Origin of the sequence: Mycobacterium alsense (assembly GCF_002086635.1) — a bacterium.
In the GTDB taxonomy this organism is placed as follows: domain Bacteria; phylum Actinomycetota; class Actinomycetes; order Mycobacteriales; family Mycobacteriaceae; genus Mycobacterium; species Mycobacterium alsense.
In genome coordinates this window covers 1-228,771 of the sequence record NZ_MVHD01000003.1, presented here as the reverse complement: position 1 = coordinate 228,771, position 228,771 = coordinate 1, and the positions used below count along the sequence as shown (strand labels likewise).

233 protein-coding genes, 6 tRNA genes and 5 pseudogenes (1 of these 244 only partly in view) are annotated in these 228,771 nt (G+C 67.4%); 123 read left to right on the top strand and 121 right to left on the bottom strand.

Translation table 11 applies throughout. The features are described 5' to 3' along the window. Positions 1-513: the 3' end of an alpha-keto acid decarboxylase family protein gene (locus tag BST11_RS03900; protein ID WP_083136703.1), read on the top strand. It extends 1,161 nt beyond the left edge of the window; only the last 513 of its 1,674 coding nucleotides appear in the window; the start codon falls outside the window, past its left edge; its stop codon occupies positions 511-513. Between the two features lie 5 nt (positions 514-518). Here the strand turns inward: BST11_RS03900 and BST11_RS03895 are convergent, their stop codons facing one another. The 6 genes from BST11_RS03895 to BST11_RS03870 form a co-directional block, all read right to left on the bottom strand. Next, positions 519-1,142: a fatty-acid--CoA ligase gene (locus BST11_RS03895; protein WP_083136663.1), complete on the bottom strand. Its 624-nt coding sequence runs from the start codon at positions 1,140-1,142 to the stop codon at positions 519-521. 10 nt (positions 1,143-1,152) lie between these two features. After that, on the bottom strand, positions 1,153-1,758 hold the full coding sequence (locus tag BST11_RS03890) for a twin-arginine translocation pathway signal (protein WP_372509605.1): 606 nt from the start codon (positions 1,756-1,758) through the stop codon (positions 1,153-1,155). A gap of 38 nt (positions 1,759-1,796) precedes the next feature. Then, positions 1,797-2,687, bottom strand: coding sequence for a hypothetical protein (locus BST11_RS03885; protein ID WP_244897490.1), 891 nt, complete (start codon positions 2,685-2,687; stop codon positions 1,797-1,799). Between the two features lie 384 nt (positions 2,688-3,071). Beyond that, on the bottom strand, positions 3,072-4,535 hold the full coding sequence (locus BST11_RS03880) for a FadD3 family acyl-CoA ligase (protein WP_083136661.1): 1,464 nt from the start codon (positions 4,533-4,535) through the stop codon (positions 3,072-3,074). 52 nt (positions 4,536-4,587) lie between these two features. Further along, positions 4,588-5,778 carry an amidohydrolase family protein gene (locus tag BST11_RS03875; RefSeq protein ID WP_083136660.1) on the bottom strand — a complete coding sequence of 397 codons (1,191 nt, stop codon included), beginning with the start codon at positions 5,776-5,778 and terminating at the stop codon, positions 4,588-4,590. A gap of 90 nt (positions 5,779-5,868) precedes the next feature. Next, on the bottom strand, positions 5,869-6,291 hold the full coding sequence (locus tag BST11_RS03870) for a lipoprotein LpqH (RefSeq protein ID WP_083136659.1): 423 nt from the start codon (positions 6,289-6,291) through the stop codon (positions 5,869-5,871). A gap of 112 nt (positions 6,292-6,403) precedes the next feature. On the opposite strand from BST11_RS03870, the gene BST11_RS03865 reads away from it, so the two are divergent. Continuing rightward, on the top strand, positions 6,404-7,150 hold the full coding sequence (locus BST11_RS03865; RefSeq protein ID WP_083136658.1) for an enoyl-CoA hydratase/isomerase family protein: 747 nt from the start codon (positions 6,404-6,406) through the stop codon (positions 7,148-7,150). 68 nt (positions 7,151-7,218) lie between these two features. After that, positions 7,219-7,581 (top strand): hypothetical protein, encoded by a 363-nt coding sequence (locus BST11_RS03860; protein ID WP_083136701.1) that lies wholly within the window; start codon positions 7,219-7,221, stop codon positions 7,579-7,581. On the opposite strand, the gene BST11_RS03855 is transcribed toward BST11_RS03860, so the two are convergent. Further along, complete coding sequence (locus tag BST11_RS03855) at positions 7,497-8,219, bottom strand: TetR/AcrR family transcriptional regulator (RefSeq protein WP_083136657.1); 723 nt, start codon at positions 8,217-8,219, stop codon at positions 7,497-7,499. The genes BST11_RS03860 and BST11_RS03855 overlap by 85 nt on opposite strands. A 194-nt stretch (positions 8,220-8,413) precedes the next feature. Here BST11_RS03855 and BST11_RS03850 point away from each other — a divergent pair, with 194 nt between their 5' ends. After that, on the top strand, positions 8,414-9,709 hold the full coding sequence (locus BST11_RS03850; RefSeq protein WP_083136656.1) for a cytochrome P450: 1,296 nt from the start codon (positions 8,414-8,416) through the stop codon (positions 9,707-9,709). A 15-nt stretch (positions 9,710-9,724) separates the two neighbouring features. Here BST11_RS03850 and BST11_RS03845 read toward each other — a convergent pair whose 3' ends face one another. Genes BST11_RS03845 through BST11_RS03830 form a run of 4 tightly spaced genes read right to left on the bottom strand, consistent with a single transcriptional unit; the run spans position 9,725 to position 12,190 of the window. Next, positions 9,725-10,015 (bottom strand): cytochrome C oxidase subunit IV family protein, encoded by a 291-nt coding sequence (locus BST11_RS03845; protein WP_142276181.1) that lies wholly within the window; start codon positions 10,013-10,015, stop codon positions 9,725-9,727. Continuing rightward, a complete protein-coding gene (locus BST11_RS03840; protein ID WP_083136655.1) occupies positions 10,012-10,635 on the bottom strand; it encodes a cytochrome c oxidase subunit 3 family protein in 624 nt (207 codons plus the stop codon). Before BST11_RS03840 ends, BST11_RS03845 begins: the two co-directional genes overlap by 4 nt. After that, positions 10,632-11,447: a hypothetical protein gene (locus BST11_RS03835; RefSeq protein ID WP_142276180.1), complete on the bottom strand. Its 816-nt coding sequence runs from the start codon at positions 11,445-11,447 to the stop codon at positions 10,632-10,634. Before BST11_RS03835 ends, BST11_RS03840 begins: the two co-directional genes overlap by 4 nt. Then, positions 11,411-12,190, bottom strand: coding sequence for a hypothetical protein (locus BST11_RS03830; RefSeq protein ID WP_083136653.1), 780 nt, complete (start codon positions 12,188-12,190; stop codon positions 11,411-11,413). Before BST11_RS03830 ends, BST11_RS03835 begins: the two co-directional genes overlap by 37 nt. A gap of 107 nt (positions 12,191-12,297) precedes the next feature. Between BST11_RS03830 and BST11_RS03825 the strand changes: the two genes are divergently transcribed. After that, positions 12,298-12,879, top strand: coding sequence for a TetR/AcrR family transcriptional regulator (locus tag BST11_RS03825; RefSeq protein WP_083136652.1), 582 nt, complete (start codon positions 12,298-12,300; stop codon positions 12,877-12,879). A 50-nt stretch (positions 12,880-12,929) separates the two neighbouring features. Next, positions 12,930-13,211: an Mtp family mycobacterial-type pilin gene (locus tag BST11_RS03820; protein WP_083136651.1), complete on the top strand. Its 282-nt coding sequence runs from the start codon at positions 12,930-12,932 to the stop codon at positions 13,209-13,211. A gap of 35 nt (positions 13,212-13,246) precedes the next feature. On the opposite strand, the gene BST11_RS03815 is transcribed toward BST11_RS03820, so the two are convergent. Beyond that, the gene (locus BST11_RS03815; RefSeq protein WP_067322407.1) at positions 13,247-13,663 is read right to left on the bottom strand and encodes a hypothetical protein; all 417 of its coding nucleotides are present in this window, start codon (positions 13,661-13,663) and stop codon (positions 13,247-13,249) included. 152 nt (positions 13,664-13,815) lie between these two features. Here BST11_RS03815 and BST11_RS03810 point away from each other — a divergent pair, with 152 nt between their 5' ends. From BST11_RS03810 to BST11_RS03800, 3 genes are all read left to right on the top strand, one after another. Further along, on the top strand, positions 13,816-14,502 hold the full coding sequence (locus BST11_RS03810) for a hypothetical protein (protein WP_083136650.1): 687 nt from the start codon (positions 13,816-13,818) through the stop codon (positions 14,500-14,502). Beyond that, positions 14,499-15,074, top strand: a complete 576-nt coding sequence (locus BST11_RS03805; RefSeq protein WP_244897487.1) for a twin-arginine translocation pathway signal — start codon at positions 14,499-14,501, stop codon at positions 15,072-15,074. Before BST11_RS03810 ends, BST11_RS03805 begins: the two co-directional genes overlap by 4 nt. Before the next feature lie 109 nt (positions 15,075-15,183). Beyond that, complete coding sequence (locus tag BST11_RS03800) at positions 15,184-15,699, top strand: Rv2253/PknI dimerization domain-containing protein (protein WP_083136698.1); 516 nt, start codon at positions 15,184-15,186, stop codon at positions 15,697-15,699. 65 nt (positions 15,700-15,764) lie between these two features. Here the strand turns inward: BST11_RS03800 and BST11_RS03795 are convergent, their stop codons facing one another. The 9 genes from BST11_RS03795 to BST11_RS03755 form a co-directional block, all read right to left on the bottom strand. Then, positions 15,765-17,432 (bottom strand): MCE family protein, encoded by a 1,668-nt coding sequence (locus BST11_RS03795; RefSeq protein WP_083136649.1) that lies wholly within the window; start codon positions 17,430-17,432, stop codon positions 15,765-15,767. Next, entirely contained in the window at positions 17,433-18,809 is a 1,377-nt protein-coding gene (locus tag BST11_RS03790) for an MCE family protein (RefSeq protein WP_083136648.1), read from the bottom strand. Next, on the bottom strand, positions 18,806-20,275 hold the full coding sequence (locus BST11_RS03785) for an MCE family protein (protein WP_083136647.1): 1,470 nt from the start codon (positions 20,273-20,275) through the stop codon (positions 18,806-18,808). Before BST11_RS03785 ends, BST11_RS03790 begins: the two co-directional genes overlap by 4 nt. Further along, the gene (locus tag BST11_RS03780) at positions 20,272-21,354 is read right to left on the bottom strand and encodes an MCE family protein (RefSeq protein WP_067322423.1); all 1,083 of its coding nucleotides are present in this window, start codon (positions 21,352-21,354) and stop codon (positions 20,272-20,274) included. The genes BST11_RS03785 and BST11_RS03780 overlap by 4 nt, the downstream gene beginning before the upstream one ends. Continuing rightward, entirely contained in the window at positions 21,354-22,394 is a 1,041-nt protein-coding gene (locus BST11_RS03775) for an MCE family protein (protein ID WP_067322427.1), read from the bottom strand. Before BST11_RS03775 ends, BST11_RS03780 begins: the two co-directional genes overlap by 1 nt. Next, positions 22,391-23,668: an MCE family protein gene (locus tag BST11_RS03770; protein WP_082958031.1), complete on the bottom strand. Its 1,278-nt coding sequence runs from the start codon at positions 23,666-23,668 to the stop codon at positions 22,391-22,393. The genes BST11_RS03775 and BST11_RS03770 overlap by 4 nt, the downstream gene beginning before the upstream one ends. A gap of 19 nt (positions 23,669-23,687) precedes the next feature. Further along, positions 23,688-24,533, bottom strand: coding sequence for an MlaE family ABC transporter permease (locus BST11_RS03765; RefSeq protein WP_067322537.1), 846 nt, complete (start codon positions 24,531-24,533; stop codon positions 23,688-23,690). Positions 24,534-24,555: 22 nt separating this feature from the next. Continuing rightward, positions 24,556-25,371 (bottom strand): MlaE family ABC transporter permease, encoded by an 816-nt coding sequence (locus BST11_RS03760; protein ID WP_067322433.1) that lies wholly within the window; start codon positions 25,369-25,371, stop codon positions 24,556-24,558. Between the two features lie 364 nt (positions 25,372-25,735). Further along, on the bottom strand, positions 25,736-26,941 hold the full coding sequence (locus tag BST11_RS03755; protein WP_083136646.1) for a CaiB/BaiF CoA transferase family protein: 1,206 nt from the start codon (positions 26,939-26,941) through the stop codon (positions 25,736-25,738). A gap of 404 nt (positions 26,942-27,345) precedes the next feature. On the opposite strand from BST11_RS03755, the gene BST11_RS03750 reads away from it, so the two are divergent. The 3 genes from BST11_RS03750 to BST11_RS03740 are packed head-to-tail and all read left to right on the top strand — an operon-like array spanning position 27,346 to position 29,636. Then, entirely contained in the window at positions 27,346-28,047 is a 702-nt protein-coding gene (locus tag BST11_RS03750; protein WP_083136645.1) for an SDR family NAD(P)-dependent oxidoreductase, read from the top strand. Positions 28,048-28,056: 9 nt separating this feature from the next. Continuing rightward, the gene (locus tag BST11_RS03745) at positions 28,057-28,257 is read left to right on the top strand and encodes a ferredoxin (protein WP_083136644.1); all 201 of its coding nucleotides are present in this window, start codon (positions 28,057-28,059) and stop codon (positions 28,255-28,257) included. Between the two features lie 14 nt (positions 28,258-28,271). Beyond that, positions 28,272-29,636, top strand: coding sequence for a cytochrome P450 (locus tag BST11_RS03740; protein ID WP_083136643.1), 1,365 nt, complete (start codon positions 28,272-28,274; stop codon positions 29,634-29,636). Between the two features lie 21 nt (positions 29,637-29,657). On the opposite strand, the gene BST11_RS03735 is transcribed toward BST11_RS03740, so the two are convergent. Both BST11_RS03735 and BST11_RS03730 read right to left on the bottom strand, forming a co-directional pair. Beyond that, complete coding sequence (locus tag BST11_RS03735; protein WP_083136642.1) at positions 29,658-30,833, bottom strand: acyl-CoA dehydrogenase family protein; 1,176 nt, start codon at positions 30,831-30,833, stop codon at positions 29,658-29,660. After that, on the bottom strand, positions 30,817-31,827 hold the full coding sequence (locus BST11_RS03730) for an acyl-CoA dehydrogenase family protein (protein ID WP_083136641.1): 1,011 nt from the start codon (positions 31,825-31,827) through the stop codon (positions 30,817-30,819). The genes BST11_RS03735 and BST11_RS03730 overlap by 17 nt, the downstream gene beginning before the upstream one ends. A gap of 171 nt (positions 31,828-31,998) precedes the next feature. Here BST11_RS03730 and BST11_RS03725 point away from each other — a divergent pair, with 171 nt between their 5' ends. The 6 genes from BST11_RS03725 (at position 31,999) to BST11_RS03700 (ending at position 37,045) form a co-directional block, all read left to right on the top strand. After that, the gene (locus BST11_RS03725; protein ID WP_083136640.1) at positions 31,999-32,379 is read left to right on the top strand and encodes a carboxymuconolactone decarboxylase family protein; all 381 of its coding nucleotides are present in this window, start codon (positions 31,999-32,001) and stop codon (positions 32,377-32,379) included. Between the two features lie 8 nt (positions 32,380-32,387). Then, the gene (locus BST11_RS03720; RefSeq protein ID WP_083136639.1) at positions 32,388-33,281 is read left to right on the top strand and encodes an NAD(P)-dependent oxidoreductase; all 894 of its coding nucleotides are present in this window, start codon (positions 32,388-32,390) and stop codon (positions 33,279-33,281) included. A 211-nt stretch (positions 33,282-33,492) separates the two neighbouring features. Next, complete coding sequence (locus tag BST11_RS03715; protein WP_083136697.1) at positions 33,493-34,584, top strand: amidohydrolase family protein; 1,092 nt, start codon at positions 33,493-33,495, stop codon at positions 34,582-34,584. Positions 34,585-34,620: 36 nt separating this feature from the next. Then, positions 34,621-35,766: an amidohydrolase family protein gene (locus tag BST11_RS03710; protein ID WP_083136638.1), complete on the top strand. Its 1,146-nt coding sequence runs from the start codon at positions 34,621-34,623 to the stop codon at positions 35,764-35,766. Position 35,767: 1 nt separating this feature from the next. Then, a complete protein-coding gene (locus BST11_RS03705; RefSeq protein WP_068208060.1) occupies positions 35,768-36,163 on the top strand; it encodes a Rieske (2Fe-2S) protein in 396 nt (131 codons plus the stop codon). Between the two features lie 15 nt (positions 36,164-36,178). Beyond that, positions 36,179-37,045 carry an alpha/beta fold hydrolase gene (locus BST11_RS03700; protein ID WP_083136637.1) on the top strand — a complete coding sequence of 289 codons (867 nt, stop codon included), beginning with the start codon at positions 36,179-36,181 and terminating at the stop codon, positions 37,043-37,045. Between the two features lie 5 nt (positions 37,046-37,050). On the opposite strand, the gene BST11_RS03695 is transcribed toward BST11_RS03700, so the two are convergent. Next, entirely contained in the window at positions 37,051-37,524 is a 474-nt protein-coding gene (locus BST11_RS03695; protein ID WP_083136636.1) for a hypothetical protein, read from the bottom strand. 36 nt (positions 37,525-37,560) lie between these two features. Between BST11_RS03695 and BST11_RS03690 the strand changes: the two genes are divergently transcribed. After that, complete coding sequence (locus BST11_RS03690) at positions 37,561-38,868, top strand: NADH-ubiquinone oxidoreductase-F iron-sulfur binding region domain-containing protein (RefSeq protein WP_083136635.1); 1,308 nt, start codon at positions 37,561-37,563, stop codon at positions 38,866-38,868. Continuing rightward, a complete protein-coding gene (locus BST11_RS03685; RefSeq protein WP_068208050.1) occupies positions 38,865-39,161 on the top strand; it encodes a ferredoxin in 297 nt (98 codons plus the stop codon). Before BST11_RS03690 ends, BST11_RS03685 begins: the two co-directional genes overlap by 4 nt. 26 nt (positions 39,162-39,187) lie before the next feature. Here BST11_RS03685 and BST11_RS03680 read toward each other — a convergent pair whose 3' ends face one another. Genes BST11_RS03680 through BST11_RS03670 form a run of 3 tightly spaced genes read right to left on the bottom strand, consistent with a single transcriptional unit; the run spans position 39,188 to position 41,832 of the window. Beyond that, complete coding sequence (locus tag BST11_RS03680; protein ID WP_083136696.1) at positions 39,188-40,144, bottom strand: LLM class F420-dependent oxidoreductase; 957 nt, start codon at positions 40,142-40,144, stop codon at positions 39,188-39,190. Positions 40,145-40,156: 12 nt separating this feature from the next. Continuing rightward, positions 40,157-40,900: a hypothetical protein gene (locus BST11_RS03675; protein WP_083136634.1), complete on the bottom strand. Its 744-nt coding sequence runs from the start codon at positions 40,898-40,900 to the stop codon at positions 40,157-40,159. Beyond that, complete coding sequence (locus tag BST11_RS03670; protein WP_083136633.1) at positions 40,900-41,832, bottom strand: NAD-dependent epimerase/dehydratase family protein; 933 nt, start codon at positions 41,830-41,832, stop codon at positions 40,900-40,902. Before BST11_RS03670 ends, BST11_RS03675 begins: the two co-directional genes overlap by 1 nt. Before the next feature lie 138 nt (positions 41,833-41,970). On the opposite strand from BST11_RS03670, the gene BST11_RS03665 reads away from it, so the two are divergent. The 6 genes from BST11_RS03665 (at position 41,971) to BST11_RS03640 (ending at position 47,672) form a co-directional block, all read left to right on the top strand. Continuing rightward, positions 41,971-43,626: a thiolase C-terminal domain-containing protein gene (locus tag BST11_RS03665; RefSeq protein WP_083136632.1), complete on the top strand. Its 1,656-nt coding sequence runs from the start codon at positions 41,971-41,973 to the stop codon at positions 43,624-43,626. Next, on the top strand, positions 43,623-44,540 hold the full coding sequence (locus BST11_RS03660) for an alpha/beta hydrolase (RefSeq protein ID WP_083136631.1): 918 nt from the start codon (positions 43,623-43,625) through the stop codon (positions 44,538-44,540). Before BST11_RS03665 ends, BST11_RS03660 begins: the two co-directional genes overlap by 4 nt. Continuing rightward, complete coding sequence (locus tag BST11_RS03655) at positions 44,537-45,352, top strand: NAD(P)-dependent oxidoreductase (RefSeq protein WP_067322501.1); 816 nt, start codon at positions 44,537-44,539, stop codon at positions 45,350-45,352. Before BST11_RS03660 ends, BST11_RS03655 begins: the two co-directional genes overlap by 4 nt. Beyond that, a complete protein-coding gene (locus BST11_RS03650; RefSeq protein WP_083136630.1) occupies positions 45,349-46,161 on the top strand; it encodes an NAD(P)-dependent oxidoreductase in 813 nt (270 codons plus the stop codon). Before BST11_RS03655 ends, BST11_RS03650 begins: the two co-directional genes overlap by 4 nt. 106 nt (positions 46,162-46,267) lie before the next feature. Beyond that, positions 46,268-47,470, top strand: a complete 1,203-nt coding sequence (locus BST11_RS03645; RefSeq protein ID WP_083136629.1) for a cytochrome P450 — start codon at positions 46,268-46,270, stop codon at positions 47,468-47,470. A 10-nt stretch (positions 47,471-47,480) separates the two neighbouring features. Next, a complete protein-coding gene (locus tag BST11_RS03640) occupies positions 47,481-47,672 on the top strand; it encodes a ferredoxin (protein ID WP_067322511.1) in 192 nt (63 codons plus the stop codon). Positions 47,673-47,697: 25 nt separating this feature from the next. Here BST11_RS03640 and BST11_RS03635 read toward each other — a convergent pair whose 3' ends face one another. From BST11_RS03635 to BST11_RS03590, 10 genes are all read right to left on the bottom strand, one after another. Further along, positions 47,698-47,991 (bottom strand): DUF1330 domain-containing protein, encoded by a 294-nt coding sequence (locus tag BST11_RS03635; RefSeq protein WP_067322515.1) that lies wholly within the window; start codon positions 47,989-47,991, stop codon positions 47,698-47,700. A 14-nt stretch (positions 47,992-48,005) separates the two neighbouring features. Further along, positions 48,006-48,200 carry a ferredoxin gene (locus BST11_RS03630; protein ID WP_067322518.1) on the bottom strand — a complete coding sequence of 65 codons (195 nt, stop codon included), beginning with the start codon at positions 48,198-48,200 and terminating at the stop codon, positions 48,006-48,008. Next, positions 48,197-49,477: a cytochrome P450 gene (locus tag BST11_RS03625; RefSeq protein ID WP_083136628.1), complete on the bottom strand. Its 1,281-nt coding sequence runs from the start codon at positions 49,475-49,477 to the stop codon at positions 48,197-48,199. Before BST11_RS03625 ends, BST11_RS03630 begins: the two co-directional genes overlap by 4 nt. A 107-nt stretch (positions 49,478-49,584) precedes the next feature. Next, on the bottom strand, positions 49,585-50,100 hold the full coding sequence (locus tag BST11_RS03620) for a hypothetical protein (protein WP_083136627.1): 516 nt from the start codon (positions 50,098-50,100) through the stop codon (positions 49,585-49,587). Positions 50,101-50,141: 41 nt separating this feature from the next. Next, on the bottom strand, positions 50,142-50,759 hold the full coding sequence (locus tag BST11_RS03615) for a TetR/AcrR family transcriptional regulator (protein WP_083136626.1): 618 nt from the start codon (positions 50,757-50,759) through the stop codon (positions 50,142-50,144). A gap of 116 nt (positions 50,760-50,875) precedes the next feature. Beyond that, positions 50,876-52,021: a thiolase family protein gene (locus BST11_RS03610; protein ID WP_083136625.1), complete on the bottom strand. Its 1,146-nt coding sequence runs from the start codon at positions 52,019-52,021 to the stop codon at positions 50,876-50,878. 2 nt (positions 52,022-52,023) lie between these two features. Further along, positions 52,024-52,854 (bottom strand): enoyl-CoA hydratase/isomerase family protein, encoded by an 831-nt coding sequence (locus tag BST11_RS03605; protein ID WP_083136624.1) that lies wholly within the window; start codon positions 52,852-52,854, stop codon positions 52,024-52,026. Continuing rightward, complete coding sequence (locus BST11_RS03600; RefSeq protein ID WP_083136623.1) at positions 52,851-53,612, bottom strand: SDR family NAD(P)-dependent oxidoreductase; 762 nt, start codon at positions 53,610-53,612, stop codon at positions 52,851-52,853. The genes BST11_RS03605 and BST11_RS03600 overlap by 4 nt, the downstream gene beginning before the upstream one ends. Continuing rightward, the gene (locus BST11_RS03595) at positions 53,612-54,778 is read right to left on the bottom strand and encodes an acyl-CoA dehydrogenase family protein (RefSeq protein WP_083136622.1); all 1,167 of its coding nucleotides are present in this window, start codon (positions 54,776-54,778) and stop codon (positions 53,612-53,614) included. The genes BST11_RS03600 and BST11_RS03595 overlap by 1 nt, the downstream gene beginning before the upstream one ends. Before the next feature lie 97 nt (positions 54,779-54,875). After that, entirely contained in the window at positions 54,876-56,171 is a 1,296-nt protein-coding gene (locus BST11_RS03590) for an amidohydrolase family protein (RefSeq protein ID WP_067327501.1), read from the bottom strand. 93 nt (positions 56,172-56,264) lie between these two features. On the opposite strand from BST11_RS03590, the gene BST11_RS26985 reads away from it, so the two are divergent. The 9 genes from BST11_RS26985 to BST11_RS03550 all read left to right on the top strand — a co-directional run bounded on the left by BST11_RS26985 (position 56,265) and on the right by BST11_RS03550 (position 62,653). Beyond that, on the top strand, positions 56,265-56,519 hold the full coding sequence (locus BST11_RS26985) for a hypothetical protein (RefSeq protein ID WP_131806181.1): 255 nt from the start codon (positions 56,265-56,267) through the stop codon (positions 56,517-56,519). Between the two features lie 57 nt (positions 56,520-56,576). Next, on the top strand, positions 56,577-57,107 hold the full coding sequence (locus tag BST11_RS03585) for a carboxymuconolactone decarboxylase family protein (protein ID WP_083136621.1): 531 nt from the start codon (positions 56,577-56,579) through the stop codon (positions 57,105-57,107). Between the two features lie 4 nt (positions 57,108-57,111). Beyond that, positions 57,112-58,389, top strand: a complete 1,278-nt coding sequence (locus tag BST11_RS03580; protein ID WP_067327495.1) for an aromatic ring-hydroxylating oxygenase subunit alpha — start codon at positions 57,112-57,114, stop codon at positions 58,387-58,389. Continuing rightward, on the top strand, positions 58,373-58,696 hold the full coding sequence (locus BST11_RS03575; RefSeq protein WP_083136620.1) for a hypothetical protein: 324 nt from the start codon (positions 58,373-58,375) through the stop codon (positions 58,694-58,696). The genes BST11_RS03580 and BST11_RS03575 overlap by 17 nt, the downstream gene beginning before the upstream one ends. Positions 58,697-58,698: 2 nt before the next feature. Continuing rightward, on the top strand, positions 58,699-59,973 hold the full coding sequence (locus BST11_RS03570; RefSeq protein WP_244897485.1) for a metal-dependent hydrolase family protein: 1,275 nt from the start codon (positions 58,699-58,701) through the stop codon (positions 59,971-59,973). Further along, on the top strand, positions 59,951-60,397 hold the full coding sequence (locus tag BST11_RS03565; RefSeq protein WP_067327483.1) for a nuclear transport factor 2 family protein: 447 nt from the start codon (positions 59,951-59,953) through the stop codon (positions 60,395-60,397). Before BST11_RS03570 ends, BST11_RS03565 begins: the two co-directional genes overlap by 23 nt. 11 nt (positions 60,398-60,408) lie before the next feature. After that, positions 60,409-61,506 (top strand): acyl-CoA dehydrogenase family protein, encoded by a 1,098-nt coding sequence (locus BST11_RS03560; RefSeq protein ID WP_067327481.1) that lies wholly within the window; start codon positions 60,409-60,411, stop codon positions 61,504-61,506. A 3-nt stretch (positions 61,507-61,509) separates the two neighbouring features. Next, positions 61,510-62,319, top strand: coding sequence for an acyl-CoA dehydrogenase family protein (locus tag BST11_RS03555; RefSeq protein WP_083136618.1), 810 nt, complete (start codon positions 61,510-61,512; stop codon positions 62,317-62,319). Positions 62,320-62,389: 70 nt separating this feature from the next. Next, positions 62,390-62,653: a DUF4190 domain-containing protein gene (locus BST11_RS03550; RefSeq protein ID WP_083136617.1), complete on the top strand. Its 264-nt coding sequence runs from the start codon at positions 62,390-62,392 to the stop codon at positions 62,651-62,653. Here the strand turns inward: BST11_RS03550 and BST11_RS03545 are convergent. Further along, positions 62,650-63,825 (bottom strand): acyl-CoA dehydrogenase family protein, encoded by a 1,176-nt coding sequence (locus BST11_RS03545; RefSeq protein ID WP_083136616.1) that lies wholly within the window; start codon positions 63,823-63,825, stop codon positions 62,650-62,652. The two genes, BST11_RS03550 and BST11_RS03545, sit on opposite strands and share 4 nt — an antisense overlap. A 219-nt stretch (positions 63,826-64,044) precedes the next feature. Here BST11_RS03545 and BST11_RS03540 point away from each other — a divergent pair, with 219 nt between their 5' ends. The 4 genes from BST11_RS03540 (at position 64,045) to BST11_RS03525 (ending at position 67,855) form a co-directional block, all read left to right on the top strand. Next, on the top strand, positions 64,045-64,695 hold the full coding sequence (locus BST11_RS03540; protein WP_067327469.1) for a TetR/AcrR family transcriptional regulator: 651 nt from the start codon (positions 64,045-64,047) through the stop codon (positions 64,693-64,695). Between the two features lie 211 nt (positions 64,696-64,906). Next, the gene (locus BST11_RS03535; protein WP_083136615.1) at positions 64,907-66,109 is read left to right on the top strand and encodes a cytochrome P450; all 1,203 of its coding nucleotides are present in this window, start codon (positions 64,907-64,909) and stop codon (positions 66,107-66,109) included. 41 nt (positions 66,110-66,150) lie between these two features. Then, positions 66,151-66,999 carry a mycofactocin-coupled SDR family oxidoreductase gene (locus tag BST11_RS03530; protein WP_083136614.1) on the top strand — a complete coding sequence of 283 codons (849 nt, stop codon included), beginning with the start codon at positions 66,151-66,153 and terminating at the stop codon, positions 66,997-66,999. A gap of 19 nt (positions 67,000-67,018) precedes the next feature. Then, on the top strand, positions 67,019-67,855 hold the full coding sequence (locus BST11_RS03525) for an SDR family NAD(P)-dependent oxidoreductase (protein ID WP_142276186.1): 837 nt from the start codon (positions 67,019-67,021) through the stop codon (positions 67,853-67,855). A 442-nt stretch (positions 67,856-68,297) separates the two neighbouring features. Here the strand turns inward: BST11_RS03525 and BST11_RS28350 are convergent. The 9 genes and pseudogenes from BST11_RS28350 to BST11_RS03480 all read right to left on the bottom strand — a co-directional run. Then, positions 68,298-68,873 (bottom strand): annotated as a pseudogene (locus BST11_RS28350) (PPE family protein); the annotation flags it as partial. A gap of 349 nt (positions 68,874-69,222) precedes the next feature. Beyond that, entirely contained in the window at positions 69,223-71,667 is a 2,445-nt protein-coding gene (locus tag BST11_RS03515) for a CaiB/BaiF CoA transferase family protein (protein ID WP_083136612.1), read from the bottom strand. Further along, positions 71,664-72,785, bottom strand: coding sequence for a M24 family metallopeptidase (locus tag BST11_RS03510; protein WP_083136611.1), 1,122 nt, complete (start codon positions 72,783-72,785; stop codon positions 71,664-71,666). Before BST11_RS03510 ends, BST11_RS03515 begins: the two co-directional genes overlap by 4 nt. Continuing rightward, positions 72,775-74,037: a M24 family metallopeptidase gene (locus BST11_RS03505; protein WP_083136610.1), complete on the bottom strand. Its 1,263-nt coding sequence runs from the start codon at positions 74,035-74,037 to the stop codon at positions 72,775-72,777. Before BST11_RS03505 ends, BST11_RS03510 begins: the two co-directional genes overlap by 11 nt. Positions 74,038-74,047: 10 nt before the next feature. Continuing rightward, positions 74,048-75,109, bottom strand: a complete 1,062-nt coding sequence (locus BST11_RS03500; RefSeq protein WP_205781717.1) for an amidohydrolase family protein — start codon at positions 75,107-75,109, stop codon at positions 74,048-74,050. A gap of 160 nt (positions 75,110-75,269) precedes the next feature. Beyond that, positions 75,270-76,514, bottom strand: a complete 1,245-nt coding sequence (locus tag BST11_RS03495; protein ID WP_083136609.1) for a cytochrome P450 — start codon at positions 76,512-76,514, stop codon at positions 75,270-75,272. Between the two features lies 1 nt (position 76,515). Then, entirely contained in the window at positions 76,516-76,710 is a 195-nt protein-coding gene (locus tag BST11_RS03490) for a ferredoxin (RefSeq protein ID WP_067327441.1), read from the bottom strand. Between the two features lie 11 nt (positions 76,711-76,721). After that, positions 76,722-77,399, bottom strand: coding sequence for a TetR/AcrR family transcriptional regulator (locus BST11_RS03485; RefSeq protein ID WP_067327437.1), 678 nt, complete (start codon positions 77,397-77,399; stop codon positions 76,722-76,724). Between the two features lie 102 nt (positions 77,400-77,501). Continuing rightward, the gene (locus tag BST11_RS03480; RefSeq protein ID WP_067327433.1) at positions 77,502-78,320 is read right to left on the bottom strand and encodes an SDR family NAD(P)-dependent oxidoreductase; all 819 of its coding nucleotides are present in this window, start codon (positions 78,318-78,320) and stop codon (positions 77,502-77,504) included. A 148-nt stretch (positions 78,321-78,468) separates the two neighbouring features. On the opposite strand from BST11_RS03480, the gene BST11_RS03475 reads away from it, so the two are divergent. The 4 genes from BST11_RS03475 (at position 78,469) to BST11_RS03460 (ending at position 82,621) form a co-directional block, all read left to right on the top strand. Next, positions 78,469-79,236, top strand: a complete 768-nt coding sequence (locus BST11_RS03475) for an SDR family oxidoreductase (protein ID WP_083136608.1) — start codon at positions 78,469-78,471, stop codon at positions 79,234-79,236. 9 nt (positions 79,237-79,245) lie between these two features. Beyond that, entirely contained in the window at positions 79,246-79,989 is a 744-nt protein-coding gene (locus BST11_RS03470; protein ID WP_244897483.1) for an SDR family NAD(P)-dependent oxidoreductase, read from the top strand. A 13-nt stretch (positions 79,990-80,002) separates the two neighbouring features. After that, positions 80,003-80,869, top strand: coding sequence for an ABC transporter substrate-binding protein (locus BST11_RS03465; protein WP_083136606.1), 867 nt, complete (start codon positions 80,003-80,005; stop codon positions 80,867-80,869). 147 nt (positions 80,870-81,016) lie between these two features. After that, entirely contained in the window at positions 81,017-82,621 is a 1,605-nt protein-coding gene (locus BST11_RS03460) for a multicopper oxidase family protein (RefSeq protein WP_083136605.1), read from the top strand. Here BST11_RS03460 and BST11_RS03455 read toward each other — a convergent pair. The 8 genes and pseudogenes from BST11_RS03455 to BST11_RS03420 all read right to left on the bottom strand — a co-directional run bounded on the left by BST11_RS03455 (position 82,609) and on the right by BST11_RS03420 (position 91,840). Continuing rightward, positions 82,609-83,463 (bottom strand): alpha/beta fold hydrolase, encoded by an 855-nt coding sequence (locus BST11_RS03455; protein ID WP_083136604.1) that lies wholly within the window; start codon positions 83,461-83,463, stop codon positions 82,609-82,611. The two genes, BST11_RS03460 and BST11_RS03455, sit on opposite strands and share 13 nt — an antisense overlap. Beyond that, the gene (locus BST11_RS03450) at positions 83,463-84,455 is read right to left on the bottom strand and encodes a cyclase family protein (protein WP_083136603.1); all 993 of its coding nucleotides are present in this window, start codon (positions 84,453-84,455) and stop codon (positions 83,463-83,465) included. Before BST11_RS03450 ends, BST11_RS03455 begins: the two co-directional genes overlap by 1 nt. After that, positions 84,443-85,252: a coniferyl-alcohol dehydrogenase gene (locus BST11_RS03445; protein ID WP_083136602.1), complete on the bottom strand. Its 810-nt coding sequence runs from the start codon at positions 85,250-85,252 to the stop codon at positions 84,443-84,445. Before BST11_RS03445 ends, BST11_RS03450 begins: the two co-directional genes overlap by 13 nt. Before the next feature lie 49 nt (positions 85,253-85,301). Next, positions 85,302-86,618 carry an LLM class flavin-dependent oxidoreductase gene (locus BST11_RS03440; RefSeq protein ID WP_083136601.1) on the bottom strand — a complete coding sequence of 439 codons (1,317 nt, stop codon included), beginning with the start codon at positions 86,616-86,618 and terminating at the stop codon, positions 85,302-85,304. A gap of 2 nt (positions 86,619-86,620) precedes the next feature. Beyond that, positions 86,621-88,331 (bottom strand): annotated as a pseudogene (locus BST11_RS03435) (FAD-binding protein). Between the two features lie 35 nt (positions 88,332-88,366). Next, positions 88,367-89,284 (bottom strand): 3-carboxyethylcatechol 2,3-dioxygenase, encoded by a 918-nt coding sequence (locus tag BST11_RS03430; protein ID WP_244897482.1) that lies wholly within the window; start codon positions 89,282-89,284, stop codon positions 88,367-88,369. Next, positions 89,232-90,977: a bifunctional 3-(3-hydroxy-phenyl)propionate/3-hydroxycinnamic acid hydroxylase gene (locus tag BST11_RS03425; protein ID WP_083136599.1), complete on the bottom strand. Its 1,746-nt coding sequence runs from the start codon at positions 90,975-90,977 to the stop codon at positions 89,232-89,234. The genes BST11_RS03430 and BST11_RS03425 overlap by 53 nt, the downstream gene beginning before the upstream one ends. Continuing rightward, the gene (locus tag BST11_RS03420; protein ID WP_083136693.1) at positions 90,977-91,840 is read right to left on the bottom strand and encodes an alpha/beta fold hydrolase; all 864 of its coding nucleotides are present in this window, start codon (positions 91,838-91,840) and stop codon (positions 90,977-90,979) included. The genes BST11_RS03425 and BST11_RS03420 overlap by 1 nt, the downstream gene beginning before the upstream one ends. 128 nt (positions 91,841-91,968) lie before the next feature. Between BST11_RS03420 and BST11_RS03415 the strand changes: the two genes are divergently transcribed. Together BST11_RS03415 and BST11_RS03410 are read left to right on the top strand one after the other, a co-directional pair. Then, positions 91,969-92,646, top strand: coding sequence for an IclR family transcriptional regulator (locus tag BST11_RS03415; protein WP_083136598.1), 678 nt, complete (start codon positions 91,969-91,971; stop codon positions 92,644-92,646). Between the two features lie 25 nt (positions 92,647-92,671). Further along, positions 92,672-94,288, top strand: coding sequence for an FAD-binding protein (locus BST11_RS03410; RefSeq protein ID WP_083136597.1), 1,617 nt, complete (start codon positions 92,672-92,674; stop codon positions 94,286-94,288). A 149-nt stretch (positions 94,289-94,437) separates the two neighbouring features. Here BST11_RS03410 and BST11_RS03405 read toward each other — a convergent pair whose 3' ends face one another. The 3 genes from BST11_RS03405 to BST11_RS03395 all read right to left on the bottom strand — a co-directional run bounded on the left by BST11_RS03405 (position 94,438) and on the right by BST11_RS03395 (position 96,903). After that, on the bottom strand, positions 94,438-94,809 hold the full coding sequence (locus tag BST11_RS03405; protein WP_083136596.1) for a limonene-1,2-epoxide hydrolase family protein: 372 nt from the start codon (positions 94,807-94,809) through the stop codon (positions 94,438-94,440). Between the two features lie 68 nt (positions 94,810-94,877). Beyond that, positions 94,878-95,756 carry an ArgK/MeaB family GTPase gene (locus tag BST11_RS03400; protein WP_083136595.1) on the bottom strand — a complete coding sequence of 293 codons (879 nt, stop codon included), beginning with the start codon at positions 95,754-95,756 and terminating at the stop codon, positions 94,878-94,880. Positions 95,757-95,763: 7 nt separating this feature from the next. Then, entirely contained in the window at positions 95,764-96,903 is a 1,140-nt protein-coding gene (locus BST11_RS03395; protein WP_067327373.1) for a thiolase family protein, read from the bottom strand. Positions 96,904-97,065: 162 nt separating this feature from the next. On the opposite strand from BST11_RS03395, the gene BST11_RS03390 reads away from it, so the two are divergent. Then, the gene (locus BST11_RS03390) at positions 97,066-97,932 is read left to right on the top strand and encodes a proline iminopeptidase-family hydrolase (RefSeq protein WP_083136594.1); all 867 of its coding nucleotides are present in this window, start codon (positions 97,066-97,068) and stop codon (positions 97,930-97,932) included. A gap of 18 nt (positions 97,933-97,950) precedes the next feature. On the opposite strand, the gene BST11_RS03385 is transcribed toward BST11_RS03390, so the two are convergent. The 4 genes from BST11_RS03385 to BST11_RS03370 are packed head-to-tail and all read right to left on the bottom strand — an operon-like array spanning position 97,951 to position 102,092. After that, positions 97,951-98,718, bottom strand: a complete 768-nt coding sequence (locus BST11_RS03385; protein WP_083136593.1) for an enoyl-CoA hydratase/isomerase family protein — start codon at positions 98,716-98,718, stop codon at positions 97,951-97,953. Then, the gene (locus tag BST11_RS03380; protein WP_083136592.1) at positions 98,719-99,807 is read right to left on the bottom strand and encodes an acyl-CoA dehydrogenase family protein; all 1,089 of its coding nucleotides are present in this window, start codon (positions 99,805-99,807) and stop codon (positions 98,719-98,721) included. It abuts the gene before it with no gap. After that, positions 99,794-100,699 carry an acyl-CoA dehydrogenase family protein gene (locus BST11_RS03375; RefSeq protein ID WP_083136591.1) on the bottom strand — a complete coding sequence of 302 codons (906 nt, stop codon included), beginning with the start codon at positions 100,697-100,699 and terminating at the stop codon, positions 99,794-99,796. Before BST11_RS03375 ends, BST11_RS03380 begins: the two co-directional genes overlap by 14 nt. Continuing rightward, positions 100,677-102,092 (bottom strand): class I adenylate-forming enzyme family protein, encoded by a 1,416-nt coding sequence (locus BST11_RS03370; protein WP_083136590.1) that lies wholly within the window; start codon positions 102,090-102,092, stop codon positions 100,677-100,679. The genes BST11_RS03375 and BST11_RS03370 overlap by 23 nt, the downstream gene beginning before the upstream one ends. A 138-nt stretch (positions 102,093-102,230) precedes the next feature. Here BST11_RS03370 and BST11_RS03365 point away from each other — a divergent pair, with 138 nt between their 5' ends. Genes BST11_RS03365 through BST11_RS03355 form a run of 3 tightly spaced genes read left to right on the top strand, consistent with a single transcriptional unit; the run spans position 102,231 to position 104,181 of the window. Then, positions 102,231-102,584 carry a 2Fe-2S iron-sulfur cluster-binding protein gene (locus BST11_RS03365; protein ID WP_083136692.1) on the top strand — a complete coding sequence of 118 codons (354 nt, stop codon included), beginning with the start codon at positions 102,231-102,233 and terminating at the stop codon, positions 102,582-102,584. A gap of 21 nt (positions 102,585-102,605) precedes the next feature. Next, positions 102,606-102,920 (top strand): DUF4286 family protein, encoded by a 315-nt coding sequence (locus tag BST11_RS03360; protein WP_083136589.1) that lies wholly within the window; start codon positions 102,606-102,608, stop codon positions 102,918-102,920. Positions 102,921-102,924: 4 nt separating this feature from the next. Next, positions 102,925-104,181 (top strand): amidohydrolase family protein, encoded by a 1,257-nt coding sequence (locus BST11_RS03355; protein ID WP_083136588.1) that lies wholly within the window; start codon positions 102,925-102,927, stop codon positions 104,179-104,181. Positions 104,182-104,247: 66 nt separating this feature from the next. On the opposite strand, the gene BST11_RS03350 is transcribed toward BST11_RS03355, so the two are convergent. From BST11_RS03350 to BST11_RS03325, 6 genes are all read right to left on the bottom strand, one after another. Then, on the bottom strand, positions 104,248-105,231 hold the full coding sequence (locus tag BST11_RS03350; RefSeq protein ID WP_244897492.1) for a CaiB/BaiF CoA transferase family protein: 984 nt from the start codon (positions 105,229-105,231) through the stop codon (positions 104,248-104,250). 47 nt (positions 105,232-105,278) lie between these two features. Further along, the gene (locus BST11_RS03345) at positions 105,279-106,235 is read right to left on the bottom strand and encodes an LLM class F420-dependent oxidoreductase (protein ID WP_083136586.1); all 957 of its coding nucleotides are present in this window, start codon (positions 106,233-106,235) and stop codon (positions 105,279-105,281) included. After that, complete coding sequence (locus BST11_RS03340) at positions 106,220-106,657, bottom strand: cobalamin-dependent protein (protein WP_067327347.1); 438 nt, start codon at positions 106,655-106,657, stop codon at positions 106,220-106,222. The genes BST11_RS03345 and BST11_RS03340 overlap by 16 nt, the downstream gene beginning before the upstream one ends. After that, the gene (locus BST11_RS03335; protein ID WP_083136585.1) at positions 106,658-108,235 is read right to left on the bottom strand and encodes a methylmalonyl-CoA mutase family protein; all 1,578 of its coding nucleotides are present in this window, start codon (positions 108,233-108,235) and stop codon (positions 106,658-106,660) included. A gap of 83 nt (positions 108,236-108,318) precedes the next feature. Beyond that, the gene (locus tag BST11_RS03330) at positions 108,319-109,131 is read right to left on the bottom strand and encodes a methyltransferase domain-containing protein (protein ID WP_083136584.1); all 813 of its coding nucleotides are present in this window, start codon (positions 109,129-109,131) and stop codon (positions 108,319-108,321) included. A gap of 64 nt (positions 109,132-109,195) precedes the next feature. Further along, the gene (locus BST11_RS03325; protein WP_083136691.1) at positions 109,196-109,882 is read right to left on the bottom strand and encodes a M15 family metallopeptidase; all 687 of its coding nucleotides are present in this window, start codon (positions 109,880-109,882) and stop codon (positions 109,196-109,198) included. Between the two features lie 165 nt (positions 109,883-110,047). On the opposite strand from BST11_RS03325, the gene BST11_RS03320 reads away from it, so the two are divergent. After that, positions 110,048-111,190 carry an LLM class flavin-dependent oxidoreductase gene (locus BST11_RS03320; RefSeq protein ID WP_083136583.1) on the top strand — a complete coding sequence of 381 codons (1,143 nt, stop codon included), beginning with the start codon at positions 110,048-110,050 and terminating at the stop codon, positions 111,188-111,190. 19 nt (positions 111,191-111,209) lie between these two features. Next, positions 111,210-111,662: a tautomerase family protein gene (locus tag BST11_RS03315; RefSeq protein ID WP_158086765.1), complete on the top strand. Its 453-nt coding sequence runs from the start codon at positions 111,210-111,212 to the stop codon at positions 111,660-111,662. 27 nt (positions 111,663-111,689) lie between these two features. Here the strand turns inward: BST11_RS03315 and BST11_RS03310 are convergent, their stop codons facing one another. Together BST11_RS03310 and BST11_RS03305 are read right to left on the bottom strand one after the other, a co-directional pair. After that, on the bottom strand, positions 111,690-111,893 hold the full coding sequence (locus BST11_RS03310; RefSeq protein WP_067327334.1) for a cold-shock protein: 204 nt from the start codon (positions 111,891-111,893) through the stop codon (positions 111,690-111,692). A 114-nt stretch (positions 111,894-112,007) separates the two neighbouring features. Beyond that, entirely contained in the window at positions 112,008-113,285 is a 1,278-nt protein-coding gene (locus tag BST11_RS03305; protein WP_083136690.1) for a DEAD/DEAH box helicase, read from the bottom strand. Between the two features lie 269 nt (positions 113,286-113,554). On the opposite strand from BST11_RS03305, the gene BST11_RS27895 reads away from it, so the two are divergent. Continuing rightward, positions 113,555-113,698 (top strand): hypothetical protein, encoded by a 144-nt coding sequence (locus BST11_RS27895; RefSeq protein ID WP_169834869.1) that lies wholly within the window; start codon positions 113,555-113,557, stop codon positions 113,696-113,698. Positions 113,699-113,730: 32 nt separating this feature from the next. Here the strand turns inward: BST11_RS27895 and BST11_RS03300 are convergent, their stop codons facing one another. Continuing rightward, the gene (locus BST11_RS03300) at positions 113,731-113,955 is read right to left on the bottom strand and encodes a hypothetical protein (RefSeq protein WP_068214480.1); all 225 of its coding nucleotides are present in this window, start codon (positions 113,953-113,955) and stop codon (positions 113,731-113,733) included. A gap of 268 nt (positions 113,956-114,223) precedes the next feature. Here BST11_RS03300 and BST11_RS03295 point away from each other — a divergent pair, with 268 nt between their 5' ends. Then, entirely contained in the window at positions 114,224-114,673 is a 450-nt protein-coding gene (locus tag BST11_RS03295; RefSeq protein WP_083136689.1) for a DUF5994 family protein, read from the top strand. Between the two features lie 11 nt (positions 114,674-114,684). On the opposite strand, the gene BST11_RS03290 is transcribed toward BST11_RS03295, so the two are convergent. Next, positions 114,685-114,749: transfer RNA gene (locus BST11_RS03290), tRNA-Phe, on the bottom strand. Positions 114,750-114,923: 174 nt separating this feature from the next. On the opposite strand from BST11_RS03290, the gene BST11_RS03285 reads away from it, so the two are divergent. The 8 genes from BST11_RS03285 (at position 114,924) to BST11_RS03250 (ending at position 130,173) form a co-directional block, all read left to right on the top strand. Beyond that, the gene (locus BST11_RS03285) at positions 114,924-116,441 is read left to right on the top strand and encodes a rolling circle replication-associated protein (protein ID WP_083136581.1); all 1,518 of its coding nucleotides are present in this window, start codon (positions 114,924-114,926) and stop codon (positions 116,439-116,441) included. An 18-nt stretch (positions 116,442-116,459) separates the two neighbouring features. After that, on the top strand, positions 116,460-117,164 hold the full coding sequence (locus tag BST11_RS03280) for a DUF3800 domain-containing protein (RefSeq protein WP_083136580.1): 705 nt from the start codon (positions 116,460-116,462) through the stop codon (positions 117,162-117,164). Positions 117,165-117,425: 261 nt separating this feature from the next. Further along, positions 117,426-118,451 carry a S1 family peptidase gene (locus BST11_RS03275; protein WP_083136688.1) on the top strand — a complete coding sequence of 342 codons (1,026 nt, stop codon included), beginning with the start codon at positions 117,426-117,428 and terminating at the stop codon, positions 118,449-118,451. An 82-nt stretch (positions 118,452-118,533) separates the two neighbouring features. After that, entirely contained in the window at positions 118,534-121,965 is a 3,432-nt protein-coding gene (locus BST11_RS03270) for a helicase-related protein (protein WP_083136579.1), read from the top strand. Then, complete coding sequence (locus tag BST11_RS03265; RefSeq protein ID WP_083136578.1) at positions 121,965-124,751, top strand: DUF1156 domain-containing protein; 2,787 nt, start codon at positions 121,965-121,967, stop codon at positions 124,749-124,751. The genes BST11_RS03270 and BST11_RS03265 overlap by 1 nt, the downstream gene beginning before the upstream one ends. A gap of 1 nt (position 124,752) precedes the next feature. Beyond that, a complete protein-coding gene (locus BST11_RS03260) occupies positions 124,753-128,094 on the top strand; it encodes a Swt1 family HEPN domain-containing protein (protein ID WP_211284609.1) in 3,342 nt (1,113 codons plus the stop codon). Positions 128,095-128,138: 44 nt separating this feature from the next. Further along, entirely contained in the window at positions 128,139-129,341 is a 1,203-nt protein-coding gene (locus tag BST11_RS03255; RefSeq protein ID WP_244897480.1) for an AlbA family DNA-binding domain-containing protein, read from the top strand. Between the two features lie 4 nt (positions 129,342-129,345). Further along, positions 129,346-130,173 carry a DUF4145 domain-containing protein gene (locus BST11_RS03250; protein ID WP_083136576.1) on the top strand — a complete coding sequence of 276 codons (828 nt, stop codon included), beginning with the start codon at positions 129,346-129,348 and terminating at the stop codon, positions 130,171-130,173. A gap of 69 nt (positions 130,174-130,242) precedes the next feature. Here the strand turns inward: BST11_RS03250 and BST11_RS03245 are convergent, their stop codons facing one another. Beyond that, entirely contained in the window at positions 130,243-130,671 is a 429-nt protein-coding gene (locus tag BST11_RS03245) for an NUDIX hydrolase (RefSeq protein WP_083136575.1), read from the bottom strand. 90 nt (positions 130,672-130,761) lie between these two features. Here BST11_RS03245 and BST11_RS03240 point away from each other — a divergent pair, with 90 nt between their 5' ends. The 5 genes from BST11_RS03240 (at position 130,762) to BST11_RS03220 (ending at position 134,791) form a co-directional block, all read left to right on the top strand. Beyond that, a complete protein-coding gene (locus BST11_RS03240) occupies positions 130,762-131,541 on the top strand; it encodes a GntR family transcriptional regulator (RefSeq protein ID WP_083136574.1) in 780 nt (259 codons plus the stop codon). A gap of 101 nt (positions 131,542-131,642) precedes the next feature. Then, positions 131,643-132,065 (top strand): plasmid replication, integration and excision activator, encoded by a 423-nt coding sequence (locus BST11_RS03235; RefSeq protein ID WP_083136573.1) that lies wholly within the window; start codon positions 131,643-131,645, stop codon positions 132,063-132,065. Then, complete coding sequence (locus tag BST11_RS03230; protein ID WP_083136572.1) at positions 132,062-133,390, top strand: cell division protein FtsK; 1,329 nt, start codon at positions 132,062-132,064, stop codon at positions 133,388-133,390. The genes BST11_RS03235 and BST11_RS03230 overlap by 4 nt, the downstream gene beginning before the upstream one ends. A 9-nt stretch (positions 133,391-133,399) precedes the next feature. Then, the gene (locus BST11_RS03225) at positions 133,400-133,633 is read left to right on the top strand and encodes a helix-turn-helix transcriptional regulator (protein ID WP_083136571.1); all 234 of its coding nucleotides are present in this window, start codon (positions 133,400-133,402) and stop codon (positions 133,631-133,633) included. After that, the gene (locus BST11_RS03220; protein ID WP_083136570.1) at positions 133,634-134,791 is read left to right on the top strand and encodes a tyrosine-type recombinase/integrase; all 1,158 of its coding nucleotides are present in this window, start codon (positions 133,634-133,636) and stop codon (positions 134,789-134,791) included. 32 nt (positions 134,792-134,823) lie between these two features. On the opposite strand, the gene BST11_RS03215 is transcribed toward BST11_RS03220, so the two are convergent. From BST11_RS03215 to BST11_RS03205, 3 genes are all read right to left on the bottom strand, one after another. Continuing rightward, positions 134,824-134,900, bottom strand: a tRNA-Phe gene (locus BST11_RS03215). Positions 134,901-134,926: 26 nt separating this feature from the next. Continuing rightward, a tRNA-Asp gene (locus BST11_RS03210) sits at positions 134,927-135,003 on the bottom strand. Between the two features lie 32 nt (positions 135,004-135,035). Further along, positions 135,036-135,108: transfer RNA gene (locus BST11_RS03205), tRNA-Glu, on the bottom strand. 166 nt (positions 135,109-135,274) lie between these two features. Between BST11_RS03205 and BST11_RS03200 the strand changes: the two genes are divergently transcribed. Next, positions 135,275-135,347 (top strand) — tRNA-Lys (locus BST11_RS03200). Between the two features lie 139 nt (positions 135,348-135,486). After that, on the top strand, positions 135,487-136,296 hold the full coding sequence (locus BST11_RS03195) for a TIGR04255 family protein (protein ID WP_083136569.1): 810 nt from the start codon (positions 135,487-135,489) through the stop codon (positions 136,294-136,296). On the opposite strand, the gene BST11_RS03190 is transcribed toward BST11_RS03195, so the two are convergent. Next, positions 136,286-137,185, bottom strand: coding sequence for a class I SAM-dependent methyltransferase (locus BST11_RS03190; protein WP_083136568.1), 900 nt, complete (start codon positions 137,183-137,185; stop codon positions 136,286-136,288). The genes BST11_RS03195 and BST11_RS03190 overlap by 11 nt on opposite strands. A 157-nt stretch (positions 137,186-137,342) precedes the next feature. Between BST11_RS03190 and BST11_RS03185 the strand changes: the two genes are divergently transcribed. Further along, positions 137,343-137,708: an ArsR/SmtB family transcription factor gene (locus BST11_RS03185; RefSeq protein ID WP_083136567.1), complete on the top strand. Its 366-nt coding sequence runs from the start codon at positions 137,343-137,345 to the stop codon at positions 137,706-137,708. Between the two features lie 39 nt (positions 137,709-137,747). Beyond that, a complete protein-coding gene (locus tag BST11_RS03180; RefSeq protein ID WP_083136566.1) occupies positions 137,748-137,951 on the top strand; it encodes a zinc transporter Slc39a7 in 204 nt (67 codons plus the stop codon). Between the two features lie 30 nt (positions 137,952-137,981). Here BST11_RS03180 and BST11_RS03175 read toward each other — a convergent pair whose 3' ends face one another. Next, complete coding sequence (locus tag BST11_RS03175; RefSeq protein WP_083136565.1) at positions 137,982-138,995, bottom strand: oxygenase MpaB family protein; 1,014 nt, start codon at positions 138,993-138,995, stop codon at positions 137,982-137,984. Between the two features lie 68 nt (positions 138,996-139,063). Between BST11_RS03175 and BST11_RS03170 the strand changes: the two genes are divergently transcribed. The 5 genes from BST11_RS03170 (at position 139,064) to phoU (ending at position 145,024) form a co-directional block, all read left to right on the top strand. Then, positions 139,064-139,669 carry a TetR/AcrR family transcriptional regulator gene (locus tag BST11_RS03170; protein ID WP_083136564.1) on the top strand — a complete coding sequence of 202 codons (606 nt, stop codon included), beginning with the start codon at positions 139,064-139,066 and terminating at the stop codon, positions 139,667-139,669. A gap of 146 nt (positions 139,670-139,815) precedes the next feature. Then, on the top strand, positions 139,816-140,832 hold the full coding sequence (locus BST11_RS03165) for an acyl-ACP desaturase (protein WP_083136563.1): 1,017 nt from the start codon (positions 139,816-139,818) through the stop codon (positions 140,830-140,832). Positions 140,833-140,849: 17 nt separating this feature from the next. Continuing rightward, positions 140,850-141,983, top strand: a complete 1,134-nt coding sequence (gene dusB / locus BST11_RS03160) for a tRNA dihydrouridine synthase DusB (protein ID WP_083136562.1) — start codon at positions 140,850-140,852, stop codon at positions 141,981-141,983. A 184-nt stretch (positions 141,984-142,167) separates the two neighbouring features. Continuing rightward, positions 142,168-144,267 (top strand): LCP family protein, encoded by a 2,100-nt coding sequence (locus BST11_RS03155; protein ID WP_083136561.1) that lies wholly within the window; start codon positions 142,168-142,170, stop codon positions 144,265-144,267. Between the two features lie 58 nt (positions 144,268-144,325). Beyond that, the gene (phoU, locus tag BST11_RS03150; protein ID WP_067327303.1) at positions 144,326-145,024 is read left to right on the top strand and encodes a phosphate signaling complex protein PhoU; all 699 of its coding nucleotides are present in this window, start codon (positions 144,326-144,328) and stop codon (positions 145,022-145,024) included. 2 nt (positions 145,025-145,026) lie between these two features. Here the strand turns inward: phoU and pstB are convergent, their stop codons facing one another. The 4 genes from pstB to BST11_RS03130 form a co-directional block, all read right to left on the bottom strand. After that, entirely contained in the window at positions 145,027-145,803 is a 777-nt protein-coding gene (gene pstB / locus BST11_RS03145; RefSeq protein WP_068214471.1) for a phosphate ABC transporter ATP-binding protein PstB, read from the bottom strand. A gap of 32 nt (positions 145,804-145,835) precedes the next feature. Beyond that, positions 145,836-146,951, bottom strand: coding sequence for a phosphate ABC transporter substrate-binding protein PstS (gene pstS, locus BST11_RS03140; RefSeq protein ID WP_142276175.1), 1,116 nt, complete (start codon positions 146,949-146,951; stop codon positions 145,836-145,838). Positions 146,952-147,101: 150 nt separating this feature from the next. After that, positions 147,102-148,025 (bottom strand): mycothiol synthase, encoded by a 924-nt coding sequence (gene mshD, locus BST11_RS03135; protein ID WP_083136559.1) that lies wholly within the window; start codon positions 148,023-148,025, stop codon positions 147,102-147,104. Then, positions 148,022-148,804, bottom strand: a complete 783-nt coding sequence (locus tag BST11_RS03130; RefSeq protein ID WP_142276174.1) for a winged helix-turn-helix transcriptional regulator — start codon at positions 148,802-148,804, stop codon at positions 148,022-148,024. Before BST11_RS03130 ends, mshD begins: the two co-directional genes overlap by 4 nt. A 172-nt stretch (positions 148,805-148,976) precedes the next feature. On the opposite strand from BST11_RS03130, the gene lmeA reads away from it, so the two are divergent. The 8 genes from lmeA to BST11_RS03095 all read left to right on the top strand — a co-directional run bounded on the left by lmeA (position 148,977) and on the right by BST11_RS03095 (position 153,590). Then, the gene (gene lmeA / locus BST11_RS03125) at positions 148,977-149,789 is read left to right on the top strand and encodes a mannan chain length control protein LmeA (protein WP_083136558.1); all 813 of its coding nucleotides are present in this window, start codon (positions 148,977-148,979) and stop codon (positions 149,787-149,789) included. After that, complete coding sequence (locus tag BST11_RS03120) at positions 149,786-150,217, top strand: thioredoxin family protein (protein WP_083136557.1); 432 nt, start codon at positions 149,786-149,788, stop codon at positions 150,215-150,217. Before lmeA ends, BST11_RS03120 begins: the two co-directional genes overlap by 4 nt. A gap of 29 nt (positions 150,218-150,246) precedes the next feature. After that, entirely contained in the window at positions 150,247-150,336 is a 90-nt protein-coding gene (locus BST11_RS29195) for an Ms5788A family Cys-rich leader peptide (protein WP_372509604.1), read from the top strand. Positions 150,337-150,440: 104 nt separating this feature from the next. After that, a complete protein-coding gene (locus tag BST11_RS03115) occupies positions 150,441-150,914 on the top strand; it encodes a DUF4395 domain-containing protein (protein WP_083136556.1) in 474 nt (157 codons plus the stop codon). Positions 150,915-150,952: 38 nt separating this feature from the next. Further along, entirely contained in the window at positions 150,953-151,786 is an 834-nt protein-coding gene (locus BST11_RS03110; protein ID WP_083136555.1) for a sulfurtransferase, read from the top strand. A 1-nt stretch (position 151,787) separates the two neighbouring features. Next, complete coding sequence (locus BST11_RS03105; protein ID WP_083136554.1) at positions 151,788-152,090, top strand: DUF1416 domain-containing protein; 303 nt, start codon at positions 151,788-151,790, stop codon at positions 152,088-152,090. 230 nt (positions 152,091-152,320) lie between these two features. Further along, positions 152,321-152,989 carry a nitrobindin family protein gene (locus BST11_RS03100; RefSeq protein WP_083136553.1) on the top strand — a complete coding sequence of 223 codons (669 nt, stop codon included), beginning with the start codon at positions 152,321-152,323 and terminating at the stop codon, positions 152,987-152,989. 190 nt (positions 152,990-153,179) lie between these two features. Beyond that, positions 153,180-153,590, top strand: a complete 411-nt coding sequence (locus tag BST11_RS03095) for a helix-turn-helix domain-containing protein (protein WP_158086764.1) — start codon at positions 153,180-153,182, stop codon at positions 153,588-153,590. Between the two features lie 422 nt (positions 153,591-154,012). Here the strand turns inward: BST11_RS03095 and BST11_RS03090 are convergent, their stop codons facing one another. Next, a complete protein-coding gene (locus BST11_RS03090; RefSeq protein WP_083136685.1) occupies positions 154,013-154,876 on the bottom strand; it encodes an aminodeoxychorismate lyase in 864 nt (287 codons plus the stop codon). Positions 154,877-154,926: 50 nt separating this feature from the next. On the opposite strand from BST11_RS03090, the gene ygfZ reads away from it, so the two are divergent. Further along, on the top strand, positions 154,927-156,024 hold the full coding sequence (gene ygfZ / locus BST11_RS03085) for a CAF17-like 4Fe-4S cluster assembly/insertion protein YgfZ (RefSeq protein ID WP_083136551.1): 1,098 nt from the start codon (positions 154,927-154,929) through the stop codon (positions 156,022-156,024). A gap of 147 nt (positions 156,025-156,171) precedes the next feature. Continuing rightward, entirely contained in the window at positions 156,172-156,366 is a 195-nt protein-coding gene (locus BST11_RS03080) for a DUF3073 domain-containing protein (protein ID WP_083136550.1), read from the top strand. A 53-nt stretch (positions 156,367-156,419) separates the two neighbouring features. Here BST11_RS03080 and purM read toward each other — a convergent pair whose 3' ends face one another. From purM to BST11_RS03045, 7 genes are all read right to left on the bottom strand, one after another. Then, positions 156,420-157,514 carry a phosphoribosylformylglycinamidine cyclo-ligase gene (purM, locus tag BST11_RS03075; RefSeq protein ID WP_083136549.1) on the bottom strand — a complete coding sequence of 365 codons (1,095 nt, stop codon included), beginning with the start codon at positions 157,512-157,514 and terminating at the stop codon, positions 156,420-156,422. Positions 157,515-157,594: 80 nt separating this feature from the next. Then, positions 157,595-159,121, bottom strand: coding sequence for an amidophosphoribosyltransferase (gene purF, locus BST11_RS03070; RefSeq protein ID WP_083136548.1), 1,527 nt, complete (start codon positions 159,119-159,121; stop codon positions 157,595-157,597). A gap of 133 nt (positions 159,122-159,254) precedes the next feature. Then, on the bottom strand, positions 159,255-159,650 hold the full coding sequence (locus BST11_RS03065) for a sterol carrier family protein (protein ID WP_083136547.1): 396 nt from the start codon (positions 159,648-159,650) through the stop codon (positions 159,255-159,257). Between the two features lie 3 nt (positions 159,651-159,653). After that, a complete protein-coding gene (locus BST11_RS03060) occupies positions 159,654-160,268 on the bottom strand; it encodes an Rv0804 family intramembrane glutamic endopeptidase (RefSeq protein ID WP_244897478.1) in 615 nt (204 codons plus the stop codon). 39 nt (positions 160,269-160,307) lie between these two features. Beyond that, positions 160,308-162,575 (bottom strand): phosphoribosylformylglycinamidine synthase subunit PurL, encoded by a 2,268-nt coding sequence (purL, locus tag BST11_RS03055; protein WP_142276184.1) that lies wholly within the window; start codon positions 162,573-162,575, stop codon positions 160,308-160,310. Positions 162,576-162,634: 59 nt separating this feature from the next. Continuing rightward, positions 162,635-162,982, bottom strand: coding sequence for a VOC family protein (locus BST11_RS03050; protein WP_083136545.1), 348 nt, complete (start codon positions 162,980-162,982; stop codon positions 162,635-162,637). Between the two features lie 11 nt (positions 162,983-162,993). Next, positions 162,994-164,262, bottom strand: coding sequence for a M18 family aminopeptidase (locus BST11_RS03045; RefSeq protein ID WP_169834868.1), 1,269 nt, complete (start codon positions 164,260-164,262; stop codon positions 162,994-162,996). Positions 164,263-164,314: 52 nt separating this feature from the next. Between BST11_RS03045 and BST11_RS03040 the strand changes: the two genes are divergently transcribed. Both BST11_RS03040 and BST11_RS03035 read left to right on the top strand, forming a co-directional pair. Then, a complete protein-coding gene (locus tag BST11_RS03040; protein ID WP_083136543.1) occupies positions 164,315-165,334 on the top strand; it encodes a Dyp-type peroxidase in 1,020 nt (339 codons plus the stop codon). Next, positions 165,331-166,128, top strand: a complete 798-nt coding sequence (locus BST11_RS03035; RefSeq protein WP_083136542.1) for a family 1 encapsulin nanocompartment shell protein — start codon at positions 165,331-165,333, stop codon at positions 166,126-166,128. Before BST11_RS03040 ends, BST11_RS03035 begins: the two co-directional genes overlap by 4 nt. Before the next feature lie 17 nt (positions 166,129-166,145). Here BST11_RS03035 and BST11_RS03030 read toward each other — a convergent pair whose 3' ends face one another. Then, a complete protein-coding gene (locus tag BST11_RS03030; protein ID WP_083136541.1) occupies positions 166,146-167,849 on the bottom strand; it encodes an MOSC and FAD-binding oxidoreductase domain-containing protein in 1,704 nt (567 codons plus the stop codon). A 176-nt stretch (positions 167,850-168,025) separates the two neighbouring features. Between BST11_RS03030 and BST11_RS03025 the strand changes: the two genes are divergently transcribed. The 12 genes from BST11_RS03025 (at position 168,026) to BST11_RS02970 (ending at position 177,843) form a co-directional block, all read left to right on the top strand. After that, positions 168,026-168,898 carry an alpha/beta fold hydrolase gene (locus tag BST11_RS03025; RefSeq protein WP_083136540.1) on the top strand — a complete coding sequence of 291 codons (873 nt, stop codon included), beginning with the start codon at positions 168,026-168,028 and terminating at the stop codon, positions 168,896-168,898. A 74-nt stretch (positions 168,899-168,972) separates the two neighbouring features. Then, complete coding sequence (locus BST11_RS03020; RefSeq protein WP_083136539.1) at positions 168,973-169,671, top strand: TetR/AcrR family transcriptional regulator; 699 nt, start codon at positions 168,973-168,975, stop codon at positions 169,669-169,671. Next, entirely contained in the window at positions 169,668-170,339 is a 672-nt protein-coding gene (locus tag BST11_RS03015; RefSeq protein ID WP_083136538.1) for a TetR/AcrR family transcriptional regulator, read from the top strand. The genes BST11_RS03020 and BST11_RS03015 overlap by 4 nt, the downstream gene beginning before the upstream one ends. Before the next feature lie 124 nt (positions 170,340-170,463). After that, entirely contained in the window at positions 170,464-171,522 is a 1,059-nt protein-coding gene (locus BST11_RS03010; protein ID WP_083136537.1) for a zinc-binding alcohol dehydrogenase family protein, read from the top strand. Between the two features lie 43 nt (positions 171,523-171,565). Next, a complete protein-coding gene (locus tag BST11_RS03005; RefSeq protein ID WP_083136536.1) occupies positions 171,566-172,447 on the top strand; it encodes a DUF427 domain-containing protein in 882 nt (293 codons plus the stop codon). Continuing rightward, a complete protein-coding gene (locus tag BST11_RS03000) occupies positions 172,444-172,875 on the top strand; it encodes a VOC family protein (RefSeq protein WP_083136535.1) in 432 nt (143 codons plus the stop codon). The genes BST11_RS03005 and BST11_RS03000 overlap by 4 nt, the downstream gene beginning before the upstream one ends. Before the next feature lie 15 nt (positions 172,876-172,890). Continuing rightward, entirely contained in the window at positions 172,891-173,484 is a 594-nt protein-coding gene (locus tag BST11_RS02995) for a TMEM175 family protein (RefSeq protein WP_244897476.1), read from the top strand. 2 nt (positions 173,485-173,486) lie between these two features. Next, positions 173,487-174,185 (top strand): haloacid dehalogenase type II, encoded by a 699-nt coding sequence (locus BST11_RS02990; RefSeq protein ID WP_083136533.1) that lies wholly within the window; start codon positions 173,487-173,489, stop codon positions 174,183-174,185. A gap of 27 nt (positions 174,186-174,212) precedes the next feature. Then, entirely contained in the window at positions 174,213-175,670 is a 1,458-nt protein-coding gene (locus BST11_RS02985; RefSeq protein ID WP_083136532.1) for a dihydrolipoyl dehydrogenase family protein, read from the top strand. Positions 175,671-175,684: 14 nt separating this feature from the next. After that, on the top strand, positions 175,685-176,161 hold the full coding sequence (locus tag BST11_RS02980; protein WP_083136531.1) for a cupin domain-containing protein: 477 nt from the start codon (positions 175,685-175,687) through the stop codon (positions 176,159-176,161). An 88-nt stretch (positions 176,162-176,249) separates the two neighbouring features. After that, positions 176,250-176,732 (top strand): hypothetical protein, encoded by a 483-nt coding sequence (locus BST11_RS02975; RefSeq protein WP_083136530.1) that lies wholly within the window; start codon positions 176,250-176,252, stop codon positions 176,730-176,732. Between the two features lie 295 nt (positions 176,733-177,027). Continuing rightward, positions 177,028-177,843 (top strand): lysophospholipid acyltransferase family protein, encoded by an 816-nt coding sequence (locus tag BST11_RS02970; RefSeq protein WP_083136529.1) that lies wholly within the window; start codon positions 177,028-177,030, stop codon positions 177,841-177,843. 130 nt (positions 177,844-177,973) lie between these two features. Here the strand turns inward: BST11_RS02970 and purQ are convergent, their stop codons facing one another. From purQ to BST11_RS02955, 3 genes and pseudogenes are all read right to left on the bottom strand, one after another. Further along, positions 177,974-178,648, bottom strand: coding sequence for a phosphoribosylformylglycinamidine synthase subunit PurQ (purQ, locus tag BST11_RS02965; RefSeq protein ID WP_083136528.1), 675 nt, complete (start codon positions 178,646-178,648; stop codon positions 177,974-177,976). After that, positions 178,645-178,884 carry a phosphoribosylformylglycinamidine synthase subunit PurS gene (gene purS / locus BST11_RS02960; RefSeq protein ID WP_083136527.1) on the bottom strand — a complete coding sequence of 80 codons (240 nt, stop codon included), beginning with the start codon at positions 178,882-178,884 and terminating at the stop codon, positions 178,645-178,647. The genes purQ and purS overlap by 4 nt, the downstream gene beginning before the upstream one ends. Positions 178,885-178,937: 53 nt before the next feature. Further along, positions 178,938-179,668, bottom strand: a pseudogene (locus tag BST11_RS02955) (ATPase). On the opposite strand from BST11_RS02955, the gene BST11_RS02950 reads away from it, so the two are divergent. Then, positions 179,645-180,283, top strand: a complete 639-nt coding sequence (locus BST11_RS02950; RefSeq protein ID WP_083136525.1) for an MBL fold metallo-hydrolase — start codon at positions 179,645-179,647, stop codon at positions 180,281-180,283. The pseudogene BST11_RS02955 and the gene BST11_RS02950 overlap by 24 nt on opposite strands. Positions 180,284-180,288: 5 nt before the next feature. On the opposite strand, the gene BST11_RS02945 is transcribed toward BST11_RS02950, so the two are convergent. Continuing rightward, on the bottom strand, positions 180,289-181,965 hold the full coding sequence (locus BST11_RS02945; RefSeq protein ID WP_083136524.1) for an FAD-binding dehydrogenase: 1,677 nt from the start codon (positions 181,963-181,965) through the stop codon (positions 180,289-180,291). A gap of 44 nt (positions 181,966-182,009) precedes the next feature. After that, complete coding sequence (locus BST11_RS02940; RefSeq protein ID WP_083136523.1) at positions 182,010-182,714, bottom strand: DUF2334 domain-containing protein; 705 nt, start codon at positions 182,712-182,714, stop codon at positions 182,010-182,012. Positions 182,715-182,961: 247 nt separating this feature from the next. Here BST11_RS02940 and BST11_RS02935 point away from each other — a divergent pair. The 3 genes and pseudogenes from BST11_RS02935 to BST11_RS02925 all read left to right on the top strand — a co-directional run bounded on the left by BST11_RS02935 (position 182,962) and on the right by BST11_RS02925 (position 186,262). Continuing rightward, positions 182,962-183,318: pseudogene (locus BST11_RS02935) on the top strand (IS200/IS605 family transposase). Between the two features lie 36 nt (positions 183,319-183,354). After that, a complete protein-coding gene (locus BST11_RS02930; protein WP_244897474.1) occupies positions 183,355-184,671 on the top strand; it encodes an RNA-guided endonuclease InsQ/TnpB family protein in 1,317 nt (438 codons plus the stop codon). Further along, a complete protein-coding gene (locus tag BST11_RS02925) occupies positions 184,649-186,262 on the top strand; it encodes a DHA2 family efflux MFS transporter permease subunit (RefSeq protein ID WP_211284615.1) in 1,614 nt (537 codons plus the stop codon). The genes BST11_RS02930 and BST11_RS02925 overlap by 23 nt, the downstream gene beginning before the upstream one ends. Positions 186,263-186,267: 5 nt before the next feature. Here BST11_RS02925 and BST11_RS02920 read toward each other — a convergent pair whose 3' ends face one another. After that, entirely contained in the window at positions 186,268-186,828 is a 561-nt protein-coding gene (locus BST11_RS02920; protein ID WP_083136522.1) for a TetR/AcrR family transcriptional regulator, read from the bottom strand. Between the two features lie 93 nt (positions 186,829-186,921). Between BST11_RS02920 and BST11_RS02915 the strand changes: the two genes are divergently transcribed. Further along, the gene (locus BST11_RS02915; protein ID WP_083136521.1) at positions 186,922-187,368 is read left to right on the top strand and encodes a DoxX family protein; all 447 of its coding nucleotides are present in this window, start codon (positions 186,922-186,924) and stop codon (positions 187,366-187,368) included. Here BST11_RS02915 and BST11_RS02910 read toward each other — a convergent pair. Together BST11_RS02910 and BST11_RS02905 are read right to left on the bottom strand one after the other, a co-directional pair. Continuing rightward, on the bottom strand, positions 187,297-189,468 hold the full coding sequence (locus BST11_RS02910; protein ID WP_083136520.1) for a S9 family peptidase: 2,172 nt from the start codon (positions 189,466-189,468) through the stop codon (positions 187,297-187,299). The two genes, BST11_RS02915 and BST11_RS02910, sit on opposite strands and share 72 nt — an antisense overlap. Next, positions 189,465-190,358 (bottom strand): phosphoribosylaminoimidazolesuccinocarboxamide synthase, encoded by an 894-nt coding sequence (locus tag BST11_RS02905; RefSeq protein WP_083136519.1) that lies wholly within the window; start codon positions 190,356-190,358, stop codon positions 189,465-189,467. Before BST11_RS02905 ends, BST11_RS02910 begins: the two co-directional genes overlap by 4 nt. Positions 190,359-190,421: 63 nt before the next feature. On the opposite strand from BST11_RS02905, the gene BST11_RS02900 reads away from it, so the two are divergent. After that, complete coding sequence (locus BST11_RS02900; protein ID WP_083136518.1) at positions 190,422-191,051, top strand: hypothetical protein; 630 nt, start codon at positions 190,422-190,424, stop codon at positions 191,049-191,051. A gap of 23 nt (positions 191,052-191,074) precedes the next feature. On the opposite strand, the gene BST11_RS02895 is transcribed toward BST11_RS02900, so the two are convergent. Genes BST11_RS02895 through purB form a run of 5 tightly spaced genes read right to left on the bottom strand, consistent with a single transcriptional unit; the run spans position 191,075 to position 195,728 of the window. Next, positions 191,075-191,302, bottom strand: a complete 228-nt coding sequence (locus BST11_RS02895; protein ID WP_083136517.1) for a hypothetical protein — start codon at positions 191,300-191,302, stop codon at positions 191,075-191,077. Positions 191,303-191,343: 41 nt separating this feature from the next. After that, a complete protein-coding gene (locus BST11_RS02890) occupies positions 191,344-192,030 on the bottom strand; it encodes an alpha/beta hydrolase (protein ID WP_158086763.1) in 687 nt (228 codons plus the stop codon). A gap of 49 nt (positions 192,031-192,079) precedes the next feature. After that, the gene (locus BST11_RS02885) at positions 192,080-193,045 is read right to left on the bottom strand and encodes a tellurite resistance/C4-dicarboxylate transporter family protein (RefSeq protein ID WP_083136515.1); all 966 of its coding nucleotides are present in this window, start codon (positions 193,043-193,045) and stop codon (positions 192,080-192,082) included. Further along, the gene (locus BST11_RS02880; protein ID WP_083136514.1) at positions 193,042-194,313 is read right to left on the bottom strand and encodes a cytochrome P450; all 1,272 of its coding nucleotides are present in this window, start codon (positions 194,311-194,313) and stop codon (positions 193,042-193,044) included. The genes BST11_RS02885 and BST11_RS02880 overlap by 4 nt, the downstream gene beginning before the upstream one ends. Beyond that, positions 194,310-195,728, bottom strand: coding sequence for an adenylosuccinate lyase (gene purB, locus BST11_RS02875; protein ID WP_083136513.1), 1,419 nt, complete (start codon positions 195,726-195,728; stop codon positions 194,310-194,312). The genes BST11_RS02880 and purB overlap by 4 nt, the downstream gene beginning before the upstream one ends. Positions 195,729-195,777: 49 nt before the next feature. On the opposite strand from purB, the gene BST11_RS02870 reads away from it, so the two are divergent. Beyond that, entirely contained in the window at positions 195,778-196,506 is a 729-nt protein-coding gene (locus BST11_RS02870) for a DUF429 domain-containing protein (protein ID WP_083136512.1), read from the top strand. 90 nt (positions 196,507-196,596) lie between these two features. Here the strand turns inward: BST11_RS02870 and BST11_RS02865 are convergent, their stop codons facing one another. Continuing rightward, positions 196,597-197,214 (bottom strand): TetR/AcrR family transcriptional regulator, encoded by a 618-nt coding sequence (locus BST11_RS02865; RefSeq protein WP_372509603.1) that lies wholly within the window; start codon positions 197,212-197,214, stop codon positions 196,597-196,599. A 61-nt stretch (positions 197,215-197,275) separates the two neighbouring features. On the opposite strand from BST11_RS02865, the gene BST11_RS02860 reads away from it, so the two are divergent. Both BST11_RS02860 and BST11_RS02855 read left to right on the top strand, forming a co-directional pair. Next, positions 197,276-198,169, top strand: a complete 894-nt coding sequence (locus BST11_RS02860) for an alpha/beta hydrolase-fold protein (RefSeq protein ID WP_083136510.1) — start codon at positions 197,276-197,278, stop codon at positions 198,167-198,169. Between the two features lie 23 nt (positions 198,170-198,192). Continuing rightward, the gene (locus tag BST11_RS02855; protein WP_083136509.1) at positions 198,193-199,776 is read left to right on the top strand and encodes a gamma-glutamyltransferase family protein; all 1,584 of its coding nucleotides are present in this window, start codon (positions 198,193-198,195) and stop codon (positions 199,774-199,776) included. A gap of 6 nt (positions 199,777-199,782) precedes the next feature. On the opposite strand, the gene purD is transcribed toward BST11_RS02855, so the two are convergent. The 5 genes from purD to BST11_RS02830 are packed head-to-tail and all read right to left on the bottom strand — an operon-like array spanning position 199,783 to position 204,603. After that, positions 199,783-201,051 (bottom strand): phosphoribosylamine--glycine ligase, encoded by a 1,269-nt coding sequence (gene purD, locus BST11_RS02850; RefSeq protein WP_083136508.1) that lies wholly within the window; start codon positions 201,049-201,051, stop codon positions 199,783-199,785. 21 nt (positions 201,052-201,072) lie between these two features. After that, the gene (locus BST11_RS02845; protein WP_083136507.1) at positions 201,073-201,510 is read right to left on the bottom strand and encodes a carboxymuconolactone decarboxylase family protein; all 438 of its coding nucleotides are present in this window, start codon (positions 201,508-201,510) and stop codon (positions 201,073-201,075) included. Continuing rightward, entirely contained in the window at positions 201,511-202,371 is an 861-nt protein-coding gene (locus BST11_RS02840; RefSeq protein ID WP_083136506.1) for an NAD(P)-dependent oxidoreductase, read from the bottom strand. Beyond that, entirely contained in the window at positions 202,368-203,117 is a 750-nt protein-coding gene (locus BST11_RS02835; protein ID WP_083136505.1) for an SDR family oxidoreductase, read from the bottom strand. Before BST11_RS02835 ends, BST11_RS02840 begins: the two co-directional genes overlap by 4 nt. Positions 203,118-203,124: 7 nt before the next feature. After that, complete coding sequence (locus BST11_RS02830; protein ID WP_083136504.1) at positions 203,125-204,603, bottom strand: aldehyde dehydrogenase; 1,479 nt, start codon at positions 204,601-204,603, stop codon at positions 203,125-203,127. Positions 204,604-204,811: 208 nt separating this feature from the next. Here BST11_RS02830 and BST11_RS02825 point away from each other — a divergent pair, with 208 nt between their 5' ends. The 9 genes from BST11_RS02825 to BST11_RS02785 all read left to right on the top strand — a co-directional run bounded on the left by BST11_RS02825 (position 204,812) and on the right by BST11_RS02785 (position 213,445). Then, positions 204,812-205,456, top strand: coding sequence for a TetR/AcrR family transcriptional regulator (locus BST11_RS02825; protein ID WP_083136503.1), 645 nt, complete (start codon positions 204,812-204,814; stop codon positions 205,454-205,456). Continuing rightward, positions 205,453-206,679, top strand: a complete 1,227-nt coding sequence (locus tag BST11_RS02820) for a cytochrome P450 (RefSeq protein WP_083136502.1) — start codon at positions 205,453-205,455, stop codon at positions 206,677-206,679. The genes BST11_RS02825 and BST11_RS02820 overlap by 4 nt, the downstream gene beginning before the upstream one ends. Then, positions 206,680-207,507, top strand: coding sequence for an SDR family oxidoreductase (locus tag BST11_RS02815; RefSeq protein WP_083136501.1), 828 nt, complete (start codon positions 206,680-206,682; stop codon positions 207,505-207,507). Positions 207,508-207,561: 54 nt separating this feature from the next. Next, complete coding sequence (locus BST11_RS02810; protein ID WP_083136500.1) at positions 207,562-208,920, top strand: cytochrome P450; 1,359 nt, start codon at positions 207,562-207,564, stop codon at positions 208,918-208,920. Positions 208,921-208,934: 14 nt separating this feature from the next. Continuing rightward, on the top strand, positions 208,935-209,141 hold the full coding sequence (locus BST11_RS02805) for a ferredoxin (protein ID WP_083136499.1): 207 nt from the start codon (positions 208,935-208,937) through the stop codon (positions 209,139-209,141). Positions 209,142-209,146: 5 nt separating this feature from the next. Further along, on the top strand, positions 209,147-209,698 hold the full coding sequence (locus BST11_RS02800) for a nuclear transport factor 2-like protein (protein ID WP_083136498.1): 552 nt from the start codon (positions 209,147-209,149) through the stop codon (positions 209,696-209,698). Between the two features lie 139 nt (positions 209,699-209,837). Next, complete coding sequence (locus BST11_RS02795) at positions 209,838-210,965, top strand: NDMA-dependent alcohol dehydrogenase (protein ID WP_083136497.1); 1,128 nt, start codon at positions 209,838-209,840, stop codon at positions 210,963-210,965. A 19-nt stretch (positions 210,966-210,984) separates the two neighbouring features. After that, the gene (locus BST11_RS02790) at positions 210,985-213,000 is read left to right on the top strand and encodes an oxidoreductase (protein ID WP_244897472.1); all 2,016 of its coding nucleotides are present in this window, start codon (positions 210,985-210,987) and stop codon (positions 212,998-213,000) included. Between the two features lie 16 nt (positions 213,001-213,016). Continuing rightward, positions 213,017-213,445 carry a ketosteroid isomerase family protein gene (locus BST11_RS02785; protein ID WP_083136495.1) on the top strand — a complete coding sequence of 143 codons (429 nt, stop codon included), beginning with the start codon at positions 213,017-213,019 and terminating at the stop codon, positions 213,443-213,445. A 5-nt stretch (positions 213,446-213,450) separates the two neighbouring features. On the opposite strand, the gene BST11_RS02780 is transcribed toward BST11_RS02785, so the two are convergent. Beyond that, positions 213,451-214,890: a hypothetical protein gene (locus tag BST11_RS02780; RefSeq protein ID WP_083136494.1), complete on the bottom strand. Its 1,440-nt coding sequence runs from the start codon at positions 214,888-214,890 to the stop codon at positions 213,451-213,453. Between the two features lie 108 nt (positions 214,891-214,998). On the opposite strand from BST11_RS02780, the gene BST11_RS02775 reads away from it, so the two are divergent. Next, entirely contained in the window at positions 214,999-215,403 is a 405-nt protein-coding gene (locus BST11_RS02775; RefSeq protein WP_083136682.1) for an HIT family protein, read from the top strand. 4 nt (positions 215,404-215,407) lie between these two features. Here the strand turns inward: BST11_RS02775 and BST11_RS02770 are convergent, their stop codons facing one another. Then, on the bottom strand, positions 215,408-216,835 hold the full coding sequence (locus BST11_RS02770) for a sensor histidine kinase (RefSeq protein WP_083136493.1): 1,428 nt from the start codon (positions 216,833-216,835) through the stop codon (positions 215,408-215,410). 23 nt (positions 216,836-216,858) lie between these two features. Next, entirely contained in the window at positions 216,859-217,587 is a 729-nt protein-coding gene (phoP, locus tag BST11_RS02765; RefSeq protein WP_372509602.1) for a two-component system response regulator PhoP, read from the bottom strand. Positions 217,588-217,733: 146 nt separating this feature from the next. On the opposite strand from phoP, the gene BST11_RS02760 reads away from it, so the two are divergent. Continuing rightward, positions 217,734-218,462: a hypothetical protein gene (locus BST11_RS02760; RefSeq protein WP_083136492.1), complete on the top strand. Its 729-nt coding sequence runs from the start codon at positions 217,734-217,736 to the stop codon at positions 218,460-218,462. A 176-nt stretch (positions 218,463-218,638) separates the two neighbouring features. On the opposite strand, the gene BST11_RS02755 is transcribed toward BST11_RS02760, so the two are convergent. Then, positions 218,639-218,714, bottom strand: a tRNA-Thr gene (locus BST11_RS02755). A gap of 319 nt (positions 218,715-219,033) precedes the next feature. Here BST11_RS02755 and BST11_RS02750 point away from each other — a divergent pair. Beyond that, complete coding sequence (locus BST11_RS02750) at positions 219,034-220,167, top strand: Fic family protein (protein WP_083136491.1); 1,134 nt, start codon at positions 219,034-219,036, stop codon at positions 220,165-220,167. Between the two features lie 87 nt (positions 220,168-220,254). Here the strand turns inward: BST11_RS02750 and BST11_RS02745 are convergent, their stop codons facing one another. From BST11_RS02745 to BST11_RS02725, 4 genes are all read right to left on the bottom strand, one after another. Beyond that, a complete protein-coding gene (locus BST11_RS02745) occupies positions 220,255-220,764 on the bottom strand; it encodes a hypothetical protein (protein ID WP_083136490.1) in 510 nt (169 codons plus the stop codon). Positions 220,765-221,172: 408 nt separating this feature from the next. Next, a complete protein-coding gene (locus tag BST11_RS02735) occupies positions 221,173-221,913 on the bottom strand; it encodes a DUF732 domain-containing protein (protein ID WP_083136488.1) in 741 nt (246 codons plus the stop codon). A 30-nt stretch (positions 221,914-221,943) separates the two neighbouring features. After that, positions 221,944-222,732, bottom strand: a complete 789-nt coding sequence (locus tag BST11_RS02730) for a carboxymuconolactone decarboxylase family protein (protein WP_083136487.1) — start codon at positions 222,730-222,732, stop codon at positions 221,944-221,946. Beyond that, entirely contained in the window at positions 222,732-223,505 is a 774-nt protein-coding gene (locus BST11_RS02725; protein ID WP_083136486.1) for an SDR family oxidoreductase, read from the bottom strand. The genes BST11_RS02730 and BST11_RS02725 overlap by 1 nt, the downstream gene beginning before the upstream one ends. A 98-nt stretch (positions 223,506-223,603) precedes the next feature. Here BST11_RS02725 and BST11_RS02720 point away from each other — a divergent pair, with 98 nt between their 5' ends. The 3 genes from BST11_RS02720 to BST11_RS02710 are packed head-to-tail and all read left to right on the top strand — an operon-like array spanning position 223,604 to position 226,537. Then, entirely contained in the window at positions 223,604-225,064 is a 1,461-nt protein-coding gene (locus tag BST11_RS02720) for an aldehyde dehydrogenase family protein (RefSeq protein WP_083136485.1), read from the top strand. A 2-nt stretch (positions 225,065-225,066) separates the two neighbouring features. Beyond that, positions 225,067-225,879, top strand: coding sequence for an SDR family oxidoreductase (locus BST11_RS02715; protein WP_083136484.1), 813 nt, complete (start codon positions 225,067-225,069; stop codon positions 225,877-225,879). 7 nt (positions 225,880-225,886) lie between these two features. Beyond that, complete coding sequence (locus BST11_RS02710; protein ID WP_211284604.1) at positions 225,887-226,537, top strand: TetR/AcrR family transcriptional regulator; 651 nt, start codon at positions 225,887-225,889, stop codon at positions 226,535-226,537. A 154-nt stretch (positions 226,538-226,691) separates the two neighbouring features. On the opposite strand, the gene BST11_RS02705 is transcribed toward BST11_RS02710, so the two are convergent. The 3 genes and pseudogenes from BST11_RS02705 to BST11_RS02700 all read right to left on the bottom strand — a co-directional run bounded on the left by BST11_RS02705 (position 226,692) and on the right by BST11_RS02700 (position 228,445). Next, positions 226,692-227,294 (bottom strand): DUF4352 domain-containing protein, encoded by a 603-nt coding sequence (locus BST11_RS02705; protein ID WP_244897470.1) that lies wholly within the window; start codon positions 227,292-227,294, stop codon positions 226,692-226,694. Positions 227,295-227,345: 51 nt separating this feature from the next. Further along, positions 227,346-227,411: pseudogene (locus BST11_RS29190) on the bottom strand (DUF2510 domain-containing protein); the annotation flags it as partial. 344 nt (positions 227,412-227,755) lie between these two features. Further along, positions 227,756-228,445 carry a PE family protein gene (locus tag BST11_RS02700; protein ID WP_083136482.1) on the bottom strand — a complete coding sequence of 230 codons (690 nt, stop codon included), beginning with the start codon at positions 228,443-228,445 and terminating at the stop codon, positions 227,756-227,758. Positions 228,446-228,771: the final 326 nt, after the last annotated feature.

Here is a 228,771-nt window from a genome sequence, read left to right as displayed (position 1 = left end):
ACCTGCTTCTACGGCATGGCGGATCACCGGCTGCCGCAGGGCGTGACCTTCATCGGCCAACCCCTTTGGGGCTCAATCGGTTACACGCTGCCGGCGGCGGTCGGAGCGGCGGTGGCGCAGCCGGATCGCAGAACGGTGCTGCTGATCGGCGACGGGGCCGCGCAATTGACCGTCCAGGAGCTCGGCATCTTTTCCCGCGAAGGGTTGTCGCCAGTCATCGTGGTGGTCAACAACGACGGCTACACCGTGGAGCGGGCGATCCACGGAGAAACGGCCTCCTACAACGACATCGTGAGCTGGAAGTGGATTGAGGTTCCCAACGCACTTGGGGTGACCGATCACCTGGCGTTCCGGGCGCAGACCTACGGCGAGCTCGATGACGCGTTCACCGCCGCGGCCGAGCACCGGGACCGCATGGTATTCGTCGAGGTGGTGTTGCCGCGGCTGGAGATCCCGCATTTGTTGGGGCAGCTCGTCGGATCGATGTCACCGGGAGCCGACGCCCGACGCTGACGGGCCTATGCCTCGATGCGCATCATGTCGAAGAACCGGCCGACGAACAGCGGCGGGTAGGCGCCGACGCCGCCCCCCGACATCCAGGGCGCCGCGGTGTCGGGATGCTCGATCCACCGCCGTGCGGCGTCCTCGTCGGGAAACTCCTGCAGAATCAGGACCTCGTGCTCATCGTCGAAAGCCTGGAAAACCCAGGTCTTTCGGATGCCGGCCACGGTGAACCTCCCCATCGCCGCACGGACCTCCGCGGTCAGGGTCGACACGTCGTCGACCGACGCGATCGCGGATACCACGACGCCGGGCGCCGCCGGTGGCGAGGGCGGGTGCGGAACGAACCGGTCGATGATCTCGCCGGCGAAGACGGCGGGGATGTCCTCCACGCCCGCGGCGTCGAACCAGTCGAAGAATACCCGCGAGCGCAGCAGCTCCACGATCGGCTCGCGGCTGTGCACCCCGATCATCACGAGCACGCGCCCGTAGTCGTGGGTGGATGTGTACACCAGGACATGGTGTGCGCCGATGTCGGCGAGCGCGGCCTTGTTGCGCTCGAGCAGCGGCCACACCCGGGTCGGGTCGGGGACGCGATAATCCGACGCGATCACCATCGAGTGGATATCGCCGGTGCTCAACGCGGTGACCCTATACCGGATTGAATGACGAAATCAGCCATTTGCCATTAGCTTTCGTCAGCTTGACCGACACGCTGCTGTTGGTGAAGGTCGGCTCGGGCCGGTCTTTGCTCTGGGTGCTCTGGTTGACGAACAACAGGACTTCGGCCGAATCGGGCCGCAGGTCCGCCATGGCCGCGCGCAGCACCACCGCGGTAGTCTTCACGGACTTCTGTTTGGCGGCCGGGGCGACGATCTGCTGGGTGAATTGGTCGTAGTACGACAGGAAGTCGCCGGTCAAGTGCGACTTCGCGGACGAGAAGTCGCGGTCAAGGGTGTCGGGGGAATACGACAGGACCGCTACCGTTCCCTCGCTGGCGGCCGCGATCGCCGCCTTGGCCGCGGCCGCATCGGTCGCCCGGTCCGGTCGGTAGGAGAACCAGTACAGGGCCCCGAACAACGCCAGCGACGCAATCATGAGCAAGGCCAGCACCGAAGCCGCCACTTTTCCGGACGACCGCGTCTTCACCGTGGCGGCGACGCGCTTGAGCCGACCGGGTTTCGCGCCGTCGCCGGCCGCGCCGGCCTCGTCGGCCGCCAACGTCTCCTCGACGCCCGCCGACTCCGTGATTTCGATGTCTTTGGTGGTCTCTTCGACCGATGTCTCGTCTGGGGTCACGGCACGAACTCGACTTTCGAAATCTTGAGCTGTCCACCGTCGCGGGCGACCGTCACAATGAGCCGGTAGTTACGTGGATCCTGCTTGGCGCCAGCCGCATTCGTGACCTCCGACGTGGAGGCGACCAGCACCACCGCCGAGTCGGCCGTCATCGAGTCCAGCTCCACCGCCGCTTGCTGAACGGAACCTTGCGAAACCACCTTCGACTGCTCCACCACTTTGGTGAAATCGTCGGCCATCTTGAGGAAATCGTCCTTGAACGTGCCGGTGGAGTTCTCGACGATGCGCTGCACTCCCTCCTTGGCGTGGTTGAAGTCCAGCGACGTCAACGTCACAACGCCCTGCTTCGCCGCCGCCTCGAACTCGGCCGCACGCCGATGCTGACGGACGGCGTCGCGATGGTCCTTGACCATGTAGCCGCTGCCCGCCAGGGCGGCAATGGTGACGAGGATCGCCAGGTACGCGGCGAGGGTGGACCACTTGGGGCGGCGAAGGCGCCCGGACAGCCGACGCAACCGGGAGCGGCGTGCCGCCGGTTCCGTGGCGTCGGCGGGAGCCTCGGTCTCGGCTTCCGCGGTGGCGTCCTCCGGATACTCCTCGGCCCCGGGGGCGTCGGAAGGCGCCTCGGCCGTGGCGGATTCCGTCGCGTCCGGTTCCTGTTCAATCGCGGGCTCCGCCGCGCGCTCCGCTGGGGCTTCGGGGACTACCGCGCTGGTTTGTTTGGCTTGGTTGGCCTCGGCGAGTTCTGCCTCGCGACGCAATTGGATGGCGCGGGCGCGGGCGCGGGCGGCGGCGGCGAGGGCTTCCGCCTCTTGGGCCTCCGCCTCGGCCTGTTCGGCCAGCGCGCGGATTTCGGCGGCGGTGCCCGGGGTCTCGTCCTCGTTCACCGAAACCGATTTCGTGTCAGCGGCATTCTGGCGGGCGCCGCCACTCACTGCTCACCAGCCCGAAAAATAGGCTGCTCGTGACTCAATGCCAAACTCCTCTACCCGCTTGCCCGTCGTGGCAAGTCCGCTCGTAGCCGCCGACGGTCGGCGGACCGCATCCCGGCATGGGCGTCGCCGCCGCCGTTGGGCAACCCTACTCGGGCCGCGCGCCAGGGCGCGAGCACCTGCGCCGATATTCTTCCGCCCCGCATATCGTGACGACTAAGAGAGCCACGTTATCACCCTCTCCCGCCCGTCCCCTCGCCTTCGGCGAGCGGCGCCCCGGCAAACGCCTGACATGCAGGGGAAATGCGGTTCTCCGATCGAGCATACGGACCACGGGCGCTAGCGCAGCAGATCCTTGACCACCTTGCCGGTTGCGTTGAGCGGGAGCTCCTCGAGGAACTGCACCGACCGCGGCACCTTGAAGCCCGCCATGCGGTCCCGGCACCAGGCGATCAATTCGTCGGCGCTGACGGTGTCGGCCCCCTTACGGACCACGAAAGCCTTGCCCACCTCCCCCAGCCGCTCGTCGGAAACGCCGATGACCGCCGCCTGCGCGACCGCGGGGTGGCTCATCAGGAAGCCCTCGATCTCGGCCGGATACGCGTTGAATCCGCCGACGATGAACATGTCCTTCTTGCGGCCGACCACCCGGAGGCGACCCGAGTCGTCCAGGTTGCCGAGGTCTCCGGTGTGCAGCCAGCCATCGGCGTCGACCGCCTCGGCGGTGGCGACGGGGTCGTCGAGGTAGCCCTGCATGACCCCGTAGCCGCGAACCAGCACCTCGCCGTCGTCGGCGATGCGCACCTCGACGCCATCACACGGCAGGCCCGCGGTGGTGGCGACGTCCTCGAAGGAGTCGCCGGGCCGGGACAGGGTCACGTTGCCGGCCTCGGTGAGCCCGTAGCCGGTCATCAGCGTCTGGAACGGCAATTCGCTGTGTATGCGACGGACCAGTTCGACGGGGATGTCGGCGGCGCCGGTCACCCCCGCGCGCAACGTCGAAAGCTTGGTCTTGTCGCGGACCGTCAGCAACGAGTGGTACAGCGTCGGCGGGCCGGGCAGCATCGTGATGCGTTCCCGGCCAATGAGATCCACCACGGTGTCGACGTCGAAAACCGCGACCGGCAGCATCGTCGCGCCGCGCAGAAAGGACGTGATGAGACCCGCCTTCAGGCCGAAGGTGTGGAAGTAGGGGTTGATCTGCAAGTAGCGGTCGCCCTCCCGTAGGTCGGCGAGCGTCGCCCACTCCTCATACATCCGCAGCGTCTGCAGGTGGTTCATCATCGCGCCCTTGGGGCGGCCGGTCGTGCCCGAGGTGAAGATGACGTCCGAGACGTCCACGCCGCTCACCGGCCGCTCGAACGGCGAACCGCCGGAAAGGAAGTCGGACTTCAGATCGATGATCGGCAGAAGGCCGGTGGGCTTCGAAGAGGGCAGAGTGTAATCCTGACCCAGGAAGCCCTTCTGCACCAGGACGGCCTTCGCCCCGCTGCGCGCGATGATGTCGCCGGCCTCCTCGGTCTTGAAGCGGGTGTTCACCGGCACCAGCACACCCCCGGCGGTGAGCAGCCCGAACGCCGCGATTATCCACTCCGCGGAGTTGGGCGCCCAGATCGCGACCCGATCGCCCTTGTCAATCCCCAGGTCCGCGAAAGCCCCGGCGGCGCAACGTATTCGCCGGGCAGTCTGGGCGAAGGTGAGGCGCAGCGGACCGTCGACTATCGCTTCCGCGTCGCCGAAGCGGTCCGCCGCGCTCAAGACCATCTCGGGGATGGTCCGCCATGCGTGACCGGCCTCGGTCATCTCGCGCTGTTCCTCATCGGGCGCTTCGCGCCCTTGCTCGTCGCAGCGCGGGTCACACCGTGACGAGCCGACCGAGGTTGCCGCCCATGATCTTCGCCTGGTCGTCGACGGACAGGTGCGACAGCGCGTTGACGTAATACGTCGGCTCCGCCAGTCCCTCCGGGTGCGGCCAGTCCGAGCCGTACAGGACCTGGTCCACCCCGACGAGGCTGATCAGGTCGTCGATGCCGTCCTCGAAGAACGGGCTGACGTGGATGCGGTTCTTGACCATCTCGACGGGGTCGCTCGGGAAAGCCTCCGGCGCCTTACGGAAGACCTCCGCCAGGCCGTCGAGCAGCGGGGTCATCCACTTCGACCCGGCCTCGACGATCGCGACCTTCAGCTTCGGGTGGCGGTAGAGCGCGCCGTGGATCACCCACGACCCCACCGCGTCCTGGATCGGCCGCCACTCGTTGAGGATGCCCATCGCATTGGTTTGGAACGGCAGCATCTCCTGTTCGGCGCCGTCCCACTCGGAGGTGTACCGGGAGTAGCCGCTGTCGCTGGAGTGCATGCCGACCAGCACGTCGTGCTCGACGACCCGCTCCCAGAACGGGTCGAACTCGGGCACCGCGAACGACCGCGGGCCGCGGAAGCCGGGAACGGGAGCCGGGCGGATCAGGATGCAGCGGGCACCGCGCTTGACCGCCCACTCCAGCTCCTCAATCGCCTTCTCGACGATCGGCAGGGTGATGACCGGCGTGGTGAAGATACGGTTCTGGTAGTTGAAGCCCCAGACCTCGTCGAGCCACTCGTTCAGCGCGTGGATCAGGACGTGGATCGCGACCGGGTCGTCGCGCAGCCGCTCCTCGAGCAGGCTGGCCAGCGTCGGGAACATCAGGGTGCGGTCCAGGCCCAGCTCGTTCATCTTCTCCAGGCGCGGGCCGGGCTCGAAGAACGCCGGGATCGCGCGCATCGGCTCGCCGAACAGCTCGCGCTTTGTCTTCCCCTCGGGGTTGCCGTACTTGAAGTACTCCTCCCACGCGCCCGGCCGGGCGACGACCTCGAAGGTCGGGTTGGGGATGTAGTTGCTGATGTGACCGCGGATGGCGATCTTGGTGCGACCGTTGATCTGCACGTACTGGACGTAGTCCTTGTACTCCTTGGGCAGAAACTTTGTCAGCGCCTCCGGCGGTTCATACAGGTGATTGTCCGCGTCAAAGATCGGGAACGGGACGTCCTCCCGATGCGACAACTGGCCCATGGAATCCTCCTTCGCAATTTCAGAGAATACTATTCTCTACGAGCAGCCGGGCGCAACGGGCCCGCCTCACCCGGTGCGGGCCAGTGCTCCTCAGCAGGTCGCCACGATCTTGAAGCTGGCCGACGCCGCGTCGCCCGGCTTGTCGGTCTTGTAGCCGTTCGCGGTGCCGGTGATCGTGAACCGGTCGCCGCTCAGGCTCATGTCCGCGTTGCCCCCGTCGTGCGCCGAGTACATCCCGGTGAAGCCGCCCAGATTCTGGATCCGCACCGACTCGGCGGTCAGCGGCTCGGCTCGTTGATCGATGACGACCGTGGCCCCGGCGAAGTCGCCGCCGATGGCGATCGTCCGGTACCACTCCAACTGGCTGCACTTGACGACGTGGATCTTCGCGTCGTGGCCGTCCACGGTCACCGACGCCGTGCTGGAGATCTGCGTCTGGGGCTTGGGACTACAGGCGCCGAGGCCGGCCACGGCGACCGTCGCGACCGCCAGCACCACGATCCGGTTACGCACTGGGCCACCTCGATCCCTGGCTGGACGAAACTTCTGGGCCTGCTGCGATGATGTTATTCTCCCCGAAAGAGAATGCCAATATCGGCGGTTCTCGTTTTAGGAGCAAACACCCATGGTGGACCTGGAGTTCGGGGACGGGTTGGCGGTGCTCACCATCGACCGCCCCCACGCCCGCAACGCCATCGCGCTGGACACCATGGAACAACTGGAGAAGGCCATCGATGCCGCGGCCGGTGCGCAAACGCTGGTCATCAAGGGCGCGGGCGACAAGGCTTTCGTCTCGGGCGGGGACCTCAAGGAATTGAGCGCGCTGCGCACCGAGGAAGGCGCCGCGGCAATGGCCAAGCGGATGCGGTCCATCTGCGACCAGCTGGCGGCGTTCCCGGCTCCGGTCGTCGCGGCGCTCAACGGCCACGCCTTCGGCGGCGGTGCCGAATTCGCCGTCGCCGCCGACATCCGGGTGGCCGCCGACGACATCAAGATCGCCTTCAATCAGGTGGCGCTGGAGATCATGCCGGCCTGGGGCGGCGCCGAACGGCTGGCCGCGATCGTCGGCAAGAGCAAGGCGCTGCTCCTCGCCGGCAGCGGAACGGTCCTCGACGCGGCCGAGGCCGAGCGGATTGGGTTGGTGGACGTGGTGTTTCCCCGCGCCTCTTTCGACGACGGGTGGCGATCGGTCGCCACGTCGCTGGCCCGCCGCCCGGCGGCCGAGATAAAGCGGGTAATCAGCGGCGTTTCCGCTGATGAAGCGATAGCATCCTTTGCACGGCTGTGGGTTGCCGACGCCCACTGGCAGGCCGCAGAGCGGGTGATGAACCGCACCGCCAGTCCGCGCCCGGCAGCCGGAGGAGCGACATGAGCACCACCGCAAGCACCGCGAAGAAACCGCTGGGCGTCGTCTCGGCGCTGGCGTTGGGACTGACGGGCCTGTTGGTCAGCCCCGGACCGGCGCACGCCGACCCGGTGTGGCACCAGGTCGTCTACATCGTTTCGTCCCGCAACCCGGCCTACGTCGACATCTTCTACCAGGATCAGGACCCGACCCTGTTCTCCGACTACAGCCACAACCCGTATCAATTCACCCCGCAGGTCCACGCCGACATCGCCCCCGGCAAGCCATGGGTGCAGCCGGTGAACCTGCTGAATCCCGATCAGTGGGCGATGGTGACGGTGACCACGGGGCGGGAACCCGGGACGCCCGGCATTCAGTGCGACCTGTCGGTCGACGGCAAGGTCGTGGTTTCCAAGGTCGGCCCCAAGGGCGCGCTCTGTTCGCTGCGAACCTGGTGAACCACCCACTCCTCCGGCACGCCCGCAACGGGCTGCGGCTCGCCCTCGAGGCGGCGCAGGTAACTTTCCACCAGCTCCAGCGTTTCGGCGTGACCGCCGGAGATGCCGACCGCCCGCTCGAGCACCAGAAACCGCGAGAGGCTGGTCATCAGGACCGTCCAGACGACCGGTGGCATGTCCGGGTTGGCGCTTGGGTTGTTCAAGCCGTAGCGTTCCAGCGCAGCCGCCACGGCTTGGCGTTGTTCGTCGCGGAAACGTTCGGCGTAGTAAGCGATTTCGGCCCGCATCTCTTTGCGGTGGTTCGCCAGCGCCATGAATTCCATGGAGATTCGGGTGAACCCGGGATCGGTGCCGAATCTCCAGAGCGCCCACAAGGGTTGCGGCGATTGCAGCGCTCGCGCCTGCACTTGCAGGCCCTCTTCGGCGCGGCGGCGGAATACTTCGAGGAACAGCTCGTCCATGGTCCGGAAGTAGTAGTGCACGAGTTGGGGTTTCAGCCCCGCCCGGCTGGCGAGCCGGCGCGACGTCACGGCGGCGTAGCCCTCCTCGAGCATCAGCTGCTCGGCCGCGTCGAGAAGCAGGCCGCGATTCTTCGCGTCCGGCGCCCCGATCCTGCGGGCGACGGAAGGCGGTGTCATGGCTTCACCCCACACTCTCTGCGCACCCGTGCCGACCACACGGATCGTATCGTGACACGGTCCCGCGGCCTTGACCACGACATTACCGCCATGCTAAGCAGGTGCTCAGCAGGTTCCTCGATCTTGCCATCGGGCGGCGATACCGCTTGCCGTCGAACACCACCGGTACACCCAGCCCAGGGAGACGCAATCCGATGAACGACTACGAGTCGATCGACTTTTTCACCGATCAGTCTCTGGTCCCCGACCCGCACCCGTACTTCGACTACCTGCGCAGCCAAAACCCGGTGCTGCGACTGCCGCATTACGGGGTCGTCGCCGTCACCGGCTACGAGGAGGCCACGGAGGTCTACAAGGACTCCGACACGTTCTCGAATATCGTGTGCCTCGGGGGGCCGTTCCCCCCGTTGCCGTTCCAGCCCGAGGGCGACGACATCAGCGCGCAGATCGATGCGCACCGCAGCCAGTTTCCGATGAACGAGCACATGGTCACCATGGACCCACCGGACCACACCCGGGCCCGTTCCGTGCTGAGCAAGCTACTCACCCCGAGCCGGCTGAAGCACAACGAGGAGTTCATGTGGCGCCTCGCCGACCGCCAGCTCGACGAGTTCCTGCACAACGGCGAGTGCGAGTTCATCGCCGAATACTCAAAGCCGTTCGCCACGTTGGTGATCGCCGACCTGCTCGGTGTCCCCGAGGACGACCACAAGGAGTTCCGCGTCGTCCTGGGCGCCGACCGCCCCGACTCGCGGGTGGGCGCCCTGGACCACGAGTCGGTCGGCATCAACCCGCTGGAGTGGCTCGACGACAAGTTCTGCGCCTACATCGAGGACCGGCGCCGCGGACCGCGCAAGGACGTGCTGACCGACCTGGCGAGCGCGAAGTATCCGGACGGGTCGACCCCCCCGGTCATCGAGGTGGTCCGCTCGGCGACGTTCCTCTTTGCCGCCGGGCAGGAGACCACCGCCAAGCTGCTCAGCGCGGCCCTTCAGGTCATCGGCGAGCGGCCCGATATCCAGCAGCAGCTGCGTGACGACCGCAGCCTGATCCCGAACTTCATCGAGGAATCGCTGCGCATGGAGAGCCCGGTGAAAAGCGATTCCCGCCTGGCCCGCAGGGCAACCCGCATCGGCGGCGTCGACATACCGGCCGGCACCGTGGTGATGGTGCTTCCGGGGGCCGCCAATCGCGACCCGCGCCGGTTCGAGAACCCGCACGAGTTCAACCTGCACCGCAAGAATGTCCGCGAGCACATGGCCTTCGCGCGCGGCGTGCACTCGTGCCCGGGCGGGCCGTTGGCCCGGGTGGAGGGCCGTGTCTCGATCGAGCGCCTGCTGGACCGCATGTCGCACATCGAGATCGACGAGGCCCACCACGGGCCGAGCGCCGAGCGCCGCTACACCTATGAGCCGACCTACATCCTGCGCGGTCTGAGCGAACTGCATCTGACGTTCACGACCGCGGACTCGGTTGCGCCCGTGGGCTGAAACCCTCCGGGTCGCTTAGTGAATCTGCGAGCCGATGAAGTAGCAGGCCAGCAGGCTCACCGCGATGAGTATCACCCAGGCGTCGGTCAGCCGGCACAGAAGGGCCGGGGCCTGCCTGACTTCCATGAACTCGCGAAAAATGATGCGCACCTTGATCACTGCGATCACGATGACGCTCGAGGTCACCACGGCACTGGGCCGGAGGGACCCGTCCGCCGCGTGGTCTATCCAGAGATAGGCCAGCGTGAGCGCCGCGAGCACGGCCCACACGATGAGCAACCTCTTGTTGAATTTGATCACGGTCACCTCACCACGTACAGCAGCGCGAAGATGAGCACCCAGAGGTAGTCGACGGTGTGCCAGTACGTCGCACACGTCTCAATGATTTGCTGGTTTTCCTGGTTGTCCCGGCTTTCCTTGCCTTGCTGGAACTTTCGCTCCCGCCCGGCCGGGCCCCGAAGCCGGTACACAATCACACCGAGCGCAACGAAGCCGATCAGCAGGTGTACGAAATGGATTCCGGTGAGAAAGAAGTAGTAGGAGAAGAAGTCGTTGCTGTCGAACCCATTTCCCATCCGGACCAGCCGGGTCCACTCGAATACCTTGAAAAACAAGAAAACCGCGGCGAACGCGGCAGTGATGGCAACGTCGCGGAGCGCCGCGCGAAAGGCGCCCGCGCGGGCCGACTGGACACACCGCGCGACCGACCAGGAGCTCAGCAACAAGACAAGGGTGTTGAAAACCCCGATGCGGAGGTCGAGTTGCGCCTGTGAGTGCAGGAAAAGCTCGGGGTTGCGCGCGCGGTAGAACAGGTAGAAGCCGAAATACGCTGTGAAAATCAGGGTCTCGAACAACACGAAGGCCCACATGTCGGGCTGCCCGGGCACGAATTTGGCGCGACGGCCCTTTTGGGCCACGTCGGTCACTGCGCAACCGCCTTCCCCCGTGCGAGGTCGGGCAGCGGCCCGGTGCCGAAATCCTCGCGACGGATCATGTGAAACAGCATCACGATGAAGGTGACCTGGTAGATGCCGAACACGACCATGTCCAGCCACCAAGCGATCTGCCCGTTCCACGCCAACACGCCACGGCGGAAGATCCAGCACGGCGCCACGACCACTTCCGTCAGCGCGTTGCACAGGTTGAGATAGCCGAACCACTTGGGGAACACGCGATTCTTGTCGAGCAGAATCGCGACCATCCAGATCAGCGAGCCGATCAGGAACACTCCCATCGTTCCATCGAAAGACAGGAAGGCAAAGTCGTACAGCCAACCGATCGCTTCGGGGTCCCGCTCTGGTCGCAGGGTCCCGACGATCAGTGCGATGCAGAGCAGGTACAGGCCGGGAATCGCGCTGAGCGAGTAGATGATCAGATACGAGTAGGCGAACGCGCGGCTGACCGACATCCGTCGCATCGAATACGCGATGAGTGCGTTGTTGATCGCGTTCATGCCGCCGATGGCGAAAACGATGCCGAGGCCGACAGGTATCCCGAGATGGCGCTGCTCAAACCAATGCACCTGGGTCGCCAGGTCCCAGGTGGGCTGCGGCGGCGGCTGGACCCGCGCGACAACGAAGAACATCGGGAAGAACATGTTGTAGAAGACCACAAGCGTCCACCAGGCCAGCCACAGCTCGCGCTTGGGGTTGTTGCGCGCGTGCCAGGCGATCCGCCGATGCAGCGGCCCGCTGGAGCGGTTCATGCAGCCACCCGTTCCTCGGTGCCCAGCCGGCATTCGGCGCGCTCACGAAAGACGGCCCGGCTCAACACAACCCCCATGACGACGATCCATACGCCGATGGCGATGTTCTTCAGCCAGAACGACAACGCCCCATCCCACGCCAACGGCCCGGACAGCGACAGTCCAACGAAGGCCGCGGGCACCAGCGCGGCCGCCACGAGAAGGTTGAAGTGGGCCACCCAGTGGCCGAATATCGGCCGCGGCTGGTCGTCGAGATAGATTGCCAGGGCAACGATCACGCTTTGTCCGATCAAATAGGGGACCAGAATGGTGAAGGTGATCCAGGCGAAATCGTTGAGCAGCTGAGTCAGCTCCGGGCTCCGTTCCGGGCGGAAGGCGGCCAGCAGCCAGCAGACGTCGGCGATGAGGAAAAGCGTGGGGCCGCTGGCGGCGCAGCCCAGCATCGCGTAGGAGAAGATCGGTGTGCGATGCGCCATCCTGCGGATCTGCAGCGCGATCAGCGTCAGGATCGGGACCAGGCACACGCCGAACCAGTTGAAGAGGATCATGCTGTAGCGGATCTGGGGAGCATGGGAAGGATCGCGATAGAACGCGGCGACCTGGTCCGCGGTCATCGCGGGCGACATCGGCGGATTGAAGCCGGGGAACAGGAAATAGCCGGCGACCCAGATGGCCAGCAGCACGGGCAGTGTCCATAGCAGGATCAGTTCACCGTCGGTGCGCCGCAACGCGGTTCGCGGGGGGCCTGAACTGTCGTTCGCGCCGATGTCGGTCATCGCTGACTCCTTCCCCCGCGCCAGACCCTCTGGTTCGCGCTCGGCTAGTCAGCGAAACTAGCCGATCGGCTAGCCGCGGTCAATAGCCGATCGGCTACGCTTCCGGTGTGGTTGACCCCCAGACCAGGAGCCGATTTCGCTTCATCACGCGAAGCGCCGCGCAGACGCGCATCCTCGATGCCGCACTGCAGCTCATCGCCGAACACGGTGTCGGCGGGACCTCGCTGCAGATGATCGCCGACGCCGTCGGGGTCACCAAGGCCGCGGTCTACCACCAGTTCAAAACCAAGGAGCAGATCGTCATCGCGCTCACGGAGCGCGAGCTCGGGGGCCTCGAGGAGGCCCTCGAGGCGGCGGAGGCGGATGACCACCGGAGCAGGGCCCGGGAGGTCCTGCTGGACCGGGTCATCGACGTTGCCGTCGAGCGTCGCGGCGCGGCGAGCACCCTGCAGTTCGATCCCGTCGTCGTGCGACTGTTGGGCGAGCACGCGCCCTTCCAACAATTCATTCAGCGGCTCTACGGCGTGCTGCTCGATGACACCGCCGAGGACGCGCGGGTGTCGGCGGCGGTGCTGTCGGGCGCGATCGCGGTCGGGGTGGTGTCGCCTCTCGTGGCCGACATCGACGACGACGCCCTGCGTTCCCAGTTGGGGCGCATCACCCGCCGGCTGATCGCCGGGCTCGATTGAGCCGCAAATTTTTTGGTCCGGTTCGCCGCTGGCTCAGGTACGGTTTTCCCATGAACACAGCCGCGCGTTTTGCTGCCGCAGCGATCATGGCCGCCACCGGTTTCGGACTGGCGAGTGCCGGCACCGCTCGCGCCGACGATCCGCCATTCCCGTTCGTGGGATACCACTGGTGCCCGGGACTGCCGTTCAATCCGGCGTGGGGACCCCAGTGGGATCCGACGACCTGTCACGACGCGCACCATCGCGATGTGGACGGCACGATTCACGCCAACGACTACTACGGACCCAGCCCGTTCCAGGATCAACCCGAAAGACCGTTCCTGGGGCCGTGAATCCGGCCGGCGATCGGGTGTCGACCAGCGGCCGGCTAGGTGTCGCCGCGCTCCCAGTTCTGCACGCCGTCATGCGCATTGCAGACCAGGAATAGGCCGTCCGGCGCCTGCGCGACGTAGTACTCCGGATAGTCCGAGCACGACGAGCCCTCGTCCTTGACGCCTACCATCGGCGGCGACCGGAACCAGCGGGGCTCGTACCTTCTGGGCGAACCGCAGAACATCAGCCGCCCCGGCTGCGTCGCGAAGGACACGTAGTAGTCGGCAGTGCCGAACACGTAGTAGGTGGTGTTGTCACACGGCGCGCCGAGCACGCGGTGCGGCATGATGCCGGGCGTGCAATCCGGGTAGTCGCAGATGGTTGGCGCGGCGGCGGCTTGCGGCGCGGCCTGCAAACCCAGGCCTTGAAAGAGGCTCAGAAATACGGCGACCGCTGCCACGATGAATCGCACGAGGATACTTTAAATTACCGGGCCCATTGGTGGGAATAGAATTCTCCCTCTTTGAGAAGACGCACCTCCGATGCGCCCATCACCAGCGCCGACGCCCCTGTCTGGCAGTGATAATGTGGCTCTCTTGTAGGCCGCGGACGGGGAGGTGATCCATGCCGCCACGCGAGCTGCCAACCGAGGCGCTCGACGTCTCGGGCGGACTTGCGCAGGCGCAAGCACGCGCCGAGGCCGCGCGTGCCCGCGCGGACCTGCTGCGGCGGCAGGCCGAGGCGGCGTCAACCGACCGGCACGCCCGAGTCGGTGGTGGTCAGACCGAGAAAGAGACCGCGCCAGCGCGCCGGTGGCGAGCGCGCCGCCCGGGCCGCAAGGCCCTGGCCGTGACCGGCGCGGTTGTGGTCATCTGCGCCTCGCTGGCCGGCAGCGGCTATCTGGTTTGGCATCACCGTGGTGTCGAACAGCAAAGGCAGCGCACTGCGGAATTCACCGCGGCGGCGCGCAACGGGATCGTGGCGATGATGTCGATCGATCCGGCCAGGGCGAGGGAAGACTTGCAGCGCTTCGCCGATGACACCACCGGGATATTCAAGGCCAGCTTCCTGATGGGCGCCGAGGATCTCGTCAAGGCGATCGAGCAATCGAAAATCAGCAGCAAGGCGACCGTGCAGGCCGCGGCCGTACAATCCATGACCCAGGATGCGGCGGTGGTGCTCGTCGCGGCTAAGACCGAGGTCACCAAACCCGGTGACGCCAAACCGGATACACGAAACCTGCGGGCCGTCGTCTCCATCCAAAGAGACGGCGGGCAATTAAAGGTTTCCAGGGTCGAGTTCGTCCCGTGACGGTCGACAGCGCCCAGCCCGCCGAGACGGTCGAGGACCCGGCACGGCGGCGCCGCATCGGTGTGATCGGCCGCTGGGCGCGTCGATGCGCGGCACGGTGGCGGTCAATCCTGGTGACGCTGCTACTTATTGGCGCGTGCGGGTACGCGGCCGGCTACTTCTACTTCGTGTACCGGCCGGACCTGCAGACCGACAACACCGTGGCGCACCAAGCCGTCCAAGCGGCAAGCGAGGGCGCGGTGGCGCTGCTGTCCTACTCGCCGGAAACCCTCAATCGCGATTTCGCCAACGCCAAATCCCGGCTCACCGAAGGCTATCTCGCCTACTACCAGCGCTTCGCCGAGCAGATCGTCGGGCCGTCGGCACAGCGGGGCCATGTCACGACGTCCGCCACCGTTGTCAAAGCCGCCGTTTCGGAGCTGCACCCGAATTCCGCCGTCGTACTCGTCTTCGTCAGGCAGAAGACCGCGAGTACGGAAAAGCCGGAACCGGTGGTGACATCGAGCAGCCTTCGCGTGGCGCTGACAAAGGTCAACGGTGACTGGCTCATTGAAAAATTCGATGCGTTGTGAGCATCCGTGGGCTTTGCGCTAAACGAGATTGTGTTATGCGGAGGCGGTGTTAGTCTGTGAATTCAGCTGCATTTCCGACTGGCGGCAGTTGCGCGTCAAGGAGCACGCGATGCGTTTGATGAATTTGACGGCGAGTGCGGCACTGGTGGCCGCCGGTGCAATCGCCGGTGTGGGCACGGCCCCTTCGGCGCGGGCCTACGATGCGTCCATCAACGGCAAATACACGGCCACGTGGGTCGGCGACTGGGCCAGAACGAACGACGTGTATCACCGGGAGGCCACGGTGCGAGAGACGTGGACCATCACCACGTCGTGTGTGACCGCGCAGGACTGTACCGGCCAGGTGGTCAGCGACGCGGGTTGGTCCGCGCCGATCAACATGCATGACGGCAGCACCTGGTTCGTCAGTCGCGACATCCCCAACTGGACCACCTGCCCCGACGGCACCTCATACACCGGTCACGAACGGATCCACTTCTATCCCGCTGACCCGGAGACCGGTGAAAAGTTGGCCGGATCGACGGTTTTCGCCGGACGGGAACACACGACGGGCCAGCCCGGCGCATGCGGGACCAACCTGCCGCTGTATATCGACCAGCCATTCCGGCTGGACAAAATCGGCTGACCCCGGCGCGTCGCGTTTAAAGACCTTCCAAAGCCCTTGTCGGCCCGCGGATCTGACGCGGCGCTCTACGTGGCGAACATGTCCTTCCACGTTTTGGGCGCCTTGTTCGTGGCCAAGTCGGCTTGGCGATAAACCTGGCCGTCCGGCGCGACGTAGGTGCCCGTGCGCGGGTCGTACTGGGCAACCCCTACGGACGGGCCCGGCTGGGCGGCATCGCGCCCGAACGCGCTCGGCGCCACCGACGGCGCCGGCGGCGGCGCCCCCGGTGTCTCGCCGCCCGTCGCACTGGCGAGGGAGCCATTCGCGGGGGAAGGCACGTCGATGGGCGCTATCGGCGACACCGCGCCCATCATCGCCGGGTTGAGTGGCGCCGGGGGTATCGGTGGCGCCGGTGGCGTTCCCCGCGGGACAGCTCCCGGGGGCAGCGGCGTCCCCTCCACCGGCCCGAAGATTCTTTCGCGGTTGAAGTTCATCCGGTCGTCCGGCGGGATGCCCTGGGCGATCAGGTTGGGGTCCAGCGGGTAGGTGCCGAACACGTGCTGCCGCATGGCCAGCGGCTGGAATGGCTTGTCGCTCTCGCATATTTCGACGGTCGGCGCGCGCTTTCCGGGCTGCCCCATACACGGGTAGTTGCGGGCGCCGCGCACCCCGATGGGTGAGTCCTGCGGGAGCTTGCAGTACAGGCCGTCCGGTGTGTCGACGACACGGGTATCGGCCGGGGAACGCCATTGGCTGGGCGGCAAGAAGCCCACCGTGCACGCCGGCGGGTCACTGACGATGAGGTTGAAGGCGCCCTTGGCCAGCCCGTCGGGCGCCTTCGTGCCGAGGAACGACTGAATCGCCGCGGTGAACGGCGGCAGCAATACCAAAACCTGCTCTAGGGAGGCGTGATAGGTGACGCCGATCTGCCCCACGGTGGTGAGGTTGGCGAGCAGCACGGGCAGCGTCGGCTTGATCTGGTCGAGCAGGCGGGACGCCTCGTCGAGCGCTCCCGGCCCCTGTTGCAGCAGGGTGCGGATCTGCGGATCGTTTTGGGCCAGCTGCCCGGTCACTCCGGCAAGGCTCTTGGCCCACAGTCGGATCGAGTCCGCCGTCTGCGCCTGCGCATCCAGGAAGGGACCGGTCTCGTCGGTCAGGGTGCGCGTGCGGTCGGCGGCGCCGTTGAGGTCCCCTGAGACTCGGGCCGAAGAGTCGAACAGCGATCCGAAGTCGTAGCCTTCGCCGTTGAAGGCCGTGAAGGACTCGTCGAGCAGCGTGCCGAGCTTGCCCTTGGGGATGCTGTTGATCAGGGCACTGGTCTGGTCGAGCACGGGACCGATCGGCACCGGGAGATCCTGCGCACCGGCGGTGATCTTATCCCCGTCGTGGAGGTAGGGCCCAGAATTGGTTTTCGGCCGCAGATCCACGTAATACTCGCCCACCGCGGACACGCTGAGCACCTTGGCTTCGAGGTCGTGCGCCGGGATTTTCGGCGAAGTATCAAGCCGCATAACGGCTTCGGCACCGTTGGGGGTGAGGGCGATCGAGGTCACCTTACCCATCTGCACTCCGCGATAGGTCACGTTGCTGAAGCGGTACAGTCCCCCGGCGGCGGGCAGTTCCAGCCTGACCGTCATCTTGCCGATGCCGAGCAGCGTGGGCACCTGGATGTACCACAACACCATGAGGACCACACCGACGATGCCCACGATCGTGAAGATCGCCAATTGGATGCGCACGAAACGGGTTAGCACCTAGCGCCCCCCGTCCGTGACTGGAGTCGCCCCCGGCACCGCGGCCCCCTGATCCGCCACCGGCGGGCCGGGCGGCCCGGGCGCCATCGGTGGTTGCGGATCGGGCCTCGCGTTTGGGCCGAGCATGGTCAGACCGGCCTCTATCGGTGACACGGGCGTCGGCGGCGAGTCCGGTGTCGGTCCCGGGCGCGCCCACGGGGGCGGCGGGCCGAAGGGCGCCGGCTCCCCGACCGGTGCGGGCTTGGTCAGTCCCCCGGGCGCCCCGGGCGGCGCGCCGTACCGGAATTGCAGGTATTCCGGGTCCCCGGGTGCGGGGACGCCCTCCGCCCCGATCCGCTCCCAGTGGGTGCCCCGCAGGATGCTCTTGCGCATCCCGGCGTTCGTCAGGTCGATGATGAAATACCCGTTCATGTAGTCGCCCCGGATGTAGCGGTCGACGATGCTCTGGGTGAAGGGGAATGTCGGAGCATAGGAAAGGGCGGAACCGAGATCCGGCCCGACGTCGGCCAGCGCGCCGAGTGCCGGTCCGAGATTCTTCAAGTTACCGACCAGGTCGTCTCCGGCGTCGTTGACGAGTCTGGTAGCGGTGTCGCTGAACGTCCCCAGCTTCTCGAGGGCCGCGGTAAAGCGCGGCCGCTCCTTGATCAGCACCTCCAGCGCGGGCGGAATCTCGTACAGCGCCTGGGTGATCACGTCGCGTTGCCCGGCGAACGTACCGGCGAGGCGGTTCAGCGCCCGGATGGACTCAACGAGATTGTCGCGCTGCTGGTCCAGCGTGCCGACGAACCTGTCGAGGCGGTCGATCAGGTCGCGCGCCTCGCCCGCATGCCCGGACAAGCTGGCGTTGAAGTTATGGATGATGTCGCCGATCTGACCCAGCCCCCCCGCGTTGAGGATCACCGACAGCGACGAGAGCGTCTGCTCCGTCGACGGATAGGTCATCGACCGGTTCAACGGGATCGTGGCCCCCGGCTGCAGCCGTCCCGTCCCATGTTGACCGAGCGGCGGGTTCAGTTGCAGGTGCATGGATCCCAGCAGGCTGGTCTGGCCGACGCTGGCCACGGCGTTCGCGGGGATGACCGTCCCTGGGTTCACCGAAATCTCGACGTCGGCGTGCCAGCCTCCCGTCGTCGACACCCTCATCTTGCTGATGCTGCCGACGATCACGTCGTCGACCATCACCGGCGAATTCGCTTCCAGCGTACCGACGTTGGCGACCTCGACGTGGTAGTGGCTGGCGCCCGGCCCCCGCCCCACCGCGCCCGGCAGGGGCAGCGAATTCAGGCCGTTGAAGGCGCAGCCGGTCGCGGCGAGCATGATACCGCAGCCGATGCCGAGCCACCGTGCACTGGCGTGTATCACGGCTCGGCCGATCATGGTTGCGGCCCTTCGCCTGGAAGCAGCATGTCCGAGAGGTCCGCCGGGGCCGCCGGGGCGGCCGGAGGCGCCTGCGGTGGCGGCGCCGGCGCCGCCGCAGGCGGCGGCACCACCTGCAGGGGCGGCGGCTCGGGCATCGCCGCGCCCGGGATCCGTCCCGGCGGCGGTGGCGGCGGGGCGGCCGGTGGCACGTCGCCGGGCAGACCCGTGTACGCCGAGACCGCCGGCGGCAGCTCGGGCGGCGCCGGCTTCGGGCCCTCACCGCCGGGCGCCAGGCGCTGCTCGCTGTAAACGACGTTCTTCGGATCGAACGCCGGCGCCAAAAGCGGGTTGACCGGGATCGGTAAATAGTTGAAGTTGAAGTACATCAACGGGTTGAACACCTTCAGCGCGGGGCTTAGATACAGGCCGCACAGCTTGCCGGTCTCCACCGCGGTGGCGTTCTCGATGGCCCCGATGTTCGCGCAGTAGGCGAAGGTCGGGTTGCTGAAGTTCTGGAGCCCGACCCCGCCGCGGATGTTTCCGACGTCGGGGTCGTAGTCGTTGTAGGCGTTGGCCAGCGCGTTGGGCGCTACGTGCAGAACGTTTTTCAGCGCCATCTGGTTGTCGACGAGGATCTGCGTCAGGTCGGCCAGCCGCGAGATCTGCTCCGCGGTTTGATCACGACTGCCTTCGATGAACCTCTGGACGTCGCCGACGGCGCTCGACAGGTCAGTCAGTGCCGCGTCCAGCTCGGACTTATTGTCGTCGAGCACGCTGGTGAGCGTTGCCAGCCGGTTATCGAACTGGACGATCTGGACATTGCTGTCGCGCAGGGCCGAGACGAAAGTCTGCAGGTTTTTGATGATGTCGACGATGTTGCCGCTGCCGTTGGCCAGGACCCGCCCGACCCCCGAGAGCTGAGCCAGGGTCTGCCGCAACTTGTCCGCCCTGCCCTCGCCAAGCGCGTCGGCGGCCGTGTCGATGAACCGCCCCACCGACGTCGTCGACACCTTGCTGCTGGGACCCAAATCCGTTGCCAACTTCATCAATTGGATTTTGACCTGGTCCCATTCGACGGGCACCGCCGTGCGCTCGATCGGTATCACCGCACCGTCGCGCATGGTGGGGCCGCTGGACCGATAGGCGGGGGTGAGTTGGACATAGCGGGCGGCCACCAGGTTCTGGGCCACGATCACCGCTTTGGCGTCGGCGGGAATGCGGACGCCGCGATCGACGTGCAACACCAGCTTCGCCTGGGTGCCCTGCGGTTGGATCGATGCGATGGTGCCGACCTTCATGCCGGACACCCGCACGTCGTCGCCCGGATATATCGCCGTCGCCGTGGGGAAGTAGGCGGAGATCGTCGTGGGGCGGAAGAAGGTGTTGCGGATGGCGACCGCGGTGCCGAGCACCAGGAGCCCGGCCAGCGCGATCACCAACCAGACCTTGAGCTTGCCGCGCGGAATCGCCTGCAGCCGCGTCATGGCCGGCCTCCCGGATCCATGTTGAACGGCCATGGGAAGAACGCCCGCGGCCCAGCGGTGTCCGGCGGCTGACCGGGCGCGCCATAGGCGCGGAACCCGAAGGCGTAGTCGAACAGCCACTGGAAGAATTCCATCTGGAACAGGTTCGGGATGAACGGGTTGTAGTAGTAGCCGCTGGACACCGTCTCACCCTGCGTCAGCTCATATTTCGCCAGCCCGGGCAGCGCTTTGGCGATGTTGTCACGGTTCTTCTCCAGCATCGCCGTCACCGAGTTCAGCTTCTCCAGCGACGGCGCCAGCTTCGCCTCGTTGTCGTGCACCACGCCCTTCAGCTGCTTGGCCACCGCGGACGTGCTGGCCAGCAGCCGCACGATCGCCTGCCGCCGCTGCACCAGCATGCCCACCAGGTCGTTGGCGTTGAGGATCAGCGTGTTGAGTTGTGCGCTGCGTTGCGACAGGATGCCGGTGACGTCGGCGGCGCCCTTGAGCAGCTGGCCGAGGGTCTGGTTGCGCGCATTGAGGGCTTGGGAAAGCCGGGTGATCCCGTCGAACGCGGGACCGAGTTGCGGCGAAATCTGATTCAGCGTCGTCGACAGCGTGTCGAGGGAGTGGTTGAGCGCTTCGGTGTCGGTCCCCCCGACGTCGGTCGCGAGGTCACCGACGGCCTCGGACAGCGAATAGGGCGACGACGTGCGCGACGCCGGGATGACACTGAGCGGACGCATCGTGCCACTGCCCGCGGAGTCGACGGTGAGCACCCGCTGACCCAACAGCGAACCCGTCCGGATGTGTGCGGTACTGGCCGACCCCAGCAGGACGTTGCCCTTCACGGTGAACGTCACCAGGACGTCGCCGTTCTGCAGCGACATGCCCGTCACGCTGCCGACCTTGATCCCCGAGATGGTCACGTCATTGCCGGTTGCCAGGCCGCCGGCGTCGGAAAACAGCGCCTGATAGCGCACTGTGGTCGCCCGCTGGACCAGCTGGTCCGGATTAAGCCCGACGGCGATGACAAGCACGATCAACACGGCGCCGATGAATCCGGCCCGAATGAGGCCTGCCCCACGGTATTTGTTCATCAGCCGCCCCCGTCCGTGGGCTCCGCACACCGCCCGGTGACCTGGTGCTTGATGCCGACTTCCACCGTCCGGTACTGCAGATCGGAGACCCGCAGCGCCAGCCCGCACAGGTAGTAGGGGAACCAGGCGCCGTACGCGCCGAGCCTCGTCAGCTTGCGGTAGTCGTTGGGGAGCTTTTGCAGCGTGACGTCGAGGAGGTTCTTGTCCTTGTCCAGCAGCGGCGCCAGCCGACTCACCTGGTCCACCGTGCCCGCCAGCGGTGCACGCGCGCGGCCGAGCAGGTCCGCGATCGAGGCGGTCCCGTTGTCCAGCGCGCTGATCGCTGTTCCGATGGTGTCGCGGTCTTGCGACAGGCCGCTGATCAGCTTCTCCAGGCGGTCGATGGCTCCGGAGAACTTGGTGCCCTCCTTGTTGACGGTGTCCACCACGGTGTTCAGGTTGTCGATCAGCTCCTGCACCGTCTGGTTGTTGTCGGCCAACGCATTCGAGAACGACGACGTCTTGGACAGCAGCGACTGGATGTTCGGACCCTCGCCCTGGAAAACTTGAATGAGTGCCGCGCTCAGCGCGTTGACGTCCTGCGGATTGAGGCCCCGGGTCACGGGCTTCAGCCCGCCGAGCAGGAGGTCGAGATCGAGTGCGGGCGCCGTGCGGTCGAGCGGGATTTGCGCACCGGCCGGCAGCACCTTCGTGGATCCGGGACCGTCGACCAACTCGAGGTAGCGATCACCGACCAGGTTCAGATAGCGGACCACCGCGCGGGTGCCGGTGGTGAGCACCACGCCGCGGTCGGCGTCGAACTTCACCACGACCTTCTTGTCGGGACGCAGGCTGACGCTGTTGACCGTGCCCACGCGAATGCCGGCGACCCGCACCGTCTGGCCGGGCTTCAGCCGCGACACATCGGTGAAGAGCGCGGAATACCCGTTGGTCGAACCGGTCGTGTACTCCCCGAAGATGAAGAACAGGAACACGGTCAGCAGGACCATCACGGTGGCGAACGCCCCGAACTTCACGATCATTGCGCGTGAACCGCTCATCCGGGTTGTCCAACCTGGAAGCTGTTGCGCGGCGGGCCGGCGATCGGCCCGTACAGCATCTGCTTGAGCGCGTCGGAGTTGATCAACAGCTGCTGGTTGCTGTACTGCACGGGGTTGGAGCCGACGTCGGCCACCACGAACGGCGGCGCGGCGTCGAAGGGCACGTTGGGGAGGTCGTGGCACTGCGGCCCACCGGTCGCGGCCACCTTGGGCAAATTGTCCGGGTAGCGGTAGCGTTCGGTGCCGAATCCGACGTAGACCGTCACCTTGACCATCGGCTCGGGCAGGTCGGGCGCCTTGAGGTTCCCCATCGACCCTTTCAGGCCGCACCACAGCGCCTCGTGGTACGCGTTCAGCAGGTCGGTGGTCGGCAACAGGAGATGCAGCACGTCGGTGAGCGCCTGCCTGTTGCCACCGATCACATCGTTGCCCATGTTCGACAAGCCGATTGAGCTGATCAGGAACGCATCCAGGTTCTGCTGCTCGTCGACGATCGACTTGCTGAGCTTGATCGCGTGGTCGGTCGTCGCGAGCAGGTCCGGCGCCGCGTCGCCGTATGCCTTGCTCACCACGGGCAGCGCCTCGAGGTCGTGGCTCAGCGCGGGCAGGCTGGGTTCCTGGGTGGCCAGAAAGGAATCGAGGTCGGAAATCATCTGGCCGATCTTGTGACCGCGGCCGTTGACCGCCGACGCTATCGCACCGAGGGTTTCGCTGAGCTTGGCGGGATCGATGGTCTGCAACAGCGACCTGAGTTGCTCGAAAACCGTGTTGATCTCGACGGTCACCTGCTTGCCGCGCAGTTTTTGGCCGGCCTGCAGGTGCTGCGCCGAGGGCTCGTCGGGGGGGACCAGGTCGACGAACTTCGCGCCGAACGCCGTCGTCGATACGATGTTGACCTGCACATCGCTCGGGATGAGATGCATCTGCGACGGCTGCATCGCCAGGTGCAGGACGGCTTCGCCGTCGGGCTGCACGTCGATCGAGGCGACCTTTCCGACCTCGACACCGCGCATCTTCACCTTGGCGTCCGGATTCATCACCAGGCCGGCGCGCTTCGAGTACACGGTGACGGGCACGCTCTGGGTGAACGAACCCCGGAACAGGCCGATAGCAACGGCGAAGATGATGGCGATCAGGACGATGGTCGCCAACCCGGCCAGGGGACGGGCGTAGGACTGGACGCCGAAGTGGCGACCGGGTGACGCCGCGACAGGCCGTGCGGCGCTGGTGGTTTCGGAACGGTGGATGGGGCCCGGCCCGAGATTGCGCGTCACTGTCCGTTCACCACCTTTCCTAGCCCGACAGGTTGAAGTTGCCGTTGGTGCCGTAGATGGACAGCGAGACGAGCAGCGTCACCGACACGACCACGATCAACGAGGTCCGCACCGCGTTGCCCGTCGCGACGCCGACACCGGCTGGTCCGCCCGAAGCAAAGTAGCCGAAATAGGTGTGGATCAACAAGATCGTGATGGCCATCAGCACGGCTTGCAGGAACGACCACAACAGGTCGATCGGGTTGAGGAACGTCGAGAAGTAGTGCTGATACAGGCCTCCCGACTGACCGAACAGGACCACGGTCGTGAATTGGCTGGCGAGGAACGACAGGATGACGGCGATGGAGTACAACGGCGTGATCGCCATCATCCCGGCCGCGATCCTGGTGCTCACCAGATACGAAACCGGCCGGATCGCCATCGATTCCAGCGCGTCGATCTCTTCGTTGATCCGCATGGCGCCCAGCTGCGCGGTGACGCCGGCGCCAAAGGTGGCGGCCAAACCGATTCCCGCGACGATCGGGGCGGCGATCCGCACGTTGATGAACGCCGCCAAAAACCCGGTCAGCGCCTCGATCCCGATGTTGCCCAGCGAGCTGTACCCCTGGACCGCCAGCGTGCCACCCGCAGCCAGCGTCAAAAAGCCGACGATGCACAGCGTTCCGCCGATCATGGCCAAAGTGCCCGCACCCATGCTGATTTCGGCTATGAGGCGGATGACTTCCCGGCGGTAGTGGCGGACGGCAAACGGGACGCCGGCAAGAGCCTGGGCGTAGAACAGCGTGTGATCACCGATGCGGCCCAAAAAGGCTACCGGCTTGTCGATCTGCCGCGTCAGGCGCGGATAGGTGGCGCGCAGAGTGATCACGGTTTGTCCCTACACCTCCTCAATGACCCTTGGTCGACATCCGGATGCCGATGGCGGTGACAACCACATTGACAACGAACAGCGACATGAACGCATAAACCACGGTTTCGTTGACCGCGTTGCCGACGGCCTTGGCGCCGCCGGAGACCGTCAGGCCGCGATAACACGCGACCAATCCGGCGATCAGGCCGAAAAGCGCTGCCTTGACACACGAAATGACCACCTCGGGCACCCCGGTCAGCAGGGTGATGCCCGCGGCGAACGCCCCCGGATTCACGTCTTGCACGAAGACGGAAAAAACGTAGCCGCCCACGATGCCGATGATGACGACGAGGCTGTTCAGCAGCAGCGCCACCAGGCCGGAAGCGAGCATGCGCGGGGTGACCAGGCGCTGCACCGGGTTGATACCCAGCACCTCCATCGCGTCGATCTCCTCGCGGATCGTTCGCGAACCCAGGTCCGCGCACATCGCCGTGGAACCGGCGCCCGCCACGATCAGCACCGTCACCAGCGGGCCAACCTGGGTCACCGCGCCGAAAGCCGCACCCGCACCGGACAAGTCCGCCGCGCCCAGCTCGCGCAGCAGGATGTTGAGGGTGAAGCTGACCAGGACGGTGAACGGGATGGCCACCAGCAACGTGGGCGCCAGCGCGACCCGGGCGATGAACCACGACTGCTCCAAAAACTCACGCCACTGGAAGGGCCGGCGGAACACGAACTTGATCGCGTCGGCCGACATCGCGAACAACCCGCCGACCGCCTCCATGGGTTTGGAGCCGCGGCCCAACGAAATGCCACCCGTCCACCGCTCCGGTCCGGCCCGCTTGATCGCCATCGCCCTCAGCTCCCTCCACCACTTTTCAGACCGGCAGTCTTGTTTTGCCGCACCGGTCGTTGGGGATTCGGCTGAACCAACCGACACGAACACGCATCAGCGACGGTGAAATGCGTAGCGGGCAGCGACGTTCCGGCGGCTCGCTCCGGCGTCACTACCGCTACCATCCTCACGCCCGTCCTCCGTTTCGCCGCGTGAGTTGGCGCTCCAAAAACGAGGTGCCCCAGGTCTTGAAGCGTCCGGCGATTATGACTCATACCGCGTCCCGGCGTAGCGAAAAATGCACAACCGTTATCGGGTGGCCCCCCCGGTGAGAGGCGACGTTCGGCTCGAGCATTCCGGGTGGCTCCGGTCCCTGCGGCACTCAAGTGACGGCGCCGGCGGTCTTGAGTTCGATGATGCGGTCCCAGTCGAGCCCGATTTCCATCAGGATCTCGTCGGTCTGCTCGGCGAAACCGGGCGCCGGACCGGTGTGCGGCGCGCTGACATCGAACTGGACGGGGTTGGCGACCAGATCGAGTTCGCCTGCGCGAACCAGGTACTCGTTCGCGCGGATTTGCGCGTCTTCGACGGCCTGCAAGGTGTCTTGCACGGGCGCCCATGGTCCGGCGAGCGTGGCAAAGCGTTCGCTCCACTCGGCTAGCGTGCGGGTTGCGATCACCTTGGTCAAGATCTCGACGGCATCCGCGGTGTTGGCGGCGATCGTCTCGACGGTGGCGAATCGGGGGTCGTCGGCCAGCTCGGGCAGGTCGACGTGGCGGCAAACGTCGGCCCAGAACTTGGTGGGCTGCATCATCACGAAGGAGATGTAGCGGCCGTCGGAGGTCGCGTACAGCCCGACCAATGGATTGTTCGGCGCCCCGTGCACTCCCGGCGGTGGCGATTCCAGCCGCTGCCCCAGATGCTTTGTCAACGCGACGGTGTGACCCATCGACCACAGGCCACTGCCGAGCAGCGACACGTCGACGACCGAGGGTTCGCCGGTGCGTTCGCGCTTCAGCAGCGCCGCCGCGATGCCACCGGCGAGGTTGGTGCCCGAGATGGTGTCACCGTAGGCGGGCCCGGGCGGCGCGATCATGCCGGGCATCCCCGCCGGAGTGATGGTGGCCGCGGTCCCCGCCCGGCACCAAAAGGCCGTCATGTCATAGCCGCCCTTGGCCGCCTCCTGGCCGCGCGGGCCGAGGGCGCTTCCACGGGCGTAGACGATGTTCGGGTTCACCGCCCGAATGTCATCGACATCGATGCCGAACTTCCGCCGGGCGTCGGGCAGAAAACTGGTCAGGAACACGTCGGACCGGCGGGCCAGCTCGTAGAGCACGTCCTTGCCCTCGGGCACCGACATGTCCAGGCCGATGCTGCGCTTGCCGCGGTTGGCGTGCTCGATGTTGGGGTTCGGGTCACCTTCGACGCGCAGCATGCCCGTCTGCCGGAGTCCGCGCTGTGGGTCGCCGGTCACGGCGTGCTCGACCTTGACCACGTCGGCTCCCCACTCGGCCAGCACCGCGCCGGCCGAGGGGACGAAGCCGTACATGGCGACTTCCAAAATCCGGATGCCCTCGAGTGGCCTCATGCATCCCCTTCCTGTGCGGGCGCCGCCGGCACAGCCGATACCGCCAAAGTCGTGCGTCCCAGGAACTCCTCGGGCCCGGCCCTATCTCGCGGCCGACACCGGACTGGCTTTCAGCGCTTCCCCGATGTGGTGCCGATCACGATAACTTCATTCTCTTCACCGGCGAATCTTACATTCGCCTCTCGATAATTCAAGAAGCCCTCGGGAATCGAGACGGCCCGTCTACCAGCGGCGTTGTCGCCCACACCGCGCGGTGGCCCACCCCTCCGCGCAGGCTGAAAGCGGTTTCGAGGCCATGTTGCACGCGGCTCGGCGCCGAGAGTAAGGTTCTCATAATTGCAAGGGAGATTCTTTGTGACTGAGACGGCCCCGTATGGAGGCGAACATAGCCTGGTGTCGGCGACGTGAAGACCGCCGTTGTCACCGGTGGCGGATCCGGAATCGGTCAGGCCATCGCGCAACGCCTGCGCGCCGATGGCCTTGACGTCGCCACGATCGACCTCAGGCCCGCGGAAGCCGACTTCGCCTTCACCGCCGACGTCACGGACCGGTCGCAGGTGGATGCCGCGCTCTCCGCGATCCGTGCGCGGCTGGGGCCGGTGACGGTCCTGGTCAACGCCGCGGGACTGGACGGCTTCAAGCGGTTCACCAACATCACCTTCGAGGACTGGCAGCGGGTAATCGACGTCAACCTGAACGGCGTCTTCCACATGATCCAGGCGGTCCTGCCCGACATGGTGGAGGCCGGTTGGGGGCGCATCGTCAACATCTCCTCGTCGAGCACGCACTCCGGCGCGCCATACATGAGCCACTACGTCGCGGCCAAGTCCGCGGTCAACGGTCTCACCAAGTCGCTGGCGCTCGAATACGGGCCCAGCGGTATCACCGTCAACGCCGTGCCGCCGGGGTTCATCGACACCCCGATGCTGCGCGCCGCCGAACAAAAGGGATTCCTGGGCGACATCGAGGCGACCATCGCCCGGACGCCGGTGCGCCGGATCGGCAGGCCGGAAGACATCGCCGCGGCGTGCGCATTCCTGGTCTCCGACGAGGCCAGCTACATCACCGGCCAGATATTGGGCGTAAACGGCGGCAGAAACACTTAAGGAGGCACCGTGAAGGTCTGGGTTGATCCCGAACGCTGCCAGGGCCACACCCTTTGCGCGATGATCGCACCGGATTCCTTCCAGCTCAGCGACATCGACGGCACGTCGTCGGCAACCGAAGAAGTGGTGCCGGCCGATCGCGAGGATCAGGTTCGCGAGGCCGCCCACTCATGCCCGGAACAGGCCATCATCATCACGGATGAAACGTAAAGGGAGACGGTGTCTTGAGCGTCGACGAGGTCGCCAGCGACAGCGATCGTAAGCGAAACCGGTATCACTTCGATCGGCACTCCGCGGAGTACCGCTCACAATTCAAGGCCATCACCGAGGAGATGCACGCTCGGTGCCCGATAGCCTGGAGCGACACCTACGGCGGGCATTGGGTGGCAGCCGGCAGCAACGAGGTGTTCGAGCTCGCCCGCTGCCCCGCGGTCTCCAACGATCACGACATCCACGGCGAGCGGCGGGGCTACAAAGGCATTTCGATCCCGACGGCCAGCCGCGTCAACGCCGTCCGAGGCGGCATCCTGGAGATGGACGACCCCGAGCACCGCATCTACCGCACCGTGTTGAACCCTTACCTGTCGCCTGCCGCGGTCAAGCGCTGGGCACCGTTCGTCGACGACGTGACGCGCGCGTGCCTCAACGAGAAGATCGAGGAAGGCCAGATCGACTTCGTCGACGACCTGGCCAACGTCGTTCCGGCCGTGCTGACGCTGGCGATGCTGGGCATCCCGCTGAAGAAGTGGAGCATGTACAGCGAGCCCGTCCACGCCGCGGTGTACACGCCCGAGCACTCCCCCGACATCGAGCGCGTCACCGAGATGCACCGGCAGATGGGGCTCGACATGGTCAACAGCATGATCGAGATCCGCGAGAACCCGCGGCCCGGCATCGTCAACGGCCTGTTACAGATGCGCATCGACGGCGAGCCCGCGCCGGACCTGGAGATCCTCGGCAATCTCGGGCTGGTCATCGGCGGCGGATTCGACACCACGACGGCGCTGACCGCGCATTCGCTCGAATGGCTGTCGGAGAACCTCGACGAGCGGGAACGCCTGCGCGCCAACCTCGACACGCTGCTCGACCCCGCGACCGAGGAGTTCCTGCGCTACTTCACCCCGGCACCCGGCGACGGGCGGACCTTCTCCGACGACGTCGAGCTCAACGGCAACCTCTTCAAAGAGGGCGAACGCCTGTGGATCTCGTGGGCGATGGCCAACCGCGACCCCGCGGTTTTCCGCGAGCCGGACAAGATCGTCCTCGACCGTAAGGGCAACCGGCACTTCAGCTTCGGGATCGGCGTCCACCGTTGCATCGGCTCCAACGTGGCTCGGACGGTGTTCAAGTCGATGCTGACCGCGGTGCTCGACCGGATGCCCGACTACCACTGCGAGCCGGAAGGCGCAGTGCACTACGAGACCATCGGCGTCATCCAGGGCATGCGCAAGCTGCCGGCGACCTTTACCCCCGGTCCGCGGATCGGCGCCGGCCTCGACGAGACCCTCGACAAACTGCAGCGCATCTGCGAGGAGCAGGAACTCGCCCGGCCCGTCACCGAGCGCAAGGAAGCCGCCGTCATCGACTAGGCGGGACCTCCCGCGAGGAACTCAGCGGCGGGGCAGGCCCAGGACGCGCTGGGCGATGATGTTGCGCTGGATCTCCGACGTGCCGCCCGCGATGGTGCCGGAAAAGCTTCGGGCGTAACGCTCGAACCAGCTGGCGAAATAGTGGTCGAGGTTCATGTGCGCGTACGGCCCGGTCTGCCCGGGGTGGACGAGCCCGTCGGACCCCGCGGAGGTCAGTGCGAGTTCCATGCCACGCAGCTCCGCCTCGGACCCGAGCAGCTTGAGCACCGAGATCGCGGCCACGTCGTCCTCGCCCCGGGCCGCGCGCGCCAGGGCCGCCGACCCCAGCAGGCGCAACGCCTGCTTGTCCATGATCGTGCTGGCGTACTGGTCGCGCTCGAACTCGGTGGTGGGATGGAAATCGGCGATCATGTTGTCGAGCCGGTCGGCAAAGCCCAGCCACATCATCGTCCGCTCGTGCCCGAGCGAGCCGTTGGCCACGCGCCATCCCTGGTCGAGCCCGCCGACCAGGTTCTCCGCCGGAACCCGCGCGTCGGTGAAGAAGACCTCGTTGAAGTCCAGATCGTCCGCCGCGCAGATCGAGGGGAACGGCCGGCGCACCACGCCGGGGGTATCGGTCGGGATCAGCAATGCGCTGATTCCCTTGTGTTTTGGCACATCCGCGTTGGTCCGCACAAAGGTCAGCAACACGTCGGCGTCGTGGGCCCCGGACGTCCACACCTTTTGGCCGTTGACGACGAAGTGGTCGCCATCCCGCACCGCGCGGGTTCGCAGCGACGCCAGGTCCGAGCCGGCGCTGGGTTCGCTCATGCCCAGCGAGGCGGTGATCTCGGCGCGCAGGATCGGCACCGCCCAGCACCGCTTCTGTTCGTCGCTGCCGAACGACAACAGCGACGCCGCAACGATGTTCACGCCCTGCGGGTTGAAGCTGTGGTACATCCGGCGTCGGGACAGTTCCTCCAGATAGACGAACTGCTGGATGACGGTCGCGTTGCGGCCGCCGAATTCCGGTGGTTGGCCGGGCAGCAGCCAGCCGTTGTCGAACAGCAGCCGCTGCCAGCGACGGGCCCACTGCGGCATGTGGGAGACCGAGCGGGGCCGCTCCAGGGTTTCGCTTGCGTCGGGCAGGTTTTCGTCGAGAAACGCCGCAAACTCCGCCCGAAACGCCTCGACGTCGGGATCAAAAGTCAGCTGCACGGTACTCCTCCGCGATCCGCGCGCGGTGCTCCGCGGCGCCGCCGAGCATGAGCTCACCCGCTTTGGCCCGCTTGAGCGCGAACTGCAGGTCGTTCTCCCAGGTGAATCCCATCGCCCCGAAAAGCTGTAGGCCGTGCCGGAATACGAGCGACTGACACTCCCCCGCCGAGGCCTTGGCCATCGCGGCCGCCAGCCGGCGACGTGGATCGTCGGCCGCGATCGTCAACGCGGCGAAGTAGGCCAGCGCGCGGGCGCGTTCCACCGCGACGTGCATGTCGGCGGCCTTGTGCTGGACGGCCTGGAACGAGCCGATCGGCGCGCCAAACTGCTGCCGGTTGCGGACATGCTCGAGCACCAGGTCCAGGATGCGCTGGCAGGCGCCGACCATCGTGATTGCCATGCCAGTCAACGCGATGTGGTGCGCGCGCTCGGCGTCGACGGGGAGCCGGGCGCTGTCGGGCAGGCGGACATCGGCGAACGACAGGTCGGCGACGTGCAGCACGGGGTCGAACACCGCCGAGCGGCGGGCCGACACCTGGTTGGCCGCGACGACGAACACGCCGGCGTCGGTCGGCACCGCCAGCCGGTCGACGCGATCGCCGTCGAGCACGTGGCGCGCCGTGCCGTGCAGCACCCAGCCGTCGGGGTCGCGGTGCGCCACGACACCGCCGTACACGGCGGTGCCCGATTCGTGCGGGTCGAAGCGGTCGGCGGCCAGCGGCGCGAATTGGCTCATCGTCGCCAGGTACGGGGTGGGGTCGGTGGCGCGCCCCAACTCCTCGAGCACGATCGCCAACTCGACGGCGCCCGCCGGGTCGTTCAGCTCCGTCCAGCCCTGGTCCACATAGGACTTCCACAATCCTTCCCAGAGGGGCGTCTGGTCGCCATCGTCCTCGGCCACGCTGCGGACCAACGACGGCGGGCACTGCTTGGCGACGGCGTCGCGCACGGTCTGCTGCCACAGCCGCTGATCAGCATCGAACTCCAACAGCATCCGGGCCGCCTCCTGTCGTCACCGCCATCGCGAGAATAACATTCTCTATCGCGGAAGTAATAATCTCGAAAAAGGGCTACGAGGTGCAATTACGTCGGCCGGTGCGATGGCGCCGGGCGGTTCGCACTGCTGTACGAAGGTCGTACACACCGGCAGTTAAGGAGAATTGCAGTGGATGGCGAGACATACCAACGAGGCCTCGAAATCCGCTCGGCGGTGCTGGGCGAGGACTACGTCAACCGCGCGCTGGCCACCACGAACGATTTCACCAAGCCCCTGCAGGACCTCATCACCGAGTACTGCTGGGGGGCGGTGTGGGGGCGCGAGGGGCTCCCCCTCAAGACGCGCAGCATGCTCAACCTGGCCATGATCTCCGTCCTGAACCGCCCGAACGAATTGCGCACCCACGTCAAGGCGGCGCTGACCAACGGCGTCAGCCGAGAGGAGATTCGCGAAATTCTGCTGCAGGTGGCCATTTACGGCGGCGTGCCCGCCGCGGTCGACAGCTTCCGCATCGCAGGCGAGGCGTTCGCCGAAGTGGACGAGGGCTAGGCCGCACGATGGGAATCGGGTTCGTCGGCCTGGGCAACATGGGGTTTCCCATGGCTGTGCGCCTCATCGAAGCGCACTACGACGTGGTCGCCTTCGACACGCGTGGCGCGGCGCTCGACCGCTTGGTGGCGCATGGGGCACACGCCGCTTCGTCGCCCAAGGCGGTCGCCGACCAAGCCGAAACGGTCATGGCCAGCCTGCCGTCACCGGACGCGTCGCTTCAGGTGGCCACCGGCGCCGACGGGGTGATCGAGGGCTCGCGGGTCAGGCGCTACGTCGACCTGTCGACCGTCGGCAGCCAAACGGCCATCCGGATCCACGATCTGCTCGCGCAACGCGGCATCGCGGCGCTCGACAGCCCGGTCAGCGGCGGCGTGCGCGGTGCCGAGAGCGGGACGCTCGCGATCATGGCGTCGGGGCCGAGCGACGAATTCGACTCCATACGAACCACACTCGAGACGCTCGGCAGACCGTTCTACATCGGGGAGAAGCCCGGCTTGGCACAGACGATGAAGCTCGCCAACAACATGCTGGCCGCCAACGTCCTGGCCGCCACCGCCGAAGTCGTCGTTATGGGGGTGAAATCCGGATTGGACCCCCAGATCATGCTCGACGTCCTCAACGCCGGATCCGGCGGCACCAGCGCCAGCCGGGACAAGTTTCCCCGTGCCGTCCTGCCGCGGACCTTCGACTACGGCTTCGCCACGGGTCTGATGGTCAAGGATGTGCGGCTCTATCTCGACGAGGCCCGAGCGCTCGGCGTGCCGGCGGGGATCGCCGAGGCGATCGCCGGGGTCTGGGAGGCGACCTCGCGCCACCAGGGCGCACACTCCGATTTCACGACGGTCGTCAAACCGCTCGAAGAGGCGGCCGGCGTGACCGTGGGGCGGCCGCCCGGCTAGCCCGCGGCGCACCGGCAAAAGCCGAGAATGGTATTATCCATATAAAAGAACGACGCTTACCCAAATGCCACAAAAATCCATGACTACCAGGGCCGATGAGTAATCGGAATGCTTACCGAAAAACCATTGAACGGTCGCCGACGAGAATGTTAGATTATCTATCATATGGCCCGGCCGGGGCACTTGCCGCCGGGGCCGAAGGGTGGCTTTGGTGATAGAACACGCTGACGGGACCCGCACGCCGCTGATCGACGCCAGCGTGCACATCTTCTGTCGGTCGAACAAGGACCTGCGCTCGTTCCTGCGCGAGCCGTTCAAGAGCCGCGGCTTCCCCGACTACGAGATGGATTGGTACGGCGCCCCCGGCGGCGAGTACGCGCCCAACACCGAGGGCCCCGACCGCCGCTATCCCGGGTCCGACCCCGAATTCGTTGCCGACGAACTGTTTTCGAAGCGCGGCGTCGACGTGGCGGTCCTGCACCCGATGGGCCGCGGCATCATGCCGGACCGGCACCTGGGCAGCGCGCTCCACGCCGCCCACAACGAGATGATGGTGTCGCGCTGGCTGGACTCCGGCGAATTCGGCAACCGGTTCCGCGGCACCATCCGGGTCAACCCCGACGACATCGCCGGCGCCCTGCGCGAGATCGACAACTGGCGGGCCCACCCCCGGGTGGTGCAGGTCGGCATCCCGCTGCAATCCCGCGAGCTGTACGGCAAACCGCAGTTCTGGTCGCTGTGGGAGGCCGCCGCCGACGCGAACCTTCCGGTGGCCGTGCACATCGAGACCGGCGAGGGAATCGGCTTCCCCCCGACACCGTCCGGGCACACCCAAACCTACGAGCAATACGTCGGCTTCATGGCGCTGAACTACCTGTACCACCTGATGAACATGATCGCCGAGGGCGTGTTCGAACGGTTCCCGGCGCTGAAATTCGTGTGGGCCGACGGCGCCGCCGACTTCGTGACGCCGTTCCTCTGGCGGATGGACACGTTCGGCCGGCCGCACCTGGAGCAGACGCCGTGGGCGCCCCGCATCCCCAGCGATTACATCCCCGGACACGTGTACTTCGTCCAGGGCAGCCTCGACGGCCCGCCGGACGCCGACTTCGCCGGCGAATGGTTCGGCTTCACCGGCAAGCAGGACATGGTGATGTTCGGGTCCAGCTACCCGCACTGGCAGTGCAACGACATCCGCAGGCTGTCCGGCTCGCTGTCGGCCGAGCAGCGCGACAAGCTGTGCTGGCGCAACGCGGCCGACCTGTACGGGATCGACAATTCGGTCGACCTCGCGGCGGGCTAGTCGCAGAATGAGAAAAGGGAGACTGAGGAGGCCGAGATGACCCTCACCCACATGCAGGAGCGGGTTCCCGCCGCCGAGCGGATAGCCGTCCGATGCGTCGACTCCGACGTGCACCCGGTGCCCAAACGCGGCGAGATCGCCCCCTACATCCCCGAACCGTGGCGCAGCAAGTTCTTCCTGGATCACCGGGTCGGGGAGCTGATCTACTACGACGCCCCCGACTACGCGCACGCCTTTGCGATGCGCACGGACACCTTCCCGCCGGACGGCGAATTCCCCGGCAGCGACCCGGACATGGCGTTTCGCCAGCTGATCATGGAGGCCGGTTCCGACATCGCGATCCTGGAGCCCGCGGGCCGCACGCCGCGGATCGGAGAGGCCCACCAGGCGTACTGCAGCGCGCTCAACGACTGGCAGGCCAATCACTGGCTGGACAGCCACAACAACTGGCACGAGCGCTGGCGGGGCTCGATTTGCGTCGCGATCGAGGATCCGGAGGGCGCCGTCGAGCAGATCGAGAAGTGGGCGGGGCACCCGTACATGGCCCAGATCCTGGTCAAGGCCGAGCCGCGGCCATCATGGGGCCACCCGAAATACGACCGCATCTGGGCGGCGGCCACCAAGCACGACATCGTCGTGAGCTGCCACCTGTCGCGCAGCTGCTACGAAATGCTGCCGACGCCGCCGGTGGGCTTCCCCAGCTACAACCACGACTTCATGGTGACCTACTCACTACTGGCCGCCAACCAGGTGATGAGCCTGGTGTTCGACGGTGTCTTCGACCGGTTCCCGACGCTGCGGATCGTGTTCGTCGAGCACGCGTTCACCTGGATCCTGCCCTTGATGTGGCGCATGGATTCGATCTACGAGGCGCGCAAGTCGCGGATGGAGATCAAGCGCAAGCCCTCGGAGTACGTCAAGGAACACATCAAGTTCACCACCCAGCCGCTGGACTACCCCGAAGACAAGACCGAGCTGACCCGCGCGCTGGAATGGATGGAGTGCGACAAGATCCTGCTGTACTCCTCGGACTACCCGCACTGGACGTTCGACGACCCGCGCTGGTTGGTCAAACACCTTCCCAAGGCGGCGCGGGACGCGGTGATGTACAAGAACGGCATCGCCACCTATCACCTGCCGGAGACGGTTCCGGTTCTCGAGGGACAGGTTCGGGTGCTCTGAGTTGGCGGAACAAACCCCGAAGCGGCCCCGCCTCGCCCAGGGCCGTGAGCATGTCGTCGCGACCGTAGACGAAATCCCGCCGGGCACACACAAGTTGGTGCCGATCGGACGGCACGGCGTGGGCGTCTACAACGTCAACGGCACCTTCTACGCCATCGCGAACTATTGCCCGCACCAGGGCGGTCCCCTATGCTCCGGCCGCCCCCGGGGTCGCACGATCGTGGACGAGAGCGCTCCCGGCGACTCGGTGATGGTGCGCGACCTCGAATATATTTATTGCCCTTGGCACCAATGGGGTTTCGAGCTGGCGACCGGCACGACGGCCGTCAAGCCGGAGTGGAGTATCCGGACTTATCCGGTCCGCGTCGTTGGCAACGACGTCTTGGTGATGGCCTGACTACAGGAGATTCGTGTGCCTGCTATCGAGATCAACGGGGGAAACGTGGTCTATGAGATCCTCGGTGACTCGGGCGATCTCATCGTCCTGACCCCCGGCGGCCGGTTCAGCAAGGAAATCCCCGGCTTGCGCCCACTGGCCGACGCCTTGGTGGCGGGGGGTTACCGCGTGTTGCTGTGGGACCGGCCCAACTGCGGCGCCTCCGACGTCCAGTTCTACGGACAGAGCGAGTCACACATGCGCGCCGAGACGCTGCACGAGCTGCTCGGCGGGCTCGGTGTCACGCGGTGCATCCTCGCCGGCGGGTCCGGCGGGGCAAGGGATTCGATGCTGACCACGATGCTGTACCCCGAACTCGTGGAAAAGCTGGTGGTGTGGAACATCGTCGGTGGCATCTACGGCACGTTTGTGCTGGGGTCCTTCTACATCGTCCCGAGCATTCTCGCGGCGCGCGGCACCGGAATGGAAGGCGTGGTCAAGGTTTCGGAGTGGCGCGAGCGCATCGAGGAGAACCCGGCCAACAAGCAGCGCTTCCTCGACTTCGACCGCGACGAGTTCCTCAAGGTGATGCTGCGCTGGCTCAACGCCTTCGTATCCAAGCCCGGCCAGACCATTCCCGGTGTCGACGACGAGATGTTCGACCGAATCAAGGTTCCCACCTTGATCATTCGTGGCGGCGAAAACGACTGGGACCACCCGAAGCGGACGTCGTTGGAGGTCAGCTGCCTGATCAAGGGCTCCAAGCTCATCGATCCGCCCTGGCCGGAGGACGCGTGGGAGCGCGCGTCCGAGGACCGCGCGGCGGGCCGGGTCCAGCACTTCAACATGTTCGACACGTGGGTGCAGGCGGCACCGGCGATCCTGGAGTTCCTGGACTCGTGATGGCGTTACCGGGTGCGAATGTGAACCTCGCAGTTGAGCGAGGCCTCCAGGGCCGTGTGCACCCGGCTCTCCGGGACGCGTTCGAGGTCCTCCTCGCGCAGCGTCACGTACACGGTGTCGAAGCCGTCGTCGCCGGGCACGCGCTCGATCTCGCCGGTGAGCCCGAACCCGGACAACACGCCATGAGCGTCGTCGTCGGTCCCCCGGCTGATGAACGTCACCACACCCGGAACCGCGGCGGAACCGAATACCCTGGCGCACAGTTCGATTGCAACCTTCCTGGCCGCCTCGCCGTCTTCGGCCGGGATCAGCAACTCGACTTCGCGGCGCCCCGCGGGCCGCGCCGCGAGGTCGTTCTCCACCACGCCCGCGCCCGCCGGCGCGGCGAGCTCGAGGAGCGCTGTCATGCCCTCTCGTAGTTGCGCCGGCGTGCACGCGCCGTGGGGGTCGACGTTGACGCGCACCACGGCAGTTCGCATGCGCGCAAGCCTAGCCAAGCCGGAGGCAGGCCGACCGTGAGCGCCGCGCAATCCACTTCCATCAGCACCGGCGCGCCGGCCGGGTGCGAATGCCGGTTGCTGGTCGAGCAGCCCGGCCAGGGCCCCGAGGACATCGCGGCCTATCGGCGGCTCGGCGGATACCGCCCGCTCGGCGACCCGGATGCGCTGCTGAGCGAGGTCGAGTCGAGCGGACTCGTCGGCCGCGGTGGCGCCGCGTTCCCGCTGGCGGTGAAGCTGCGGGCGGTGCGCGACAACGGCCGCCTGGTGGGTGGCTCGGTCCTGGTCGCGAACGGCGAGGAGGGCGAGCCGGCCTCGATCAAGGATCGCTGGCTGCTGCGCAACCGCCCGCACCTGATCCTCGACGGGCTGCGGCTGGCCGCGGCGGTCGTCGGCGCCGAGCGCGCCTGCGTCTATGTGTCCGACGCGGAGTCGGCGCACAGCGTCGAATCCGCGCTCGCCGAGCTGGATTCGGACACGCTCGGCGGCGTCGCGGTCCGCATGTGGGCCGTGCGGCCCGGCTACGTGGCCGGTGAGGAGACCGCCGCCGTCCGCGCGCTCAACGGCGGCCCGGCCAAGCCGACGGACAAGCCGCCGCGCCCGTTCGAGGCCGGCGTCGACGACTACCCCACGTTGGTGAGCAATGTCGAGACCCTGGCCAACCTCCCGTATTTGCAGTGGAACGGCGCGGCGGCATTCCGCACCCAGGGCACCGCGCTGTCGCCTGGGACGTTTTTGGCCACCATCAGCGGTGCCGGCCGACCGCCGGTTCTCTACGAGCTGCCGCACGGCCTGCCATTCACCGAACTGCTTGCCCTGCATGGGGTTTCACCCCACGAGGTGCGCGGAGCCCTGATGGGCGGTTACTTCGCGGGCCTGCTCAACCGCACCGTGCTGGAGACCACGCTGGACCACGAGACGATGCGCGGACTCGGCAGCGGCCTGGGCTGCGGCGCCATCTCGCTGATCACCGACGACTGTCCCGTCGCTGTGGCGGCGTCGGTGCTGGCCTACTTCGACCGGGAAAACGCCGGCCAGTGCGGCTCGTGCTTCAACGGAACGGCGGCGATGGCCGCCGTCGCGGGCGCGCTGCGTGACGGCGCCGCGACGACGGAAGATGTCGACCGGCTGCGCCGCTGGTCGGTCGTGCTGCGCGGGCGCGGCGCGTGCGCCACACTGGATGCCGCCACCAACGTGGCCGCCAGCCTGCTCGATCAGTTCCCGGACGAAATCGCCGCGCACCTCGACGGCAGGTGCTCCGACTGCGCCCGCGGCGCGTTTCGCGCCGACCGTCCCTACGAGGCGGAACCGGTGAGGCACGCATGAAAATCCGCCTGGACCGCACCGTATGCGACGGCTTCGGCATTTGCGCCAAGCACGCGCCCAAGTACTTCTCGCTGGACGACTGGGGCTACGCGTGCGTCATCGGGGATGGCACGGTCGCCGAGGAGGACCGTGACGACGTCATGCGCGCGCTGATGGACTGCCCGGTGCACGCCATCGCCGAGATCGGCGATCGCACCTCCCGGACCCGTCAGCTGCCGCTCGCCGATGCGGAGGACCCGGCCGAGCACCTCAAAACCGAGGAAAACGAGGCGGAGTGGGGATTCACGCGGTGAATTCCGCGGGCCTTCCGTCGCGCTGATCACAACTGGGGACACAAGGACGACAGAAACTCCTGGGTCCGCAGCCGCGATTCACTGCGTTCCGGTGCGTCCTTGCCCAGCGGGACAATTCGTGCCGCCAGGTCGGTGGCGCCGGCGTCGCGGTAGCGGCGCAGCCGGGCCAGGATGGCCGACTCGTCGCCCGCCGCCATGGTGTCGCCGACGTCCTGGGCGTCACCGTGGGAGAGCAATCGCACATAGTTCGGCGAGAAGTCCGCGTGCCCGAGCACCTCGCTGGCGTAGGCGCGGGCATCGTCGGCCTCACCATTCGAGCAGAGCGCGACCGGAACACCCGCGACGATCCGCGGCGCGGGACGCCCGGCCCCGTCGGCCGCCGCGGTAATGCGCGGGACGACGTGGTCGCCGATCGCCCGCTCGTCCGCCATCCACAGGATGGTCCCGCCGGCCCGCTCGCCCGCGAGCCGCAGCATCGTCGGCCCGAGCGCGGACAACAGGACCGGAACGCCGTGCGTGTCAGTGACATCCACCGGCGAGTGGACGCAGTAGCTGCGGTTGTCGACGTCGACGGCCCCCGGCCCGGCGAACGATGCGTCGAGCACGTCGAGATAGTCGCCCATCAATCGCGCCGGGCGATCGTAGGGCAATCCCAGCTGGCCGTTGACGATCCAGTGGTGCGAGGGGCCGATGCCGAGCGTGAACCGGCCGCCGCACGCGACCTGGGTCGTCAACGCCTGCTGCGCCATGATCATCGGGTGGCGGGTCTGGATGGGAACGACCGCCGTTCCGATTTCGATGCGTTCGGTCGCCTGCCCGATCAGCGCGACGGCCGTCATCGCGTCGAGGTAGCCGGGTACCTGGGGCATCCAGAACGTCGTGAAGCCCGCGCCTTCGGCGGCGACGCCGTCGGCGACCAGCCCGGCCAACCGGTCACCGCGGGGGCGCTCCTTGTCGGAGCCCACCATCACGCCGACGCGCACGCGGCCCACTCCCTACGGCACATAGCGGTCCCACTCGTACGGCACCACCGCGAAAAACGGTGCGGCGAAAAGGGGTTCGATCCCCGGCTGGGCCCAGCGGTCCGACAGCACCGGGCGCAGCCGTTCGGCGGCGGCGATCGGGTCGTCGTCGAGAAAGCAATACGTGATCGACTGACCCGCTTGCGCGCTCGCCAAATTGGCGTCGACCCGCCGGGACAGGGCCGACCAGACGCCCGCGACCCCCGGCACGGCGACCAACGGGGTCTGCGCCGCCGATCCCCGCTCGACCAACAGGAACGCGCCCCGCACCGGCATCCAGGGCAAGACATCCGACCCGAGCTTGACCCGCGGCGCGGTCGCCTTGCTCTGCACCTCATAGACGCCCCGCTCCACCGGCGGCAGCAGGGCCAGCTTGCGGCCGGCGTTCCCGAGCGCCGTGGACAGCTCGTTGAACCCGCGTAGCCCGTCCGCGTCGCTGAAGAAGTACGTCATCACGTGGTCGACCGCGTCCAGCGGCCCCTCGGTGACGGGGCGTGCGGCGCGACAGGCCGGCGTGGACACCAGTCGCAGCGAGGCGCGCACCGCGGCCAGGCGGTGTTGCTCCGGGCGGTGATCGAGGGTGTGCCAGCGCAGGTAGTCCGCGTCGGTCCCGTCGGGATGGCGGGTCGCCATCGACACGAACAGCGTGGTGATCTCTCCACGCCCGGTGGCGAGGACGTCGTCGAGCTCATCCGATGGCGTGCCGGGAAGCTGCATCACGCGTGTCCTTGCCGTGCGGAATCGTGTTGCGCCAACGGGATTTCGGGGTGCCGGGCCGCGATCATGCGCCGGAAGCCGTCCCGCCACGGAACTTTCGTGCGGCCGAGCACGTCGTGCATGTGGGTGACGTCCGGCCACAGCGGTGTGTGCGCCTGATCGGTGTATTCGAACACGGGCTCGACACCGATCAGCTCGCCCATGTACGCGCAGTAGTCCTCGACGCTGACCGTTTCGCTGCCCGCCCAGTTCACCACGACCGGGGGTACCGCGGCGACCTCCATGGCGCGGATGCCGAGTTCGACGTAGTCGTCCTCGTAGATGGGGTTGTAGTTGTTGGGCTTGTCGGGATGCAGCCGGATGGGCCTGCCCGTCAGCATGGCCTCCAGGCGATCGGCGGGCGCGCCGCCCTCCGGGCCGTACGTCGAACAGATCCGGATGATGGTCAGCGGGACCCGGTAGTGCCGGGCGACCCACGTGCACACGGCCTCCGCCGCGACCTTCGAGAAGCTGTAATTCGCGCGCAGCGGTGCCCCCGGGGGATCGGCCTCGGTCAGCGGCCGCCGCCCCTGGTACGCGTAGATCGAGCCGGTCGAGCAGAACACGAAACCTCTGGAGGCGCGGCAGTGGTGGAGCAGTTCGCCCGACATGTGGGCGTTGGTTTCGACGCAGCGGCCCCAATCGCCGGTGCCCGCGTCGACGGCCGCGTGAAACACGTAGTCGAAATCCTCCGGAAGCCCGGCCAAGTCGCCCGCACCGATGTCGAGCGCAACCGGCTTGATTCCGGCGCCGACGAGCCTTTCCCGGTCCGCCGGGTCCTTCAGGCGCGCGACGCCCCACACCTCATTTCCCGCCACCGCCAGGGCACGCGCGATGGGGAACGCGATCTTGCCCGTCGCCCCGGTGACGAGGATTTTCTGTCCGTCGAGCAACCCGCCCTCCGATTCATGACGAGGTCCCGCACCCGGCCTGGCCTTTATCGCCCCTGCTTGCGGATGATAACGTAATTCTCCGATTTGTATAACGGGCCTACCGGCTCCTGGGCGAGCCAGCCGACTTCCGGAGGTGACGTGTCCGCAGCACCGGGACGACCGCTGCCCCTGATCACGCTGGACAACGAATTCTTCTGGACCTCGGGGGGCGACGGCGCGCTGCGGTTCCAGGAGTGCACAAGCTGCCAATCGCTGATCCACCCGCCGGCGCCGGTATGCCGGTATTGCCGATCCCAAGCCACGGGTGTGCGGGCGGTCTCGGGCAGGGCGACGCTCGTGGGCTTCACGGTCAACCATCGGTTCAGCCTGCCCGGGCTGCCCGCGCCCTACGTCGTGGCGCAGGTGGCGATCGCCGAGGACCCGCGCGTCCGGCTGACCACCAACATCGTGCAGTGCGATCCCGAAGACCTCGAACTGGGGCAGCAGGTGGAGGTCGTCTTCGAGCACGTCGAGGACGTGTGGCTGCCGCTGTTCCGGCCGATTCCGGGCGCCGGGCCCGGCCCGCTCCCGGCCGACGAGATCGCGCCGGAGCGCTTCGGCGAACACGTACGGCCCATGCTGACGGCGGAGAAGTTCGAGGACAAGGTCGCCCTGACCGGGATCGGCATGTCGCCGATCGGGCGTCGGCTGTTGCAGCCGCCGCTGGCGCTCACGGTGCAGGCCTGCGAGGCCGCGATCGCCGATGCGGGCCTGACGTACGCCGACATCGACGGCCTGTCCACCTATCCCGGCGCGATCAATGTCGCCGGCTTCGGCGAGGGCGGGGTGACCGCGCTGGAGGCCGCGCTGGGGATCCGGCCGACGTGGCACAACGGCGCCATGGAGACGTTCGGCCCGGGCGGGTCGGTGATCGCCGCGATGCTCGCGGTCGCCTGCGGGCTGGCGCGCCACGTGCTGTGCTTCCGGACGCTGTGGGAAGCCACCCACGGCGAGCTGATGAAGCAGGGCAAGATCGCCCCGCCGGGGGGCCGAATGTCGGGCTGGCAGATGCCATTCGGAGCCACCTCGGCGGCGCACACCCTGGCGATGAACGCCCAGCGGCACTTCCACCGCTACGGGACGACGAAAGAGACGCTGGGCTGGATCGCGTTGAACCAGCGCGCCAACGCCGAACTGAACCCGACGGCGGTCTATCGCTCGCCGATGACAATGGACGACTACCTCAACGCGCGGCCCATCACCACGCCGTTCGGACTCTACGACTGCGACGTGCCGTGCGACGGCGCGATCGCCGTGATCGTCTCGGCGGTCGACGCCGCCCGTGACCTGGCCAAACCCCCGGTGCTGGTCGAGGCGGTGGGCACGCAGATCATCGAGCGAATCGATTGGGACCAAAGCACTTTGACCCACGAGCCGCAGGTGCTGGGCCAGGCCGCGCATGTGTGGACGCGCACCTCGCTGCGGCCCACCGATGTCGACGTCGCCGAGCTGTACGACGGGTTCACCATGAACTGCCTGTCCTGGATCGAGGCCCTGGGCTTTTGCGGGATCGGGGAGGCGAAGGAATTCCTCGACGGCGGCAAGAACATCGCCCGCGACGGGCTGCTGCCGCTCAACACGCACGGGGGCCAGCTGTCGCACGGCCGCACCCACGGCATGGGTCTGCTGCACGAGGCGGTCAGCCAGCTGCGCGGCGAGGCCGGCGACCGGCAGGTGGCCGGCGCTCGCGTCGGCGTGGTCAGCAGCGGCGGCCTCACCCCCAGCGGGGTGCTGCTCCTGCGGGCGGACGCATGACGGCTCCCGCCGTGCGGCCCCGGCTGGTGATCGTCGACGGCGTGCCGATGTCCGCGCTCGTCGCCGAGGCCGTGAACGCGCAGGCGCCCAAGGGAGTGATCCTTGCGATCCACGGCGGTGGCACCACCGCCGTCTATTTCGACTGCCCGGGCCACCCGTCCTTCTCCTTGTTAAGGGCCGGCGCGGCAGCGGGTTTCACGGTCGTGGCGCTCGATCGCCCCGGTTACGGCAGTTCCGCTCCGTACCCCGAGGCGATGGCCCGGCCCGAACAACGGGTCGGCCTTGCCTACGGCGCGGTGGATCGCATCCTCGGGCAAAAGCCCCGCGGCGCGGGCGTATTCGTGATGGGCCACTCGGGCGGGTGCGAGCTGGCGATGCGGATGGCCGCCGACGACCGCGGTGCCGGGCTGCTGGGCGTCGAGCTGGCGGGCACCGGCCGGCACTACCAGGCCGCGGCGCGCGACATCCTGAAAGTCGCAACGCGCGAACGCCGCCCGTCGGGCTTGCGGGAGCTGCTGTGGCACCCGGAGCGGCTGTATCCGCCCGAGGTCCTCAACGGGGTGACCGCGTCCCCGACGGCGCCCGCATACGAGGACCAGATGGTGTCGGACTGGGCCCGCGAGACCTTCCCAACGCTCGCACCCGCCGTTCGGGTACCGGTGCACTTCAGCATCGCCGAGCACGAAAAGGTCTGGCAGGCCGACGATTCGGCCGTGCAAGAAATCGCGGCCCTGTTCTCCGGCTCGCCGCGGTTCACCGTGCACAGGCAGGCGGGGGCGGGGCACAACATCAGCCTCGGGTACGGCGCCGCGGACTACCACGCGGAGGTCCTTTCGTTCGCGGACGAATGCGTGGCCGCCCGCGCGAACCCCGCTGAAACTAAAGCGCCAGAGGGCGATCTGGAGGCGGGGTGAGGGTCGGATTCATCGGGCTGGGCAGCCAGGGCGGCCCCATGGCGCGGCGGATCGTCGCGGGCGGCTACGACACGACTCTGTGGGCGCGCAGGCCCGCGACCCTCGAGCCGTTCGCCGACACCCCGGCCACGGTCGCCGCGTCACCGGCCGACCTCGCCGCGTCCAGTGATCTGGTCTGCCTGTGCGTGGTCGGCGACGCCGACGTCGAGGAAATCACCGGCGGCGAGGGCGGGCTGCTGGCGGCGATGAAAGCCGGCAGCGTCGTCGCGGTGCACAGCACCGTGCACCCCGACACGTGCCGGAAGCTGGCGAAAAAGGCTGAGACCAAGGGTGTTTCGATCGTCGACGCGCCGGTGAGCGGCGGCGGGCCAGCGGCACGTGACGGGCGGCTGCTGGTGATGGTCGGTGGCGACGCCGACGTCGTCGAGCGCTGCCGTCCGGTCTTCGAAACATATGGCGATCCCGTCGTTCACCTGGGCGGGGTGGGGACCGGGCAAACCACCAAACTGCTCAACAACCTGCTGTTCACCGCCAACCTGGGCACGGCCGCGACCGCGCTGACGCTGGCCGACTCGCTGGGCGTCTCGCCGGAACGGCTCACCGAAGTGGTCGCGCGCGGCAGCGGGAACAGCTTCGCGCTCAACGCGCTTGGCGGGATCGGCGGCCTGGAGCGGCTGGCCGGGTTGGCGGGCACGCTGCTGCGAAAGGATGTCCGGTTGATCGCCGAGCTCGCCGGGCGGGCCGCGGCCGACCCTGGCGCCGTGCTCGATGCGGCCGACGCGACGCTGGCGATGATGGGGCATCCCCGATGAGGGTCGGGTTCGTCGGCGCGGGCCGGATGGGTCGTCCGATGGTGGCGCGCCTGATCGAGGCCGGTCACGAGGTGCGGGCACTGGGGCGGACGCACCAGCGGCGGGCCGAACTCGAACGGCTGGGCGCCCGCGCGGTGGGCGACGCGGCCGAGGCCGGCGCGGGGGCCGACGTCGTGGTGGTCTGCGTGTTCACCGACGCACAGGTGCGCCAGGTCTGCCGGGACGGCGCCCTGCCCGCCACGATGGCGCCGGGCGCAACGCTGGTGGTGCACACCACCGCCAGCCCGAAGACGATCGAGACCGTCGCCGCCCGCGCCGCCCACATCGACGTCCTGGACGCGCCGGTCAGCGGCGGCCCGCACGACGTCGCGGCCGGCAAACTCACGCTGTTCGTCGGCGGCGCCGCCGAGGCCGTGGAACGAGCGCGACCCGTGCTGGGCTGCTACGGCGACCCGGTCCTGCACGTCGGGCCGGTTGGTGCCGGCCAGAAGGTGAAGCTGGTCAACAATGCCTCGTTCGCCGCTCAGATCGGGCTGCTGGCGGAGTCGGTCCGGCTGGGAGAGCGCCTCGGCGTGCCGGAGCCGACCCTGCTCGACGCGCTCGCGCACGGCAGCGCCACCAGCCGGGTGCTCGACATCGTCGCGGCCACGGGTTCGATCGCGTCGTTTGTGGGCGTGGCCGGTGAATTCGTCGGCAAGGACGTCGCCGTCGCCCGGGGCACGGCCGCGGAAATGGGTGGCGACCTCGGTGCGCTGGACGCCGTCATCGGAGTCGTCGGCAGCCTCACCAATACGGCCGGGAAGGTCTGAGATGACGGCATTTTGGTCTTTTCGCTTCGTCACGAAACCGCTACCGTTAACGTTACAGTCAGGCAATCCGCTGTAACGGTTCCAGCCTGCCGTCGAGGAGGATGCAATGACAAAGGCCAGGATCGTCTTCGATCCGTTTTCCCAGGAATTTTTCAACGGCGCCTGGGACACGTACCGCCGGATGCAGGAAGAGGCACCGGTCTATTACAGCGAGGAATACGACTTCTACGCGTTGACGCGGCACGAGGATGTGGCGGCGGGGCTCAAAGACTTCGAGACGTATTCATCCGCCTACGGCATCGACCTGTCGATGGTGCGGTCCGGCGAACGCCCGCCGCAGTCGATCATCTTCATGGACCCGCCCGACCACCGCCACATGCGCAGCCTGCTCAACAAGGTCTTCACGCCGCGCGCCATCGAATCGCAGCGGCAGATGGTGACCGAGAAGATCGACAAGTACCTCGCCGCGGCCGATCCCGAGCGGTTCGACGTCGTGCAGGACTTCTCCGCCCCGTTCCCCGTCGAGGTGATCACGACCATGCTGGGGGTGCCGGAGGAGCACGCGCAGCAGGTCCGCCACTGGATCGACGAGGGGCTGACGCGAGAACCCGGGCAGGTCGAGGTCGGCGAGAAGGGCATGCAGGCCAACATCAACACCGCGATGCTCTACTTCGATCTCGTGACGCAGCGCCGCGCCGAGCCGCGCGACGACCTGTTCACCAAGCTGATCGAGGCGGAGATGGACTGCGAGAACGGGGAGACCCGACACCTGGACGACCTCGAAATCGCCGGCTTCGCAACGCTGTTGGGTGGCGCCGGCGCCGAGACCGTCACCAAGTTGGTCGGCAATGCGCCCGTCGTGTTCGCCCGCTTCCCCGAGCAGTGGCAGAAGCTGCTCGACGACCGCAGCAAGATCCCCGCCGCGGTCGAGGAATTGCTCCGCTACGAAGCGCCGTCCCAATACCAGGTTCGGCGCTCGATGAAGGACGTCTACCTGCACGGGGTCACGATTCCGGCCGGAAAGCCGATCTTCCTCATCAATGGCGCGGCCAACCGCGACCCCGAAGCCTGGACCGATCCCGACAAGTTCGACATCGATCGCGACCGCACCGAGGCGCAGAACATGGGATTCGGCTACGGGATTCACAGCTGCCTCGGCGCGGCACTGGCCCGCATGGAGAGTGCGATCGCTTTGGACAGGCTGCTCGACTTCATGCCCCGCTACGAAGTGGACTGGTCGGCATGCGAACGCGTCCAAATGCAAAACGTCGCAGGATGGAAGCACGTACCGGTGAGGGTAGCGCGGTGAGGATACCGAAATGAAGATAGAGGTTGACTGGGGCCTGTGCGAGAGCAACGGGGTGTGTATGGGCATCAACCCGAACGTGTTTCACCTCGGCGACGACGACATGCTGACCGTCCTGCAACCGGAGGTCACCCCGGAGATCGAGTCGGACGTGCGCGAGGCCGTCCGTCAGTGCCCGCGCCAGGCCATCTCCATCGTGGAGTAGCGATCGGGCTCTGGTTGAACGGGTTTCAGAATCCGCTGAGGATGACCGCGTTGCAGTCGGCGGCGGCTTGGCGCAGCTTCGCCGCCTTTTGGTAGGCCTCCGACTCGTACCAGGCGCGGGCGGCGTCCACCGATTCGAACTCCAGCACCACGGTCTGGTCGCCGTGCCAGCCGCCCTCGAGGACTGTGGGTTTGGTGTCCACCGCGAGAACCTTGACACCACCCATCGCCGCGCCCGCCGCCTGGGCGTAGGCCTTCATGCCCTCGGCATCCCTGATGGCCTCGGTGAGGATGACGTAGCCCTTTGGCCCGTTCGCCACTCGGATCTCCTTCGCTAGCTGGGTTTCTCGCTGATGGCCTGCTCGGGGCAGCATTGAATGGCCTCCCGGGTGGCTTCTTCGAATTCCGTCGGCACGTCGGACTCGATCGCCACCGAGTAACCGTCTTCGGTCAGGCTGAAGACCTCCGGACACAGGGTCACACACACGCCGTGGCCGCGGCAGCACTGATCGTCAACCCAGACCCTCATGCCGGCGTGAACTCCAGGTGCAACTCGGCCAGGCCGCGCAGGATATAGGTCGGAACGTATTGATAGCGGCGCTCATTCGCCGGGCCGTGCATGCGCTCGTCGATCCTGATGTCGGAGGTTCGGTCCAGCAGCCGCTCGATCGCCACCCGGGTTTCGGCGCGGGCCAGGGGCGCACCGGGGCAGCTGTGGATTCCCCGCCCGAACGAGATGTGCTGCCGGGCGTTCTTGCGCGCCGGATCGAACGTGGCCGGGTCTTCGAACCGGCGCGGGTCCCGGTTGGCCGCCGCCTGCACGATCATCACGGTGGTTCCCGACGGCAGGTCGACGCCGCCGACGTTGACGGGCACCCGGTTCATCCGGAAGTCGCCCTTGACGGGACTCTCGTGGCGCAGCGACTCTTCGATGAAGTTCGGGATCAGGCTGCGGTCCTTGCGCAACTGCGCCTGGATGTCGGGCCGCTCACCCATGGTCTGCAGGGCGGCGCCGAGCAGCCGCACGGTGGTCTCCTGGCCCGCCGAGAACACGTTGCTGGCCACGCGGGCCACGTCTTCGACGTCGGGAATCGAGCCGTCGGGGTACGTGGCGGTCGCGAGGCCGGTCAGCACGTCGTCGCGGGGCTCGCGGCGGCGGTCCCGCACGTAGTCGGAGAACAGGCCGTAGAGGAATTCCAGCGGGCTGTGCGCCAGCTCGCCCTTGGTGCCGCCCACGCCGCCACCCGACTGGTCGCGGATGCCTTTGACGAATTTGTCGCGATCCTCCGTGGGCACGCCCAGCAGGTCGGCGATCACCAGCAGCGTGAACGGGCCGGCGAAGCCCTTGATCCAATCGCCGTGGCCGGGCGCCAGGAACTCGTCGAGGGCCTGGTCGGCGAGCGCCCACATGGCGTCCTCGTTCTCCTTCAGGCGCTTCGGCGTGATCAGCCGCATCAGCAGGGCGCGGTGGTTGGTGTGGGTCGGGGGGTCGAGGGTGGGCAGCTGGTCGCTGAAGGGCAGCTTGTCGCGGTGTTGCTCGATCAGCTCGGTGATGTCGCTGCCGCCCAGGCCCTCGAGGGATACCGGGAAGCCGGGAAAGGGGCCGGTCACCGAGATGCAGGAGGACCACGTCTTGGCGTCGTTGAGCACCGCGCACGCCTCGTCCCAACCGGTGATCATGGTGACGTTGTGATGGCTTTCCCGCGCGACCGGGCATTGCCGGCGCAGCGCCTCGTAGTAGGGGTACGGGTCCTCGATCAGCTCGCTTCCGCGAAAAAAGTCCAACTCGGAGAAGTCGTTCACCATCTGGCTCCGTTCGAATCTCTACTAGTGAGAATGTGCCTCTCAGAGATGAGTATTACATTTCCACACGGCCTCGCCGGCGTCAACGAAGGGGGCGCCCCGGGGCGCGGTCAGCCGGCCGGAACCAGGTCGGCGGCCACCGACGGGCATGCCAGCAGCCCGCTCCGGAAGGTTTCGATGTCACCGACCGTGCCGGGCGACACCCCGGTCCGAGCGGCGGCGAGGGCGCGGCCCTTGAAGGTGCTCGCGGCCATGCTCAGCCGATGCTGCACCGGCGCGAGGCTGTCGAGGTCGGCGGGCCAGGTGTCGCCCCACAGGGTGACCTCGGTGACGCCCTGGTCGAGCGCGCGCAAGACGCCGGTCCGCACGCGCGAGTCGCAGCCGAGCAGGTCCGCCGCGGCGGCCAGCGCCTGCGGGCGGGGGCGGGACCCCGCCGCCGCCAGGGCGTGGTCGAGGTCGAGCACCCGGGCGCCGAGGATCTGCAGCGGGCGGGAATCGGGTTCGTCCTCGTCGGTCAACAGCACCGTGACGTCCCATCCGGCCATCGCGCGGTCGAAGAGCCAGCCGCCGGCGAACCTCACCACGTCGACGACAGAGGCCGCGACGACGTCGAGCCGGTACCTCATGTCTGCTATGTCCGCGATGTCTGCGATGTCTGCGATGTCTGCTACGTCTGCGCCGCCGCGTTCCTGGGCGTCGCGAAGTCCCGGGCCAGTGCCTCCGCGTACTCCTTGAACACATCGCTGAGGGGTATCGAAGGGTCGAGCAGCCATATCGTTTCCATTCCGTGGACGAACGCGAGAATTTCCAGCGCCTTGACGTTGGGCTCGATGTCGGCGCGGTACCGACCGTCGGCCTGGCCGCGCCGGATGAGCTCGGCGACGATGTCGATCGCTTCCCGCTGCCGCGCCAGCATGCGATCGTGCAGCGGGGCGTCCGGGAGGACGTTTTCGACCAGCAGCACGGTGAAGGTGCCCACCATCTCGGGCGCCCGATCGAAGCGGTCGGCGACCCGGGCGATGTCCACGAGGAGGTCGCCGGCGCGATCGGCGTGCGAGTCGTCGTCCAGGTCGCGGGCGTCCAAGACCGCGTGCAGCAACTGCTCCTTGGATTCGAAGTGATGCAGGAGCCCGGCGGGGGTGACCCCGGCCTCGCCGGCGATCTGGGCGAGGGTGGTGTTCCGCCAGCCGTTGCGCGTGAGAAGGCGCTGCGCGACGTCGAGGATCCGCTGTTTGCGGTCCTCGCCCTTGGCGAGAAGCGTGTCGTATCGCCGCGCGACGGCCACCGGACTCCCTTCGCGACTCGTGGGCCGAACCAACCTAGTGAACACACAGTAGGTTGGTTTGCCCGCCGTGACAAGAGCCACTGCTGGTCTTCGGGATTGCCGCACTGCGGCGGACGTCAGGAGACGAGCTCGACCAAAGTGGCGTTGGCCGTGCCGCCGCCTTCGCACATGGTCTGCAGCCCGTAGCGGATGCCGTTGTCGCGCATGTGGTGCGCCATGCGGGTCATCAGCACCGCGCCGGAGGCGCCCAGCGGGTGGCCCAGCGCGATCGCGCCGCCCAGCGGGTTGACCGCACGCGGGTCGGCCCCCGTCTCGGCCAGCCAGGCCAGCGGGACCGGCGCGAACGCCTCGTTGACCTCGAAGACCCCCACGTCGGCGAGCGAGACGCCGGCCTTGGCCAGTACCTTCTCGGTCGCCGGGATGGGCCCGGTGAGCATCAGCACCGGATCCGCCCCGGTGACGGCGCCGGCCCGGTAGCGCACCAGCGGTGTCAAACCCAGCTCGACGGCCAGCTCCGATGTGGTCACCAGCAGCGCGGCGGCCCCGTCGGAGATCTGCGAGGAATTGCCCGCATGGATCATGCCGTCATCGACGAAGGCGGGCTTGAGCGCCGCCAGCTTTTCGGCGGTGGTGCCGCGGCGTATGCCCTCGTCGGCGACGACCGTGCCGTCGTCGGTGAACACCGCGACGATCTGGTCGGTGAAGGCTCCGGAGTCCTGGGCCGCGGCCGCCCGCTCGTGGGACTGGGCCGAGTATTCGTCGAGCTGGCCGCGGGAAAATCCCCACTTCTTGGCGATCATCTCCGCCGACAGCCCCTGGTTGAAGGAGAAATCGTCATAGCGCGCAAGGACTTTCGGCCCGTACGGCATGCCGGTGGCACGGGCCGAGCCCAACGGGACTCGGCTCATGACCTCGACGCCGCCGGCGACGACCACGTCCTGCTGACCCGACGCCACCGCCTGCACGGCGAAGTCGAGCGCCTGCTGGCTGGAGCCGCAGGCCCGGTTGACGGTGGTGCCGGGGATCGTTTCCGGCCAGCCGGCGGCCAGCACCGCGTAGCGGCCGATGTTGCTGGACTGGTCGCCGACCTGGGACACACAGCCCCAGATCACGTCGTCGACGATCTCCGGCCCGACGCCGGCGCGTTCCAGCAGTTCGTTGAGGACGACCGCGGACAGGTCGGCGGCGTGCATGCCGGACAGGCCCGCGTTTCGCTTTCCTACCGCCGTGCGTACCGCCTCGACGATCACTGTCTCCCGCATGCTCACTCCGATCGCTCCGGTCGTTGGGTGGGTCGCTGGGTATTGGGAACCGCCCACCGACCAGTAAACGACGGCTCCCGCCGCTCGGCGAAGGCGGCATAGGCGGCGGCGGCGTCCGCCGTCGCGAAATTGCCGACCTGGGCGCGGGCCTCGTTGGCCACCGCGTCGCGCATGCTGCGGTCGGGGCCTTCGTTCAGCAGGGCCTTGGTCTGGGCGAGTGCGATCGGCGGGCCGGCGGCCAGCCGGTCGGCGAGGTCGTCGACGAAGCCGTCGATCTCGGCGGCGGGGACCACCCAGGTCACCAGGCCCAGGGCGTGGGCTTCGGCGGCGTCGATCGTCTCGGCGAGCAGGGCGAGCCGCTTGGCCTGTTGCAGGCCAACGAGTTTCGGCAACAGCCAGGAACCGCCGAGGTCGATCGACAGGCCCCGCTTGGAAAATATCTGGCAGAACGTGGATTCCGGGGTCGCCACCACCAGGTCGCAGCCCAGGGCCAGGTTCCATCCGGCGCCGACGGCGACCCCGGTCACCTTGGCGACCGTCGGGACGGCGAGTTCGTGCAGCGCCAGCGCCACGTCGGTCAGCCGCTGTAGCTTGTGTTTCGGATGGGAATCGTCGGGCACCGATATGTCGGCGCCGGAGCAGAAGCTCCCGCCGGCGCCGGTGATCACCAGCGCACGCACGGCCCGGTCGCGCCCGGCGTCGCCGAGCGCGTCGCGCAGCGCGATCCACAGCGCCGGGTTGATCGCGTTCTTGCGGCCGGGGCGGTTGAGGGTCAGCGTCCGAACATGGTTGCGGTCGGCGGACAGCAGGACCTGCCCGTCGGTCGCGCTCACATCACCATGCCGCCGTCGACCGGCAGCACCTGCCCGGTGATGTACGACGCGGCATCGGAGGCCAGGAAGACGAACGCCCCCGCCACCTCGTCGGGTTCGGCCCAGCGCTTCAACGGGATTCGGGCCATCATGTTGGCGGCGAACTTTTCGTTGGTGCGTATGGTCTCGGTCATGCGCGTGGCCGCCAGCGGCGCCAGCGCGTTGACCAGGATGTTGTTGCGCGCCATCTCGCGCGCCAACGACTTGGTGAACCCGATGATGCTGGCCTTGGCGGCGGAATAGTTCACCTGACCCAGGGTCCCGGTGATCCCGGCGGACGACACGACGTTGATGATGCGGCCGGTGCCGTCGTGGGGCAGGAAGCCGAGCGCGGCCTGGGTGCAGTGGAATGCGCCCATGAGGTGGGTGTCGAGCACCCGCTGAAAGCTCTCGTCGGTGAGGTCGGCGAACATCGCCGGCGCGGTCACCCCGGCGTTGTTGACCAGGATGTGCAGCGTCCCTTCGGTCAGACCCGCGGCGCGCCCGGCCGCGGCGTCGGCCGCGTGGCGGTCGCGGACGTCGAGGGCGACACCGTCGGCCTTGGCGCCGGTGTCGCAAATGGCCTGTGCGACGGCCGAAGCCGCGTCACCGTCGATGTCGGTGACGAGTACCGCGGCGCCCGCGGCGGCCAGCGCGCGCGCGACCGCCTCCCCGATCCCGCTCCCGGCCCCGGTCACCAACGCCGACCGGCCCGTCAGGTCGAACAGCGGATTGGTCATCAATAGCTCCTCGGCAGTTTCAGGACGTTGGATCCCAGGAAATTCAGGATCATCTCCTGGCTGACCGGGGCGATCTTCATCAGCCGGGCCTCGCGGAAGTAGCGCGTGATGTGGTACTCCTCCGCGTAGCCCATGCCGCCGTGGGTCTGCAACGCCCGGTCCGCGGCGGTGAAGCCGGCGTCGGCGCACAGGTATTTGGCGGTATTCGCTTCGCGCCCACAGGGTTTGCCGTTGTCGTACAGCCACGTGGCCTTGCGCAGCATCAGCTCTGCGGCGTCGAGGCGGGCCAACGAGTCGGCCAGCGGGAACTGCAGACCCTGGTTCATGCCGATCGGCCGGCCGAAGACCTCGCGCTCATTGCCGTACTTGACCGCCTTGTCGAGCGCCACCCGCCCGATGCCGAGTGCCTCGGCCGCGATCAGCATCCGCTCGGGGTTCAGACCGTCCAGGATGTACTGAAACCCCTTGCCTTCCTCGCCGATTCGGTCCTCGACGGGCACCTCGAGGTTGTCGATGAACAGCTCGTTGGAGCTGACGGCGTTGCGGCCCATCTTGCGGATCGGGCGGATGTCGACGCGGCTGCGATCGAGGTCGGTGATGAACAGCGTCATCCCGTCGGTCTTCTTGGTGACTTCCTCGTAGCTCTGCGTGCGCGTCAGCAACAGGATCTTGTCGGACTCCATGGCCTTGGAGATCCACACCTTGCGGCCGTTGACGATGTAGCGGTCGCCGTCGCGTTTGGCGAACGTGGTGATGCGCGACGTGTCGAGGCCCGCGCCGGGCTCGGTCACCCCGAAGCAGACATGGACCTCCCCGGTCGCGACCTGCGGCAGGGTGCGCGCCTTGAGCTCGTCGGAACCGTGCACCACGACCGGTTGCATGCCGAAGATCGACAGGTGGATCGAGCTGGCCGCGTTCATCGCGCCGCCGGACTTGGCGACCTCCTCGAGCAGGATGGTGGCCTCGGTGATCCCGAGGCCGTGGCCGCCGTACTCGGTCGGGATCGTCATGCCCAGCCAGCCGCCGTCCGCGATGGCCTGGTAGAACTCGGTCGGAAACTCGTGCGCCTGGTCTTTTTCCATCCAGTACTGGTCGTCGAACTTGCGGGCCAACTCGGCGACCGACCGGCGGATCAGCTCCTGGTCTTCGGTCAGCTCGAAATTCATTCCACCCACAGCGGGCACCTTTCTTCTCAGCGCGCGAAGGGACACGAAAGCACCCGGCACGCCGACGAATTAGGTGCTTTTGCGTCTGCTCGCCGGGTCAGTCCGTGTTGCCCGTGAGCGCCTTCGCGTTGGCCGCGAACTCCGCGAAGGAGCCGCCTCGGCTGTCCTTTTCGTGGCCCTTCGCCTGTATGGACACGTCGTGCCCCTCGGCGGCCTTGCGCAGCGCACCGACGGTTGCCTGTTCGCGCGAAATGTGGGTGAAGGGGTCGAACGAGTACCACCGCATGGCGTTCTCGTAGGTCATCTTCTTGATCTCGTCGTCCGGCACGTTGTTCCGCGACAGGACGTCCCAAAGTTCCTCGGGCGCACCGGGCCACATGGAGTCGCTGTGCGGGTAGTCGGCTTCCCAGCAGATGTTGTCGATGCCGATCTCGTTGCGCAGCGCCACGCCGACCTTGTCGCTGATGAAGCAGGTCAGGAAGTGGTCGCGGAAAACCTCGCTGGGCAGCTTGCCCTTGAAGTCCTGGTGCGTCCAGGCGGAGTGCATCTCGTAGGTGCGGTCCGCGCGCTCCAAAAAGTAGGGGATCCAGCCCGTTCCGCCCTCGGAGAGCGCGATCTTGAGGTCCGGGTACTCCTTGATCGGCCGCGACCACAACAGGTCGGCGGCGGCCTGCACGATGTTCATCGGCTGCAGCGTGATCATCACATCCATCGGCGCGTCGGGCGCGGTGATGGCCAGCCGGCCCGAGGAACCGATGTGGACGTTCATGACGGTGTCGGTGTCCACCAAGGCTTTCCACAGCGGGTTCCAGTACTCGTCGTGGAAGCTCGGGTACCCCATCGCGGCCGGGTTCTCGGTGAAGGTCAGCGCGTGCACGCCTTTCTTGGACACCCGGCGCACCTCGGCGGCGCACGCCTCGGCATCCCAGATCACCGGGATCGCCATGGGAATGAACCGCGCGGGGTAGGCACCACACCACTCGTCGATGTGCCAGTCGTTGTAGGCCTGCACCAACGCGATCGAGAAGTCGTTGTCTTCGGTGGCGAACAGGCGGCCGGCGAAGCCGGGGAACGACGGGAAGCAGATCGAGGCCAGGATGCCGCCGGCGTTCATGTCCTTGACGCGCTCGTCGACGTTGTAGCAACCGGGCCGGATCTCGTCGAGCCCGGTCGGCTCGATGCCGTACTCCTCCTTGGGCCGGCCGGCGACCGCGTTGAGCGCCACGTTGGGGATCACGGTGTCGCGGAACTTCCACATGTCCGAGCCGTCCGGGTTGTGCACCAGGCGCGGCGCATCGTCGAGGTATTTCGACGGCAGGTGGTTCTTGAACATGTTCGGCGGCTCGACGGTGTGGTCGTCCACGCTGATCAGGATCATGTCTTCTTTGTTCATGGCCAATCCTCTCCTCGGATCCATCCCAGCCATTCGGGCGCGCCGCTCCCGCACAGCACCGGCGAACCGCCGCCCCGCGCCAAGATCACTAATGTGAAAACTATCTTCTCGCGCAGCGAGAATCAACATCCAGCGGTGCCGGCGGCGTACCGCCGCGGCCTGACCAGCGGCGACCAATGCGATCGGGCGCCGCTGGTCCGACGGGCCTACAAGCGGGGGCGCGCGCCTGGCAGCCGCCCCCGCGCCGCCGCGCAAACCCTGCGCCCGCGCGGCTCCGTCGTGCGGCTCGTCACCGGCGCCGCCATTGACCAGCCGACCGAATCGTGCAACTCTATTGGTTGGAAATGAGAATATGATTCTCCTTGACCGAGAGCTGGTCGAAAGTACGCCGAGAGGAGATTGCGGATGCGGTTGCCGCCGCTGCCGGCTGATCAGTGGGACGAGTCCACCCGGCAGGCACTCTCGGCAATGCGCGGCGCGGAGACCAACAACGCGCTGAGCACCCTCGCCCACCACCCGGCGCTGGCCAAGGCGTTCCTTCGGTTCAACGTTCACCTGTTGACCTCGTCCACGTTGCCGGCGCGCATCCGTGAGCTGGCCATCCTGCGCGTCGCGCATCTCCGCGACTGCGCCTACGAGTGGGCTCACCACGTGGCGCTGGCCAAGAGGGAGGGGATCAGCGACGACGAGATCGCCGCGGTGCGGAGTGGTGCCGGCGCGGGCGCCGGCCACTTCGACGAGTTCGAACAGGCGGTGCTCGCCGGAGTCGACGAACTCGACGAAAAATCGCGGTTGTCCGACGAGACCTGGGCGGCGCTCGGGCGGCGGCTGGACGACCGGCAGCGAATGGACTTCGTCTTCACGGTCGGCTGCTACACCCTGCTGGCCATGGCCTTCAACACTTTTGGCGTACAGCTCGAGCACGAGAAAGGTTAGGACCGTGCCCCACTTCCCCAAGCCGACCGCCGGTAGCTGGACAGAGAACTATCCCGAACTGGGCACCGCGCCAGTCGATTACACCGACTCGATCGACCCGGCATTCTTCGAGGCCGAACGCGATGCGGTCTTCAAGAAGACCTGGCTCAACGTCGGCCGCGTGGAGCGCCTCCCGCGCACCGGCAGCTACTTCACCAGGGAGCTGCCGTCGGCCGGCAAGGGCACGTCGGTGATCATCGTCAAGACCAAGGACGGGACCGTCAAGGCGTACCACAACGTGTGCCGCCACCGCGGCAACAAGCTGGTATGGAACGACTTTCCCAACGAGGAAACCTCGGGAACCTGCCGGCAGTTCACCTGCAAATATCACGCCTGGCGCTACAGCCTCGACGGCGAACTGACCTTCATCCAGCAGGAGGGCGAGTTCTTCGACGTCGACAAGAGCAACTACGGCTTGGCGCCGGTGCGCTGCGAGGTGTGGGAAGGCTTCATCTTCATCAACTTCGACAACAACGCGGCACCGCTCGTCGACTATCTCGGCCCGCTGGCCAAGAGCATCGAGGGCTACCCCTTCGGCGAGATGACCGAGACCTACTCCTACCGGGCCGAGGTCGGTAGCAACTGGAAGCTGTTCATCGACGCGTTCGCCGAGTTCTACCACGCGCCGATCCTGCATCAGGGGCAGTACACCAAGGAGGAGGCCGCCAAGATCCAGAAGTACGGCTACGAGGCGTTGCACTACGAGTTGGCCGGCCCGCACAATCTGCAGTCGACCTGGGGTGGCCAGGCGCCGCCGGCGGACCTGTCCATGGTCAAGCCGCTGGACCGGGTGCTGCGCAGCGGCTTGTTCGGTCCGTGGGACAAGCCGGAGATCATCGAGAAGCTGGAGCTGCCGCCGGGTGTCAACGTCAAGAAAGTGCCGCAGTGGGGCATCGACTCATGGCTCTTCTACCCGAACTTCATGCTGCTGATCTGGGAGCCGGGCTGGTTCCTCACCTACCACTACTGGCCGACCGCGGTCGACAGGCACATCTTCGAGTGCACGCTGTATTTCGTTCCCCCGCGCAACGCGCGGGAACGCCTGGCCCAGGAGCTGGCCGCGGTGACGTTCAAGGAGTACGCGCTGCAAGACGCCAACACGCTGGAAGCGACGCAGACCATGATCGGGACCCGGGCCGTCAAGGAATTTCTGCTGTGCGACCAGGAAGTGCTGATCCGTCATCTGCACAAGACGACCGCGGACTACGTGAGGGAGTATCAAAACAATGGCGCTGCCGTCTGAATTCGCCGAGTTGGAGCCATTTCTCGAGTGGGATCTGGCCACCGAGCCCGAGCGCTATGCCAAGCGGTTGGCTTCCTCGATGCCCGAAATGCAGGCGTTCTACGACGCCGCGTTCCCCCGGCTCGATGACGCCATCGAATACTGCAATAAGTTTCCTCTGGACGATTTGCCCGAGGACGCAAAGACTCTCATGCACATGATGCAGTCGCTGGTCATGGTGTCGTTCCCGATCGAGGCCTGGAAGCAGCCGCGCGTGCCCGACAGCGGCGCGGCGTGGGTGGAGCTGATCCGGGAGCCGGTGATCTAGCGGTGCCCGGCGCCCCTCGCGCAACCGACTCCGCACCGTTGACGCTCAAGGCCGCCGGGCTGCTCGACGTCGACGCCGGCGAGATTGTGCGGCCCGGGGTCCTGCGGGTCGACGGCGACCGGATCGTCGGTGTCGGGGGCTCGACCCCAGAGGCCCCGGAAAGTCGCGAGGATCGAATCATCGATCTGGGCGATCAGATCCTGCTGCCGGGCCTGATGGACATGGAGGTCAACCTCCTGATGGGCGGGCGGGGGGAGAAGCCCGGGCTGTCCCAGGTTCAGGACGACCCGCCGACGCGGATGCTGCGGGCGGTCGGCAACGCCCGCCGCACGCTGCGCGCGGGGTTCACCACGGTGCGCAATCTCGGCCTGTTCGTCAAGACCGGCGGCTACCTGCTGGATGTGGCGCTGGGCAAGGCCATAGACGCGGGCTGGATCGACGGGCCCCGGATCGTGCCCGCCGGGCACGCCATCACCCCCACCGGGGGGCACCTGGACCCGACGATGTTCGCCGCGTTCGCCCCGCACGTCTTGGACCTGACGGTCGAGGAGGGCATCGCCAACGGCGTCGACGAGATCCGCAGGGCGGTGCGTTACCAGATCAAGCACGGCGCCCAGCTGATCAAGGTCTGCTGCTCGGGCGGGGTGATGTCCCTGACGGGCCCCCCGGGCACGCAGCACTATTCGGATGAGGAACTGCGCGCGATCGTCGACGAGGCGCACCGCCGGGGGCTGCGGGTGGCCGCGCACACGCACGGCGCCGATGCGGTCAAGCACGCCGTCGCGGCCGGTATCGACTGCATCGAACACGGATTCCTCGTCGACGACGAGGCGATCGCCAGCATGGTCGAGCACCGCACCTTCCTGGTGTCCACCCGGCGCCTGGCGGAGGGGATGGACGTCTCGCACGCGCCACCCGAACTGCAGGCCAAGGCCGCCGAGATGTTCCCGAAGTCGCGCACGTCGATACTGGCCGCCTACGAGGCCGGCGTGAAGATCGCCGTCGGCACCGACGCGCCCGCGATCCCCCACGGCCGCAACGCCGACGAGCTGGTGACCCTCGTCGAATGGGGCCTGCCGCCGCTGGCGGTGCTGCGCGCGGCGACGGTGACCGCCGCCGAGCTGATCAACGCCAACGACCGGGGCCGGCTCGCGCAGGGTCAGCTCGCCGATATCATCGCGGTGCCGGGAAACCCGTTGGAAGACATCACCGTTACCCAGAACGTCAGCTTTGTGATGAAAGGCGGCAAGGTCTATGTCGACGCCCGATCAGTCTAAGAGCCGCCCCAGCAGGACCGACGACCTCGTCGAAATCCAGCAGCTGCTCGCCCGCTATGCGGTGACCATCACCCAGGGCGACATCGACGGCTTGATCGGCGTCTTCACGCCCGACGGAACCTACAGCGCGTTCGGCGACACGTACCGGTTGGACCGCTTCCCCGAGCTGGTGGCCGCGGCGCCAAAGGGCTTGTTTCTCACCGGAACTGCACTCGTGGACATCGACGGCGACGCGGCCAGTGGAACCCAACCGCTGTGCTTCATCGAGCACGCCACCCACGACATGCGGATCGGCTACTACCGCGACACCTACAGCCGCACCGCCGATGGGTGGCGGCTGAAGACCCGCGCCATGACGTTCATCCGCCGCAGCGGCGCACACGATTCCGGGCGCCCGCACGCCGTGGGTCGCCCGCAGCCCTGAAAAGCCGAGCCGTGAATGTCGAGGAGTTCCGGACGGGCCTGCGCGCCTGGCTCGATCGACACGACCTGACCCCGGGACCCGATCACTCGCTGCAGGGCCACATGCGGCAGTTCGCCCGCGTCAGCCGCGCGCTCTACGACGCCGACTGGATGCGCTACGGCTGGCCCGTCGAGGTCGGCGGGCTGGGCGGGCCCGCGGTGCTTCGCGCGATCGTCGGCGAAGAGGTCGTCGGTCGTCGGCTCGCCGAGCCCGGGCCCTATTCGATGCTCGAGGTGCTCGCGCCGACGATGATCGACTACGCCCCACCGGAACTCGCCGCGGAGATGGTGCCCCGGCTGCTCAGCGGGGCCGAACAGTGGTGCCAGGGCTTTTCGGAACCGGGGTCGGGTAGCGACCTGGCCTCGCTGACCACCCGGGCGGTCCAGGACGGGGACAACTGGATCGTCAACGGGCAGAAGGTCTGGACCAGCTTCGCGCAATTCTCCACACGCTGCGTGCTGCTCACCCGCACCGCGCCGGGCCATGAGGGGATCACCGCCTTCTTCGTCGACCTGGACACGCCGGGCATCACCATCCGGCCGTTGCGCACGATGCACGGTGTTGACGAGTTCTGCGAGGTCTACTACGACGATGTGGTCATCCCGGCCGGCCGGATGCTGGGCAGACCGGGCGACGGCTGGCGCCTCGCGATGGACCTGTTGCCCTATGAGCGCTCGACCTGCTTCTGGCAGCGGATCGCCTACCTCTACGCACGGTTCGATCAACTCATCGCCGAGGCCGGCAAAGTCGGCGGAGCCAGCGAATCGGACCTCGGCGCGGCGTATCTAGCGCTGCACACGCTGCGCTGCCGATCCCGCGACACCCAGCACCGGCTGCGCGACGGCGCCCGGCTGGGACCCGACACCTCCATCGACAAGGTCCTGCTGGCGACCGCCGAGCAGCGGCTCTACGACACCGTCCGCGACCTGCTGCCCGGGACGCTGGAACTCGACGACACATCGTGGCGCCCGGAATATCTGTACTCGCGCGCGGCGACCATCTATGGCGGCACCGCCGAGATCCAGCGCAACATCATCGCCCGCCGGCTTCTCGACCTCGGGAAGGAGTGAGCGATGGACCCCGAGCTGCAGCTGCTCGCCGACTCGATACGCACGACGATGACGGAGTCTTTGCCGGCCTCCGGCGGCAAGCTCGACGCCGCGCTGACCGATCTCGGCTGGCGCGACATGCTCGATGAAATACCCGATACCGCAATCCCTTTGGTGTTCCGGCTGCTCGGCGAAACGGGAGCGCACGCCGGGGTGCTCAACGATGTGGTGCTACGCGCGAGCGGAGACGCGCCGGGCGGCGCCCCGCCGCTGCCCTTCGCGGGCGGTTCCTGGGTGGTGTGGGAGCGCGGCGACGCCTGTGAGTCGGCGATCGACGAGGCGCTGCCGATACACCGGGTGCCACAAGGCAATCCGCTGCCGCCGGAGGCACTGCACGCCGGCCGGCGGGCGGCGGGCTGGTGGCTGGTCGGGACCGGCCGTGCGATGCTGGCGCTGGCGCGCCGGCACGCCCTGGACCGCGTTCAATTCGGTCGCCACATCAGTTCGTTTCAGGCGATCCGCCACCGGCTGGCCGAGACGCTGGTTGCGATCGAGGGCGCCGAGTCGACCCTGAACACCGCCACCGCGCAACCCGGCGACGGGCTGGCCGCCCTGCTGGCCAAGGCCGCGGCCGGCCAGGCGGCGCTCACCGCCGCGCGACACTGCCAGCAGGTGCTCGGCGGCATCGGGTTCACCGCCGAGCACCCGCTGCATCATCACGTCAAGCGGTCACTGATCCTGGACGGCTTGCTGGGCAGTGCGCGGGAACTGACCCATGAAGCCGGAGTCACGCTGCGCGCCAAGGGATTTGCACCGAGGATTGCTCAGCTGTAATGCGTCGCCGCGCGTTCGGGCCCCGGCGCCTGCTAGTAGACTCGGGTGGGCACCACAAGGACGGGACCCGATGAGTCACCCTCACACGCCCCGAAACGAGGTCGGTGTCGCCTCGCTGCTCGTGGGCATGGTCGCGCTCCTCACCTGCTGGCTGCTGATCGGGGTGCCGTTCGGCATAGCGGCGGTGATCACCGGCGATGTCGCGCGTCGGCGGGTACAGCGCGGCGAAGCGAACAATCCGCGAACCGCGCTGGCGGGCATGGTATTAGGGGCGGCGTCGATCGCGGTGGGACTCGTCGCGATCGGCTACTACGCCTGGTCCGACGCCCGCTAGTTGCGCGGCAGGCCGAGCACGCGTTCGGCGATGATGTTGCGCTGGATTTCGGAGGTACCGCCGGCGATGGTCGCCGCGAAGCTGCGCGCGTACCGATCGAACCAGCCGCGGTAGTGGCTGTCCAGGTCCAGCGCCGCGAACGGCGCGGTCACCGCGTGGTACGCGAGACCCTCGACGCCGGCCGCGTTCAGCGCGTCCTCCGAGGCGCGTTGCAGGGCCTCCGAACCCAGCAGCTTGAGCACCGACTGGGCGGGCACGTCCTCTTCCCCGCGGGCGGCGCGCGCCAGGGCAGCCGACCCCAGCAGCCGCAGCGCGTAGGAATCCATCACCAGCGTCGCGTAGCGATCCAGCTCGACCGGTCCCGATGGGCTGAAAGCGATGGTCAACTCGTGCAACAAGTCGACGTACCCTATCCACAGCATGACCCGCTCGTGGCCGAGGGAGCCGGTCGCCACCCGCCATCCCTCGTTGAGCTCGCCGACCAGGTTCTCGGCCGGCACCCGCGCGTCGGTGAAGAACACCTCGTTGAAGTCGAAGTCGTCGCCGTCGCACATCGACGCGAACGGACGGCACACCACGCCGGGGGTGTCCGTCGGGATCATCAGCGCGCTGATGCCCTGGTGCTTCGGCTTGCCGGGGTCGGTGCGCACGAACGCCAGCAGCACATCCGCGTCGTGGGCGCCCGACGTCCACACCTTTTGCCCGTTGACCACGAAGTGGTCGCCGTCTCGCACCGCCCGCGTCTTCAGTGACGCCAGGTCCGAGCCGGCGCCGGGCTCGCTCATCCCGAGCGACGCGGTGATGTCGGCCCGCAGAATCGGCACCGCCCAGCGCCGCTTCTGCTCGCGGGTGCCGTACGCCAACAACGACGCCGCGATGATCCCCACGCCCTGCGGATTGAAGCTTCGGTAGATGCGCCGCCGCCCCAATTCCTCCAAGTACACGTACTGCTGCAACAGCGTGGCGTTGCGGCCACCGAATTCCGGCGGGTGGCCCGGCAGCAGCCATCCGCTGTCGAACAGCAGCCGCTGCCAGCGCCGCGCCCACTCGGGGACGTGCGAACTCGACCGCGGTCGCTCGATCGCCTCGGCGTCGGAGGGCAGGTGCGCGTCCAGAAACGCCACCAGCTCGGCTCGGAACGCCTCGACGTCGGCGTCAAAGGTCAGCTGCACAGCTCTCCCTGCAGGGTGTTTCCGGATTCTCCGGGACGACGGATTCTGCTCTTGCAGAATTACGCTTCCATACACACGTGTAAGAGAATAGTATTCTCGTCGTGCGAAAGTTACAATCTCCGACACGGCGTCCATAGGGGGTCGAGCGCACCGATGGCACGGCGTTCTCCGGTAGAGTCCAACCATGTTCTCCCCACGCGGCAACCGCCCGAGCCGCCCGTGAGCAGCCCGAGTGAAGAGCCGGCCTGGAAACAACGCGCCGTCGAGAGATCCATCAAAACCGCGAAATTGCGGGCGGCACAGCGCGTTCAGCGCTTCCTCGACGCGGCCCAGGCGATCATCATCGAGAAGGGCAGCACCGACTTCACCGTCCAGGAGGTCGTGGACCGGTCGCGGCAGTCGTTGCGCAGCTTCTACCTGCAGTTCGACGGCAAGCACGAGTTGCTGCTCGCGCTGTTCGAGGACGCGTTGAGCCGGTCGGCCGACCAGATTCGCGCCGCCACCGAAAGCCACAGCGACCCGCTGGAGCGGCTCAAGGTCGCCGTCGAGTTGCTCTACGAGTCTTCGCGCCCCGACCCCACGGCCAAACGGCCGCTGTTCACCGACTTTGCCCCGCGATTGCTGGTCACGCATCCGGCCGAGGTCAAGGTGGCCCACGCGCCGCTGCTGGCGTTGCTCACCGAGCTGATGGAGGCCGCGGGCGCTTCGGGAAAGCTGCGCACCGAGATCAATCCGAAGCGGGTGGCGGCGATGACGATGCAGACGGTCATGTTCATCGCTCAGTCCAGCGGCGGCCCCGACGACGCGACGGTTCACCCGATCACCGCCGACGAGGTGTGGGACTTCTGCTCACGCGGATTCGTCCGCTGAACCGCCGCCGCCCGGCCCGCTTCACCCGCCTGAGCTGAGCAAATAGCGCACGGCGGTTGCCTTGCGAGAATGCTGTTCTCTAATATCTAGAACCAGAACTAGCCGAAACGGATTCGTCGTTGACACCCGTCGGTGGCCGATGACAAAGTTCACAAGCACGATCCGCGATCTCGTTGCGAGCGCGGTTCCGGCGAGAGGCGATTGATTACCGGTGACATTGAGCGCGGCCAGCGAAATCTACTTCGATCCGTACGACGTGAGGCTCAACGCCGACCCGTATCCGATGTTTCTGCGGCTGCGCGAAGAGTCGCCGCTGTACTACAACGAGCAACACGACTTCTACGCGCTGAGCCGGTTCGACGACGTCAACCGCGCCCTGGTCGACTACCAGACGTTCAGTTCGGCGCGGGGCGCGATACTCGAGCTGATCAAGGCGAACATCGACATCCCACCGGGCGTGCTGCTGTTCGAGGATCCGCCGATCCACGACGTGCACCGAAAGTTGCTGTCGCGGATGTTCACCCCGCGCAAGATCAACGACCTCGAACCGAAGATCCGCGAATTCTGTGCGCGCAGTTTGGATCCGCTGATCGGCGCGGGCCGGTTCGACTTCGTCGCGGATCTCGGGGCGCAGATGCCGATGCGGGTCATCGGCATGCTGCTGGGCGTTCCCGAGGAGTTCCAGGAGGCCGCGCGCGACCGCGCCAACGCCAACCTGCGCACCGAGGCCGGCAAGCCGATGGATGCCACCGCCGATCACATGATGGATGGCGAGTTCTTCGGTCAATTCATCGACTGGCGTGCCGAACACCCCTCCGACGACATCATGACCGAACTGCTGCACGCGGAGTTCGAGGACGAGACCGGGACGGTCCGCCGGCTCCGCCGCGAGGAACTGCTCACCTACATCAGCGTCGTGTCCGGTGCCGGAAACGAGACCACCACCCGGCTGATCGGCTGGGCCGGAAAGGTTTTGGCCGAGCACCCCGACCAGCGACGTGAGTTGGTCGCGGATCCGTCGTTGATACCGGCGGCCATCGAGGAGCTGTTGCGCTTCGAACCGCCCGCGCCGCACGTCGCCAGGTACGTCACCCGGGACGTCGAGTATTACGGCCAGCCGGTACCCGCGGGCAGCGTCATGATCATGCTGATCGGCGCGGCCAACCGCGATCACCGCCAATTCCCGCCGGACGGAGACGTTTTCGACACCCGGCGCGAGGCCCACCAGCACCTGACCTTCAGCGTCGGCACCCACTACTGCCTCGGGTCGGCGCTGGCCCGCCTCGAGGGTCGCATCGCCCTCGAAGAGATCCTGAAGCGCTTCCCCGAGTGGGACGTCGACCTCGCCGAGGCCAAGCTCTCCCCGACGTCCACCGTGCGGGGATGGGAGACAATGCCGGCCGTTCTCCGCTGAGGCGTGCCGACTATCAACCAGTTACGAGAATTGAGGTAGCCATGACTGGACGTGTTGAGGGCAAGGTCGCTTTCATCACCGGGGCGGCGCGCGGTCAGGGCCGCAGCCACGCGGTGCGGTTGGCGCAGGAGGGCGCCGACATCATCGCCGTCGACATCTGCAAGCCCATCCGTGAAGGCCTCGCGGACACGGCAATTCCGGCGTCGACGCCCGAGGATCTGGCGGAGACTGCCGACCTCGTCAAGGGCCAAAACCGCAGAATCTTCACGGCCGAGGTCGACGTGCGCGACTTCGCCGCGCTGAAGGCGGCCGTGGACAACGGTGTCGAGCAGCTGGGCCGGCTGGACATCATCGTGGCGAACGCCGGCATCGGCAACGGGGGTGAAACGCTGGACAAGACCAGCGAAGAAGACTGGACGGAGATGATCGACGTCAACCTGTCGGGGGTGTGGAAATCCGTGAAGGCGGGGGTGCCGCACATCGTGGCGGGCGGGCGTGGCGGGTCGATCATCCTGACCAGCTCGGTGGGCGGGCTCAAGGCTTACCCGCACACCGGTCACTACGTCGCCGCCAAACACGGTGTCGTCGGGCTGATGCGCGCCTTCGGAGTTGAGTTGGGCCAGCACATGATTCGCGTCAACTCGGTGCATCCCACCCACGTGAGCACCCCGATGCTGCACAACGAGGGAACGTTCAAGATGTTCCGGCCCGACCTGGAAAACCCCGGCCCGGACGACATGGCCCCGATCTGCCAGATGTTCCACACGCTGCCGATCCCGTGGGTCGATCCGATCGACATCAGCAATGCGGTGCTGTTCTTCGCCTCCGACGAGTCCCGCTACGTCACCGGAGTGACCCTCCCGATCGATGCGGGGAGCTGCCTTAAGTAGCATCCGGTCGGTGACTGGTATTGCCGAATTTGCGGGCCGCGCGGCGGTCGTGACCGGCGGGGCGAGCGGCATCGGCCTGGCCACCGCCACCGAGTTCGCCCGCCGCGGCGCAAGGCTCGTGCTCGCCGACGTCGACCAGCCCACGCTCGAACAAGCCGTGGCCCGGTTGCGTGACGAGGGCTTCGAGGCGCACGGCGTGATGTGCGACGTGCGGCATCTCGAGGAGATGATGCACCTCGCCGACGAGGCCTTTCGCCTGCTCGGCCAGGTCGACATCGTCTTCAGCAACGCCGGCATCGTGGTCGCCGGCCCGATCGCGGAAATGACGCACGACGACTGGCGCTGGGTCATCGACATCGACCTGTGGGGTTCGATCCACGCGGTCGAGGCCTTCGTGCCAAGGCTGCTCGAGCAGGGCACGGGCGGCCACTTCGCGTTCACCGCGTCGTTCGCCGGGCTGGTCCCCAATACCGGGCTGGGGGCGTACGGCGTCGCCAAATACGGCGTTGTCGGCCTGGCGGAGACGCTGGCCCGCGAGCTCAAAGACAGCGGCGTTGGCGTATCGGTGCTGTGCCCGATGGTCGTGGAGACGAAACTGGTCTCCAACTCGGAGCGCATCCGCGGAGCAGATTACGGCCTGGCCTCCACACCCGACGTCACGGGGAGCCTCGGGCCGCTGCCGGCGCAGGACGACACGGTGGGCGCCGACGACGTCGCCCGGCTCACGGCCGACGCGATCCTGGCCAACCGGTTGTACGTCCTGCCGCACGAGGCGGCCCGGCGGTCAATCCGGCGAAGGTTCGAACGGATTGACGCCACGTTCGACGACCAGGCCGCCGAGGGGTGGCGGCACTAGCTCGCCGCGACGATCCCGGTGATATTTACGAACCGGACACGTCAGTGAGCGCCACAATCCCTTGGGATCCTTGGGCCACCGCTCTCTCGACCGCCTGACCGAAGGCCGCACCTGCGCCAACGACCGCGTGCTCGAGGGCGGCACCGGCGGCGGAGGCGCTCTGCGCGACGGTCGTCGCGGAGGCACCGAGCGCGGTCGCCACCTCGTAGACCGTCCCGGCCGCGGCGGCACCGACCGGGGTGGCAACAATCGCGCGAACTGCGGGCGCAACGGCCGTCGCCATCTCACCGGCCACCGCCGTGGCCGACCTCTCGACCGATGCAACGCCCGTGGATACGGCGGTCGCGAACGCGGTGATCGGGCCCCCGGGCTGCGGGCCCACGGGCCCCGGACTACCGCCGCTTATCCGCCCGGCGATGAGGGCCGCAATCAGCCCATACTCAATCGCCGTGGCCGCCGGCCTGGGACCAGCCGCGGCTGCCGCCTGGCCCGACAGGTTCTGCAGCGCCTGCTGCCACGGCGTCAGTTGCGCGGCCGCCGCCGAGCCCAAGCCGTGATAGCCCACCATGGCCGCCACATCCGTGGCCCACATCCGCTCGTATTCGGCCTCTTTCTCCGCGATCGCCGGGGCGTTGAACCCGAACAGGTTCGAGACCACCAACGAAACCATCTCAGTTCGATTGGCCGCCACGGCAAGTGGATGTACCACCGCCGCACGCGCGGTCTCATACGCGGAGACGACCGCCTTGACCTGGGTAGCCGCCCCGCTGGCCTGGGTCGCCGCGAGACCCAGCCACTGCGCGTACGGGGCGGCCGCAGCTGCCATCGCCACCGACGCGGGGCCCTGCCACGCCTGGCCGGCCAACTCCGAGGTCACCGACGCGAACGAACTCGCCGCCGAACCCAGCTCAGCGGCCAGACCGTCCCAGGCCGCCGCGGCGGCGAGCAGCGGTCCCGGGCCGGCGCCGGAATACAGCTGCGCCGAATTGATCTCCGGCGATGACGTCAAGAAACTCATCATGCCCGTCCTTTCCCGGTTGGATTTCCCGGACCGACTGCCACCATTTCCCTTCCGGCGGCTCTCGCACGCGACACACCCCTGCCGCCAAGGACTCTCGGCGGCAGGACGACAATTCACACATCGTGACGCCAAAAAAACCTTATGAGACACGTGCCGAATTGTCAGTATTCTCGCGACCGTTTTTTACGTATTCGCGACTTTGAAAGAACGGCGCAATGGCCCGTTTTACCGGTAATTCCCGCCAATTCGATACCGAGGGTTATCGCAATAGCGGACAAGTCATGGAAAATGGCGCGAAACCGGCCGCGGCAAAAACTCGGCGCAGGTCAATCCTCGGCGGCCAGGATCACGACGGCCGCGCGGGGGCGCTGCCGATGATCCCGGCGGCCTCCAGGTCCGCGATCTCGGCGGGGCTCAGGCCGAGCCCGGCCAGCACCTCGTGGTTGTGCTGCCCGAGCGTGGGGGCGGGGCTGCGGTGGAACGGCCCCGGGGCGCCGGAAAACCTCATGGGTACGGTGCTGAGCTTTGCCCGGCCACTCAACGGCTGGTCGACCTCCTCGAAAAGGTTCCGGTGAGCGAGCTGATCCAGCTCCGTTTGGCGGTGGGGCTGCATCACCTTGCCCACCGGCACGCCCGCGCTCCAGAGGGTGGCCACGATGTCGTCGCCGCTGCGGTGCTGACACCACGCGGCCAGCCGTTCGTCGATCAAGTCCTGCTGCGCGCGCCGCCCCGCCTCGGTCGACAGCGTGGGATCCGTTGCCCACGACGGCGATCCCAGCGCGTCGCGCAGGCATTCCCACTGGTCGTCGGTTTCCACCGCGATCGCCACCCAGCTGTCGAGCCGGCCGAATTCGTCGATGTCCGCGGTGCGGTAGAGGTTCTGCGGCGCCGCCGTCGGGCCCCGGTTGCCGGCGCGCCGCAGCACGGCGCCGTAGGCTGTGTACTCGATGATCTGCTCGGCCGAGATGCTCAGCGCCGCATCGACCATCGCCGCCTCGACCAGCACCCCCTGACCGGTGCGCCGGCGATGCTCCAGCGCCAGCAACAACGCGTTGAGCGCATGCACGCCGGCATTGGGGTCACCGATCGAATACGGCTCGTAGGGTGGGCGGTCGGGATAGCCGGTCAACCAGCTCAGGCCCGAGGCCGACTCGATCGCATACGCGAACGCGGGGTTGTCGCGCCACGGGCCATCAAGGCCGAACCCGGGCATCCGCAGCAGCACCGCATCGGGCCGCACCGCTTGAACCGCAGCGAAATCCAGGCCGATCTGGTCCAGCACCCGGGGAGTGAAGTTCTCCACAATCACGTCACACGACGCGATGAGCCGCAGCAGCAGCTCCCGGCCCCGCGGGTTCTGCAGGTCCAGCGCCAGGCCCTTCTTGTTGGTGTTCAGCGCCGCGAAGATCGGCGACTTGTCCCACCACCGTTCTTCGCCGGCCGGGATGCCGGCGATGAGCCGGGTGCCGTCCGGTCGGCGGGCCGACTCCACGTGGATGACCTCGGCGCCGAGCATGGCCAGAAAGTGCGTGCAGGACGGCCCGGCCCAGAACGTGGTGATGTCCAACACCCGAAGGCCGGTGAACGGCAGACGCTTCGGCGTCTCGGAGACCACCGCGGCCGGGCGCGCCGAGGTCGGCGCGTCGCGGTGCAGTGCGGTGTGTTCGCCCAGGCGCGGCGCCGGTCCCGGCGGACGCAGCCCCGCGGGCCGCATGCGGTAGGGGTGGTTGGGCTGGGAAAAGTCGCCGCGCGGATTGCGCACGAACGACCCGCGTTCGGCGAAATGATCCAGGGCGTCGATGTTGGCGCCGTTGGCGACCGGCGCGTTGGGGATGCGGAATGCCGTTGCGAGATCCCGGATCTCGTCGACGAGGTTGGCCTCGACCCAGGCGTAGATGTCCTCGGCGTGGACGTTGGCCTGCTCGGTGATCGTCAGTGGCGATTCCTCGTCGATCCACTCCGGGTGGCCGACCATCGCGCACAGGTCGAACCACTGCTGCGCGGTGCCGCAGCCGAGGTCGACCAGGCCGTCCTTCGCCTGCGCCACCCCGGGCACCGTGAGCCGCCGCGCGTCCCGCCAGGGGCGGCCGAGCATCTCGAAGTAGGTCACCGGGAAGTAAGTCAGGCAAAGGATTTGGGTTTCCAGCATCGACAGGTCTATGAGCTCCCCCGGGCCCGCCGCGTCGCCGCGACCAAACCACGACGCCATGGTTGCGGCGCTCGCGTAGGCGCCGGCCATGTATTCGCCGACGCGCCCGCCGACGTAGACCGGCGCTCGCTCGGGCGATCCGCGTCCCAGCCCCACGATGCCGCCCGACCACGCCTGCAGCGTGAATTCGGTTGCGGCCCGGTCCCGCCAGGGACCGTCCAGCCCGAACGGTGTGATCGAGGCGACGGTCAGGTGCGGGTGCGCGCGGTGGATCGCCGCGGGGGTGAAGCGCTCCCGTTCGGCGATTCTCGAGCCCCTGGTCCAGACCACCGCGTCGGCCGCTTCCAGCAACCGGTTGACCATCTCGAGGTCCGCGCCGACGCCGGGGTCGGCGACCACGCTGTGCTTGGAGCCGGACAGGTAACCGAACAGGGCCCCGTCGGCGCCGGCGGGAATGGCGGCACCCGACGACGACCAACGCCGCAGCGGATCACCCTCCGGCGGTTCGACTTTGACGACCTCGGCGCCGCCGTCGGCGAGGAGTTTCGTGCAGTAGGCGCCCGCAATTCCGGTGGACAGGTCGACCACCGTGTAGCCGGCCAAGGGTTCTGCTGGCCGTTCGGGGCGGGATCGGCCACTCATTCCTGCCATGACGGGCTCGAGGTCAGCACTTCGGGGCCGTCGGCATTGATCAACACCGCCTCCCGGCCGAAGACCGCACCGACACCCCGCTCCCAGACGTAGCCCGTCACCGCCAGGACCATCCCCGGCTCCAGCCGTTCGGCGGACGCGCTATGGGGCAGGTGCTGGGAGACGACGGGCGGGTCGAAGCCCATGCCCAGGCCACGGGCGACCGGCATCGGTGGCGCGGGCTCCCCCGCCGCTGCGTAGGCGGCCAGCAGCCCGTCGGCCGCGGCGCCGGGCTGGCAGGCCGCTAATAGCCTGGCCCACAAGCCATCCCAGCGCCGGTAGAGGGCGGCGCCGCCGGTGCTTCCCACGGGCCAGGTCCGCCCGACCTCGCCGACGTAGCCGCCCGCCAGGACCCCGGCCGAGAAGGCGACCAGGTCGCCCTCGTCGATGCGGCGGCCGCGGCCACCGGGGCTGACCCGCCACGGGTGTTCACGCGACGTCACCCAGGCGACATCCTGATTCGACGGGGTACTCACCCCGCCGGCCGCCATCGCTTCCAGCAGCACCCCGGCCAGCAGCTGTTCGCTCACCCCCGGTCGCAGCTCGGAGACCGCGGCGGCCAGACCGGACTCGGCCACCGCGATCGCCTCGCGCAGGGAGGCCACCTCGTCGGCCGTCTTGATCCGCCGGGCGGCGCGCATGGCGAGCTCCCCGTCGACCAGCGCGGCGTTCGGGAATGCCGTCGGCAGCAACTGGGCGAACGCCGGTGACAGCGCGTCGGTACCGACACGGCGTGCGGTGGCCGCGCCGTCGATGCGCTGGAGCGCAGAGATGGTGTTCACCGGATTCCACGAGATGCCGTACAGGTTCTCGTGTGGGATGTCCTCCGGCACGCCCTCATCCCAGGTGCTGAGCAGATGGATCGCGCCGGTCTCCCGCACGAGCACGCACGTCGGGCCGAACGGGCGGGTGCCGGCGACCCACAACTGCGGCGCGCCGGTGACGTACCTAACGTTGGCCTGCCGGCCCAGGACCAGGACGTCGAGCTCGTGCGCCGCCATCTGCTCCAGTGCCCGCCGGCGGCGCCCCGAGCGCAGCGCGCGCTCGTCGGGGCGAACTTCAACGGACATAGGCGCCCTGGGATCCATAGGGGTCGTACGGATAATCGGTCAATTTGATCCAACCGTCGTCGGTGATCACCAACACCTCTTCGCTGCGGTACCCGCCGGTGCCGTCCTCCCATACCACCGGCTCGAGAACCAGCACCATCCCCGCTTGCAGGACGAAATTCTCATCGAACTCCTGGCCGAGATCCGTTCCGATCATGGGCATTTCGGCGGCGTTGACGCCGATGCCGTGGCCGAGGTAGAAGTGCGGCAGCCACGGCTTGGTGCCGCCGTTGGCCTTGATCGCGGCCCGGCCCAGGTCGGCCGCGGTCGCACCGGCCTTGGCGACGCCCAGCACGGCGGTCATGATCTCGAACCATTTGTCGAACTGCGCCTGCTGGCGCGGCGACGGATCCCGGCCGACGATCCAGGTGCGCCCGAAGTCCGAACAGTAGCCCCGGTAGGTGATGCTGACGTCGGTCCACAGCACGTCACCTTCGGCGAGTTCGCGTTCGGTGCTCAACAGCGGCAGCGCCAGGTCGCCATGGGTGGTCCACACGCCTTCGGCCTTGCTCGGGGGCATCACCTGCCAGATCGGCTCCAGCATGCTGGCCGTGGCGCCCAACTCGAACGCCCGCCGCAAAAAGCTTGCCGACAGGTCGATCTGGCGAATGCCGGGAGCGAGCGCCTTGTGGACGTCGACCATCGCCTCGTCGGTGATCCGGATCGCGGTGCGCATGCAGGACAGCTCGTCGGGCGTTTTGATCCCCTTGGCGGCCGCGACGACGGCGCTGGCATCGGCGGGAACGCCGCCGGGGAACAGCAGCTTGTGGGCACGCGACATGGCACCGGTGCATTCGTCGACCGCCACCTTCGCCCCGGCCGGGATCAGGTCAGCCAGCACGCGGGCGAAATTCTGCACGCCCTCGTCGAATTCGAGGTAGACGGGTCCGTGCAGGTGATCGGCCGGCAGGTCCGACTCGAGCGAGGCGCCTTCCCGAAACGGCAGGAACAGGTGCGGCGAATCGTCGCCGGCGAGCACCACCGCGACGGGCCGCTCGACGTAGGACAGCCCGGCATCGCCGAGCGGCCAACTGGTGCCCGTGGCGTATACCACCGCGTTGTTGCCGAGCAGGATCATCGCGTCGACGCCGCGTTCGGCCATCGCCGAGCGCAACCGCGCCCCGGTCTCGCGGCGCATGCGCGCCAGGTCGGGGGTTTCGGGAATCACCAGGCCTCCAACGGAACTGGTGCTCGCCTGCGCGAACGTCGTCATCGGCCCGCCACTACAGGCCGAGGAACTTGGTCACGTTGCCGCTGACCACCCGTGCCGCGTCCGCCGGCCCGAGCGCCTCGACGACGGACGCCAGCGACTTCTCCGAGTAGCCGTAGGTGCTCTCGTTGTGCGGATAGTCGCTGGACCACATGACCTTGTCCACCCCGATCTTGTCGATCAGCCGCAGCCCCAGGGGATCGACCATGAACGAGGCGCTCATGTGGGTGTCCCAGTAGTAGCGCACGTCGTGCTCCAGCGGCCGGTTGAACATGTGCTGATACGACGCGACCAGGTGCTCGGCGTCCTGCAGCGCCCACGGCACCCACGAGATCCCGCCCTCGAACCAGCCGAGCCGCAGCGCGGGGTGCCGGTCGAGGATGCCGCCGAAGATGTACTTGGCGAACGTTTCCCGGAAGCCGTCGATGTTGATCATCATCCCGACGACGACGCTGTTGAACTCGGTCGGGCTTTTCGGCGGCGTTTCCCCGATGTGGTGGGTGACGGGCAGTCCGGCGGCCTCGATCTCGTCCCAGACCGCGTCCATCGACGTGCTCGCGTAGTCGATCGGGTTACCCTCATCGTCCTTGCCCGGGTTCAACGGCATCAGGAATGTCTTGAGCCCCAAAGATTTCAGCTCGTCCAGCGTGCGCCGCGCGCCCTGTGGGTCCCACCAGTTGATCAGCCCGGCGCCGTAGAAGTGGCCGTCGGAGCGTTCCTGGAGCTCCGCGATGTACTCGTTGTAGATGCGGAATGCGAGTTCGCGCAGCTTCTTGTCGGGGTAGTGGAACAGCGCCAGCACCGCGTTGGGGAACGCCAGTTCCTTTTCCACGCCGTCCTCGTGCAGCTCCTGAATTCGGGCCTCGATGTTGGTGCTTGCCGCGCCGGGCAGATCGTCGTACTGCATCAGCACCGCGCTGAAGTCACCCGGCAGGAACGACTGCCCCTTCCGCCCGACCTGATACGCGCCATCCTCGTACCAGATCCGTGGCGCCTTCTCCTTGAGCTCGTCCGGAAAGCGTTCGTAGAAGATGTCCGCGGCCAGCGAGATGTGATTGTCGGCCGAGAAGACCACCGTGCCCTCCGGCAGCCCCACGTCGCTGCCGCTGGCATGCCCGCGCCGATCCTTCGGTGCGCCAAAGCCTCCCGGCGGATATAGCGAAACGGTGCTTGTCTGAGTCGTCATCATTGACCCTCCAATCGGGATCGGCTTCTTCGAGAGTAATCAGCTTGCGTCACCAGGTCACCGGCAGTTCGTAGACGCCGTAGGCCAGCCGGTCGTCCTTGAACGGCACCTCCTCGATCGGGATCGCCAACGCCAGCGTCGGGACACGGCGGAACAATGTGCGGTACACGATTTGCAGCTCCGCGCGGGCCAGCTGCTGCCCGACGCATTGGTGCCGTCCGTAACCGAATGCGACGTTGCGGTCCGCCCCAGAGCGGTGCAGGTACAGGCGATCGGGCTCGGTAAAGGCGTGCCGGTCCCAGTTCGCCGGGGCCAGGTCGATGATGATGCCCTCGCCGGCCCGGATGACCTCGCCGGCGATGGAGATGTCCTCGAGGGCCACACGGCGCTGGCCGTTCTGGATGATGCTGAGGTAGCGCAGCAGCTCCTCGACCGCGTTGGCGACGATCTTGGGGTCTTCGGAGTCGCGGATGATCGCAAGCTGGTCCGGGTTTTCCAGCAGCGCCAGCACGCCGAGCCCGATCATGTTCGAGGTGGTCTCGTGCCCGGCGATCAGGAGCCCGGTGCCCAGCTGCGCGGCCTCTTTCACGCTGAGCTCGCCCGCCCTGACGCGCTCGGCCAGGTCGGAGACCGCGTCCTCTCCCGGGTTTTCCATCTTGGCTTCGACCAGCCGCGCCAGGTACTTGTTGAGGCTCATCGCGCCTTTGGCGGTGTCCTCCCCCGTCGCATAGCGCGCAAGCCCCACGTTGGCGTGATGCTGGAACATGTCGGCGTCTTCGTACGGCACCCCCAGCAGCTGACTGATCACCAGCGAGGGGACCGGCAGGGCCAGCGCGGTGACGACATCGGCGGGCCGCGGTCCGGCGAGCATCGCGTCGATGTGGTCGTCGGTGACCTGCTGGATGGTCGGCCGCAACGCTTCAACCCGCTTGAAGGTGAAGGGCTTCGACAACATCCGCCGGAATCGGGTGTGCTCCTCCCCGTCGGAGGTGAAGACCGATCGCGGCCGCTTGTGCACGGTCGACAACATGCCCGCGTTCCAGTGCGGGAACCCCGGCACCCGGTCGTCGACGCTGACCCGGGAATCGGAAAACAGCTCCCGCACCTGCTCGTAGCCGGTGATGAGCCACGGTGTGCTGCCGTCCCAGATCCGCACGCGGGACAACGGCCTGGTTTCCGCGAGCGCCATCACGTCCGGTGGCGGCGCGAAGGGGCAGCCCGACCGCCGGGCCATCGGGTAGTCGGGGATCTCGGCCCCTGTGGTGGTGGTAGTGCTCGTCAACGCTTCCGACATGTCATTCCTCGATGTGGATGGCCAGGGCGGGGCATGCCGCCGCCGCGCGGCGCGCGCCCTCGGCCTGCTCGGCCGTGGGATTGGGGTTGAGCAAGACGACCACCCCGTCGTCGTCCCGCTGGTCGAACACCTCGGGCGCGTTCATCACGCAGTTGCCCGAGGAGGCGCAAATGTTTTGGTCGACAGTCACTTTCATCTGCGGGCCCCCTACTCGTCCGGCGTCACGGGCGCCAGCCACAGGCCCACGATCGCGTCGATGAGACCGGAAGCCGCGGCCCGCCAGGACTGTTGGTGCATCGATGAACCCGCGGCCAACGCGCGTTCCCGGTCGGCGCAGGTGTGCATCAACAGATTTCGGGCCATGATGTTGCGTTCGAAACACACCTCGGGCGGCAGATTGGGCAGGCAGCTGTTGATGCCGTCGACGACCTGGACCAGCGACGGCGAGCTGAGCGCACCCTTGACGATGATGTTGTAGTAGGCCGGATCGGTCATCGCCTGCGCGGCGAAGCGCGCGTACCAGGTGGGATTGCCGAGGTCCGCGAGATGGTCGGTGAGCGGACGCACCAGGCAGGCCACCCAGTCGCGCATCTCCACGGTCCCTCCGGAATCCAGCAGCTCGGCCACCATCCGTTCGCGGAGTCGCTCGACGGGCCCGCGGTGCTTCTGCTCGATGGCGCGCACCAGGTCGGCCTTGGTGCCGAAGTGGTAGCCCACCGCGGCGTTGTTGCCCTGCCCGGCGGCCTCGCTGACCTGCCGGTTCGACACGGCGAACATGCCGTGCTCGGCATACAGCCGCTCGGCCGCCACCAGGATCGCCTCCTGGGTGGAGCTGGCCCGCTCGCTGCGAACGGCCCTGCCTGCCTTGGTCGCCGTCGTGGTCATTGCGCCAGTCAACCGCGCGGGTTGCATTAAGTCAAGCGCTTGATTTAAAGAGTTGGGCCGGCTGAGACACAGCACTTCATGCGGATGGGACGCCTTCGATTGTCAGTCGCTCTTGCCCGACGCACTCCGACGAACCGGCTTGCCCGCGGACGTCCCGCCATCCACCGGCAGCACGGTGCCGGTGACATAGCGCGACCGGTCGGTGGCGAAGTACAGCGCCGCCTCGGCGACGTCGTCGGGCGTGCCTTCGCGCTTCAGCGGGCGGTCCTCCCGCATCGTCTGGCGAATCTTCGCCTCGAACCGCACGATCTGCTCGGGGTCCATGTTCACCGCCGACTTCGACACGATCGGCGTGGGAATGTTGCCCGGCGCGATGGCGTTGACCCGAATTTCGTAGTGCGCCAGTTCGATTGCCGCGCACTTGGTGAACTGGATGACGGCGGCCTTCGATGCGCGGTAGGTCATCACGCCGGCGCCGGCCTGGATACCTCCGATCGAGGTCACGTTGATGATGGAACCGCCGCCGTGCTCGGCCATGTGCCTGCCGGCTTCCCGGGTGCCCGCCATCACGCCCAGCACGTTGACCTCCATCACGCGGTGAAAATCGGCCAGGTCGTCGTCGAAGAACCGGCGATGCATCTTGCTCGAAATCCCGGCGTTGTTGACCATCACGTCCAGGCCACCGAACGTCTCGACGGCCGCGGCCACCAGCGCGCCGACCTGTTCGGGATCGGAGACGTCGGCACGCCGGAAGCTGGCATCGGGGCCCAGGCCCGCCGCCAGCGCTTCACCGTGGTCAGGCTCGACGTCGGCGATCACGACGCGCGCGCCCTCGGCGACGAACCTCTCCACCATGCCCCGGCCCAGACCGGACGCGCCGCCCGTGACGATGGCTACCTTGCCCGCGAGTTCGTTGACCACACGACGAGTTAATCGGCGGCGGCCGCGTTAAGTCAAGCAGTTGATTTAAGCGGGTATTTGCCGCGTCATCTCCACCCGGGTGCTGTTGCCGCGGGCACGGGGACGATGCTGAGGTGGCCAGTTCATCGCAAACTCGGGAGGCTCGATAATGAAGATCCTGGTCATCGGCGGCACCGGGCTCATCGGCTCGCAGGTCATCGCCAATCTGACGCAGCTGGGGCACGAGGCCGTCTCGGCCTCACCGCGCTCGGGTGTCGACAGCGTCACCGGTGCGGGCCTCGCCGAAGCGGTGGCGGGCGTGCACACGGTGGTGGACGTGTCCAACTCGCCGTCCTTCGACGACGAACCCGTCATGCACTTCTTCACCACGTCGACTAAGAACCTCCTCGCCGCCGAGCGCGAGGCCGGCGTGCAGCACCACGTCGCACTCTCCATCGTCGGTGCCGACCGCGCCCCGGACAGCGGCTACATGCGCGCCAAGGTTGCCCAGGAGAAGTTGATCGAGGAGTCGGGCGCCCGGTATTCGATCGTGCGGGCGACGCAGTTCTTCGAATTCGTCAACGCCATCGCGGACTCGGCCACCGACGGCGACACGGTCCGCCTGCCGCGCGGGGCGTTTCAGCCCATCGCCGCCAAGGACGTCGCCACGGCCGTTGCCGGCGCAACGATCAGCGATCCGACCAACGGCATGACCAACATCGCCGGGCCCGAAAAGCGGGGCATGGACGAGTTCATCCGGGCGGCCCTTGCCGCGTCCGGCGACCCACGTCAGGTGGTCGGCGACGCCGAGGCCCGCTACTTCGGCACCAAGCTCGACGAGCACACGATTGTTCCCACCGACGGCGAGGACCCGACGATCTACCCGACCCGCTACGGCGATTGGCTGGCCTCTCGCACGCCCAGCGGCGCGCACTAGGAGCGACGGGTGCCTCCCGTTGCGATGATCACCGGCGCCAGCCGGGGAATCGGGGCGGCGACGGCACGGGTTCTCGCCGGACGCGGATTTCGGGTGGCGGTCAACTACCGCGCCAGCGCGCCCGAGGCCGAAGAGGTGGTTGCCGCGATCACCTCGGCCGGTGGCGACGCCGTCGCGATCCGGGCCGACGTCACCGTGCCCGAGGAAATCGCCGCCATGGCCGACGACATCGCACAGCGCTGGGGCGGGGTGGATGTGCTGGTGCACAACGCGCTGATTCCCTTCGCCGTGACCTCGTTTGCCGACCTCACGTGGGAGCAGCTCGGCGGCAAGGTGAACGCCGAGCTGCACGCGGCGTACATGCTGACGAAGGCCGTTGTGCCCGCGATGATTTCCCGCGGCTACGGCCGGCTGATTTTTCTCAGCACCGGGCTGTCGCGCCGCCCCCGCGACGGGATGATCGCGCTCGGCACGGCAAAGGCGGCCCTGGACCAGTTCGTTCGCTACGTCGCACTCGAGCTGGCGCCGCACGGGATCACCGCCAACCTCGTCGCACCGGCCACCGTCGGCGGGACGGCGGTGACCGGGCAACTCACTCCGGAGCGGGTGCGCGAGCTGGGGGCGGAAGCACCGATGGGACGGCTCGTCACTCCAGACGAGGTGGCCCTCGCGATCGCGTTCTTAGCAAGCGAGGACTCCGGTTTCACCACCGGGCACTACCTGCCGGTCAACGGCGGCCTGGCAATGGACTGAAGGGTCGACCGTTATGGAGACGATCGATTTGGCCTACGTCGGGCGCGGCATTCACGAAGAACTGGTCGCCTACGTCGCCGATCAGGAGGGCTACTTCGAGGACGAAGGTGTCCATGTCGCCGTGCGGGACGGGATCGGCTGGGGCACAGAGCGACTGCGCGCGTGTGCGACCATCGGCCTCGGGCGCGCCCTGCTGTCGCGGTTGACCGATGGCATCGAATGGACCGTCCTGAGCGTGAACACCCACCGCCCGTTGTTCTGGTTCCTCGGCGGTCCCGGCGTCAACTCCATGGAGGATCTTCGCGGGCGCCGGCTGGCGGTGCACCCGGCCCACACCGCGCCGGGATGCTTTGCCCGGATCGTGCTGCGCCGGTGCGGCCTTGACCCCGACCGCGACCTAACGTGCGTGGCGCGGGCCCCGGGCGACTACCAGATGGATCTGCGAAGGCTGCGCGATGGGTCGGTCGATGCCGCGTATGTCGGAAGCACGCTCGCACCCGACCAGGTCGCCGAGGAGGAGGGCTTTCACGTGCTGGCCTGGGTGGGAGATCATTTTCAAATCCCCACCGTCGGAGTGGCGGTGGACGCGGCCCGCGTTCACACCGACAGCCCCGCGGTGCAGGCGGTGGTTCGGGCCAACCGGCGCGCCCTGCACACGCTTGCCCAACGCCCCGAACTCGCCGTCGATTACGTCGCGTCGTTTCTGAACCGGCTGACGCGCAACGAGGCGCAACGCCACTACGAGCGCTACATCGGTCCGTACTTCACCGACGACGGCCGGGTGGACCTCGAGGTCGCACGCCGCGCGGTCGACGCCGTCGCGGCCGAGCTCGGTGTTCGCGCGGCACCGGCCGAGCCGATCTACGCCGCCGCCCGATAGCCGCCAACGGATTTGGGGCGATTGGCCCACCTGCACGCCGCGCAGTGCATAACCTAACCGGTGGCCGCGCCGGTCCTTGCGGTCCGGCCACCGGACCTGCACGGTGTAAGGCGCGGGGGCGAACCGACCGGACACGAGGAGCATTGCATGCCTGCTCAACCCGCCAGCGGGGCCCCCTTCGACCAGGCGCGGCTCACCCGTCGCGGCTTCCTGGCGGCGGCCATCGCCGGCGGATTGGCGCTGGCGGCCTGTGGCCGATCGACCTCCCAGGTATCGGGCGTCTCTGCCCAGCTGGCCGCCGCCATCGAGGCGGCCGAGGCCGCGCGGCCGCACAGCGGGCGCACCGTGACAGCCAGCCTGACGGCGCAGCAGGCGCAATTCGATTTGGGCGGGCCAATCGTCCGGACGTTCGCCTACGGCAACAGCATCCCGGGACCGCCGATCCGCGCGAAGGTCGGGGACGAGCTCGTCGTCGCGGTCTCGAACCGGCTCGACCGTCCGACATCGGTGCATTGGCATGGCATCGCGCTGCGCAACGACATGGACGGCGCGGCACCGGCCACCCCGAACATCCCGGCCGGCCAAGACTTCACTTACCGCTTCTCCGTACCCAATTCGGGTACCTATTGGGCCCATCCGCACACCGGCCTCGACGCCGACATGGGTCTGTATCTGCCGGTCATCGTCGACGATCCGACCGAGGGCAACTACGACGCCGAATGGATTGTCGTCCTCGACGATTGGACGGACGGCCTCGGAAAAAGCCCGCAGCAGCTCTACAACGCACTCACCAGCCCGGACAAGCCCAGCCCGCCTCCGACGCCCCCGTCGACGACGACAACAAGCCCGACGACCTCGGCGAGCGAGACGACCGAGACGACTGAGGCGACCGGGAGGTCGGGAGCGCCCGGGACGTCGGGCGACGGCACAGGCGAAAGCGAACTGCTCGGCGGCGAGACAGGTGACATCGATTACCCGTACTATCTGGTCAACGGGCGAATTCCGGCGGCCGCCACCACCTTCCACGCCAAGCCGGGCCAGCGCATCAGAATCCGCTTCATCAACAGCGGCTCCGGCACGACGTTTCGCGTCGCGCTGGCCGGCCATTCGATGACCGTCACCCACACCGACGGCTACCCCGTGATGCCCACGCCCGTCGACGCGCTGCTCATCGGCATGGCCGAACGCTACGACGTCATCGTCACCGCCGCCGACGGGGTGTTCCCACTGGTCGCGCTCGCCGAGGGGAAGAACGGTTTGGCGCGCGCGCTGCTGTCGACCGGTACGGGCAGCCCGCCCGACCCGGACTTTCAGCCCGACCAACTCAACCAGCGGGTGGGGACGGTGGAAATGTTCACGGCGACAACGCCGGTCAACCTGGGCCGGCCACAGGCCGGCCTCGACCTGCCGGTGGTGCTGGGCGGCAACATGGCGCAATACAACTGGACGATCAACGGAAAGCCGTACAGCAGCAGGGCCGATCCGCTGCACGTCCGGCAGGGCGACCGGCCCACCATCACCTTCGACAACACCACGACGATGTATCACCCGATTCACCTGCACGGGCACACTTTTCAAGTGATCAAGGCCGATGGCGGCCCCGGCGCGCGCAAGGACACCCTCATCGTGCTGCCCCGGCAGAAGTTGCGCGCCGTGCTGGTCGCCGACAATCCGGGCCGGTGGATGTTGCACTGCCACAACACCTACCACCAGGAGGCCGGGATGCAGACCCGGCTGGACTACGTTTTCTGAGTCCTTTGGGTCTGCCGAGTGTCGGCGGTCGCGAAAAAATCGAGGAGCAACTCGTTGACCGTTGCCGACTGCTCGATCTGCGGGCAGTGACCGGCGTCGCCCACCACCGCCGAGCGGGCGCCGTCGATCTGCTTCGCGATTGAGTCGGCCCAGCCGGCGGGAAGGAGTTTGTCCTCTCCCCCCTCGACGACCAGCGTCGGCACGCCGATGCGCTCGTAGGCCCGGGCGCTCGACGGGGTCGCGGACGGCCTCGCGCCGGGGCGGCGAAACCGCGCCGCCGCCACGGCTTCCCACGCGCCGGGCGCTGTGCTCGACTCGTAGCGGCGCCGCACGTAGCCCTCGTCGGCGGGGTAGCCCGGGTTGTGGAACAGCGCCTCGACGATGCGCCGCATCGCCGGCAGGGTGGCGTCGTACTGCTGCAGCGCATCGAAGTGCCGGTTCTGCTGGATCTCCCCGCCGCCGCAGATGACCACCAAGGAGCGGATCGGCAACAACGGGGCATCCGAGGTGATGTCGGTGAGCAGGTTGATGGCGCCCATCGAGTTGCCGACGAAGTGCGCCGAGTCGACGCCGAGCACCTCGCAGAAGCGCGCCACGTGCCGAATCCGCATACCGCGGCCGTCGACGAAGTCGATGACCTTCGCCGACTGCCCGAACCCCAGTTGGTCCGGCGCCAGCACCCAGTGGTGGGCGGCGAGGGCGGCGATGTTGCGTTCCCAGCCGAGTTCGGCGCTGCCTCCGAACTCACCGCCATGCAGCAGCACCACGGGGTCGCCTTCGCCGGCCTCCAGATAGCTGGTGGTCAGGCCGTCGACCAGCACGGTCTTGCGCCGGACCCCCATCACTTGATCGCAATCGGGTTCACCGGGGAGCCGACGGCGCCGACGACCCTCAGCGGCGGCGCGATGAGCTGGAAATCGTAGACGCCGTCGGCCGCGCAGTCGTCGGCCAGCGCGGTGAGATCCCAGTACTCGCCGAAGATCATCCCCATGTCGCGCAGGCACAGCAGGTGCAGGGGGAAGGTTATGCCCTCGACACCGGATACCAGGTCTTCGACCTGGAGGTTGTCGGCCGCGACCGCGGCGAGCTCGTGATCGTGCAGCCACGCGGCGCATCGCCAGTCCAGCCCCGAGTAGCCTTCCGTCTTGTTGCCGGTCTGCAGAAACCTTGCCCACCAACCGGTCCGGATCAACACGATGTCGCCTCGCCCGACCGAAACGCCCTGCGCGCGAACGACGTCGTCGAGTTCCTCGGGGGTGATCGGATTTCCGGCCTCCAGGAACACCTCCGCGCCGCGGTGCCGGACCAGATCGAGCAGCACGCCACGCGACGTGATGCCCTTGACGTCGACCTTGTCGATGCCGCAGTGGAAGGCGCCCATGCTGGTGACCGAGTCCGCGGGGAAGCCGTTGTAGAGGCGGTCGTCGTAGTAGACGTGCGACAGCGCGTCCCACTGACTGGCCGCCTGCAGCGGCATGATGATCATGTCGTCGTTGAACCGGAACGGGTTGTCGGCGGTCATGTACCCACTCAGCTGCTTGGCCACCGGGTTTCGCGCCCACCCGGGGCCGTATTTGGCCAGCGTGTTCACGTCACCCCCGTCCACGGTCATGACGTGCACGGGGTTGTGCCGAAACTCGAAGGCGCCCTGCGGGCCCGACGCGCCGAAGTCCACACCGAGGGGGAAGACCTTGCCGTGCCGCACCAGGGTCGCGGCGTGGGCGACCTTGTCGGCGGTGATGAAGTTGAGCGTGCCGAGCTCGTCGTCGTCGCCCCAGCGGCCCCAGTTGGAGACGTCGCGGGCGGCCTTGCGAAAGTCGGTCAAGCTGGCCACGGGGCCCGTCCTTCCTCGAGTTCCCGGGCGATCGCGGCGCCCACGTTTCCGCCGTCGACCCACAGCACCTGACCCGAGATGTAGCTGGCCGCACGGCTATTCAGAAACACCAGGACCGACGCCTGTTCGGCGGGGTCTGACACGCGGCCCAGCGGCTTGGGGATGTCGTCGAGGAACCCCTGCCCGTAGGCCGACCGCAGCTGGTCGAGGATGGGTGTTTCGGTGACCCCGGGACCCGTGCAATTGATGCGAATTCCGCGCGCGCCCAGTGGTGTAGCGCTGCGCATGCTGTAGAGGATGAGCGCTTCCTTGGAGAGCTGGTAGCCGGTGCCCACCGCATCGGGATGATCGTGACACCAGTCGATGCCCTCCCGCATCGTCGCGGTGTTCAGCAGCGGCGCGACGTCCCGCAGGTGTTCGCGGTAGCCGGCCGCCGCGAGCGAGGACACGCTCGCGATCGACGATCCGGCGACCATCTTCGGGATCAGCGCCTCGGTGAGCTGTCGCGTTCCCAGGAAGTTGATGGTGACGACCAGCGGCGGGTCGCCGATCCCCGACGAGACGCCGGCGACGTTGAACAGCGCGTCGACGGGTCCGTCGACGGACGCGACGGCGCGTTCGATCGAAACCGGGTCGGCGAGGTCGAGCTCGTGAAACTCGTTGATCTCCAACGGCGGCCGGAGCCTATCCAGCCCGACGACGTCGGCCCCGAGTTCGGTGAGCTGCCGCGCCACGTGTTCGCCGATGCCCGACGCGCACCCGGTCACCACCGCACGGCGGCCGTCGTAGCGCCACATCCCGTCGACTCGTCCCACCGCTCTTCCTAAATCAAGAGGGCCGCCGGTATCACTTGCCGTGCTTCTTCGCCTGCTCCTCTTTGAGGCGCTGCGCCGCCTGGACGCGGCCCTCGTTGATCTCCGCCATGGCCTCGGGGATCTCGCTGGCGGTGAACTTACCGCCCCGGCCGGTGGGCAGGCCGCCGAACGAGTAATTCTCGTCGAACTCCGGCGCGGTGGACTTTGGCCGGCGCGCCTCGACCTTCTCGATGACCGGCGCCAACCGCGCGGCCTTGTCGGCCACGGCCTTCTCGTCGCGCTCGAGGAACTCGGGCAGCACCTCCTTACCCATCAGCTCGATGGACTCCATGGTGCCCTCGTGGCTGCGCGGGTTGAGCAGCAGGATGATCTCGTCGACCCCGCTTTCCTCGTAGCCACGCAGGAATTCGCGCACTGTGGCCGGGGAGCCGATCGCGCCACGCCCGGGGCCGTAGGCCAGCGTCGGGTCCTTCTCGACCTCTTCGAGGTAGCGCTTCCAGACGCCGGTACGCCCGGGGGTGTGCACGCCGGTCATGTAGTAGTGCATGATCCCGAACGAGAAGAATCCACCGCCCTGCCCGAGGCGCTCGAGCGCCTGCTCGTCGGACTTGGCGACCATCATCGACAGATCGCCGCCGATGGCCAGGATGTTCGGGTTGATCCGCGGCGTGACCGGGACCCCGTTCTCCTCGAACTCCTTGTAGTAGCCGTTGACCCGTTCGGTGAGCGGCCCGGGACCGGTGTAGGCGAAGCTGAGTGCGCCAATGGCCTTTTGGGCGGCCATCTGCACGCTGGCCGGCCGCGTGCAGGCAACCCAGACCGGGGGGTGCGGCTTTTGCATCGGCTTGGGAATGACGTTGCGGGCCGGCATCTGGATGTGCTCCCCCGCGAAGCCCGAGAAGGGCTCCTCGATCATGCAGCGGATCGCGACCTCGAGGGCCTCCTCCCATTGCGCACGTTTGTCGGCGGGGTCGATGTTGAACCCGCCGAGCTCACCGACGGACGAGGATTCGCCGGTGCCGAACTCGACGCGCCCGTTGGAGAGCAGGTCGAGGGTGGCGATGCGTTCGGCGACACGGGCCGGGTGGTTGACGGCCGGCGGCATGTGCATGATCCCGAATCCGAGCCGGATGTTCTTGGTGCGCTGACTGGCCGCGGCGAGGAAGATCTCCGGCGCGGTGGAATGACAGTATTCCTCGAGGAAGTGGTGCTCGGTGAGCCAGACGGTGGAGAAGCCCGCCTTGTCCGCGGCCTCGACCTCGTCCAGGCAGTCCTGCAACAGGATCCGTTCGTCATCCGGCACCCACGGGCGGGGCAGGGCGAACTCGTAGAACAGCGAAATTTTCATCGTTACCTCCTATGAGAACTAATGGGTCTGGCCGGTCGTATGGGCCGCAACGTGTTTCGCTGCGACGAAGCCGAACGTCATGGCCGGACCTATGGTCGCCCCGGCGCCGGCGTAGCTGCGGCCCATGACCGGGGCGGCGGTGTTGCCCACCGCGTACAGTCCGGGCACCACGGTGTCGTCGGGCCGCAACACCCGGGCATATTCGTCGGTTCGCAGGCCACCCGAGGTGCCCAGATCGCCCAGCACGACGCGGAACGCGTAGTACGGCGGGTCGCCCAGGGGGTGCAGGTTGGGGTTGGGCAGTGTCGGGTCGCCGTAGTAGTTGTCGTACACGCTGTCGCCGCGGTTGAAGTCGTCGTCGTGGCCCTTGCGCGCGAGTTCGTTGAAACGGTGGGCGGTTTCGGCCAGCTGCCGGGCCGGGACGCCGACCTTGGCCGCCATGTCGTCCCAGTCCATCGCCGACTTGACCACCCCCGACTCCAGCCACGCCCGCGGTACCTTTCGCCCGGTGGGGACCGGCGCGCCGGGCATTTTCGGTATCGGCAGGTGACCGCCGATGACGTAGCGGTTCCAGGACCGGTGGTCGGTGATGAGCCAGCAGGGAATGTGGGTGACCCCGGTCTTCTGGCCGTCGATCATGGCGTGACCGAAATCCATGTAGGGCGCCGCCTCGTTGATGAAGCGTTTCCCGTCGCCGTTGACGATGAATTGCGCCGGCATCATCCGTTCGTTGAGCATGAACTGCATGCGGCCGTCCGGCCATTGGATTGCCGGGAACCACCACGCCTCGTCAAGCAATTCAGTTGCGGCGCCGACCTTTTGACCAGCTCGGATGCCATCACCCATCGCGGCCGGATTACCGAAGCTCCAGTCCTGCTCGATAACCGGCAGCTGCTCTTTACGCCAGGCCAGGTCGTGGTCGAAGCCCCCGGACGCGAGGATGACCGCGCGGCGCGCGCCGATCCGCTGCGGCGTGCCGTCTCGTTCCACCACCGCACCGGTGACCGCCCCGTCGGCGTCGGTGAGCAACTCGGCCATCGGCGAGTCGAGCCACAGCGGGATGCCGCGCTCTTTCATGGCCAGCCTGAGCCGGGCCGCAAGTGACTGTCCGATCGCCGCCATCCGCTCGCCGAACACCCTGGCCCGCACCATCCGCGCGATCAGCTTCAGCAGAATGCCCTTGCCGGCCCAGGACTGCCGGATCCGGTAGAAGGTGCGCAGCTCCTTGGGACCCAGCCAGATTCCCCTCGGGGCGAGCGCCAGGGGCTTGAGCAGGTGCTGCTCGTCGGCGCCCAGCTTGCGCAGGTCGATCGGCGGGACGTTGATCGTGCTGCCGAGTTCGGAGCCGCCCGGCAATTCCGGGTAATAGTCGGCGTAGCCGGGTTTCCAGACGAATTCGAACCATTCCGAATAGCTTTCGAGGAACTCGAGCATCCGCGGCGCGGCCTCGACGTATTGCCGTATCCGCGCCTCGCTGACCAGGCCCTCGGTGATCTTCAGCAGGTATTCGACGACGCCTTCGGGTGAAGGGGTGTAGCCCTCCCTGCGTTGTGCGGGCGCCCCGGGCACCCAGATGCCGCCGCCCGAAAGCGCCGTGGAGCCGCCGAAATACGACGATTTCTCCACCACCAACGCGTCCAGACCGGACGCCTGCGCGGTGAGCGCGGCCGACATTCCGCCGCCGCCGGACCCGACGATGAGCACGTCGACCATGTGGTCGAACCCGTCCGCCGCGAAGGGGGTGGCGCTCACCGCGGCACCGCCGTTCGGATGGCAAACCCCGCGATGAGTTCGGCCGCGGGCTTGTAGTAGCGCAACTCCGTCCGATACGGCCCCGCGCTTGCCAGCGCCGCGAAAGCCGCCACCCACGTCCGGATTTCGTGCGCCGAGGTGCCGCCCTCGTAGACCACGAACGAGTTCGACCACTGGTCGAGATCGGCCAGCTTTCCGTCGTCGACGATCTCGAGGAATCGATGGTCCCACGCCGGGTTGAGCGGTTGCAGGTCACTGGCGCCACCGGCGAAGTTCCTGGCGGCCTCGATGACGGCCTCCTGCCGGGCCTGTCGCTGTTCCGGTGTCATCGGCCGCCCGTGCACGATGCGTTCCAGCACGGCCGGGGGCGCAGTCGCCAATGTGGGGACCGGCGGGCTGTGCGAGAGGCCTCCGGATCCCACCACCAGGACCCGTTTGTCCAGGGTGGCCAGGTAGGCACCCACGGCGGTTCCCAGTGCACGGCAACGGTGCAGCGGGCCCAGGGGCACTCCGATCGCGTTGACGAAGATGGGGATCACCGGGCGTGCGGTGGCGTCACCGAAGAGTTTCTCCAGCGGCTGCACGGTGCCGTGGTCGACGTCCATGCTGGCCGAAACCGCGATGTCGACGCCGGCGGCGAGGATGGCCTTCGCGCAGTCGGCCGCGAGGTCTTCCGGAACGCTGAGCGGGCCCGCGTGGGTGCCGTAGTCCCCGACGCCGTTGGCGCGCATGCCGATGCAGAACGGCGGCATCGCCCGGTAGAAGAAGCCGTTGTAGTGGTCGGGCGAGAAGGTGACGACGAGTTCCGGGTCGTAGCCCTCGACGAACTCGCGTGCCCGCCCGAATGCGCCTTCGATGTCGTCAAGCAGGTCCCGCGACGGCCCCGGAAGATTCAGCAGCGGGCTGTGCGACATACAGCACAGAGCCAGTGGCACTTTGACGATCACCCCCTCCCGGCGTGAGGGTGAGTTTGTCGAGCACCCTGGCGCTCAGCTCGGGCGCGAGCTGAGCGATGCAGGCGCCCGCGACGCACCGATCGGGCCGCAGGAACAACACCGACTCCGGATGGGTGTCGAACCAGGCCTTGACGGCGCCGTCGCGGTCACCGACCACCACGACATCGGGATCGTCGTGGCCCGGCCAGTGCAGCTGGGACAGCGGCCGCAGCGCAACGAAGCGTGCCCCCACGGCTTTCCAGCTCGCGAAGGCCTCCTCGCCGAGAATCTTGCGCGGATTGTTGTTCCAGCACAGCACGGCGAACCAATCGCCCAGCACGTCGTCCAACAGCACGTTCCGCTCGGTGCGCGTGTCCACCCGGGGCTGGACGAACAAGGTGCCCACCGGCGAATCGGCATTGCGAGACTTTTTCGGATCCACGGAGTGCACGACGGCGCCCTGCTCGTAGCGCGGCATCGGCTTGAACCGCATCTCCAGCACGTACCGCTTGAGCGACGGCACAATTGACGCCGACCGCACGAGCAGGTCGCGCGCGGTGGCGATCCGCCGGTCGGTGGGCGAGATGACCCGGCCCACCATGGTGGAAAGGTCGATCATCGCCCGCGCGTGCTTGCGCCGCTCGACGTCATAGGTGTCCAACAAGCGGTCGTCCGCCCGTCCGGACACCACCGCGGCGAGCTTCCATCCAAGGTTGGCCGCGTCCCGGATGCCGCTGTTGTAGCCCTGCCCCTGCCACACCGGCATCAAATGGGCCGCGTCGCCGGCCAGCAACAGCCGCCCGCTACGGAACGCGCCGGCGATGCGCGAGTGGTGCGTGTAGACCCGGCGCCGGATCACGTCGACCCGGTCCGGGTGCGGGACCATCCGCGCCAGCATCCGCTCCAGGAACGCCGGATCCTCGGCCTGCTCGTCGGTCTCGTCGGCGTGGATCATGAACTCGAACCGGCGGATTCCGTGCGCGATGGAGATCGACGCGTAGGGGCGTTCCGGGTCGGCGCCGACCTCACTGTTCGGGTGGCCCAGCGGATCGTTGGCGATGTCGACCACCAGCCAGCGCGTCGACGACGTCGTCCCGTCGAAGGACACCCCCATCATGCGGCGGGTCATGCTGCGACCGCCGTCGCATCCCACGACATACCGCGCCCGCACGCCGGCGGCGCCACCATCGGCGCCGCATTCGACGGTGACCGCGTGGTCGGCTTGCGCGCACGAGACCATCGGATGGTTCCACCGCACCTCGACGTGGTCGAATCTGTCCAAACCGCAGAGCAATTCGGCGTCGACGAGTGGCTGCACGAAGCCATTGCGCTTCGGCCATCCGAAACGCGCGTCGGGAGGGGCCATTTCGGCGAGCACGCGCCGCTTGGCGTCGACGAAGCGCAAGATCTGATTGGGCACGGTGTGCGGCAGGATCCGGTCGACCAGGCCGATGGACTGGAAGGTGCGCAACGCCTCATCGTCCAGGCCCACCCCGCGCGGGTAGTCGATCAGCGAGTCGCGTTCGTCGACGACCAGTGTCCGCACCCCCTGCAGGCCAAGGATATTGGCCAGGGTCAGGCCGACCGGGCCGGCGCCGACGACGACGACGTCGACGTCGATGTCGATGTCGATGGACTCGATTTCCGGTCGGATCTGACCCGCTGCGTCCATCACCGGCCCAGCAGGAAATCGAGGTGCAGGCGATTGAAGGTCTTGGCGTCCTCGTACTGGGGCCAGTGACCGCAGCCCACCATCAGCTCGAAGCGCGCGCCGGGGATCATCGATGCGATCCGCCGGCCCTCGCTCACGTCGGCGGTGGGGTCGTCACTGGTCCACAGCACCAGCGTCGGGGCGATGATGGAACCGTACTCGTCGGGGCCGAGAAGGTTGCGTGCGCGAATCTCGGGGTCCTGCAACGCCATAATGTCGCGCATGGCCGCGACGAAGCCCGGCTGGCGGTAGACCCGCTGGCGGCAGGCGACCAGGTCGTCGTAGTCCTTGGACTTGTCGGCCATCAGCCATTTGATCCGAGCCTGCACCGTCTCCCACGTCGGGTCCTCGGCGGCCGCCATCGACAGGGTGATGATCCGCTGCATCACCACGGGATCGGCCTGGGAGCCACCGGCGGTGTTGAGCACCAGTCGGTCGACCACGTCGGGGTGGTCGACGGCGGCGCGCGCGGCCACCCAGCCCCCGAGGGATTCGCCGCTGAGGCAGGCTCGGTCGACGCCGATGGTGCGCAGCACGGCCATCAGGTGCTCGACGTAGTGGCGGATCTCCAGCGGGTGGCCCGGCTTGTCGGTGTAGCCGTGGCCGAGCATGTCGATCGACCACGTCCAGAAGTGCTCCCCGTGCGCGGCCAGGTTGCGCACGTAGGCCTCCGCGTGGCCGCCGGATCCGTGCAGCAGCACCAACACCGGCTTGCCCGGATCGCCGGCGCGCAGGTAGCGCGTCCGCACGCCTCCCGCCTCGAGGTAGCCCTGCTCAAACGCGACGCCCTGCAGGTCGCTCCAGATGCTCTCGAACTCCGCCACGGTTCCTCTCTGCACTTGAGACCCCTTGGGAAAAGCCCGGTTTTCGTAGTCCACCCGGCGTGCTAATATCGCACGTTAATGTGCGTTATATATAGAGCTTCGCGCCGTCGTCCTGGTATGTCAAGGCTGTGACCGGTTCCGGAACGGGTTCTCAGACGCTGGCCAGGGGACTCGCCGCGCTGCAAATGGTGGCCGACTCCCCCACCGGGATGACCGTGCAACAGCTCGCCGACCAAATCGGGGTGCATCGCACCATCGCCTATCGATTGCTGTCGACGCTGGCTCAATTCCGATTGGTGGCCAAGGGAGAAGGCGGGCGCTACCGCCCCGCCGCCGGCCTCGCCGTGCTGGGTGCGTCGTTCGACCGCAACGTGCGGCTGCTCAGTCTGCCGACGCTGCGCGCGCTGGCCGACGAGCTCGGCACCACCGTGTCGTTGCTCGTCGCCGAGGGCGACCAGCAGGTGGCGGTCGCGGTGATCGTGCCCAGCCACGTCGCCTACCAACTGTCGTTTCACGAGGGCAGTCGGTATCCCCTCGACCGCGGCGCCGCCGGGATCGCCCTGCTCGCGAGCATGCCGCCGCGCCCCGGGGAGCGTGAGCTCGTCGCGCGCACCCGCGAACGCGGGTGGGTGGTGACCTACGGGGAGATCGAACCCAACACCTATGGCCTGGCGGTGGCGGTCCGCCGCCAGGCGCCGTCCCCACCGACGTGCATCAACCTCATCTCCCACCGGGAAGACGTGGTGATGCGCGGCAAGGACGCGGTCATCAACGCCGCGAAGCAGTTGTCGGAGCTCCTGAACTAGCCACCGAGCCGAAGGGATACAGTCCATGCCCTGGGACCATGAAGTCGATGTCGTCGTCCTCGGCAGCGGTGCCGCCGCGCTGACGGCCGCGCTCACCGCGGCGGCCAACGGCGCTTCGGTGGAGGTTTTCGAGAAGGCCGCGACCGTCGGCGGGACCACCGCGGTGTCGGGCGGCATCGCGTGGATTCCGGCCCACAACCGTTCTCCCGACGGGGAATTGACGGTCGCCGACGCCCTGCGGTACCTGCACGCGCAGTCGCTGGGTTCGATGGACGACGCCCTGGTCGAGACGTTCGTGCGCACCGGGCCGGCGATGCTCGACTTCGTCGAGGCCCACAGCGGGTTGCGCTTCGAGGTCGCGACGGGCTTCCCCGATTACCAGCCGGAGCTGCCGGGCGGGCGGCCGGGCGGGGGACGTTCGCTCAGCGCCGCACCCTTCGACCTGACCGAATTGGGCGAGTGGGGCAAGCGGATCACGTCGTTTCCCGCCGACTGGTCCAACGTCGGATTCGATGCCGAAACCCGGGCGCGCCTGCATGCCGCGATCGATGAACACACCAGCCACCTGTGCGTGGCGGGTACCGCCCTGATCGCGGGCCTGCTCAAGGGCCTGCTGGATGCCGGCGTCGCACCGCAGGTCAACGCGCGCGCCGAAGACCTCGTCGCCGAGGCCGGCGACATCGTCGGGGTGCGGGTCGCGCTGGGGGGCCGGGGCCTGAGCGTGCGCGCGCGCCGCGGGGTGATCCTGGGCACCGGTGGCTTCGAATGGGATCCCGTTCTGGTGCAAGCGTTTTTGCGCGGGCCGATGCACGGATCGGTGTCCCCGCCGTACAACACGGGCGACGGGCTGCGCATGGCGATGGCGCACGGCGCGGACCTGGCCAACATGGGCGAAGCCTGGTGGGTGCCGATCGTGCGGATTCCGAACGACACCATCGAGGGCAAGCAACGCAGCCGCAGCGTCCGACTCGAGCGGACCCGGCCGCGCAGCATCATCGTCAACGCGGCAGGGCGGCGCTTCGTCAACGAGGCGTGCGACTACAACTCGATGGCCGGCGCGTTCCACTACCTCGATCCCCGCGACGGGTACGTCAACGACCGCGGCTGGATCGTGTTCGACTCGGTTCACCTGCAGCGCTACGGATTTCTCGGCGTCGCACCCGGGCAGCCCGCCCCCGATTGGTTCTGCGAATCGGCCGACCTGGCCGAGCTGGCCACCAAGACCGGCATCGACGCCGACGGCCTCACGCGCACCATCGCGGACTGGAACCGTCACGTGGCCGCCGGCGCCGATCCCGACTTCGGGCGCGGTTCCAGCGCCTACGACGGCTACTGGGGCGACGACAGCGCCACCACGCTGGCCGGCAAGACCCTCGGCCCGATCGACACCGCCCCCTATTACGCGGTGCCGGTGTCCATCGGGGCGATGGGCACCAAGGGCGGGCCCCGCACCGATCCCGACGGCCGCGTCCTGCACGTCAGTGGGGAGCCGATACCCGGCCTGTTCGCGGCGGGCAACGCGATGGCGGGCGCGACCGGGCGGGCGTACGGTGGTGCCGGGGGAACCATCGGTCCCGCAATGGTTTTCGGCTATCGCGCGGGGCATGCGGCCGCCACCGGGAAGTCGGTCGACCTGAAGTAGCCGCTCGCTGCTCCCCTGTCGTCGAGACTGCGCTCAGCGCGTAAGGGACTAGACCGGCTTGCGCGCAATGGTTTGGCAGTTGACTCTGCGCTCACGCAGGAGAACTGTGAGTATGGCCCGCCATGGCCGCAGAGTCAACGTTAGAGGGATCAGAAAGCGCTGGCGATGGTCGCCATATCGAAGTAGTCGCGCCACGCGACGATCCGGTCGTCGCGCACCTCGAAGACGCCCATCACCGGCAAAGGAATTGCCCCGCCGCCTTTTCGGCGCATTACGTCGGTGCGCTCGTTCATCACCAATGCGCCGTCGCTGACCTGCCGGTGCACGTTGAAGTCGATCCCGTCGAACGCCGCGACGAAGCCCGCGATGAATTCCCTTATGGCGGCGCGGCCTTGGACGGGCTCCATCGGGATGTTGTGGTAGACGGCGTCTTCGATGAAATACCCCGCGATCTCGTCGGGGTCGGGCGTGGCCCACCGTTTGCAGAATTCGGTCACCAGTTCATCGGCAGAATGTGTCATGCGTTCATGCAACACAGTGATGCCAAGCAAAGCAAGAGGCATCAAACGACGCAGCGCGCCGCCGATCCCTATTCGGGCGTGGCAGGGATCAGCTTTTCGGCGGCCGCATAGGGATCGTCGCGCCCGTCGACGACCGCCTCGGCGAGCGCGTCCAAGGCCGGCTGGGTCCGCAGCCGGGTCTGGGCCAGCGACAGGATCTGCGCCCGGGCCCGCGCCAGGCGGCGCTCCCGGCTGTCGGTGCGATGGTGATCGTCTATGGCGGCCACCAGTTCCGCCACACCCTCGCCCCGGGCAGCGACGAGGCTGACGATCGGGACCTTGGTTTCGGCACGCAGGTCCCGCACGGTCTGCTCGGCACCCTCGCGGTCGGCCTTGTTCACCGCGACGATGTCGGCGACCTCCAGCACCCCCGCCTTGGCGGCCTGCACGGCATCCCCGGCCCCCGGGTTGAGGACGACGACGGTCGGATCGGCGACCGCGGCGATCTCAATCTCCGACTGCCCCACCCCGACGGTCTCCAGCAGAATCACGCCATAGCCGATCGCGCCGAGCAGCCGGATGGCCGCCGGAACCGCGGCGGCCAGTCCCCCGATGTGACCGCGGGCGGCCACCGAGCGGATCAGGACGTCGGAGTCGTTGATGTGCGCGGTCATCCGGATCCGATCGCCCAGCAGCGCACCGCCACTGAACGGCGACGACGGGTCGACCGCCAGCACGGCCACCCGGCACCCACGTTCCCGGTAGGCGCCGACCAATGCGCCCACCGTCGTCGACTTGCCCGCGCCCGGCGGTCCGGTGATGCCGATCACCCGGACATCGAGCGCCGCCGCAGCCCCGATGCTCGCCAGCACCTCGTCGCGAGTCTCGCCTTCGACCAGGCTGAGTAGCCGACCCGCCGCGCGCGGAGATCCGTTGCGCGCTCGCGCAATCAGGTCGGCGATCGTCATTTGCGCATTATGGCGCAGCGACCTCGATGACCGTCGCGGAACCCATTCCACCGCCCGCGCACATGGCCGCCACCGCTATTCCGCCGCCGCGACGGCGCAATTCGTGCACCAGCGTGACGAGCATCCTGGCGCCGGTTGCCGCCACGGGGTGTCCCAGCGAGCACCCGCTGCCGCTGACGTTCACCTTGTCCGGGTCCAGGTCGAGCAGCTTGATGGTGGCCACACACATCGCCGCGAAGGCCTCGTTGATTTCGAACAGATCCACGTCCGAGATCGAAAGCCCGCCGCGGGCAAGCGCTTTCGGTATGGCCTCCACCGGCGCCAGGCCGGTGATCGCGGGGTCGACGCCGACCGAGGCCCAGGACCGCACGGTGGCCAGCGCGGGCAGCCCAAGCGCGTCGCTCGCGATGGTCAGCACGGCCGCACCGTCGTTGGCCCCGCAGGCGTTGCCGGCGGTGATGGAGAAACCCTCGATCTCCGGGTGCAGCGGCTTCAGCCCCGCGAGTTTCTCCATGCTGGTGTCGCGGCGCGGGTGCTCGTCGACCGAGAACAGCCCGTGCGGCGTCTCGATCGGGACGATCTCCTCTTTGAAGCGGCCCTCGTCGATCGCGGCGATCGCGTTGCGGTGTGACCGCAGCGCCCACGCGTCCATCTCCTCGCGCGTCACGCCCGCCTTGACCGCGGCGTTCCAGCCCACCGTGATCGACATGTCCATGTTCGGCGCGTCGGGGCGGTCGGGGTGGGTCGGCGGGAACCAGTCGACCCATTCGCCGTCGACCTGCATGCGCGACCGCGGGGACGTGGACGCCGAGTTGACACCGCCGGCGATGACGAGTTGATCCATTCCCGCGCGCACGCTCGCCGCCGCGCTCTGCACCGCCGCCTGTCCCGCCGCGCAGTGCCGGTTGTTGGCCAGTCCGGGCACCTGCGGCAGGCCCGCCGTGATGGCGGCGTGGCGCGCGACCACACCGCCGCCGTAGAGCCCCTCGCCCAGGATCACGTCGTCGACCTGCGCCGGGTCCAGGTCCTTCACCGCCTCGGCGACCACGTGGTGCGCGAGGTCGAATGCGCTGGTGTCGCGCAGCGTCCCCTTGCGGGCGGTGCCGATGGGGGTGCGCAGGGCGGAAACGATGACGGCTTCAGGCACGGAGGTTCTCCAATTCGCGATACGAGAACCATATTCTCTCATTTCGAGAGTATGAGTTGCAAGGCGCGTGGCTCCGCGAGCAGACGCAGAATTGCACGTTTGGGGGACCGAACTGTGCGATTCTGCGTCTGCTCGCCAATTGAACAGGAGGCATCGTCGGGGATGGAGGGGACAATCGCGGTTCCGGGCGGACGCGTGTCGTTCAAGCGGGTCGGCGGCGGCGCCCGCCTGCCGCTGCTGGTGGTCCACGGCGGGCCGGGTCTACCGCACCATTACCTGGGCTCGCTGGAACGCTTGGCCGACGAGCGTGAGGTCATCTTCTGGGACCAGCTCGGTTGCGGGAATTCCGAATGCCCTTCGAACACCGGGCTTTGGACGATGGAACGCTCGGTGGCCGAGATGGACGCGGTGGTCAACGCCTTGGGCCTGAACGGCTTCCACATCTTCGGCAATTCGTGGGGCGGGATGCTCGCCCAGCAGTACGTTCTCGACGTGACCGCCGCGGCGGCCAGCCTCACCATCTCGAACAGCATCGCGTCCATACCCGAGTTCTCGAACATGGTGAGGCGCTTGAAGTCCGCGCTGGACCCGTCGACGCAGTCCGCGATCGACCGTCACGAGGCGGCCGGCACCACCCACTCGCCCGAATACCAGGCCGCCATCCGCACGTGGAACGAGACCTACCTGTGCCGCGTTCACCCCTGGCCCGAAGAACTCGAGGAAGCGTTCCGGCGGATGGGCGCCGAAATCTTCACAACGATGTTCGGTCCCAGCGACTTTCACATCGTCGGGACCATTCGCCACTGGGACGTGTTCGACCGCCTGGGCGAGATCACGCTGCCGACCCTCGTCCTCGCGGGCAGGTATGACGAATGCGTGCCCGAGCACGCGTGGGAAATCCACCGGCGCATACCGGGTGCGCGGTTCGAGCTGTTCGAGTCGAGCGCTCACATGCCGTTCATCGAGGAGCCCGATCGGTTCGATCAGGTGATGCGGGAGTTCCTGCGAGCTAACGACTCGCAAACCTGACGTTCACGGCGCGGCCCGTCAGTTCTTGCCCTCGTTCAGCTTCGTGACGATCGCCCGGAAGTCGTCGGTGGTGAACGACTGGTGCTCGGCCGACAGTGCATAGTCCAGGCTGGCCAGCACCGCGCGCTCCAGATGGATGTTGAGCACCCGCTTGGTGCTCTCGACCGCCTGCTGGGGTAGCTCCAGAATCTTTTTGGCGCAAGCGATCGCCTCGGCGAGCGGGTCGGCGACGACGTGGTTGGCCAGTCCGAGCTCGACGGCGCGCTCGGCCCGAATCCGCGTGCCCGTCAGCGCGTACTCCTTGGCCAGCAACAGGCTGATGTGCAGCGGCCAGGTCAGCGGCCCGCCGTCCGCGGCGACCAGCCCCACCTGCACGTGCGGGTCGGCGAGGAAGGCGTCCTCGGCGATGTAGACGATGTCGCTCAGCGCGACCAGGCTGCACCCCAGCCCGACGGCCGGGCCATTGACCGCCGCCACCACTGGAATTCGGCAGCGCGCCATGCCCAGCACGATCTCGCGCCCGTCGCGGATGGTCTTGGCGCGCAGCTCGGCGTCGGCCGACAGTTCCTTGAGATACGCGAAATCGCCGCCGGCCGAAAATGCCTTGCCCGCCCCGGTGATGACCGCCGCGCGGGCCGTGGGGTCGTCGGTCAGCCGTTGCCACAGTCGCGCGAGCCCAACGTGCAGGTTGTCGTTGACCGCGTTGAGGTCGTCGGGCCGGTTCAGGGTGATGATCCGCAGCGGGCCGTCCGCGCGGACGTCGATTTCGGCTGGCATGTCATACATTCAGACTCCCAATCCCAAGATGCGTGAGGCGATGATGTTTTTCTGTATCTGCGATGTCCCGCCCATTACGCTCTGCGCGCGGCTGTACAAGTAGGCGCTGAGCAGGTCGGGATCGCGGGTCCCGGTGACCGCCAGCGCGGCGTGTCCCACCGACTGCTCGACCCAAGTCATCAGGAGCTTGTCGAGCGACCCCTCCGGGCCGTGGGAGACACCGTCCAACTGCTCGGACAGCCGCCGCCGGACGTGATGCGTCAACATCTCCGACTCGACGGCCGCCCACGCGAGCTCTTCGGGAACCCGACCGTCACCGCGCTGGTAGAGATCCCGGACCAGCTTGCCGTACCGGGCCGCGTAGCCCAGCGTGGACGGTTCGCGCTCGTGCCCGACGACGGTCATCGCGACGGCCCAGCCCTCGCCCGGGGCACCGACCATCCGGTCCGCGGGCACCGTCGCGCCGTCGAAGAACACCTGCCCGAATTCGTTGGTCACTCCGTTCATCATCCGCAACGGACGCTGTTGCACGCCAGGCTGTTTCATGTCCAGCACGAAGGCCGACAGGCCGCGGTGGCGTTTCGCCTCGGGATCGGTGCGCGCCAACAGCAGGCACCGGTCGGCGACATCGGAGTAGCTCGTCCAGATCTTGTGCCCGTGCACGACGTAGTTGTCGCCCTCGAGGGTCGCGCTGGTCGTCAGCGAGGCCAGGTCCGATCCGGCGCCGGGTTCGCTGAAGCCCTGACACCACCGCTCGCTGCCGCTGATGATGCCGGGCAGAAAGCGTTTGCGCAGTTCGTCGCTGCCGTGCCGACCGATGCCGAAGACCAGGTAACCCACGCTGGGACGCGGCGGGGCGCCGGCGCGGACGAGTTCTTCGTCGACGATGACGTCGTAGACCGGCGGCAGTTCCTGCCCGCCGTAGTCGCGTGGCCAGGACAGGCCGAAGAAGCCGTTGTCGTACAGGGCCCGATGCCAGTCGGCCATGCGAACCCAGTATTCGTCTCCCGAGCCGGAATATTCCTTGGCGTGCACCGACAGCCACGAGCGCAGCCGCTCGCGGAAGGCGGCCTCGTCGGGTGAGTCACGAAAGTCCAAGGTCGATCTCCTTCAGCGTCACGGGCCACAGCTCGGTCGATGTCAGCGCGCGGCGCAGGTAGACATGAGCCAGGCACTCCCAGGTATTGCCGATGCCGCCGTGCACCTGCACGGCGGTCTCGCAGACGGTGCGGGTGGCGCGCGCGCAGTAGATCTTGGCGACCTGTGCCGCCCGGACGGCCTCGGCGGGCGCCAGTTCGTCGACGGCCCACGCGGCGTGGCGTGACACACTCACCGAACCCTCGATCAGCGCAAGGCCTTCGGCCAGCAGGTGCGCGATGGCCTGATAGGACCCGATCGTCTTGCCGTACTGCTCGCGGATTTTCGCGTAGTCGCACGCGACGGCGAGGGCGCCGCGGGCGATGCCGACGAGGTCCGCCGCCGTGGTGACCAACGCCAGGGCCAACCACCGCGCGGCAACGTCGGACGACACCTGGCCGAGAGTCGTTGGCGCGCCCACGATGTCGGCCTCCGAGCGGGTGAGATCGACGCCGGCACGGACGGCGTCGACGTCTACCGCCACGACGGTGTTGCCCAAGAGCGACAGGGCGCGCCGGGCGCCGCGCGCGTCGACCACCCGGTCGTTTACGGATACGGTGACCGCCCCGCCGTCGGCACCGACGTGCCGGACGAGGTCGTCGGCCAATACCGGCCCGAGGAACGGTGCGTCGACCAGCCTGCGCCCGAATTCCTCGGCGACGATGGCGACTTCGACGCCCGAGGCGCCGTCGGACCGTAGCGAGCGCCACCCCGTCGTCTCAATCTGCTTGTCCAGGCGCGCGATTCGGCCCTCGTCGTCGAGCTCCTGAACGGCCCCCGGCCCGAGGTCGTCGGCCAGCTTGGCCGCGGCGTCTCGGAGCTGCTGCTGTTCAGACGTCAGACGTACATCCATAGGTCTCCTTGAGGACTCGGCGCAGCACCTTGCCCGAAGGCAAGCGCGGTATATCGTCGACGAACACCACGCGGCTCAGATGTTTGTAGGACGCCAGCTTCTCGTCCACCAGGGCGGTGAGGTCGCCCGCGACCGCCTGCTCGTCAACGGGAACCTTAACCGCCACCGCGGCGACGATCGCTTCCCCGTTGATGCCGTCCGGCACACCGAACACCGCGCAGTCGTCGACGGCCGGATGCCCGTGCAGCACCGTCTCGATTTCGGCCGGCGCGACCTGGAAGCCGCGCACCTTGATCATCTCTTTGAGCCGGTCGGTGATCCGCAGCCAACCGTCGCGGTCCAGCGAGCCCACGTCGCCGGTGCGATACCAGCCGTCGCGGATGGCCTCGGCGGTCGCCGCCTCCGGCAGGTATCCGGCCATGAGCGACGTCGCGCGGGCCTGGATCTCCCCGACCTCCCCCGGGCCGACGGGCCGGCCGTTCTCCAGCGAGACCACCCGCACGTCCACCCCGGGCACCGGGCGCCCGACGGAGTCGAGCCGGGACCCCTGCAGCGGGCTACACGCGATCACGGGCAATTCCGTGGTCCCGTAGGCGGGGACCCAACCGACGCCGGTCCGCCTGGTCACCGCTTCGGCGACGTTGGGGCTCACCGGCGTCGCCCCCCACATGATGTAGCGCAGCGATGACAAATCGTAGGACTCCAGCCCGGGGTGCGACGCGATGGCCAGCGCGATGGGCGCGACCGCCATTTCCACTGTGACGCGGTCGCTTTCGATGTGCTGCAGCATTCGGTCGATATCGAATCGCGGATGCAGCCGCATCCGGGCGCCGGTGCGTAGCGCGGTGAGGATGTTCAGCAGGCCGAGGATGTGCGAGGGCGGCGTCGCGATCTGAATGCGGTCGTGCCGGGTCAGCTGCAGCGCGGCACGCCAGTGCCCCACGGCCTCGTCCAGCGCGGCATGGGTGTGCCGGACGGCCTTGGGCAGACCGGTGGTGCCCGAACTGAACACCAGCACCGCGTCTGCCCGCGGCGGCAGCGAACGCGTCACCGGCGCCCCGGGAGAAACGGATTCGTCCAGGGGCAGCATGGGCATCAGGCCGGCGAGCACCGGATGGTCCCCGACCGCGTGCGCGGGGTCGGTCAGCGCGAGCGCGTGGTCGACCTCGTCGCGCTTCCACGCGGGGCTGATGAGGACCGCGGTGGCACCCAGCCGCCAGATCGCCAGCACGACGGCCACGAACTCCGGCCGGTTGGACGCCATCACCGCGACCCGTTGTCCCGCGGCGACACCCCTGGCCGTCAGCGTCGCGGCCAGCCCGTCGGCCAACGCGTCGAGTTCGAGCAGGCTGAATCGCCGTTCCTCGAACACGAGCGCCGCCGGCTCGGTCACGTCCCGTTCCTTCCCGCAATCCGTCAGCGTGCAACCAAACGCATCGATACGCCGGGAACGCGTTGAGAAGTCCCTATCGCTTTGTGAGAATAGTATTCTCTATACTGAAGAATGCAAGTACGGGAGGGGGCGGTCGAGGTGACGGTCACCGAGATCATCAAGGAGACTCCACGGGTGACAGATCCCGAATCCAACTCCGCACCCGACAAGGGCGCGGGCGCCGGCACGGTGACGATCCACCTCGATCGCAAGAAGGTATCCGTCCCGCAGGTCCCCGGCGAGACCCTGTTGGAGAGCGCACGGCGGGCCGGCCTGGAGCCGCCGTTCAACTGCGAGGCCGGAAACTGCGGGACCTGCATGGCCAAGCTCGAAGAGGGCCACGCGACCATGCGGGTCAACGACGCTCTCGACGAGGACGAAGTGGCCGAGGGCTACATTCTCACCTGCCAGGGCGTACCCGACACCGCTTCGGTCACGGTGCGCTACGAGTAGCCGCAAAGAGGAGGCGCGTCGATGGCCAAGGGGATCATGTACGTCGAGAGCCAGCCCAGCTCGCCCGATCGCGAGCAGGAGTACAACACCTGGTACGACGAAGTGCATCTGCCCGAACTTCTCAAAATCGACGGAATCGTCTCGGCGCGGCGGCTGCGCCCGGTCGACGGGAAGGGCCCGTACGTCGCCATCTACGAGATCGAGGGTGACGACCTGCAGGCCGTGCTGGACAACATGATTGCCAGCTCCGGCCAGCTGCACATGTCCGACGCGCTGCAGCTGGATCCCGCGCCCGTCCCGCGGCTGTTTGAGACCACCACCGAGTGCGTCGGCTGACCCCATGATTGTCGACGACCTGATCCTGGTGAGCATCGACGACCACGTGGTCGAGCCGCCGGACATGTTCCTGCGCCACGTGCCCGCCAAGTACAAGGACGAGGCCCCGATCGTCGTGACCGACGACAAGGGTGTCGACCAGTGGATGTACCAGGGCCGGCCGCAAGGCGTCAGCGGCCTGAACGCGGTGGTGTCCTGGCCCGCCGAGGAATGGGGGCGCGACCCCGCGGGTTTCGCCGAAATGCGCCCCGGGGTCTACGACGTCCACGAGCGCGTGCGTGACATGAACCGCAACGGCATCCTCGCCTCGATGTGCTTCCCGACCTTCACCGGCTTCTCCGCCCGGCACCTGAACATGCATCGCGAGGAGGCCACGCTGGTAATGGTGTCGGCCTATAACGACTGGCACATCGACGAGTGGGCCGGCTCCTACCCGGACCGGTTCATCCCCATCGCCATCCTGCCGACGTGGAACCCGGCCGCCATGTGCGCCGAGATCCGCCGGGTGGCGGCCAAGGGCTGCCGCGCGGTGACGATGCCGGAACTGCCGCACCTGGAAGGCCTTCCGAGCTACCACGACGACGCGTATTGGGGCCCGGTCTTCCGGACGCTGTCCGAGCAGAACGTGGTGATGTGCCTGCACATCGGGACCGGCTTCGGGGCGATCAGCATGGCGCCCGACGCGCCGATCGACAACATGATCATCCTGGCGACCCAGGTATCGGCGATGTGCGCGCAGGATCTGCTGTGGGGACCGGCAATGCGCGGCTACCCCGACCTGAAGTTCGCCTTCTCCGAGGGCGGCATCGGCTGGATCCCGTTCTACCTCGACCGCAGCGACCGGCACTACACCAACCAGAAGTGGCTCCGCCGGGACTTCGGCTCTCAACTGCCCAGCGACGTCTTTCGCGAACACTCGCTGGCCTGCTACGTGACCGACAAGACGTCGCTGAAGCTGCGCCACGAGATCGGCATCGACATCATCGCCTGGGAGTGCGACTACCCGCACTCGGATTGCTTCTGGCCCGACGCGCCCGAGCAGGTGCTGGCCGAGCTGAACGCCGCGGGCGCCGACGATTCCGATATCGACAAGATCACCTGGGCCAACGCCTGCCGGTTCTTCAGCTGGGATCCCTTTGCCCGCACGCCCCGCGACCGGGCGACCGTTAAAGCCTTGCGCGCCAAGGGGGCCGACGTCGACGTGTCCATCCGGTCGCGCGCCGAGTGGGCACGCCGCTACCAGGAAAGGCTCAGCTCCTAACCGTCGAGCGTCGAGTTGTTGCGCGAAATCGGCTGATTCGACACAACAAGTCGACGTTGGACGCGATCAATCGTCGCCGAGCTCCGGCGGCGGCCGGTATTCGGGCTCGTAGCCGGACACGTGGATCGGGCTGCCCACCAGGCGGAAATCGCCCGCGGTCACCACCACTTCCGGGGTCGCCTTGAGCGCCTCGGGCAGGGTGCGAACGGCCGCGGCGGGAACGCCGAGGGGACGCAGCCGCCGCTCCCAGCCGGCGGCGGTGTCGGTCGCCAGCATCGCGGTGACAACCGAGAGCACCTCGTCGCGGCGGGCGACTCGCTCGGCCATCGTTTCGAACCCGCCGATACCGGCTTCGGTGGCAAACGACTTCCAGAATCCGTCATGTGTGATGAACAGGGCAAGGTACCCGTCAGAAGTCGGGAAAAGTTGCGCGGGAACGTAATACGAGTGCGCCCCGAACGGCCTGCGCTGCGGCTCGACGCCGTTGTTGAGATAGGCGGAGGCGTGATAGTTCAGCTGCGAGAGCATGACGTCGCGCAGCGAGACGTCCACCTGCCCCCCGCTGCCCGAGATGATCTTGGCCAAAAGCCCAAGAGCCGCGCACATTCCGGTGGAGTTGTCCGCCGAGGAGTAACCGGGCAGCGTCGGCGGGCCGTCCGGGTCACCCGTCAATGCGGCGGTGCCCACCCCCGCCTGAACCACGTAGTCGAAGGCCGGATCGTCGCCGCCGTACAGGCCGAAGCCGGTGATCGCGACGCAGACGATCCGCTCGTTGTGGCGCCGCAGCTGCTCGTAGGTGAGCCCCAGACGGCGGATGGCGGACGGTTTGAGGTTGACCAGCAGCGCGTGCGAATCGGCCACCAGCTCGCCCAAACGTTCCTGTCCCGCTTCGGAGTTCAGGTCCAGGCAGATGCTGGACTTGTTGCGGTTGAGGCTGGCGAAGTAGCTGGCGCCGACCCCGCGGGAGATCTCGCCACCGCGCGGCTCGATCTTGGTGACGTCGGCGCCGAGGTCGGCAAGCAGCATCGTGGCGTACGGTCCCGCGAGCATGGTGCCGACCTCGAGGATCCGAACCCCCGCAAGCGGTCCAACGGCCGTCACCGCAACTCCGTCGCCAGAGCCGCGATCATCTCGCGGGTCCGGCGTTTCGAGGCGACCAGCTCGTCCCGGTTCTCGCCGATCGGCAGTAGTCGCACCGACAAGTCGGTGACACCGGCGTCGGCGAAGCGACGCATCCGTGCCAGGATCGCGGTCTCGTCGCCGGCCGCACACAGGTCGCCGACGTCGCGGGCATCGCCGCGTTCGAGCAACCGCTGGTAGTTCGGCGACACCTCGGCCTCACCCAGGATGCGGTTGGCCCGCTCCTTGGCCGCGGCGACTTGCGAAGGGGCACACAGGCATACCGGGATGCCCGCGACGATCCGAGGTGCTGGGCGCCCGGCGTCGGCGGCGGCCTTGGTGATCTTGGGTGCGATGTGGTCACCAATCGCGCGTTCGTCGGCCATCCACAGCACGGTGCCGTCGGCGAGTTCGCCGGCGAGCTGCAGCATCACCGGCCCGAGCGCGGCGACCAGCACCGGCATCGGGACATCGGCCCCGAGCGCCGTCGGATTGTGCACCGTGAACGAATCATTCTCGACGTCAACGGGTCCCGGCCCGGCGATGGCGGCGTTGAGCACCTGCAGGTAGTCGCGAGTGTAGGCGGCCGGCTTCTCGTACGGCAGGCCGAGCATGTCGCGGATGATCCAGTGGTGCGACGGCCCGACACCCAGCGCCAGCCGCCCGCCACTCACCGCGTGCGCCGAGAGCGCTTGGCGCGCAAGGGCAATCGGATGCTGGGCCTGCAGCGGCACCACCGCGGTGCCCAGCTCGATGCGCGAGCTGTGGGCGGCCATCAGCGTCACCATCGTCAGGCAGTCGAAGTCGTCGGGCACCTGCGGCATCCACGCGGTGTCCAGCCCCGCGGACTCTGCCCACTCGATATCGGAGGCAAGCTTGTTCACCTTGCGGGCCATGTCGCCTCGCTCGGCGCCGATCATCACTCCGATGCGCACTGTTCCTCGGGTTCCTTCTCTGCGGCGGGTTCCGGTGTGCCGGTCAGGGCGCGGATGTCGCGCACCAGCGCGTCGAGCGGCGTGCCGGTGGGGAACACCGCGGCGGCGCCGGCGGCCAGCAGCTTGGGCACGTCGGCGTGCGGGATCGTGCCACCGACGACGACGGCGATGTCGGCGGCGTCGGCGGCGCGCAGCGCCTCGATGGTCCGCGCCGTGAGCGTCACGTGGGCACCGGACAGGATGCTCAAGCCGACGACCGCCACGTCTTCCTGCACGGCGATCGACGCGATGTCTTCGATGCGCTGCCGGATCCCGGTGTAAATGACCTCGAAGCCGGCGTCGCGCAGGGTCCGGGCGACGATCTTGGCGCCCCGGTCGTGTCCGTCAAGCCCGGGCTTTGCGACCAGAATCCGAACGGCCATCTAGAACACCACCGGTTGCTGGAATTCGCCCCACACCTTTTTGAGCGCGGAAACCATCTCGCCGACCGTGCAGTAGGCGTTGGCGCAGTCGATGAGCTTGTGCATCAGGTTGTCGGTTCCTTCGGCGGCGCGCGCCAGCTCAGCGAGCGTGGATCGCACTGCGGCCGAATCCCTTTCGGCCTTGACTTTGGAAAGACGCTTGAGCTGCAGGTCACGGCCCTCGGCGTCGAGCTCGTAGGTGACGACGTCGGGCTCAGGCTCCTCGGACACGAACCGGTTGACCCCGACGACCGGGCGGGTGCCCGCTTCGATGTCGTGATGCAGGCGGAAGGCCTCGTCGGCGATCAGGCCCTGCAGGTACCCATCCTCGATCGCGCTGACCATGCCGCCGTGCCGCTCGAGGTCGTCCATGATCTCGACGATGCGCGCCTCGGTGGCGTCGGTGAGCGCCTCGACGAAGTAGGAACCGCCGAGCGGGTCGGCCACGCTGGCCACCCCCGTTTCGTAGGCCAAGATCTGCTGGGTGCGCAGCGCCAGCGTGGTGGACTCCTCGGTGGGCAGCGCGAACGGCTCGTCCCAGGCCGCGGTGAACATCGACTGGACACCGCCCAGCACCGCTGCCATCGCCTCGTAGGCCACGCGGACCAGGTTGTTCTGAGCCTGCGGCGCGTACAGTGACGCGCCGCCGCACACGCAGCCGAAGCGGAACATCGCCGCCTTGTCCGTGGTCGCCCCGTAGCGTTCCCGCACGATTGTCGCCCAACGGCGCCGCCCCGCACGGTATTTCGCGATCTCCTCGAAGAAATCGCCGTGGGTGTAGAAGAAGAAGGAGATCTGCGGGGCGAACTGGTCGATCGTCATCCGGCCACGTTGCACCACGGTGTCGCAATAGGTGACACCGTCGGCCAGGGTGAACGCCATTTCTTGCACCGCGTTGGCGCCGGCGTCGCGAAAGTGCGCCCCGGCCACCGAGATGGCGTTGAATCTGGGAACCTCGGCCGCGCAGAACTCGATCGTGTCGGCGATCAGCCGCAACGAGGGCTCGGGTGGCCAGATCCAGGTGCCGCGGGAGGCGTATTCCTTGAGGATGTCGTTCTGGATGGTCCCGGTGAGCTTCGCCCGCGGAATCCCCTTTTTCTCGGCGGCGGCGACGTAGAACGCCAACAGGATGGCCGCCGTTCCGTTGATCGTCATGCTCGTGCTGAGCTTGTCCAGCGGGATGCCGTCGAACAGGATCTCGAAGTCGGCCAGGCTGTCCACCGCAACCCCGACCCGGCCGACCTCCTCCCCGAAGTCGGGATCGTCGGAGTCGTATCCGCACTGGGTGGGTAGGTCCAGGGCCACCGACAGCCCCGTCCCGCCCTGCTCGAGCAGGTATCGGTAGCGGCGGTTGGATTCCTCGGCGGTGCCGAAACCGGAATACTGTCGGAAGGTCCACAGCTTGCCCCGGTAGCCGGACGCGAAGTTGCCCCGGGTGAAGGGGTACTCCCCGGGGGCCCGCGGTTCGGCAGTCCGGTCGGCCGGCCCATACACGGGCTGCAGCGGGATGCCCGACGGTGTCTGAGCAGCGTTATCCATCGATGAATAACGTACTTGCAAAAAAAGAGAATGCCAATACCGCCAGGTTGACCTGGTCAAACACCGATATCACCGGATGGGCCTCAGGCCCGGCAGAGGACTTCGCCGTGCGGTATCGACAGCCAGCCGTCCGGGGCCGCCGCCCAGGCGCGCCACGCCGCGGCGATCTCCTCGAGCTGCGCGGCCGTCGCCAGGCCGAGGTCGAGCAGGTCGCGCGCCACGTCCGAACGCACGATCCGGTCGGCCCACATCCCACCCCACCATTCGCGGGTTTCGGGCGTCGCGTAGCACCAGGCGCTGCCCGCGGGGGTGACGTCGGCGAACCCGGCGTCGAGGGCCCACGACAGCAGCCGCCGCCCGGCATCGGGCTCGCCGCCGTTGGCGCGCGCCGCCCGCCGATACAGGTCACGCCACAGGTCCAGCGCGTCAATCTGCGGAAACCAGGTGAAGCCGGCGTAGTCGGCGTCCCGCGCCGCGACGATCCCGCCGGGCCGACACACCCGACGCATCTCGCGCAGCGCGCCCACCGGATCGGCGACGTGCTGCAGCACCTGATGCGCGTGGACGATGTCGAACGCGTCGTCGGGGAAGTCGAGCCGGTGCACGTCGGCGGTCGCGAACGTGACGTTCGACAGGTCACGCCCCCGGCTTTCGGCGCGCGCCACGGCGAGGACGTCGGCGACCCGGTCGACAGCCACGACCGCCCCCGGCGCGACGCGCGCGGCGATGTCGGCGGTGATGGTCCCGGGGCCGCACCCGATGTCCAGCACCGACATCCCGGGCCTCAGGTGGGGCAGCAGGTAGGCAGCGGAGTCCTCCGCGGTGCGTCGCTGATGACTGCGCAGCACCGACTCGTGATGGCCGTGCGTGTACTTGGCCGGGCGGGCGTTGGTCACGGTCGGAGCGTACCGCTCCGGTTTCGAACTATGAAATTTATGTCTCACACTGTGAAACAGAGAACTAGTCGACGGGGACGTTGAGGATCGGGCGGTCGACGGCGGCGCCCGGGCCGTCGAAATGCCACCACTCCCCCGAGTACGGCGCCAGGCCGCCGTACTTCATCGCGTCCCGCAGCCGGGCGCGATTGGCCTGCTGGTCGGCGCTGACGCCCTGGGTTGCGTATGCCGTTGCGCGCGAGGAGAAGTCGTCGAAGTCGGTGCCCATGTCGGCCAGGCACAGTCCATTGACCCGCCGCGGGGGCGGGCACTGCTGCGGCACGCTGGTGAACGTCACGTCGACCGAGCGTCCCGACTCGTGGCTGTGGGCGTACGGGCCGGGGCGGGCCACCCAGGCGGGGTTGGGGACCACGCTGAACATCTTGACCTGAACCTCGTGGGGCCGGTAGCAGTCCCAGAACACCAGCACGTGGCCCTGGGGGCGCAGCGCCGTCGCGGCGGCCGCCAACCCGGGGGCCAGGGATTGATGCACCAGGCACCGCGCGTCGGAGGGATACAGCTGGGTGCCGGTGAAGTTGTTGGTGGTCGCGTAGCGCAGGTCGACGATGGCGTCGGCGATCACGGTGCGGATGTCGACGAATCCGGCCGCGCGCGCCGCGTCGCTCACCGGCGGGACGTCGGGGCCGGCCCATGCGGTCGCGGCGCACAACGCCGCGGTCACGCCGACGGCGACCGCGAGGACCGGGCGCATCGGACGCATCCGGCCATTGTCGCGCCATTGTGGCGGTCCGCCGGCGAAGTCAGCGCCGATGTCGCCGTCGTCGTGGCTAGCCATTGATGAACCGTGGCCCTTGATCTATCGTCTGCCGAGTAGCCGATCGGCTAGTCTGTGGCCGGGGCTCGAAGGAGCGACACGATGGCCGGTCTCGGCGTGGGCGTCATGCACAACACGATCAATTCACGCTTCGGGCCGAAACCCTTGATCCACGCCGACTACCTGACCGGGCTGGCCTGCGGAGCCGACTCGTTCTGGGTGGCCGACCACCTCAATTCGGTGCTGCCGCCGTCGATGTGGACGACCAAGCACGTGGGCGCGGCACGGGTGATCCCGAAGATGGACGCCCACCTCGAGCCGTGGACGATGCTCGGCTACCTGGCCGGCCGCAATCGGCTCGGCCGAATGCGCCTGGGAGTGGCCGTCACCGATACCGGCAGGCGCAACCCCGCGGTCACCGCCCAGGCCGCCGCCTCGCTGCACCTGCTCACCCGAGGCAAGGCGGTGCTGGGCATCGGAACCGGCGAGCGGGAGAGCAACGCGCCCTACGGCGTCGACTGGTCCAAGCCCGTGGCTCGCTTCGAGGAGGCGGTAGCCACCATCCGCGCGCTCTGGAACTCCAACGGCGAGTTGGTCACCCGCGACTCGCCGTTCTTCCCTTTGCACAAGGCCACTTTCGCGCTGCCACCGTACAAGGGCAGATGGCCCCAGATCTGGATCGCCGCGCACGGGCCCCGCATGATGCGTGCCACCGGGCGGTACGCCGACGGGTGGTTCCCCGGGACCACCCGCGCAGCCGAATACGGCGAGCAACTCGAGATCGTGCGTACCGCGGCATCGGACGCCGGACGCGACCCCATGGCTATCACCCCCGCGCTCATTCGGTTCATCGTGACCGGCCGATCGCGCGGCGAAATCGACGAGGTCGTCGACTCCGACATCGCCAAGGTGTTCACGCTGAACTGCCCGGCCAAAGATTGGGCTCGTCACGGCGCCGAACACCCGATGGGGGCCGACTTCACCGGCGTGCAGGACCTCATTCCGCAAACCATCGACGAGCAGACGGCACTCTCCTACGCGGCGACGGCCCCGCGTTCCCTCGTTCGGGAGTTGTTTGCCGTCGGAACGCCGGACGAGGTCCTCGATCAGATGGCGGAGTTCCGCGACCACGGATTGCGATACCTCGTCGTCGGCAATGCCGGTGCCATTCAACCGAGTCTGCGCAAAAGCGCGTCCGCGACCGCGCCCTACATCAAGGTCGTCCGCGGGCTGCGAAAGCTGTGAGCGAGGAGATGATGCCGCGATGCCGATGATCGATCTGACGTTCGTGCGCGACTCCCTCGATGGCCGAGCGCTCAACCGGCTGGCCGACGAGCTGGTGACGGCCCTGCTGCGCGCCGAGCGCGCCCCCGACACCCCTTTCCTGCGGGACAACACGTGGGTTTACCTGCATCCGACGGAGGCGGGCAGGCTCTCCGTAGGCGGCCGGGGGCCGGGCGCGCCCCGGTTCCGGGTCGACCTGACCGTCTTCGAGGGAGCGCTGGACCGCCAGCGCAAGGAACAACTGGCCGCCGACGTGCACACGGCGGTGTGCGCGGCGGCGGGCATCGAACCCCAGGGGCCACGGGCGTTTCACGTCTGGACGCTGATCCACGAGATCCCCGAGGGCAATTGGGCGGGCGGCGGCCGCGTCATTTACTACCAACAAGTGAAAGGCCTTGTGGCAGAGGATAATCCCGGCGAGCGTCCGGGTTGAAACGCCTTCGGCGCAACGGCCGGGAGGCTAGACGGCGGTGACTCCCACGGCCTGGGGCCCTTTTGCCCCCTGCTCGACCTCGAACTGAACGCGCTGGTTTTCCTCGAGCGAGCGGTAGCCGCTTCCCTGAATCTCGGAGTAGTGGACGAACACGTCCTTCGCGTCGCCGTCCGGGGCGATGAATCCGAAGCCCTTGTCAGCGTTGAACCATTTCACAGTTCCCTGTGCCATCTGATTACTTCTCTCATTCAAAATGCGGACGCACCAAAAGCATCCGTGCGGTCAGCGTAGCACGATCGGCTGGTTGCACTGATCGTCCCTGATAGTCATTGTGGCGCTGGGCAATTAGCGAGGTGCGCCAGCCGGGCGCCGGCCACGCCTGCGGCCGGAACCCGTGCGGTTAGGCCGGGGCGGCGGATTCGGCACCGCTGGCTTGGTCGGTGTGGGAGCCCGATACGCCACCGCCTCACCGGCCACCGCGCTCACGGCGGCCGAATCGACGGTGACCTCCTGGGGGGTGACACGGATGCCTGCGCGGCGCATCAGCGCGTGCGTGTCCTTGCGCTGCTCGGGTAGGACAACCGTCACGACTTCACCCGCGTTTCCGGCGCGCGCCGTTCGTCCGGAGCGGTGCAGGTAGGCCTTGTGCTCGGCAGGCGGATCGATGTGCACGACCAATTCGATTCCGTCGACGTGCACGCCGCGCGCGGCGATGTCGGTGGCCACCAGCACTCTCGCCTCGCCCGCGCTGAACGCGGCCAGGTTTCGGTCGCGTGCGGGTTGAGAAAGGTTCCCATGCAGATCGACCGCCGGGACCCCGGATTCGGTGAGCTGCCTGGCGAGCTTGCGCGCCTGATGCTTGGTGCGCATGAACAGGATCCGGCGACCGCTGCCGGAGGCGAGCCGGTGCACCAGCTCCCTTTTGGCCTGCGCACCGGACACGTGGAACACGTGGTGGGTCATCTCGGACACCGGCGAAGCGGAGCCGTCGACAGAGTGCAGCACCGGGTCGCGCAGGAATCGGTCGACGAGCTTGTCGACGCCGTTGTCGAGGGTTGCGGAGAACAGCAATCGCTGCCCTCCGCTCGGCGTGGCGGCCAGGATCCGGGTGACACCGGGAAGGAAGCCGAGATCGGCCATGTGATCGGCTTCGTCGATCACCGTGACCTCGACCGAGTCGAGGCTGATCAGGCGTTGCTTCATCAGGTCTTCGAGCCGGCCGGGGCAGGCAACGACGACGTCGACGCCAGACTTCAGCGCCGCCACCTGCCTGCCTTGCGCAACTCCGCCGAAAATCGTGGCCACCCGTAAGCCGTTGGCCGCCGCCAACGGCTCGAGGGTCGCGGCGATCTGGGTGGCCAACTCCCGGGTGGGGGCCAGGACCAGACCCGACGGCCGGGTCGGGCGGCGCGGGTGTCCGGCCAGCCTGCTGACCAGAGGAAGGCAAAAGGCGAGCGTCTTACCGCTCCCCGTCTTGCCGCGGCCGAGGACGTCGCGGCCGGCGAGAGTGTCGGGAAGAGTTGCGATCTGAATGGGGAACGGATGGGTGACCCCGCGGTCGGCGAGCACTGCGATGAGTGGTTCGGCCACGCCGAGGTCGGCAAAAGTCTTGCCAGTATTCACTTTGGTGTCTTTCAGCATTGGTTGTGCCGAGCGAGCGGCGAAAGCGGGCCGGTCAGCACAAGGTGGCGAGATTGCCGGTGGGCAATATCGATCGCCGCGATAGAAGGATGGAGAAGGTTTCACGACGGGCTGGCGTCCTACCGGGACAGCCAACGTTGTCACCAGCGTAGCAGGCTCCCGATGGTGCTGGCCCCGGGCCCCGGTCCGCGGGCTCAGCCGGCAACGTTCGCGGGGTCTGTACAGTCGAGGGCGAATGTAAAGGACACCGCATGGACAATTCGAACCTGTTCTCCCATCCCGACGCGCCCGAACACGTCGGTGCGAGCGAAAATGCCGGAAAGCCAGTCGAATACCCGACGTTCTCCGATGCTCCCGCCGCCCACGCTGCCGGCTCGCCAAAGCAAGGATCGTGAAACCAATTGGCCCCCAACGGATGCGGGGGATATTACTTGTAGCGACGGACTAGGTCGTCTTCGCCGAACGTGGTCGTGTGCTGCAAGCCCTTGGCGTCGCGGCCGAAGAACGTCCACCGCCGTGGAGTTGTGTGCGGCTCGCTGATCAACTTGACCGCGTAGCGCAGGCCGACGGGCTTCGTCGTCCCGATGATGTCACCGATCCGGATCTGCGATGGATGAATCTGGGATGCATCCTCGGGGTTGTCTATGGCTATGGTCTTGCCCACCTGTTCTCATCGGTCCGGCCTGCTACGCTACGCGCATTTTTCGCCCTCCGCCGCCGAACGCTTCACCGGGCGCTCGCCGTGGGCGTTGTGGGCGTAGCCTCAAACCCGAGACGCTCCGTTTTCAGCGGTGGCTCACCGCGACTCGCCACGGGTTATGCCCACGGGCAATCGCGATCGCTCCGCGTCCGCCTCGCCCGGGGCAGACGGTGCCGACCGTGGAGGTATCGCCCGTGAATGAAGACCAGGTGTGACCGCGATGATCTACCCGATCAGCGCCGGTCGCCAGGCCCATCCCATCCGGCTATCGGTGGCCGACGAACTCGGCCGTGACATCGACGGCGCATGGTGGCCGCGCGCCGATCGCATCACCAACGAATTGCCGAACCTCGTCGCGACCCTGACACCGTTGCTCGGAGAAATCACGTCGATCAACGTCAACTGGTCGCCGCTGCAACGGCCACCCGACCTCAACTGGCCGGGATGGGAACGCAAAGTCCAGCACGTCATGACGGTCGGCGGCGCGGACGCGTCCGTCAACCTGCTGGTCATCTCGTATGCGACACACAGCGCGCTCGCCCTGATGGTGTTGCGCTGTGCGGCCAACCTGCCCGTCGCGGCCGTCGACCGCGACAAGCCCGCATATCTCACCGCGGGCTCGATCCTGCGCACCGCCCGGCAACAACGTGAGCGTGCCTGCGGTCACTAGTTCGACATCGGTGGCCAGGGGCGGGATCGAACCGCCGACCTTCCGCTTTTCAGGCGGACGAGATAGCCACTGACCTGCGGTTTATCTGCTTCTGTGCGTCCTATGCGCCGCATTGAGCAGGGCTGACGCGTTCAGTCTGTCCGGCGAACGGACGTAAACCGGACACGGTGCTTGCACTCCCGACCAGGAGCTTCTGCGCTGCCGCGTGCTTTGTGGGCAGTCTCGGCGGTTCCGGGGAGCAGGCACCCCGATGCCCAGCATCGCATCAGCGAGCGGTCCGACACCGTCGACCGACGGCCGGACATCGGCATCACAACATCCGTCATCCCGGCATGATGCTGCCGGTGCCCCGGTTGGCGGTAGGTCGCGAGCGTCCGAGGCCGCGGAGGCCGCAGGACGCGAGAGCGACAGCGGCCGGCCGGACACCGACCGGGGCACCGGCCTCAATCCGGCCGCGGCCGGCGGGCTTGTTATATGTGCCGAAAATGTCCGCGGCCCGATTCTCGACGGGGTCGCGGCCGGGGACCTGCGGGCGATCGACGCATTGGGGCTGCGCTTCCCGAGCCCCGAGATGGTCACCGCGGCCGCGGCACTGTTCGAGCCGGCCGCTCCATGGGCTATCGGCCCTGGGCGTCGAAGCACCGAATCTGAATCTGGACGGTTTCGGATCACGGTCGGCCCCGGAGTCGTGCAACTCGGGTGGACCAATCCGGTCCGCGCTGCGAAAACCGGCGAACGGGCTGTCGGTCATCACCAACGTGACGTTGACGATGTGAAGCTGCACGTCAGAAATGAACTCGCCCAGACAGCCGGGGACGGTGATCAGGCCGTCGTGTCTTCAACACGACGGAGCCCTACGGAAAACGACCAGCGCGGTTCTGGCGGTGTCATCACCGAATGGTCCCGAAAATCGCGCTCCGCGATGTGCCGCACCTTCGCTGAACTCGACTACAGCCCCCTCGTCGAATCCGGCCGCGTTCCAGCGATGGTCACCCTCACCTATCCCGGCGACTGGGAGGCTGTCGCGCCAGATGGGGCCAGCGTAAAGCGACACATGGTGTTGTGGCGCAAGCGCTTTCAACGTGAGTACGGTGAACCGGCCCGCTACATCTGGAAGCTGGAATTTCAACGGCGCGGCGCACCGCACATTCACGTGTGGATGGCGCCACCCATATCACCGGGCAGGTCGGGGCGCAGCTTCGCTCAATGGTTATCGGAGACTTGGACGCAGGTCGTCGATCACCCCGACCCGGAGCAGAAGTCACGGCACCGGCTCGCTGGAACTGCCATCGACGTGCGCAACGGGCTGAAAGCGTGTGACCCGAAACGCCTGGCGATCTACTTCACCAAACACTCATCACCAAACCTGCACGGTGACAAGGAATATCAGCACATCGTGCCCGAGCTCTGGCAGCAGCCTGGACGCGGACCTGGCCGGTTCTGGGGCGTGTACGGCCTCAAGAAGGCTATCGCCGTCGTGGAGATCGCTCAGGACGCGTACCTGGCTGCGCGTCGGATCATGCGGCGGTGGTCACGGAGCCAGGCGACATACGGCGATTGGGCCAGCCGCTTCCCCACCGCCGTGGTACCGCGGACGGCAACGCGCCTGGTTGGCCGTGTCAACGGCAATACCGGCGTGGTGAAGCACCGACGTGTGCGACGACGACGCACGCTATGCCATCAGGGTGGCCTTGCCGGCGGCTACGCGTTGGTGAACGACGGTCCGGGCTTTGCCGCCCAACTTGCCCGAGCAATCGCGTTCGCATAGAGCAGTACGCTCCGAACCGTGCTTCTGGCTTACATCGACGAGTCGTACGACAAGGTCGAGTACTGGCTCACCGCGCTCGTCGTGCCTGCTGACAGCGCTCTCCAGCTCCAGAACGACCTTGACGCAGTCGTTTCCGACGCGGCGAGGAGTTACGGAGTTTCTCCAGATGCCGAGCTTCACGGAAGCCATATCCGCGGCGGGAAAGGCGACTGGGCAGGCATGAAGGAGATGATCCGCGCTCGCATCAAGGTCTACTCCGACGCACTCGAAGCCATCGCAGCCTGCGACGGGCTGGAGTTGGCATTTCGCGGAATCGATATCCCGAAGCACAAGGCACGGTACGGACCGGCAGCCTGGCATCCACACCGAGTGGCGCTCGACTTCCTGTGTCAGTCGCTGAACGGTATGGCGTCGGGGAAGAGCACGCATTTCTTGGCCATCGCCGACGAGATCGACCAAGCGGACACCCTGCGCGCCAGCTACTGGCACTTCCAGCGGCTAGGAACGCTCAGCCCGTACACCGCCAAAATGGACAGGGGTGTGGATGCGCTCCACTTCGCGCCGTCCAAGCACAGTCGCTTACTCCAAGCCGCTGACCTGGTGTCGTACCTCAACTTCAGAATGCGGCGCTCTAACATCACTAATCCGCGGGCGCGGCAGGCCGACGCGGGCTTGGCGCAAATCGTCGCACCAAAAAGATGCGTGTGGAACCTTTGGCCGTAGATGCACAACAGCCCCGCTCGGGGCGGGGCTGCGGCTCACAGAATCCTTTCGGAGTTCCATTACGTATCATACCGGACCTGCCGACATCCACAACCGCCTGCCGTGACATGGCTGCCTGCATGGCAGTAACCGCCCCCGCCGCAGCTAGCGTCATGGACTATGACACACGTCTGCGGTAACGACGAGGAATCCGCATCGCCGCGTCAGCCCACACCTGCTGACCTAAAGCCCGGCACTTCCGCATGGCGTGTGAACGTGGCGATGTGCGCCCACCAGTTCTTCGGGCTGATCCACAACCCTGCGATGGCGGCGGCGATCGGAAAGCCCGAACCTCCGCCCGCCGATCCGGCCGGCGGGCCGCCCAAGACCGTGCCCTTTGAACCATGGTCGGTCGCCGACTTCTCGAAATACCTGCATAGCCTCGGCCTCCCCGCCGCCGGCGAGGCAGTTACCCTCCACCGACTCCTCAGTGCGATGGAACGCGCCGGGCTTCTGCTACCGCTCGGCTGGAACCCGCAAATGCCGATTATGGGCCAGCAGTACATCTCCCAGGGCGGCGCCTCGAAGGGACAGCTCGGTGGCAACCTGTGGTTGTCCGAGGTGTTCGGTGCCGAACTCATCATCCCGAGCTACAACGCGGTGACGGTTCAGCTCACCGGTCACGATGACGAGGGCAACCCGGTCGACAGCTGGGGCACCGGCCTCGTCGTCGACCACAACCACGTCATTACCAACAAGCACGTCCTGACCGGCCTCGCAGGCAGCAGCTCGGGTCTATCTATCTATCCGTCGCGCAACCACGCCGACGCGGCTCAGGTGGGCTGCTCGGGAACGGCTCACGTGCACCCCACGCTCGACGTCGCCGTGATCAAGTTCGACTTGCCCGACGGCAAGTACCTACCGCGACTGGCCGGTATGGCGTTCCGAGACCCCGACTGGGCCGATGAAGTCTATGTCTTCGGCTATCCGCGGGTGCCGATGACAGCCGAGATGGCAATCACGGTGCAGCGCGGCGAAGTCGTCAACCCGGCGGCCACAACCATCCCCGACCGCCAGAAGATCTTCCTGTACTCGGCCATCGCGCGGCCCGGCAACAGCGGTGGTCCGATCGTTGCGCAGGACGGCCGCGTGATCGGCCTTGTGGTCGAGGACTGTGCGGAATCCCCGTCGACGGATGCCGGCCCGGCCGCGGCACCGTTCTACCGCGGTATCCCTTCGAGCGAAGTAATCCGCGCGCTCGACGAACTCGACTTCGGCGGCATCGTCGAGATGGACACCGTTCGATAGGCAGAACCCGGGACGTAGCAACAAGAACCAATTCCCGTCAACGATATCGTGCCTGTCGGACCCCTCGACTACCGTAATTTGGCTGTCGAGACGGGAGGCGAAGTTACTGCTTGAGGAGCTCAAGCCAGGATTGCGTATCGATGGGTTGATCCCCGCCGCGGTGGTCACCGTCGTCGCCGCGCAGTGGCATGGCACGGACGCGCTTGAGCTGACCTACAAGACCTCCGCAGGTCACCTCGGCCAGCAAGTCATCTTCCGCAAAGATCAGGACAAGCTGACCATCGCGCAGTCCGGCTCCCGCCCGTTCGACGCCCCGGCGGCTGACTTCAAGCTGGTCGCCGAGGCCCAGCGCATCCAGCTGGCGGGACTGTTCGACCCGATGCTGGCCGTGGCCACCAGCGACGTGCGCCCGCTGCCCCACCAGATCCGTGCGGTCTATGGCGAACTGCTCCCCCGCACCCCGCTGCGTTACCTGCTCGCCGACGACCCCGGCGCTGGCAAGACAATCATGGCCGGCCTGTATATCAAGGAGCTGGTCCTTCGCGACGACGTGAAGCAGTGTTTGGTCGTCGCGCCCGGCGGCCTGGTCGAGCAGTGGCAGGATGAGCTGTTCTTTAAGTTCGGGCTGCGCTTCGACATGCTGACCAATCAGCTCATCGACGCCACCGTGAACCTCAACGTCTTCGAGACCAATCCGCTGCTCATTGCCCGCATGGACCAACTGTCGCGCAACGAAGAGCTGCAACAGCAGCTCAAGGAGACCGAGTGGGACCTGGTTGTCGTCGACGAAGCACACCGGATGGGCGCCCACTACTTCGGGGCGAAACTGGAGAAGACCAAGCGCTTCCTGCTCGGCGAGCTGCTCGGCAAGATCACCCGGCATCTGCTCTTGATGACGGCGACGCCACACTCGGGCAAGGAGGAAGACTTCCAGCTGTTCCTCACCCTGCTGGATCGTGACCGCTTCGAGGGCAAGCACAAGAAGTCCACCGACACCAGCGGAATCATGCGGCGCATGGTCAAGGAGGACCTGCTGACCTTCGAGGGCAGGAAGCTCTTCCCCGAGCGGATCGCTGAGACGGTGCCCTACGAGCTCACCGAACTGGAGTACGACCTCTACGAGCAAGTCACCGCATACGTCCGCGAGGGAATGAACCGCGCGGATCGCGTTGGCGGGAAACGAAAGAACACCGTCGGGTTCGCCCTCACCGTGCTGCAGCGACGCCTGGCGTCCAGTCCCGAGGCCATCTACAAGAGCCTGGTGCGCCGCTCAGAACGACTCGAAAGGAAGAAGCAGGAGATCCTCAACGGCACCTACGTCGAGAAGGAGCCAAGTATCGATCTCGCGAATCTCGATGCCGACGAGTACAACGCCGAAGAGATCGAAGAGATCGAGGAAGAACTGCTCGACGCCGCGACCGCAGCCCAGACCGTCGAGGAACTCGACGCCGAGCTGCTCGAACTGGCCGCACTCACCAAGGTGGCCAAGCAGGTCCGCGACTCGGGCACTGACCGCAAGTGGACCGAGCTCAGCACGATCCTGCAGGACCACGCGCTGACCAGCGACAAAGACGGTCGGCCACGCAAGTTCATCATCTTCACCGAGCACCGTGACACCCTCGACTACCTCACCGCCAAAATCCGGTCACTACTCGGCAAACCCGACGCCGTGCAGGCAATCCACGGCGGCGTCCGCCGCGGCGATCGCCGCATGATTACCGAGGAATTCACCAAGAACCGCGACTGCCAGATCCTGATCGCCACCGACGCCGCCGGTGAAGGCCTCAACCTGCAGGCCGCACATCTGATGGTCAACTACGACCTGCCGTGGAACCCCAACCGCATCGAGCAGCGGTTCGGCCGCATCCACCGCATAGGTCAGGAAGAGGTCTGCCGGCTGTGGAACGTCGTCGCGAGTAACACCCGCGAAGGCGACGTGTTCACCCGACTCCTGATCAAAATCGAAGAACAACGAATAGCGTACGGCGGCAAGGTCTTTGACGTTCTCGGCGAGGCGTTCATCGAGACACCACTGCGCGACCTGCTCCTGGAAGCGATCCGTTACGGCGATCTCCCCGAGGTCAAGGCCAAGATGCACGCAGTCATCGATAGCCAGGTGTCCGAAGGCCTCAAGGACCTCCTGGCGGAACGGTCACTCGCGGCCGAGCACCTCGCCGAAGCCGATCTGGCTGCCCTTCGTGCCGCAATGGACGAGGCCCGCGCCCGTCGCCTACAGCCGCACTACATCGAGCTCGCGTTCAAGGCAGCGTTCACCCGGCTCGGTGGCCGCATCGCCAAACGCGAACAAGGCCGATACGAGATAGCCAACGTGCCGGCGCACGTCCGGTCGAGCAAGCACGGCCCGATCGCCACCAAGTACGACCGGGTCACCTTCGACCTGAACCACGTCGAACCCGACGGACTCGCCCGCGCCGACCTGCTCGCCCCGGGTCACCCGCTGCACGACGCGGTCATGGACGAGGCCATCCGACAACACGGCGGCACCCTCAACAGCGGCACCGTTCTGGTGTCCTCGACATTGGAGGAGCCGCAGCTGCTCGTCGGCGTCATCGAGGAGGTCGCCGACGCCACGGGCGCGACGGTCTCGAGACGCTTCGGCTACGCCTATGTCGACAGCTTCGGCACCGTCACACCGGCGGGCCCGGCACCGTACCTCGATTGCGTCGCCGCCCCGGACGTGCCGGCGGTGACGACCGCCCGAGGACTGCCGTGGCTGGCGGATGCCGAGGACAAGGCGACCAGTTGGATCATCGCGAATCGACTGCCCGAGTACCTCGCCGAGGTGCAGCCCCGGCGCACCGCTGAACTGGCAAAGACCCGCGAGCTGGTCACCAAACGGCTTGAAAGCGAACGGGATCGGCTCCTTCTTGACGCCGCTGTCGCCGCCGAGAAGGAGTACTCGGGCGAGAAGCCCAGGGAATCCGCCGAGAGTCTCAACCGCAAGGCGGTCGATCTCGACGTGAGGCTGCGCAAGCGACTCGAGGTGCTCGACCAGCAGACGCTGATGTCCACCAAGCCGCCGCGCATTCTGACTGCGGCTCTCGTCCTGCCGGTGGCGATGCTGGAAGCCGACCTTCCTCCCGCGGCGCCGATCCATGCGAAGGAAACCAAAGAGGTAGAACGCCGCGGTGTCGACCTGGTTCTGGCACGGGAACGCGAGCTCGGCCGCAAACCGGTCGAGCAGGCCTTCACCAACAAAGGATTCGACATCCTGTCCACCGCGCCCAACGGCGACACCTACCGCATCGAGGTCAAGGCCCGCCTAGATGGAGCGAAGGACTTCTTCGTCACCCACAACGAAGTAATGGTCGGCAAGAACGCCGTCCCGCGCTACCGGCTGGCACTTGTCAAGGTCGACCCCCGTGGCGTGCAGCACGACGAGGTCCGCTATCTCGACAACCCGTTCGCCAACACCGATCTCGGCGACTTCGAGGCCACCGGTATTCGCGGCGACTGGGACAAGACCTGGGCGAAAGGAACGCCGCCGTTCTGATGGGAGAGACGATGTCGGGCACGGTGCCGAAACGCAAACTGATCGAAATCGCGCTGCCGCTGGAAGCGATCAATCGAGAGGCGACATACGAGAAGGTTCCAGCAATTCGCCCTCATCCACGCACATTGCATTTGTGGTGGGCGCGGCGGCCGCACGTGGCGGCGCGGGCCGTGCTGTTCGCCCAGCTCGTCGATGACCCGAGCGCCCGGCCGGATGAATTCCCAACGGAGGAACTCCAACGCAAGGAGCGCGACCGGCTGCATGCCCTGATCCAGCGACTCGTCGTTTGGAAGAACTCATGGGATGAGTCGCTCATGGCTGAGGCCCACGCTGAGATCCTCAAGTCCACCAACGGAAATCCACCTCCGATCCTTGACCCCTTCGCCGGCGGCGGCACCATCCCGCTGGAGGCCCAACGGCTCGGGTTAGAAGCACACGCCTCGGACCTTAATCCCGTTGCGGTCTTGATTAACAAGGCGCTCATCGAGATTCCGCCAAAGTTCCGAGATCAACCACCCTTGTTCCCCGGCTTGGCCGACTCTGAGATCCGGGATTGGAAAGGCGCAGAAGGACTCGCTGCGGATGTTCGAGCGTACGGTGCGTGGATGCGTGACGAGGCCAAGAAACGCATTGGCCATCTCTATCCGAAGGCCACTCTCCCTGCCGGTTCCAAAGCGACCGTCATCGCGTGGATCTGGGCGAGGACCGTCACCTGCCCCAACCCAGCATGCGGAGCGGAAATGCCTCTGATTGGAAACTTCTGGCTGAGTAGGCGAAAAGGCAAAGAAGTATTTCTTGTGCCCAAGGTTGTCCGCGATCCAAGCGGCCCGCCCGGTATTCGTATCGACTTCAATATCGGACAGGCGCCGGACCATCCGCCAAGCCGAGTAGCCGATGGGACAGTGGGCCGAAGTGGAGCTGTATGCCTTGCATGCGCGGCAGCCGCACCTCTGGCTTACATTCGTGAGCGCGGCCGAGCAAAGAAATTTGGTGTGCGGTTACTCGCTGTCGTCGCGGAAGGCAGCCGTGAGCGCGTTTACCTACCCGCCTCACCAACGCACGAGAGCGCAGCCAGGGTCGCTCCGCCCGAAGAGTCGGTGAGCGGCTCGCTGAGCTACTACCCTCGTGACCTGAAGGCACCCACCTACGGCCTCACGGAGTTCACCGACCTATTCACAGATCGGCAGCTCGTGGCCCTCAGTACCTTCAGCGACCTGGTCGCCGAAGCGCGCGAGCGCGTCCACGCCGACGGTGGCACGGGGCCTTACGCCGACGCGATCGCGACATACCTCGGGCTTGGCGTTAGCCGCACCGCCGATCGTTCGTCGACAATCGCAAGCTGGGATTCGTCGCTGGGCAAGGTGCGCAATACGTTCGGCCGACAGGCGATCCCCATGACTTGGGACTTCGCGGAGGTCAACCTTTTCTCGTCGTCCACAGGCAATTTTCTTAGTCAGTTCGATTGGGTCGCTGAGGCTTTCGAGAGGGAGCCGGCCCGCGCCCGTGGAACTGTCGCGCACGTTGACGCGAGGAGTGCCAAGTACGAAGGAGTCGTGATTTCCACGGATCCGCCCTATTACGACAACATCGGTTACTCCGATTTATCCGACTTCTTCTACATCTGGCTGCGTCGCTCACTCCGCGCCGTCCACCCGCAACTTCTCTCGACCATGCTGGTTCCCAAGGCGGAGGAATTGGTCGCCAACCCATACCGGCACGATGGCAACCAAGGTGCGCGGGAGTTCTTCGAGGAAGGGTTCCGCCATGTGTTCGCCCGAGTGCGCGCCAGCGCGTTGCCTGACTACCCGATCACCGTTTACTACGCCTTCAAGCAAAGTGAAACGACGGCGGGCGGAGAGGCTTCGACAGGGTGGGAAACCCTTCTTGAGGGAATGATCCGCTCAGGTTGGGAGATTACCTCGACGTGGCCGCTCCGGAGTGAGCAGGGCTACCGGATGATTGCGAGCGGCTCCAATGCGCTCGCTTCATCCATTGTGCTTTCGCTTCGACCGCGGCCAGAAGGAGCCCCGACTACAGACCGCCGGGGGCTAATTGCGGCGCTCGAAGCCGAGTTGCCTGACGCACTGCGCAAACTTCAACAAGGCCAGATTGCTCCTGTTGACCTTCCACAGGCCGCCATCGGACCCGGGATGGCAGTGTTCAGCCGCTACGGAGCAGTACTCGAACCCGACGGATCGAAGATGACGATCCGCTCGGCGCTCGCGCGGATCAACGAGATCCTTGATCAGGTGCTTAACGAGCAGGAGGGCGACTTCGATTCGACGTCGCGGTTCGCAATTGCTTGGTACCGCCAACATGGCTACGGCATAGGCAAGTTCGGTGACGCCGACAATCTGGCCCGCGCGCGGAACACAAGTGTGGATGTCATGGATCGCAACGGGATCGTCACTTCCCGAGCGGGAAACGTGCAGTTGATCAAGCCAGCGGATCTGAGTTCAGATTACGACGTGGTCGCTGATCCCCACACGAGCAATTGGGAAGTCCTTCACCACCTCATCAAAGTACTCGAGCGCGATGGAATTTCAGCGGCGGGTGACTTCCTTAATGCCGCGCTTAGCCGTCCCGATGCTGTGGTGGACGCCGACCTGGTGAAGGAATTGGCGCACCTCCTGTTCCGGATCGCCGAAGGCAATGGGTGGACAAAGGATGCGCTTAGCTTCAACAACCTTGTGACGAGCTGGCCGGAGATCCTCAACGCCGTGCGCGCAGAGAAGCAACCAGCGACCGCGCAGAGCGCGTTCGAATTTAACGACGAGGACGACTGACATGGCAGTGAGCAACCGTGACCGCATCGACCGGATGTTCCAGGCGATGGCACCGGCGTTGGACGACTTCATCGCTTCGGTTGTCGGACAAGCAAACCCGGCGCTTGGCGCGGAGTGGACGAAGCTGGTTCAGGGCAAGGACCTCAAGAAGGGCGCCCCGGCGGGCAAGACCTATGATCCGCTCGACCCGCAAGTCCAATTCCGGATGCTGACCGAGAGCAATATCACTGCGGGCTATAAGGCGGGTTGGTATCCGTTCAACCAGGCGTTGGGCAAGGCGGGTGAGTCGTTCGCCATCGAGCTGCGCGAGGTGCGCAACAGCTGGGCGCACAACGGCACCTTCACCGACGACGACGCGTACCGGGCCCTCGACACCGGTGAGCGCCTGTTGAGGCTGGTCGGCGCGGCACAAGAGGCCGACGAAGTACGCAACATCCGGTTGAATCTCCGCCGGGTGACCGCCGATAAGGACGACAAGAAGGTCCTCAAAGCCGCGGTCGACAACCCCGAAGCCGCCGGCCTGAAGCCCTGGCGCGAAGTGCTGGCACCACATGACGACGTCGCGACCGGGAATTTCGCTGCCTCCGAGTTCGCTGCCGACTTGTACAAGGTCGCCTTCGGGGGCGAACAGGACTCGGGCTATGCCGACCCCGTCGAGTTCTTCAAGCGGACGTATCTCACCGAAGGCCTGAGCGACTTGATCGGACGAGCTGTCCGCAGGCTATCCGGTGACGACAACGCGCCGCCGGTGATCAACTTGCAGACCAACTTTGGTGGCGGCAAGACCCACTCGATGCTCGCGCTGTGGCACGTCGCCTCCGGTCTTCCTGTCAGCTCGTTCCCGCAGGACACACAGGACCTGCTGACGGCGAACGGGTACACCAGCGCGACGGTCAACCGGGTCGCCATTGTGGGCAACCATTTCAGCCCCTCCGGTCTCATGCACGACGACGGCACACACGTCAACACCATGTGGGGCGAACTCGCTTGGCAGCTCGGCGGACCGAAGGGATATGCGTTGGTGGCCAAGGCCGATGCCGACCGCACGCATCCCGGCAAGGCGCTACACGAGCTTCTCGCCAGCTACGCCCCGGCGGTCATCCTGATCGACGAGTGGGTGGCCTATGCCCGGTCGCTCGTTGGCCGCGATGACCTGGCTGGCGGTACATTCGACGATCAGTTCACCTTCGCGCAGTCGCTGACGGAAGCTGCCAAGGGCACTTCCGGTGTGCTGCTGGTGATTTCGATTCCCGCATCGGAGAGCGGTGACGATCCCGATAAGATCGTCGCCGGCAACGCCGAGGAGGTCGGCGGCGCGCACGGCCTGGAGGCGCTCAAGCGGCTGCAGAACGTCGTGCGTCGCGTCGCCGATCAATGGCGGCCCGCTTCCTCGGCCGAGGCGTACCAGATTGTGCGGCAGCGCCTTTTCAAGCAGCCCGATGCTGCGGCGCTGGCGGCGATCGGCGCCACCGCCCGGGGTTACGTGGAGATGTATCGCAAGTACGGCGACGACTTCCCCCGCGAATCCCGCGACACGGCATACGAAGAGCGGATCAAGCGGACCTATCCGATCCACCCTGAGCTGTTCGACCGACTCTACGAGGAGTGGTCATCACTGGAGCGGTTCCAGCGCACCCGCGGCGTGCTGCGGCTGATGAGCACCGTCATCCACGCGCTTTGGACCGGCGAGGACGCGAGCCCGCTGATCATGCCTGGATCGATTCCACTGGCCACCGCGAACGTGAACTCCGAACTCACGCAGTACCTGCAGGATTCGTGGAAGGCGATCATCGACGCCGACGTCGACGGCGCGAACTCCGAACCCGCACGCATCGACAAGGCAAAGCCGCTGTTCGGGCAGCGATCACTCACCAAACGTCTGGCCCGCACCGTTTTCTTCGGAGCAGCCCCGACCATCGGGTCCGCACACAAAGGGTTGGAGACTCAACGAGTGTTCTTGGGCACCGCCGTGCCCGGCGATGTCCCGGGCAACTTCCACGCGGCACTCACCCAACTCGGCGACCGGGCCACCTACTTCTACTCCGGCTCCGGCAAGTACTGGTATGACCTGCAGGCCAACATCACCCGCACCGCCAAGGACCAAGCCGAGCGGTTGCACAAGGAGGACGTGTGGGCCGAGATCGTGCGCCGACTGCAGGGACAGGCCAAGACCAGGGGCGATTTTGCCGGCGTGCACGTCTGCCCGGAGTCCAACGCCGACATCCCCGACACCGACGAGGCGCGACTGGTCATCCTGCACCCGAAGGTCGCCCACAAGCGGGGAACCGACTCGGCCGCAAAGGATTTCGCGCACAAGGCGACCGAACACCGCGGCAGCGCCAACCGCACCCACCGCAACACGCTGGTCTACCTCGCCGCCGACGATGCCCGGCTGGAAGAGCTCGACAACGCCACACGCGACTACCTCGGCTGGAGCCACGTGCTCGCCAGCGAGGCCGACCTGGACCTGACGCAGAACCAAAAGAACCAGGCGACGCAGCGCCAGGCTCAAGCCGAACAGACCGTCGCGTCGCGGCTGCTGCAGACGTTCACCTGGGCGCTCGTCCCGACCCAGCCCGACCCGGGCGCGCCGTTCGTCATCCGCGAGACCAAAGTCGAAGGCCAGTCCACCTCATTGGCCGAACGAGTTTCGCGCCGGCTCGGCAGCGACGGCGACCTATCGACCCGCCAAGCCGCCGCGACCGTCCGGCTGGCGATCCGCAAGGTGCCCCAGATCTGGAAGGACGGGCACGTGTCGCTGGGGTCGCTGTGGCGGCTCTACAGCCAGTACCCCTACATGCCAAGGCTGCGCGACCGGCGGGTGCTCGATGAGGGCATCGTCGACATGCCGATGATCTGGCAGACCGACGCCTTCGCCCTGGCAACGGGTTTCGACGAGGCGGCTGGCCGCTACATCGGGCTATGGACCCCCGACGACAAGGGCGCCGCGCCGGCCGCAACCGACTCCCTGCTACTGGTGCGGCCTGACGTCGCCGCCACGCAACGCCAAACCGAAGTGACGCAAACACCCGATACCGGTGACGATGCCACGCCGGCCGTCGACACCGACAAGACACCGAAGCCGCCCGTCGACATCGCCTTCCCTCCCCCCAAGACCCGCTTCTATGGAGTCAAGACACTCAGCGCCGACAAGATCGCACTCGACTTCAAGAACGTCGCCGAGGAGATCATCGCCCATCTTCGCGATACCGGCACCAAACTCGTGGTGAAGGTCGAAATTGAAGCAACCGACACGGCTGGCTTTGACGACAGCAAAATCCGCACCGTGTCCGAGAACGCTCAGACCTTGAAGTTTGACCAGTCGGGCTTCGAGGAGACATGAGCTTCACAGAACTCCACCGTGCTCTCGGAGTCGCGCCTGGACCATTGACTGACGAGCTGCTCAACGACGCAGTCGCGGCCGGTGTGGCGGAAACCGATGGTCTGGACTGGAAGTCTGAGTTACCCCCCGCGAAGGGACTTTCGCAGACCGACTTCCCGAAGGACGTAGCGGCGATGGCCAACAGCGGCGGCGGTGTGATCGTCTACGGCATTCGTGAGACACAGAAGGCAGCAACCGAGCGACTCGATGTCGGTGAGGTGGATGAGGCATACGAGCGTTCCCTGCGCAGCGCCGCGATCACCGCTATCACCCCGCCCGTATTCGGTCTGAACGTGCTCCGGCTCGGCGCCGAGGGGAATCGTGCTGTCGTGGTTGAGGTTCCCGCGAGCGTTGACGGTCCACATCTCACCTATAAGAACGAATACTTTGCCGCACCTGTCCGTAACGACTCGGACACGGTGTGGATGAAAGAACGACAGATCGAGGCGATGTACCGCGCGCGGTTCGACGAGCGCCGCCATGCCAAAGAGGCACTGGATACGTTGCTCAGCGAAGCAGCCGCGGGGAGGGACACCGATACTCGTTCATGGCTGATCGCGGTCGCGCGCCCTCGCATCCCCCGCTTCAAGGATCGCCTGAGTCGCGAAGCCGCTCGGGAAGTGCTGTCAAAGGCCGAGCACTTGGCATTGACGTATGCCGGACGGGGCGGCATCCACCCGCTCGAGAGCGTGGACCGACTCAATCCCCGGCCCGGACTACGCCGTTGGGTCGCGGTAAACACGGCTACCGGCGACTCATCGATATGGAAAGAGTCGTGGGCGAGCATCCACGACGATGGCTCAGTCACGTTGGCGACCGCGGTTGGCGGGCACCGTACGAGGGACGGCTATTTCGAAGGTTGGGAAGTCGAGTCTTCTGCCATCGAGTGCGCGATCGCCGACGTGATGGCGCTCATCAGAACCACGGCGGAAGCTACCGGCAATGATGAGTACGACGTGCGGTTGGGGATCGCGTGGTCTGGCGGGAACCCTCTAATGATCCTGACGAAGGACACGCAAGGCTACACCTACGACGGCGTATCAACGCCTCTGCACCACTACACACCCGTCGAGACGACAGTGAACGCCATCGAACCTGCCTTGGACTACTTCTGGCATGTCCATGACCTTGCCCAGGACTGCGTGAACCAAGGTGGGATCTCGAACGTATTGATGATCTGCCCTCCGGACCGGGATAACCGGGAATAGGCCAATGGCAAACCTGAAGAACCCCACGAAGCAGAAGCTTGAGCACCTGTTGAACATGCGGACTGGTTACGTGCTCGATTTCACCAACGCCACCTTTCAGGACTTCATCCTCACCAGCGTCGGGATCGATGTTGACAAGAAGTATCCAGATGGTTCGAAAGCTGTTCGCCTCCGGTCGTTCTGGCAACGTGAGAGCGATGAGACGGTTGCAACGCTGATGATGGAGATGCTTGACCGCTGGCGGACAAGCCAACTGATGAGCAACGGACTTTCACCAGAAGACCAGACCATTTACGAACAAGCCATGGCGGAGCTGAAGGTGCTGATCCCCGATGATTTGGTACCCAGCGCCGACGAAATAGCATTTCTAGACAAGGATCTCGGCAACATCGATCTGAGCGCCGTCCCGGTTCCCTTGACCTTCCAGGAAGTCATTGAGCAACGGAGACAGGAGATTGAACTATGCCTGAGAGCTCGAGCTCCGCTTGCGGTGATCTTCCTATGCGGCAGCACTCTCGAAGGCCTGCTTTTTGCCGTTGCTGAGAGCCACCCGAAGGAATTCAACCAGGCGACGGCGGCACCCATCAAGGAAGGCAGCGTGAAACCGTTTGGCGAATGGACCCTGCAAAATCTCATCGATGTGTCCCGCGAACTCGGACTGGTCGGTGAAGATGTGCTCAAACACGCCCACGCAGTTCGCGACTTCCGCAACTACATTCACCCACGGCAACAGATCCGGGAGAACTTCACACCGCGCATGTTCACAGCCGAGATGGCTGACAAGGTGCTTCAGGCGGCGATCGCAGATCTAGCGAGCAGGGACTCTTCTTGATTTCCGTAAAGAGAATCCGCACGGCGGCAACCCATCTGGGACTTGTCTGCTGTCTAGCCTAGCCAGCAACTAACGCGATACGAGGTTGACTCCATCGTGGGCCCGCGAATGCGCGTCTTTGTCGAAAGCGTCTAGAACGCGAACGGCGAAGGCAGGGTTCATCGCCGCTTCAACCTCGTCCCTGGTCATCCAACGAACTTCGCGTGCTTCGGCAGTCGAGTGAGCGTCTCCATCGGCAGGACGGCAGCGGTAGACCAGAGCGACAATCCCATGGGTGAGGTTCTTGTAAACTCCAGTGAGGCGTTCCACCACGACCGTCAAACCGGTTTCTTCGACGACTTCGCGCCGCACACCGTCCTCGAAGGATTCCTCCAGTTCGAGCACGCCACCGGGCGCCTCCCAATGGCCGGTGTCGTCTCGCCTGATGACGAGAACGCGGTCATCATCCCGGACGACGATGCCGGCGACACTGACCGAGTGTTTCGGCGTAGTTGACATCGCTCGTCTCCCTTGTTCGATGTCGGTACGACTGACGCGGTTGACTCAGCCTATAGACTAGTCGTCTAGACAAGTGATGAAAGGCTGGCTGTGCTGGAACTCGGACAGGTCGATCGCGCGGAGGACAAACCGCCATATCGGCAGATCGCGGCGATGTTGCGGGACGCGATTATTTCCAATCGGCTTGGCCCTGGAGAGCGGCTGCCGTCCGAGAAGGAGTTGATCGAGCATTTCGGAGTGGCTCGCATGACAGTCAGGCAGGCCGTGCAGGAGCTCCGTTCCGAAGGACTGATTATCTCGGAACACGGCCGTGGAGTCTTCGTTCGCCCGATGCCTCAGATCCGAAGGCTGGCGTCAGATCGATTCGCCCGGCAGCATCGCGCTGAGGGCCAAGCGGCATTCACTGTCGAAGCGGAGAAGTCCGGTTACTCGCCCCAAGTCGACAACATTGTTGTAACCCGCGAGAAGCCGGATTCGCTTGTCGCTGAGCGCCTTCGCTTATCGGCCGACGATGAAGTTGTCGTGCGGTCGAGGCGTTACCTGGCGGATGGCCGCCCCATTGAGACTGCGGTCTCGTACATCCCCGCGCCGTTCGCCGTAGGTACGAAGATCGAGCAGGTGGATACCGGACCTGGTGGCATCTACGCACGCTTGGAAGAAGGTGGCCATTTACTCGCGCGCTTCGCCGAGGAAGTCGGAGCCCGGATGCCGACACCTGAAGAACGGCGGCAGCTTGAGCTAGAGCCAGGGGTCCCCGTACTGACGGTGGTCCGGACCGCGTACGACACCGACGACGTGGCGGTCGAAGTCTGCGACACCGTGAAGGTCGCTTCCGCTTACCTGCTCGAATACGAGTTCTCGGCTCGCTGACTCCCGCCAGCAGTGACGAATCGCCCGTCAACAGTTGCACTCCTCTAGACGTCTATGTATGCTGCTACTTGTCTAGAGCAGTTCCCATAGGAAGGTTCGCTATGTCTGTGCCAAAGTGGCTGAAGGTGCCCCACCAGCAAGTTTTCCCCCACCGAGCGTTCTTGGTGTCCGACGTGACGGCCGTGATCGACTACGAGCGGTCAACGAAGGACAACAAGGTTCAGGCGACTGACCGAGAATCCGGCCAGCCGTTATGGCAGGTGGAAGTCCTCGATGGCGATCCGGCCGCAAGTAAAAGAGCGCGCACCGTCACGGTCAAGTTCGTGACACCAAAGCAGCCTGTGTGTCCCACAAATGAGAGCGGAATGCCCTTCACTCCAGTGGTTTTCGAAGAGCTGTCCGTGTTGCCGTACGTCGACCGTTCGGGCGAGTCCGGTCGTATCGCGTGGTCGTTTAGAGCTGCCAGCATGACCGCCGACACAGGTAAGGCAGGATCGTCAGCGCCGGGTCGGGCGTCGGCATGAATCCCTACGGCCCGCAGTCGATTCCCGATCCCGACGGCGGGATCGACCTCTTTCACATCACGCACCTCCTAACCCTCGGCGCCATATGGGTCGTCGGGGCGGTCGTCATCGTCACGCTTGCGCTCGTGGTCTGGCGGCTGCAATCGCCTGCCACATACGAGCGCTACTTTGGGGCCTCAGCAAGGCAGGCCCGCTGGCTGTTATGGGGAATGACCTCCTGGCCGCGAGTCGCCAAGGCCTGCGGCCTGTCAACCTCGAAGCGCGTCACTCGTAAAGACATGCAGGGCAAGGAAACCACAAAGACCGTCTGGACTCATCCTCGCCTTCTCGGCGTGAGCATGTCCGACCACTGTCTGCGCATGACCGTCCGCACGCGGACCGGCCAGACGGTGGACGACCTCGAAAAGGCGGTCCCCGCAATCCGTGACGCTGTCGGCGCGCATTCTGCACGCTCGACGGTGGTTGCCCCAGGCACGGTTCGCATGGAATTCGTTATGCGAGAACAGCTGTCAGCTGTTGAAACTGCTACACAGCCGATCAGCGCCGAACCGACGGCTGTTGAGATTGGCCGGCGCCAGAACGGGTCGGCCTGGATTCTGCAGGTCGGTGGCCTCCACACCCTCACCGTTGGGTGCTCGGGCGCGGGCAAGGGCTCGATCTTTTGGGGCATCGCCGGCGGACTGGCCCCAGCCGTTAAGTCAGGAACCGTTCGGCTGCTTGCCGTAGATCTCAAATATGGGATCGAAGTGTCAGTCGGTTCCCCCTTGTTCACCAAAGTTGCGACGACCGAGGCCGAGGCCGCGAAACTGTTGGCCGACTTGGAGAAGCTACTAGACACCCGTGGCCGCAGGATGGCCGGCCGGGCACGTTCGCATACACCGAGCACAGCCGAGCCCCTCGTCGTGCTGCTCATCGACGAATTGGCGGGCTTGACCGCTTACATGACCGACCCGGCCCTCAAGAAGCAAGTCGCTGCCTCGCTTTCGCGCATCCTGACAAAGGGCAGGGCCGTCGGCATCGTGGTCGCCGCGTTCATGCAGGACCCTCGTAAGGAAATCCTGCCCATGCGCGGGTTGTTTACCCAGACCGTTGCGTTGCGTCTACGTTCACGCGAGGAGGTCGCGATGGTCCTGGGTGAAGGTCTCGCCGATGCCGCTCCTGCACACCGCATCAGCCCTGATGAGCCCGGCACCGGCTACGTTATTGACGAAGACGGCTCAACGATGCGGGTACGTGCCGACTACTGGCCTGACTCGCTAATTCGTTCTGTTGCAGACGAATACGGACTAGCAAGTCAGATTCACCCGGGTCCGACGGAGAATTGAGCCATCGGCATGACGACTCTCAGCACCAACACCACCGTCACCGCGATAGCGACGTTTCCCGAGCTGCTGACAGCAGAGCAGGTGGCCGAACTGCTCGGCGTTTCGGCTGCGACCGTCAGCCGATGGGGCGCACTGCGCGACCACGGTGACGACGTGGGACCACCGTGTTACACGTTGTCTGATCGCGTAAGGCGTTGGGACGCAGCGGAAGTCCGCGCATGGCTCCGCAAGGTGCGGCGCTAAGTGGCCGGCTCGGTGCCCCGTGGCATCCGCAAGCGGATCAACTCCGCCGGTCAACCGCGCTACCAAGTGCGCTACCTGGTACGTGATCCAGACTCCCCGTCGGGCTGGGTCGAAACGTCGTCGACATTCGCAAGTTTGCGAGAAGCACGTGCCTTCAAAGCCGACCGAGACGGCGAAGCTGCCACGGGCGGCCGTCGATTCGACCCACGCCTGGGTCGCATCACCCTGACCCGCATCTGGGACCAATTCGCAGCGTCCAAAGAGCCAGCGGTGTCAGAGAAGACGTGGAGCGGCTACACCCAACATTGGGAGCTGCGCATCAGCCCGCGGTTTGGACACCTGCCCGTCTACGAAATCACCCGGAAAGACATCCAAAGGTTCATCGACGGCTTGAAGGTAGGTCCGTGGGCAAAGATGTCCACTCTCAGGCTTCTGCGGTCCATCCTCGAACTGGCGCGCGAGGACGGACGAATCCATGCCAACCCCGCACGGGGCTGCTCGGCAGGCCGATTACCCGCGCGGGACCGCCATCGCTACCTCACAGCCACCGAAGTAGCCGCCCTCGCGGCGGCCTGCGGCGACCAAGGCGACATCGTGACGATCCTCGCCTACACAGGCCTCCGTTGGTCCGAGCTCGTCGGCTTGCGCGTCGGTGATGTGGACCTCACAGCCCGTCGGCTCTATGTCCGCCAGGCAGCACCGGAGGTCGAAGGCCGCATCGTTGTCGGCCCGCCGAAGACGCGTGCCGCGGTGCGAGCCGTGCCGCTCCCCCAAGTCGTCATCGACGCTCTCAAACCGCGGGTCATTGGCCGTGCGCCGGACGAGCAGGCGGTCACCTCACCGAACGGCGGCTTTCTTCGATCCAACAACTGGCGCCGCCACACCCACTGGTCCCGAGCACTTCAGAACACACAACTGGCGCCCTTGACGATTCACGACCTACGCCACACCTACGCCAGCCTGGCCCGGGCATCCGGCGCTGACCTCCGCTACGTCCAGAAAACGATGGGGCACTCCACGCCGACCGTCACCGCGAACATCTACAGCGACCTCTACTCAGACGAACTCGACCAGGTAGCCACGAACCTCGACCGGCTCCACGGATCCGCCGCGAACCAGGCGAACGGACAGGAACCGGACACGCCAAACCATCCATAGAGTGCAGAAACCGTGTCCATGCAGATCAGACCTGGTGGCCAGGGCCGGGATCGAACCGGCGACCTTCCGCTTTTCAGGCGGACGCTCGTACCGACTGAGCTACCTGGCCGGAAGGCAGCAAGTGCCTCGCCGTGCTGGCGACCCTGACGGGACTCGAACCCGCGACCTCCGCCGTGACAGGGCGGCGCGCTAACCAACTGCGCCACAGGGCCTCACTTGTTGCTCCGCGTCACCGCGTCGCAGGTACCCCCTACGGGATTCGAACCCGCGCTACCGCCTTGAAAGGGCGGCGTCCTAGGCCGCTAGACGAAGGGGGCCAGAACCGAATCTCTCCGGGGTACTCGCAACGGAGTTGCCGTTGGGAGCCACGCCAGCTTAGGTCACCGCAGGCCAAATCCTCAAACGAGCGCCCCGGGGACGGCGCTCGGGCGGCGCTCGGGCGGCCTTCGGGGGCCGCCGTCGGCACAGTATCCTGACATCCGCGCCCCTATAGCTCAGTTGGTAGAGCTACGGACTTTTAATCCGCAGGTCCTAGGTTCGAGTCCTAGTGGGGGCACTCGACACGCGCTCAAAGGGCGCCGCGAGGCCCCTATGTCGGGCCCATCACCTCGGGTGATGCGGGCGACCCGGCGTCCCGCTACATCCGCCGGCCGGCGCACGGTATGGCGGCGGTTTGGCCCGCAAGGGCCTTGGCTATGCTTCGCAAGATGAGTGTCGATGCGGCTTACCCCAATGCGCCAGTAGCCCTGGTAACGATGGAAATCCGTCACCCAGCAACGGATTCCCTCACCGAGACATCGAGCGCGGAGCTGAGACGGCTGCTCGCCGACCTACTGCCCATCGAACGCCAGGCGCAGGACGTGGCGTGGGCGATGGGCGCCGGCGGGCAGCCGCAGCCGGCCGCCGAGCGTTTCGTCCGCTACGTCAACCGAGACAACACGCTGGCCGCCTCGATGAAGACCCAGGCCGTCGTCATCGAGACGACCGCGTACAGCAACTTCGAGGCACTGGTGGACGTCGCGATGCGAGTCATCGACGCGCGCTCGGAGTTCTCGTCGATCGTGGGAGTGGAGCGGCTCGGCCTGCGCTATGTCCTGGAAATCCGCGTCCCGCAGGGCGTGGACGGCCGGATCGAGTGGAGCAACTGGATCGCCGAGCCGCTGCTCGGACCGCAACGCATCGCTCCGGCCGGCCTTGCCCTGACCGAATGGCAGGGCGCCGCGGTCTACCGCGAGGCCAACCCCGGCAAGTCGATGATCGTCCGGTACGGCCCGGGCGTCGGCCAGGCGCTGGACGCGAGTTACCACCTGCGCCGCACGATGCCGGCGGCGCAGGGGCCGTTCTTTTTGATGGACATCGACAGCTTCTGGACGCCGACCGGGGCCATCCCCGAGTACGAGCGGAACGCGGTGCTGACGACCTTCCAGGATCTGTACGACCCCGCTCGCACGGTGTTCCAGGAGATGCTCACCACCCGCCTGAAGGACGACCTGCTCAGCCGGTAAGCACGGCGCCGCTGTAGGTCACGTCGGCGAAGGCCTCGGCGACCTCGTCGTCCGGGTACACGAAGCCGTTGGCCGCGTGCAACTCCCTGACGGTCCGCGGCGACGTCCGCCAGCCCCGCTCGGCCAGGTAGTCGAGGATGTGGCTGCGGTGGCCGTGGTAGACGAGGTCGTTGAAGTCGATCTCGAACCCGAGTTCGCTCATCCGCTCGTGGTGTTCGCGCCAGCGCCGGTCGGCGAAAACGGCGGTGTCCGGCACGAATTCGAATGCCAGGTGGCTGCCGGGGGCGCTCAGCGCGGTGACGTTGTCGAACAGCGCGTCCTGGGCTTCGTCGGGCAGGTACACCAATAGTCCCTCGGCGCTCCACGCCGCGGGGGCCTGGGGATCGAAGCCCGCGGCCCGCAGCGCGCCGGCCCAGTCGTCGCGCAGGTCGACGGCGACGGTGCGCCGCTCGGCCGTCGGCTCGGCGCCCAGTTCGCGCAGCGTCAGCGTCTTGAACTCGATTACCTCCGGCATGTCGACCTCGTAGACGACCGTGCCGGCCGGCCATGGCAGGCGGTAGGCACGCGCGTCGAGACCCGCTGCGAGGATGACCGCCTGTTGGATGCCGCTGTGCGCCGCCTCCAGGAAGAATTCGTCGTAGAACCTGGTGCGGCAGGCCATCCCCCGCGCCATCCGACGGGGATCGAACTCCGTTTCCCCGCCGACCGGAATCTGGCCGTTGACCAGCCGGACGTAGACGTCGATGCCGACCGCGCGCACCAGCGGCGCCGCGTAGGGGTCGTCGATCAACTTCGCGTCGTTCGACAGGGCCCGCTGGGCGGCGACCATCGTCGCCGTCGCGCCGACGCTCGTGGCCAGATCCCAACGATCGCCCTCGGTGCGCGCCATCGCCTTCCCCTCACTCGGACCAAAAATATAGATAGTCTAGTTACTATCACAGCGTCACCGCCGTTCGTGCGGGACTACCTCCGGCCCTGCGACCGACTTCCCACGGCGAAGGCCGGACGGCATTGCAGGGGCGCCGCTCGTTCGCTAGTATCTGCATATGCATGCAGATAATGGTGAAAGCCGTCTGCCCGACGATCAGGCCAGCCTCGTCGTCGAGGTGTTCCGGATGCTCGCCGACGCCACCCGCGTGCAGGTGCTCTGGTCGCTGACGCATAGCGAGATGTCGGTCAACGAACTCGCCGAGCATGTCGGAAAGCCCGCGCCGTCGGTTTCCCAGCACCTGGCGAAGCTGCGGATGGCGCGCCTGGTCCGCACGCGCCGGAACGGAACGACCATCTTCTACAGCCTGGAGAACGACCACGTCCGCCAGCTCGTCATCGACGCCGTCCGCAACGCCGAGCACGCCGGCCCCGGCGTTCCGCCGCACCACCGTGGCGAGCGTGGGCTGAAGGCGGCCGAGTAGTCAAGAATCACAACGCATTTCACAACGGAGGGTGAAGTCATGACCGAACAGCACAGCCACGAGGCGCCCCACGCGCACGAACACCAACACGCCGACGGGACCCACTCACACGCGCACACCACGCATGAGCACGACCACGTCGCGCACGTGCACTCCCACACCCACGACGACGGAACCGAGCACACCCACCAGCACGTGCACCAGTCGGATCTCGAGGGTGTGCACGCCCACTCCCACGGGTGAGCCAACGCGTCGTGCCCGGGAGCCGGCGGGCTAGGAAACCTTCGGGCAGTAGTGCTTCGGGTTGTCGCGCTCGTCGATCGGTGGCAGGTTGCGCGCCGGCGTCTGCACCAGGGGCGCGTCGGCCGGAATACGCCCGGTAACCCGATCCCAGCCGGCACGAGCCCGCGGGTGTTTACGGTATCGCCTTGGCACGCAGGCGAAGACGAGACGGACCAAGTCGCCGAAACGGCGGTGCAGCCATTCGTCGCGGCGCGACCACGTGTAGCCCATCAGTTCGCGGACCGGCGGATCGTAGAGCCCGACGGTGAGCCACACGAAGAACGGGTTCAGCAGCTTTCGCTGCGCCGCCCAGAACCAATCCGGAAGCCCTTGCGCGAACGGCGGTTTGGGAAGCTCGGTCAGGTCGAGGACCGCGCGGGCGGACCAATTGTTCTCCAAAACATTGCGGCACATGTGATCCCAGTAGAGCTGAAAGTCTTCCCAGGACGCGGGGACCGGTCTCATGCTCATGCCGTACATGCGGTACCACTCGACATGCTCGTCGAAGAGCTGGCGCCGCTGCGCCTCGGTCAGCCCGCCGCAAAACCGTTCGGCCACATGGATTGTGCCGACGAAGAAGGTGGCATGCGCCCAGTAGAAGACGTCGGGATTCAGCGCGTGGTAGCGCCGGCCTTGTTCGTCGACGCCCTTGATGTCGGTGTGGTAGTCGCGCACCTCGGCACCGGTGACCGGGGCGCGGTCGCCGTCGAAGACCACCCCGCCGATCGGGTACAACGAGCGGAGCAGCCGCGGCCAGCGCTCCCGGAAAAACGTCGAGTGATCCATCACCGCCGCGCCCAGTTGCGGATGCATGTTCTGCATGGACCCGGCCCACGGCCCCTGCAACAGGCCGCGCCAGTCCCCGAAGTAGCGCCACGTCAGCGATTCGGGGCCGAGCGGGGTCGGCGGAGCGGCGTAGCCCAGCGGCGACACCGGGCACCCGGGAGCCACGTCGTCAGGTCCGGCGCTGGTCAGGGGGCGGGCTGCGGACGTATCTTGGGTCACTATTAGATTCCTGGTGAGTATCGGCAATTTTGACTACGTGCGTTGTCAGTTTTTAGCTTAGGAGGGATGTGCCAACCGGTCAACGACGGGGCCGTTGGACCGGCGTCCCCCTCGAGAGTCGTTCCGCTCTCCGCCGCGACAACCTCCTCACCGCCGGGGTGCAGTTGCTTGGCAGTGACCGCGGTCCCGCGCTGACCGTCCGGGCGGTGTGCCGCAAGGCCGCCCTCACGGAGCGCTACTTCTATGAAAGCTTTTCTGACCGCGACGAATTCGTGCGCGCGGTCTACGACGAGGTGTGCACGCGGGCGATGAACACCCTGACCTCGGCCAAGACGCCGCGCGAAGCCGTCGAGCAGTTCGTCGAGCTGATGGTCGACGACCCCGTCCGCGGGCGGGTGCTGCTCCTGGCGCCGGCGGTGGAACCGGTATTGACCCAGTCGGGCGCGGAGTGGATGCCCAACTTCATCGACCTGCTGCAGCGCAAGCTGTCCCGGATCGGCGATTCGGTGCTGCAGAAGATGATCGCCACCAGTCTGGTCGGCGGCCTGACGAGCCTGTTCACCGCCTACCTCAACGGCCAGCTCGGGGCGACCCGGAAGCAGTTCATCGACTACTGCGTCAACATGCTGTTCACGGCCGCGGCGCCGTACGTGGCGCCCGCCGACCAGGGGTAACACCCTCGTCTCGGCCGAAAAGCCGCCTGTTCGCGCTCGCATGCGCCATCCGATTTGTGACCTGGCGCGCCCTGAAGAAACTTGATGCAACCGGTGGACACAGATATATTGAGTGCTACCCGCAGACACAGATAACTGGAGGCTTTATGTCAGCAGGGCTGACCGACCTACAGCTACTGCACGAACTCGAGCCTGTGGTGGAAAAGAACCTCAACCGCCACCTCAGCATGCACAAACCGTGGAACCCGCACGACTACATCCCGTGGTCGGACGGCAAGAACTACTACGCGCTGGGGGGCCAGGATTGGGACCCCGAGCAGAGCAAGCTTTCCGACGTCGCCCAGGTGGCGATGGTGCAGAACCTCGTCACCGAGGACAACCTTCCGTCGTATCACCGCGAGATCGCGATGAACATGGGCATGGACGGCGCGTGGGGGCAGTGGGTGAACCGCTGGACGGCCGAGGAGAACCGGCACGGCATCGCCCTGCGCGACTACCTGGTGGTGACGCGTGCCGTCGACCCCGTGGAGCTGGAGAAGCTGCGCATCGAGGTGGTCAACCGGGGCTTCAGCCCCGGCCAGAACCACCAGGGGCAGTACTTCGCCGAGAGCCTGACCGACTCGGTGCTTTACGTCAGCTTCCAGGAACTCGCCACCCGGATCTCCCACCGCAACACCGGAAAGGCCTGCAACGACCCCGTGGCCGACCAGCTGATGGCGAAGATCTCGGCCGACGAGAACCTGCACATGATCTTCTACCGCGACGTCAGCGAGGCCGCGTTCGACCTCGCCCCCAACCAGGCGATGAAGTCGCTGCACCTGATCCTGAGCCACTTCCAGATGCCCGGTTTCCAGGTGCCCGAGTTCCGGCGCAAGGCCGTCGTCATCGCCGTCGGGGGCGTCTACGACCCGCGCATCCACCTGGACGACGTGGTCATGCCGATCCTGAAGAAGTGGCGCATCTTCGAGCGCGAGGACTTCACCGGCGAGGGAGCCCGGCTGCGCGACGACCTCGCCCGGCTGGTCAAGGAACTCGAGATGGCCTGCGACAAGTTCGAGATTTCCAAGCGGCGCCAACTCGAGCGGGAAGCGCGCACCGGCAAGAAGGTGACCGCGTACGAGCTGCACAAGACCGCGGGCAAGCTGGCGATGAGCCGCCGGTAGTCCGGCGCGGAACGAAGTTGCGCATCGGTCCGATCACGCTCGCCAGCCCTGTGGTGCTGGCGCCGATGGCTGGCGTCACCAATGTCGCATTCCGGACGCTGTGCCGCGAGCTGGAACTGTCCAGGGTCGGCACGGTCAGCGGGCTCTACGTCTGCGAAATGGTCACCGCGCGTGCGCTCGTCGAGCGTCATCCGGTCACCATGCACATGACGACGTTCTCCCCCGACGAGTCGCCGCGCTCGCTGCAGCTCTACGCCGTCGACCCGGCCACCACCTACGCGGCCGCCAGGATGATCGCGAACGAGGGCCTGGCCGATCACATCGACATGAACTTCGGCTGCCCGGTGCCAAAGGTCACCAAGCGCGGCGGCGGGGCGGCGCTGCCCTACAAGCGGCGGCTGTTCGGGCAGATCGTCGCCGCGGCAGTGCGGGCCACCGAGGGCACCCGGATACCGGTGACCGTCAAGTTCCGCATCGGCATCGACGACGAGCACCACACGCACCTCGACGCCGGCCGCATCGCCGAGGCCGAGGGCGCCGCCGCGGTGGCCCTGCACGCCCGGACGGCGGCGCAACGGTATTCCGGGACCGCCGACTGGGAACAGATCGCGGCCCTCAAGCAGCAGGTGCGCACGATCCCGGTGCTGGGCAACGGCGACATCTACGACGCCAGCGACGCGCTCGCCATGATGGCCAGCACAGGGTGCGACGGGGTGGTCATCGGGCGTGGCTGCCTGGGCCGGCCCTGGCTGTTCGCCGAGCTGTCGGCGGCCTTCACCGGCACGCCCGCGCCGAACCCGCCGACGCTGGGCGAAATCGCCGACATCGTGCGCCGGCACGGACGGCTCCTCGCCGGACATTTCGGCGAGGACAAGGGCATGCGCGACATCCGCAAGCACATCGCCTGGTACCTGCACGGCTTTCCCGCGGGCTCCGATCTGCGGCGCGCGCTCGCGATGGTCTCGACGCTCGACGAACTCGACCGCCTGCTCGACCGGCTGGACGGCGCCGTCGCCTTCCCCGACGCGGCCACCGGCCCGCGGGGGCGCCAGGGGTCGCCCGCCCGCGTGGCCCTTCCCGAAGGCTGGCTGGCCGACCCGGACGACTGCACGGTGCCGGCCGGGGCGGACGTCATGCACTCGGGCGGCTGAGGTTTACCTACTCGAAATCGCTTCCGGGCCGACAACTCAGTACGATGTGGACCTTGCTGCATTGCGCTTCGGCGGCGAAGCGCTACCGACGGCGGCACCGCGCTGACGCTGTACTGACACTGTGCGACGGCTAGCCCTGCACATCGCATCACGGATGCGTGAGAGCTTTGGAGGCCGATAGGACATGAGTGATGGCGGCACCGACGCCACTCTTGACCACCGGCGCACCCCGCAGCCCACACTGGGCGCCGCTCCCTGGGAGCGGTTCGCCCAGACCCCGACCGATCACAGCGTCCACCGCTGGCACGCCGAACAGGTGACCGCGGCCCCCGAGCCCGTCGCGCCCGCCGCCGGCGACACCGAGGGCACGGGAAGCCACGCCAGGGGCGCGCTCACCGTCGCCGATTTGATCGCCAAAGTCGGAGCCCCCACGACCGCCCGGCCCCGCCATCGTCACGTCGCCCCCGACGACGAGCCGGGGGACGTCGCCATCGCGCTGCGGGACACCCAGGTCATCGAGACCCCGGCCTACTCGCTGCGCACCGACCCCGAGCCCGCCGACCTCGAGGCCCCCGCCTATCCCGCCGACGACGACGCCGAATTCGACGAATTCGACCAATTCGACCAATTCGACCACGCCGACCAAGCCGACCGCGCCGGCGAGGACGAGCCGGACGAGGGCGAATCCGAACCCGAGTCCCGCCGTCGGCCCATACTGCTGGCCGGGCGGTCCCTTGCGGCCTTCCTCGCCGTGCTGGCGCTGGCCATGACCGGTGGCGCGTGGCAGTGGAGCGCGTCGAAGAACCACCGGCTCAACATCATCAGTGCGCTCGACCCGAACTCGAGCGACGTCCGCGACCCCAACGGGCAGTACGGCGACGAAGACTTCTTGATCGTCGGCGTCGACTCGCGTGCCGGGGAGAACGCCGACATGGGCGCCGGCAGCACCGACGAGGCCGGCGGGGCGCGGTCGGACACGGTCATGCTCGTCAACATCCCGGCCAACCGCAAACGCGTGGTCGCGGTGTCATTCCCGCGTGACCTGGCGATCACCCCGCTGCAGTGCGAGGCGTGGAATCCGAACACCGGCAAGTATGGGCCCATCTTCGACGAAAAGACCAAGACGTGGGGTCCCCGGATGGTCTACACGGAGACCAAGCTGAACTCGGCGTTCTCCTTCGGCGGGCCGAAGTGTCTGGTGAAGGTGATCCAAAAGCTGTCCGGCTTGAACATCAACCGCTTCATCGCCGTCGACTTCGCCGGGTTCGCGCGCATGGTCGAGGCGCTGGGCGGCGTCGAGGTGTGCAGCAGCACGCCGCTGCACGACTACGAACTGGGCACCGTACTGGAACGCGCAGGACGCCAAGTCGTCGACGGACCAACCGCTTTGAACTACGTGCGGGCCCGGCAGGTCACCACCGAGACCAACGGCGATTACGGCCGCATCAAGCGCCAGCAGCGGTTCTTGTCGTCGCTGCTGCGGTCGCTGATCTCCGAGGACACCCTGCTTGATCTCAACAAGCTCAACAACGTCGTCAACATGTTCATCGGCGACACCTACGTCGACAACGTCAAGACCAAAGACCTCGTCCAGCTGGGTCGGTCGTTGCAGGGCATGGCGGCCGGGCACATGACGTTCGTGACCGTGCCCACCGGTGTCACGGACCAAAACGGTGACGAGCCGCCGCGGATGGCCGACATGCGGGCGCTGTTCGACGCCATCATCAACGACGATCCGCTGCCCGAGGAAAACGACCAGAACGCCGCGCCTTTGGGCGAGGCCTCGCAAAACTCGACGGCGACCACCAACAAGAAGGCGCCGACCACCAGGAAGTCGCCGGCCCCCGCCGCGACCCCCGAGGCCCAGCACCAGCAGGTCACGACGACCTCACCCGGCGAGGTCACGGTGCGGGTATCCAACGCGACCGCGCAGAGCGGGCTCGCGGCCACCGCGACCCGTCAGCTCAAGCGGAACGGCTTCAACGTGATGACGCCGGACGACTACCCGAGCCCGGTGAACACCACGACGGTGTTGTTCTCACCCGGCAACGAGCAGGCCGCCGCCACGGTGGCGTCGTCGTTCGCCAACGCGAGGGTCCAGCGAGTCTCGGGTTATGGGCAGGTCATTCAGGTGGTGCTGGGGCCGGACTTCAACGCGGTCGCCACCCCCGTGCCCACCGGCTCGTCGATCAACATGCAGATAGAACGCGGGTCGGCGAGCACCCCGACCAAGCTGCCCGACGACCTGACCGTCACCAACGCCGCCGACACCAGCTGCGAATAAAGGGGTTTGGCGGCACCGCTGCGCGTCTTTTCAGCGGCGAGAACGTAGGCTAATCGGCATGCGGACTGCCTACCACGAGCAGCTCTCTGAGCTATCCGAGCTGCTCGGCGAGATGTGCGGGCTGGCAGGGATCGCCATGGAGCGGGCCACCCAGGCCCTGCTGCAGGCCGACCTGGTGCTGGCCGAACAGGTGATTTCGGACCACGAACAGATCGCGACGCTGAGCGCACGCGCCGAGGAAAGCGCCTTCGTGCTGCTGGCCCTGCAGGCGCCCGTCGCCGGCGACCTCAGGTCGATCGTGAGCGCGATCCAGATGGTGGCCGACATCGACCGCATGGGCGCGCTGGCCCTGCACGTCGCCAAGATCGCCCGCCGGCGCCACCCCCAGCACGCGCTGCCAGAGGAGGTCAACGGGTACTTCGCCGAAATGGGCGGCATCGCAGTCGAATTGGGCAATGCCGCGCAAGAGGTGGTGCTGTCGCGGGACCCGGAAAAGGCCGCGAGGATCCGCGAAGAAGACGACGCCATGGACGACCTGCACCGGCACCTGTTCTCGGTGCTGATGGATCGCGAATGGAAGCACGGCGTGGCGGCGGCCGTCGACGTGACCCTGCTGGGCCGTTTTTACGAACGCTTCGCCGACCACGCGGTGGAGGTGGCGCGGCGCGTCATCTTCCAGGCGACCGGCAGCCTGCCCGGCGAGGACCCCAAGAACGCCCGCAAGCCGGACGCCGGCCAGTCCGAGGCGACCGGCTAGCGTCAGCCGAAGCGGCCGGAGATGTAGTCCTCCGTCGCCTTCTGGCTCGGGTTGGAGAAGATCTTCTCGGTGTCGTCGATCTCGACCAGCCGTCCGGGCTTTCCGACCGCCTCCAGGTTGAAGAATGCCGTCAGATCGCTCACCCGGGCGGCCTGCTGCATGTTGTGGGTGACGATGACGATGGTGTAGTCCTGCTTCAACTCGCTGATCAGTTCCTCGATGGCCATCGTCGAGATCGGGTCCAGCGCCGAGCACGGCTCGTCCATCAGCAACACGTCGGGTTGCACGGCGATCGCGCGGGCGATGCACAGGCGCTGCTGCTGGCCGCCGGACAACCCGCCGCCGGGCCGGTCCAAGCGATCCTTGACCTCGTCCCACAGGTTCGCCCCCCGCAGTGAGGATTCGGCCGTCTCGTCGAGCAGCTTGCGGTTGCGCACCCCTTGCAGCTTCAACCCCGCGACCACGTTGTCGCGAATCGACATGGCGGGAAACGGGTTCGGCCGCTGGAACACCATGCCGATGGCCCGCCGCACCCCGACCGGGTCGATGCGCGAACCGTAGATGTCTTGGTCGTCGAGCAGCACGCTGCCCTCGACCCGGGCGCCGGGGATCACCTCGTGCATCCGGTTCAGCGTGCGCAGCACGGTCGTCTTGCCGCACCCCGATGGACCGATGAACGCCGTCACGCTACGGGGCAGAACCGACATGGTCACGTCCGCGACCGCCTGGAACGCCCCGTAGTAGATGTTGACGGCTTTGAGGTCCAACCGCTTGGCCACTACTGCTCCTACCTGCTTCCTGCGCCCGTTGGCTACTGGATGGCGCCGATCGCGGTAACCAATCGCTCTTTGACTTTATCGGGCAGCGGGACATAACCGGCTAACGGAAGCCCGGCCTGCCCGTTCCCGGCGGCCACGCTGAGGAACGACTTGAGCGCGGTGGAGGTTCCGGGGTCGTAACCCTTCGAGCACACGATCTCGTAGGTGGCCAGCACCAACGGGTACGCGCCGGGATCCCGGGCCGCATACATCGGGTTCAGATCGAGCACCAGGTCGTTGCCGTCGCCCAGGAAACCGGTGGCCCGGATGGCCTTTCCCGCCGTGTCGTTGGTGAGCGCCACCACACCCTTGCCGGTGTCGATCTGTGCGTAGGGCATGCGGGCCTGGTCGGCCCACCCCTTCTCGACGTAGCCGATGGCGCCGGGGGTGGCCTTCACGGCCTCGATCACGCCGGCCGACTTGGTCGCCCCTCTGCCGACGCCGCCCCGAAACTCCGTGCCCACCCCAAGGGTCCAGCTCTGCGGCGCCGCGGCCGTCAGGTACTTCTGGACGTTGTCGGTCGTTCCCGACGAGTCCGCGCGGTAGATCGGCACGATCGGGGTGTCGGGCAGGGCGACGCCGGGATTGAGCGCCTGCAATATCGGGTCGTTCCAGGCCGTGATCCTGCCGCTGAGGACCCTGGCCAGGGCGTCGCTGCTGAGGACCAGCCTGGGCAGGCCCGGCAGGTTGTACACCAGCGCGACCGGGCCGAAGACCAGCGGCAGGTCCCATGCGGGGTTGCCGTCGCAGCGTTTGGCCGCCGGCCCGATCTGGTCGGCGACCAGGGGGGAGTCCGCCCCCGCGAAGTCGACGTTGCCCGCGATGAACTGCTCGCGACCGGCGCCCGACCCGGTCGCGTTGTACGACACGCCCTTGCCCGGGCAGGACCGGCCCCACGCCTGGTTGAACACAGACATCGCGTTCTGCTGAGCGGTCGAGCCCTCCGCCGTCAGCCCGTTCTTGCCGCCACAATCCGCCGTGCCGGGGGCTCCCGGCCCGTTGGTCGCCGAGCCGCCGCGCCGGTGGTCGTCGCCGCAGGCGGTCATCGTCCCGACGCAGATCGCCATCGCCGCGGCGGCCAGCGCCCTGCCCTCCCTGTCGAGCCTCACAGATCTCGCTTCCTGATGCATTCCGTGCGCGCGGGTGCGCCCCCCAGCCATTCCCCAACGAAGCCCCCCGGCCATTACCCAAGGAAGGTTGCCAAGACTCGCCGAAAGTATGCGCCGCCGCGACACCGGGAAGGGTTTGTCCGGCCGCGGTCAGCAGCGCGCGGGCGCGTACGCGGTGTCGACGCTGTAGGTCGTGAAGCCCAGGCCCTGGTAGGTGCGCACCGCCGCCGCGTTGTCGGACTCGACGTACAGCATCACGGTCGGTTCGGCCGAAACGGCCAGCCGGTCCGCCAGCGACCGGATTCCGATGGCGGTCAGCGCCTGCCCGAGGCCGCGTCCCTGCGCGGACGGGTCGACGCCGACGACGTACACCTCCCCCAAACCCGGCCGGTCGGGGTGGACCTTGGTCCAGTGGAAGCCCAGGAGCCTGCCCGCCTGATCGCTGTCGGGCGCGCCGAACGCCAGGAACAAGCCCGCCGGGTCGAACCACCGCTCGCTGCGCCGCTCCGCTAGGTCCGCTTGCGTCCACCCGCCCTGCTCGGGGTGGTAGGCGAAGGCGGCGTTGTTGACGCGCAGCAGCTCCGCGTCGTCGGCCGCGCCGTCGTAGGTGCGGATTTGCACCCCCGGAACGGGGGGCACCGACTCGGGGACGTCACGCAGGGAGCGTCGCATCTGGACCAGCTCGCGCACCGGAACCAGGCCGAGCGCCGCGGCGGTAGCCCGGGCCGGCTCGAGGGTGCCGTGCGCCCAGAAGTGGTTGCGCCCGGCCGTCCTGGTCACGGCGGCTCGCACCATCGCCGCGCCGATACCGCGCCGGCGGGCCCGCGGATGCACCACCAATTCGGCCATTCCCGGGTCGTCGTCCTGGGGCGGGCGGAGGTTGAGGTAGCCGATGAGCGCACCGGGTCGCGCACCGGTCACCAGCAGGTGCTCGGTGCGCTCATGCCCGAGTTCGCGCAACACCTGCTCCCCGACGGGTGCCACGCCGTCGAATTCGGTTGCGGCCGATACGAGTTCGCGCACACCTCGCTGCTCGTCGGCGGTCAGGACGGAGCGCCAGTCCGGCGAGATCACTGGCTGCGCAACGGGTCGCGCAGCGGCTCCTGCAACTCCTTGACGTCCGGCTCGGCGTCGTCTTCGGTGCCTTCCGCGTCGGTGGGGTCGCCGATCGGCGCGCGGCCGCGCGCCGGGCGGACGGCCTTGTAACCCACGTTGCGCACGGTGCCGATCAACGCCTCGTGTTCGGGGCCGAGCTTCGCCCGCAGGCGTCGTACGTGCACGTCGACCGTGCGGGTGCCGCCGAAGAAGTCGTAGCCCCACACCTCGTGCAGCAGCTGCGCGCGGGTGAACACCCGCCCGGCGTGCTGGGCGAGGTATTTCAGCAACTCGAACTCTTTGTAGGTCAAATCGAGCGGGCGGCCGCGGAGCCTTGCGGTGTAGGTGCCCTCGTCGATCACCAGCTCGCCGAGGCTCACCTTGCCCGCGCTTTCCTGGTCGGCCAGCCCGCCGCGGCGGCCGACCACCAGCCGCAGCCTCGCGTCGACCTCCGCGGGCCCGGTGCTGGGCAGCAGGATGTCGTCGAGGCCCCACTCGGAGCTGACCGCCACCAGCCCGCCCTCGGTCACCACCGCCAGGACGGGGACCGACCGGCCCGCCGTGCTCAACAGCCGGCACAGCCCGCGCGCCGACGACAGGTCGGTGCGCGCGTCGACGAGCACCGCGTCCGCGGTGCCCGCCTCCAGCAGCGACGAAGGTTCCGGCGGCGCGGTCCGGACGATGTGGGGAAGCAGCGACAACGACGGCAGGACCGGGTCGGGGTGAAGCTCCGACGTCAGCAGTAATAGCTCCAACAAGCCCCTCCAGCTCGGGGGAAAGGCATCTCCCACATTGTTAACGCCACGCCGCGTTGGTTGCCAGGTAACTCAACGATAACTTGCCACCTGGGGTTTCCGCCTCGCGGAGACACAGTGTGCGGGCCGCCGGCAGGTGGTCCGCGAAGCGGGGCGCGGCCGATTACGCGACAATGTGCCGGTGCGCAAGGTCCTGATCGGTGTCACGGCGGCGGCCGTCGCCGTCGGCGTGGTCGTCGTCGGCGCCGTCGGTGTCGACTACGGGACCAGCATCTACGCCGAGTACCGGCTGTCGTCGACCATGCGCAAAGCGGCCAATCTGGGGTCCGACCCGTTCGTCGCCATCGTGGCTTTCCCGTTCATCCCGCAAGCGATGCGCCGCCACTACAACCAGCTGGAGATCAAGGCCAACGCCGTGGATCACGCGAGGGTCGGCACGGCCACGCTCGAGGCCACGATGTACTCGGTGGACCTGACCGACGCGTCGTGGCTGATCAGGCCCGACGCGAGGCTGCCGGTGGAAAAGCTGGAGAGCCGCATCATCATCGACTCGACGCATCTGGGCGGCTACCTGGGCATCAGGGACCTGATGGTCGAGGCACCGCCCCGGGAGACCAACACGGCCACCGGCGGCGTCACCGCCTCGGGCATCTCCGACAGCCACGGCCTGGTGTTCAGCGGAACCCCGCACGTGTCCGGCTTCGACCGCCGGGTCAGCGTCTCGGTGGACCTGTCGATCGCCGCCGACGACCCGGCGACGCTGGTGTTCACCGCGACCGGCGTCCTCACCGGGCCCGACACCGCCGACCAGGCCGTGCCGGACGACAAGCGGGACGCGGTCCTGCATGCCTTCAACGCCCGGCTGCCCGACCAGCGGCTTCCGTTCGGTGTCGCGCCCACCTCCGAGGGCGCGCGCGGCTCCGACGTCATCATCGAGGGCGTCGCCCGGGGAGTAACGCTGCGGCTCGACGGGTTCAAGCAGTCATGACGACCGTCGCCATCGCCAGCATCGTGGCGGCGCTCGCCGCGGCGGCCCTCGCCGGATGGCTGTTGACGCGCGGATCGGGACGGCTCCGCGCGATCGACTCCGCTCCGGGCGCGGCCCTCGACACCGCGGACCTGGGCCTTTCGCGCAGCGGCCCGACAATCGTGCATTTCAGCGCCCCGTGGTGCGGGCCCTGCGATCGGGTACGCCGCGTGGTGGAACAGGTGTGCTCGGATGTGGGCGACCCGGGATCTCCCATAGCGCACGTCGAGATCGACCTCGACGCGAATCCGGCGGCGGCCCGGCGGTTTTCGGTGCTGTCGCTGCCCACCACGCTGATCTTCGATGTCGACGGGCGGCAGCGGTACCGGGCCTCCGGCGTGCCCAAGGCCGCCGACCTGCGCTCGGTGCTGCAACCGCTGTTGGCTTGAGCAGGGCGCCATTGGGTAAGCTTGCCGTCGTGTCAGCCCGCCTCGAGCCCATGCTCACCATGCGTCGCGCAGTCGACCTGTGCCGGCTCGCGGGCTGTTGCTGTTGCTGTAGCTGCTGAGTAGCGGCGCCCTGCGCGCACTCGGAGCAGCTTGAGATCCCCGCTCAGGCTCTTAGGGCGTGCCTCCCCCGTTTCCGCGCAACCAGATTTCTAGGAGTACTACCGTGCCGAGCAGCAACACCGCCGCGGAGCCGGACCGCGTCGACGTCCGGGGGCCCAGGTTCACCGCCTGGGTCACGACCGCCGTGCTCGTCGTCGCGTTGATCGTTTCAGCCGCCAGTCCGCTGGCGGCTGCGGTCATTCTCGGGGCGCAGGCCGTGATTTTTGCCGTCGGCGCCGCCGGCGGGCCGCGTCGGCACCCCTACGGTCGGCTGTTCGCCGCTGTAGTGGCGCCGCGGCTGGGGCCCGTCGCGGAGCGCGAGCCGGTCGCACCGCTGAGATTCGCTCAGCTCGTCGGCCTGATCTTCGCCGCCGTCGGCGTCGTCGGCTTCGCCGCCGGCGCCGTGCTGGTCGGCGTGATCGCGACCGCGGCCGCGCTGGGGGCGGCGTTCCTGAACGCAGCCTTCGGCATCTGCCTGGGTTGCCAGCTCTACCCCCTGGTCGCACGCCTTAGGGCCGGCGCCCCTGATCCCTGTTAACCCCGATTCGTCAGCAGCAATCGAAAGGAATCCCCACCATGGCACGCTCCGACGTCCTGGTCTCCGCGGACTGGGCTGAGAGCAATCTTGACGCCGCGAACGTCGTCTTCGTGGAAGTCGACGAGGACACCAGCGCTTACGACACCGGCCACATCGCCGGCGCGGTCAGGCTGGACTGGCGCAGCGATTTGCAGGACCCGGTCAAGCGCGACTTCGTCGACGCGCAGCAATTCTCCAAGCTGCTGTCCGACCGCGGCATCTCCAACGACGACACCGTGATCCTCTACGGCGGCAACAACAACTGGTTCGCCGCCTACGCCTACTGGTATTTCAAGCTGTACGGCCATGACAAGGTCAAGCTGCTCGACGGCGGCCGCAAGAAGTGGGAACTCGATGGGCGCCCACTGTCCACCGACACCGTCAGCAGGCCGGCCACCACCTACACCGCGGCCCCGCCGGACAACACCATCCGGGCCTTCCGGGACGAGGTCATCGCGGCCATCAACGTGAAGAACCTCGTCGACGTGCGCTCCCCCGACGAGTTCTCGGGCAAGATCCTGGCGCCGGCGCACCTGCCGCAGGAACAGAGCCAGCGGCCGGGCCACGTCCCCGGCGCAATCAACGTGCCGTGGAGCAAGGCCGCCAACGAGGACGGCACCTTCAAGTCGGACGAGGAACTGGCCAAGCTGTACGCCGACGCCGGGCTGGACGGCACGAAGGAAACCATCGCGTACTGCCGGATCGGGGAGCGTTCGTCGCACACCTGGTTCGTGCTGCAGGAATTACTCGGGCATAAAAACGTCAAGAACTACGACGGCAGTTGGACGGAATATGGCTCCCTGGTTGGGGCCCCGATCGAGTTGGGAAGCTGATATGTGCTCTGGACCGAAGCAAGGACTGACCTTGCCCGCCAGCGTCGACCTGGAGAAGGAGACGGTGATCACCGGCCGCGTCGTCGACCGCGACGGTCAGGCCGTGGGGGGCGCGTTCGTCCGCCTGCTGGACTCGTCCGACGAGTTCACGGCCGAGGTGGTCGCGTCGGCCACCGGTGACTTCCGGTTCTTCGCCGCGCCCGGATCCTGGACGCTGCGGGCGCTGTCCCCGGTCGGCAACGGCGACGCCGTCGTGTCGCCGTCCGGCGCGGGCATTCACGAGGTGGACGTCAAGATCGCCTGAGGCCGACCGGCCCCATGGTCGCGAACCGCAGCGCCCGGCCACGCCGAGCTTGCGATCGCTCTCGTCCCATGGTCGCGACCCGCAGCGCCCGGCCACGCCGAGCTTGCGATCGCTCCGGCGAATAGACTCGTCCCTGTGGTGCTGTTCTTCGAGATCATGCTGGTCGTGGCCGTCGTGGTCATCGCTTGGTTCGCGCTGTACACCCTCTACCGGCTCATCACCGACGAATCGTGACCCCCGCTGAGGGCCCCGACGGACCGGCCGGTCCCGCGGGTTTGGGTGATCGCGCCGTGGCCGCCGCCGCCGAACGCGCCAAGGCCACCGCGTCGCGCAACATTCCCGCATTCGACGACCTGCCCGTCCCCGCGGACACCGCGAACCTGCGCGAAGGCGCCAACCTCAACGACGCGCTGCTGGCGTTGCTGCCGCTGGTGGGCGTGTGGCGCGGCGAGGGAGAGGGCCGCGGAGCCGACGGGGACTACCGCTTCGGCCAGCAGATCGTGGTCTCCCATGACGGCGGCGACTACCTGAACTGGGAGGCGCGGTCCTGGCGGCTCGACGACAACGGCGAGTACCGGGAGCCCGGCCTGCGCGAGGCGGGTTTCTGGCGCTTCGTCAACGATCCCGACGACCCCACCGAGTCGCAGGCCATCGAACTGTTGCTGGCCCATTCGGCCGGCTACGTCGAACTGTTCTACGGGCGCCCGCGCACCCAGTCGTCGTGGGAATTGGTGACCGACGCGCTGGCGCGCAGCCGCTCGGGCGTGCTGGTCGGCGGCGCCAAGCGGCTCTACGGCATCGTCGAGGGCGGCGATTTGGCCTACGTCGAGGAACGGGTGGACGCAGACGGCGGCCTGGTGCCGCACCTTTCGGCGCGGCTGTCGCGGTTCGCCGGGTAACTACTCTCTCAGGCTCTCCCATCGCATAGGTGTTTCGCCACCGCGAACCGCAAGATTACGGACAGCGACGAACGATCGGATCGACCCGACGTTGGCGCGCCAGCTTCGGACCGCTATGGCTACCACTGGGTGCTCGCGCGGTCCGACGTGTGGGTGCTTGTCGGTGGGTAGTGGGAGGCTCACCGATGAGATGACGCGCCACACCAGCTTTCGCTTCTGTCTCGACCCCAGCGTCGAGCAGCAGCAGGTGCTCGTCCGGCATGCAGGGGCGGCCCGATACGCGTTCAATCAGTGCCTGCGGATGGTGAAAACTGCTCTCACACAACGAAACACAGATCCAAGTCTCGAGGTTCCTTGGACTGGGTTCGATCTGATCAACAGCTTCAACGCCTGGAAGAAGACCCAGGACGCAGGCAGGCTGATCACCGTCGACGCCGATGGCGCGGCCAACATCACGGTGACTGGTCTGCCGTGGCGTGCTGAGGTATGCCAGCAAGTATTCGAAGAAGCTGCCGTCGATCTGGGTAATGGGCTCAAAGCGTGGTCGGAATCACGCTCAGGCAAAAGCAAAGGTAAACGGATCAGCTGGGTCTGTAGATAAGTACGACTTGGTCGGTGACTTCATACTCGTCGAAGCGGTCGAGCGCCTAGCGGCAACGATTTTTCGGGTCGGGGCCAACAGCAGCGAAGAGGCCCGCAATACGCTTTGGACTCGGTTCACGAACACGTTTGTTTGGCCCTTCGGTGTGAGCTTGATGGCGGCGATACCCTCGCAGGCACTCGCACAGCTCGCACTTGGCGGCTGACAAAGAGGCCCCCGCGCCTGAGCACAGGGGCCTCTGTTAACTGGGGGATAAGCCCAGTCAAGATAACTAGGACGACAGCGCGTCCACCTGACTACGTAGTCCCTGGTAAGGGGACAGCGCATGTCCGACTGAAGCTATCAATTTCGCGGACCACCTCCTTCCTTGTGTACGGCCGACCGCACCCGCCATCCTGCAGCGCCACAACCGAATTCAGCGCTCAGCGATCACTGACGATGGCCGCGTCGACCAGTCCGGCGAATTCGGCTGCGATCGAGGGTCGGGGCAGCCGCCGCCCGTCCAGCGTGTGCACGCGAGCGGCCAGGGTCATGCTGGATACCAGCCAAATCCCTTGGGCGGCAGACAGATCCGCGACCCGCAGGGCGCGGTAGTCGCAGTCGTAGCCCTTCGCCCGGGCGACCTCGAAGAGGGCCTGCTGCGTGGTGCCACGCAGGATCGGATACCACGGCGGCGGTGTCAGCAGGCACGGGTTGCCGTGCTCGGTGTCTGTGGCGATCACCACCGTCGAGCGCGGGCCTTCCAGGATGTAGCCGTCGGAGCTGACGAAGATCACGTCACCGGCGCCCTGCCGGGCGGCGTGCCGCAGGGCGGCCATGTTGACCGCGTAGGACAGCGTCTTGGCGCCGGCGAGCAGCCAGGGCATGGCGTCGGCGGCGTCGGCGGACAGTCCGCGGTCGAGCGTGATCGCGGCCAGCCCGTCGCGGCGCACCGCGCTCACCCGGTCCGGGACGGCGGTGACCATCACGTAGGCGGTCGGCGCCGCACCGCCCTCGCGCCCACGGCTGTAGATCAGGCGCATCGCGCCCTCGTCGGCGGTGCCCCGGGCCCACCGCCGCGTCGCCTCGTCGATGGCCTGCCGCCAGCCGGGCAGGTCGGGCGCGGGCAGGTCCATCGCCTTGGCCGAGTGGGTCAGCCGCTGCAGGTGCGACTCGACCAGGCAGGCCCGGCCGTCGCGCACCAGCAGCGTCTCGAAGATGCCGTCGCCGCGGACGGCCGCCAGGTCGTCGGCGTGCAGCAGCGGCTCCCCCGCCGGATGTGTCTGGCCGTCCAGTGTGACGATCACACCCATCATGGGCGACAAGCCTATCCGGCGCCGGTCCGTAGAGTTGAGCTGTGACCCGCCCCGTTCCCGCACCCGATCCCGGACCCGACGCCGGCGCGGTCTGGCACTACGGCGATCCACTGGGCGAGCAGCGTGCGGCCGAATCCGAGTCGGTGGTGATCGACCGCTCGCACCGCGCGGTGCTCACCCTGACCGGCAAGGACCGGCAAACCTGGCTGCACAGCATCTCCACCCAGCACGTCGGCGAGCTCCCCGAGGGCGCCAGCACACAAAACCTCAGCCTCGACGGGCAGGGCCGCGTCGAGGACCACTGGATCCAGACCGAGCTGGGCGGCACGAGCTACCTCGACACCGAGCCGTGGCGGGGTGAGCCGCTGCTGGAGTACATGCGCAAGATGGTCTTCTGGTCCGAGGTGATGCCGGCCGGCGCGGAGCTGGCGGTGCTGTCGCTGCTGGGCCCGCGGCTGGCCGACCGGGCGGTGCTCGACGCGCTCGGCCTGGACGCGCTGCCCGCCGAATCGACCGCGGTCCCGCTCGCCGCGGGCGGCTTCGTGCGGCGGATGCCGGGCGCGCCCACCGGCCAGATCGAGCTGGACCTGGTGGTCCCGCGCGACGAGTCGGCCGCCTGGCGCGACCGCCTGGGCAAGGCCGGCGTGGGGCCGGCCGGGGTGTGGGCCTTCGAAGCGCACCGGGTGGCGGCATTGCGCCCGCGCCTCGGCGTCGACACCGACGAACGCACCATCCCGCACGAGGTGGGCTGGATCGGTGGTCCCGGCGCGGGGGCCGTGCACCTGGACAAGGGTTGCTACCGCGGGCAGGAGACCGTCGCGCGGGTGCACAACCTGGGCAAACCGCCGCGGATGCTGGTGTTGGTGCACCTGGACGGCTCGGTGGATCGGCCCTCGACCGGTGACGCGGTGCTCGCCGGTGGTCGCGCCGTCGGACGCCTCGGAACCGTGGTCGACCACGTCGACCTCGGGCCGATCGCGCTGGCGCTGGTCAAGCGCGGGTTGCCGGCGGACAGGCCCCTGGCGACCGGCGCCGAAGGGGCCGTCGCCGCGGTGATCGACGCCGAATCCCTGCCCGCCGCCGACCACGTCGGGGCCGGGCGGCTAGCCGTTGAACGCTTGCGGGGTGGTGCGGGATAATGGTCGATGACGTCCGCCACAGCGGACAGGGGCCGCCGACGCCCGGCCACGAGGCACGGTAAACTGTCGGCAGGACAAAAACGACACCAAGAGATCGGAGCCGCCTACTCGTTAGGCCGCTCCGTTATTGCGCGAGGGGGTTCCCCCATGGGCCGCGGCCGGGCTAAGGCAAAGCAGACCAAGGTTGCACGAGAACTCAAATACAGTTCCCCGCAGACCGACTTCCAGCGGCTTCAGCGCGAGCTGTCGGGAACGAGCGCAGACGACTCCGACGGGCTGGAGCCCTCGGACAATTCGGTTCCGGACAATTCCTGGGACGACCACGACGACTGGCGCCGCTAGAATTCCAACCCTGTGCCGATGCTTCGAGCATCGGCACAGTCTTTAGCCCGGCATCAGAACCGCGGGTGCTGCCCGACCAGTTTGGCCCGGGGGCCGTCTTTTCCGCCTTTGGCCACGGTGCCCAACACCCAGCAATCCAGGTGCCGCGCGGTCAGTATGGCCAGGGCTCGGTCGGTGTCTTCGGGGGCGACGACGGCGATCATGCCGACGCCCATGTTGAACGTCTTTTCCATCTCCTCGCGCGTCACCCGGCCACGCTGGGCGATCATGGCGAACACCGGCGCAGGCGTCCACGTGCCGCGGTCGACCTCCGCGACCAGCCCGGGCGGGATAACGCGCTGCAGGTTGCCGGCCAGGCCGCCGCCGGTGACGTGGCAGAACGTGCGGACGTGGGTCTCGGCGGTGAGCGCCAGGCAGTCCTTGGCGTAGATGCGGGTCGGTTCCAGCAGTTCCTCGCCCAGCGTGCGGCCGAACTCTTCGACGTAGCCGGCCAGGTTCATCCGGTCGATCTCGAGCAGGACCGCGCGCGCCAGCGAATACCCGTTGGAATGCAGGCCGGACGACCCCATCGCGATGAGGACGTCGCCGGGTTTGACTCTGTCGGGGCCCAGCACGTCGTCGGCCTCCACCACACCGACGCCGGTGGCCGAGATGTCGTAGTGGTCCGGCTCCATCAGACCCGGGTGCTCGGCGGTTTCGCCGCCCAGCAGCGCGCATCCGGCGCGCACACAGCCCTCGGCGATGCCGCTGACGATCGCGCTCAGGCGCTCCGGGACCGTCCGGCCGACGGCGATGTAATCCTGCAGGAACAGCGGTTCGGCGCCGCAGACCACAAGGTCGTCGACGACCATCGCGACCAGGTCGAGGCCGACGGTGTCGTGCTTGTCCATCGCCTGGGCGACCGCCAGCTTGGTGCCGACGCCGTCCGTGGAGGCCGCCAGCACCGGCTCGCGGTAGTCGCCGCGCAGGGCGAACAGCCCGGCGAACCCGCCCAGGCCGCCGCGCACCTCCGGTCTGGTGGCCTTGGTCGCCAGCGGCTTGAACAAGGCGACGGCGCGGTCACCGGCTTCAATGTCCACCCCGGCCGACGCGTAGGTGATGCCCTGGCTGCCCGGGTTTCGTCCGGGACTTTTTCCGGGATCCGTCATCGCGATAAAGGCTACCGGGCGCCGCTTCGTGCCGTTATCAAACGTCTTTTAAACGTCTTAGCAGCACCAAGCGAATTCGGTCAGCGCACAATCGGCACTTCGTCGGGAGCCAAATCGTCGAGCCCGGATCCGCGGGCCGCGTTGGCGAGCATGTGCTCGATGACGTTCTTGCCCAGCGCGGTCTCCCCGGGCAGTTCGATCGGGTACTTGCCGTCGAAGCAGGCGGTGCACAGCCGCGACGCGGGCTGTTCGGAAGCCGCGACCATGCCGCGCAGCGAGATGTAGCCCAGCGTGTCGGCGCCGATGGCGTGCCGCACCGCCGCGAGCATCTCTTCCTCGTCTTCGACGGCGTTGGCGATCAGCTCGGCCGGCGAGGGAAAGTCGATCCCGTAGAAGCACGGCCACTTCACCGGCGGCGAGGCGATGCGCACGTGCACCTCGAGGGCGCCGGCCTCGCGCAGCATCCGCAGCAGTGCGCGCTGGGTGTTGCCCCGCACGATTGAGTCGTCGACGACAATGAGCCGCTTGCCGCGGATCACCTCTTTCAGCGGGTTGAGCTTCAGCCGGATGCCCAGCTGGCGGATGGTCTGCGACGGCTGGATGAACGTGCGCCCGACGTACGCGTTCTTCATCAGGCCCTGCCCGTACGGGATGCCGGACTCCTGGGCGTACCCGACGGCGGCCGGGGTGCCCGACTCCGGCACGCCGATCACCAGGTCGGCCTCGACCGGGCATTCGCGCGCCAGCCGGCGACCGATCTCGACCCGGGCGGCGTGCACCGACCGGCCGGCGATGGTGCTGTCCGGCCGCGCCAGGTAGACGTACTCGAAGACGCAGCCTTTGGGCTCGGGGTTGGCGAAGCGCGTCGAGCGCACGCCGTCGGCGTCGATGGCCAGCAGTTCGCCGGGCTCGATGTCGCGGACGAACGACGCGCCGACGATGTCGAGCGCGGCGGTCTCCGAGGCCACCACCCAGCCGCGGTCCAGCCGTCCGAGGCAAAGCGGCCGCACCCCGTAGGGGTCGCGGCAGGCATACAGGGTGTTCTCGTCCATGAACGTCAGGCAGAACGCCCCGCGCACGGTCGGCAGCAGGTCCAGCGCCGCCTGCTCGAGCGTGGAATCCGCCGCGCCGTGCGCCAGCAGCGCGCCCAGGATGTCGGAGTCCGTCGTGGCCGGGGCCGGACAGCGGGTGCCGATAAGCCCCTCCTCGCGGGCACGCGCCGCGAGTTCGGCGGTGTTGACCAAATTTCCGTTGTGCCCCAACGCGACTCCGGTGCCGGCCGCCGTGGTGCGGAACACCGGCTGCGCGTTTTCCCACGTCGTGTCGCCCGTGGTGGAGTAGCGGCAGTGTCCGATGGCGACGTGGCCCTGCATTGCGGCCAGCGTTTGCTCGTCGAACACCTGGCTGACCAGGCCGAGGTCTTTGAAGACCAGCACCTGGGACCCGTCGGCGACGGCGATGCCCGCGGCTTCCTGCCCGCGATGCTGCAGCGCGTAGAGGCCGTAGTAGGTGAGTTTGGCGACTTCCTCGCCCGGGGCCCAGACCCCGAAAACGCCGCACTCTTCGCGGGGGGAGTTCAGATCCTGCGCGAGCTCCTGGACGGTCACGGTTCGGCGGCTCCCTGGCGAACGATTGGTGACCTAACGGAGTCTACGGGCAGGGCGGGCGGAGCGCCCAATCCGTCGGGCGTGTTGAGCGCCGAATTCGCCGCCGGCAAAAGACTAAACGTGCAGTTCAGGGTTAACTTCCGCCGATGTCGACCAGCGGCAGCCAGTGGCCGATTTCACCCGCCCGGGAGCCCGACAGCGTCAGCGTCCCGCCGGCCCTGGCCTCCTCGAGCGGCGCCAGCCCGGTGACCAGCAGCAGCCAGGTGCGCGGATCGGCCTCGACGACGTTGGGCGGCGTGCCGCGGGTGTGCCGGGGGCCCGAGATGCACTGGACCGCGGCGAACGGCGGGACCCGGACCTCGACGCTGGCGCCGGGTGCCACCGCGGCCAGCGTGCGCGCGGTGAGCCGCACCGCGGTGGCCAGGGCGTTGCGCTCGGGCGGCGGACGGGACGCGTCCCGCAGCCAGTCGACGACGGCCAGCACCGCCTGCCTGGTCTTTGCCGGATCGGCGCTACGACGGGCGGGCACACCTCAGGGTCGCACGCTCAGGGCCGCGATGGCACCGGCCTCGTTGACGGCCAGATGCGCGAGCATCGGCGCGGCGAGGCTGCCGGAACGGTCGGCCAGCCAACCGAACACCCAGCCCGCCGCGCTCGTGACCAGCACGGTGGCCACCACCGGCGCACCGGTCGCGCGCGCGTCGGCGATGTGGGAGAGCCCAAAGGCGGTGGCCTGCAGCGCCCTTGCGCCGGGCCGGCCGAAGGCCCGCGAGCCGACGGTGGCCAGCGCGCCGCGGAAGGCGGCCTCCTCGGCCCAGACGGTGCCGACGGGGATGCGCACCAGCAGCCATCCGGCGGCCCGCGCCGGCGGCTCCCGCCCGGCCATCGCCGTGCGCACCGGGGGCGCGGCGGTCGCGGCGGCGATCGCACCCGCCGCGGCGGCCCCGGCGGCCGAGCCCAGCCGCAGCCCCGCGCTCCGGCGCGGCGCCGCCAGGCCCAGCGGCGCACCGGTCACACGCACCAGCAGCGCGCCGACGGCGGCCTGCGCCACCACCCGCCACGTCGCGGGCAACCGCGAACTGACAAAACTCCAGCCGACCAGGCCAGCGGCCAAGGCCAGCGCGTCGCGCTTTGACTCTGCGTTCACGGCGAAAAAGTGCGAGTAGGCCGCGCCATCAGCGCAAGATCAATGCGAAAAAAGGCGCGGCAGCACGGACTCGGAGGTCTCGCGCAGTTCGGCCAGGGACACCGTGAACAGGCCCTGCACCTCCACGGCGTCGGAGCCCTGGTCGACGACGCCGATGCGGACCGCCGGCAGCCCCCGCGCCTCGCACATCGAACGGAACCGACTCTCCTCGGTGCGCGGCACCGCCACCAGCACCCGGCCCGCCGACTCGGAGAACAGCATCACAAATGGGTCGGCGCCCTCGGGAAGCACGATGCGGCAACCGGTTTCACCCGCCAGCGCCGATTCGACGACGGCCTGGGCGAGACCGCCCTCGGACAGGTCGTGCGCAGCCGACACCAGCCCGTCGCGCGACGCCGAGGCCAGCACGCGGGCCAGTAACTTCTCGCGGGCGAGGTCGACGGCGGGCGGCAGCCCACCCAGGTGGTCGGCGGTCACCTGCGCCCAGACGGAACCGTCGAACTCGTCGCGCGTATCGCCCAGCAGCATCAGGGTTTCGCCGGGCTCGGTGCCGAAGCCGGTGGGAATGCGCCGGGCGACATCCTCCAGCACGCCGAGCACGCCGACCACCGGCGTGGGCAGGATCGCCGCCGACCCGGTCTGGTTGTAGAAGCTCACATTGCCGCCCGTCACCGGAATGCCAAGGGCCGCACAGCCATCGGCGAGGCCCCGCACCGCCTGGGAGAACTGCCACATCACCGCGGGGTCTTCGGGGGAACCGAAGTTCAGGCAGTTGGTGACGGCGACCGGGTTGGCGCCGGTGACGGCGACGTTGCGGTACGCCTCGGCCAGCGCGAGCTGGGCACCGGCGTAGGGATCCAGCAGCGTGTAGCGCCCGGAGGCGTCGGTGGACACCGCGATGCCGCGGCCGGTGGACTCGTCGACGCGCAGCACGCCGCCGTCGGCGTGCTCGGCCAGCACCGTGTTGCCGCGCACGTAGCGGTCGTACTGCTCGGTGATGAAGGCGCGGCTGCACAGGTGCGGGCTGCCCAGCAGCGCAAGCAAAGTCGCGAGCAGCTCGTCGCCGGTGACCGGCCGCGGCAGGCTCGTCGACCGGTCGGCATTCAGGGTGTCCTGCGTTTCGGGGCGCGCCACCGGACGCTGGTACACGGGACCCTCGTGGGCCACGGTGCGCGGCGGGACGTCGACGACCGTCTCGTCGTGCCAGGCGATGCGCAGCCGGTCGCCGTCGGTGACCTCGCCGATCACGGTGGCCAGCACCTCCCACTTGCGGCACACCGCCAGGAAGGCGTCCACGTTCGCCGGCGCGACCACCGCGCACATGCGCTCCTGGGACTCGCTGCACAGCACCTCGGCGGGCGTCATCTCGGTGGTCCGCAGCGGCACGGTGTCGAGCCGGATCGCCATACCGCCGTCCCCGGCCGACGCTAATTCCGAAGTGGCGCAAGCCAATCCGGCCCCACCCAGGTCCTGGATGCCGATCACCAGCCCGCCCGCGTAGAGCTCCAGGCAGCATTCGATGAGCACCTTTTCCATGAAGGGGTCGCCTACCTGCACCGAGGGCAGCTTCTTGCGGGAGCCTTCGCTATCAAAGGTGTCCGACGCCAGCACCGACACCCCGCCGATGCCGTCCAAGCCGGTGCGCGCGCCGAACAGGATGATCTTGTTGCCCACCCCCGAGGCGAACGCCAAATGCAGGTCCTCCTGGCGCAATACGCCCACGCACATCGCGTTGACCAACGGGTTGCCCGCATAGGACGCATCGAAGACGGTCTCGCCCCCGATGTTGGGCAAGCCCAGCGAATTCCCGTAACCACCGATGCCGCGCACCACACCGTCGACCACCCGTCGGGTGTCGGGCGCGTCGGCGGCGCCGAACCGGAGCTGGTCCATCACGGCGACCGGTCGCGCGCCCATCGCCATGATGTCGCGGACGATGCCGCCCACGCCCGTGGCCGCGCCCTGGTACGGCTCGACGTAGGACGGGTGGTTGTGCGATTCCACCTTGAATGTGACGGCCCAGCCGTCGCCGATGTCGACGACGCCGGCGTTCTCGCCGATGCCGGCCAGCATGCCGGCGCGCATCTCGTCGGTCGTGGTCTCACCGAAGTAGCGCAGATGCACCTTCGACGATTTGTAGGAACAGTGCTCGCTCCACATCACCGAGTACATGGCCAGCTCGGTGTCGGTCGGCCTGCGGCCCAGGATGTCGCGAATGCGCTGGTACTCGTCGTCTTTGAGGCCCAGTTCGTGAAACGGTTGCGGCTGGTCGGGGGTGGTCGCGGCGTGCTCGACGGTGTCGATCACCTGGGTGCGCGCGCTCGTCCCGGAGACAGTCACGCCCACAGTCTATGGTGGCGCCGTGGTTACTGACCGACCACGCAGAACACGTTGCCCTCTGGGTCGGCCAGCACGACCCAGCGGAAGTTGTCACCGAACCTGTGCCGGCCGACCTCCTTGGCGCCGGCCGCCGTCAGCCGCGACACCTCGCCATCCACGTCGGCGGCGCTGAAGTCGAGGTGCACACGGTTTTTCCCGGGGGTGGGGTCGGGGACCTTCTGAAATCCCAGCTTGGGTCCTTCCGACAGCGTCACCGCGGTGAACTCGTCGGCCAGCAATTCCTGCGTCGTACCGCCGAACTGCTCGGCCCACCACCCGGCCAGCTTCGCGGGGTCGCTGCAGTCGAACGTGACCATCTCCACGTTGAGTGCCATACCGCCAAACCCTATGCCTCAACCGGGTTCGGGGAAAGAAACGCTTGCAGCGCAGCGGAATAGGCCGCCACGTCGTGCGCGCCCATCAGCTCCCGCGCGGAGTGCATGGCAAGCTGGGCGGCGCCGACGTCGACGGTCGGGACGCCGGTGCGCGCCGAAGCCAGCGGCCCGATCGTCGAACCGCATGGCAGGTCGGCGCGGTGCTCGTAGCGCTGCAGCCCGACGCCGGCTTGCCGGCACGCCAGCTCGAAGGCCGCCGCGGTGCGACCGTCGGTGGCATACCGCAGGTTCGGATGCACCTTGAGCACCGGCCCGGCATTGGCCTCGATCAGGTGGCCGGGCTCGTGCCGCTCGGGGTAGTTGGGATGGGTGGCGTGGGCCATGTCGGCCGAGGCCAGCATCGACGCCGGCAGCCGGCGCAGGAAGTCTTCCCGGTTGCCGCCGGCGGCGAGCACGATCCGCTCCAGCACGGTGCCCAACAGGTTGGACTGCGCGCCGTGGTCGGACGACGACCCGACCTCCTCGTGATCGAAAAGCACCAACACGGGTAAAAAGCCCCGCGGCTCGGCGGCGGCCAGCGCCTCCATCCCCGCGTAGCAGCTGGCCTGGTTGTCCAGCCTGGGGGCGCTCAGCAGGCCGGTGTCGGCCCCGATCACCGCCGACGGGGTCAGATCGTGCGTCATCAGGTCGGCGGCCAGCACGTCGGCCGGGGCCACCCCGGCCCGCTCGGCGACGTAGTCCACGAACGAACCCCGTTGTTCCGCAACGCCCCACACCGCGTTGACGTGTCGCTGCGGGTCCAGCGTCACCGACTTGCGGTCCTCGGCCAGGTGGATCGCAAGCTGCGGCACGCGCAGGATGGGGTCGTCGATCCGGACCACCCGGTGGCTGACCCCGGCCCCGTCCCGGACCGACAACCGCCCGCTGACACCCAGGTCCCGGTCCAGCCAGGAGTTGAGCCACGCTCCCCCGTACGGCTCCAGCGCGACCACGCGCCACCCGGCGACGAGCCGGTCCGGATGCTGCTTGACCCGCAGGTTTGGGCTATCGGTGTGCGCGCCGACAATCCGGAACGGGCCGTCGACGCCGGTGGAGTTCCAGGCGACCAATGAGCCGGCCCGCACGGTGAAGTAGCGGCCCGGACGGTCCGGCCAGCGGTCGGTTTCCGCGAGTTCGGCGTACCCCGCCTCCAGTAGCCGGGCGGCCACCGTCGCGCAGACGTGAAACGGCGACGGGGACGCGTCGATGAACTCGCAGAGGCCTGCGGCGCTGGCCGGCATGTTGACCATCATGGCTGTCGGGAAGAGCGGAGTTAACGCTAGGGTCAGCAGAGTGCCGACGGTTCAGCCGCAACCCATCCTCGAGCCGTTGACCCCGGCCGCGATCTTCCTCGTGCTGACCATCGACGACGGCGGAGAGGCGACGGTGCACGAGGCGCTGCCCGACATTTCCGGGCTGGTGCGCGCGATCGGTTTCCGCGAACCCCCGAAGCGGTTGTCGGCGGTCGCCTCAATCGGCTCCGAGGCCTGGGATCGCCTGTTTTCCGGGCCGCGGCCCGCAGAACTGCATCCGTTCATCCCGCTGCGGGGCCCGCGGCACACCGCCCCCGCCACACCCGGGGACCTCTTGTTCCACATTCGGGCCGAAAGCCTGGACGTCTGTTTCGAGTTGGCCGACCGCATCCTGCGGGCGATGGCCGGCGCGGTCACGGTGGTCGACGAGGTGCACGGCTTCCGTTACTTCGACAACCGTGACCTGCTGGGCTTCGTCGACGGCACCGAAAACCCCGACGGCCCACTGGCGGTCAGCGCCACCGCCGTCGGCGACGAGGACCCCGAATTCGCCGGCTCGTGCTACGTGCACGTGCAGAAGTACGTGCACGACATGTCGTCGTGGAATTCGCTGTCGGCCACCGAGCAGGAACTGGTCATCGGCCGGACCAAGCTGGACGACATCGAACTGGACGACGAGAGCAAACCGGACAACTCCCACATCGCCCTCAACATCATCGAAGACGACGACGGCAACGAGCTGAAGATCGTGCGGCACAACATGCCCTTCGGCGAGCTCGGCCAGCGTGAGTACGGCACCTACTTCATCGGCTATTCGCGGACCCCGCGGGTCACCGAGCGGATGCTGGAGAACATGTTCCTCGGCGACCCACCCGGCAACACCGACCGCATCCTCGACTTCTCCACCGCGGTCACGGGCGGACTCTTCTTCTCCCCCACCGTCGACTTCCTCGACGACCCGCCGCCCCTACCCGCGCCACCGGTTACGGCGCGGCCGGTCCTACCCGCATCTGAAGATGGCTCACTCGCGATCGGCAGCCTGAAAGGAATCCCCCGATGAACAACCTCTACCGCGACCTGGCACCGATCACCGAAGTCGCTTGGACGGAAATCGAATTGGAGGCCACCCGGACGTTCAAGCGCCACATCGCCGGGCGACGTGTCGTCGATGTCAGCGAGCCCGGCGGGCCGGTCACGGCGTCGATCAGCACGGGCCGGCTGGTCGATGTCGAGGCGCCCACCGACGGCGTGGAGGCCCACCTGCGGGCGAGCAAACCCCTTGTGCGCCTGCGCGTCCCCTTCACGTTGTCCCGATCGGAGATCGACGACGTCGAACGCGGTTCGAACGACTCCGACTGGGACCCGGTCAAAGCCGCGGCCAAGAAGCTGGCGTTCGTCGAGGACCGCACGATCTTCGAGGGCTACGCGGCCGCATCGATCGAGGGCATCCGCAGCTGCAGCTCCAACCCGCCGCTGACGCTTCCCGAGGATCCGCGCGACATGCCCGATGCCATCTCGCACGCCTTGACCGGGCTGCGGCTGGCCGGTGTCGATGGCCCGTACTCGGTGCTGCTGTCCGCCGAGATCTACACCAAGGTCAGCGAGACCACCGAGCACGGCTATCCCATCCGCGAGCACCTGAACCGGTTGGTCGACGGGGACATCATCTGGGCGCCGGCCATCGACGGTGCCTTCGTGCTGACCACCCGCGGGGGCGACTTCGACCTGCAGCTGGGCACCGACGTCGCGATCGGGTACCTCAACCACGACGCCGAGACCGTGCAGCTGTACCTGCAGGAGACGCTGACGTTCTTGTGCTACACCGCCGAGGCGTCGGTCTGCCTCGCGCCCTGAGAACTCGACGCTCGCGCTTATAGGTCCAGGACGAGGTCGCTCTGGGGCGCCGCCGAGCAGATCAACACTTCGCCCTCGCCGGGCTTTTCCAATGGCGATTGCACGTAGGTCGCCGTCCCCGCGACCACGCCGGCGACGCACACATGACAGACCCCGCTACGGCACGAGAAACGGGTCGGCACATCGCACGCTTCGGCGAGATCGAGGATGCTGCGGTAGTCCGGCGACCAGTTGACGATCAGCCCGCTGCGTGCGAACGTGATCGACGGACCGGTCCCCGGGGTCCCGCCGGGAGGATGGGGCCGCTTGCGCGGCCCGGTCTCGACGACGCCGGGGTTGATCGCCGGTAAGGCACCGAACAATTCGCTGTGAATGTGTGCGGGGTCGATGCCGACGGCGGTGAGGTACTTGGTGATATCGGCCATGAATTGCGTTGGGCCGCAGAGGTATACACCGGCATCGGTCGGCAGGCCTAACGCCGCGATTGCATCCTGGTCAAGGCGACCGTGCGTTTCGGTGTAGAAGACACGCTGCCGCGCATGAGGCAATGACGTCAGTAGGCCACCGACTTCGCTTGCAAAGGCTTCGGTTTCGCGATTTCGCGTGGTGTGCAACCACCAGATGTCGCGGCCGCTACCGGCATCCGACAGCGCATGCAGCATCGCCAGGACGGGCGTCGCCCCGATCCCCGCGGAAAACAGGACCACCGGGCCGCTGCCCTCGGTGAGGCAGAAGTCGCCACGCGGCGCGGCCGCCTCGATCACCGACCCCGACCGCACGTTGGCGTGCAGCCAGCGGCTCACCACGCCGTGGTCCTCGCGTTTGACACTGATCCGGTAGACCCCCGCGCCGGGATCACCCGAAAGCGAGTAGCTGCGCAGCGGCGCCGGTTCGCCGGCCCCCGGAAGCCGCACGGGAAGGTATTGGCCCGGCAGCGGTGCAGGCAGAGCGGTGCCGTCGGCGGACTCGAGACGAACCGACAGCACCTGTGGGCTTTCGCGGCAGGTCCGGGTGACCCGCAACGGACGAAATCCGGTCCATCCCCCGATAGGTGGCGCGACCGCGGGTGCGGCGCTCTCCTGCCCGGCCAGCATGTCGCGGAAGGACTGCTGCCAGCCGGGGCTCAGCGCCGGGACGTCGACGGCCTTGCGGAGTTGCTCGGCATTGCGACCCGGTAGATACAACAGCGCGTCGACATCGGCGACGCTGAGTTCGTGGCGGCCGCGCCGGGTCCGCACGATGTCGTCGCCGGCGCGGACGCGGCCCTCGGCGATCACGCGGAAGTAGAACCCCGGACGGTGATGGGCGACAAGTAGATTGGGCATCTCGGGCTCGTCGAGACGCAGGCCGACGCGAAAGCAGGTGACGCGAGGCTGGGTGACTTCGAATTCGGCGTCCCCGATCCGGTAGCGGTCGCCGATGCAGACGTCGTCGTCGGCGAGCCCCGTGACGGTGAAGTTCTCGCCGAAATGGCCGGGTTCCAAGTCGTCGCGCCCCAGGTAGGTCTTCCAGTAGTCATACGACTCGCTCTGGTACACCATGACGGCGCGCTGTTCGCCACCGTGGCCGGCCAAATCGCCCTGCCCGTCCCCGTCGATGTTGATGCGGCGCACCATGACGGGCCCCGCGACCGGCGTCTTCCATATTCCGGTGTGGACGGTTTTGCCGTGCCATCGCAGGTCCTTGGGCATGCCCACGTTGACCGAAACAAGCTTGCCCACCGTGTCGCCTCTAAGCGCGTCAACCGCCCCTAAATTGGGATGACTGGCCCAGAGTAGGACATCCCGATGTGCGGGGCAACGCCCCGGGACTGTTGCGCCCGTCCGCTTTGGTGCATACTGGGTCATGCAACCCAAAATGGCAAGATCGCCGCGCGCGTGGGCTCAGGAGGTACGTCATGCCGGCTGTTCATCATCGGTACGCCACCGTCGACGGCCGTCGACTGTTCTACCGCGAGGCCGGTGATCCCGACGCGCCCACGGTCCTGCTTCTGCACGGGTTTCCCACCAGTTCCCACATGTTCCGCAACCTGATACCCGCGCTCGCCGACCGCTACCACGTGATCGCGTCCGACCACGTGGGATTCGGGCTCTCCGAAGCGCCGCCCGTCGAGGAGTTCGATTACACCTTCGACGCGCTCACCGACCTGACCGCCGGCCTGCTGCGCACGCTCGGCGTCGATCGGTATGCCATGTACGTGCAGGACTACGGCGCCCCGATCGGCTGGCGGCTGGCACTGCGTGACCCGTCCGCGATCACCGCGATCGTCACGCAGAACGGCAACGGTTACGACGCGGGATTCGTCGAGAGCTTCTGGAAGGTGGTGTGGGCCTACCAACGCGAGCAGACGGCCGACACCGAGGCCGCGGTGCGCAAATTCCTCACGTTGGCCGCCACCCGGTGGCAATACGTCACCGGCGTCGCCGACGAGACACTGGTCGACCCGGAATCCTGGCATCACGACTATGCGCTGATTTCCCGTCCCGGCAACGACGAGGTGCAGCTGAAGCTGCTGCGCGACTACGCCACCAACGCGCCGCTGTATCCCCGCCTGCACGAATACTTTCGCGCCCGCCGCTTGCCGCTGCTGGCGGTGTGGGGCCGCGGCGACGAGATCTTCGGCCCGGCCGGCGCCGAAGCTTTCGCCGGCGACCTACCCGACGCCGAGATCCATCTGCTCGACGGCGGTCACTTCCTGCTCGAGTCCGCACTGGACGAAGTCACCGAGCTGATCCGCGAGTTCCTCGCCAAGGTGTACGTGTTCGCCTGAAAACGCCCGCGCGCCACGGGCGTCAATGGGTTGAATATCCCAGAGTTCGGGCGCCCGCGGGTTAGCCTGACGCAATGGCCCATCCCGATGTTCGAGACGAACAACGGTTGACCGCCAAGGGGCGCGCCACCCGCGACCGGATCGTGGCGGCGGCCGCTCACCTGATCGTCACCGAGGGCCTGTCCGCGTCGAACCTGGAGAGCGTGCGCCGCGCCGCATCGGTCAGCGGCTCGCAGCTGGCACACTATTTCGCCGACAAGAGCGCGCTGATCCGCGCGGTCATCCGGCGCCAGATCGGCGTGGTCCTCGACTTTCACCGCCAGCCCAGGCTCCGGGGGCTGCATTCGTTCGACGACTTCGAGCGGTGGATCGATCTCAACATGCGCTACCTCAGGCGCATCGGATACTCCGGCACCCCCACCTATCACGCGCTGGCCGCGCAGCTGGCGAAGTCGGACGACGCGACGCGCCAGACGCTGGCGGCGGGCTATCGGCAATGGATTGGCTTGCTGCAGCAGGCGATTCAGCGCATGAAGGACGACGGCGTCGTGGTCGCAGACGCCGACCCCCGCCGGTTGGCGACGGTCATCGTGACCGCACACCAGGGGGGCGGCACCCTGGCCTTCACCTACCGGGCGGAATGGCCGCACGCCGACGCCGTGCGCTTCGCGGTCAACTATCTGCGCACGTTCGCCGCCGACCCCGCCGAGCGGGTTGCCCGGCCGGCCCGGCGCGTCCGCGGCCGGGTCGGACAGCGTAGCGCCGCATCGTGACCGACGACGGTGCAACGCGGTTCACCCGCAAGGGGCTGGCGACCCGGGCACGGATCGTCGGGGTCGCCGCGCGGCTCATGTTCGAACGAGGCGTCGCCAACACCAGCATCGACCAGGTGCGGCGCGCGGCGGGGGTAGGCGGCTCGCAGATCTCGCACTACTTCCGCGACAAACGAGATCTCACCCGCCACGTCGTGGCCGCACGGCGCGACGACGTGCAGGGCTTTCACACCCGCGCACCGTTCGGCGACCTCGACACCCTCGACGCCCTGCAGGCGTGGGCCCACGCGTGCGTGGCCGACATAGACGCCGTGTACCGCGTCGGCGGCTGCGTCTACGGCTCTTTGGCCGGCGAACTGATCGACGCCGACGACGAAATCCACGACGACCTCTCCGCCGGCTACGACCGGTGGATCGGGCTGTTTCAGACCGGCCTCGCGGCGATGCGCCGCCGCGGCGATCTGCGGCCCGAAGCCGACCCGCGCCACCTGGCCGCCGCCTTGGTCGCCGCCCACCAGGGCGGCGCGCTGATCACGTTCGCCACCGGTGATCCCGAGCCGCTGCGGGTCGCCGTCAATGCCGGCGTCGACTACGTGCGCTCCTTCGCGGCGGGTGCCCCGCCCCGCAAGGGCCGATCGGGCACCAACCGTCGCCGAGGTAAGTCCTGACCGACCCCGCCCTGGACAGAATGGGTCTACTGGCCCATAATACTGGGTTGGTTGGCCCATTCATTTTGGATGGGGACGGCGGGCATAATCGCAGGGCGACACACGAGTGGGGAAGAGGCGGGAAGTGTCGGTGACCGATTCACCCCAGCTGCCCAGCGCGCCGGCGGTGGTGCGGGAGCAACCCGGGGGCGAAACCATGCGCGCGATCGTCCTGAAGGGCTTCGGCGGCCTGGACAGCCTCGTCTACACCGATATCCCCAAGCCGCTGCCCCGCGACGGCGAAGTGGTGATCGAAGTCAAGGCGTTCGGCATCAATCACGCCGAGCTGCACATGCGTAGGGGCGAGTGGGCCGAGGCCGCCGAGGTCAGCGGCATCGAGTGCGTCGGAATCGTCGACTCGTGTCCGGGCGGTGAATTCCCGGTGGGCGCCAAGGTCGCGGCGCTGATGGGCGGCTTGGGGCGGACCATCAACGGCAGCTACGCCGAATACACGCGCGTGCGCGCGTCGAACGTCGCCCTCATCGAGTCCGACCTGCCCTGGTCGGACCTGGCGGCGCTGCCCGAAACCTACGCGGTCGCCTGGACATGCCTATTTCGCAACCTCGACCTGAAGGCCGGGCAGACATTGGTGCTGCGCGGCGCGACGTCGTCGTTCGGGCAGTCCTCCCTCAAGATGGCCGTCGCCGCGGGCGCGCGCGTCATCGCCACCGCGCGCAGCCGCGACCGCTTCGCCATGCTCGAGCGGCTGGGCGCAGCACGCGTCGTGATGGAACGTGGCGACCTGGCCGCGCACCTACCCGAATCACAAGCCGAAGCCAAGCGGATCGATGCCGTCCTGGACCTGGTCGGCAATAGCACCATCCTGGACTCCCTCGACATGCTGCGCCGCGGCGGCACGGCGTGTCTGGCGGGTTGGCTGGGCGGGCTGGACCCCATCGGCGACTTCAACCCGTTGCTGCGCATGGCCTCCGGCGTGAACTGGAACTTCTTCGGCAGCTTCGTGTTTGGCACGCCGGGGTTCCCGCTGTCCGACGTGCCGCTGCAGGACATCGCTCGGCAGGTCGCCGAGGGAAAGTTGGAGGCAAAGCCGTCGCGCCTCTTCTCGTTCGACGAGATCCACGAGGCACACAGGGTGATGGAGGCCGGGGAAGCCGGCGGCAAGATGGTCGTCGTGCTGGATTAGCTTGGCCGCGAGCGACTTCCGCGTACAAAGAGAGGACACGACGATGGGGCTGGCGTGGCAGCAGGGCCCACTGGCGACCGCATCGGTGGGCCACTTCATCACCGAGCAGCCGATGCCGCCGCGGTTGCTGTTCGCCGAACCCCTGCGGCGCCGCATGCGGGTGCACTTCGCCGACCGGTGGATCGCCGACAGCGAGGACGTCATCCTGCTGCACGAGCCGGGCCGTTATCCGGTCGCGTATTTCCCCCTCGGCGACGTCGAGGCGGGGATCCTGACCGCCGAGGACCGGGTGACCCAACACAAGGACCTGGGCGACACCCAGTGGTTCACCGTCAAAGTTGGCGCGCGAGAGGCGAACCACAGCGCGTGGCAGCACACTTCGTTGCCGCCCCACGCGGCGATCCTCGACGGCCGGCTGGCCTTCGCCTGGCGCTCCATGGACGCCTTCTACGAAGAGAACGAACGCATCGTCGGGCACGCCGCCGATGCCTACCACCGCATCGACATCCGCTCGACCTCACGGCATCTGGTCGTCAAGGTCGGCGATCGCGTCGTCGCCGACACGAAGCACCCGTTGGCGCTGTACGAATCGGGTTTCGCGCCCCGCTGGTATGTGCCGCGCGAGGATATCGACGGCTCCCACCTGAAACTCGTTGAGCTCCAGACGTTTTGCCCGTACAAGGGCATATGTTCCTACTACGACGTCGGCGACCGCAAGCGCGCCGCCTGGTCCTACGTCAACGCGTGGCCCGAGGTGGGCCGTGTCACCAATCTGGTGTCCTTCGAACCCGACAAGGTCGACGTGTACCTCGACGGCAAACAGCTGCACCTCGAACCCGGCCAGACCGTCCTGCCCCATGGCGTCGACCGCGGGCTCGACACCGACGAGGTGCTGCGGAAGACGCCCACCGGGAGCGCCCGATGAAGGCGCTGCTGGAGGTCGTCATCCTGCCCGTCGCGGTTCCCGACCGGTCGCTGCGTTTCTACCGCGACCAGGTGGGATTCAACCTCGACGTCGACTACGCGCCCACCCCCGAGTTCCGGGTCCTCCAGCTCACGCCCGAGGGCTCGGCCGCCTCGATCCAGTTCGGCGTCGGCCTGACCGACGCGCCGCCGGGCTCGGTCCGGGGCCTCTATCTGGTGGTCGGCGATATCGAGGCCTGCCGCACGGAGCTGACCGGGCGCGGGGTGGACGTCGGCGCGATCCACCACAAGGACACCGACGGCGGCTGGCGCGGCGGCTTCCGTCCGGGCGTGGCACCGGACCGCGCCGATTACGCGAGCTTCGCCGACTTCCACGATCCCGACGGCAACGCGTGGGTGTTGCAGGAACGAAACCACCAGCAAGGGTAGCGGCGGGAGGTAGCGGTGGCTGTGCGAAAGACCAGTCCAGACCGGGTGGGAGCGTTCTCCGACGGCGTGTTCGCGGTGCTCATCACGATCCTGGTTCTGGAGCTCAAGCCGCCGACGGCCCACAGCTTCAGCGCGCTGTTCCCGCTGTGGCCCACGGGGCTGAGCTATGTGGTCAGTTATCTGTTCATCGCGATCGTCTGGGTCAACCATCACCACCTGCTCAGCTTCGCCGGTGAGACGACGCCGCGGCTGGTGTGGTCGAATTTCGCCCACCTCTTCTCGGTGTCGCTCATCCCGATCACCACCGAGTGGATCGCCGACAGCAGGCTGGCCGGCCCGCCCGTGACCCTGTACGCGTCCGTGTTCGTCCTCGTCAACATCACCTATGTCGCTCTGTGTTTCGAGGTCGTGGATCGGCCCGCAAACGAGGACGTCCCGCAGCGCATGCGGAGACTGATGCGGATGAGGTCGTTCATCACCATCGCCGCCTTCGTGTCGGCGGCGGTGGTTGCGCTATGGTGGCCCGTGGTCGCGATGGTGCTGATCTGTCTGTGCCTGATCTGGTACCTGCGGCCGGGTATTCCCGCGCCCAAGAACGCCGCGCCCTAGCCATGGTGAAGCCGTCTGTCCTCGTTTTCGACGTGAACGAGACTCTAGTCGATATCGACTCGCTGGCACCGCTTTTCGCCGACCGCTTCGGCGACGAACGGGTGCTGCGGGAATGGTTCGCGCAGCTCGTGATGTACTCGATGACCGTCACCCTGGCGGGCAACTACGTCACCTTCCCCGCGCTCGGCCGGGGCGTGCTGCGCATGCTCGGCGCGGTCTACCACGTCGACGTGACCGATGACGATCTGGACCGCCTGACCACTGGCCTGCTCACGATGCCGGCACACCCGGATGCGGCCGAAGGGCTGGCCGCGCTGCGCGACAACGGCTTTCGCCTCGTGACGCTGACGAACTCACCGCCCAATCCGAACGGGCCGACGGCGCTGCAGAATTCGGGGCTGGCCGGCTTTTTCGAGCACCAGCTGAGCGTCGATGCCCGCCGCGCCTTCAAGCCGGCCCCGACGGTCTACCGCTACGTGTGCGAAACGCTGGGTGTGGCGCCCGCCGAGTGCATGATGGTGGCCGCCCACGTCTGGGACACCCTCGGCGCGCAGCACGTCGGCTTCAGCTCGGCCCTCATCACCCGGCCGGGCAACCCACCGCTGCCGGTGGACGGGCTGGCCCAACCGACCCTCGTGGCCAGCGACCTGCGCGAGCTGGCCGAGCGCCTCACCGCGGGGCGGCCTCGAATGGACAACTGATCGAGACCACCGGGAGGATCTTCCACCATGGCAGCAGACACCGAACGGGACTACGACGTCGTCGTCCTCGGCGCCGGGCCGATCGGACAGAACGCGGCGGAGCGCGCCCGTGCGGCGGGCTTGAGCGTCGCGCTGGTGGAGCGCGAACTGGTCGGGGGCGAATGCTCCTATTGGGCGTGTGTGCCGAGTAAAGCGTTGCTGCGTCCTGTGATTGCGGTCTCGGACGCCCGCAGGGTCGACGGTGCGCGCGAGGCGGTCAGCGGCCCGATCAGCAACGCGGGCGTCTTCGGTCGCCGCAACCGCTACGTCACCGACTGGGACGACAGCGGCCAGGCCGACTGGGTGAGCGGGATCGGCGCCACCCTGGTGCGCGGCCATGGGCGCCTGGATGGCCCGCGCCGGGTCGCCGTCGCCGCGCCCGGCGGCGAGCGGACGACGCTGACCGTGCGGCACGCCGTCGTCGTCTGCACGGGAAGCCGGCCCGTCCTCCCCGATCTGCCCGGTATCGACGAGGCCAGGCCGTGGACCAACCGCCGGGCGACCGACAGCAGCGACGTTCCGCAGGCGCTCGCCGTCGTCGGCGCCGGCGGTGTCGGCGTCGAAATGGCCACCGCCTGGCAGGGATTGGGCTCCCAGGTGACGCTGCTGGCGCGAGGGTCAGGCCTATTGCCGCGGATGGAGCCCTTCGTGGGCGAACTCATCGGGCGCGGTCTCGCCGACGCGGGCGTGGATGTTCGGGTGGGGGTATCGGTCCGCGCGCTGCGGCGGCCCGCCGGCGGGCGGGTGGCCATCGAATTGGACGACGGATCCGAAATCCACGTCGACGAAGTACTTTTCGCCACCGGCCGCGCGCCGCTGACCGACGACATCGGCCTGGAAACGGCGGGGTTGACGCCGGGCAGTTGGCTCGAGGTCGACGACACCTGCCGGGTGCGGGCCGTGGCCGACGGTTGGCTCTACGCGGCCGGCGATGTCAACCACCGGGCCCTGCTGACGCATCAGGGCAAATATCAGGGCCGCATCGCCGGGGCGGCCATCGGGGCGCGCGCGGCGGGCAGGCCGCTGGACACCGCGCCCTGGGGCGCGCACGCGACCACCGCCGACCACCACGCCGTGCCGCAGGCGTTCTTCACCGACCCGGAAGCGGCCGCCGTCGGCCTGACGGCCCGGCAGGCCGAGCAGGCCGGACACCGGGTCCACACGGTCGACGTGGAGACCGGCGACGTCGTGATGGGGGCCAAGCTCTACGCGGACGGGTACACCGGTCGGGCCCGGATGGTGGTCGACGCCGACGGCGGCCACCTGCTCGGTGTCACCCTGGTCGGCCCCGGGGTCACCGAGATGCTGCACTCGGCCACCATCGCCGTCGCCGGGCAGGTGCCCGTCGACCGGTTATGGCACGCCGTGCCCTGCTTCCCGACGATCAGCGAGCTCTGGCTGAGGCTGCTCGAGGCCTACCGGGACTCGACGGCACAAGACGACTGACGGGCGCATCGCACATGGGAACCTCGGACGGATTCCACCCCGACTTCGACGGGACCGCAATGGAAGTCACCCACGGCCGGGTGCACCACGTCAAGGCGTCGGACATCAGTTCCGACACCGCACAGTCGGAGGGCCTGCGCCGATTCGCCGCCCTCAGCGGCAAGTCGGTGGGCGCCGAGAAGCTGTGGATGGGTGAGACGCACGCGTCGCCGGCGACCGTGTCGTCGAACCATCACCACGGCGAATCGGAGACCGCGATCTATGTGCGCAGCGGCCATCCGGAGTTCGTCTTCCACGACGGCACCCGCGAGGTGCGCATCTCTACCGAGCCCGGCGATTACGTGTTCATCCCGCCGTACCTGCCGCACCGCGAGGAAAACCCCGACCCGGGCTCCATCGCCGAGGTCGTGATCGCCCGCAGCACCCAAGAGGCCATCGTGGTCAACCTGCCGCGGCTGTACCCGCTGGGCGACTTGGGCGACGCCACGTAGGTCGCTCAGGCAATTCTCAACAAGTTCTTTGCTCGCGGCTAGCTTGGCTCCAAGGATCCGCAAAGCCACTGGCCTCACCATCGATCTCATGACGAGTGAGCCGCTGTGCGCAAACCTGGTCGAACGCTACCTGCGCACCCGCGGCAGCCGGTACTTCCGCGGCCAGCACGACGGCGAATTCTTCTACGTCGCCAACACCCGTCCGCGGCGCCTGCACGTCCACCTCGAGGTGTGTCCGACGCACGGCGACGTGCTGATGGTCCGGGTAGCGCCCGCGTGTTTCTTTCCCGCCACCGCCCGTCCCTGCCTGATGCACTTCGCCGACACGTGGAACCGGCAGGACCGGGAAGTCATCGCGATCGTGCACGGTTCCTCCGATCCGCAGCGCATCGGCGTGGTGGCGCGCCGGTCGCAGTGGATCCGCGGAAACCTCAAACACTTCGACGATTTCGCGACTTTCGTCGACACCGTCATCGCGGACGCGATCGACCTCTTCGGTCAGCTGGACCCCGCCGTCGAGATCGCCGACTTACCCTCGACGGCGCCGCCGCTGGTGTGCGACGCCGGCTGAAGGCGCCGGCGGGGGTCGCGAGCGTAACCGCGCTGCGAGATCATGGGCGGTATTTCGCAGCGCGGTTACGCTCGGCGCCAACCACCAGCCGGCGCACGTCTGCGAGCCGATCAGGCCGAAACCCCCTGTGACAAGAACCCTTTCGAATATCGTCTCCCCCCGCGCGGCCACCCCAGCAAATGAATTTGATATTCTCCAAAATGGAGAGTCTCATATGTCAAAGGGCGTTGAGGTTTGGGACGGCCGTCACATCGGCAACCAATAGCAAATGCCAGAGAAACGACAGGGGGGAGCCATGCGGGGCAGCGGGGTGGAAGCGGCCGACAATCACGAGACCGCCAAATGGGATCCAGCCTTCACCGAACAGGCCACCAAGGCCATCGGACCCGTCATCAAGCGGTGGTATCGCGCCGAGGTGCGAAACATCGAGAACGTCCCGGCCGCCGGTGGAGCCCTCGTGGTGTCCAACCACTCCGGCGGCATGTTGACGCCGGACGTGTTGATCTTCTCGCCGGCGTTCTACAACAGCTTCGGGTATGACCGGCCCGTCTACACCCTGGCCCACTACGGCCTGTTCCTGGGCCCGTTGGACGGATGGCTGCGCCGCCTCGGGGTCATCGAGGCCAGCCGGGAGAACGCCGCGGCCGCCCTGCATTCGGGCGCGGTGGTCTTGGTGTTCCCGGGCGGCGACTACGACTCCTACCGGCCCACCTTCCAGGCGAACACCATCGACTTCAATGGCCGCACCGGCTACGTCAGGACCGCCGTCGAAGCCGGGGTCCCGATCGTGCCCACCGTGTCCATCGGCGCCCAGGAGACCCAGCTGTTTTTGACCCGTGGTAACTGGCTGGCCCGCAAGCTGGGGCTTACCAAGGCCCGGATGGACATCCTGCCGGTCAGCTTCGGCTTCCCGTTCGGCCTGAGCGTGATCTTTCCGCCCAACCTGCCGTTGCCGGCCAAGATCGTCACCGAGGTGCTCGAGCCGATCGACGTCGGCGCCCGCTTCGGCGACGATCCCGACGTCGACGAGGTCGACGCCCACGTGCGCGCGGTCATGAGCGCCGCGCTCAAGCGGCTGGCGGGCAGGCGCCGCCTGCCCATTCTGGGCTGACGGCACGGACAGGCCTGACCGGATCGCCGGCAACCAGATCAGGTGGCCAGACCTTCGGCGACCCGCACGGGGCCACCGGCGCGTTGACCGCGGCCCTTAGCGAATTACGCAGCGCCGCAAGGGTTCCCGCTCAGGCGGCCAGCACGGCGTCCAGCGCCGAGTAGAACAGGCCCAGGCCGTCGTCGGAGGGACCGGTCAGGGCCTCGATGGCGTGTTCGGGGTGCGGCATGAGCCCGACCACGCGACCGTTGGCCGAGCTGATGCCCGCGATGTCGCGCTGCGAGCCGTTGAGGTTGTCGTGGTAGCGAAACACCACCCGGCCCTCGCCCTCCAGTTCGTCGAGCACGTTGTCGGGGGCGACGTAGCGGCCCTCGCCGGACTTCAGCGGCACCAGCAGGTCGGCGCCGGGCTCGAAACGCGACGTCCAGGCAGTCGAGGTGGAGGCCACCCGCAGCCACACATCGCGGCAGATGAAGTGCAGGCCCGCGTTGCGGGTTAGCGCCCCGGGCAGCAATCCCGCCTCGCAGATCACCTGAAAACCGTTGCAAATTCCCAATACCGGCATGCCGTCACGTGCGGCGTCGACCACTTCGGACATTACCGGGGCGAACCTGGCGATCGCACCCGCCCGCAGGTAGTCGCCGTAGGAAAAGCCGCCGGGCACCACCACGGCGTCGACTCCCTTGAGGTCGGTGTCGGCATGCCACAGGGCGACCGCCTCGGCGCCGACGCGCCGCGCCGCGCGGGCGGCGTCCACGTCGTCGAGCGTGCCGGGGAAGGTGATCACACCGATCCGCGCCGTCACTGCGCCTCCCTGCTGATCGTCCAGTCCTCGATCACGGTGTTGGCCAACAGCGATTCCGCTATCTCGGCCAGCGTCGAGTCGTCGATGGTGTCGTCGACCTCCAGCTCAAACCTCTTGCCCTGCCTGACATCTGAGATCCCCGGATGGCCGAGCCGACCCAGCGCGCCGACAATGGCCTGACCCTGCGGGTCGAGAATCTCCGCTTTGGGCATCACATGAACGACGACCCGGCTCACCGGCGCTCCTCCTCAGCTGCGTTTTCGGAGCTAACTCTACCGGCGCTTCCGGGTCACGGGCACGAGGCGATGTAGGCGTCACACAGCGGGGCGGCCATGGAGTTCAGCACGGGGTCGTCCGCCATCGACGGCCAGGACACCTGCGGTGGCCCCGACGACCATAGCGTGAGCTCGCTGATCGTGCTGCTCGCGACGTGGGCCACCAGGTACGTGTGCGCGACCACCGGGCCGCTGATCACCGCGGCCATCCGGTTGGCGTCGTCGCTGGTGAGGGATGGCGACTCCGCCGGGGCCTGCTGTTGGCAGGCGCGCAGCGCGGCGACGGCGGTGCTGAACACCGAGGCCGCGATCGCGCCGCCGCGGGCCGTGTCCCCGCGCCAGTGCAGGATCTGGGCCTGCAACTGCCACTGGCCGTCGGGGTGGGTGATCGTCGCGCGGGCCGCCACCGCCGAGTCGCGCGCGTCCTGCGGCACCGCCGGCGTGGCGCAAAGGTCCTCGAACCGGAACCTCGCCGTCCGGGTGCCCGTCAGCGGGACCGCCGAACCCGCCAGCGCGGGCCAGCCGTATACCGAGTCCAGCGGCACCGCGCGCTGCCGCATCCACGCGGCGTCGGGTATCTGGTCGCACACGGGCGGGCAGGTCTCGGGGTCCGCGGGTGCGGGCGCCACGACGATGAGTGACACGGCGAAGCCGCCGACAACCAGCATCGTCGCCAGGATCACCCGCATCGGCATCACCCCTTCAGGGCACAATCGTAGACATGCAATTGACGCATTTTGGCCACTCCTGCTTACTCGCCGAGTTCGACAACACGCGTGTCCTCTTTGATCCCGGTTCCTTCGCCCACGGTTTCGAGGGGATCACCGGCCTGACCGCCATCCTCGTCACCCATCAGCACCCCGACCACGTCGACGTCGGGCGGTTGCCGTCGCTGCTCGAGGGCAACCCGGACGCGGCACTCTACGCGGACCCGCAAACCACCGCCCAGCTCGGCGATCCGTGCCGGGCGGTGCACGTCGGCGACGAGCTGCAGATCGGCGGGCTCACGGTCCGGGCCGTGGGCGGCCGGCACGCCGTGATCCACCCGGAAATCCCTGTGATAGAGAACATTTCGTACCTGGTCGGCGACGGAGGACACGCGGCGCGGTTGATGCATCCCGGCGACGCGCTCTTCGTGCCCGACGAGCCGGTGGACGTGTTGGCCACCCCGGCGGCCGCCCCGTGGATGAGCATCGCCGAGGCCGTCGACTACCTGCGCGCCGTGGCCCCCGAGCGTGCGGTGCCCATCCACCAGGGCATCGTCGCCCCCGACGCGCGGGGCATCTACTACGGCCGACTCACCGAGATGACCAGCACCGACTTCCAGGTGCTCCCCGAGGAAACCTCGGTCGCCTTCTAGGCGCGCTAGGAAATGTCGTCGGCGGCGCCGCGGCCGGCCGCGCGACCCGAGAAGATGCAGCCGCCCAGGAACGTGCCCTCGAGCGCCCGGTAGCCGTGGACGCCGCCCCCGCCGAACCCGGCGACCTCACCCGCGGCGTACAGCCCGGTGAGCGGAGTCCCGTCGGCCTTGAGAACCCGGCCGGCGAGGTCAGTCTCGATGCCGCCCAACGTCTTTCGGGTCAGGATGTGCAGCTTGACCGCGATCAGCGGCCCGGCCTTCGGGTCGGTCAGCCGATGCGGCGCCACCACCCGGCCCAGCCGGTCGCCCAGGTAGTTGCGGGCGGCCCGGATCGCGGTGATCTGGCCGTCCTTGCTGAACTTGTTGGCCACCTCGCGATCGCGCGCGGTGACCTCGGCCTCGACGGTGGCGTAGTCCAGCGGCTGGACGTCGGGCAGCTTGTTCATCGCGGTCACCAATTCGCGCAACGAGTCCGCGCTGACGAAGTCCACGCCCCGGTCGATGAAGGCCTGGACCGGCGCGGGCGGTCCGGAGCTGGCGCGGTTGCGCAGCAGTTCCCGCACGCTCTGCCCGGTCAGGTCGGGGTTCTGCTCCTGACCCGACAGCGCGAACTCCTTCTCGATGATCTTGGCGTTCAACACAAACCAGGTGTAGTCGTACCCGGACTTGGTGATGTACTCGAGCGTGCCAAGGGTATCGAACCCGGGGTACAGCGGGACCGGCAACCGCTTGCCGGACGCGTCCAGCCACAGCGAAGACGGGCCCGGGATGATGCGGATGCCGTGCAGCGGCCAGACCGGGTCGTAGTTGGTGATGCCCTCCGTGTAGTGCCACATCCGGTCGGGGTTGATCACGCGCGCGCCGGCGCGCTGGGAGATGGCGATCATCCTGCCGTCGACGTGTGCGGGCACGCCGCTGAGCAGTTGCTCGGGGACGCGGCCCATGCGCTTCGGCCAGTTCTTGCGCACCAGGTCATGATTGCCGCCGATGCCGCCACTGGTGACCAGCACCGCGGGCGCACGAAACTCGAATTGCCCCACCGCCTTTCGCGGCGACGCCACTCCCCGCGGCGCGGCCGACGGCTCCAGCACCGTGCCCCGGACGCCGGTCACCGCGTCCCCCGCGCCGCCCTCTAGGATCAACTCGTCCACCTGGTGTCGGTGTGCGAAGCGCACGGTCGAGCGGTCGCGCAGCCGGCGCGCGAAGATTTCTACCAATGCCGGGCCGGTGCCCCACGTGATGTGAAACCGCGGGACCGAATTTCCATGTCCCTGTGCGCCGTAGCCGCCGCGCTCGGCCCAGCCCACCAACGGAAAGATCTTGAGTCCCCGCTCACGCAGCCAGGCGCGTTTCTCCCCGGCCGCGAAATCGACGTAGGCGTGCGCCCATTGGCGCGGCCAGTAGTCCTCGGGCCGGTCGAAGGCCGCGGTGCCGAGCCAGTCCTGCAGGGCCAATTCGTGACTGTCGCGGATACCCAGGCGACGCTGCTCCGGGCTGTCGACGAAGAACAGGCCGCCGAACGACCAGAAGGCCTGACCCCCCAGATTGGCGCTGTTCTCCTGGTCGAGGATCAGCACCCGCAGGCCGCGGTCCACCAGTTCGCAGGCAGCCACCAGCCCCGACAGCCCGGCGCCGACGACGATGGCGTCAGCGGCGAACCCCGCGGCCGAAGAATCGCTCATGTCCGACCAGGGTAGTGCCCGCGGCGAGCGGGGCCGATGGGGCGCTAGGCGGCGTCGACGATCGCCCTATCGGACCGCCACCGGTAGACCGTTGGGGTGCATCCGTGCATCAAGGCCAAGTCGACGGCGTCCAGCAGGGCCTGCAGCGGGCCCGGCTTGTGCAATTGGTGCGCCGCCACCGCAATCCGCACCAGGCCGCCGCGGCGCGCGATCCGCTCCGCAGACAGCACGACCATGCGGCACCACCAGGGCTCGGTCACGAAGCCCTCTCCGATACCCAGCACCCGGGAGCGCACGGTGACGTGGCGGACTAGGTCGGTGACCCCATGCAGGTCGGCAAGGAGCCGAAAGCCGTTCTGCGGCAGGGCCTTCACGACGCCCGGCGAAACCACCCAGCCCGGTGCCGCGAAGAGCCGGGTGCGCAGGCCGAGGTGCTCGAGCACGCGGTCGGCGCCCATCAGCCGCAGGTTGGCCTCATGGGCGCGCAGGATCGCGAATTCGCCGCGGCGCGTCTTGGCGGCCGGGTCGTCGTAGCCGTGCAGCACGATGGCGTCCCCGCCGGCCCGACGGCCGGTCAGCCACTCGACCGTGCTCGGGTCGCGGTCCAGCCGGTAGTCACCCCTGAGCCGGGGAGCTACCAGGAACGACACCGGGACCTCGCGGGCGTCCATTTGTGCGCAGAAGGCCGCTACGTCGTCGCGGGTGCGGGCGCCGATCCCCGAGACCGAGACGATCAATTTTCCAGACACACCCGCAGTTTGACGATCCCAGGTGTCGGAACGGTGAAGGACACGCAGACGTCAGGCGTATATCGGCCCCTGGCCCACAGACGATCGCCCGGGCCAAACTACCGGGTGATCGGGCGTAGGTAGCGTGGCAAAATCCCGGCATTGGTCGAATGGTAAGCGCGCGAAGTTCGTGCTGGTGGCGGGTAGCGGCTCGGCTTGTCGATCTGTAACGCAGTAAGTAGAGAAGCGCTGTCCCATTTTGTCGCTTGTGGATGTTACGTTGCGCTGGAATGCGAGTATCGCGTTCCAGTGTGCATATCACCTGGTGTGGTGCCCGAAGTATCGCCGCAAAGTGATCGGCGGCGGATGGAGGCGCGGCTAAGGAACTCATCACCGAGGTAGTAACCGAGAGGGGTTGATCGGGTTGGAGACCACGACTGATCATGCGCCACCTGCTCGTGGAGGTGGATCCGCGGTTCGAGGTGTGCACACGCTGGTCAAGGCCATCATGGGACGGTCGTCGCGGGTGTTGAGTGAGGAGTTTCCGTGGCTGGAATCGCGGTTACCGCCGTTGTGGACGAACTTGTATTTTGTGGCCACCGTGGCAGGGCGTGGTGGTCGGTGATAAAGCACTACGTCGAAACGCAAAAGGACCGTTGAGATGTTGACCGGCCGGCGGTTCCGGGTCGAGTTCTCCGACGAACAGGCAGAGTTCGCCCAGCGGATCGGTGGCGCGTGTCGGGCGTTGTGGAACACCGGATTGGAGCAGCGCCGCGAATACCGGCGCCGCGGAGCGTGGATGAACTACGCGCGCCAGGCCGCCGAGCTCGCGCAAGCCAAGAACGAGCAGCCGTGGCTTGAAGACGTACCGGGACACTGCCTGCAGCAGACGCTGATGGATCTGGATCGCGCGTGCCGCGAGCACGGAACGTTTCGCGTGCACTGGCGCTCAAGTCGGCGGTGGGCCCCGTCATTCCGGTTTCCCGAGGGCAACAAGATGCTCGTCGAGCAGCTGAATCGGCGGCATGCGCGGGTGAAGCTGCCCAAACTGGGCTGGGTTAAGTTCCGGTGCGCGCGATCACTGAACGGGGCGACTATCCGCTCAGCAACGGTGTCGCGTGATGCCGATCAGTGGTTCGTGTCACTGCTAGTCGACGACGGCATTCAGCGTCCCGACTGCCACGCACAGCCAGGTACGGCGGTGGGTGTTGACCGCGGTGTGGTCGTCGCAATCGCCGCCAGCAGAGGTGACCTACTGAATCGCCGGTTCGTCACGGTTGGCGAGCAGCAGCGCAGGATGGCGCTGCAGCGCCAGTTGGCGCGCACCACCACATACTCTCGCAACCGCAACAAGATCCGGACCAAGCTGGCTGGCCTGCGGGCCCGTGAACGCCGCCGCCGTCAGGACTTCTGCGCCCAAACCGCCCACCGGCTGACCGTCGGCCATGAACTGGTTGTGCTCGAAGCGCTGCAGATCAGAAATATGACGCGGCGGGCGCGGCCCGTCGAAGACCCCGAAAACCCGGGCCAGTACCTGGCAAATGGCGCCGCTAGCAAGTCGTGTTTGAACAACGCAATATTGTCGAAGGGTTGGTTTCGATTTGAGACAGCATTGATGTCGGCATCGCGCTACAGCGGAACACAGATTGTGAAAGTTCCGGCAGCGTTCACCTCACAACGGTGCTCGGCGTGCGGACATGTGGACCCCAAATCCCGCGAGAGTCAAGCGGTATTTAAGTGCACCCACTGTTTCGCACCTGCCCAGCACGCGGATGTCAACGCCGCCAAAAACATACTGGCCGCAGGGCTTGCGGTCACCGCCTGCCGAGAAGCGCAGCACCGCAGGTGCTGGCGCGACAGCGAAGCAGGAACCAGCAGGAAACCGCGAGGAATTACTGCCCCAACCCGCCTACCAGGTTGGAATCCCCCGGCTTCAGCCACGGGGAGGACGTCAAATGCTAAGCAACGCCATGGATAAGGCCCGATCCACAGCGGCCGACACCCCGCCGCCCGCCGCCCCCGCCGGGCAACCGGGCGCCCATGTCTATCCCGACAAGCTCGATGCGGGGCTGCTGCGCATCTCCGGCGTGTGCGTGCTGGCCGCCGTGATGGCCATCCTGGACGTCACCGTCGTCGCGGTCGCGCAACGCACCTTCATCGGCCAATTCGGATCAACCCAGGCGGTCGTCGGTTGGACGATGACCGGCTACACGCTCGCGCTGGCCGCCGTGATACCGCTGACGGGCTGGGCCGCCGACCGGTTCGGCACCAAACGGCTGTTCATGGGATCGGTGGTGGCCTTCGCGCTGGGCTCGCTGTTGTGCGCTGTGGCGTCAACGATCGTGCAGCTCATCGTGTTTCGATTCGTGCAGGGCATCGGCGGTGGCATGTTGATGCCGCTGGGATTCATGATCATGACCCGCGAAGCGGGCCCCGGGCGGCTCGGCCGTCTGATGTCAATCCTGAGCATCCCCATGCTGCTCGCCCCGATCGGCGGGCCGATCCTGGGCGGTTGGCTCATCGACACGTCCAGCTGGAGATGGATCTTCCTGATCAACCTGCCGATCGGGCTCATCACGCTGATTTTGGCGGCGGTCGTGTTTCCCCGGGACCACCCCGCGCGGTCGGAAACGTTCGACGTCGTCGGCGGACTGCTGCTGTCGCCCGGGCTGGCGACGTTCCTGTTCGCGGTGTCGTCCGTGCCGCGCTGCGGGACGGTGGCCGATCGCCGCGTCTTGATACCGGCAGCCATCGGCCTGGTGTTGGTCGCCGCTTTCGTCGCGCACGCGCGGCGCCACATCGACCACCCCCTCATCGATCTGCGGCTGTTCCAGAACAAGGTGATCACCCAGGCCAACGTGACGATGCTGCTGTTCGCCACCGCCTTTTTCGGCGCCGGCCTGCTGCTGCCGAGCTACTTCCAGCAGGTGCTGCACCAGACGCCGATGCAGGCGGGCCTGCACATGATTCCCCAGGGCCTGGGCGCCATGCTGACGATGCGGCTGACCGGACCGCTGGTGGACAGGCAGGGCCCCGGCAAGATCGTGCTGGTCGGCATCGCGCTGATCATCGCCGGCCTGGGCGCCTTCGCCTTCGGCGTGGCCCAGCAGGCGCAGTACCTGCCGACGCTGCTGACCGGTTTGGCGGTCATGGGCCTCGGCATGGGCTGCACCATGATGCCGCTCTCCGTTGCGTCGGTGCAGGCGCTGTCCGTCCACCAGATCGCGCGCGGCACGACGCTGATGAGCGTCAGCCACCAGGTGGGTGGTTCGATGGGGACCGCGCTGATGTCGATGATCCTCACCAATCAGTTCAGCCGCAGCGAGAACGTCGCGGCGGCAAACGAACTCGCGACGCTGCAACAGAAGGCAGCCGCCACCGGGGTGCCGGTCGACCCGTCCGCGGTCCCCCCGCGCACGCTCGCCCCCGGTTTCTCGGGCGGCCTGCTGCACGACCTATCTCACGCGTACACAACGGTATTCGTGATCGGGGTCGCGTTGGTGGCGCTCACGTTGGTTCCGGCGGTATTTCTCCCGAAGCAGCCGGCCAGTCAAACGGCTCACGAATAACCCGATCAACCCTCGAACAGCATGGTGGCGATCCGGGCCACGGTGTCCATCGGATCCAGCCGTCGCACGTCGGCGTTGACCGCGTCGTTGAGCCACAGCATCGAAAACCCGTGTACCAGTGACCATGCCGCTAGCTGGGCGGCCGCGGGATCGGACCGCGCGTTGGGATCCGCCAGGGTCGCGACCCCGCGGGAAAGCTCGGCCCCGGCGGCGGCCTCGGCGGCGGCCAGTTCGGCGTCGGCCGTGTCCAGCAGCGACTTGTCGAACATGACCTGATAGTGGCCGGGATGCTCCAGGGCGAACCGCACGTACGCCAGCGCCGCGTCGGCAAAGTGGCCGCGGGCGCCCGTCAGCGCCTCGGCCAGCAGCCGGAAACCCTGGGTCGCCAGCGCGGTGAACAGCCCGCGCCGATCGGTGAAATGGTGGGCGGGCGCGGCGTGCGACACGCCCGCACCGCGGGCCAACTCGCGCAACGAGACCCCGTCCGCGCCGCGCTCGGCGACCAGCCGCGCGGCCTCGGCGAGGATGACCGAACGCAGGTCGCCGTGGTGGTAACTGCGCCTCACGACGCCAGCATACCGACGGAACTTGACACTGACTAGATGACGGCCTACTTTGGGTGGCGAATAACTTGTCAGTGTCTAGATGGGATAGGTGAGATGGCTCCGTTGATCACGCTGCTGGTGGGCACCCTCGCCGCTCGGAGCATCGGCTGGCTCGGGGTCGGCTACGTCAACAGCTGGACTGCGGCGATCGCGGTCGGACTGGCGGCGATGTTCCTGGTGACCGGGCTGGCGCACTTCGCTCCCGCCCTGCGCCGCGACCTGATCGCCATCGTGCCGCCCCGTTTGCCCGCCCCCGGCTATCTGGTCACGATCACCGGCCTGCTCGAGCTGCTCGGTGCGGTGGGCCTGTTGATTCCCGCGACCCGCGTGGCGGCCGCCGTCTGCCTCCTGCTGCTGATGCTGGCCATGTTCCCGGCCAACGTCTATGCCGCCCGGATGCCCGACCCGCCCAAGTCGATGACGACGCGCCTACCGGTGCGGACGGCCATCGAGGTCGTCTTCCTGGCCGCCGCCGTAGCGGTCGCGGTCGGCTGCGGCTAGCAGCCACGCGTATTGGAAAGCGGTTTCCTGCCAGGCCTTGTAGCGGCCGCTGACGCCGCCGTGGCCCGCATTCATCTGGGTCTTCAACAGGACCGGATTGCCGTCGGTATTGGCGTGCCGCAGCGCCGCGACCCACTTGGCCGGTTCCACGTAGTAGACCCGGGTGTCGTTCAGCGACGTCATGGCCAGGATGGCCGGGTACCGCTTGGCCTCGACGTTCTCGTACGGGGAATACGACTTCATGTAGGCGTAGATATCGCTGTCGCTCAACGGGTTTCCCCACTCGTCCCATTCGGTGACGGTCAGCGGGAGGGAGGGGTCGAGGATGGTGGTCAGCGGGTCGACGAACGGGACCTGCGCGAGGACGCCGGCGAACAGTTCCGGTGCCAGATTCACCGCCGCGCCCACCAACAGGCCCCCCGCGCTGCCACCGAGGGCGACCAGCTGCTGCGGTCGGGTGACGCCGGAGTTCACCAAATGCTTTGCCGTGGCAACGAAGTCGGTGAAGGTGTTCTTCTTCTCGAGCAGCTTGCCGTGCTCGTACCACGGGCGGCCCATCTCGCCGCCGCCGCGGACGTGGGCGATGGCGAAGACCATGCCGCGGTCCAGCAGCGACAGTCGGGCGATGGAAAAGCTTGGGTCGGTGCAGATTTCGTAGGCGCCGTACCCGTAGAGCAGCGCCGGCGCCGGAAACTGGATACCGGCGCGGTGCACGATCGACACCGGGATGCGGGTGCCGTCGTCCGCCAGCGCCCAGTCGCGCCGTTCGACGTAGTCGGCGGGCCGGTAGCCACCCAGGACGGGCTGCTCGCGCAGCAAGGTCCGCTCACCGGTGGCAAAGTCGACGTCGTAGATTTGCGTCGGGGTGATCAACGAACCCGCCCTGATCCGCAGCTTGGGTGAATCCCAGTTCGGGTTTCCCCCCAGCCCGGACGACATCAGCTCGGAGTCGAACGAGAGCTCCTCGGGTTCACCGTAGCCGCCGGCGGAAGCGATGGGCCACAACTGGATTCGCGGCAACGCCGCGCGCCGGTAGCTGACCACCAGATGACCGGCGAAGGCATCCACGCCGTCGAGGCGGACGTCGTCACGGTGCGCGATCAGAGTGCGCTGTTGTGTCGGGTCGCTGACGGGGGCCTCGGTGAGCGTGAAGTTCACCGCGCCGTCGTTGTGCAGGATCAGGAATCGGTCCTGCCCTCCGACGACCGCGTGCTCGACCGAGTACTCGACGCCCTCGCGCCGCGGTAGCACCACGGTGAACGGCGCCCCTGGGTCGGCGGAGTCCGCGTAGCGCATCTCGGTGGTGATGGACGAACCCGCGGCAATGAACACGTACTTTTCGCTGCGGGTCAGCCCCACGCCCAGCCAAAATCGTTCGTCGGCTTCGTGATACACCAGCTCCGACGGCTCGTCGGAGCCGAGCCGGTAGCGCCAGACCCTGTCGGGCCGGTGGGCCGCATCCAAGGTCAGGTAGTACACGGTGCGGTTGTCGGCCGCCCAGGTCGCCCCCGCCGCGATGTCGGCGATTTCGTCGGGGTACTGCTCACCGGTGCGTAAGTTTCTGAACCGCAGGGTATAGCGCTCGTCGCCGACGGTGTCGACGGAATAGGCCAGCAGGTTGCCGTCCAGGCTCACCATCGCTGTGCCAAGCGCGAAGAATTCGTGGCCTTCGGCCTCCGCGTTGGAGTCGAGCAAGATTTGCTCGCCCGGGATTTCGGTGTTCTCGTCGAGGACGGGCGGATCCCAGTCGTCGGGATCGGCGACGGGGCAACGGCACTGCACGCGGTACTGCTTGCCCTCGAAGGTGCGCGCGTAGTACCACCAGTCGCCCTGCCGGGTCGGCACCGAAAGATCGGTCTCCTTGGTACGCGACTTGATCTCGTCGAAGATCTGCTGCCGCAACGATTCCAGGTGGGCCGTCATCCGGTCGACGTATTCGTTTTCGGCCTCCAGGTAGCCGATCACCTCGGGATCGGCCTTGTCGCGCAACCATTCGTACGGGTCGATGAAGACGTCACCGTGGAATTCGCGCCGGGTCTCCACCCGCTTCGCCGTGGGTGGCACCGGCGGCGCCGCGGCGTCGATCGAAGCGTCCGTCATGCGCCCGGCCCGATCCAGTCGTCGAAACGCAAACCCGAGATGCGTTCGTATGCATCGATATAGCGGTTGCGGGTGGCGTCGATGATGTCGTCGGGAAGCGCTGGCGGGGGTTGTGACCCATGGCGGTCCCAGCCGGACTCGGGACTGGTCAACCAATTGCGGACAAACTGCTTGTCGAAACTGGTCTGTACCACACCGGCGCGGTAGTCCGCGGCCGGCCAGTATCGCGACGAATCCGGCGTGAAGATTTCGTCGGCCAGCAGCAGGTCGCCGTCGCGGTCGGTGCCGAATTCAAACTTGGTGTCGGCGATGATGATTCCCCGCGTCAGGGCGTGATCGGCGGCCTGGACATAGATTTCCAGCGTGCGGTCGCGCAGTTCGTTGGCGCGCACGCCACCCACCATCTCGATCACCCGGGCGAACGAGATGTTCTCGTCGTGGTCCCCCAGCGCCGCCTTCGTCGCCGGGGTGAACAGCGGGGTGGCGAACTTGCTGGCTTCGCCCAGGCCCGGCGGCAGGGCGATGCCGCAGACCGTGCCGGTCGCTTCGTAGTCCAGCAGACCCGAGCCGGTCAGGTAGCCGCGGGCCACGCATTCCACCGGCAGCATCTCCAGCCGCCGCACGACCAGCGCGCGGCCGAGCACCTCGGCGGGAATCCGCGGGTCGTCCGGCGGCCCGGCGAGGTGGTTCGGGGCGTTCACAAGGCCGAAGAAGAACACGCTCATCGCGGTCAGGATGCGGCCCTTGTCCGGGATCGTGCTGTCCAGGACGTAGTCGTAGGCGGAGATCCGGTCGGTCGCCACCAGCAACAGGTGCTCGTCGTCGACGCGGTAAATCTCACGGACCTTGCCGCTGGCCAGATGTTCGTAGTCGGACAGTGCCGGGCGCATCGGGTCAGCCTATCGGGCGGCGCGGCGGCGACGCGGGGCCGGGAGCTGTGCTGGTATGGGGCTATGACGTCGCTACCATCGCGAATCCTGCCCTACGCCACCACACCCGGCCGGCTGGCGGCCCAACTCTTCAGCGATTTCGCCATCTTCCTGTGGACGGCGCTGTGGCTGCTCGTCGGGACTGCCGTGTACGACGCCGTCTCGACCATCGCCGAGGCCGGCGCGCAGGTCGAGACCGGCGCGAACGGGATCGCCGGCAACCTGGCCTCGGCGGGCCATGGCGCCCAGCACATTCCGGTGGTCGGCGACGCGGTCAGCCAGCCGCTCACCTCGGCGAGCGAGGCCGCCCTCGACATCGCGGCGGCGGGCCACAGCCTCGACACCACGGCGAGCTGGCTCGCGGTCCTGCTCTCGCTGGCCGTGGTCGCAGTGCCGCTCCTCATCGTCGTGGTGCCGTGGCTGCTGTTGCGGCTGCGGTTCTTCCGGCGCAAGTGGACCGTCACCGGGCTGGCCGCCACCCCGGCCGGCGAACAGCTGCTGGCCCTGCGGGCGCTGACCAATCGGCAGCCGCGCAAACTCGTCGCGATCAGCGCGGATCCAGTGGGCGGGTGGCGCCGCGAGGATCCCGTGACGATCCGGGCGCTGGCCGCGCTCGAACTACGGGCGGCCGGCATCGCCATGCGCGGGGGCTGACGAGGCGCGCCCGCGGCGGGCGGCTATGCGCCGAGCGACGGCGCGACGGTGGTGTTCCAGGACTCCTGCATCTCCGACTCGAAGAGGCCCCAGGTGTGCGAGCCGTCGGGACGAACGACGTAGGTGACCGGCACCCCGGCGGCATGCGCGGCATCGGCGAACCGTTTGGTGCTGTCGGCGACTATCCGCTCGATCATCCCGCCGGCGACGTTCGGCCCGAAGCCCGCGGGCAGCCGGTCGACGTCGCCCACGCCGCCACTACCGGACGCGGCGGCGTAAACCCCTACGCCCCTCAACTTTCCGGCGTTCTTCGCCGGATCGTGGGACACCCAGACGGGTCCGCCCAGCGGCCCCACATGGCCTCGGCGCTTTGGCCGCCGCCGCCCAGGGTCAACGCGACCTGTTGGGCCTCGTCGGGCTCCGAAACGGAGGGAAAGCCGCTGTAGGAAGCGACGGCCCGGAAGACTCCCGGCGCCTGAACGGCGTAATCGATCGCGGTGCCGCCCGTGCTCGACAGCCCGCCGACCGCGTTCCTGCCGTTGGCGTGGTACTGCGCATTGATCACCGGAGGTAGTTCCCTGGTCATGTACGTCTGGTACTGCTTGCTGCCGTCGTTGACCCAGTCGGTCCACCAGCTGAACGGACCGCCGAGCGGGGCGACGACGTTGACGTTCTTGTTGGCGAAAAATCCCTGGACGTCGGTCATCCCGAACCAACCCCTGTCCTCGCTGCCGTCGATGCCGGGCAGCAGGTAGAAGACGGGCGCGCCCGCGTTGGGGGCCTTGAACACATCGTTGACGATCACGGTGTTCATCGACGGCGAACAGACGGACACCTTGTCCCAACGGTCGTTGACGTCCTGGATGTCGGTGATGTGCGCGCCCTGCGGTGGGTCGGCCACGGCGACCGGAATCGACAGCATCGGCAGGGCACAGATCAGCGCAACGGCGAACGAGCGAACACGCGGTGTTTTGGTCACCGGCAGATTATGCATATTCGCGCGGTCCTGCGCTAGGTTTGCTACATCATCAACGTGCCAGCCGACACCACAACCGCAGCAGCCCGGCGACAACGACAATCAGCCACGCCGCGAACGCGTCCCAGAAGACGACCAGCGAAACCGTGAGCAGCGAGCGCTGATGGATTTCGCCGGCCATCGCGTAGCTGGCGGCGGAGTACATGCCCAGCGGGAACACCATCGCCCACCACATACCGGCAAACTGCAGCAGGTCGGGGCCCTGGCGGATGCGGTTCAGCCCGAAGTAGATCAGCGGCGGTATCCATAGGGTGGCTGCCACCCAGGTCACGACCGTCACCACCTGGACAGGCCACACGGGGGCCACAGCGTGGATGCTGTCGCCGGCCAACGTCGCAATCACCAACCCGCCCATGAGGATCCAGCTGTCGGGCCCGAAACCGTCACGATCCAACCGCTCGACGGCCGCGCGCCACAGGATCAGCCACGTCATCAACAAGTACGCGCACAGCGCGACGACCCACACCGGCACGGCCACCCACAGCCACCAGCGGTCGTGCCGGGCGACGGTGGCCGCGACGATCGCCAGCCCCGAGGTGCCCACGCTGGCCAGTTCCCACGCGCCGTGCGCGCGGTCCCGCAGCGCCGCCCACGGGCGGGCTGACATGGCGCGGACAGTCGGGGCGACCAACGCCAGCCAGGCCGTCAGCGTGACCGCGCCGAGGACTCGCAGGACGATTCGGTGCGACGCCAGCCGGCTGTCCAGCACGGCGCACGCGGCGACAAAGGTGAACAGCCGCAGGACGATATCGGGGTCGCGCAAATTCCACGAGGAAAGTGCGCGGGTGACGACGACCAACGCGATGAGGACCAGCAGCGCGACGGTGGCCAGCATGCCCAATGTGTCGCTGATCCAGCGGTATCCGTGATCGCGCGCGCCGATCGACAGAATTCCGGTCGCCATCACCGCGGCGAACACATCGGGTGACGGCTCGGCGGCGGCGAGCCGGATCGTCACTGTTCCCCGGCCAGCTCCACGATCAGGTGCCGGATGCCGGTATGCCGATTGCTGCGGGTCCATTCGACCGGCCGGGTGACCCGGACGGCCGAAAAGCGCGTCAGCAGTTCCTCGAACAGCACCCGCAGTTCCAGCCGCGCCAGGTTAGCCCCCAGGCAATAGTGCACGCCCTGCCCGAAACCCAAGTGCGGGTTTGGTTTCCGGTCGATGTCGAACTCGTCGGCGCGGTCGAACACGGTGGCGTCCCGGTTGGCCGAGCCCTCCCAGATCTGGACCTTCTGCCCGGCACGGATCGACTGCCCGCCGAGCCTGACGTCGCGCGTGGCGGTGCGCCGCTTCGACGGCGACGGCGACGTCCATCGCACCATCTCCTCGACGGCGGTCGGAAGCCTGCTGAAATCCGTACGCAGCGCGCGCATTTGCTCGGGATGCTCGGCGAGCGCCAGCAGCCCGCCGGCGACCGCGTTGCGCGTGGTCTCCGCGCCGGCGCTGAACAGCAGGCTGAAGAACAGGTACAGCTCGAGATCGGACATGGCGGGTGCCTCCGCGTCATCGAGCATCGCGTTGGCGACGACCGACAGCATGTCGTCGGTCGGCTCGGCCCGTTTCGACGCGATCAACTGCTGGCCGTACTCGTACATCCGCGACCCGGCCTCCGCCTCCGAGGACCGCGGCGAGAGCTGCGACAATGTGGCCTTGCGCGACCCGCCGAAGTCGAATTGCGGCTCGATGGCCTCGAACAGCCAATGCCGCTCGGACTCCGGCACTCCCAGCAGGATGCAGATCATCTGCATGGGCAGTTCGGCGGCGATCTCCACCAGGAAATCGAGCGGTTCGCCCGGCACCACCGCGTCCAGCAGCCGACGGGCCCGGGCCCGCAGGTCGTCCTCGACGAGGCCGATCATCCGTGGCGTCAGCCCGGAGCTGACCAGCCGCCGAATCTGCGAGTGCCGCGGGTCGTCCATCATGTTGAGCACCTGGCCCGCGATGGCCAGGTCCTGCAGCAGCGTGCCGCCGAACGGCCGCTGGCCGCCGGTGACCGAGGAGAAAGTGACCGGGTCCTTCAGCACCGCAAGCGTTTCCGCGTAGGTCGCGACGCTCCAGAAGCCCTCGCCGTCGGGAGTGTTGAACGTCGGCTCGTGCCAGTACACCGGCGCCTCCCGCCGGTGAACGGCGAACAACTCATGCGGGAATCCGTTGGCGAAGTTGTCCAGATCGGTGAAGTCGATGTCCGACAGGGCGCCGGCTTGAGAGGCTACCGAGCTCACAGGATCGCCCCCGGGGCGTATTTGGCGGCTTCCGGGTAGCGGCTCACCAGCGCGTCGACCTGAGCGGCCACCTCGTCCACCTGGTCGCCGGCGGCGCCGGTGAACGCCTCCTTGTCGGCCAGCGCGGCATCCAGGGCCGCGCGGTCCAGCGGCAGCCGCACGTCGCCGGCCAGGCGGTCCAGCAGGTCGGGCTCGGCGCCGCGCTCCCGCATGGCCAGCGCCGTCGCGACCGCGTGCTCGCGGATCACTTCGTGCGCGGCCTCGCGGCCCATGCCGGCGCGCACCGCCGCGATCAGCACCTTGGTGGTGGCCAAAAACGGCAGGTAACGATCCAGCTCCCGGCCGATCACCGCCGGGTAGGCGCCGAACTCGTCGAGCACCGTCAGGAACGTCTCGAGTTGTCCGTCGAGGGCAAAGAAGCTGTCCGGCAACGCGACTCGGCGAACCACGGAGCAGAACACGTCGCCCTCGTTCCACTGCGCGCCCGCCAGTTCGGCGGCCATGGAAGCGTATCCGCGCAGCACCACCTGCAGCCCATTGACCCGTTCGCAACTGCGGGTGTTCATCTTGTGCGGCATCGCCGACGAGCCGACCTGTCCTGGCGCGAAACCCTCGGTGACGAGCTCGTGCCCGGCCATCAGCCTGACGGTGTGGGCCATCGACGACGGCCCGGCACCGAGTTGCACCAGCGCGGAGAGCACGTCATGGTCCAGCGAGCGCGGGTAGACCTGGCCGACGCTGCTCAAAATGGTTGAGAAGCCCAGGAATTCGGCGATGAGCCGTTCGAGCTCGGCCAGCTTGGCCGCATCGCCGTCGAGCAGGTCTAGCATGTCCTGCCCGGTGCCCATCGGGCCCTTGATGCCGCGCAGGGGGTAGCGGTCGATCAGCTCCCGCAGCCGCGTCAGCGCGATCATCGTTTCCTGGGCCGCCGAGGCGAACCGCTTGCCCAGCGTGGTGGCCTGCGCGGCGACGTTGTGGCTGCGCCCGGCCATCACCAGATCCCGGTAGGCCACCGCGCGCTCGCCGAGCCGCGCCACCACCGCGACCCCGTGGGAAAACACCAATTCCAGCGACCGCCGGATCTGCAGCTGCTCCACGTTCTCGGTGACGTCGCGGCTGGTCATCCCCTTGTGCACGTGCTCGTGGCCGGCCAGCGCGTTGAATTCCTCGATGCGGGCCTTGACGTCGTGGCGCAGCGCCCGCTCGCGGTTGGCGATCGAGGCCAGGTCGACATCGTCGAGCACCCGCTCGTAGTCGGCGATCGCGCCGGGGGAAACGCTCACCCCCAGCTCGGCCTGGGCCCGCAGCACCGCCAGCCATAGCCGCCGCTCCGCGACGACCTTGGCCTCCGGTGACCAGATCGCGACCATCTCCGCGCTGGCGTACCGGCTGGCCAGGACGTTCGGAATGCTCACTTGGTCCTCACGAAGACACAGCTTACGGTTGCCGCACTAGCCTGTGGCGATGTACTTCGCCGGTGTGGACCTCGCGTGGGGCACCCGCAGCCCGACGGGCGTCGCGGTGCTCGATGACGACGGCCGCCTGGTGAGTACCTGCGCGGTCCGCGACGACGACGAAATCCTGGCCGCGTTGCGCCCTTACCTGCACGGCGATTGTGTGGTCGCCTTCGACGCGCCGCTGGTGGTGACGAACCCGACGGGCCAGCGACCCGCCGAGACCGCGCTCAACCGCGACTTCCGCAGGTTCGAGGCCGGGACGCACGCGGTCAACACCGCCAAACCCGAATTCGCGAACGGCCCGCGCGCGGCGCGACTGGCCGCGGCGCTGGGTCTCGATCTGGACCCGCGGGCGCCGTCGGCCCGGCGCGCGATCGAGGTCTACCCGCACGCCGCGACCGTCGCGTTGTTCCGGCTGGAGCGGACGCTCAAATACAAGGCCAAGCCCGGCCGTACCGTCGATCGGCTGCGGTCGGAGCTCTTGCTGCTGATGGACGTTGTCGAAAAGCTCGCGCACGCAGACGTTCCACTGTGCGTCGCCGAACACCGCGAGTGGGTTGCGCTACGCAACCAGGTGGCCACCGCGCATCGCAAATGCGACCTGCGCCGCGCCGAGGATCCCGTCGACGCCGTCGTCTGCGCCTATGTCGCGTTGTACGCCCAACGCCGCCCGGCCGACGTGACGATCTACGGCGACGTCGCCACCGGGTCAATCGTTACGCCGTCACTGCGGTGAGGGCACCGAGCCTGCGCTCAGATCGCGAATTCGGGCCGTGCGGCGCACTGGTTGCAGCCTCGGCGGAAGTGATGCACCAGCCCTGAAGACTCAGATCTGCACCGGCCGCGGGTCGATGGGCGCGAGCACGTCGACGAGGTCGACCACCGTGCTGAGCGCGGCCGCGGCGGGGTCTCGGCCCTCGACCAGGGCTGCGACCACCGAACCGTCGACCGCGCAGATCAGCGTGCACACCAACTCGATCCGCACGGATCGGCCCGATCGCTCGAGCGCCTCCCCAACGGCCTCGGCGCGCTGGCGCAGGCTGCGGCGCATCGTGTCGCGCAGCGCAGGCAGCCGGGTGCAGGCGATGTGCCGCTCGTATCGGGATATCAGCTGTTCGGTGAGCACCGGATCGGACAGGTCTCCCACCAACAGGTCGGCCAGCATCTCGGCGGTGGTCTCGGGTCCGCGGCGGCGTCGGGACAACGCGGTGACCCGCGACCGCAGCTGCGCGATCTCGATCATGCCGATGTGCTCGACGGCACGCGCGATCAAATCGTCCAGGGATGAGAAGTAGTAGGTGGTCGATGCCAGCGGCAGGCCCGCCCGCCGTGCGACCGCCCGGTGCCGCACCGCTTCGAACCCGCCCTCGGCAAGCAGCTCCGCGGCGGCGCTTACGAGCGCATACCGCCGGCGTTCTCCCTTCGGAGTCACTGCTGCAGTCACGAGTAGCCATGGTGCCAGCAAAAGTGGTACTGCATTGCCATTTTGGCCAAACGGCCGTGGCATGATGGCCCGCATGCCCGAGTTGAGTCGCCGCGCCCTGCTCGGTCTGGGTGCCAGCGCGGCCGTGGGCGCCGCCGGGGCATACGCCCTCGACATCGTGCTACAGCCGCGAACCTCTCAGGCCGCGCCCATGCCGGCGCCCGCACCCAGCGCGCCCCCGGCGCCGGCCGCACCGGCGCAGCCCGCGCCGACCATGGTGACGGGCTCCTTCGTTTCGGCGGCGCGCGGCGGGGTCAGCACCAACTGGGCGATCGCCCGACCACCAGGGCAGACCAAGGCGCTGCGGCCGGTGATCGCGCTGCACGGTAAGGGCAGCGACGCATCCACCGTGATGGCCGGCGGTGTCGAGCAGGGGCTTGCCCAGGCCGTCGACGCCGGGCTGCCGCCGTTCGCGGTGGTCGCCGTCGACGGCGGCGGCAGCTATTGGCACAAGAGGGCTTCCGGGGAGGATGCCGGCGCCATGGTGCTCGATGAGCTGATCCCGATGCTGGGCGGCCACGACCTGGACACCTCGCGAGTGGCTTTCCTGGGCTGGTCGATGGGCGGCTACGGCGCGCTGCTGCTGGGCGGCCGGCTGGGACCGGCGCGCACGGCGGCGATCTGCGCGGTGAGCCCGGCGTTGTGGCTGTCGTCCGGGGCGGCCGCGCCGGGCGCGTTCGACGGGCCCGACGACTTCGCGGCGAACTCGGTGTTCGGGATGCCGGCACTGGCGTCGATCCCGATCCGGGTGGATTGCGGTGACAGCGACCCTTTCTACGGGGCCACGAAGCAGTTCATCGCCCAGCTGCCGAACCCGCCTGCGGGCGGTTTCTCGCCCGGCGGGCACAACGGCGGGTTCTGGAGCTCGCAACTGCCGGCCGAGCTGACGTGGATGGCGCCGCTGCTGACCGCCTGATTGCGGGAGTTACGCTCGCGGAGGTGACCACACCGTTCGGCTGGAGTTTCCCCTACGCTTGGCCGCGAAAGCCCGTGCTGGCGTCAAGTGTCGTGTGCACCTCACAGCCGCTCGCCGCCCAGGCCGGGCTGCGCATGCTCGCCGAGGGCGGCAGCGCGGCGGACGCGGCGATCGCCACCGCCATCGCCCTGACCGTGGTCGAGCCGGTGTCCAACGGCATCGGCTCTGACGCCTTCGCGATCGTGTGGGACGGCCGGCGACTGCACGGACTCAACGCATCGGGCCGCTCCCCCGCGGCGTGGACACCAGAGTACTTCGGCGGCAACGCCGTTCCGGCGCTCGGCTGGGATTCGGTGACGGTGCCCGGCGCGGTGTCGGCGTGGGTGCAGCTGCACGCCATGTTCGGCAGGCTCCCGTTCGAGAGGCTTTTCGAACCCGCGATCTCATACGGCCGCAACGGCTTTCTGGTTTCGCCGACGGTCGCGGAGCAATGGGCCGCGCAGGTGCCGCTGTTCCGGGGCCAGCCCGGCTTCGCGCAGGCGTTCATGCCCGACGGCCGGGCACCGAAACCCGGTGAGCTGTTCAGGATTCCGGATCATGCCGCCTCGCTCGAGCTCATCGCCGCAAGCCACGGCGAGGCGTTCTACCGCGGCGAGCTCGCCGCCCGGCTCGAGGCGCACGCCTTGGCCAACGGCGGGGCCATGCGCGCCGATGACCTCGCGGCGCACCGCGCCGACTGGGTCGGCACGATCGATGCCCGCTACCGCGGATACACGGTCCACGAGATACCGCCGAACGGCCAGGGCATCGTTGCGCTCATCGCCCTCGGCATCCTGGAGCACTTCGACATGTCCTCGCTGCCGGCCGATTCCGCCGACAGCGTGCACCTGCAGATCGAGGCGGTCAAACTGGCCTTCGCCGACGCCCTGGCCTACGTCGCCGATATCGACCACATGGCGCTGCGCCCGGACCGGCTGCTGGACAAGGAATATCTGGCGCAACGGGCGGCGCTCATCGACCGCCGACGGGCCATGCCGGCGTTCGCGGGCGCCCCGAGTGGGGGCACCGTGTACCTGGCCGCAGCCGACGCCGCCGGGGCGATGGTGTCGATGATCCAGTCCAACTACATGGGATTCGGCTCCGGTGTGGTGGTGCCCGGCACCGGGATCGCCCTGCAGAACCGGGGTACCCAGTTCATATGCGACGAGGCGCACCCCAATTGCGTTGCGCCCAACAAGCGTCCGTACCACACGATCATTCCGGGGTTCGTGACGAAGGACGGCGCGCCGGTGATGAGCTTCGGGGTGATGGGCGGCATGATGCAACCCCAGGGTCACGTGCAGATGCTGGTGCGCATCGCCGACCACGGGCAGAATCCGCAGGCGGCATGTGACGGGCCGCGCTTCCGGTGGGTGCACGGCCTGCAGGTCAGCTGCGAAAGGGGATTTCCGCCCGCGACGCTGGATGAGCTGCGGCGGCGCGGGCACGAGCTGATCGCGGTCGACGACTACAACGAGTTCGGCAGCTGCCAGGCGATCTGGTGTCTCGACGACGGGTATCTGGCCGTGAGCGACCCGCGCCGCGACGGCCAGGCCGTGGGTTTTTAAAGGGCTTTAGACGCTGACCTTGCCCTCGGCCGCCGCAAGGGCGATATCGCTGCGAAAGTGGCTGCCCGGCAACTTGATTGAGCTTAGGATTTCGTACGCCGCCACGCGCGCGGATGCGATGTCCGCCCCGGTGCCCACCACCGAAAGCACCCGGCCGCCCGACGAGACGATCGCGCCGTCGTCGCGCCGCGCCGTCCCCGCGTGCAGCACGCCGTCGGCCTCGGAGCCGGCGACGACGTCTCCCACCCGGGGGCGGCCGGGGTAGCTTTCGGCCGCCAGCACCACCGTCACCGCGGCGCCGTCACGCCAGCGCAGCTCGCCGAACTCGGCGAGCTTGCCCGACCCCGCCGCGTAGAGCAGCTGGCCGAGTGGCGATTCCAGCAGGGCCAGCACGGCCTGCGTCTCGGGATCGCCGAAGCGGCAATTGAATTCGACCACCGCGGGCCCCTTGGTGGTGATCGCCAGGCCAACGTAGAGCAATCCACTGAACGGGCTGCCGCGCTGGACCAGTTCGGCCGCAACGGGTTCGACGATCCCGCTGACCACCTCCCGGTACACGTCCTCGGGCAGCCACGGCAGGGGTGCGTAGGCGCCCATTCCTCCGGTGTTGGGCCCGGTATCGCCGTCGCCGACGCGCTTGAAGTCCTGCGCCGGCAGCAGCGGCACGACGGTGGGGCCGTCGACGACGCAGAACAGCGATACCTCGGGGCCGTCGAGGAACGACTCCAGCAGCACCGGGTGTCCCGCCTCCAGTAGCCCGGCGGCGTGTGCGCGCGCGGCCTCGCGGTCAGGGGTCACCACCACGCCCTTGCCGGCGGCCAGGCGATCGTCCTTGACCACCCAGGCCGGGTCACCGGCCGGGGGTCCGAACCGGTCCAGGGCGGCGTCCAAACGCGCTGGGCTGTCGACGGTTTCGCTCGTCGCGGTGCGCACGCCCGCGGCGGCCATGATCTCCTTCGCGAACGCCTTGGAACCCTCGATGCGGGCGGCGTCCTTGCTGGGTCCGAAGCAGACGATGCCGGCCGCGCGCACCGCGTCGGCCACCCCGAGCACCAGCGGCACCTCGGGACCGATGACCACCATGTCGGCCCGGACCTCGCGCGCCAGGGCGACGACGGCCTCGCCGGAGGCGACGTCGACGTCGTGCTGCTCGGCGAGCCGGGCGGTGCCGGCATTCCCCGGGGCCACGGCCAGGCCGGTGACCTGCGGGTCGCGGCGCAGCGCCAGCAGCAGCGCATGCTCACGGGCACCGGAACCGATCACCAGGACGCGCACGAGACGTCACTTTAGCGGCCGTCAGTCGGAGGCATTCCCCGAGTGCATCTTGACGGCGGCGTCCACGTTGGCCTTCTTGTCCTCCCCGGCACCCTTCGCCGCGGCCTTCCGGCGCTTCGCCACGACGGCGTCCACCGCGCCGTTGAGCGCCGAACCCAGGGGGAAGCCGAGATAGTGGGTCAAAAAGACCGCCATCTCCTTCAGTTCAGTCTCGCTGAGCTCCCCGTTGAGCAGCGCGGCGTTGATCTGGATCTCGGCCAGGTCCCGGTTTCCGATCGCGGTCACGGCCGTCAGCGTCATGATGCGCTTGTCACGCATCGACAGTCCCGGTCGTGTCCAGATGCTGCCGAACAGGTGATCGACGGTCAGGTCGAAGTACGCATCGCCCTCGACGTTCGGCATCTCCCAGCCGTAGACCTCGTTCATCTTCTCGAGGCCCTTGCGGCGCAGCTCGTCCATTTACGTCTCTTTCCCTGTGTGTGGCACGCCGAGGCCGGCCGCCAGCCCCTCATACGCCAGCCGGGCCAGCGGAAGCTCGACCGATAACGCGTCGCCCAAACCTAGCGCCAGGCTCAGATCCTTCTCCCCCAGCCCGCGTGTGTGCAAGAACGGCTCGTACAGGAAGTTTTCCGGCTCAAGGTCTTTCATGTCCTCACGCACCATGATCGCGCCCGGACCTCCGGTGAGCGCATCGGTGTGGCGCACCACCCGGCCCAGCGCCTGCAGATCGAGCCCGGCGGCGTCCGCCAGCTTCATGGCCTCGCACGCCGCCGCGTAGGAGGTGAACGTCAACATGTTGCGGGCCAGCTTCATTCGCGTCCCCGCGCCCGGCTGGCCGGCGTGGATGACCATCGACGCCCAGTGTTTGAATGCCGGTTTGATCTTCTCGTAGACCTCGCGCTCGGCGCCCACCATGGTGGCGAGCTCGCCCCTGGCCGCAGCGGCGGCCCCGCCGCTCACGGGCGCGTCCACGATGTGGATGCCCTGCGGTTTGAGTTCGGCCGCCAGCTCGACCGCGGTGGTGTCGCTGATGGTCGAGTGGATCGCGATGACGGTGCCGGGCTTGGCGTGCGCCGCCAATTCGCCGACGACCTGGCGCACCTGGGCGTCGTTGAGCACGGTGATGTGGACGATGTCGGCGGCGGCGGCAATGTCGGCCACGCTGTCGGCCAGGCCGGCGCCCTTTTCGGCCAGCGGCGTCATCGCCTGGGTCCGGATGTCGTAAACCGTGACACCGCCCGGCCATTCGGTCATCTTCGTGGCCATCGGGGCGCCCATGTTGCCCAGGCCGATGTATCCGAGCTTCACGTTATCTGTCATGACCGTATTATCTGCCCGCCGTCGACGTTGAAGATCTGCCCGGTGATCCACCTGGCCTCATCGGACAACAGGAACAGGCACATCCCGACGACGTCCCCGGGGGTTCCCATGCGCGACAAGGGCAGACCCTTGACGATGTCGGCGACCATCTCCTGCGGGGTGGTGGTCCGGTTGGCCTCGGTGTCGATGGGGCCGGGCGCGATCGCGTTGATCCGGATGTTCTGTCCGCCGAGCTCGCGCGAAAGCTGTTGCGTCAGACCGTTGATGCCCACCTTGGCCAGGCCGTAGTAGTTCGCGTAGAGCCACGCCGCGGTGGACGATTGGTTGACGATCGCCCCGCCGCCGCGCTTGGCCATTTTCTTGTACACGGCGCGGGTGCACCACAGCGCGCCGTCGAGGTTCACGCTCATGAACTTCTTGTAGTACTCGGGGTCTATGGTGAGCAAAAAGTCCAGCTTCATGCCCCCGAAGATCGCTGCGTTGTTGACCAGGTAGTCGATGCCGCCGAACTCGGCCAGCGTGCGGTCGGCCATCTCCTTCGCCGACGCCGGGTCGGACACGTCGACCGGAACGGCCAGCGCCGTGCCCCCGTCCGCGGCGATCTGCTTGGCCACGTCCTCGGCCGCCTCGGCGTTGATGTCGGCCACGACGACGGCCGCGCCCTCACGGGCCAGCGCCTCGGCGTACGCCTGTCCGATGCCGCCACCGGACCCGGTGACGATGGCCACCTTGTTTTCGAACCGCATGTCGCTCCTAATTCGCCGCCATAGCAATGGTTTTGACCTCGAGGTATTCCTCGAAGCCGGCCAGGCCCATCTCCCGGCCGTTCCCGGACTGCTTGTAGCCGCCGAACGGCGCGTCGGCCGAGTACCAGACGCCGCCGTTGACGTTGATGGTGCCTGCCCGGATCCTGGCTGCGACCGCGGCGGCCCGGTGCGGGTCGGCGCCAAAGACGGTGCCCGACAGGCCGTATGGCGAGTCGTTGGCGATGCGCACGGCGTCGTCGTCGCCGTCGTGGGGAATCACCGTGAGCACCGGACCGAAGATCTCCTCCCGGGCGACGCGCGCGTCGTTGCCCAGGCCCGCGATCACGGTGGGCTCGATGAAGAAGCCGACCTCGCGGTCCGCGGGGCGGCCACCGCCGCAGGCGAACGTGCCGCCCTCAGCCACCGCCGAGTCGAGGTAGCCCTGCACCCGGTCGCGCTGGCGCGCCGAAATCAAGGGCCCGCAAACGGTTCCCGCGTCATTGGGGTCGCCGGGCTTGATGCCGCCCATGGTGGCCGCCGCGATGGAGACCGCCTCGTCGTAGCGGGCCCGCGGCACCACCAGCCGGGTGGTGATCGCGCAGCCCTGCCCGGCGTGCATGCACACCGAGAACCCCGCCACCCCGACGGCCCCGCCTAGGTCGGCGTCGTCGAGGACGATGAACGCCGACTTGCCGCCCAACTCCAGGAACACCTTCTTGATCGTGGCGGCACCGTCGGCCATCACGCTGCGACCGGTGGCGGTGGAGCCGGTGAACGAAACCATGTCCACCCGAGGGTCTTTGGCCAGCATGGCGCCGACGGCGTGGTCGCTGGAGGTGACGATGTTGACCACCCCGGGCGGGAAGTCGGTGTGCTCGGCAATGAGCTCCCCGAGCACCGCCGCACACCACGGGGTGTCGGGCGCGGGCTTGAGCACGACCGTGTTCCCGGCGGCCAGCGCGGGGCCCAACTTGGCGAGGTTGATCTGATGCGGGAAGTTCCACGGCGTGATGGCGCCGACCACCCCGACGGCTTCGCGCGCGATGGTGCGCCGGGTGGGAATCCCCATGGGGGACGCCTCGCCGAGATCAAAGTTCCACACGTAGGACTCGGCCGTGTCGGCCGCGAACGCCAGGTCGTTGACCGGGACCTCCAGCTGCGCGATCGCGGTCAGCATCCGCGGCGCGCCAACCTCGGCGATGGTGATCTCGCGCAGCTCCTCGAGATGCTGCTGCATCGCGTCCCGCAGCTGCCGCACGCACCGCACCCGCAATTCGGTGTTGCGGGACCAGTCGGTGTCGTCGAACGCCCGCCGCGCGGCGTCGACGGCGCGGCTCATATCGTCGGCGTCGGCATCGGCGGCGACCCCGAGCACCTCCTCGGTCGCCGGATTGATCGTCGGAAAGGTGCCGGCGTTGCCAGAAGACATCTTGCCGTCGATGAACAGGGCGCTCGCGCCGTCGGCCAGCAGGGTTCTTTGGGCCATCTTCGCTCCCGCCTTTGGGCTCACTGAGACAAAACCAACCAAATGGACAGTTGTCCGATATTATCGCTTCGAACCATAGCCGTCCGTTCGCGGCGGGTGCAAGGGCCGATATCGCCGGTGGCCGACGGCGCGGTCGTTAAACCTCATCAACCTGCATGTTTGCGAGGCGTGCTTGCGTCCCACCGCCGGCATCCGATAGCTTGGACAAGTGTCCAGCGATGCACTGGTTACGATCGCATCTCGCGCCAACCGCCAGACGGGAGCAACCTTGCGCAACCGTCGGCAGGAGGAGACCTTCCGCAAGGTCCTCGCCGCCGGCATCGAGACCCTGCGCGAGAAGTCCTACGCCGAGCTGACGGTGCGCGCGGTGGCGGCCCGCGCCAAAGTGGCCCCGGCGACCGCCTACACCTACTTCTCGTCGAAGAATCACCTGATCGCCGAGGTCTACCTCGACCTGGTCCGGCAAGTCCCGTACTTCACCGACGTCAACGACCCCATGCCCGTCCGGGTCGACCAGACGCTGCGCCACCTGGCCCTGGTGGTCGCCGACGAGCCCGAGGTGGGGGCGGCCTGCACGACGGCGTTGCTCGGCGGCGGCAGCGATCCCGCGGTGAGTGCCGCTCGCGACCGCATCGGTGCGGAGATCCACCGTCGCATTGCCTCGGCCATGGGCCCGGGCGCCAATCCCGCGACCGTGTCCGCGCTCGAGATGGCCTTCTTCGGCGCACTGGTGCAGGCCGGAAGCGGCGAATTCACCTATCGCGGAATCACCGACCGGCTGGCCTACGTGGTGGGCCTCATCCTGGCCGGCGCGGGCGAGACGAGCCGCGAGCCAAACGGGGGCGAACGATGACCGTGCACGTCGGCGACCACGAGCTGGTACTCGATCCCTACGACTACGACTTCCACGAGGATCCGTACCCGTACTACAAGCGGCTGCGTGACGAGGCGCCGCTGTATCGAAACGAGGAACTGAAGTTCTGGGCGTTGTCGCGGCATCAGGATGTGCTGCAGGGATTCCGCAACAGCACAACGCTTTCCAACAAGTACGGCGTCTCGCTGGATCCGGCGTCGCGCGGCCCGCACGCATCCAGGACGATGTCCTTCCTTGCGATGGATGATCCCGCCCACCTGAGGCTACGGACGCTGGTGTCGAAGGGCTTTACCCCGCGCCGGATTCGGGAACTCGAGCCCCGGGTCACCGAGATCGCAACGCAGCACCTCGACGCCATGCTGGAACGAGCCGCCGACGGCACCGGGAACGCCGTCGACTATGTCGACGAGTTCGCCGGCAAGCTGCCCATGGACGTCATCTCCGAGCTGATGGGTGTGCCCGAACCCGATCGAGATCAGGTGCGGGCCTGGGCCGATGGGGTGATGCACCGCGAGGAGGGCGTCACCGACGTGCCCCCCGAGGCCGTCGAGGCTTCCCTCAACCTCATCGTCTATTACCAGGGAATGGTGGCCGAGCGGCGCAAGAAGCTGACGGACGACCTGACCTCCGCGCTGTTGGAGGCCGAAATCGACGGCGACCGGCTCACCGACGACGAGGTCCTCGGCTTCATGTTCCTGATGGTGATCGCCGGGAACGAAACCACCACGAAACTGCTTGCCAATGCCGCCTTTTGGGGTCATAAGAACCCCGATCAGCTCACTCCGGTGTATGACGATCTGTCCCGGGTGCCGCTGTGGGTCGAGGAGACCCTGCGCTACGACACCTCCAGCCAGATACTCGCCCGCACGGTGTCCGGGGAGCTCACCCTCTACGACACGACGCTTCCCGACGGAGACGTCCTGCTGCTGTTGCCCGGTTCCGGCCATCGCGACGAGCGGGTCTTCGACAAGCCCGACGACTATGTGATTGGGCGCGAAATCGGGCCCAAGCTATTGAGTTTCGGTAGCGGCGCACACTTCTGCCTGGGCGCGCATCTGGCGCGGATGGAAGCCCGGGTCGCGCTCACCGAGTTGTTCAAGCGAATCCGCGAATATGAGGTCGACGAGGCCAACGCCGTCCGCGTCCACTCCAGCAATGTCCGCGGATTCGCTCACCTACCAATGCGCGTGGAGGTCCGCTGAATGCCCCGCTTTGATCCCTTGCCCGAACGTCGGCCGGCGATCGTGGCCGGCGCCTCATCGGGCATCGGAGAGGCCACCGCGATCGAACTCGCTGCGCACGGCTTCCCGGTGGCCCTGGGCGCCCGCCGGGTCGAAAAGCTCAGCGATATCGTCGGCAAGATCAATGCCGAGGGCGGAGAGGCGGTCGGATTCCACCTCGACGTCACCGACCCGAACTCGGTGAAATCCTTTGTCGCACAGTCGGTCGATGCGCTGGGTGACATCGAGGTGCTGGTGGCCGGCGCGGGCGACACTTACTTCGGCAAGCTCGCCGAGATCACCACCGACGAGTTCGAGTCGCAGCTGCAGATCCACCTCGTCGGCGCCAACCGGCTGGCCGCCGCTGTGCTGCCGGGCATGCTCGACCGCCAGCGCGGTGACCTGATCTTCGTCGGCTCCGACGTGGCGTTGCGCCAGCGGCCGCACATGGGCGCCTACGGCGCGGCCAAGGCCGCACTCGTCGCGATGGTCACCAACTTCCAGATGGAGCTCGAGGGCACCGGCGTGCGCGCCTCGATCGTGCACCCCGGTCCCACCAAGACGGGCATGGGTTGGAGCCTGCCGGCAGACAAGATCGGCCCCGCGCTCGAGGACTGGGCCAAGTGGGGACAGGCCCGCCACGACTACTTCCTGCGCGCGGCGGACCTCGCCCGGGCCATCATGTTCGTCGCGGAGACACCGCGCGGCGGGTTCATCGCGAACATGGAGCTTCAGCCCGAGGCGCCGTTGGCAGACAACAAGAATCGCCAGAAGCTCGCGCTCGGCGAAGAGGGGATGCCGTCAGAATGACTTCGCGAAACGACGATGCGGCGCGAGACACGAGCGCCGAGGAGGAATGAGCGCGTGACTACAGCAATTGTGCCCCGGGTTTCCGGCGGCGAAGAAGAGCACGGTCACCTAGAGGAATTCCGCACGGACCCGATCGGCCTCATGCAGCGCACCCGTGACGAGTGCGGGGATGTGGGCGAATTCCAATTGGCCGGCAAGCGCGTCATCCTGCTGTCCGGCGCCGGCGCCAACGAGTTCTTCTTCCGTTCGGCCGACGAGGATCTCGACCAGGCCGAGGCATACCCGTTCATGACGCCGATCTTCGGCAAGGGCGTGGTATTCGACGCCAGCCCCGAGCGGCGCAAGGAGATGCTGCACAACTCGGCGCTGCGCGGTGAGCAGATGAAGGGCCACGCGGTCACCATCGAGGGCGAAGTCAAGAAGATGATCGCCGACTGGGGCGACGAGGGCGAGATCGAGCTGCTCGACTTCTTCGCCGAGCTGACCATCTACACCTCGACGGCCTGCCTGATCGGACTGAAGTTCCGTGAGCAGCTCGACCACCGGTTCGCCGAGTACTACCACGACCTGGAGCGCGGCACCGACCCACTGTGCTACGTCGACCCCTACCTGCCGATCGAGAGCTTCCAGCGCCGCGACCGGGCGCGCGTCAAGCTCGTCGGCCTCGTGCAGGAAATCATGAACCACCGGATCGCCAACCCACCCAAGGACAAAGGCGATCGCGACATGCTCGACGTGCTGGTGTCGATCAGGGACGAAGAGGGCAATCCGCGGTTCTCGGCCGACGAGGTCACCGGCATGTTCATCTCACTGATGTTCGCCGGGCACCACACCAGTTCCGGGACCTCGGCGTGGACGTTGATCGAGCTGATCCGCCATCCCGAGGTCTATGCCGAGGTGCTCGCCGAGCTGGAGGAGCTCTATTCCGACGGCCAGGAGGTGAGTTTCCATGCGCTGCGCCAGATTCCGAAACTGGACAACGTGGTCAAGGAGACGCTGCGGCTGCACCCGCCGTTGATCATCCTGATGCGCGTCGCCAAGGGCGAGTTCGAGGTCGAGGGCTACCCGATCCGCAACGGCGACTACGTCGCCGCGTCGCCGGCGATTTCCAACCGCATCCTCGAGGACTTTCCCGACCCCGATGGCTTCCACCCGGACCGCTACAACAAGCCCGAGCAGGCCGATCTCGCCAACCGGTGGACCTGGATCCCGTTCGGCGCGGGCCGGCACCGGTGCGTCGGCGCCGCGTTCGCCACCATGCAGATCAAGGCGATCTTCTCGGTTCTGTTGCGCGAGTATGAATTTGAGATGGCGCAACCGGCCGACAGCTACCGCAACGACCACTCCAAGATGGTGGTGCAGCTCGCCAGGCCGGCGAAGGTCCGCTACCGCCGTCGAAACCAGCGCGGCTAGATCGGAGGGGTGAGATGGGTTATCGAGTCGAGGCCGACCTGGATTTGTGCCAGGGACATGCCATGTGCGAGCTCGAGGCGCCCGGCTATTTCCGGGTGCCCAAGCGCGGCAAGGTCGAGATCCTCGACACCGAGCCGCCCGAGGAGGCTCGCGACGAGATCGAGCAGGCCGTGATGGCCTGTCCGACCCAGGCACTGTCCATCAAAGAAAAAGGAGACTGACCGCTATGTCCGGGAATTCACACTCGCGCGCAGAACTCGAGGCATGGGTCGACCGGTGGCTGCAAGCCAACAAGGACTGCGAAAAAGCCGGCGACTGGCGGCCGCTGGCGGACTTCTACGCCAAAGACGCCACCTACGGCTGGAACATCGGGCCCAAGGAAGACGTGATGTGCGTCGGCGTCGACGAGATCCGCGACATCGCGCTCGGCCTGGAGATGGAGGGCCTGGAGAACTGGGTCTACGAGTACCAGAAGGTGCTCGTCGACGAGAAGCAGGGCGAGATCGTCGGCTTCTGGAAGCAGATCGTCAACAAGGCCGACGGGACCCAGGACGAGATCTACGGCATCGGCGGTAGCTGGTTCCGCCTCAATGGCGAGCGGCTCATCGAATGGCAACGCGACTTCTTCGACTTCGGCCACGTCGCGAAGATGTACGCGAAGCTGATCGAGTCCGGCGACCTGAGCGCCGGCATGCAGAAGCGGATCGAGCGCAGCGTCGCCGGGGAGAAGCTGCCGGGGTACTACCCGCTGGGCCAGGCGCCCGTCCCGATCTGGTGAGGGAGCCAACCAAGCATTTGATTTGTTCCACACGCTATGCTGGCGCGACAGGGGTGCCCTGTGGCATCCGTCACCAGCGCTGCCAGCCAAGACGGGTCCGGCAGTCTCACTTCAAAGGCGAAATGGGGTCAGGTCCAACGTGAAGACAAAAGGCGCACTGATCTGGGAATTCAACCAGCCGTGGTCCATCGAGGAGATCGAGATCGGCGACCCGCAAGCGCACGAGGTCAAGATCCAGATGGAGGCGGCCGGCATGTGCCATTCCGACCACCACCTGGTCACCGGCGGAATCCCGATGGCGGGCTTCCCGGTGCTCGGCGGGCACGAGGGCGCCGGCGTCGTCACTGAGGTCGGCGCGGGCGTCGAAGACATCGCCCCGGGCGACCACGTCGTGCTGTCGTTCATCCCGTCCTGCGGGCAGTGCCCGACCTGTCAGGCCGGCATGCGCAACCTGTGTGACCTGGGGGCCGGGCTGCTGGGCGGGGCTGCGGTGTCCGACGGGACCTTCCGCATCCAGGCCCGCGGGCAGAACGTCTACCCCATGACGCTGCTGGGCACGTTCTCCCCGTACATGGTCGTGCACCGCAGCTCGGTGGTGAAGATCGACCCGTCGGTCCCCTTCGAGGTCGCCGCGCTGGTCGGCTGCGGCGTCACCACCGGCTACGGTTCGGCGGTCCGCACCGCCGACATCCGGCCGGGCCAAGACGTCGCGATCGTCGGTGTCGGCGGCGTCGGCATGGCCGCGCTGCAGGGCGCCGTCAACGCCGGCGCCCGCTACATCTTCGCGATCGACCCGGTGGAGTGGAAGCGCGACCAGGCATTGAAGTTCGGCGCCACCCACGTCTACCCGGACATCGACGCCGCGCTGATGGGCATGGCCGAGGTCACCTACGGCCTGATGGCCCACAAGGTCATCGTGACGGTCGGTGAACTGCACGGCGCCGACATCGACAGCTACCTGAACATCACCCAGAAGGGTGGCACCTGTGTGGCGACCGCCATCGGCAGCCTGCTGGACACCAACGTGACGCTGAACCTGGCGATGCTGACCCTGATGCAGAAGAACCTGCAGGGCACCATCTTCGGCGGCGGCAACCCGCAATACGACATCCCGCAACTGCTGTCGATGTACCAGGCCGGCAAGCTCAACCTCGACGACATGATCACCCGCCAGTACCGGCTGGAGCAGATCAACGACGGCTATCAGGACATGCTGGACGGCAAGAACATTCGCGGTGTCATCCGCTACACGGACGCCGACCGGTAAACCTACCGCAAGCGCGCCGGTGAGCGCCGGCTTCCCGCACTTGTTGGCGCCGGGACGAATCGGCGCCATGTCGGTGCGCAACCGGGTGGTCATGTCTCCGATGGAGACCATGTACGGCACCCCCGACGGGCTGCCGTCGCAGCGCACCCGCGACTATTTCGCAGCCCGCGCCAGGGGCGGGGTCGGGCTGATCACGTTGGGCGCCACCGGGATCGACCACCGTCATCCCGAAACGCCAGGGGGCCTGCACCTGGCCACCGACGACGCCGTCGACGCTCACCGAGCGCTGGTCGAGGTGGTGCACGAACATGGCGCCAAGATCCAGCCCCAGATCGTGCATGCGGGGCCCGACGGCCTGGGGCCGGAGATCTTTGGTGTCACCTCGTTGGGGCCGTCGGTGATTCCCTCGTACCTCACCGGGCGCCCGTCGGCCGAGATCAGCATGCACCAATTGTGTGAGGTGTTCGACTTGTTCCGTGCGGCGGTGCGCCGCGCGGCCGAAGCCGGATACGACGGCATCGAGCTGCACGCCGCGCACGGCTACATGTTGCTGGGGTCTTTCCTTGCCCCGCAACGCAACCGGCGCACCGACGAGTACCGCGGCGATTCTGCGCGCGGTAGGGTGCGGGTGGTGCTCGAGGCGCTGGCCGCGATCCGCTCCGAGGTCGGCGACGCCCTGCCGATCACGTTGCGCATCTCCGGCTACGAGCGGGTCGCGGGCGGCCGCCCGATCTACGAGACCGCGCGGCTGGCACCCGAACTGGTCGCCGCAGGCGTGAGCGCGTTTCACGTCAGCGGCGGGGTGATCGACCGGCTCGTCACCGGAATGGTGAACGGCGCCGACGACGGCGACGAGGTCAACGTGGGGGCCGCGGCCGCGGTCAAGCAGGCGGTCGACGTGCCGGTGATCGCCGTGGGCCGCATTCACGACCCGGTGGCGGCCGAGCGGATCCTCGCCGAGGGACGCGCCGATTTCGTCGCGATGGGTCGCCCGCTGCTGGCCGACCCCGACCTGCCCCGCAAGCTGCGGTCCGGCCAGGCGCACCGGGTGCGCAAGTGCATCTCCTGTGAAAACTGCATCGACGCAATGGAACAACGCTTTTCCGTCGACTGCGCCGTCAACCCCCGCACCGGCAAGGAACGCGAACTGGCCGCGCCCCGCGCCGGCCGCGCCAAGCGCGTGGCGGTGATCGGCGGCGGACCGGCCGGGTTGGAGGCCGCCCGCGTGGCCGCCGAGCGCGGCCACCGCGTCACACTCTACGAGCGCAGCGGCCAACTCGGCGGCGCGCTGCGCTGGGCGTCGGTCCTGCATCCGGAAAACCAACCGTTCCTGCACTACCTGCGCGGCGAGATCAAGCTGAGCGCGGTGAAAGTGTGCCTGAATCACCGTGTTTCGGTCGACGACGTCGTGCGCGCCGCCCCGGACGCGGTGGTGGTGGCCACCGGCGGCCATGTCGCGGTGCCCGGCATTCCCGGCGCGGACCTACCGCACGTGCACACCGGACCCGGCTTGCGCGGGTTGCTCGATGACCGGCTGTTCGCCGGCTGGCGCCAGCGACTGGTGCGCCCGGCCGCGGTTCGGCTCGCCAGCCGGGCGTGGCTGCCGATAGGCCGGCGAGTCGCCATCGTCGGCGGCGACCTGGTCGCCCTCGAGCTCGCCGAGTTCCTGGCGGTGCGGGGGAGGCGGGTGTCGATCCTCGAGGCGGGCAGGGACATTGCCCCGGAAGTGGGCAACAAACGCAAGACCGAGCACATGGATCGCCTCGACCGTCTCGGCGTCACCGTACACGTCCGGGCGGCCGTCGAACGCATCACGGCGCAATCCGTGGTGTTCACGCCGGCCGGCGGCGCCGCGCGGCACCTGCCCGCCGACAGTGTCGTCATCGCCGGGACCGTCCAACCCGACACCCGGCTGTTCGACGCCCTCATCGCCGCCATGCCGGGCGCCGAGGTGCACGCGGCCGGCGACTGCGGCGGTCTCGGGCTCATCCGCAAAGCCACCGAGGAAGGCGCACGCGCCGCGTGCGCAATCTAGAGACAGGAGGACAGAGATGACCGACACCGAACAAAGCCAGGTATCCCCGGCCCTGGCGGCCTCGCAATCCTCGTGGCGATGCGTGCAGGCCCACGACCGCGATGGCTGGCTGGCGCTGATGGCCGACGACGTCGTCATCGAGGACCCGATCGGCAAGTCCGTCACGAACCCGGACGGCACCGGGGTGCGGGGCAAGGAAGCCGTCGGCGGCTTCTTCGACAGCAACATCGCCGCCAACCAGCTGACCATCACCTGCGAGGAGACGTTTCCGTCGAGCTCGCCCGACGAGATCGCGCACATCCTGGTGTTGCACAGCAAGTTCGAGGGCGGGTTCACCAGCACGGTGCGCGGCGTGTTCACCTACAAGGTCAACGACGCGGGCCTGATCACCAACATGCGCGGCTACTGGAACCTCGACGTCATGCAGTTCGGCAAGGAGGAGTAGGCCGCTCAGCCGATGCGCCCGAGCCCCGTGATGTTGCCCTGCATCGCCCTATGATCCATCAGCACCATCGTCGGGGTCTCGATCGGGTCGCTGAGGACGGTGACCGACTTCGGCTGCTCCCACAAGAGGGCTCCCGTGCCGGCGTCGACCACCCCGTAGGCGAAGATGTCGAGCGGCGTGGTTTGGTCCAGCCCGATCCGGGTGATGGTGTAGAGCAACCCGTCGGCGGCGGACAGATGCGGCAGCGCCGCGCTGCGAACCCTGTTCTCCCACACCGTATGACACCCGGGGTTGTCGACGTCGACCCGGGTCATCCCGCCTACGAACGGCGCCGTCGCCGGGACCGCGGGCCCGGCGTTCGGGGGCACCGCTGGATAGGGGTAGCCGTAGGTCCCCGTCACGAACACCGAGTTCCCGAGCCCGATCGGCGCGTCCTCGCTGCCCGGGCCGCCCTGGGTCAAAACGGTTTGCTGGCAGATCAATTGGCCCGTGCCGGACTGGTAGACCAGCGCGTGCACCTGCGGGCTGGCGTTGTCGACGATCGTCAGGTAGTCGGCGCCGGTGGTGGGGCCGAAGTACACGGGGGTGGATCCGGTCCCCCAGCTCAGCTGCCCGGGCTTGCGGGCGGGGCCGCGGTCATAAGCTGCGCGCCAAAGGATTTGCGGATTGTCCGTGTTGTCGAGGTTCAGCTCGTAGAGGGCGAACGTGGAGGCTACCGCGACGCGGCCGCTCGGCGCCGACGAGATGCTGTTGGCCACCTGTTCGCCGGCGGGCAGTTGCACGGCGGCGACGCCGCCCCCAACCTTGGACACGCCCACGACGCCGTTGCCGGTCGCGAACCAGACGTTGCCGGCGTAGTCGGGAACGATGCCCACCGAGCTGTCCCCGGCCGGGATCGCGCCCGACAGGTCTGTGGTCTCGGTGACGATCAGCTTCCACAAGCCCAGCGGCCCCTGTCTGACGTGAGCGATGCGCAGCAGGTCGTTGTTGCCGTCGACCATCACCACCTGGTTGTTGTTGTCCAGGTACGCGTAGACACCGCCGAGCAAGCTGCCCTTGGCGACCTGCAGTTTGGCCAGCGGGACGAAGATTGGAGCGACGCCGCCGGGATCGATCAGGAAGATGGTCGGGATCTGGGTGAGGTCGTTGGTGCACAGCGCCAGCACCAGGCCGTCGGTGCCCTGCATGATCGTCGGACAGGCCGCCAGCAGCGGATACCCGAAGATCGCGTTCAGGTGGGCGCCGGGGCCGGGAAGCGGCCCCGCATCGGATGATTCGGCGTCATTGTGCAGCGAGGCGAGGCCCAGGGGGGCCATGAACGGGTTGGGCGTCGCGAACGGACCCCAGGCGGCGGCGCCCCGCGCGGCGGGCGGCACCGCCGCAGAGACAAGGGTCGGGGCGAAAGTCACGGCGCAAGCCGCCAGCAACGCCACGGGAAACCGCACGGAGTCTCCTCCCGCAAATGAGTCAGAGTGATTTTGCCGAGGCTGCAGAACGAAGTCGCAACGGTGCGCTAACGATTCCGCTTCGAGCGGCGTGGCATGCTGGGGGCCATGGCGTCGATCTTCACCAAGATCATCAATCGTGAACTGCCCGGCCGCTTCGTCTACGAGGACGACGACATCGTCGCGTTCCTCACGATCGAGCCGATGACCCAGGGCCACACGCTGGTGGTGCCCCGCGCCGAAATCGATCAGTGGCAAGACGTCGACGGCGCGGTGTTCGCCCGCGTCATGGCGGTGAGCCAGCTGATCGGCAAGGCCGTGTGCAAGGCGTTCCGCACCGAGCGCGCCGGGGTGATCATCGCCGGGCTCGAGGTGCCCCATCTGCACGTCCACGTCTTTCCCACGCGCAGCCTGAGCGACTTCGGCTTCGCCAACGTGGACCGCAATCCGTCACCGGAATCCCTCGACCAGGCGCAGGCCAAGATCAAGGCGGCGCTGGAGCAATTGGCCTAGCGCCTCAGACGTGCGCGGGCACGTCACTGACGCGCGGCAGCGTCACGCGGAAGCAGCAGCCCTCGCCGGGGGCCGTCATTACGCTGACCGCGCCGCCGTGCGCGCGCACCAGAGACTCGACGATGGAGAGCCCCAGGCCCGTGCCGCCGCTCGCCCGCGCCCGCGACGAGTCGGTGCGGTAGAACCGCTCGAACACCCGCGAGGCATCGTGCTGGCTCATGCCGGGACCCTTGTCGGCCACCTCGATCACCGCGTCGTCGCCCTCGGTGCCGACGCGCACGTTGATGTCGGCGCTCGCGGGGGTGTGCTGAAGGGCATTGGCGATCAGGTTGCTGAGCACCTGCCGGATCCGCGGCTCGTCGCCAAGCACCTCCGGGGTGCCGGGACCGTCGAAGACCTGCATGGTGATGACCCGGTCCGGGTCGATCGCCTGCGCGTCGTGCACGGCGTCGCTGGCCAGCGCCAGCAGGTCCACCCGATGCTGCTCCAGCGGTCGTTGCACGTCCAGCCGGGCCAGCAGCAGCAGGTCGTCCACCAGCAGGCCCATCCGGCTGGCTTCGCTTTCGATGCGCGACAACAGCATCGACACGTCGCGGGCGGCGCCCTGCCGATACAGTTCCGCGAAGCCGCGGATGGTGGTCAGCGGCGTGCGCAGTTCGTGGCTGGCGTCGGTGATGAACCGGCGCATCCGTTCCTCGGAGCCGCGGGCCTTCTCGGCCGACGACTCCGAGGAGGCCAGCGCCTGCTGTATCTGGGCGAGCATTCCGTTGAGCGCCAGCGAAAGTCGGCCCACCTCGGTTCGCGGGTCGCGTTCCGGGACGCGGCGATCCAGCTGCCCCGCGGCGATGTCGGCGGCGGTGTGTTCGACCTCGGTCAGTGGCCGCAGGCTGCGGTGCACCACCGCGAAGCTGGCGATCCCGACGATCACCAGCACCGCCACCCCGATGCCGATCTGCAACCAGACCAGGGAGCTCAGGGTGTGCTGCACGTCGGACAGGTCGACCGCCACCGTCGTCAGCCCGTGCGGGCCGCGCACCGACACCGCCCGCCACTGAATGTCAGAGCCGTTGACCGAGGGCAGGGTGGTCGGATCGGGGCCCACGTCGTTGCTGCGCGGCAGTGCCGGTTCCGCGTTGCGGTCGTTGATGGCCGTGAACGGGGTGCCGTCGGTGCCGATGCCCCGCACGTAGAACTTCGACGGCGGTCGGCCGGGATCGGGGCTTTCGAAGGGGCGCGGTGACTGACTGCGCGGGGCCTGCGCCCAGCCGCGGGAGGCGTCGAGCAGGGTCTGGTCGATCCGGCTGATCAGGCTGTGCCGCAGGATCGAGGTGACCGCGAAGCCCGAGAACGCCAGTCCGCACGCCACCAAAATCAGGGTGGCGCCCACCAGGGCCACCCGCAGTGGCATTCCGCGTCGAACCTTGTTGGCCATCTCTCTATTCTTCGCGTGAATGCTCAGCGCGGTTCCCGCAGGACATAACCCACGCCCCGCAGGGTGTGCAACAGCCGCTTCTCCCCCGTGTCGATCTTGCGGCGCAGATAGGACACGTAGGACTCCACGACGTTGACGTCGCCCCCGAAGTCGTAGCGCCAGACGTGGTCGAGGATCTTCGGCTTGCTCAGCACGGTGCCCGCATTGATCACAAAGTAGCGCAGCAGGGTGAACTCCGTCGGCGACAGCGACACCGGTTCACCTGCCTTCCACACCTCGTGGGTCTCCTCGTCGAGTTCGATGTCGGCGAAGGACAGGCGGGCGTTGCGCGGTTCGGCGCCGCCCTTGCCGGCGCGGCGCAGGATGACGCGCAGCCGGGCGACGACCTCTTCCAGGCTGAAGGGCTTGGTCACATAGTCGTCGCCCCCCAGCGTCAGGCCCGCGATCTTGTCCTGCAGGGAGTCGCGGGCCGTCAGGAACAGCGCGGGGGCGTCGATGCCGTCGGCCCGCAGCCGCCGCAGCACCCCGAAGCCGTCCATGCCCGGCATCATCACATCGAGGATCACCGCGTCGGGGCGGGCGTCGCGGGCGCGATCCAGGGCCTGGGCCCCGTTGGTGGCGGTGTAGACCTCGAAGCCCTGGAATTTGAGGCTGACCGACAGGAGTTCGACGATGTTGGCCTCGTCATCGACCACGAGAACGCGCGCCTCCGGTTGGGTTTCGCTGGGGGTAGCCGCTGTCATGAGGTGCATCTGTCCTTCGTGTGCGTTTGCTTTCCGATCATTGTGCGGTTGCTGAAAGCTCGATGCCAGTCGTCTGCTAACCGTCTGCCAACAATCATCGCATAAGCTTGGAACGATCCGGGTTCGGCGCCGGCTTCGCGATAGACTCTGAGGGCATGAACCTCGCCCAAGGCATCGTGTCGCTTGCGACGGCGCCCGCGCGGGCGGGGCTCGCCGCCGCCGACGCCGGCCTGAACGTCGCGACCGCGGCGGTGGGCGTGGCCAAACGCGCGCTGGGCGACGCCAGCGGCGAGTCCCGGACCAACGCGATGGCGGCCATGTTCGGCATCGACGACGCAATCACCCGCGCCAACCGGTTGGCCCGGCTGCTCGACGACGACGCGCCGCTGGGGCGGGCCGTGGCCCAGGACGGGCCGTTGGACCGGCTGCTGCGCCCGGGCGGGGTGGTGGACATGTTGACGTCCGAGGGCGGTTTGCTCGACCGGCTCACCACCGAGGGGGGCGGGCTGCAGCGCGCGCTGCAGCCCGGCGGACTGGCCGATCAGCTGCTCGCCGAGGACGGGTTGATCGATCGGGTGCTGTCCGAGGACGGGCTGGCCGAGCGGCTGCTTGCCGAGGGCGGGCTGATCGACAAGCTGACCGCCAAGCACGGCCCGTTGGACCAGCTCGCCGACGTCGCCGACACCCTGGCCCGGCTGACGCCCGGGATGGAGGCGCTGGAGCCCGCCATCGCCACCCTGCAGGACGCCGTCATCTCGCTGACCATGGTGGTCAACCCGTTGAGCAGCATCGCCGACCGCATTCCGCTGCCGGGCCGCCGTCCCGGCCGGCGCCCGTCGTCGCGGTCGGTGCGCTCGACGCGCATCATCGAGACCGACGAGTGAGCCGTTAGGCTGGCGAGACAGGCGTCGAAGAGCCGGCGTCGGCGGTGTGACTGTCGGGATACGTTGGTGCAGAACATCTTTGGCCGCCGGCCTTCGAAACCGACTCCGCACCGGCGGCACGTTGTCGACACAATGACGACGCTGTCGGGCAGCGCCGACAGGAATTGAGGCACGAATGGAGCCGCGTGAGAGACTCGAACTCTCGACATCCGCTTTACAAGAGCGACGCTCTACCAACTGAGCTAACGCGGCCGGGGCCGGCTCGATAAGCCACGACGATTCTACGACGGGGTGATCCCGCCGGGGCTGCGCGCCGCCTCGAGCCGGCGGAGGTAGAGGTCGACAGGTCGTGTCGTCATATCGGGCGGGAGCTTGCGAAAACGGTCGTCAGCTCAATCCTGACGAGAGGCTCTCATCAACTGGATGGCGCCGGGCGGTACTTGCCGTCTCGCCTTCGGGCAAAAGTTTGCGCTCTGGCGCGCGGTTTTGCGGACATGCAAAGTGTGTTCACACGTCGGACAAACATGTAAAATTTTTCTCGATTGTTTTACATATAGGATACGCTGGCCAGGTGAGCGACTGGGACCCTCAGCTTCCCTACAACGAACTACCAGCCCCCCCAAGCGCGGACGAACTCGAGTCGCGACGCGTTCTCAAAGCCGCTATCGGCGCTAACGCAGCGCTCGCACAGCTTGACCAAGCTGTCGTATCGATTCCAAATCCCAGCGTCCTCATCAACTCCATCCCGATCCTGGAGGCACAGGCCAGCTCGGAGATCGAAAACATCGTCACAACCACTGACGAGCTTTTTCGGCATCTTGCGGACGATGCCGGCGCAGATGCCGCCACGCGCGAGACTCTGCGCTATCGCACCGCTCTCCGGGCTGGGTTTGACCACACTCTCGAGCGAGGACTTACAACGGCGACCGCATCAGTCGTATGCAGCATCATCCACGACCGCGAGATGAAGGTACGTACATTGCCGGGCACCGGGATCGCACGGCCGGGAACCGGCGAGATCATTTACAGCCCACCTGAAGGACGCGATGTCATCAACGAAAAGCTAAGCCAGTGGGAGAGATTCATCCATGCGGATGATGGTCTTGACCCTCTGGTGAGGATGGCCGCCGCCCATTACCAGTTCGAGGCCATCCACCCATTCACCGACGGCAACGGACGCACCGGCCGCATCCTCAACGTCTTGATGCTGACGGAAGCCGGGCTCCTGAGACTGCCCGTGCTCTATCTATCGCGATACTTCATCGACACGAAAAATGATTACTACCGACTACTTCTCGCGGTCACTGCCCAGTCGGCCTGGGAGGGCTGGGTGCTATATGTGCTTGCCGGCATCGAACTCACGTCGCGATACACCATGCGCAAAATTGATGCGATTGGCGCCTTTCAAGACGACTTTAACCAGCGCGCGCGGGCGGCGACTCGCGGTGCCGCGGATGCTGAATTTCAATCTGTGCTGTTCGAGCAGCCGTATTGCCGGATAGCCACGGTAGTGCATCGATGCAATGTGTCGCGACCGACCGCGACGTCCCGGCTGAACGCCCTCGTCGACGCCGGGCTGTTACAGACCGTGAAAGTCGGCCGCGATCGTCTCTTCATAAACCGGGAGTTCTTGCAGCTCCTAGTGCGTCGCGAGCCGCTTGGCGAACCTGATTCGTACGGAAAGAAACTTGGCACGTCTTTATAACGTGCCAAAAGCCCGCGCATAGTTCACATTTGGCCACCGCAGGGCCGCAGACGCGAAGCGCGAAGCGCGTGCTTTGGCATTCCCGAATCACACTCCCGGCCAGGTGGCGGGCGGCGGCGCCCAGCCGAGATACTCGGCGCCGGGCGCCGGGTTCCAGGACTTGAAAATCTGCACGGTGCTGCCGCCGCCGACTCCGGCGACGTTTAGTTGGGAGCTTTGGTCCACGCCACCGGAGACGAAAGTGCCGTCGCCCCTTGCGATTACGACATGCCCCTGGTGGCCCGCTCCGTCGATGTCCCACGGACTCTGCGAGAACACCAACGCCCCCTTGGGAATGTCCGTGTCCATGTGGATCTGCTTGGTTGCCGCGAGGTGGTCATGGAATGCCAGCGCCGAGGGATAACCGAGGCCGGGCTCGCCATAGGCGTTGGCAACGAACCTGCCGCACGCGAAAACGTAGTCGTTCGAACCGACCTTGCTGTTGGCCCACGCGACGGCGCGGTCTTCCTTCGCGGTCGTATCGGCGTTGGCCGGGACGGCAATGGTTAGCCCGAGAGCGAGGGCAGCTGTGGCCAGAAAGGCGAGCCGATGGTTCATCCGTCAGAGCCCTTCCGCTACGTCCCCAACGGGAAACATGGGCAGCAAACCGTCGTCAAACCGCCGTTGCGAAAAGTAGCACCCGGAGACCGTTTTGACAGCAATTCCCAAGGTCCAGCGCGGGCGCAGACGCCTAGCATTGAAAGTGGTTGGTCCTAGCGCTTACCGAGCCTCCGATGCGGAAGTCAGCAGCGATATCAATTGCCGTTGGGGCTCTGATCCTCAGCGGGGGTGTCGCTCACGCCGACACACAACCGATCACTCCGGCACCGCCGCCGGGCGCCCCGAAGTGCCTGACGTTCGACGGCCAGCCGCCACACCTGAACTACCTGCCGTGCGGATGGACGACCGACGGCACACGCTGGACTCCGCCCCCGCCCCCACCGGACCCGTAAAAGCCGACCCGGACTACTGCTGGCCCGGCAGGGCCGGCAAACCGTTCCGGATCCTATCCAGATCGCCCTGGATGCGCTGCAAATCACCCTGGACGGCTTGCAGATCGGAAAGGGTGTTCTGGAAACCCGGCTGCGTCTCGGCCGGGCTGGTGGGCACGTACTGAGGGCAGTACGAGACGACCGCGCCGGCGGTGAAATTGGCGCTTTGGTCGGCGTCCCATATCGTCGAGCGCTGCACGAAGCGGATGGCCTCCGCGTAGTTCGGTTCGTGCGTCAGGAAATCGCAGACCGCGTGCCCGTGGGTCGTCACGTAGTCGTGGCTGGGAACCGGCACGCCGTCGTGGTTCAACGTGTCGATCAACGCCCGGTCGACGATGTCGATCGGCGGGGGGTGCGCCTGCGGCATGGCCGGGAGGGGTCGCGCGCCCGGCGGCGGAGGCGCCGCCGCCGGCTCCGCGGGCGGCGTCTTGTGCGCCCCGAACATCACGACCGCGGCGACGGCGACGGCGAGCAGCGACAGCGGCAACGCCGCGAAGGCACCGAAGCGCCACAGCCGACCCTTGCGTCGGCGAGGCCGGATTTTCGCGATGTCCCCCGCGCCAGCCACCTTCGTGACCTCCGGGATGTGGCCGAGGCGCTCGTCGAGCAGTGCATCGACCTGCTGGGACGACGGCTGCCCGCCCTGTTCACGGATCGCTTGGCGCCGAAGGGCAATCAGCCGTAGTTCCGAGTCGATCGTCTCGCGATCGCGCATATCAGCCAGTCTGATGCCGGCGCGGCAATGTCACAAGTCCGGGTTCTCGGCCACGCGAACCAGGAGGTCGTCGAGGCGCCGCGCGAGGTTCCACCCCAGGTAGACGGCGAAATGAACGACGAGTTCCTCCAGCTCGTCGCGGGTCATCTCGCCGAGGGCGAGGGCGGCCCGGAGGTGTTCGGAGACCTGCTCATCGATCGTGCTCCACGCGGCGCCGCAGATGCTGATGATGCGCCGGTCGCGGCGGGTGAGGTATTTCTGCCGGCTCCAGACCTCGCCGTAGAGGTAGTCGAGGCGGGCGCGGCCGCCGAACGCAGTCGACGCCGACGGCGGTGGGGCGCCGTGGATTTCCTCATAGGCCGCGACGCCGCGCCGCCGGCGCACGCCGTCGTCGGCGGGCTCCGCCCAGGGCTCGTAGTCGTGGGGCTTCGGCTCTTCGCCGGCCTCCTGCGCGATCTTGAACGCGGCCATCATTCCGTACATCTGCATGACCGACGCCTTGGGCCAGCCGGCCTGCGTGCCGAAGTGCAGGACGAACTCGTCGAACTCGGGGTAGGTGATGTCCCCGCTCTTCAAGGCCGCATAGGTGTGGGTTTCGATGGGGGTGATCGCCCCCGCCGCGCCGACGCACGCAAGGGTGATCCAGCGCCGGTCCCGGGGGGTGAGGACGCCGCGCCGCCACATCTCGCCGAAGACGTAGCCGATCACCCCGGACTCGATGTAGGCGCCACTGGGATCCGGGCTCGCGGCCTGCATGATGTGCTCGTACTCGGCTCGCGCGACCGCCAGCCGTTCCTCCCGAGATGCCCACTCGGCCATCAGAACCGCATGATCCAGCCGCCGTCGACCGAGATCGTCTGGCCGTTGATCCAGTCGCCCGCCGGCGAGCACAGCAGCAGCATCGTCCCGATGAGGTCCGCGGGAGGGCCGGAGGTCTTGCCGGGGATTTGTGCGCCCAGCATGTCGCGCACCGGCGAGTCCTTGGGCAGGCTCACGTAGGCGCTGTCGTTGTCGACCAGGCCGGGCGCGATCGCGTTGACGTTGATGCCTCTGGACCCGAGCTCGGTGGCGAGGTTGCAGGTCAACCCGTGCAGCGCGTATTTCGAGACGCCGTAGATCCCGCCGGGCATGAACGCGCCGGCGGACAGGCCGTTCACGATCCGCCCGCCGCCGCGCGCGCTCATCGACTCGATGACCGCCTGGGTGCACACCAGCGGGCCACGCAGGTTCACGTTCAGCACCCGGTCCCAGTCCGGTATCGGCATGTTGGACAGCCCATACGGGGGGAGGTCGGTCATGACGGCGGCGTTGTTGATCAGGATGTCGATCCCCCCAAAAGCCGCGATCGTCGCCGACGCCATCCGGGCGGCCGACTCGGCGGAGGTGACGTCGAGATGCACGGCGATGGCGCGAAAACCGCTGTCCGCCAGCGTATCCGCGGCGCTCTGCGCCGCTTCGAGGTTGATGTCGGCGATCACCACCGAAGCGCCCACGTCGCACAGGGCCTCGGCATACACCTCACCGATGCCGCCGGCGCCGCCGGTCACCACGGCGACCTTGCCGGTGAGGTCGAAGAGTTCCTTCACATCCATTCGAGCATTAGGCACACACTTGACCTTTGAAGTCAAGTGCCTTAGTAATAAGTAAGCTTTCTTAGCGGCCGCTACGCGAGAACCCGGAGGACCCGACGATGGACGTTGACCTGACCGTTCCGGTGGTGCACCTGCACATCGGTGACGAGGTGCGCGCGAACGGTTCGGGCGGCGCGTACCAGCACGTGTATCCGGCGACCGGAGAGGTCCAGGGGCCGGTGCCGCTGGCCGGGCCGGACGACGTCGACGCCGCCGTGCGGGCCGCGCACGCCGCCTATCCCCAGTGGCGCGCCTGGCGGCCGGCCGAGCGTGCGCGGGTCCTTCGCCGGCTCGCCGAGCTGATGGAGCGCGACACCGCCGAGCTCGCCCGCCTGTCGGTGCTCGACAACGGGATGACGGCGGGCATCAGCGGGTCCCTCGTCGGCATCATGGCGAGCTGGACCTCGTACTACGCCGGTTGGGCCGACAAGGTCGAGGGGCGGGTCACGTCGTTCCCGGCGAATCAGCGCGAGCTGGCCTACTCGATGCCCGAGCCGTACGGCGTCGTCGGGATCATCCTGACCTGGAACGGCCCGCTCGTTTCGGTCGGCATGAAGCTGATCCCCGCGCTTGCCGCCGGGAACACGGTCGTCATGAAGCCGTCCGAACTGACGCCCTATGCGACCGAGCACCTGATGGCCCTCATCAGGGAAGCCGGCATCCCCGAGGGGGTCGTCAACCTCGTGTTGGGCGGGCCGGCGACCGGTGACGCGCTGGTACGCCATCCGCTCGTCGAGAAGGTCAGCTTCACCGGTGGACCGGCGACGGCACGCAAAATCCTCGCCGCGTGCGCCGAGTCCCTCAAGCCCGCAGTGCTCGAGCTCGGCGGTAAGTCCGCCAACGTGCTCTTCGGAGATGCCGACCTGGACACCGCGGTCGCCGTCAACGCCTTCAGCGTGCTGGGCACCCTCGCCGGGCAGGGTTGCGCAATCCCGTCGCGCATGGTCGTTCACGCCGACATCTACGACGAGGTCGTCGAGCGCATCGTGGCGATGGTCGCGGGCATGCGGTGCGGTGATCCGTTTGACCCGGCGACGGTCATCAGCCCGGTCGTGACGCGGGAGGCCCAGCAGCGAATCCTGGCCATGATCGAACGGGCGCAGAACGACGGGGCGAAGCTGTTGGCCGGCGGGCGCGCCCCGGATCACCTGCCCAACGGCTTCTTCGTGGAGCCGACCGTGTTCGGGGAGGTGGACCCGGGCTCCGAGCTGGGCCAAATAGAGGTGTTCGGCCCGGTGCTCTCGCTCATGCGGTTCGAGACCGAAGAGCAGGCGATCGCGATGGCCAACTCGACCGCCTACGGGCTCGCCTCCTACGTGTACACGCAGGACATCAACCGGGTGACCCGGATGGTGAGCGCGCTGAAAGCGGGCGGCGTTTACGTCAATGGCGCGAGCCCGGTCGTCGGCTGCGAGCTCGCGTTCGGGGGCGTCGGGATTTCCGGCTTCGGGCGAGAAGGCGGCGAGGAAGGTCTGTTCGAGTTTCTTCGCACCAAAGCAGTTGGCGTATCGGGGGATTAGGCATGACCAAGGCCCTCAACCTCAACGGCGCGGTCGCGGTGCTGACCGGCGCGGGCAGCGGCATCGGCCGGGCGACCGCGGTCGAGTTCGCCGGCCGCGGCGCGTCCGTCGTCGTCAGCGACCTGTCCAAGGACCGGGTGACCGAGGTCGTCGAGCACATCACCGCGCCCGGGTATCCGGCGATCGGGCTCACCGCCGACGTGACGGTCGAGGCGGATCTCGAGACGCTCCGGGACGCCGCGCTCGAGCGGTTCGGCCGGATCGACGTGGTGATGAACAACGTGGGCGTGCTCGCGATCGGCGCCCCCGAGACGCTTCCCGACGAGGCGTGGATCCGGACGATCGACGTCAACCTGCTCAGCGTCGCCCGCAGCAACCGGGTGTTCCTTCCCGGCCTGATCGCGCAGGGCAGCGGGCATGTCATCAACACCGCCTCCGCCTCCGGGCTGCTCGGCTACGGGTTCGACCGGCTTCCCTACGTCGCGTCCAAGCACGCCATCGTCGGGGTCTCCGAGGCGCTGGCGGCCTACCTTGGGGCGAAAGGCGTTGGGGTGACCTGCCTTTGCCCGTCCGGAGTGATCACCAACATCCACGAGGGAATAACGGTGTACGGCGAGGCGGCCACCAAGCCGCGAGCGCCGGCACACCAAATCGCGACCGCGGAAGACGTCGGGAAGCTGACTGCCGACGCGGTCGAAGCCGGGCGGTTCCTCGTCGTGACCGCGCCCGAGGTGCACGACGCTCTCCTGCAGCGCGCCAACGACATCGAGGCATACATCCGGGCGAGCATCGCGGAGCAGACCGGTGCGCAATGATCTGGTGGTGAACACCCGGAACGGACCTCCGCCGGCGACGGCGCTGCAACTGTTGCTGGCGGCCGAGCGGTTGTTCGCCGAGCATGGACTCGCCGGCGTCTCCTTGCGGCAGATCTCGATCGAGGCGGGCTCGTCGAACAACTCGGCGATCCGGTACCACTTCGGCTCCAAAGACGATCTTCTCCAAGCGATCTTCTCCTACCGCGTCAACGACCTGATGCAACGGCGGGCGCTGCTGCGGGCCAGGGCGCACCCCGACGATCTTCGGGCGCAGCTGGAGGCGCATGTGCTTCCGCTGATCGAGCTGGCGGAGTCGCCGGACAGCTCGTACGTGTCGTTCATCGAGCAGCTGCAGCGCACGGGCGCCGTCGACGTCTTCCTCCATCAGTCGAACGCCATGAACTCCCAGGAGGAGTTCACCTCCGGCATGCAGCGGCTGCTGCAACACATCGCCGAGCCGGCGCGGTCGATGCGGATCCAGCAGGCCCAGGACATCGCGGTCCACCTCGCCGCCGAGCGGGAGCGCGCGATTCGCCGCGATGACGTGGTCGTTCCGTTCGCCCTGTTCGTCAGCGGCGTGGTCGACGGACTCGCCGGCTTCCTGGAGGCACCCACCTCCACCGAGACCGACCGGCTCATCTCGCGCGAAAACCGCTGAGTGCGACCGGGATTGGGCGCTCAGATCAAGCCGGCCAGCTCGGTCTGCAGGCCGATGAGGGAAGTTCAACGCCGCCGAACCGAGGCCACGGTCGCTGCCGCAGCCGGCCAGAGCGCACACTCTGTGCTCGCCAGTCGGCGGCTGCACGAAGTCTTCAGGACAGCGCAACCTCTACGCCGCCTGAAAACATGGAGTCGTGTAGCTGCACCGTCCCGCCGCTGGACCCCGGCGGCACGTCGAACGACACCACCGCTTGAATGCTGTTGCCAGGGTTGATCGTTGCGGCGAGAGTCTGTGTCCACAGTGCCGCAGAGGAGTTGGCCTCGTAGATCTTGTTGCCGATGTTCAGTTTCTGATTTGTAGCGGAGAAAATTTGAGCATCGTTCCCGATGTTCAGCACGGTCATGTGCACATTCAGGAATTCGCCTTGGGCAGTCACTATCTCGAATTGGTTGCTGAGGTCACCGGCGGTCTTAGATCGGTCGGCGGAGGTCACGGTGAATGCGAATCGACCGTCCCTGACTTCCTGTCCGAGTGAGGCGGTCGCTGGCGGCATGGCTGAACGCTTTGACGACGGCGCAGGGGGACCGCTGATCGAAGGCATCGCCGGAGTCGCTGGCGCAGAGGGGAGAGTGATCGCTGGATGCGATGAGTGTGCGGCCTGCTTGCCGTGAATAGACGCGCTTATCGCAACGAGAAGGATCAGGCCAACAACGATGACAAAGACGACGGTCGCGATGATGCCGACGATCAGCACCGCGCTGCTCTTGTTCTTTGGCGGTGCGGACGGTGGGCCCCACCGATAACCATCCCAGTGGCGTGTGCCAGGAACGCCGGATGGGTCTGGATACCAGCCTGGTGGAATTGGCGTCACCATCTCCGATTTGCCCTCCTCGCTACTACGACGACGTACCGCTAAACCGTTCGCTAAAGGGGTTAATGGCGGAGTACGGCCGCTCCGTTGGTATTGAGTTCCTTTCGCGTGGCGCGCTACTCGCGCTGACGGCGCCGTTTGGTGTTGGCATTTCACCCACCTTCGCCGGCCGTGAATGTGGCGCGTTGATAGGCGGCTGACAGTGATGGTCGGTACCAGCGGGCCAGCGCATGGCACAGCACCGCGGTCGCCACGAATTGATGCCGCAACGGAAACGCCGCATGCACAATGAGGGCTCGATGGTAGAGCTCGCCGTCGGAGACGAGCAACGGCCGCGACCGGGGCTATGCGCCGAAGAAGAGACCAATGAGGTCGGCTCCGGCAGCCAGGGTCTGGTCGAAAGCGCCTATCAGCCCACCGATCTGACCGCCGTTGAACACCTGCTGACCTGTACCGGTCAACAGGCTCGAGGTGAAGCTCGTCGGGACCTGGGCGCCGAAGACGGTGTTGACCATCTGTTCGCCAGTCCCCACCAAGAGGTTATAGGCGTTGAAGCTGCGGTTCAGCGCGCCGTTCAGCGTGCTATTGGTTCCGAAGACTGTCTGCTCGAACGCGATCTCGTTGGTCACCAGCGATTGGTTGAATGCGAGTTCATTATTGACCAGGCTGGTATTGAACCAGATCTGAGCCTGCTCGATCTGGGTGAGCACAGTGTTTACTGGGTTCGTGCTCGCACTCGCCATGGTCTGCGCGGAGTTGGCTTCCGCGACGGCGTAGCTTCCCGCCCCTGCCGTCAATGTTTGGACAAACTGATCGTGAAACGTCGCGGCTGCCGCGCTGAGCTGCTGATAGCGCGTCGCGCACTGGGAGAACAAAGCGGCAATCTGCGTGGACACCTCGTCGGCGGCCGCGGGTAACACACTGTTGATCGCTGACGCCGCGGTGGTGTTGGATGATCCGATCGCGGAGCCGATGCTTCCCAACCTCGTCGCGGCATCAGCTATTTGCTGGGTCGCGGCAGTGAGGAACGCCACCCGTACCTCCAATACAGGCCATGTGGCCCAGCAGTGCTGATCCCGCCGTTGCGTCGCGACGCTCAGGTTAGTACCTCCGCATCAGCAGCGGACAGTCGTGTGTGCGGAATTTTCCGAGCTCTTTCAATGCGAAAATATTTGTGGCGGACCATAACTGGGTCAGAGCAGGTCCGATTTCGATCCGCCTCGCGTTCGCCGCCGCACAGAAACTTCCCGCCGCACTCGCAGTCGGTGCTTGTAATCGTCGCTTAGTACTACAGCCGTAGATTGTGCGGTGCGGTGTGTCTGCGCTGGTTGAGGCGGTGGCCGCGGCATTGTTCGGAGTT

Bases quoted from the DNA above. Each gene is read 5' to 3' on its own strand.
- BST11_RS03880 (WP_083136661.1), bottom strand. From the start codon at position 4,535: ATGACCGAGGCCGGTCACGCATGGCGGACCATCCCCGAGATGGTCTTG.
- BST11_RS03875 (WP_083136660.1), bottom strand. From the start codon at position 5,778: ATGGGCCAGTTGTCGCATCGGGAGGACGTCCCGTTCCCGATCTTTGAC.
- BST11_RS03865 (WP_083136658.1), top strand. From the start codon at position 6,404: ATGGTGGACCTGGAGTTCGGGGACGGGTTGGCGGTGCTCACCATCGAC.
- BST11_RS03855 (WP_083136657.1), bottom strand. From the start codon at position 8,219: ATGACACCGCCTTCCGTCGCCCGCAGGATCGGGGCGCCGGACGCGAAG.
- BST11_RS03850 (WP_083136656.1), top strand. From the start codon at position 8,414: ATGAACGACTACGAGTCGATCGACTTTTTCACCGATCAGTCTCTGGTC.
- BST11_RS03835 (WP_142276180.1), bottom strand. From the start codon at position 11,447: ATGCCGGCTGGGCACCGAGGAACGGGTGGCTGCATGAACCGCTCCAGC.
- BST11_RS03830 (WP_083136653.1), bottom strand. From the start codon at position 12,190: ATGACCGACATCGGCGCGAACGACAGTTCAGGCCCCCCGCGAACCGCG.
- BST11_RS03820 (WP_083136651.1), top strand. From the start codon at position 12,930: ATGAACACAGCCGCGCGTTTTGCTGCCGCAGCGATCATGGCCGCCACC.
- BST11_RS03810 (WP_083136650.1), top strand. From the start codon at position 13,816: ATGCCGCCACGCGAGCTGCCAACCGAGGCGCTCGACGTCTCGGGCGGA.
- BST11_RS03800 (WP_083136698.1), top strand. From the start codon at position 15,184: ATGCGTTTGATGAATTTGACGGCGAGTGCGGCACTGGTGGCCGCCGGT.
- BST11_RS03790 (WP_083136648.1), bottom strand. From the start codon at position 18,809: ATGATCGGCCGAGCCGTGATACACGCCAGTGCACGGTGGCTCGGCATC.
- BST11_RS03785 (WP_083136647.1), bottom strand. From the start codon at position 20,275: ATGACGCGGCTGCAGGCGATTCCGCGCGGCAAGCTCAAGGTCTGGTTG.
- BST11_RS03780 (WP_067322423.1), bottom strand. From the start codon at position 21,354: ATGAACAAATACCGTGGGGCAGGCCTCATTCGGGCCGGATTCATCGGC.
- BST11_RS03775 (WP_067322427.1), bottom strand. From the start codon at position 22,394: ATGAGCGGTTCACGCGCAATGATCGTGAAGTTCGGGGCGTTCGCCACC.
- BST11_RS03760 (WP_067322433.1), bottom strand. From the start codon at position 25,371: ATGGCGATCAAGCGGGCCGGACCGGAGCGGTGGACGGGTGGCATTTCG.
- BST11_RS03755 (WP_083136646.1), bottom strand. From the start codon at position 26,941: ATGAGGCCACTCGAGGGCATCCGGATTTTGGAAGTCGCCATGTACGGC.
- BST11_RS03730 (WP_083136641.1), bottom strand. From the start codon at position 31,827: ATGCTGTTGGAGTTCGATGCTGATCAGCGGCTGTGGCAGCAGACCGTG.
- BST11_RS03720 (WP_083136639.1), top strand. From the start codon at position 32,388: ATGGGAATCGGGTTCGTCGGCCTGGGCAACATGGGGTTTCCCATGGCT.
- BST11_RS03710 (WP_083136638.1), top strand. From the start codon at position 34,621: ATGACCCTCACCCACATGCAGGAGCGGGTTCCCGCCGCCGAGCGGATA.
- BST11_RS03695 (WP_083136636.1), bottom strand. From the start codon at position 37,524: ATGCGAACTGCCGTGGTGCGCGTCAACGTCGACCCCCACGGCGCGTGC.
- BST11_RS03685 (WP_068208050.1), top strand. From the start codon at position 38,865: ATGAAAATCCGCCTGGACCGCACCGTATGCGACGGCTTCGGCATTTGC.
- BST11_RS03675 (WP_083136634.1), bottom strand. From the start codon at position 40,900: ATGCAGCTTCCCGGCACGCCATCGGATGAGCTCGACGACGTCCTCGCC.
- BST11_RS03660 (WP_083136631.1), top strand. From the start codon at position 43,623: ATGACGGCTCCCGCCGTGCGGCCCCGGCTGGTGATCGTCGACGGCGTG.
- BST11_RS03650 (WP_083136630.1), top strand. From the start codon at position 45,349: ATGAGGGTCGGGTTCGTCGGCGCGGGCCGGATGGGTCGTCCGATGGTG.
- BST11_RS03645 (WP_083136629.1), top strand. From the start codon at position 46,268: ATGACAAAGGCCAGGATCGTCTTCGATCCGTTTTCCCAGGAATTTTTC.
- BST11_RS03640 (WP_067322511.1), top strand. From the start codon at position 47,481: ATGAAGATAGAGGTTGACTGGGGCCTGTGCGAGAGCAACGGGGTGTGT.
- BST11_RS03630 (WP_067322518.1), bottom strand. From the start codon at position 48,200: ATGAGGGTCTGGGTTGACGATCAGTGCTGCCGCGGCCACGGCGTGTGT.
- BST11_RS03625 (WP_083136628.1), bottom strand. From the start codon at position 49,477: ATGGTGAACGACTTCTCCGAGTTGGACTTTTTTCGCGGAAGCGAGCTG.
- BST11_RS03620 (WP_083136627.1), bottom strand. From the start codon at position 50,100: ATGAGGTACCGGCTCGACGTCGTCGCGGCCTCTGTCGTCGACGTGGTG.
- BST11_RS03610 (WP_083136625.1), bottom strand. From the start codon at position 52,021: ATGCGGGAGACAGTGATCGTCGAGGCGGTACGCACGGCGGTAGGAAAG.
- BST11_RS03600 (WP_083136623.1), bottom strand. From the start codon at position 53,612: ATGACCAATCCGCTGTTCGACCTGACGGGCCGGTCGGCGTTGGTGACC.
- BST11_RS03595 (WP_083136622.1), bottom strand. From the start codon at position 54,778: ATGAATTTCGAGCTGACCGAAGACCAGGAGCTGATCCGCCGGTCGGTC.
- BST11_RS03590 (WP_067327501.1), bottom strand. From the start codon at position 56,171: ATGAACAAAGAAGACATGATCCTGATCAGCGTGGACGACCACACCGTC.
- BST11_RS03585 (WP_083136621.1), top strand. From the start codon at position 56,577: ATGCGGTTGCCGCCGCTGCCGGCTGATCAGTGGGACGAGTCCACCCGG.
- BST11_RS03575 (WP_083136620.1), top strand. From the start codon at position 58,373: ATGGCGCTGCCGTCTGAATTCGCCGAGTTGGAGCCATTTCTCGAGTGG.
- BST11_RS03565 (WP_067327483.1), top strand. From the start codon at position 59,951: ATGTCGACGCCCGATCAGTCTAAGAGCCGCCCCAGCAGGACCGACGAC.
- BST11_RS03555 (WP_083136618.1), top strand. From the start codon at position 61,510: ATGGACCCCGAGCTGCAGCTGCTCGCCGACTCGATACGCACGACGATG.
- BST11_RS03550 (WP_083136617.1), top strand. From the start codon at position 62,390: ATGAGTCACCCTCACACGCCCCGAAACGAGGTCGGTGTCGCCTCGCTG.
- BST11_RS03530 (WP_083136614.1), top strand. From the start codon at position 66,151: ATGACTGGACGTGTTGAGGGCAAGGTCGCTTTCATCACCGGGGCGGCG.
- BST11_RS03515 (WP_083136612.1), bottom strand. From the start codon at position 71,667: ATGAGTGGCCGATCCCGCCCCGAACGGCCAGCAGAACCCTTGGCCGGC.
- BST11_RS03510 (WP_083136611.1), bottom strand. From the start codon at position 72,785: ATGTCCGTTGAAGTTCGCCCCGACGAGCGCGCGCTGCGCTCGGGGCGC.
- BST11_RS03505 (WP_083136610.1), bottom strand. From the start codon at position 74,037: ATGACGACGTTCGCGCAGGCGAGCACCAGTTCCGTTGGAGGCCTGGTG.
- BST11_RS03495 (WP_083136609.1), bottom strand. From the start codon at position 76,514: ATGTCGGAAGCGTTGACGAGCACTACCACCACCACAGGGGCCGAGATC.
- BST11_RS03490 (WP_067327441.1), bottom strand. From the start codon at position 76,710: ATGAAAGTGACTGTCGACCAAAACATTTGCGCCTCCTCGGGCAACTGC.
- BST11_RS03485 (WP_067327437.1), bottom strand. From the start codon at position 77,399: ATGACCACGACGGCGACCAAGGCAGGCAGGGCCGTTCGCAGCGAGCGG.
- BST11_RS03475 (WP_083136608.1), top strand. From the start codon at position 78,469: ATGAAGATCCTGGTCATCGGCGGCACCGGGCTCATCGGCTCGCAGGTC.
- BST11_RS03465 (WP_083136606.1), top strand. From the start codon at position 80,003: ATGGAGACGATCGATTTGGCCTACGTCGGGCGCGGCATTCACGAAGAA.
- BST11_RS03460 (WP_083136605.1), top strand. From the start codon at position 81,017: ATGCCTGCTCAACCCGCCAGCGGGGCCCCCTTCGACCAGGCGCGGCTC.
- BST11_RS03455 (WP_083136604.1), bottom strand. From the start codon at position 83,463: ATGGGGGTCCGGCGCAAGACCGTGCTGGTCGACGGCCTGACCACCAGC.
- BST11_RS03445 (WP_083136602.1), bottom strand. From the start codon at position 85,252: ATGTGGCGCTACGACGGCCGCCGTGCGGTGGTGACCGGGTGCGCGTCG.
- BST11_RS03440 (WP_083136601.1), bottom strand. From the start codon at position 86,618: ATGAAAATTTCGCTGTTCTACGAGTTCGCCCTGCCCCGCCCGTGGGTG.
- BST11_RS03430 (WP_244897482.1), bottom strand. From the start codon at position 89,284: ATGTCGCACAGCCCGCTGCTGAATCTTCCGGGGCCGTCGCGGGACCTG.
- BST11_RS03425 (WP_083136599.1), bottom strand. From the start codon at position 90,977: ATGGACGCAGCGGGTCAGATCCGACCGGAAATCGAGTCCATCGACATC.
- BST11_RS03410 (WP_083136597.1), top strand. From the start codon at position 92,672: ATGCCCTGGGACCATGAAGTCGATGTCGTCGTCCTCGGCAGCGGTGCC.
- BST11_RS03405 (WP_083136596.1), bottom strand. From the start codon at position 94,809: ATGACACATTCTGCCGATGAACTGGTGACCGAATTCTGCAAACGGTGG.
- BST11_RS03400 (WP_083136595.1), bottom strand. From the start codon at position 95,756: ATGACGATCGCCGACCTGATTGCGCGAGCGCGCAACGGATCTCCGCGC.
- BST11_RS03390 (WP_083136594.1), top strand. From the start codon at position 97,066: ATGGAGGGGACAATCGCGGTTCCGGGCGGACGCGTGTCGTTCAAGCGG.
- BST11_RS03385 (WP_083136593.1), bottom strand. From the start codon at position 98,718: ATGTATGACATGCCAGCCGAAATCGACGTCCGCGCGGACGGCCCGCTG.
- BST11_RS03375 (WP_083136591.1), bottom strand. From the start codon at position 100,699: ATGGATGTACGTCTGACGTCTGAACAGCAGCAGCTCCGAGACGCCGCG.
- BST11_RS03360 (WP_083136589.1), top strand. From the start codon at position 102,606: ATGGCCAAGGGGATCATGTACGTCGAGAGCCAGCCCAGCTCGCCCGAT.
- BST11_RS03355 (WP_083136588.1), top strand. From the start codon at position 102,925: ATGATTGTCGACGACCTGATCCTGGTGAGCATCGACGACCACGTGGTC.
- BST11_RS03350 (WP_244897492.1), bottom strand. From the start codon at position 105,231: ATGCTCGCGGGACCGTACGCCACGATGCTGCTTGCCGACCTCGGCGCC.
- BST11_RS03340 (WP_067327347.1), bottom strand. From the start codon at position 106,657: ATGGCCGTTCGGATTCTGGTCGCAAAGCCCGGGCTTGACGGACACGAC.
- BST11_RS03335 (WP_083136585.1), bottom strand. From the start codon at position 108,235: ATGGATAACGCTGCTCAGACACCGTCGGGCATCCCGCTGCAGCCCGTG.
- BST11_RS03325 (WP_083136691.1), bottom strand. From the start codon at position 109,882: ATGCGCCCGGTCCTCGCGGTCGCCGTCGGCGTGACCGCGGCGTTGTGC.
- BST11_RS03320 (WP_083136583.1), top strand. From the start codon at position 110,048: ATGGCCGGTCTCGGCGTGGGCGTCATGCACAACACGATCAATTCACGC.
- BST11_RS03315 (WP_158086765.1), top strand. From the start codon at position 111,210: ATGCCGATGATCGATCTGACGTTCGTGCGCGACTCCCTCGATGGCCGA.
- BST11_RS03310 (WP_067327334.1), bottom strand. From the start codon at position 111,893: ATGGCACAGGGAACTGTGAAATGGTTCAACGCTGACAAGGGCTTCGGA.
- BST11_RS27895 (WP_169834869.1), top strand. From the start codon at position 113,555: ATGGACAATTCGAACCTGTTCTCCCATCCCGACGCGCCCGAACACGTC.
- BST11_RS03295 (WP_083136689.1), top strand. From the start codon at position 114,224: ATGATCTACCCGATCAGCGCCGGTCGCCAGGCCCATCCCATCCGGCTA.
- BST11_RS03285 (WP_083136581.1), top strand. From the start codon at position 114,924: ATGCCCAGCATCGCATCAGCGAGCGGTCCGACACCGTCGACCGACGGC.
- BST11_RS03275 (WP_083136688.1), top strand. From the start codon at position 117,426: ATGTGCGCCCACCAGTTCTTCGGGCTGATCCACAACCCTGCGATGGCG.
- BST11_RS03265 (WP_083136578.1), top strand. From the start codon at position 121,965: ATGGGAGAGACGATGTCGGGCACGGTGCCGAAACGCAAACTGATCGAA.
- BST11_RS03260 (WP_211284609.1), top strand. From the start codon at position 124,753: ATGGCAGTGAGCAACCGTGACCGCATCGACCGGATGTTCCAGGCGATG.
- BST11_RS03250 (WP_083136576.1), top strand. From the start codon at position 129,346: ATGGCAAACCTGAAGAACCCCACGAAGCAGAAGCTTGAGCACCTGTTG.
- BST11_RS03245 (WP_083136575.1), bottom strand. From the start codon at position 130,671: ATGTCAACTACGCCGAAACACTCGGTCAGTGTCGCCGGCATCGTCGTC.
- BST11_RS03235 (WP_083136573.1), top strand. From the start codon at position 131,643: ATGTCTGTGCCAAAGTGGCTGAAGGTGCCCCACCAGCAAGTTTTCCCC.
- BST11_RS03230 (WP_083136572.1), top strand. From the start codon at position 132,062: ATGAATCCCTACGGCCCGCAGTCGATTCCCGATCCCGACGGCGGGATC.
- BST11_RS03225 (WP_083136571.1), top strand. From the start codon at position 133,400: ATGACGACTCTCAGCACCAACACCACCGTCACCGCGATAGCGACGTTT.
- BST11_RS03195 (WP_083136569.1), top strand. From the start codon at position 135,487: ATGCTTCGCAAGATGAGTGTCGATGCGGCTTACCCCAATGCGCCAGTA.
- BST11_RS03190 (WP_083136568.1), bottom strand. From the start codon at position 137,185: ATGGCGCGCACCGAGGGCGATCGTTGGGATCTGGCCACGAGCGTCGGC.
- BST11_RS03185 (WP_083136567.1), top strand. From the start codon at position 137,343: ATGCATGCAGATAATGGTGAAAGCCGTCTGCCCGACGATCAGGCCAGC.
- BST11_RS03180 (WP_083136566.1), top strand. From the start codon at position 137,748: ATGACCGAACAGCACAGCCACGAGGCGCCCCACGCGCACGAACACCAA.
- BST11_RS03165 (WP_083136563.1), top strand. From the start codon at position 139,816: ATGTCAGCAGGGCTGACCGACCTACAGCTACTGCACGAACTCGAGCCT.
- BST11_RS03155 (WP_083136561.1), top strand. From the start codon at position 142,168: ATGAGTGATGGCGGCACCGACGCCACTCTTGACCACCGGCGCACCCCG.
- phoU (WP_067327303.1), top strand. From the start codon at position 144,326: ATGCGGACTGCCTACCACGAGCAGCTCTCTGAGCTATCCGAGCTGCTC.
- BST11_RS03120 (WP_083136557.1), top strand. From the start codon at position 149,786: ATGACGACCGTCGCCATCGCCAGCATCGTGGCGGCGCTCGCCGCGGCG.
- BST11_RS03110 (WP_083136555.1), top strand. From the start codon at position 150,953: ATGGCACGCTCCGACGTCCTGGTCTCCGCGGACTGGGCTGAGAGCAAT.
- BST11_RS03105 (WP_083136554.1), top strand. From the start codon at position 151,788: ATGTGCTCTGGACCGAAGCAAGGACTGACCTTGCCCGCCAGCGTCGAC.
- BST11_RS03095 (WP_158086764.1), top strand. From the start codon at position 153,180: ATGACGCGCCACACCAGCTTTCGCTTCTGTCTCGACCCCAGCGTCGAG.
- BST11_RS03080 (WP_083136550.1), top strand. From the start codon at position 156,172: ATGGGCCGCGGCCGGGCTAAGGCAAAGCAGACCAAGGTTGCACGAGAA.
- purM (WP_083136549.1), bottom strand. From the start codon at position 157,514: ATGACGGATCCCGGAAAAAGTCCCGGACGAAACCCGGGCAGCCAGGGC.
- BST11_RS03050 (WP_083136545.1), bottom strand. From the start codon at position 162,982: ATGGCACTCAACGTGGAGATGGTCACGTTCGACTGCAGCGACCCCGCG.
- BST11_RS03045 (WP_169834868.1), bottom strand. From the start codon at position 164,262: ATGCCGGCCAGCGCCGCAGGCCTCTGCGAGTTCATCGACGCGTCCCCG.
- BST11_RS03035 (WP_083136542.1), top strand. From the start codon at position 165,331: ATGAACAACCTCTACCGCGACCTGGCACCGATCACCGAAGTCGCTTGG.
- BST11_RS03025 (WP_083136540.1), top strand. From the start codon at position 168,026: ATGCCGGCTGTTCATCATCGGTACGCCACCGTCGACGGCCGTCGACTG.
- BST11_RS03020 (WP_083136539.1), top strand. From the start codon at position 168,973: ATGGCCCATCCCGATGTTCGAGACGAACAACGGTTGACCGCCAAGGGG.
- BST11_RS03005 (WP_083136536.1), top strand. From the start codon at position 171,566: ATGGGGCTGGCGTGGCAGCAGGGCCCACTGGCGACCGCATCGGTGGGC.
- BST11_RS03000 (WP_083136535.1), top strand. From the start codon at position 172,444: ATGAAGGCGCTGCTGGAGGTCGTCATCCTGCCCGTCGCGGTTCCCGAC.
- BST11_RS02990 (WP_083136533.1), top strand. From the start codon at position 173,487: ATGGTGAAGCCGTCTGTCCTCGTTTTCGACGTGAACGAGACTCTAGTC.
- BST11_RS02985 (WP_083136532.1), top strand. From the start codon at position 174,213: ATGGCAGCAGACACCGAACGGGACTACGACGTCGTCGTCCTCGGCGCC.
- BST11_RS02980 (WP_083136531.1), top strand. From the start codon at position 175,685: ATGGGAACCTCGGACGGATTCCACCCCGACTTCGACGGGACCGCAATG.
- BST11_RS02975 (WP_083136530.1), top strand. From the start codon at position 176,250: ATGACGAGTGAGCCGCTGTGCGCAAACCTGGTCGAACGCTACCTGCGC.
- BST11_RS02970 (WP_083136529.1), top strand. From the start codon at position 177,028: ATGCGGGGCAGCGGGGTGGAAGCGGCCGACAATCACGAGACCGCCAAA.
- BST11_RS02950 (WP_083136525.1), top strand. From the start codon at position 179,645: ATGCAATTGACGCATTTTGGCCACTCCTGCTTACTCGCCGAGTTCGAC.
- BST11_RS02945 (WP_083136524.1), bottom strand. From the start codon at position 181,965: ATGAGCGATTCTTCGGCCGCGGGGTTCGCCGCTGACGCCATCGTCGTC.
- BST11_RS02930 (WP_244897474.1), top strand. From the start codon at position 183,355: ATGTTGACCGGCCGGCGGTTCCGGGTCGAGTTCTCCGACGAACAGGCA.
- BST11_RS02925 (WP_211284615.1), top strand. From the start codon at position 184,649: ATGCTAAGCAACGCCATGGATAAGGCCCGATCCACAGCGGCCGACACC.
- BST11_RS02915 (WP_083136521.1), top strand. From the start codon at position 186,922: ATGGCTCCGTTGATCACGCTGCTGGTGGGCACCCTCGCCGCTCGGAGC.
- BST11_RS02910 (WP_083136520.1), bottom strand. From the start codon at position 189,468: ATGACGGACGCTTCGATCGACGCCGCGGCGCCGCCGGTGCCACCCACG.
- BST11_RS02905 (WP_083136519.1), bottom strand. From the start codon at position 190,358: ATGCGCCCGGCACTGTCCGACTACGAACATCTGGCCAGCGGCAAGGTC.
- BST11_RS02900 (WP_083136518.1), top strand. From the start codon at position 190,422: ATGACGTCGCTACCATCGCGAATCCTGCCCTACGCCACCACACCCGGC.
- BST11_RS02870 (WP_083136512.1), top strand. From the start codon at position 195,778: ATGTACTTCGCCGGTGTGGACCTCGCGTGGGGCACCCGCAGCCCGACG.
- BST11_RS02860 (WP_083136510.1), top strand. From the start codon at position 197,276: ATGATGGCCCGCATGCCCGAGTTGAGTCGCCGCGCCCTGCTCGGTCTG.
- BST11_RS02845 (WP_083136507.1), bottom strand. From the start codon at position 201,510: ATGGACGAGCTGCGCCGCAAGGGCCTCGAGAAGATGAACGAGGTCTAC.
- BST11_RS02840 (WP_083136506.1), bottom strand. From the start codon at position 202,371: ATGACAGATAACGTGAAGCTCGGATACATCGGCCTGGGCAACATGGGC.
- BST11_RS02835 (WP_083136505.1), bottom strand. From the start codon at position 203,117: ATGCGGTTCGAAAACAAGGTGGCCATCGTCACCGGGTCCGGTGGCGGC.
- BST11_RS02830 (WP_083136504.1), bottom strand. From the start codon at position 204,603: ATGGCCCAAAGAACCCTGCTGGCCGACGGCGCGAGCGCCCTGTTCATC.
- BST11_RS02820 (WP_083136502.1), top strand. From the start codon at position 205,453: ATGACCGTGCACGTCGGCGACCACGAGCTGGTACTCGATCCCTACGAC.
- BST11_RS02815 (WP_083136501.1), top strand. From the start codon at position 206,680: ATGCCCCGCTTTGATCCCTTGCCCGAACGTCGGCCGGCGATCGTGGCC.
- BST11_RS02805 (WP_083136499.1), top strand. From the start codon at position 208,935: ATGGGTTATCGAGTCGAGGCCGACCTGGATTTGTGCCAGGGACATGCC.
- BST11_RS02800 (WP_083136498.1), top strand. From the start codon at position 209,147: ATGTCCGGGAATTCACACTCGCGCGCAGAACTCGAGGCATGGGTCGAC.
- BST11_RS02785 (WP_083136495.1), top strand. From the start codon at position 213,017: ATGACCGACACCGAACAAAGCCAGGTATCCCCGGCCCTGGCGGCCTCG.
- BST11_RS02775 (WP_083136682.1), top strand. From the start codon at position 214,999: ATGGCGTCGATCTTCACCAAGATCATCAATCGTGAACTGCCCGGCCGC.
- BST11_RS02770 (WP_083136493.1), bottom strand. From the start codon at position 216,835: ATGGCCAACAAGGTTCGACGCGGAATGCCACTGCGGGTGGCCCTGGTG.
- phoP (WP_372509602.1), bottom strand. From the start codon at position 217,587: ATGCACCTCATGACAGCGGCTACCCCCAGCGAAACCCAACCGGAGGCG.
- BST11_RS02760 (WP_083136492.1), top strand. From the start codon at position 217,734: ATGAACCTCGCCCAAGGCATCGTGTCGCTTGCGACGGCGCCCGCGCGG.
- BST11_RS02745 (WP_083136490.1), bottom strand. From the start codon at position 220,764: ATGAACCATCGGCTCGCCTTTCTGGCCACAGCTGCCCTCGCTCTCGGG.
- BST11_RS02735 (WP_083136488.1), bottom strand. From the start codon at position 221,913: ATGCGCGATCGCGAGACGATCGACTCGGAACTACGGCTGATTGCCCTT.
- BST11_RS02730 (WP_083136487.1), bottom strand. From the start codon at position 222,732: ATGGCCGAGTGGGCATCTCGGGAGGAACGGCTGGCGGTCGCGCGAGCC.
- BST11_RS02725 (WP_083136486.1), bottom strand. From the start codon at position 223,505: ATGGATGTGAAGGAACTCTTCGACCTCACCGGCAAGGTCGCCGTGGTG.
- BST11_RS02720 (WP_083136485.1), top strand. From the start codon at position 223,604: ATGGACGTTGACCTGACCGTTCCGGTGGTGCACCTGCACATCGGTGAC.
- BST11_RS02715 (WP_083136484.1), top strand. From the start codon at position 225,067: ATGACCAAGGCCCTCAACCTCAACGGCGCGGTCGCGGTGCTGACCGGC.